General features: G+C 60.3%; 183 protein-coding genes, 7 pseudogenes and 1 riboswitch (2 of these 191 cut by a window edge). Of the genes and pseudogenes, 88 read left to right on the top strand and 102 right to left on the bottom strand.

What is annotated here, in order from left to right; all coding sequences use genetic code 11:
- The 4 genes in view from mutL to JFT87_RS07430 are tightly spaced (each overlapping or abutting the next) and all read right to left on the bottom strand, a layout consistent with a single transcriptional unit that may run on beyond the window.
- A protein-coding gene (mutL, locus tag JFT87_RS07445) for a DNA mismatch repair endonuclease MutL (protein ID WP_416195305.1) crosses the window boundary here: on the bottom strand, window positions 1-1,438 show its 5' portion. Its footprint begins 473 nt before the window's first position; 1,438 of the gene's 1,911 nt are visible here — the first part of the coding sequence; it begins with the start codon at window positions 1,436-1,438; its stop codon lies off the left edge, out of view.
- Window positions 1,435-2,865, bottom strand: a complete 1,431-nt coding sequence (locus JFT87_RS07440) for an N-acetylmuramoyl-L-alanine amidase (protein WP_274610060.1) — start codon at window positions 2,863-2,865, stop codon at window positions 1,435-1,437. The genes mutL and JFT87_RS07440 overlap by 4 nt, the downstream gene beginning before the upstream one ends.
- Window positions 2,866-3,336: a tRNA (adenosine(37)-N6)-threonylcarbamoyltransferase complex ATPase subunit type 1 TsaE gene (tsaE, locus tag JFT87_RS07435; RefSeq protein WP_201200122.1), complete on the bottom strand. Its 471-nt coding sequence runs from the start codon at window positions 3,334-3,336 to the stop codon at window positions 2,866-2,868.
- On the bottom strand, window positions 3,324-4,823 hold the full coding sequence (locus JFT87_RS07430; protein WP_201200120.1) for an NAD(P)H-hydrate dehydratase: 1,500 nt from the start codon (window positions 4,821-4,823) through the stop codon (window positions 3,324-3,326). The genes tsaE and JFT87_RS07430 overlap by 13 nt, the downstream gene beginning before the upstream one ends.
- Before the next feature lie 63 nt (window positions 4,824-4,886).
- Here JFT87_RS07430 and queG point away from each other — a divergent pair, with 63 nt between their 5' ends.
- Window positions 4,887-5,951, top strand: coding sequence for a tRNA epoxyqueuosine(34) reductase QueG (gene queG, locus JFT87_RS07425; RefSeq protein WP_201200118.1), 1,065 nt, complete (start codon window positions 4,887-4,889; stop codon window positions 5,949-5,951).
- 20 nt (window positions 5,952-5,971) lie between these two features.
- Here queG and JFT87_RS07420 read toward each other — a convergent pair whose 3' ends face one another.
- Both JFT87_RS07420 and orn read right to left on the bottom strand, forming a co-directional pair.
- Window positions 5,972-6,583, bottom strand: coding sequence for a trimeric intracellular cation channel family protein (locus JFT87_RS07420; RefSeq protein ID WP_201200116.1), 612 nt, complete (start codon window positions 6,581-6,583; stop codon window positions 5,972-5,974).
- A 209-nt stretch (window positions 6,584-6,792) separates the two neighbouring features.
- Window positions 6,793-7,335: an oligoribonuclease gene (gene orn, locus JFT87_RS07415; RefSeq protein WP_201200115.1), complete on the bottom strand. Its 543-nt coding sequence runs from the start codon at window positions 7,333-7,335 to the stop codon at window positions 6,793-6,795.
- Between the two features lie 107 nt (window positions 7,336-7,442).
- Between orn and rsgA the strand changes: the two genes are divergently transcribed.
- Complete coding sequence (gene rsgA / locus JFT87_RS07410) at window positions 7,443-8,474, top strand: small ribosomal subunit biogenesis GTPase RsgA (protein ID WP_201115147.1); 1,032 nt, start codon at window positions 7,443-7,445, stop codon at window positions 8,472-8,474.
- Between the two features lie 114 nt (window positions 8,475-8,588).
- Here rsgA and JFT87_RS07405 read toward each other — a convergent pair whose 3' ends face one another.
- The 4 genes from JFT87_RS07405 to motA all read right to left on the bottom strand — a co-directional run bounded on the left by JFT87_RS07405 (window position 8,589) and on the right by motA (window position 12,512).
- The gene (locus JFT87_RS07405; RefSeq protein WP_201200114.1) at window positions 8,589-9,182 is read right to left on the bottom strand and encodes a hypothetical protein; all 594 of its coding nucleotides are present in this window, start codon (window positions 9,180-9,182) and stop codon (window positions 8,589-8,591) included.
- Window positions 9,183-9,356: 174 nt separating this feature from the next.
- Window positions 9,357-10,490, bottom strand: a complete 1,134-nt coding sequence (locus JFT87_RS07400; RefSeq protein ID WP_201200113.1) for a sterol desaturase family protein — start codon at window positions 10,488-10,490, stop codon at window positions 9,357-9,359.
- Between the two features lie 90 nt (window positions 10,491-10,580).
- On the bottom strand, window positions 10,581-11,657 hold the full coding sequence (gene motB, locus JFT87_RS07395; RefSeq protein WP_201200112.1) for a flagellar motor protein MotB: 1,077 nt from the start codon (window positions 11,655-11,657) through the stop codon (window positions 10,581-10,583).
- Window positions 11,658-11,660: 3 nt separating this feature from the next.
- Window positions 11,661-12,512, bottom strand: coding sequence for a flagellar motor stator protein MotA (gene motA, locus JFT87_RS07390; protein ID WP_201200111.1), 852 nt, complete (start codon window positions 12,510-12,512; stop codon window positions 11,661-11,663).
- Between the two features lie 166 nt (window positions 12,513-12,678).
- Between motA and JFT87_RS07385 the strand changes: the two genes are divergently transcribed.
- From JFT87_RS07385 to JFT87_RS07370, 4 genes are all read left to right on the top strand, one after another.
- Window positions 12,679-14,217: an HDOD domain-containing protein gene (locus JFT87_RS07385; protein ID WP_201200110.1), complete on the top strand. Its 1,539-nt coding sequence runs from the start codon at window positions 12,679-12,681 to the stop codon at window positions 14,215-14,217.
- Between the two features lie 41 nt (window positions 14,218-14,258).
- Window positions 14,259-15,074 (top strand): thiosulfate sulfurtransferase, encoded by an 816-nt coding sequence (gene rhdA / locus JFT87_RS07380; protein WP_201200109.1) that lies wholly within the window; start codon window positions 14,259-14,261, stop codon window positions 15,072-15,074.
- An 18-nt stretch (window positions 15,075-15,092) separates the two neighbouring features.
- Window positions 15,093-15,953, top strand: a complete 861-nt coding sequence (gene asd / locus JFT87_RS07375) for an archaetidylserine decarboxylase (protein WP_201200101.1) — start codon at window positions 15,093-15,095, stop codon at window positions 15,951-15,953.
- A gap of 148 nt (window positions 15,954-16,101) precedes the next feature.
- Complete coding sequence (locus tag JFT87_RS07370) at window positions 16,102-17,877, top strand: molecular chaperone (protein WP_242487241.1); 1,776 nt, start codon at window positions 16,102-16,104, stop codon at window positions 17,875-17,877.
- 163 nt (window positions 17,878-18,040) lie between these two features.
- Here the strand turns inward: JFT87_RS07370 and serB are convergent, their stop codons facing one another.
- Window positions 18,041-19,255 carry a phosphoserine phosphatase SerB gene (serB, locus tag JFT87_RS07365; RefSeq protein WP_201200097.1) on the bottom strand — a complete coding sequence of 405 codons (1,215 nt, stop codon included), beginning with the start codon at window positions 19,253-19,255 and terminating at the stop codon, window positions 18,041-18,043.
- 134 nt (window positions 19,256-19,389) lie between these two features.
- Here serB and JFT87_RS07360 point away from each other — a divergent pair, with 134 nt between their 5' ends.
- A complete protein-coding gene (locus JFT87_RS07360; protein ID WP_201200095.1) occupies window positions 19,390-20,919 on the top strand; it encodes an AhpA/YtjB family protein in 1,530 nt (509 codons plus the stop codon).
- Window positions 20,920-21,157: 238 nt separating this feature from the next.
- Here the strand turns inward: JFT87_RS07360 and JFT87_RS07355 are convergent, their stop codons facing one another.
- The 9 genes from JFT87_RS07355 to JFT87_RS07315 all read right to left on the bottom strand — a co-directional run bounded on the left by JFT87_RS07355 (window position 21,158) and on the right by JFT87_RS07315 (window position 30,522).
- On the bottom strand, window positions 21,158-21,871 hold the full coding sequence (locus tag JFT87_RS07355; protein WP_201200093.1) for a PqiC family protein: 714 nt from the start codon (window positions 21,869-21,871) through the stop codon (window positions 21,158-21,160).
- Between the two features lie 176 nt (window positions 21,872-22,047).
- Complete coding sequence (gene parC, locus JFT87_RS07350) at window positions 22,048-24,315, bottom strand: DNA topoisomerase IV subunit A (protein ID WP_201200084.1); 2,268 nt, start codon at window positions 24,313-24,315, stop codon at window positions 22,048-22,050.
- 10 nt (window positions 24,316-24,325) lie between these two features.
- Entirely contained in the window at window positions 24,326-24,847 is a 522-nt protein-coding gene (locus tag JFT87_RS07345; RefSeq protein WP_201200081.1) for a retropepsin-like aspartic protease family protein, read from the bottom strand.
- On the bottom strand, window positions 24,844-25,833 hold the full coding sequence (locus tag JFT87_RS07340) for an esterase-like activity of phytase family protein (protein ID WP_201200079.1): 990 nt from the start codon (window positions 25,831-25,833) through the stop codon (window positions 24,844-24,846). Before JFT87_RS07340 ends, JFT87_RS07345 begins: the two co-directional genes overlap by 4 nt.
- Window positions 25,833-27,737, bottom strand: a complete 1,905-nt coding sequence (parE, locus tag JFT87_RS07335; protein WP_201200077.1) for a DNA topoisomerase IV subunit B — start codon at window positions 27,735-27,737, stop codon at window positions 25,833-25,835. The genes JFT87_RS07340 and parE overlap by 1 nt, the downstream gene beginning before the upstream one ends.
- Window positions 27,738-27,780: 43 nt before the next feature.
- The gene (locus tag JFT87_RS07330; protein ID WP_201200075.1) at window positions 27,781-28,389 is read right to left on the bottom strand and encodes a YqiA/YcfP family alpha/beta fold hydrolase; all 609 of its coding nucleotides are present in this window, start codon (window positions 28,387-28,389) and stop codon (window positions 27,781-27,783) included.
- 157 nt (window positions 28,390-28,546) lie between these two features.
- A complete protein-coding gene (cpdA, locus tag JFT87_RS07325; protein ID WP_201200074.1) occupies window positions 28,547-29,362 on the bottom strand; it encodes a 3',5'-cyclic-AMP phosphodiesterase in 816 nt (271 codons plus the stop codon).
- 99 nt (window positions 29,363-29,461) lie between these two features.
- A complete protein-coding gene (locus JFT87_RS07320) occupies window positions 29,462-29,914 on the bottom strand; it encodes a DUF1249 domain-containing protein (RefSeq protein WP_123510868.1) in 453 nt (150 codons plus the stop codon).
- Complete coding sequence (locus JFT87_RS07315) at window positions 29,905-30,522, bottom strand: NUDIX domain-containing protein (protein ID WP_201200073.1); 618 nt, start codon at window positions 30,520-30,522, stop codon at window positions 29,905-29,907. Before JFT87_RS07315 ends, JFT87_RS07320 begins: the two co-directional genes overlap by 10 nt.
- A gap of 212 nt (window positions 30,523-30,734) precedes the next feature.
- Between JFT87_RS07315 and JFT87_RS07310 the strand changes: the two genes are divergently transcribed.
- Window positions 30,735-31,481, top strand: coding sequence for an RsiV family protein (locus tag JFT87_RS07310; protein WP_201200072.1), 747 nt, complete (start codon window positions 30,735-30,737; stop codon window positions 31,479-31,481).
- Here JFT87_RS07310 and cytX read toward each other — a convergent pair.
- Entirely contained in the window at window positions 31,450-32,742 is a 1,293-nt protein-coding gene (gene cytX, locus JFT87_RS07305; RefSeq protein WP_201200071.1) for a putative hydroxymethylpyrimidine transporter CytX, read from the bottom strand. The genes JFT87_RS07310 and cytX overlap by 32 nt on opposite strands.
- 199 nt (window positions 32,743-32,941) lie before the next feature.
- On the bottom strand, window positions 32,942-34,831 hold the full coding sequence (gene thiC / locus JFT87_RS07300) for a phosphomethylpyrimidine synthase ThiC (RefSeq protein WP_201200070.1): 1,890 nt from the start codon (window positions 34,829-34,831) through the stop codon (window positions 32,942-32,944).
- 162 nt (window positions 34,832-34,993) lie between these two features.
- Window positions 34,994-35,099: riboswitch (TPP riboswitch) on the bottom strand.
- 191 nt (window positions 35,100-35,290) lie between these two features.
- Between thiC and JFT87_RS07295 the strand changes: the two genes are divergently transcribed.
- The gene (locus JFT87_RS07295; protein WP_201200069.1) at window positions 35,291-36,724 is read left to right on the top strand and encodes a TolC family outer membrane protein; all 1,434 of its coding nucleotides are present in this window, start codon (window positions 35,291-35,293) and stop codon (window positions 36,722-36,724) included.
- A 169-nt stretch (window positions 36,725-36,893) separates the two neighbouring features.
- Here JFT87_RS07295 and waaA read toward each other — a convergent pair whose 3' ends face one another.
- Window positions 36,894-38,168 carry a lipid IV(A) 3-deoxy-D-manno-octulosonic acid transferase gene (gene waaA, locus JFT87_RS07290; RefSeq protein ID WP_201200067.1) on the bottom strand — a complete coding sequence of 425 codons (1,275 nt, stop codon included), beginning with the start codon at window positions 38,166-38,168 and terminating at the stop codon, window positions 36,894-36,896.
- The gene (locus JFT87_RS07285) at window positions 38,161-39,081 is read right to left on the bottom strand and encodes a LysR family transcriptional regulator (protein WP_201200065.1); all 921 of its coding nucleotides are present in this window, start codon (window positions 39,079-39,081) and stop codon (window positions 38,161-38,163) included. Before JFT87_RS07285 ends, waaA begins: the two co-directional genes overlap by 8 nt.
- A 103-nt stretch (window positions 39,082-39,184) precedes the next feature.
- Here JFT87_RS07285 and JFT87_RS07280 point away from each other — a divergent pair, with 103 nt between their 5' ends.
- From JFT87_RS07280 to JFT87_RS07265, 4 genes are all read left to right on the top strand, one after another.
- On the top strand, window positions 39,185-39,517 hold the full coding sequence (locus JFT87_RS07280) for a DMT family transporter (RefSeq protein ID WP_201189584.1): 333 nt from the start codon (window positions 39,185-39,187) through the stop codon (window positions 39,515-39,517).
- A 262-nt stretch (window positions 39,518-39,779) separates the two neighbouring features.
- Window positions 39,780-40,955, top strand: coding sequence for an NAD(P)/FAD-dependent oxidoreductase (locus JFT87_RS07275; RefSeq protein WP_201200063.1), 1,176 nt, complete (start codon window positions 39,780-39,782; stop codon window positions 40,953-40,955).
- Window positions 40,952-41,764, top strand: a complete 813-nt coding sequence (locus tag JFT87_RS07270; RefSeq protein ID WP_201200061.1) for an aldo/keto reductase — start codon at window positions 40,952-40,954, stop codon at window positions 41,762-41,764. The genes JFT87_RS07275 and JFT87_RS07270 overlap by 4 nt, the downstream gene beginning before the upstream one ends.
- Before the next feature lie 32 nt (window positions 41,765-41,796).
- Window positions 41,797-42,765: a metal ABC transporter ATPase gene (locus JFT87_RS07265; RefSeq protein ID WP_201200059.1), complete on the top strand. Its 969-nt coding sequence runs from the start codon at window positions 41,797-41,799 to the stop codon at window positions 42,763-42,765.
- Between the two features lie 255 nt (window positions 42,766-43,020).
- Here the strand turns inward: JFT87_RS07265 and hldE are convergent, their stop codons facing one another.
- The 3 genes from hldE to JFT87_RS28655 all read right to left on the bottom strand — a co-directional run bounded on the left by hldE (window position 43,021) and on the right by JFT87_RS28655 (window position 46,829).
- Window positions 43,021-44,442 (bottom strand): bifunctional D-glycero-beta-D-manno-heptose-7-phosphate kinase/D-glycero-beta-D-manno-heptose 1-phosphate adenylyltransferase HldE, encoded by a 1,422-nt coding sequence (gene hldE, locus JFT87_RS07260; RefSeq protein WP_201200057.1) that lies wholly within the window; start codon window positions 44,440-44,442, stop codon window positions 43,021-43,023.
- A 299-nt stretch (window positions 44,443-44,741) separates the two neighbouring features.
- Window positions 44,742-46,544 (bottom strand): lipid A export permease/ATP-binding protein MsbA, encoded by a 1,803-nt coding sequence (msbA, locus tag JFT87_RS07255; protein ID WP_201200055.1) that lies wholly within the window; start codon window positions 46,542-46,544, stop codon window positions 44,742-44,744.
- Window positions 46,545-46,577: 33 nt separating this feature from the next.
- Entirely contained in the window at window positions 46,578-46,829 is a 252-nt protein-coding gene (locus JFT87_RS28655) for a hypothetical protein (RefSeq protein WP_322270367.1), read from the bottom strand.
- 15 nt (window positions 46,830-46,844) lie between these two features.
- Here JFT87_RS28655 and JFT87_RS07250 point away from each other — a divergent pair, with 15 nt between their 5' ends.
- Together JFT87_RS07250 and JFT87_RS07245 are read left to right on the top strand one after the other, a co-directional pair.
- Window positions 46,845-48,566, top strand: a complete 1,722-nt coding sequence (locus tag JFT87_RS07250; RefSeq protein WP_322270365.1) for an O-antigen ligase family protein — start codon at window positions 46,845-46,847, stop codon at window positions 48,564-48,566.
- Entirely contained in the window at window positions 48,566-49,783 is a 1,218-nt protein-coding gene (locus JFT87_RS07245; RefSeq protein WP_201200051.1) for an acyltransferase family protein, read from the top strand. Before JFT87_RS07250 ends, JFT87_RS07245 begins: the two co-directional genes overlap by 1 nt.
- Window positions 49,784-49,801: 18 nt before the next feature.
- Here JFT87_RS07245 and JFT87_RS07240 read toward each other — a convergent pair whose 3' ends face one another.
- The 14 genes and pseudogenes from JFT87_RS07240 to glnE all read right to left on the bottom strand — a co-directional run bounded on the left by JFT87_RS07240 (window position 49,802) and on the right by glnE (window position 68,175).
- Window positions 49,802-50,686 (bottom strand): glycosyltransferase, encoded by an 885-nt coding sequence (locus JFT87_RS07240; protein WP_201200048.1) that lies wholly within the window; start codon window positions 50,684-50,686, stop codon window positions 49,802-49,804.
- Window positions 50,683-51,837 (bottom strand): glycosyltransferase family 4 protein, encoded by a 1,155-nt coding sequence (locus tag JFT87_RS07235; protein ID WP_201200047.1) that lies wholly within the window; start codon window positions 51,835-51,837, stop codon window positions 50,683-50,685. Before JFT87_RS07235 ends, JFT87_RS07240 begins: the two co-directional genes overlap by 4 nt.
- Window positions 51,834-53,269: pseudogene (locus tag JFT87_RS07230) on the bottom strand (PIG-L family deacetylase). The gene JFT87_RS07235 and the pseudogene JFT87_RS07230 overlap by 4 nt, the downstream one beginning before the upstream one ends.
- A gap of 8 nt (window positions 53,270-53,277) precedes the next feature.
- Window positions 53,278-54,174 carry an antimicrobial resistance protein Mig-14 gene (locus JFT87_RS07225; RefSeq protein ID WP_201200046.1) on the bottom strand — a complete coding sequence of 299 codons (897 nt, stop codon included), beginning with the start codon at window positions 54,172-54,174 and terminating at the stop codon, window positions 53,278-53,280.
- Window positions 54,174-55,304 carry a glycosyltransferase gene (locus JFT87_RS07220; RefSeq protein WP_201200045.1) on the bottom strand — a complete coding sequence of 377 codons (1,131 nt, stop codon included), beginning with the start codon at window positions 55,302-55,304 and terminating at the stop codon, window positions 54,174-54,176. Before JFT87_RS07220 ends, JFT87_RS07225 begins: the two co-directional genes overlap by 1 nt.
- On the bottom strand, window positions 55,288-57,045 hold the full coding sequence (locus JFT87_RS07215; RefSeq protein WP_201189604.1) for a carbamoyltransferase family protein: 1,758 nt from the start codon (window positions 57,043-57,045) through the stop codon (window positions 55,288-55,290). The genes JFT87_RS07220 and JFT87_RS07215 overlap by 17 nt, the downstream gene beginning before the upstream one ends.
- A gap of 235 nt (window positions 57,046-57,280) precedes the next feature.
- Window positions 57,281-58,729 (bottom strand): lipopolysaccharide kinase InaA family protein, encoded by a 1,449-nt coding sequence (locus tag JFT87_RS07210; RefSeq protein WP_201200043.1) that lies wholly within the window; start codon window positions 58,727-58,729, stop codon window positions 57,281-57,283.
- A complete protein-coding gene (locus JFT87_RS07205) occupies window positions 58,729-59,481 on the bottom strand; it encodes a lipopolysaccharide kinase InaA family protein (RefSeq protein ID WP_201200041.1) in 753 nt (250 codons plus the stop codon). Before JFT87_RS07205 ends, JFT87_RS07210 begins: the two co-directional genes overlap by 1 nt.
- Window positions 59,478-60,212 carry a lipopolysaccharide kinase InaA family protein gene (locus tag JFT87_RS07200; RefSeq protein WP_201200039.1) on the bottom strand — a complete coding sequence of 245 codons (735 nt, stop codon included), beginning with the start codon at window positions 60,210-60,212 and terminating at the stop codon, window positions 59,478-59,480. The genes JFT87_RS07205 and JFT87_RS07200 overlap by 4 nt, the downstream gene beginning before the upstream one ends.
- Window positions 60,212-61,018 (bottom strand): lipopolysaccharide core heptose(I) kinase RfaP, encoded by an 807-nt coding sequence (rfaP, locus tag JFT87_RS07195; RefSeq protein ID WP_201200037.1) that lies wholly within the window; start codon window positions 61,016-61,018, stop codon window positions 60,212-60,214. Before rfaP ends, JFT87_RS07200 begins: the two co-directional genes overlap by 1 nt.
- Complete coding sequence (locus tag JFT87_RS07190; protein ID WP_201200035.1) at window positions 61,018-62,139, bottom strand: glycosyltransferase family 4 protein; 1,122 nt, start codon at window positions 62,137-62,139, stop codon at window positions 61,018-61,020. Before JFT87_RS07190 ends, rfaP begins: the two co-directional genes overlap by 1 nt.
- Complete coding sequence (waaC, locus tag JFT87_RS07185; RefSeq protein ID WP_201200033.1) at window positions 62,139-63,200, bottom strand: lipopolysaccharide heptosyltransferase I; 1,062 nt, start codon at window positions 63,198-63,200, stop codon at window positions 62,139-62,141. The genes JFT87_RS07190 and waaC overlap by 1 nt, the downstream gene beginning before the upstream one ends.
- 1 nt (window position 63,201) lies before the next feature.
- Window positions 63,202-64,236 carry a lipopolysaccharide heptosyltransferase II gene (gene waaF / locus JFT87_RS07180; RefSeq protein WP_201200032.1) on the bottom strand — a complete coding sequence of 345 codons (1,035 nt, stop codon included), beginning with the start codon at window positions 64,234-64,236 and terminating at the stop codon, window positions 63,202-63,204.
- Window positions 64,237-65,235: 999 nt separating this feature from the next.
- Window positions 65,236-68,175, bottom strand: coding sequence for a bifunctional [glutamate--ammonia ligase]-adenylyl-L-tyrosine phosphorylase/[glutamate--ammonia-ligase] adenylyltransferase (glnE, locus tag JFT87_RS07175; protein ID WP_201200030.1), 2,940 nt, complete (start codon window positions 68,173-68,175; stop codon window positions 65,236-65,238).
- Between the two features lie 383 nt (window positions 68,176-68,558).
- On the opposite strand from glnE, the gene aceE reads away from it, so the two are divergent.
- The 5 genes from aceE to msrA all read left to right on the top strand — a co-directional run bounded on the left by aceE (window position 68,559) and on the right by msrA (window position 78,727).
- Window positions 68,559-71,204, top strand: coding sequence for a pyruvate dehydrogenase (acetyl-transferring), homodimeric type (gene aceE / locus JFT87_RS07170; RefSeq protein ID WP_201200027.1), 2,646 nt, complete (start codon window positions 68,559-68,561; stop codon window positions 71,202-71,204).
- Window positions 71,205-71,215: 11 nt separating this feature from the next.
- Window positions 71,216-73,186, top strand: a complete 1,971-nt coding sequence (aceF, locus tag JFT87_RS07165; protein ID WP_201200026.1) for a dihydrolipoyllysine-residue acetyltransferase — start codon at window positions 71,216-71,218, stop codon at window positions 73,184-73,186.
- 279 nt (window positions 73,187-73,465) lie between these two features.
- Complete coding sequence (locus JFT87_RS07160) at window positions 73,466-74,863, top strand: alkaline phosphatase D family protein (protein WP_201200025.1); 1,398 nt, start codon at window positions 73,466-73,468, stop codon at window positions 74,861-74,863.
- A 313-nt stretch (window positions 74,864-75,176) separates the two neighbouring features.
- Window positions 75,177-77,873, top strand: coding sequence for a sensor domain-containing phosphodiesterase (locus JFT87_RS07155; protein ID WP_201200024.1), 2,697 nt, complete (start codon window positions 75,177-75,179; stop codon window positions 77,871-77,873).
- 206 nt (window positions 77,874-78,079) lie between these two features.
- The gene (gene msrA / locus JFT87_RS07150; RefSeq protein ID WP_201205106.1) at window positions 78,080-78,727 is read left to right on the top strand and encodes a peptide-methionine (S)-S-oxide reductase MsrA; all 648 of its coding nucleotides are present in this window, start codon (window positions 78,080-78,082) and stop codon (window positions 78,725-78,727) included.
- Between the two features lie 143 nt (window positions 78,728-78,870).
- Here the strand turns inward: msrA and JFT87_RS07145 are convergent, their stop codons facing one another.
- On the bottom strand, window positions 78,871-79,710 hold the full coding sequence (locus JFT87_RS07145; RefSeq protein WP_201200022.1) for a 23S rRNA (adenine(2030)-N(6))-methyltransferase RlmJ: 840 nt from the start codon (window positions 79,708-79,710) through the stop codon (window positions 78,871-78,873).
- Window positions 79,711-80,037: 327 nt separating this feature from the next.
- Here JFT87_RS07145 and JFT87_RS07140 point away from each other — a divergent pair, with 327 nt between their 5' ends.
- Entirely contained in the window at window positions 80,038-80,454 is a 417-nt protein-coding gene (locus JFT87_RS07140) for a hypothetical protein (RefSeq protein ID WP_201200020.1), read from the top strand.
- 108 nt (window positions 80,455-80,562) lie between these two features.
- Here the strand turns inward: JFT87_RS07140 and JFT87_RS07135 are convergent, their stop codons facing one another.
- From JFT87_RS07135 to putP, 4 genes and pseudogenes are all read right to left on the bottom strand, one after another.
- A complete protein-coding gene (locus tag JFT87_RS07135; RefSeq protein WP_201200019.1) occupies window positions 80,563-80,883 on the bottom strand; it encodes a hypothetical protein in 321 nt (106 codons plus the stop codon).
- A 331-nt stretch (window positions 80,884-81,214) separates the two neighbouring features.
- A pseudogene (locus tag JFT87_RS07130) lies at window positions 81,215-81,927 on the bottom strand (DUF4123 domain-containing protein).
- Window positions 81,917-83,931, bottom strand: a pseudogene (locus tag JFT87_RS07125) (type VI secretion system Vgr family protein). The pseudogenes JFT87_RS07130 and JFT87_RS07125 overlap by 11 nt, the downstream one beginning before the upstream one ends.
- A gap of 360 nt (window positions 83,932-84,291) precedes the next feature.
- Window positions 84,292-85,776 carry a sodium/proline symporter PutP gene (putP, locus tag JFT87_RS07120; RefSeq protein ID WP_201200018.1) on the bottom strand — a complete coding sequence of 495 codons (1,485 nt, stop codon included), beginning with the start codon at window positions 85,774-85,776 and terminating at the stop codon, window positions 84,292-84,294.
- 463 nt (window positions 85,777-86,239) lie between these two features.
- Here putP and putA point away from each other — a divergent pair, with 463 nt between their 5' ends.
- Both putA and JFT87_RS07110 read left to right on the top strand, forming a co-directional pair.
- Window positions 86,240-90,190, top strand: a complete 3,951-nt coding sequence (gene putA, locus JFT87_RS07115) for a trifunctional transcriptional regulator/proline dehydrogenase/L-glutamate gamma-semialdehyde dehydrogenase (RefSeq protein WP_201200017.1) — start codon at window positions 86,240-86,242, stop codon at window positions 90,188-90,190.
- Between the two features lie 257 nt (window positions 90,191-90,447).
- The gene (locus tag JFT87_RS07110; protein ID WP_201200012.1) at window positions 90,448-92,250 is read left to right on the top strand and encodes an acyl-CoA dehydrogenase; all 1,803 of its coding nucleotides are present in this window, start codon (window positions 90,448-90,450) and stop codon (window positions 92,248-92,250) included.
- A gap of 132 nt (window positions 92,251-92,382) precedes the next feature.
- On the opposite strand, the gene JFT87_RS07105 is transcribed toward JFT87_RS07110, so the two are convergent.
- The 3 genes from JFT87_RS07105 to JFT87_RS07095 all read right to left on the bottom strand — a co-directional run bounded on the left by JFT87_RS07105 (window position 92,383) and on the right by JFT87_RS07095 (window position 94,963).
- Window positions 92,383-94,332 carry a methyl-accepting chemotaxis protein gene (locus JFT87_RS07105; protein WP_201200010.1) on the bottom strand — a complete coding sequence of 650 codons (1,950 nt, stop codon included), beginning with the start codon at window positions 94,330-94,332 and terminating at the stop codon, window positions 92,383-92,385.
- A 101-nt stretch (window positions 94,333-94,433) separates the two neighbouring features.
- On the bottom strand, window positions 94,434-94,736 hold the full coding sequence (locus tag JFT87_RS07100) for a cell division protein ZapA (RefSeq protein ID WP_201200008.1): 303 nt from the start codon (window positions 94,734-94,736) through the stop codon (window positions 94,434-94,436).
- Window positions 94,733-94,963, bottom strand: a complete 231-nt coding sequence (locus JFT87_RS07095; RefSeq protein ID WP_008149645.1) for a hypothetical protein — start codon at window positions 94,961-94,963, stop codon at window positions 94,733-94,735. Before JFT87_RS07095 ends, JFT87_RS07100 begins: the two co-directional genes overlap by 4 nt.
- A 274-nt stretch (window positions 94,964-95,237) precedes the next feature.
- Between JFT87_RS07095 and JFT87_RS28785 the strand changes: the two are divergent.
- From JFT87_RS28785 to selO, 5 genes and pseudogenes are all read left to right on the top strand, one after another.
- Window positions 95,238-95,960, top strand: a pseudogene (locus JFT87_RS28785) (MCP four helix bundle domain-containing protein); the annotation flags it as partial.
- Between the two features lie 30 nt (window positions 95,961-95,990).
- The gene (locus tag JFT87_RS28780) at window positions 95,991-96,863 is read left to right on the top strand and encodes a methyl-accepting chemotaxis protein (protein WP_371925560.1); all 873 of its coding nucleotides are present in this window, start codon (window positions 95,991-95,993) and stop codon (window positions 96,861-96,863) included.
- Window positions 96,864-97,208: 345 nt separating this feature from the next.
- Window positions 97,209-98,951 (top strand): potassium/proton antiporter, encoded by a 1,743-nt coding sequence (locus JFT87_RS07085; RefSeq protein ID WP_201200005.1) that lies wholly within the window; start codon window positions 97,209-97,211, stop codon window positions 98,949-98,951.
- Window positions 98,952-98,987: 36 nt separating this feature from the next.
- Window positions 98,988-102,341 carry a mechanosensitive channel MscK gene (gene mscK / locus JFT87_RS07080; RefSeq protein ID WP_201200004.1) on the top strand — a complete coding sequence of 1,118 codons (3,354 nt, stop codon included), beginning with the start codon at window positions 98,988-98,990 and terminating at the stop codon, window positions 102,339-102,341.
- Window positions 102,342-102,389: 48 nt separating this feature from the next.
- Window positions 102,390-103,853: a protein adenylyltransferase SelO gene (selO, locus tag JFT87_RS07075; RefSeq protein WP_201200003.1), complete on the top strand. Its 1,464-nt coding sequence runs from the start codon at window positions 102,390-102,392 to the stop codon at window positions 103,851-103,853.
- 2 nt (window positions 103,854-103,855) lie between these two features.
- Here the strand turns inward: selO and JFT87_RS07070 are convergent, their stop codons facing one another.
- Entirely contained in the window at window positions 103,856-104,257 is a 402-nt protein-coding gene (locus JFT87_RS07070; protein ID WP_201192043.1) for a helix-turn-helix domain-containing protein, read from the bottom strand.
- Window positions 104,254-104,550: a type II toxin-antitoxin system HigB family toxin gene (locus JFT87_RS07065; protein WP_201200001.1), complete on the bottom strand. Its 297-nt coding sequence runs from the start codon at window positions 104,548-104,550 to the stop codon at window positions 104,254-104,256. Before JFT87_RS07065 ends, JFT87_RS07070 begins: the two co-directional genes overlap by 4 nt.
- 192 nt (window positions 104,551-104,742) lie before the next feature.
- Here JFT87_RS07065 and trxC point away from each other — a divergent pair, with 192 nt between their 5' ends.
- Window positions 104,743-105,177, top strand: a complete 435-nt coding sequence (trxC, locus tag JFT87_RS07060) for a thioredoxin TrxC (protein WP_201199999.1) — start codon at window positions 104,743-104,745, stop codon at window positions 105,175-105,177.
- A 131-nt stretch (window positions 105,178-105,308) separates the two neighbouring features.
- Here trxC and JFT87_RS07055 read toward each other — a convergent pair whose 3' ends face one another.
- Entirely contained in the window at window positions 105,309-106,079 is a 771-nt protein-coding gene (locus tag JFT87_RS07055; RefSeq protein WP_201199997.1) for a ParA family protein, read from the bottom strand.
- Window positions 106,080-106,435: 356 nt separating this feature from the next.
- On the opposite strand from JFT87_RS07055, the gene JFT87_RS07050 reads away from it, so the two are divergent.
- The 22 genes from JFT87_RS07050 (at window position 106,436) to JFT87_RS06945 (ending at window position 126,099) form a co-directional block, all read left to right on the top strand.
- Window positions 106,436-107,161: a beta-ketoacyl synthase chain length factor gene (locus tag JFT87_RS07050; protein WP_201205104.1), complete on the top strand. Its 726-nt coding sequence runs from the start codon at window positions 106,436-106,438 to the stop codon at window positions 107,159-107,161.
- Window positions 107,137-107,946 carry a lysophospholipid acyltransferase family protein gene (locus tag JFT87_RS07045; protein ID WP_201199995.1) on the top strand — a complete coding sequence of 270 codons (810 nt, stop codon included), beginning with the start codon at window positions 107,137-107,139 and terminating at the stop codon, window positions 107,944-107,946. Before JFT87_RS07050 ends, JFT87_RS07045 begins: the two co-directional genes overlap by 25 nt.
- Complete coding sequence (locus tag JFT87_RS07040; protein ID WP_201199993.1) at window positions 107,927-108,187, top strand: phosphopantetheine-binding protein; 261 nt, start codon at window positions 107,927-107,929, stop codon at window positions 108,185-108,187. Before JFT87_RS07045 ends, JFT87_RS07040 begins: the two co-directional genes overlap by 20 nt.
- Before the next feature lie 9 nt (window positions 108,188-108,196).
- Window positions 108,197-108,451 (top strand): acyl carrier protein, encoded by a 255-nt coding sequence (locus JFT87_RS07035; RefSeq protein ID WP_017336166.1) that lies wholly within the window; start codon window positions 108,197-108,199, stop codon window positions 108,449-108,451.
- Window positions 108,448-108,993 (top strand): COG4648 family protein, encoded by a 546-nt coding sequence (locus tag JFT87_RS07030; protein WP_201199991.1) that lies wholly within the window; start codon window positions 108,448-108,450, stop codon window positions 108,991-108,993. Before JFT87_RS07035 ends, JFT87_RS07030 begins: the two co-directional genes overlap by 4 nt.
- The gene (locus JFT87_RS07025; protein WP_201199989.1) at window positions 108,990-110,669 is read left to right on the top strand and encodes an acyl-CoA synthetase family protein; all 1,680 of its coding nucleotides are present in this window, start codon (window positions 108,990-108,992) and stop codon (window positions 110,667-110,669) included. Before JFT87_RS07030 ends, JFT87_RS07025 begins: the two co-directional genes overlap by 4 nt.
- A gap of 173 nt (window positions 110,670-110,842) precedes the next feature.
- Window positions 110,843-111,577 carry a glycosyltransferase family 2 protein gene (locus JFT87_RS07020; protein ID WP_201199987.1) on the top strand — a complete coding sequence of 245 codons (735 nt, stop codon included), beginning with the start codon at window positions 110,843-110,845 and terminating at the stop codon, window positions 111,575-111,577.
- A complete protein-coding gene (locus JFT87_RS07015; RefSeq protein WP_201199985.1) occupies window positions 111,574-112,521 on the top strand; it encodes an LpxL/LpxP family acyltransferase in 948 nt (315 codons plus the stop codon). Before JFT87_RS07020 ends, JFT87_RS07015 begins: the two co-directional genes overlap by 4 nt.
- Complete coding sequence (locus JFT87_RS07010) at window positions 112,502-114,046, top strand: HAL/PAL/TAL family ammonia-lyase (RefSeq protein ID WP_201199983.1); 1,545 nt, start codon at window positions 112,502-112,504, stop codon at window positions 114,044-114,046. Before JFT87_RS07015 ends, JFT87_RS07010 begins: the two co-directional genes overlap by 20 nt.
- Window positions 114,039-114,464, top strand: coding sequence for an acyl-CoA thioesterase (locus JFT87_RS07005; RefSeq protein ID WP_201199981.1), 426 nt, complete (start codon window positions 114,039-114,041; stop codon window positions 114,462-114,464). The genes JFT87_RS07010 and JFT87_RS07005 overlap by 8 nt, the downstream gene beginning before the upstream one ends.
- A 164-nt stretch (window positions 114,465-114,628) precedes the next feature.
- Window positions 114,629-115,219: an outer membrane lipoprotein carrier protein LolA gene (locus JFT87_RS07000; protein ID WP_201205102.1), complete on the top strand. Its 591-nt coding sequence runs from the start codon at window positions 114,629-114,631 to the stop codon at window positions 115,217-115,219.
- Window positions 115,203-117,545, top strand: a complete 2,343-nt coding sequence (locus JFT87_RS06995) for an MMPL family transporter (protein WP_201199979.1) — start codon at window positions 115,203-115,205, stop codon at window positions 117,543-117,545. Before JFT87_RS07000 ends, JFT87_RS06995 begins: the two co-directional genes overlap by 17 nt.
- A complete protein-coding gene (locus JFT87_RS06990; RefSeq protein WP_201199971.1) occupies window positions 117,542-118,702 on the top strand; it encodes a sodium:proton antiporter in 1,161 nt (386 codons plus the stop codon). The genes JFT87_RS06995 and JFT87_RS06990 overlap by 4 nt, the downstream gene beginning before the upstream one ends.
- Complete coding sequence (locus JFT87_RS06985) at window positions 118,689-119,936, top strand: tryptophan 7-halogenase (protein WP_201199970.1); 1,248 nt, start codon at window positions 118,689-118,691, stop codon at window positions 119,934-119,936. Before JFT87_RS06990 ends, JFT87_RS06985 begins: the two co-directional genes overlap by 14 nt.
- Entirely contained in the window at window positions 119,933-120,658 is a 726-nt protein-coding gene (locus JFT87_RS06980; RefSeq protein ID WP_201199969.1) for a class I SAM-dependent methyltransferase, read from the top strand. Before JFT87_RS06985 ends, JFT87_RS06980 begins: the two co-directional genes overlap by 4 nt.
- Window positions 120,658-121,254, top strand: a complete 597-nt coding sequence (locus JFT87_RS06975) for a hypothetical protein (RefSeq protein ID WP_207199924.1) — start codon at window positions 120,658-120,660, stop codon at window positions 121,252-121,254. Before JFT87_RS06980 ends, JFT87_RS06975 begins: the two co-directional genes overlap by 1 nt.
- Complete coding sequence (locus JFT87_RS06970) at window positions 121,251-122,447, top strand: beta-ketoacyl-[acyl-carrier-protein] synthase family protein (RefSeq protein WP_201199968.1); 1,197 nt, start codon at window positions 121,251-121,253, stop codon at window positions 122,445-122,447. Before JFT87_RS06975 ends, JFT87_RS06970 begins: the two co-directional genes overlap by 4 nt.
- A complete protein-coding gene (locus JFT87_RS06965; RefSeq protein ID WP_201199967.1) occupies window positions 122,444-122,902 on the top strand; it encodes a hotdog family protein in 459 nt (152 codons plus the stop codon). The genes JFT87_RS06970 and JFT87_RS06965 overlap by 4 nt, the downstream gene beginning before the upstream one ends.
- Window positions 122,902-123,630 carry a 3-oxoacyl-ACP reductase FabG gene (gene fabG / locus JFT87_RS06960; RefSeq protein WP_201199966.1) on the top strand — a complete coding sequence of 243 codons (729 nt, stop codon included), beginning with the start codon at window positions 122,902-122,904 and terminating at the stop codon, window positions 123,628-123,630. Before JFT87_RS06965 ends, fabG begins: the two co-directional genes overlap by 1 nt.
- Entirely contained in the window at window positions 123,630-124,856 is a 1,227-nt protein-coding gene (locus JFT87_RS06955) for a beta-ketoacyl-ACP synthase (protein ID WP_201199965.1), read from the top strand. The genes fabG and JFT87_RS06955 overlap by 1 nt, the downstream gene beginning before the upstream one ends.
- Window positions 124,857-124,885: 29 nt before the next feature.
- Window positions 124,886-125,332, top strand: coding sequence for an excinuclease (locus tag JFT87_RS06950; RefSeq protein ID WP_201199963.1), 447 nt, complete (start codon window positions 124,886-124,888; stop codon window positions 125,330-125,332).
- 329 nt (window positions 125,333-125,661) lie between these two features.
- Window positions 125,662-126,099 carry an excinuclease gene (locus tag JFT87_RS06945; RefSeq protein ID WP_201199961.1) on the top strand — a complete coding sequence of 146 codons (438 nt, stop codon included), beginning with the start codon at window positions 125,662-125,664 and terminating at the stop codon, window positions 126,097-126,099.
- Between the two features lie 103 nt (window positions 126,100-126,202).
- Here JFT87_RS06945 and JFT87_RS06940 read toward each other — a convergent pair whose 3' ends face one another.
- Window positions 126,203-127,105 (bottom strand): LysR family transcriptional regulator, encoded by a 903-nt coding sequence (locus JFT87_RS06940; protein WP_201199959.1) that lies wholly within the window; start codon window positions 127,103-127,105, stop codon window positions 126,203-126,205.
- 152 nt (window positions 127,106-127,257) lie between these two features.
- Between JFT87_RS06940 and JFT87_RS06935 the strand changes: the two genes are divergently transcribed.
- Window positions 127,258-128,499 carry an MFS transporter gene (locus tag JFT87_RS06935; RefSeq protein ID WP_446739727.1) on the top strand — a complete coding sequence of 414 codons (1,242 nt, stop codon included), beginning with the start codon at window positions 127,258-127,260 and terminating at the stop codon, window positions 128,497-128,499.
- Window positions 128,500-128,677: 178 nt separating this feature from the next.
- Here JFT87_RS06935 and hemE read toward each other — a convergent pair whose 3' ends face one another.
- From hemE to JFT87_RS06880, 11 genes and pseudogenes are all read right to left on the bottom strand, one after another.
- Window positions 128,678-129,745, bottom strand: a complete 1,068-nt coding sequence (hemE, locus tag JFT87_RS06930) for a uroporphyrinogen decarboxylase (RefSeq protein WP_201199955.1) — start codon at window positions 129,743-129,745, stop codon at window positions 128,678-128,680.
- Window positions 129,746-129,998: 253 nt separating this feature from the next.
- Window positions 129,999-131,417, bottom strand: coding sequence for an FAD-dependent oxidoreductase (locus tag JFT87_RS06925; protein ID WP_201199952.1), 1,419 nt, complete (start codon window positions 131,415-131,417; stop codon window positions 129,999-130,001).
- 33 nt (window positions 131,418-131,450) lie between these two features.
- Window positions 131,451-135,896: a glutamate synthase large subunit gene (gltB, locus tag JFT87_RS06920; RefSeq protein ID WP_201199951.1), complete on the bottom strand. Its 4,446-nt coding sequence runs from the start codon at window positions 135,894-135,896 to the stop codon at window positions 131,451-131,453.
- Between the two features lie 350 nt (window positions 135,897-136,246).
- Entirely contained in the window at window positions 136,247-137,848 is a 1,602-nt protein-coding gene (locus tag JFT87_RS06915; protein WP_201199950.1) for an SPOR domain-containing protein, read from the bottom strand.
- Between the two features lie 10 nt (window positions 137,849-137,858).
- Window positions 137,859-138,959 carry a 3-dehydroquinate synthase gene (gene aroB / locus JFT87_RS06910; RefSeq protein ID WP_201199948.1) on the bottom strand — a complete coding sequence of 367 codons (1,101 nt, stop codon included), beginning with the start codon at window positions 138,957-138,959 and terminating at the stop codon, window positions 137,859-137,861.
- A 151-nt stretch (window positions 138,960-139,110) separates the two neighbouring features.
- Window positions 139,111-139,629, bottom strand: a complete 519-nt coding sequence (gene aroK, locus JFT87_RS06905; RefSeq protein ID WP_201192108.1) for a shikimate kinase AroK — start codon at window positions 139,627-139,629, stop codon at window positions 139,111-139,113.
- Between the two features lie 4 nt (window positions 139,630-139,633).
- A complete protein-coding gene (pilQ, locus tag JFT87_RS06900; protein ID WP_201199946.1) occupies window positions 139,634-141,715 on the bottom strand; it encodes a type IV pilus secretin PilQ in 2,082 nt (693 codons plus the stop codon).
- A gap of 13 nt (window positions 141,716-141,728) precedes the next feature.
- Window positions 141,729-142,256, bottom strand: coding sequence for a pilus assembly protein PilP (locus JFT87_RS06895; protein WP_201199944.1), 528 nt, complete (start codon window positions 142,254-142,256; stop codon window positions 141,729-141,731).
- Window positions 142,253-142,875: pseudogene (gene pilO, locus JFT87_RS06890) on the bottom strand (type 4a pilus biogenesis protein PilO). The gene JFT87_RS06895 and the pseudogene pilO overlap by 4 nt, the downstream one beginning before the upstream one ends.
- On the bottom strand, window positions 142,872-143,438 hold the full coding sequence (locus JFT87_RS06885; RefSeq protein WP_201199942.1) for a PilN domain-containing protein: 567 nt from the start codon (window positions 143,436-143,438) through the stop codon (window positions 142,872-142,874). The pseudogene pilO and the gene JFT87_RS06885 overlap by 4 nt, the downstream one beginning before the upstream one ends.
- Window positions 143,438-144,502: a type IV pilus assembly protein PilM gene (locus JFT87_RS06880; RefSeq protein ID WP_201199940.1), complete on the bottom strand. Its 1,065-nt coding sequence runs from the start codon at window positions 144,500-144,502 to the stop codon at window positions 143,438-143,440. Before JFT87_RS06880 ends, JFT87_RS06885 begins: the two co-directional genes overlap by 1 nt.
- 215 nt (window positions 144,503-144,717) lie before the next feature.
- Here JFT87_RS06880 and JFT87_RS06875 point away from each other — a divergent pair, with 215 nt between their 5' ends.
- Entirely contained in the window at window positions 144,718-147,171 is a 2,454-nt protein-coding gene (locus JFT87_RS06875; RefSeq protein WP_201199938.1) for a penicillin-binding protein 1A, read from the top strand.
- A 257-nt stretch (window positions 147,172-147,428) separates the two neighbouring features.
- Here JFT87_RS06875 and JFT87_RS06870 read toward each other — a convergent pair whose 3' ends face one another.
- The 3 genes from JFT87_RS06870 to rpmE all read right to left on the bottom strand — a co-directional run bounded on the left by JFT87_RS06870 (window position 147,429) and on the right by rpmE (window position 149,926).
- Complete coding sequence (locus tag JFT87_RS06870; protein WP_010464435.1) at window positions 147,429-148,697, bottom strand: malic enzyme-like NAD(P)-binding protein; 1,269 nt, start codon at window positions 148,695-148,697, stop codon at window positions 147,429-147,431.
- Between the two features lie 180 nt (window positions 148,698-148,877).
- Complete coding sequence (locus tag JFT87_RS06865) at window positions 148,878-149,681, bottom strand: thermonuclease family protein (protein WP_201199935.1); 804 nt, start codon at window positions 149,679-149,681, stop codon at window positions 148,878-148,880.
- A gap of 14 nt (window positions 149,682-149,695) precedes the next feature.
- Window positions 149,696-149,926, bottom strand: coding sequence for a 50S ribosomal protein L31 (rpmE, locus tag JFT87_RS06860; RefSeq protein ID WP_008080648.1), 231 nt, complete (start codon window positions 149,924-149,926; stop codon window positions 149,696-149,698).
- A gap of 291 nt (window positions 149,927-150,217) precedes the next feature.
- Here rpmE and JFT87_RS06855 point away from each other — a divergent pair, with 291 nt between their 5' ends.
- The 10 genes from JFT87_RS06855 to JFT87_RS06810 all read left to right on the top strand — a co-directional run bounded on the left by JFT87_RS06855 (window position 150,218) and on the right by JFT87_RS06810 (window position 163,626).
- Window positions 150,218-152,437 carry a primosomal protein N' gene (locus JFT87_RS06855; RefSeq protein WP_201199934.1) on the top strand — a complete coding sequence of 740 codons (2,220 nt, stop codon included), beginning with the start codon at window positions 150,218-150,220 and terminating at the stop codon, window positions 152,435-152,437.
- Between the two features lie 238 nt (window positions 152,438-152,675).
- Window positions 152,676-154,412, top strand: coding sequence for an arginine--tRNA ligase (argS, locus tag JFT87_RS06850; protein ID WP_201199933.1), 1,737 nt, complete (start codon window positions 152,676-152,678; stop codon window positions 154,410-154,412).
- 1 nt (window position 154,413) lies between these two features.
- Window positions 154,414-155,121 carry an SPOR domain-containing protein gene (locus JFT87_RS06845; protein ID WP_201199932.1) on the top strand — a complete coding sequence of 236 codons (708 nt, stop codon included), beginning with the start codon at window positions 154,414-154,416 and terminating at the stop codon, window positions 155,119-155,121.
- Window positions 155,122-155,409: 288 nt separating this feature from the next.
- Window positions 155,410-155,940: an ATP-dependent protease subunit HslV gene (gene hslV / locus JFT87_RS06840; RefSeq protein ID WP_007899242.1), complete on the top strand. Its 531-nt coding sequence runs from the start codon at window positions 155,410-155,412 to the stop codon at window positions 155,938-155,940.
- A 54-nt stretch (window positions 155,941-155,994) separates the two neighbouring features.
- Window positions 155,995-157,335, top strand: coding sequence for an ATP-dependent protease ATPase subunit HslU (gene hslU, locus JFT87_RS06835; protein WP_201199930.1), 1,341 nt, complete (start codon window positions 155,995-155,997; stop codon window positions 157,333-157,335).
- 206 nt (window positions 157,336-157,541) lie between these two features.
- Window positions 157,542-157,922 (top strand): gamma-butyrobetaine hydroxylase-like domain-containing protein, encoded by a 381-nt coding sequence (locus tag JFT87_RS06830; RefSeq protein ID WP_201199928.1) that lies wholly within the window; start codon window positions 157,542-157,544, stop codon window positions 157,920-157,922.
- Window positions 157,923-158,447: 525 nt separating this feature from the next.
- The gene (phaC, locus tag JFT87_RS06825) at window positions 158,448-160,127 is read left to right on the top strand and encodes a class II poly(R)-hydroxyalkanoic acid synthase (protein ID WP_201199926.1); all 1,680 of its coding nucleotides are present in this window, start codon (window positions 158,448-158,450) and stop codon (window positions 160,125-160,127) included.
- Window positions 160,128-160,278: 151 nt separating this feature from the next.
- Entirely contained in the window at window positions 160,279-161,133 is an 855-nt protein-coding gene (gene phaZ, locus JFT87_RS06820; protein WP_201199924.1) for a poly(3-hydroxyalkanoate) depolymerase, read from the top strand.
- A 130-nt stretch (window positions 161,134-161,263) separates the two neighbouring features.
- The gene (phaC, locus tag JFT87_RS06815) at window positions 161,264-162,946 is read left to right on the top strand and encodes a class II poly(R)-hydroxyalkanoic acid synthase (RefSeq protein ID WP_201199922.1); all 1,683 of its coding nucleotides are present in this window, start codon (window positions 161,264-161,266) and stop codon (window positions 162,944-162,946) included.
- 59 nt (window positions 162,947-163,005) lie between these two features.
- Complete coding sequence (locus JFT87_RS06810; RefSeq protein ID WP_123511112.1) at window positions 163,006-163,626, top strand: TetR/AcrR family transcriptional regulator; 621 nt, start codon at window positions 163,006-163,008, stop codon at window positions 163,624-163,626.
- A gap of 176 nt (window positions 163,627-163,802) precedes the next feature.
- On the opposite strand, the gene JFT87_RS06805 is transcribed toward JFT87_RS06810, so the two are convergent.
- From JFT87_RS06805 to JFT87_RS06795, 3 genes are all read right to left on the bottom strand, one after another.
- On the bottom strand, window positions 163,803-164,684 hold the full coding sequence (locus JFT87_RS06805) for a phasin family protein (protein WP_201199919.1): 882 nt from the start codon (window positions 164,682-164,684) through the stop codon (window positions 163,803-163,805).
- A gap of 10 nt (window positions 164,685-164,694) precedes the next feature.
- Window positions 164,695-165,117, bottom strand: coding sequence for a phasin family protein (locus JFT87_RS06800; RefSeq protein ID WP_201199917.1), 423 nt, complete (start codon window positions 165,115-165,117; stop codon window positions 164,695-164,697).
- A gap of 248 nt (window positions 165,118-165,365) precedes the next feature.
- Window positions 165,366-165,641, bottom strand: a complete 276-nt coding sequence (locus JFT87_RS06795) for a polyhydroxyalkanoic acid system family protein (protein WP_201199914.1) — start codon at window positions 165,639-165,641, stop codon at window positions 165,366-165,368.
- Window positions 165,642-165,796: 155 nt separating this feature from the next.
- Here JFT87_RS06795 and ubiE point away from each other — a divergent pair, with 155 nt between their 5' ends.
- The 11 genes and pseudogenes from ubiE (at window position 165,797) to JFT87_RS28770 (ending at window position 174,046) form a co-directional block, all read left to right on the top strand.
- Window positions 165,797-166,567, top strand: coding sequence for a bifunctional demethylmenaquinone methyltransferase/2-methoxy-6-polyprenyl-1,4-benzoquinol methylase UbiE (gene ubiE / locus JFT87_RS06790; protein WP_007948968.1), 771 nt, complete (start codon window positions 165,797-165,799; stop codon window positions 166,565-166,567).
- Window positions 166,567-167,190, top strand: a complete 624-nt coding sequence (locus tag JFT87_RS06785; RefSeq protein ID WP_201199912.1) for a ubiquinone biosynthesis accessory factor UbiJ — start codon at window positions 166,567-166,569, stop codon at window positions 167,188-167,190. Before ubiE ends, JFT87_RS06785 begins: the two co-directional genes overlap by 1 nt.
- The gene (ubiB, locus tag JFT87_RS06780; RefSeq protein WP_201199910.1) at window positions 167,187-168,791 is read left to right on the top strand and encodes a ubiquinone biosynthesis regulatory protein kinase UbiB; all 1,605 of its coding nucleotides are present in this window, start codon (window positions 167,187-167,189) and stop codon (window positions 168,789-168,791) included. Before JFT87_RS06785 ends, ubiB begins: the two co-directional genes overlap by 4 nt.
- A 79-nt stretch (window positions 168,792-168,870) precedes the next feature.
- On the top strand, window positions 168,871-169,272 hold the full coding sequence (hisI, locus tag JFT87_RS06775; RefSeq protein ID WP_054054645.1) for a phosphoribosyl-AMP cyclohydrolase: 402 nt from the start codon (window positions 168,871-168,873) through the stop codon (window positions 169,270-169,272).
- Entirely contained in the window at window positions 169,265-169,597 is a 333-nt protein-coding gene (locus JFT87_RS06770; protein WP_008047820.1) for a phosphoribosyl-ATP diphosphatase, read from the top strand. The genes hisI and JFT87_RS06770 overlap by 8 nt, the downstream gene beginning before the upstream one ends.
- Window positions 169,598-169,622: 25 nt before the next feature.
- Window positions 169,623-169,901, top strand: a complete 279-nt coding sequence (locus JFT87_RS06765) for a twin-arginine translocase TatA/TatE family subunit (RefSeq protein ID WP_123402561.1) — start codon at window positions 169,623-169,625, stop codon at window positions 169,899-169,901.
- A gap of 10 nt (window positions 169,902-169,911) precedes the next feature.
- A complete protein-coding gene (tatB, locus tag JFT87_RS06760) occupies window positions 169,912-170,394 on the top strand; it encodes a Sec-independent protein translocase protein TatB (RefSeq protein WP_201199904.1) in 483 nt (160 codons plus the stop codon).
- Window positions 170,391-171,185 (top strand): twin-arginine translocase subunit TatC, encoded by a 795-nt coding sequence (gene tatC / locus JFT87_RS06755; RefSeq protein WP_207200292.1) that lies wholly within the window; start codon window positions 170,391-170,393, stop codon window positions 171,183-171,185. Before tatB ends, tatC begins: the two co-directional genes overlap by 4 nt.
- Entirely contained in the window at window positions 171,182-171,889 is a 708-nt protein-coding gene (locus JFT87_RS06750) for a 16S rRNA (uracil(1498)-N(3))-methyltransferase (RefSeq protein WP_201199902.1), read from the top strand. Before tatC ends, JFT87_RS06750 begins: the two co-directional genes overlap by 4 nt.
- Window positions 171,890-172,129: 240 nt before the next feature.
- Window positions 172,130-173,188, top strand: a pseudogene (locus JFT87_RS28775) (methyl-accepting chemotaxis protein); the annotation flags it as partial.
- Window positions 173,174-174,046 (top strand): methyl-accepting chemotaxis protein, encoded by an 873-nt coding sequence (locus JFT87_RS28770; protein ID WP_446739726.1) that lies wholly within the window; start codon window positions 173,174-173,176, stop codon window positions 174,044-174,046. The pseudogene JFT87_RS28775 and the gene JFT87_RS28770, both read left to right, overlap by 15 nt.
- Window positions 174,047-174,176: 130 nt before the next feature.
- Here the strand turns inward: JFT87_RS28770 and JFT87_RS06740 are convergent, their stop codons facing one another.
- The 18 genes from JFT87_RS06740 to hutC form a co-directional block, all read right to left on the bottom strand.
- A complete protein-coding gene (locus JFT87_RS06740) occupies window positions 174,177-174,911 on the bottom strand; it encodes an amino acid ABC transporter ATP-binding protein (protein ID WP_201199898.1) in 735 nt (244 codons plus the stop codon).
- Window positions 174,904-175,863: an amino acid ABC transporter permease gene (locus JFT87_RS06735; RefSeq protein ID WP_201199896.1), complete on the bottom strand. Its 960-nt coding sequence runs from the start codon at window positions 175,861-175,863 to the stop codon at window positions 174,904-174,906. The genes JFT87_RS06740 and JFT87_RS06735 overlap by 8 nt, the downstream gene beginning before the upstream one ends.
- 74 nt (window positions 175,864-175,937) lie before the next feature.
- Window positions 175,938-176,735, bottom strand: coding sequence for a transporter substrate-binding domain-containing protein (locus tag JFT87_RS06730; protein WP_201205098.1), 798 nt, complete (start codon window positions 176,733-176,735; stop codon window positions 175,938-175,940).
- Window positions 176,736-177,021: 286 nt separating this feature from the next.
- Window positions 177,022-179,592, bottom strand: a complete 2,571-nt coding sequence (gene mdoH / locus JFT87_RS06725) for a glucans biosynthesis glucosyltransferase MdoH (RefSeq protein ID WP_201199893.1) — start codon at window positions 179,590-179,592, stop codon at window positions 177,022-177,024.
- Window positions 179,585-181,417, bottom strand: a complete 1,833-nt coding sequence (locus JFT87_RS06720) for a glucan biosynthesis protein G (RefSeq protein WP_201199890.1) — start codon at window positions 181,415-181,417, stop codon at window positions 179,585-179,587. Before JFT87_RS06720 ends, mdoH begins: the two co-directional genes overlap by 8 nt.
- Window positions 181,418-181,738: 321 nt before the next feature.
- Entirely contained in the window at window positions 181,739-182,176 is a 438-nt protein-coding gene (gene dtd / locus JFT87_RS06715) for a D-aminoacyl-tRNA deacylase (RefSeq protein WP_201199888.1), read from the bottom strand.
- Window positions 182,173-183,144 (bottom strand): prolyl aminopeptidase, encoded by a 972-nt coding sequence (gene pip, locus JFT87_RS06710; RefSeq protein ID WP_201199886.1) that lies wholly within the window; start codon window positions 183,142-183,144, stop codon window positions 182,173-182,175. Before pip ends, dtd begins: the two co-directional genes overlap by 4 nt.
- A gap of 243 nt (window positions 183,145-183,387) precedes the next feature.
- The gene (gene hutG / locus JFT87_RS06705) at window positions 183,388-184,191 is read right to left on the bottom strand and encodes an N-formylglutamate deformylase (RefSeq protein WP_201199884.1); all 804 of its coding nucleotides are present in this window, start codon (window positions 184,189-184,191) and stop codon (window positions 183,388-183,390) included.
- 10 nt (window positions 184,192-184,201) lie between these two features.
- A complete protein-coding gene (gene hutI / locus JFT87_RS06700) occupies window positions 184,202-185,407 on the bottom strand; it encodes an imidazolonepropionase (protein ID WP_201199882.1) in 1,206 nt (401 codons plus the stop codon).
- Window positions 185,408-185,992: 585 nt separating this feature from the next.
- Window positions 185,993-187,525, bottom strand: coding sequence for a histidine ammonia-lyase (gene hutH, locus JFT87_RS06695; RefSeq protein WP_201199880.1), 1,533 nt, complete (start codon window positions 187,523-187,525; stop codon window positions 185,993-185,995).
- Between the two features lie 118 nt (window positions 187,526-187,643).
- Entirely contained in the window at window positions 187,644-189,167 is a 1,524-nt protein-coding gene (gene hutH / locus JFT87_RS06690) for a histidine ammonia-lyase (protein WP_201199878.1), read from the bottom strand.
- Between the two features lie 141 nt (window positions 189,168-189,308).
- Window positions 189,309-190,139: a quaternary amine ABC transporter ATP-binding protein gene (locus tag JFT87_RS06685; RefSeq protein WP_201199876.1), complete on the bottom strand. Its 831-nt coding sequence runs from the start codon at window positions 190,137-190,139 to the stop codon at window positions 189,309-189,311.
- Window positions 190,136-190,987, bottom strand: a complete 852-nt coding sequence (locus tag JFT87_RS06680; protein ID WP_201199874.1) for an ABC transporter permease — start codon at window positions 190,985-190,987, stop codon at window positions 190,136-190,138. The genes JFT87_RS06685 and JFT87_RS06680 overlap by 4 nt, the downstream gene beginning before the upstream one ends.
- A gap of 70 nt (window positions 190,988-191,057) precedes the next feature.
- Window positions 191,058-192,026, bottom strand: coding sequence for an ABC transporter substrate-binding protein (locus JFT87_RS06675; RefSeq protein ID WP_201199872.1), 969 nt, complete (start codon window positions 192,024-192,026; stop codon window positions 191,058-191,060).
- Window positions 192,027-192,094: 68 nt separating this feature from the next.
- Window positions 192,095-193,567, bottom strand: a complete 1,473-nt coding sequence (locus JFT87_RS06670; RefSeq protein WP_201199870.1) for a purine-cytosine permease family protein — start codon at window positions 193,565-193,567, stop codon at window positions 192,095-192,097.
- A gap of 166 nt (window positions 193,568-193,733) precedes the next feature.
- On the bottom strand, window positions 193,734-195,437 hold the full coding sequence (gene hutU / locus JFT87_RS06665) for a urocanate hydratase (RefSeq protein ID WP_201199868.1): 1,704 nt from the start codon (window positions 195,435-195,437) through the stop codon (window positions 193,734-193,736).
- A 479-nt stretch (window positions 195,438-195,916) separates the two neighbouring features.
- A complete protein-coding gene (locus tag JFT87_RS06660) occupies window positions 195,917-196,486 on the bottom strand; it encodes a HutD/Ves family protein (protein WP_201199867.1) in 570 nt (189 codons plus the stop codon).
- A gap of 10 nt (window positions 196,487-196,496) precedes the next feature.
- Window positions 196,497-197,165 carry a histidine utilization repressor gene (gene hutC, locus JFT87_RS06655; protein WP_242486376.1) on the bottom strand — a complete coding sequence of 223 codons (669 nt, stop codon included), beginning with the start codon at window positions 197,163-197,165 and terminating at the stop codon, window positions 196,497-196,499.
- Window positions 197,166-197,365: 200 nt separating this feature from the next.
- On the opposite strand from hutC, the gene JFT87_RS06650 reads away from it, so the two are divergent.
- Window positions 197,366-198,730, top strand: coding sequence for a formimidoylglutamate deiminase (locus tag JFT87_RS06650; RefSeq protein WP_201199866.1), 1,365 nt, complete (start codon window positions 197,366-197,368; stop codon window positions 198,728-198,730).
- 120 nt (window positions 198,731-198,850) lie between these two features.
- Here JFT87_RS06650 and JFT87_RS06645 read toward each other — a convergent pair whose 3' ends face one another.
- Together JFT87_RS06645 and JFT87_RS06640 are read right to left on the bottom strand one after the other, a co-directional pair.
- Entirely contained in the window at window positions 198,851-199,420 is a 570-nt protein-coding gene (locus JFT87_RS06645) for a lipocalin family protein (RefSeq protein ID WP_201199865.1), read from the bottom strand.
- A 31-nt stretch (window positions 199,421-199,451) separates the two neighbouring features.
- On the bottom strand, window positions 199,452-199,706 hold the full coding sequence (locus JFT87_RS06640; protein ID WP_054054697.1) for a hypothetical protein: 255 nt from the start codon (window positions 199,704-199,706) through the stop codon (window positions 199,452-199,454).
- Between the two features lie 285 nt (window positions 199,707-199,991).
- Between JFT87_RS06640 and JFT87_RS28765 the strand changes: the two are divergent.
- Window positions 199,992-201,026 (top strand): annotated as a pseudogene (locus tag JFT87_RS28765) (HAMP domain-containing protein); the annotation flags it as partial.
- A gap of 93 nt (window positions 201,027-201,119) precedes the next feature.
- A complete protein-coding gene (locus tag JFT87_RS28760) occupies window positions 201,120-201,884 on the top strand; it encodes a methyl-accepting chemotaxis protein (protein WP_413786163.1) in 765 nt (254 codons plus the stop codon).
- A gap of 62 nt (window positions 201,885-201,946) precedes the next feature.
- On the opposite strand, the gene JFT87_RS06630 is transcribed toward JFT87_RS28760, so the two are convergent.
- From JFT87_RS06630 to JFT87_RS06610, 5 genes are all read right to left on the bottom strand, one after another.
- A complete protein-coding gene (locus JFT87_RS06630) occupies window positions 201,947-202,549 on the bottom strand; it encodes a DUF924 family protein (protein WP_201199863.1) in 603 nt (200 codons plus the stop codon).
- A gap of 4 nt (window positions 202,550-202,553) precedes the next feature.
- Window positions 202,554-203,564 (bottom strand): class 1 fructose-bisphosphatase, encoded by a 1,011-nt coding sequence (locus JFT87_RS06625; RefSeq protein ID WP_201199862.1) that lies wholly within the window; start codon window positions 203,562-203,564, stop codon window positions 202,554-202,556.
- A gap of 304 nt (window positions 203,565-203,868) precedes the next feature.
- Window positions 203,869-205,242, bottom strand: a complete 1,374-nt coding sequence (locus JFT87_RS06620; RefSeq protein ID WP_201199861.1) for a DUF3999 domain-containing protein — start codon at window positions 205,240-205,242, stop codon at window positions 203,869-203,871.
- Window positions 205,239-208,838 carry a DUF2339 domain-containing protein gene (locus tag JFT87_RS06615; protein ID WP_201199859.1) on the bottom strand — a complete coding sequence of 1,200 codons (3,600 nt, stop codon included), beginning with the start codon at window positions 208,836-208,838 and terminating at the stop codon, window positions 205,239-205,241. Before JFT87_RS06615 ends, JFT87_RS06620 begins: the two co-directional genes overlap by 4 nt.
- Window positions 208,839-209,024: 186 nt before the next feature.
- Window positions 209,025-211,475, bottom strand: a complete 2,451-nt coding sequence (locus tag JFT87_RS06610) for a glycogen/starch/alpha-glucan phosphorylase (protein ID WP_201199857.1) — start codon at window positions 211,473-211,475, stop codon at window positions 209,025-209,027.
- A 258-nt stretch (window positions 211,476-211,733) separates the two neighbouring features.
- Between JFT87_RS06610 and JFT87_RS06605 the strand changes: the two genes are divergently transcribed.
- Window positions 211,734-212,174: a YkgJ family cysteine cluster protein gene (locus JFT87_RS06605; protein ID WP_149416955.1), complete on the top strand. Its 441-nt coding sequence runs from the start codon at window positions 211,734-211,736 to the stop codon at window positions 212,172-212,174.
- A 191-nt stretch (window positions 212,175-212,365) separates the two neighbouring features.
- Here the strand turns inward: JFT87_RS06605 and typA are convergent, their stop codons facing one another.
- On the bottom strand, window positions 212,366-214,186 hold the full coding sequence (typA, locus tag JFT87_RS06600) for a translational GTPase TypA (RefSeq protein ID WP_177088724.1): 1,821 nt from the start codon (window positions 214,184-214,186) through the stop codon (window positions 212,366-212,368).
- Window positions 214,187-214,325: 139 nt separating this feature from the next.
- On the bottom strand, window positions 214,326-215,780 hold the full coding sequence (gene thiI / locus JFT87_RS06595) for a tRNA uracil 4-sulfurtransferase ThiI (RefSeq protein WP_201199855.1): 1,455 nt from the start codon (window positions 215,778-215,780) through the stop codon (window positions 214,326-214,328).
- 330 nt (window positions 215,781-216,110) lie between these two features.
- Here thiI and glnA point away from each other — a divergent pair, with 330 nt between their 5' ends.
- The 5 genes from glnA (at window position 216,111) to ntrC (ending at window position 221,957) form a co-directional block, all read left to right on the top strand.
- Window positions 216,111-217,517 carry a glutamate--ammonia ligase gene (gene glnA, locus JFT87_RS06590; RefSeq protein ID WP_123402596.1) on the top strand — a complete coding sequence of 469 codons (1,407 nt, stop codon included), beginning with the start codon at window positions 216,111-216,113 and terminating at the stop codon, window positions 217,515-217,517.
- 299 nt (window positions 217,518-217,816) lie between these two features.
- Complete coding sequence (locus JFT87_RS06585) at window positions 217,817-218,326, top strand: DUF4124 domain-containing protein (RefSeq protein WP_201199854.1); 510 nt, start codon at window positions 217,817-217,819, stop codon at window positions 218,324-218,326.
- Window positions 218,323-218,943, top strand: a complete 621-nt coding sequence (locus JFT87_RS06580) for a DUF4124 domain-containing protein (RefSeq protein WP_201199852.1) — start codon at window positions 218,323-218,325, stop codon at window positions 218,941-218,943. The genes JFT87_RS06585 and JFT87_RS06580 overlap by 4 nt, the downstream gene beginning before the upstream one ends.
- Window positions 218,944-219,438: 495 nt before the next feature.
- Complete coding sequence (glnL, locus tag JFT87_RS06575) at window positions 219,439-220,524, top strand: nitrogen regulation protein NR(II) (protein ID WP_201199850.1); 1,086 nt, start codon at window positions 219,439-219,441, stop codon at window positions 220,522-220,524.
- A complete protein-coding gene (ntrC, locus tag JFT87_RS06570) occupies window positions 220,521-221,957 on the top strand; it encodes a nitrogen regulation protein NR(I) (protein WP_059406417.1) in 1,437 nt (478 codons plus the stop codon). Before glnL ends, ntrC begins: the two co-directional genes overlap by 4 nt.
- Before the next feature lie 619 nt (window positions 221,958-222,576).
- Here ntrC and JFT87_RS06565 read toward each other — a convergent pair.
- Window positions 222,577-223,017 carry a hypothetical protein gene (locus JFT87_RS06565; RefSeq protein ID WP_201199848.1) on the bottom strand — a complete coding sequence of 147 codons (441 nt, stop codon included), beginning with the start codon at window positions 223,015-223,017 and terminating at the stop codon, window positions 222,577-222,579.
- Here JFT87_RS06565 and JFT87_RS06560 point away from each other — a divergent pair.
- Window positions 223,016-223,471, top strand: a complete 456-nt coding sequence (locus JFT87_RS06560) for a tRNA (cytidine(34)-2'-O)-methyltransferase (RefSeq protein ID WP_007949025.1) — start codon at window positions 223,016-223,018, stop codon at window positions 223,469-223,471. The genes JFT87_RS06565 and JFT87_RS06560 overlap by 2 nt on opposite strands.
- Window positions 223,472-223,600: 129 nt before the next feature.
- Here the strand turns inward: JFT87_RS06560 and secB are convergent, their stop codons facing one another.
- From secB to JFT87_RS06545, 3 genes are read right to left on the bottom strand one after another with little or no spacing between them, the layout of a single operon-like run.
- Window positions 223,601-224,092: a protein-export chaperone SecB gene (gene secB / locus JFT87_RS06555; protein WP_027922165.1), complete on the bottom strand. Its 492-nt coding sequence runs from the start codon at window positions 224,090-224,092 to the stop codon at window positions 223,601-223,603.
- Window positions 224,093-224,148: 56 nt separating this feature from the next.
- Complete coding sequence (gene grxC / locus JFT87_RS06550; protein ID WP_010464569.1) at window positions 224,149-224,403, bottom strand: glutaredoxin 3; 255 nt, start codon at window positions 224,401-224,403, stop codon at window positions 224,149-224,151.
- A 1-nt stretch (window position 224,404) separates the two neighbouring features.
- Window positions 224,405-224,818 carry a rhodanese-like domain-containing protein gene (locus JFT87_RS06545; RefSeq protein WP_201199846.1) on the bottom strand — a complete coding sequence of 138 codons (414 nt, stop codon included), beginning with the start codon at window positions 224,816-224,818 and terminating at the stop codon, window positions 224,405-224,407.
- A 153-nt stretch (window positions 224,819-224,971) separates the two neighbouring features.
- Between JFT87_RS06545 and gpmI the strand changes: the two genes are divergently transcribed.
- The 4 genes from gpmI to JFT87_RS06525 all read left to right on the top strand — a co-directional run bounded on the left by gpmI (window position 224,972) and on the right by JFT87_RS06525 (window position 230,174).
- The gene (gpmI, locus tag JFT87_RS06540) at window positions 224,972-226,501 is read left to right on the top strand and encodes a 2,3-bisphosphoglycerate-independent phosphoglycerate mutase (protein WP_201199845.1); all 1,530 of its coding nucleotides are present in this window, start codon (window positions 224,972-224,974) and stop codon (window positions 226,499-226,501) included.
- A gap of 227 nt (window positions 226,502-226,728) precedes the next feature.
- A complete protein-coding gene (locus tag JFT87_RS06535; RefSeq protein ID WP_201199844.1) occupies window positions 226,729-228,024 on the top strand; it encodes a murein hydrolase activator EnvC family protein in 1,296 nt (431 codons plus the stop codon).
- Window positions 228,025-228,058: 34 nt separating this feature from the next.
- Complete coding sequence (locus tag JFT87_RS06530; protein ID WP_201199843.1) at window positions 228,059-229,396, top strand: S41 family peptidase; 1,338 nt, start codon at window positions 228,059-228,061, stop codon at window positions 229,394-229,396.
- Between the two features lies 1 nt (window position 229,397).
- Window positions 229,398-230,174, top strand: a complete 777-nt coding sequence (locus tag JFT87_RS06525; RefSeq protein ID WP_201199842.1) for a divergent polysaccharide deacetylase family protein — start codon at window positions 229,398-229,400, stop codon at window positions 230,172-230,174.
- Between the two features lie 56 nt (window positions 230,175-230,230).
- Here JFT87_RS06525 and JFT87_RS06520 read toward each other — a convergent pair whose 3' ends face one another.
- Window positions 230,231-230,686: the 3' portion of a substrate-binding periplasmic protein gene (locus JFT87_RS06520; RefSeq protein ID WP_201199841.1), read on the bottom strand. The gene runs 300 nt beyond the window's last position; only the last 456 of its 756 coding nucleotides appear in the window; the start codon falls outside the window, past its right edge; it ends in the stop codon at window positions 230,231-230,233.

The raw sequence follows: 230,686 nt of genomic DNA, 5'->3' as shown, positions 1-230,686 counted from the left end.
ACATGATCCGCTCGTGAGCGGCGTGCATGTCCACCAGCACCAGGCCTTGGGCGTTTTCCGAAAGGATATAGATGCCCTTCAGCTGCGCCAGCGCATAACCCAGTGGCGGAATGTCGTCCTGCCCGGCCGGCAGCGCTACTGCGTTGGCTTCGGGCAATGGCGCGAAGAACTCGCGGTAGGCCGCCTGGGCTTCCGCAACCGGCACGCCAGATTGAGGCCGCGGCGTGTACTGATACTGATATCCGGCGCCAGCACCCGAACCTGCCGCCGTATTGAACGACGGTTGCGCTTGCGGCTGTTCCAGCAAGGCATTGGCCGCCAGACGCATTTCGCCTTGCGGGCCGAACTCACCGGCATCGATGCCGGTAGGTCGGACGATGGCCGTCGCCACGGGTGCCGCCAGATGATCGTCCGGCCGCACATCGCCCAAGGCGCGGTGCAAGGTGCCGTAGAGGAAATCGTGAACCATGCGCCCGTCACGGAAACGCACTTCGTGCTTGGTCGGGTGCACGTTGACGTCAACGCCCGCCGGATCGACTTCGAAAAACAGCACGAACGTCGGGTGCCGGCCGTTGAACAGCACGTCGCGATAGGCCTGGCGCACCGCGTGGGCCACCAGTTTGTCGCGCACGGCACGGCCATTCACAAAGAAGTACTGCAAGTCTGCCTGGCTGCGGTTGAACGTCGGCAACCCGACCCAACCCCACAAATGCAGGCCATTGCGCTCGATTTCGATCGGCAGCGCCTGCTCCAGGAACCCCGCGCCGCAAATCGCCGCCACACGCCGGGCACGGGACGCATCATCATGAGCTTCGTGCAGACTGAGGATGGTCTTGCCGTTGTGGCGCAAATGGAACGCCACGTCGAATCGCGCCAAGGCCAGGCGTTTGATCACTTCTTGCAAGTGATCGAATTCGGTTTTTTCGGTCTTGAGGAATTTGCGCCGGGCCGGGGTGTTGAAGAACAGGTCCCGCACTTCCACCGAGGTGCCCACTGGATGGGCGGCCGGTTGCACACGGGGTGCCATGTCCCGACCTTCGGTTTCGACTTGCCAGGCCTGATCAGCGTCCTTGGTGCGGGACGTCAGGGTCAGGCGCGCCACGGAGCTAATCGACGCCAGGGCTTCACCGCGAAACCCGAGGCTCATCACCTGTTCGAGGTCTTCGAGGTTTCGAATCTTGCTGGTGGCGTGCCGCGCCAAGGCCAGCGGCAGGTCATCGGCAGAAATGCCGCTGCCGTCGTCGCGCACTCGCAGCAGCTTGACGCCGCCCTGCTCGACATCGACATCAATGCGCTTGGCGCCGGAGTCGAGGCTGTTTTCCAGCAACTCCTTGATCACCGATGCCGGGCGCTCGACCACTTCACCGGCGGCAATCTGGTTCGCCAGTCGCGGGCTAAGCAGCTCGATACGAGCGGTATTGGTCAGCGCCTGGTTCATTCTTTGGCCGCCAGTTCAGTGCCGGGAATGGTCAGGGTCTGGCCGATTTTCAGCTCATCGCTTTTCAGATTGTTGGCGCTGCGCAGGGTCGCCGGGGACACCTGATAACGCACGGCAATCATCGCCAGCGTCTCGCCCGGGCTGACGCGATGGTCACGCGGCCCTTGGGCGATCTTGCCCGAATCGCGCAGCCAGGCAATGTAGGTGCCCGGCGGCGGGTTCTGCTGGAAGAACTGGCGGACGCCGGCGCTGATGGAACGCGCAAGCGCCTGCTGATGGCTAGCTCCAGACAGCTTGGTCGCTTCATTAGCGTTGGAGATGAAGCCGGTTTCCACCAGGATCGACGGAATATCCGGCGACTTCAGGACCATGAACCCAGCCTGCTCGACGCGTTGTTTGTGCAACGGCGTGACGCGACTAATGTTGCTCAAGACCTTTTGGCCAACGTCCAGGCTGGAGGTCAGGGAAGCGGTCATCGACAGATCGAGCAGCACGCCAGCGAGCATGCGGTCCTTGTCGTCGAGGCTGACGCTGCCGGCACCGCCGATCAAGTCAGAACGGTTTTCGCTATCGGCCAGCCAACGGGCGGTCTCCGAAGTGGCGCCGCGATCTGACAGGGCAAACACCGATGCACCAAAGGCTGCGGCGGAAGGCGCGGCGTCGGCGTGGATCGAGACGAACAGGTCGGCGCCTTTCTTGCGGGCGATTTCAGTACGGCCACGCAACGGGATGAAGTAGTCGCCGGTACGGGTCAGTTCGGCGCGGTAGCCCTTCATGCCGCTGATCTGGCGCTGCAGCTCACGGGCGATGGCCAATACCACGTCTTTCTCATGCTGGCCGCGAGAGCCCGAGGCACCCGGGTCTTCACCGCCGTGACCAGCATCGATGACCACAACGATGTCGCGCTTGCCGGCCGGAGCTGGCGGCAGTTTCACCGGAGGATCGACTGGGGTGACCGGGACCGGAGCCACCGTCGCGACGTTGCTCGGCGGCGGCGGAATGGGGGCGGCGGCTTCGGCGCTATCGAACAGGTCGACCACCAGGCGATTGCCGTACTGGGCGTTCGGCGCCAGGACAAAGCTTTTCGGCGTGACGGCTTTTTTCAGGTCGATGACCACCCGCAAGTCGGTTGGCGTGCGCTGGGCCGAACGCATGGCAGTAATCGGAGTATTGGAGGTGTTGACCTTCAACGGCGCACCGAGGGTCGCGCCATTGATGTCGATGACCAGCCGATCCGGCGAAGTCAGGGTGAACACGCTGTGCTGCACCGGCCCCGAGAGGTCGAACACCAGTCGTGTGTTATCCGGTGCTCGCCACAGGCGAACGCTGTTGACCTTCGAATCGGCCACAGCGTCGACGGTCACCGCCAAAAACAACAATCCTACGGCAGCTACCATCGCGCGAAAGCGCATACCTGACCCCATCATTTAATTGGTTTCCAATGCCAAAGCGGCACACCACGACTCGCCACGCGAGCCTTGTGGCAAAATTTTCAGCGAACGCCCGCTGTCTTGCGGGCTAATGGTAATGGTCAGGTCGGGCTTTGGCAAAAACCCTGCACCCTTCTGGGGCCATTCGATCAAACACATGGCATCGTCGTCGAAGTAGTCGCGGATGCCGAGGTACTCCAACTCTTCCGGATCGACCAGTCTATAGAGGTCAAAATGGAAGGCCCGGATGTCGCCAATCTCATAGGGTTCGACCAGGGTAAAGGTCGGGCTTTTTACCGCGCCCACATGCCCCAAGCCACGGATGATGCCACGGGACAGCGTGGTTTTTCCCGCGCCGAGATCGCCCTCGAGAAAAATCAGGCCATGGCCTTGGGTGGTTTGCGCAATCCGCGCGCCAAACGCGGTCATCGCTTCTTCATCCGCCAGGTACAGGATTATTTCAGACACGGTGCTTGCTCCTCCAACAACTGACGAATGGCTGGGATCAGATCACTGGCCGCCAGCCCACGGCCCGATTTACCTTCCTGTGCACCGGCATTGGCGTGTAGCCAGACCGCCAGGCACGCGGCGTCGAACGCCGCCATGCCCTGGGCCAGCAAGGCACCGACCAGACCGGCCAGTACATCGCCCAGACCGGCGGTGGCCATCGCCGGATGGCCCTGATGACAAACTGCCAAACGCCCATCGGGGCTGGCGATCAGACTGCCGGCACCTTTTAGAACCACTACAGCTGTGTATTTTTTGCTCAATGCGTGAGCGGCGGCGGGACGATCCGCCTGAACTTCGGCGGTGGTCATGCCCAGTAACCGCGCCGCTTCGCCCGGATGCGGGGTGATGATGCAATCTGCGGGCAACTTCACCTGTTCTTCGGCCAGCATATTCAACGCATCGGCGTCCCAGACTTGCGGCAACGGCGCGTTGGCAGCAGCAGACAACAAGCTTTTGCCCCAAGCCGCCTGACCCAAGCCTGGACCGACGACTAACACGGACACCTTTTCAAGCAATCCCATGAGCTGATTAGCCGACGAAGTGCCCAACACCATGGCTTCAGGGATTCTCGCCAGCGCGGCCGGAACGTGTTCGCTGCGCGTGGCCACGGACACCATGCCGGCACCACTGCGCAACGCGCTTTGCGCGCTCAGCAGGATCGCGCCGCCAAAACCGCGATCACCGCCGATCAGCAGCACATGACCGAACTTGCCTTTATGCGAGGTTGGCGCCCGAGCGGCCAGGCGCGGCAGGTTACTCGCCGTCAGGCGACGGGCGCTGATGGCGGCACTTTCGATCAATTGCGGGTCAGCGTGCAGATCATTGAAAACCAACTCGCCCACCACGTCCGCCGCATCACCGGTGAACAGTCCCAGTTTCAGACCGATGAACGTCACGGTCAGATCAGCCCGAACGGCCGCGCCAAGCACGCGACCGGTATCGGCACACAGCCCCGACGGGATATCCACCGCCGCCACCGGCAGGCCGCTGGCATTGATCGCGGCGATGACGCTGGCGTAAGGCTCACGCACTTCACCGGCCAGGCCAGTGCCCAGCAGCGCATCCAGCATGATGCCGCGCAGTTCGGCGTTGGCGCTCCAGGCGTCGATCATTACTTTTTCAGAAACGGCTTCGGCATGGGCCAACGCCGCATCACCTTGCAAACGCTGAGGTTCACCGACCGTCAACACCCGCACCGTCCATCCGGCTCGCCGGGCCAGCACTGCGACCAGATAACCGTCGCCAGCGTTGTTGCCGTGACCGGCCAGCACCGTCAATTCGTTCGCGGTTGGCCACTGGCGGACCAGCGCACGCCAGGTCGCCCGGGCCGCACGCTGCATCAATTCGAAGCCCGGCGTGCCGGCCGCGATCAGGCTCGCATCGAGCCCACGCACTTGCGCGGAGCTGTACAGCGCGTCGGGTAAATCATCTTTAGTGTGCGGCATGCGTCTTCGGGCTCCGATGTCTGGCAGAATTATACGCATCTCAGCTCCGGTTTCTCTCGCCTCATGCCCGCTATTACTACAGACCTCCCCGCCCTGGCCCAATCCATCAAGGACTGGGGCCGCGAGCTGGGCTTTCAGCAAGTCGGCATCAGCGGCCTGGACCTGGCCGAGCATGAGCAGCACCTGGAGCGCTGGCTCGAAGCCGGCTACCACGGCGAAATGGAATACATGGGCGCCCACGGCAGCAAACGCTCGCACCCGGAAGAACTGGTGCCCGGCACGTTGCGTGTAGTGTCCCTGCGCATGGACTACCTGCCCGGCGACACGCAAATGGCGCAATTACTGGCCCAACCGGAAAAAGCCTACGTATCGCGTTATGCCTTGGGCCGCGATTACCACAAATTGATCCGTAAACGCGTGCAACAACTGGCAGAAAAAATTCAGGCCGTGATCGGCCCGTTCGGTTACCGCGCCTTCGTCGACAGCGCCCCGGTGCTGGAAAAAGCCATCGCCGAGAAGGCTGGCCTTGGCTGGATCGGCAAAAACACCCTGGTCTTGAATCGAAAGGCCGGCAGTTATTTCTTTCTCAGCGAACTGTTCGTCGACCTGCCACTGCCGGAAGACCCACCCCACGCTACCGAACATTGCGGCAGCTGCACCGCGTGCCTAGACATCTGCCCGACCAACGCCTTCGTCGGCCCGTATGTGCTGGATGCCCGGCGCTGCATTTCCTACCTGACCATCGAACTGAAGAGCGCGATCCCGGAAGACTTGCGACCGCTGATCGGCAATCGGGTGTTCGGCTGCGACGACTGCCAGATCGTTTGCCCGTGGAACCGCTTCGCCCGTCCGTCCGGCGAAAGCGACTTCAAGCCACGGCACAACCTGGACAACGCAGAACTGGCCGAACTGTTCATGTGGGACGAGGAGCGGTTTCTCAGCAGTACCGAGGGTTCGCCCTTACGCCGGGCCGGGTATGAGCGCTGGTTGCGAAATCTGGCGGTCGGCCTGGGGAATGCGCCGTCGAGTATTCCAGTGCTGGAAGCGTTGAAGGCGCGCAGGCATTACCCGTCAGAACTGGTGCGTGAGCATGTCGAGTGGGCCCTGAAACAACACGGACTGGCGTAGGACGCGGAACCGTGTGTAGATCAGGCTTCGTCGTTGTAGACGAACTTCGGCATTTCCCAGTGAAACCGAATCGCCAGCAAGCGCAGCAGAAAACCACCAAACAGCGTGATCAAAATTGCCTGTTCACCTGGTAATTCCAAGTAGATGCAAAGCATGTAGCACCACGCCGCCGCAAACGAGACGCTGGCGTAGAGTTCGCGGCGGAAGATCAGCGGAATGTCGTTGCAGAAGATGTCCCGCAGGATGCCGCCGAAAACCCCGGTGATCACGCCGCTGACCGACGCCACCAGCATGCCGTGGCCCATTTCCAGCGCCGTCATGCAGCCGATCAGCGTGAACGCGACCAAACCCACGGCGTCGAGCACCAGAAACAGCGAGCGCAGGTGACGCATCCAGCGGGCGGTGAAGACGGTGAACATCGCCGCGACCGAGGTCAGCACCAGGTATTCCGGGTGTTTGACCCACGTCAGCGGGTAGTGACCGAGCAGCACGTCACGCACAGAACCGCCGCCCAACGCCGTGACGCATGCGATCAGCACCACGCCAAACCAGTCCATGCCGCGACGGCCGGCAGACAAGGCACCGGTCATGGCTTCGGCGGTAATGGCGATCAGGTAGAGCATCAGCAACATGGTGGCGGTCCTGGCAGGAGGGCGCGCAGTCTAGCCATTTCGTGGCGGCACCAAAAGAGGGCAATCAGAAAGCCTGTGGCGAGGGGGCTTGCCCCCGTTGGAGTGCGAAGCGCTCCCCTGCATCCCGTCAGTCATACCGCATGCACAGGTTTACGACTGCTTCGCAGCCGAACGGGGGCAAGCCCCCCTCGCCACAAGACGCCGCCACATCAGAACTTGATGAAATGCTTACGGTAGTGCTGCAACTCGGCAATCGATTCGCGGATATCGTCCAGCGCCAAGTGAGTGCTGCCTTTTTTGAAGCTGTCACGCACGTCCGGCGCCCAGCGTGCGGCCAGCTCTTTGAGCGTCGACACGTCGAGGTTGCGGTAGTGGAAGTAGCTTTCCAGAGATTTCATGTGCGTATAAAGGAAGCGACGGTCCTGGCAGATGCTGTTGCCACAGATCGGCGACTTGCCCTTTGGTACCCATTTTTCCAGGAAGACGATGGTTTCGGCTTCGGCTTCGGCCATGCTGATGCGGCTATCGCGAACCCGTTGGGTCAGGCCCGAGCCGCCGTGTTGACGGGTGTTCCACTCGTCCATGCCGGCGAGGATCGCGTCGCTGTGGTGGATGGCGATCACCGGGCCTTCGGCCAAAGTGTTCAGATCACTGTCGGTGACAATGGTCGCCATCTCGATGATAACGTCGGTATCAGGGTTCAGACCGGTCATTTCCAGATCGATCCAGATCAGATTCTGCGGGTTTTGCATGTGTCGGCTCCTAGGCAATGCTGCGCAGTTTAGCCTAGGCAACCGGCCGGGCGTGCTAAACTCGCGGCCGTTTTACCTAATCGCTGCATTCTTGATACGGAACACCCATGGCCAAACGCCAACTCAATCGTCGTCAAAACTGGCGCATCGAAAAGATTCAGGGCGAACGCGCTGCCCGCGCCGCCAAACGCGAGTCCTCGGCTGTCGAGGCACTTGAGGGCGGCGACCTGGGTCCGGAACAGACGGGCCTGGTGATCGCGCACTTCGGTGTGCAGGTCGAAGTCGAAGCGCTCGACGGTGAGCTGGCCGGCCAAGTGTTCCGCTGTCACTTGCGTGCCAACCTGCCGGCGCTGGTGACCGGCGATCAGGTGGTCTGGCGTGCCGGCAACCAGGGCATCGGGGTGATCGTGGCGCAACTGCCGCGTAAAACCGAACTCTGCCGCCCGGACAGCCGTGGCCAGCTGAAACCGGTCGCGGCCAACGTCGACATGATCGTCATTGTCTTCGCCCCGCTGCCTGAGCCGCATGCCAACCTGATCGACCGTTATCTGGTCGCTGCTGAGCACGCCGGGATTCGTCCACTGCTGCTGCTCAACAAGTTCGACCTGATCGACGAGCAGAACGCCCCAGCGCTGAATGCCTTGCTGGCGGTTTACCGCACGCTCGGTTACCCGGTGCTGGAAGTGTCGGCCCACCACGGCAACGGCATGGAGCAATTGCAGGAGCAACTGGACGGGCGCATCAGCGTATTCGTCGGCCAGTCCGGCGTCGGCAAATCCTCGCTGGTCAACAGCCTGCTGCCGGAAGTCGAAACCCGCGTCGGCCCGTTGTCCGAGCTGTCCGGCCAAGGCACTCACACCACCACCACTGCGCGATTGTTCCACTTCCCCGGCGGCGGTGAGTTGATCGACTCCCCGGGCATCCGTGAATTCGGCCTCGGCCACGTCAGCCGTGCCGACGTCGAAGCCGGTTTCATCGAGTTCAACGACTTGATCGGCACCTGCCGCTTCCGCGACTGCAAGCACGACCGCGAACCGGGTTGCGCGCTGCTCAAGGCGTTGGAAGATGGGCGTGTGCAGCAGCAGCGGATGAATAGTTATCGGTCGATTATTGCGAGTTTGCCGGAAACCAGTTACTGATCAGCAAGCTTCAAGCGTAAAAAAACCGCGAGATTCGCGGTTTTTTTCGTTCAAGTTTTGACGATGGTTTTATCCGGCCAACGACCTCGATCCAAGCCGTGAGACATCCGCTGGTCAAACTTGAAACCTTCTCAGCGGCCCCAGAGGGTAATCAAACCGCTTCAACGACTCTTCAAACCCAAGCAGAAAATCATTCCACTGAGACTTCTTCAGCGAAAAAACAAACCGAAATTGCGCGTCGTCATTCCTCTCGATGACAACGCCGCGATCCCGCACGCTGAACCAGCCATTCTGAACATAGCCGGAAATTTTCTTGATGTCCGAGCGGGGTATCACGCTGCAATAGCGCTCTGCGCCCAACTGTTTTTCGATGGTGACACTCAATGCATCAAAGCTCACGTGCACATTATCGTCGTCAGGATGGACTGCATCGACCTGAGCCTTGGCCTCCGATCGTTCTACAGATTTGATGATCACTGTCACGAATACAATAACCGCAGCCCCGGCGAGCACCAGATAAACACCGGGATCGGAAAATGCACGCCTTCCGAACACATTCGCAAGCAAAAAAGCCGCTAAAAGGACGGCGTATATCCATCGTGTACTGGACTCCATAAACAGCCAGGCCTTACCAAACGGTTTGACGTACTCCTCTTCGGGATAAACATAAATCGTCTCGATAAAATTCGCCGGAATTACCACACTCACGCCTGACACTCCCTTTCTTCAAATCCATTTAGCAACACATGATAACCAGCACTCGAACGGGGCTTTCCAACTGGCTTGAGGGCAGACGAAAAGAATGATCCCGCGCGAAAAGCAACCATTCGAAAGCCACAAGAAAAAGCCGCGATCATCGCGGCTTTTTCACCTCCACACGCCCTACTTCGGCTCAGGCGTCTTAAACGCATAAAGGTGCTGTTGCACAATCCCGCCCGGCAACTCTTTGCCAAACACGCCATAACGCACCGGCCATTCTTTCGGCGGCAGCTTGAAGGTGCCGAACAGCATGTCCACCAGCGGTGTGTGGATCGCGTAGTTCTTGTAGATGTAGTCTTTGTGCCGGGCGTGGTGCCAATGGTGGTAGCGCGGCAGGACGATCAGGTAATTCAGCCAGCCGCCGTTGATCCGCACGTTGGCGTGCGCCAGCACGGCCTGGATGCCGACCAGGATCACATAGGCATTCAACGCCTGCGGCGCGAAGCCCAGCAGCATCAGCGGCACCAGCACGCCGGTGCGGGTCAGGAGGATTTCGATGAAATGCACGCGTGATCCGGCGAGCCAGTCCATGTGCGTGCTGGAGTGATGCACGGCATGGATGCGCCACAGAAATGGCACAACATGGTAGAGCCGATGCAACCAGTACTGGCCCAGATCCGCCACCAGTATCGCCAGCAGGAACTGCACCACCAACGGCAGGCTTTGTACGCTGGCCTGCAAGCCCGGCGACACTGCCCAACCGGCGATGTAACCCGACGAGGCGGTGATGAAAATCAGGATGAACTGCACCAGCATATGGCTGACGAAAAAGTAGGTCAGGTCGGTACGCCAGTGCGGGCGCAGGATGTTCTGCTCGGGGTCTTTGGAATACAGCTTTTCCAGCGGAATAAACACGATGGCCGAGATCAGCAGCGCCAGCACAAACCAGTCCAGACCGAGCGAGTAAGGGGTCTGCCCGATCTCGCTGACCTGCACATTGGTGCCGCCGAGAACCACTGCCAGCCCTGACGCAACCAGGCCGGTGATGCCCAGGCGTTTACGTTTGTTGAGCAGGATGTTCAGGGTGCCGAGGCTGAACGACAGCACCAGTCCGAGCAACAGGGTGGTGCGCGCGAATTGCTCGTCGTAGACCTTGCGCAGCTCGGCCGTGGTCAACCATTCGGGGAACAAAAAGCAGAACACCGCCAGCAGGCTCAACAGCCCGAGCGTGGCCGAGATATAGCCACTGACCCGACCCTCGCCGAATATGAAGGGGGCGTTGCCGTGCCGCTGAAAATAGGCTTTGAGTCTTTCCATAACTGATCTTCCGTGATTGCGAATACTGCGACTGGTCAATGCGACGCAGGCAGGCACAAAAAAGCCACGGTAACCGTGGCTTTTTATGGGTCACTGTTTCGGCGCGGGGGCCGGTGCAGTAGCCGGTGGCGCTGTCGGCGTGGGCGCCGCACCTCCCGGCCCGGCCGGTTTGGGTGCAGCGTCGTCGAACAGATTCAACCGTTCGCGCAACTCATGCGCCGGCACCGGTTGCTGATCCGCCGGCAAGGCGTTCGGATCGACCGGCGTCGCCGGAGCGGCACCGTCCTGACCCTGATCAGCCGGTTTGGCCGGATCTGCACCTTGCGAACCTTCGATCGCTGCCTGAGCCTTTTTGGTCAGCACGACGATGTCGATACGGCGGTTGACCGGGTTGAACGGGTTTTCCTTGTCGAACAGCGCCGACGAGGCGTAACCGACGACCCGCGCCACTTGCGCATCCGGATAGCTACCGGCGACCAAGGCACGGCGAGCGGCGTTGGCACGGTTGGCCGACAATTCCCAGTTACCGAAATCACCAGTGCCGGAGTACGGCTTGGCGTCGGTGTGACCGCTGATGCTGATCTTGTTCGGCACCGCTTTGATGGTATCGGCCATGGCCAGCAGGATGTCTTCGAAGTACGGTTTCAGACGAGCCGAACCTGAGTCGAACATCGGCCGGTTATCCGCGTCCATGATCTGGATGCGCAAGCCGTTCGGGGTGATCTCGAACAGGATTTGGTCCTTGAACTTCTGCAACTGCGGGTTCTCTTCGACCTTGTTCTGCAGTTCTTGCAGCAGCAATTCCAGGCGTTCTTTCTCGACCTGTTCGGCCATGCCTTCGACCTGGTCGGTATCGACCGTCACCTTGTCCGGCTGCGGCTGGGATTTCACCTCAGGGTTGAGGGTGTTCTCCGGCGCCAGGGTCGGTGTGCCGCCCAAATCGATGATGTACGGCGTGCCGCTTTCGGAGAAGCCGACCGGGTCTTTGAAGTAACCGGCAATGGCGATCTTCTGTTCCGGCGTGGCAGTGGACAGCAGCCACAACACCAGGAAGAACGCCATCATCGCCGTCGCGAAGTCAGCGAAGGCGATTTTCCAAGCGCCCCCGTGATGCCCGCCAGCAATGCGCTTGACGCGCTTGATGATAATCGGCTGATTATTTTCCATGGCTTAGCGACCGCGAACGGCTTGTTCCAGCTCGGCAAAGCTAGGACGGTGCGCCGGGTACAGAACCTTGCGACCGAACTCCACCGCCAGCGATGGCGGCATGCCGGAAGCCGAAGCGACCAAGGATGCCTTGATGGCTTCGTAGACGTTCAGTTCTTCCTTGGCGTCGTGAGCCAGGGAGTGAGCCAGCGGGCCGAAGAAGCCGTAAGCCGCGAGAATACCGAAGAAGGTACCGACCAGCGCCGCACCAACGTGCATGCCGATGGCTTTCTGGTCGCCTTCGCCCAGGGAAGCCATGGTCACCACGATACCGAGTACCGCCGCAACGATACCGAAACCCGGCATGGCGTCGGCAATGCCGTTTACCGCGTGGGATGGGTGTTCCAGGTCTTCTTTAAGGCTGTAGAGCTCCATGTCGAACAGGCCTTCAAGCTCATGGGGAGCCATGTTGCCGGAGGACATGATGCGCAAGTAGTCGCAGATAAACGCGGTCATGCGTTCGTCTTTCAGTACCGCCGGGTACTTGGCGAAGATCGGGCTGGCAGAGGCATCTTCAATGTCGCCTTCGATGGCCATCATGCCTTCGCGGCGGCTCTTGTTGAGGATCTCGTAGATCAGGCCCAGCACTTCAAGGTAGAAGGTGTGGCTGAAGCGCGAACTGAACATGCCCAAGGATTTCTTGAGCACGTGCAGGGTCATGTAACCGGGGTTGGCCTGCAGGAATGCGCCAAGGGCCGCACCACCGATAATCATCACCTCGAAAGGCTGGATCAGGGCGGCAATCTTGCCGTGGGAAAGCACGTATCCGCCGAGCACGCTCGCGAATACGACGATGATGCCGATAATTTTAGCCATAGGTAGGAGAGTACTTACTGAGTCGGGTTCAAGGTCATATTCGGAAGTTAAAAAATCTCTTCTTCTACTTATCGGCAAAACTGCGCCAGACTATAGCCAGTTCAGGCGAAAAGCCAATTTAGCCCGCGCCGGGCGTGTTTACCGCCAATGATGATCCCGTCCAGCCATGGCTAACGAAACGAACGTTCCAACCCCAAAACCGACCACTCTTGAAGGCTGGGTCAAGCTTCTCGATGGAGTGCGCCTGCCGGTTCCGCAAGAGAGTCATGACCGGGTCTGCAAAGCCATTCGCGATAGTCGCAGCTCATTGCGCGACATCGCCGAGCGGATCCAGGACAGCCCGGCCCTGGCCTTGAGCGTGATTCGCGAAGCCAACCGCCACACCCACGGCAGCATGAGCGAGCCAGCGGAAAACCTTGAAGTGGCGCTCAGCCGCCTCGGTTTGAAACGTGCCGAAGAGTTGCTCGCTCGCCTGCCCGCCGTACCTCAGGCCGAGATCCCGGTGGCCCTGCGCCAATTGCAACTGATCAGCCAGCACGCGACCCAACAGGCCAACGGTTTTTTCGCCAGTCGCCTGGCGCGGCTGTGGCAGGACATTCATTGGGGCAGCCTGCTGTTTCTCTCGCCGCTGTGGCCGATGGCGCTGACCCATCCACAGTTGCTCGAAGAATGGGAACTGCGAGTCATCCATAAAGGTGAGTCGGCTCGCAAAGTCGAAAAGCAATTGTTCGGCGTGCGCCTGCTGGAGATCTGTCTGGCGCTGGTGGATATCTGGCGCCTGCCGATCTGGGTGCAACAGGGCTATCGCCTGCTGCTCAACGAGCAACGGGAACTGGTGAAAGTCCTGCGCATCGCCCGGGACAGCGATCATCCGTTGCGTCAGCAAAACCGCCTCGACGACGATCCAACCCTGCGCCGCTGGCTCAACCAACCGGCTAACACCGTGCTGTTGGCCAACGGTCTGGCGCTGTCGGCGCAACAGGCCTGGGACAGTCCGCACAGTGAACGCTGGCAGTTCCTGACCAGCCTTTACCTGCAAATCTCGATGGATGAAGTGCAACAGCAATTGCACCAACAGGCCGCCAACAGCGCCCGACATCACGCCATGCCGGACCTCTGGCACCCGGCGGTTTCGCTACTGTGGCCGTGGGGCATGAATCACATTCACGCGGGTTTGCTGCCGGCCCCGGCACCGACCACCGAAGATCTGACAAAGTGGCGCAAACAATGTGCCGAACTGTTGGTGGAGCCGAGCCGTTTTACCAATGCAATGCACCTGACCACCTCGGCGCGGGATGCACTGGTGGCCTGCGGCATGCGTCGGGTGATGATCCTGATGGCCGACCGCACCCACGCCAATCTGCGGGTGCATCAAACGGCCGGGCTGGCGAAAGAAGCCGCCGGGCTGAATTTTGCGGTTAGCCAAAGCAACGTGCTGCAACGCTTGCTCTCGCAGCAAGCCCAGGTACGCCTGACGCCGGACAACAATGCCCAGTTTTCGGCCCTGCTCCCTGCCGGCCTGCGTTCACAGTTTGGCGGCGAACACCTGTTGCTGCGTTCACTGGTCAATAATGGCCGGGTGATCATGATTGTGGTGGCGGATCAGGGCGGCGGGCCGTTCTCGGAAATCACCGTGCAAGCCTTCGGCAAAACCGCGCAGTGCATTGAAAAGGCACTCCACAGCTTTAGCACCCGTGGCCAATAGGCTGCGCTACAATCCTCCCCTTTGTGCTCTGGAGACCTCACATGTCTGACTTCTCTGGCTTGCCGCTGGTCATCGAGCCGAGCGACTTGCTCCCGCGTCTCGACGCCCGCGATCTGATTCTGGTGGACCTGACCAGCAGCGCCCGCTACACCGAAGGGCACCTGCCCGGTGCGCGTTTTGTCGATCCGAAACGCACGCAACTCGGTCAGGCGCCAGCGCCAGGTTTGCTGCCGACCCACGCCTCCCTTGAAGCATTGTTTGGCGAACTGGGCCACAACCCTGATGCGGTCTACGTCGTTTATGACGACGAAGGTGGCGGCTGGGCTGGCCGGTTTATCTGGCTGCTGGATGTCATTGGCCACAGCAAATACCACTATGTCGACGGCGGTCTTCCGGCCTGGCTGGCAGAAGGCTTGCCGATGTCGATCCAGATTCCGGCCCCGGTCGGCGGCCCGGTTGCCTTGACCCTGCACGACGAACCCACCGCCACCCGCGAGTACCTGCAAAGCCGTCTCGGCGCTGCGGACCTGGCGATCTGGGACGCCCGTGGGCCGCTGGAGTACTCCGGCGAGAAGGTCTTGGCGGCCAAGGCCGGGCACATCCCGGGTGCCGTGAATTTCGAATGGACTGCCGGCATGGATCAGGCGCGCCACCTGCGCATCCGCACCGACATGCCACAGATCCTCGAACAACTCGGCATCAGCAAAGACAAAGAAGTGATCACCCACTGCCAGACTCACCACCGTTCTGGCTTCACCTATCTAGTGGCCAAGTCCCTCGGTTATCCGCGGGTCAAAGGCTACGCCGGCTCCTGGGGCGAATGGGGCAACCATCCCGACACCCCCGTAGAGATTTAAGGTTTTTAAGGACAGTTAATGAATAAGCGTTTGTTTATCCTCAGCCAATACCTGCTGCCCCATCACTTGCTCTCGCGACTGGCCGGCTGCATTGCCGAATGCCGCGTGCGCTGGTTCAAGAACGTCTTCACTGCGTGGTTCGCCAAGCGTTATCAAGTGGACATGTCTCAGGCACTGGTCGAGGACCTGACCGCCTACGAGCACTTCAACGCATTCTTCACCCGCGCCTTGAAAGACGGCGCGCGTCCACTGGACGAAACCCCGGGCGCGATCCTCAGCCCGGCCGACGGTGCGGTCAGCCAACTCGGCCCGATCGAACACGGTCGCGTGTTCCAGGCCAAGGGCCACAGCTTCAGCGTTCTGGAACTGCTGGGTGGCGATGCCGCCAATGCCGCGCCATTCATGGGCGGTGATTTCGCGACCATTTACCTGTCGCCGAAGGATTACCACCGCGTGCACATGCCGCTGGCCGGCACCCTGCGCGAAATGGTCTACATCCCGGGCCGGATCTTCTCGGTCAACCAGACCACCGCCGAAAACGTTCCGGAACTGTTCGCCCGCAACGAGCGCGTAGCGTGCATTTTCGACACCGAGCGCGGGCCGATGGCCGTGGTGCTGGTGGGCGCGATGATCGTGGCGTCGATTGAAACCGTTTGGGCCGGGTTGGTGACGCCGCCTAAACGCGAGCTGAAAACCTTCCGTTACGACGAAGCCGCCCGTGCGCCGATCCATCTGGAGAAAGGTGCGGAACTGGGTCGCTTCAAACTGGGTTCGACCGCTGTCGTGCTGTTCGGGCCGGATCAAGTGAAGTGGGCTGAAGAGCTGGCGGCCGGCACGCCAGTGCAGATGGGCCAGGGCATGGGTTTGCCAAAAGCCTGACCCCCGAAACACGCCGCTCCCCGTAGGAGCTGCCGCAGGCTGCGATCTGTTGATCTTGTTTTTTACAATCAACATCAAAAGATCGCAGCCTTCGGCAACTCCTACAGGTTGAAAGCCAGCCTGGTCATTTGCTGCTATGGTTTTTGGCATGAGCCAAGCCATCTCCCCTACGCTTTTACGCGCCCCAACGCCAACGCAGTCACGCCTGTCGTTCTGCGAAGCCACCCCGCGCGACCTCAAGCGCTGGATCGCCAACCTGCCCAAAGCCAACATTGGCGAAACCGCTCGCCAGTTGTATCAGGGCCTGAGCGAACTCAATCAATTGCTGACGCCCAGCGACAATCGCCTGCAACTGCTCGAGTTGTTGCGACCCGAGGTGTATTACGTCTGCAAGCACCTGGAACGGCATTTCCTGCATCAGGCGATTGTCCTCGACGAGCGCTCGCGCAAGATCGCCAACCTCTGCCAGGCGCTACAAAGCCATTTGGCGATCGGCTACAAGCAGATCGTCATGCGGATCGCGCCACGTTTCAGCAAGGACCGCGCGCCGCTGCTCGCCACCGCCTTGCAACGGATCGCGCATGCACTCAAGGGTCAACTGGTGCGCGCCACGCAGTTGTATAGCCCGGCGCCGGAACATCTGTGGTTCGAGCTGCATCAGTTGTATCGCACGGCCTGTGAACTGCAGTTGCAACAGCGCCGGCTGCATGACGATCTGGCCAGTCTCACCACAGAATTGAGCCTTGAACAAACCTACATTGCCGCCCTGCTGCTGGGCAGCGCTCGCTGCAATCAGTTGCGCCAGAACCAGATCGCCCGACTGGCTGAAGTGCTCGAGCCGTGGAGTGCCCTGCTCAAACTGCATTCCGGTCGCTCGGACGCAGGCCTGTTTGCGATCAGCCCGGAAATCGACGCTGGGCCGCGCTACCGCACTATGTTTCGCAGCGAACAGCAAGCTGGACTGGTCGGTTTCGATCCGCAACCGCTGGTGAAAACCCTCGAAGCGCATTTAATCCATCAGGACACTTCAACGCCGTTGCCGATCCCGACGGGCCTCAGCTTCGACACCCTGCAACACCTTCACGCGAGCTGGGGTGAGGCCGCCGAACGCAGCTTTCAACGCACTGTAGGCGCAGGCAACCTGACCGTGTGCGTCGGCATGAGCGCCCTGCACTTCTATCTGGGTGGCGAACGTACCTTCAGCGAGTTACTCAAACACCCCGGCGCACGCGCGGCGAACTTCAGCAGCGCTGTGGCCAAGGGTGAAAAGGACAGCTGGAGCCAGGCCTTCGACGCCGCGCCGCAGAGCAACGAACAGTTTTTGCCCTACGAAGAGATTCAATACGATCACTTGGTCGAAGACGACAGCAGCACCGATAGCACGCCGCATTACCCGACTTACGCGTTGCCGGTGGTCAATCACAGCCCCGGCGGTTATTGCCTGGCGTGGCCCGGTGCGGTGCCCGCCGAGCTACAGGCCGGTGAAATGGTCGGTATTGAGGATTCTGCCGGTCAGGGTTGGAGCATCGCCGTTGTGCGCTGGATTCGCCAAGTGCGCGGCGGCGGCACGCAGATGGGTATCGAGCAAGTCGCACCTTACGCCGAGCCTTGTGGCCTGCAATTGGTGCGCACCCGAGACGATCACAGTCAGTACCTGCGCGGCCTTCTACTGCCGGCCATCAGCGCCATCGACTTGCCCGCCACCCTGCTGGCCCCGCGCTTGCCGTTCCAGGAAGGTAACAAGGTACTGATCAACACCAACGGCCATGAACGGCGCGCCGGGCTGGATCGACGGGTGTCGAGCACCAACAGCTTTAACCAGTTTGCCTATCGCTCGCTGGAGGCCAGTAAAAACGAAAACGCCGCGGGGAGCGGCGTGGTCGGGGCGCAAGAGGATTTTGATTCGTTGTGGAAATCGCTTTGAGAGCGAGCCCAATACCTGTGGCGAGGGGGCTTGCCCCCGTTCGGCTGCGCAGCAGTCGTAAATCCATACAACTCGGTCTGACTGAACGAATGCAGGGGGCCGCTCCGCGACCCAGCGGGGGCAAGCCCCCTCGCCACAGAAGCCAGCTCAGGCAACCGATTACTCAGAGCTGCCCGTCACGATCCCGAAAGCCCAGCAAATACAGCACGCCATCCAGCCCAAGGGTGGAGATCGCCTGTTTCGCCGACTGCTTGACCAACGGCTTGGCGCGGAACGCCACGCCCAGCCCGGCAATCGCCAGCATCGGCAGGTCGTTGGCACCATCGCCCACAGCAATAGTTTGCTCCAGACGCAAACCTTCCTTGTGGGCCAGCTCTTTCAGCAGATCCGCCTTGCGCTGTGCATCGACAATCGGCTCGACCGCCACGCCCGTCACTTTGCCGTCCACCACTTCCAGTTCGTTGGCGAACACGTAGTCGATACCCAGTTTGGCCTGCAATTGCTTGGCGAAGTAGGTGAAGCCACCAGACAGGATCGCGGTCTTGTAGCCCAGACGCTTGAGTTCGGCGAACAGGGTTTCGGCACCCTCGGTCAGACGCAGCGAGGCGCCGATCGAGTCCAGCACGCTGACGTCCAGCCCTTTGAGCAAGGCCAGGCGTTCCTTGAAGCTTTCGCGGAAGTCCAGCTCACCAGCCATTGCCCGCTCGGTGATTTCAGAGACCTGATCACCCACGCCCGCCGCCTTCGCCAGTTCGTCGATGACTTCGGCTTCGATCAGCGTCGAGTCCATGTCAAACACCGCCAGACGACGGTTGCGACGGAACAGCGAATCTTCCTGGAAGGCGATGTCGACGTTCAATTCCTGCGCGACGCTAAGGAATTCAGCCCTCAATGCCTGTGGATCGGCCGCTTCGCCACGTACGGAGAACTCGATGCAGCCCTTGCCCTTGTCGGCCGGGGTGTCCAGCGGCATGCGCCCGGACAGACGATCGATATGGTCGATGTTCAGCCCGTATTTGGCGGTAATCGAACTCACGGCCTGCAATTGCCCGGCGGTCACTTTGCGGGTCAACAGGGTGACGATGTGGCGTTTTTTACCCTGATTGCCGACCCACTGCTGGTAATCCTCTTCGGACACCGGCGTGAAACGCACCTGCTGATCGAGCTCGTAGCCCTTGAACAGGATGTCTTTGAGCACCGACTTGCCCTGCAAAGTGTCAGGAATTTCAACCAGGATGCCGAACGACAAGGTGTCGTGGATCACTGCCTGACCAATGTCGAGAATGTTCACACCACCCTGGGCCAGAACGCCGGTAATGGCCGCAGTCAGACCCGGACGGTCGACTCCCGTGATGTTTATCAGGACGATTTCGCGCAAGGCGCACCCCCGCAGGTGGAAAAAAACCGCATTCTACCCACTTTCAGTGACCATCGGGCACCGTCAGCGCTTTGCCGGTCTTGGGCCTGTCGCTATACTGCGCGTCAACTTCACGGACAAAAGAGCCGAGCTCAGTGAACCGGCCCACGCCAGTAAAAACCGATAACTTCTTCCTGCTGATCTTCCGGGCACTGCGCCACCGCCGTGTACCGATTGCATTGCGCATCGCCAGCCATAACGTGATCCTGGTCGCTCTGGCCCTGGTGATCTATGCCTGTGTGATGGGTTTGCAGTTCAAGCAGGCCATGCACGAGCAGGCGGATGCGCTGGGCGAAAGCCTGACCACGCAGACTGCCACCTCCGCCACGGAGCTGTTGGTGTCCAACGACATCCTCAGCCTCAACGTGCTGCTCAACAACCTGACCAAGAACAAGTTGGTGGCCCACGCCGCCATCTACAGCGTGGATAACCGCATCCTCGCCGAATCCGGTCAGCGTCCCAAGCACAGCCTGTTGGGCGAAGCCGAAGGCATGTACGAGAGCAAGATCACGTTCCAGGACGTGACCGCCGGGCAATTGCGCATCAGCCTGGACATGGATCAGTTCCAGCAGCCGATGACCATCAGCCTGCAAAGCATGGGCATCTTGAGTGCGATTCTGCTGGCCCTGTCCCTGGCCTTGAGCCTGCGCCTGGGTCGGCACATCTCCACGCCGTTGCTGCAATTGCGGGTCTGGCTGCGCAATATCGACGAATACACCCCGGCCACCGAGCGTCAGGATGAAATCGGCGACCTGGCCCGTCAGCTGCACGCCAATTTCGCCCCGGAACCGGCCGAGCCTGAACCCTTGCCGGAACCTGAATTCGACGATGCCGATTACGACGACGAGGAGGCTGATCCAGCCTTTGAAGTGCGCAATCTGCGGGATCCGAGTTTCGATGAAACCAAGCCTGTGGCCGGTCTCAAGCCTGCGCCAAAGCGCACTGTCAGTACCGTCGAAGACGATGAGGACGATGACGCATTTGCCGATCTGCGCGATGAGTCGGCAGACAACGCGCCGAAACCAGTGGCTAAACCCGTTATCTCGAACGTGCCACAGCACAGCGCGGTATTGGCCGTGCAACTCGGCGCTCAGGATCAGTTGCGTCGCCTGCCGCGCACGCGCCTGGAAGAACTGCTCAAGCGCTACCGTGATTGCCTCGATCAGGCCGCTTCGCTCTATCAGAGCGAACTGCACACCCTGAACGATGGCAGCACGCTGATGCTGTTCCACACCGAAGACAGCGGCGACGACTACCTGACCAATGCTATTTGCTGCGGTGAGTTGCTACGCGCCCTGGGCCATCAGTTGCAGATCGAGGTCGCCGACAGCGGCATCACCCTGCAATTGCAGCTGGGCCTGACCTTGGGCGACGATTTGTTCGGCCTGAGCCAGATCGACCTGCTGCTGACCGAGGCGGCCCAGGATGCCCTGGCCCTCTCGCAACACAGCCGCAACCTGCTGCTGGTCGAGCGCAAGATCGGCGACGATGCGCTGATTCGCCAACGTGCGCGGATCCGGCCGATCGCTAGCCCTGAAGGCGCATGTTGTGTAGAGCGGTTGATGGAGCCTTATCCGTCGATGCTGGAGCGGCAACTGGCGCGGATGCATGAACGCCGGGCGTAATCGCCCTGTAATGAAAAAACCCGCAGACGAGTGATCGTCTGCGGTTTTTTTGTTGCCTGTTGGGGCCTCATCGCGAGCAGGCTCGCTCCCACATTTAATCGGCGCCGTCCCTGCGAATGCGGTCCCCTGTGGGAGCGAGCCTGCTCGCGATGGGGCCAGGACAGGCAATGGAGATGTCCAACCGGCAGAAACAACAAAGCCCACATCTCTGCGGGCTTTGTGTTGGATCAATCCAGGCTCAGAACCTGAACACTTCCATATCGGTACGAATCGGCGAAGCCATCGGAATCTTCGGCTGCTTGTCCTGCTCGGCAGCAGGCGCCACAGGCTTGGCCGCCTGTTTACGCGGTGCGTCAGCAATCGGTGGCTGATTGGCCAGCGGCTTCAACGCTACCGACAACTGCTCCGCCAGACGTTGCAACAACACACCCTGAGCCTGAACCTGAGCCGCAGTACCGCCAGCATGCTGTTCTTGCAGATGAATGATGCGGTTATCGCGAACCTGGCCACGACGGTCGATCAGACGCCACTGCGCATCGAGGATCGCCGGTTGCGACTCACCCGAGTCCAGGCGAGTAATCGTCAGCAGCACCTGAACATCCGGGGCAAAGCCCAATGTCGCCGGCGCCAGCACTACGCGCTGGCTGTCCAGATGACCGGCCACCTGACGCAGCAGCAACTGATCGATATCCGAAGACAAGCTACCCGCCCAGCGACCATCGACCGACGCCTGAAGGCTGCCATCCGGCTGACGCTGCAGCAGGGTTTCACGTTGCAGGTAGTCGGCAATCGTTACCGGGCCCAACAATACAGCCATGCCGGCGCTTTGCGCAGGCTGAGCCGGGCTTCCGCTGTCCAGCTGATACAACGACACCGGCTGGTGTACGCTGCAACCCGCCAGGCCAAGAACGCCAGCGAGCATCAAAATAAAAGGAAGGCGCAGAGCAGTCATCGTCCCATCCAGGTGGCTGCCACAAGGCTAACCACAGTGAAAATACTCAATAAATATGAAGAACGCTCGGCCACGCCGGCGCTTGAAAGGCCATATCATCCGTGAATATGCGTTCCGACTCCAGCGCGAAAGCGCCGATCTACGCGTTAAATCGTAGATCAGCGCCTCTAGCACGCCTAATTGAGGTTTTCGACGAGCAGCGCATCCACCCTCTGAAAGCCACGTGGCAGTTTGTTACCACGACGCCCGCGCTCACCTTTGTAGTGTTCGAGGTCGTCCGCTTTCAGTGACAAGGTACGTTTTCCGGCCTGCAACACCAACGTGGCGCCATCCGGCAGAACCGCGATGTCCGTGACATATTCTTCGCGACTGGCCACACGCTCGCCGGAGATCCCGATGATCTTGTTGCCTTTGCCCTTGCCTAATTGTGGCAGGTCGCTGATTTTGAAGATCAGCAGGCGACCTTCGGTCGTGACCGAGGCCAGCCAGTTGTTCTCGCGATCGGCGACCGGGCGCGGCAGGATGACTTTCGAGTTGTTCGGCAAGCTCAGCAGGGCTTTGCCGGCCTTGTTCTTGGCCTGGAAGTCTTCACCCTTGACCACAAAACCGTAACCGGCGTCGGAGGCGATCACGTACAGCGAATCGTCTTCCGGCATCAGCACGCATTCGAAGGTCGCCCCTGGTGGCGGCGTCAGGCGACCGGTCAGCGGTTCGCCCTGGCCTCGGGCCGATGGCAAGGTATGCGCGGCCACCGAATAACTGCGGCCGGTGGAGTCGATAAACACCGCAAACTGGTTTGAGCGACCCGGTGCCAAGGCCTTGAAACCATCCCCGGCCTTGTAGGACAGCCCGGTGGCGTCGATTTCATGACCCTTGGCGGAACGAATCCAGCCTTTTTCCGACAGCACCACCGTCACTTTCTCGTTCGGCAGCAGGTCGTGTTCGGTCAGGGCTTTGGCTTCGGTGCGCTCGACGATTGGCGAACGACGGTCGTCGCCATAGGTTTCGGCATCTTTGATCAGCTCGGTGCGCACCAGCTTCTTAAGCTTGGCTTCGCTGCCCAGCAGGGCTTGCAGCTTGGCTTGTTCCTTGAGCAATTCATCCTGCTCGGCACGCAGCTTCATTTCTTCCAGTCGCGCCAACTGACGCAAACGGGTGTCGAGAATGTAGTCGGCCTGGATTTCGCTCAGGGCGAAACGCGCGATCAGCGCTGCTTTCGGGTGTTCCTCGGTACGGATGATGTGAATCACTTCATCCAGGTTGAGGTAGGCGATCAACAAACCGTCCAACAGGTGCAGGCGACGCTCGACCTTGTCGAGGCGGAATTGCAGGCGTCGGCGCACGGTGTTGACGCGGAACTCCAGCCATTCAACCAACAGCGCACGCAGATTCTTGAGCTGCGGCTTGCCGTCGAGGCCGATGATGTTGATGTTCACCCGATAGCTCGACTCCAGCTCGGTGCTGGCGAACAGGTGCTGCATCAACGCATCGTGGTCAAAATTCTTGCGGGCACCAGGAATGATCACGATCCGGCACGGGTTTTCGTGGTCGGACTCGTCGCGCAGGTCGGCGATTTGCGGGGCCTTGGAAGGCTTGGCCTGCATCATCGCCGCGATCTGCTCCAGCACCTTGGCACCGGAAACCTGATGCGGCAGCGCGGTGACAATAATGTCGCCGTCTTCGACGTGGTACACGGCGCGCATGCGCACCGAGCCCTTGCCGGTTTCGTAGATTTTCAGCAGGTCGGCGCGCGGGGTGATGATTTCCGCTTCGGTCGGGTAATCCGGACCCTGGATGTGTTCGCAGAGCTGTTCGACCGTGGCTTTGGGCTCATCGAGCAAACGCACACACGCTGTCGCGACTTCGCGCAGGTTGTGCGGCGGTACGTCGGTGGCCATGCCCACGGCGATGCCGGTGGTGCCGTTGAGCAGGATGTTAGGCAAACGTGCCGGCAACACCAGCGGTTCATCGAGCGTGCCGTCGAAGTTCGGGCCCCAGTCCGCCGTGCCCTGGCCCAGTTCGCTGAGCAGCACTTCGGAATAGCGCGACAGCCGCGCTTCGGTGTAACGCATGGCGGCGAAGGACTTGGGATCATCCGGCGCACCCCAGTTACCCTGACCGTCGACCAGCGTATAGCGATAGCTGAACGGCTGCGCCATCAGGACCATGGCTTCGTAGCAGGCCGAATCGCCGTGCGGGTGAAATTTACCGAGTACGTCACCGACGGTACGCGCCGATTTCTTGTGCTTGGAATCGGCGTCCAGCCCCAACTCGCTCATCGCATAGATGATGCGCCGCTGTACCGGTTTCAGGCCGTCGCCGATATGCGGCAAGGCACGGTCCATGATCACGTACATGGAGTAGTTGAGGTAGGCATTTTCGGTGAAGTCAGCCAGTGACCGGCGCTCTACACCGTCCAGGCTGAGATCAAGGGAGTCGCTCATGCGGGCCTCATCATTTCGTTGTCTGGCGCAGCAGCATGGTGCCACCGCGCTGGGTAAATTCAAGTTTGTTCAGTGCGCTCATACCGAGCAGCACTTGATTGCCCTCCAGGCCTGGCGCGACCAGCGCGCGAACATCACGCAGCACGATATCGCCCAGTTGCAAACGGTCGATGCGGGTTCGATAACCCTGGCTCAAACCGTTGGCCGTGCTCAGGGTCACCCCGAAGCCTTTCTCCAGTTTCAGCCGTTCGGCCAATTCCTGCGGGATCGACACATCGGTCGCCCCGGTATCCAGCATAAAATCCACCGGCTGGCCGTTGATCTGGCCGCTGGCGACAAAATGACCCTGGTTGTTACCGACCAGTTTCACTTCGACAAAACCTTCACCCTGCTGCGAACTGAGCACCGCATTAGGGTTTTGCTGACGCTCTTCCAACTGCCCGAAAAACCGTGTCGCCAAAAACAATGCCGCGCACCAGGCCAGGATCATGAACACCCGACCGGCGCGTTTGCCCGGCGGTTGCTGACTCACGGCTTGGCGCTCCAGCCACCTTCAGGCGCGGCGAAGCGCCAGACAATTGGGCGGACTTCACCATCGGCGCGGGCACCGAAGTTGTTGTCGACACCAATCCAGGCACCGTCGGCGTCAATGATCAACGCCTCTTCCAGCCCATAGTTCTGTGAGTAACGACGGTTTTCCTGCAACAACTCGGCGGCATACGACCAGCAGCGCTCGACTTTGGCCGTTTGCGCGTCGCGGCGACAGATCTGATAGGCGTTGCGCTCAAGGGTAAACAGCTTGCCGTTGAACAATGACAGGTCGGAAAAATCCCGGTTAACCGGTCTGGCCTTGGGAAACTGCGGTGGCTGCATTTCCATGCCCGCTTCGCTCAACAACACACAGCCACCGTCGCAGTCCCACACGGTCTGCTTACGTTTGATCCGCAGCAAACCACGGCTTTGACGCTCCGCGGCGAGCCACATTTCATCGCCCGCCGGATTGATCGCCAAGCCTTCGAACAGCGCATTGAATTGCAGCAGCATGCCGCTGGCCCGCGCTTCGCGAACCAGCATCGGCGAGATTTTCAGCCACGACGCAGTGCCCTGCGGCGACACTTGCAGCACGGCCGCGTGGCCTTCGCTGACGATGTAGCGATTGCCGGCGCTGTCACAGGTGATGCCTTCGAAATCCAGGTCCCCACCGCGCACGAAAGACGCCGCCCAATTACGCGAACTCAATCCCAAGGGCAAACCGCTGTCCGGCACGGGTGGTACGTCGATGTGCACGGTTTCGGCTTGCCAGGTTTTTTGGCGGGTATCGAGACGGTAGATTTGATCATCGTCGCGATCCGAAACGGTCCACAGCTCTTTGCCACACTGGGCCAGCCCCGACAGGTTGCCGCCGCGCATGCCATCGACGGCATGTTCGGACAACAGGCGCAGCTCCGGCGCCGGTTCGGCAGACGCCGTTACCGAGACCAGCAGCAACGCACACGCCAGGGCAAAGCCAAGCCGCATCAGCCCAGAACCTCGGCCAGGTTGCCTTTGGATTCCAGCCAGGACTTGCGGTCACCGGCGCGTTTCTTCGCCAGTAGCATGTCCATCATTTCGGCGGTGGCCTCGTAATCCTCCAGCGTCAACTGCACCAGGCGCCGCGTGTTCGGGTCCATGGTGGTTTCGCGCAGTTGCGGCGGGTTCATTTCACCCAGACCTTTGAATCGGGTGACCTGCGGCTTGCCGCGTTTCTTCTCGGCCACCAGCCGATCAAGGATGCCATCGCGCTCGGCTTCGTCCAGGGCGTAGTAAATCTCTTTGCCCAGGTCGATGCGGTACAGCGGCGGCATCGCGACGTAGACGTGACCGGCATCCACCAACGGGCGGAAATGCTGGACGAACAACGCGCAAAGCAAGGTCGCGATGTGCAGACCGTCGGAGTCGGCGTCGGCGAGGATGCAGATCTTGCCGTAACGCAGCTGGGCGATGTCTGCCGAGCCCGGATCGACACCGATGGCAACGGCAATGTTGTGCACTTCCTGGCTGGCCAGCACTTCGCTGCCGTCGACTTCCCAGGTGTTCAGGATCTTGCCGCGTAACGGCAGGATCGCTTGAAACTCTTTGTCACGCGCCTGCTTGGCCGAACCGCCAGCGGAATCACCTTCGACCAGGAACAGTTCGGAGCGCATCGGGTCCTGCCCGGCGCAGTCGGCGAGTTTGCCCGGCAGTGCGGGACCCGCGGTGATGCGCTTGCGCTCGACCTTTTTGCTCGCTTTCAGACGACGGCCGGCGTTGTTGATCGCCAGCTCCGCCAGCAGCATGCCGGTTTCCGGGTTGGCGTTGAGCCACAGGCTGAATGCATCCTTGACCACGCCAGAGACGAAAGCCGCCGCTTCACGGGACGACAGGCGTTCTTTGGTCTGGCCGGAGAATTGCGGCTCCTGCATTTTCATCGACAGGACGAAGGCAATGCGCTCCCAGACGTCTTCCGGCGCCAGCTTCACGCCGCGCGGCAGCAGGCTGCGGAACTCGCAGAACTCGCGCATCGCATCGAGCAAGCCCTGACGCAAACCGTTGACGTGCGTACCGCCCTGGGCCGTCGGGATCAGGTTGACGTAGCTTTCCTGCACGCTGTCGCCACCTTCCGGCAACCACAGCAGCGCCCAATCAACCGCTTCTTTATTACCGGCCAGGCTGCCGCAAAACGGCTCGTCCGGCAGACGCTCGAAGCCATTGACCGCGTCTACCAGGTAGGAGCGCAGGCCGTCTTCGTAATGCCATTCGACTTTTTCGCCGGTTGCCTTGTCTTCAAAACTGACCAGCAGCCCCGGGCACAGAACGGCCTTGGCCTTGAGCACGTGCTTGAGGCGGCTGATGGAGAATTTTGGCGAATCGAAATACTTCGGGTCCGGCGCGAAGAACACGCTGGTGCCGGTGTTGCGCTTGCCGACGGTGCCAATGACTTCCAGCTCGGTTTTCTTGTAACCGTCAGCAAAAGTCATCTGGTATTCGTTGCCGTCACGCTTTACGCGGACACGAACTTCGTTCGACAAGGCGTTGACCACGGAAATACCTACCCCGTGCAAACCGCCGGAGAACTGGTAGTTCTTGTTGGAAAACTTGCCGCCCGCATGGAGTTTGGTGAGGATCAGCTCGACACCCGACACGCCCTCTTCCGGGTGAATGTCCACCGGCATGCCACGGCCGTCATCGCTGACTTCCAGGGAGTGATCGGCGTGCAGGATGACCTGCACCGACGTCGCGTGCCCGGCCAAGGCTTCGTCGACGCTGTTGTCGATGACTTCCTGGGCGAGGTGGTTCGGCCGACTGGTGTCGGTGTACATGCCGGGGCGTTTACGCACCGGGTCGAGGCCCGAGAGGACTTCGATGGCGTCTGCGTTATAAGAGCTAGCGCTGGGAGTGGCCATGGGGTCTCGTCGTCAATGTTCCGTGAATAAGAGGCGAAGTTTTTTATAGAGCGGTGAAATCGATCGCCTGATACAAATCTGCGCCGATACCGGCAAAACTCAACATGGCCGGCAATTGTTCGGCAAAGCCCTGGAAACTATGGTCGCCGCCGGCCTGGATGCGCAAGGCACAGGCTCGGTAATACTGCTGGGCGAGGCGGTAGTCCAGCGTTTCGTCGCCGGTCTGCAACCACACCTGATAGCGCTGCGGATCCTGGGGCGCCGGCACTTCCAGCTCGGCCAGGGCCGTCACATGGTCGTGGGTCAATTCCCAGGCTTCATCGGTATACAAGTTTTTCTGCGTCCCCAGATACCCGTCAAACATCCGGTGCGGACTAACGGCAGGGTTGATCAGCAGGGCCTTGAGGCCATGGTGCTCGGCCAAGTGAGTGGCATAGTAGCCGCCGAGTGAGCTGCCGACCAGCAGTGGCCGCCCCAGCGCTTCAATCGCCCGGTTTAGCTGACCGATGGCCTCGCGCGGGTGGTGATGCAAGGCCGGGACCTGCAACTGATCGCTCAAGCCCAGACGGTCCATCACTTCCATCAACTGTGTCGCCTTTTTTGACGAAGGCGCGCTGTTGAAACCGTGGATATAAAGGATCGAACCGGACATTTGAACTCCCTGAGCGTCGGGTAAAGAGGCGCAGTTTACAGGGAGTCAGGGAATTCGTGGGTGTTTGTAAGGACGCCTTCGCGAGCAGGCTCGCTCCCACAGGTGTTCGCATTCCAATGTGGGAGCGAGCCTGCTCGCGAAGGCCGCGACGCGGTATTCAATAACCGTTGGAGCCGTAATCGATAGTGAAGGCGAAGTCGGTGACGCGCTCGACGCCGGTTTCCAGCTGGCCATCAGGCAAAAGCCGCAACCACCGATACCCCGGCGCCTGCTCCCCCACCTTAAAATCCTCACTCCCCGGCTCAAACTGAATACACGTCGAAGGCGAAGCGATCAGCCGCACACCATCGCGCATCTGGTCGATCTCTTGATGCACATGCCCCCACAAAACCGCACGCACCTGAGGAAACCGGTCCAGCACCGCAAACAAAGCCTCAGGATTACGCAACCCGATCGGCTCCATCCAGGCACAACCAATCGACACCGGATGATGATGGAAACACACCAGATGATGCCGCTCCGGCGCCTCACTCAATGAACGCGCCAACAACTGCAACTGCTCATCCTGCAAATACCCCGGCACCGAACCCGGCACCGCCGAATCCAGCAATGTCACCCGCCAATTGCCAACGTCCACAACCGGCTCCAGCAGCGAACTCTGCACCGCCGCCTCAGCCATGATCATCGGTTCATCATGATTGCCAGGAATCCACCGCGCCGGCGCATCGATCTGCGCGCTCATCTGGCGAAACTGCTGATACGACTCCAGCGTCCCGTCCTGGGAAATGTCGCCACTGGCAATGATCAAATCGATCTGCGGCTGTTGCAGCCGGACCAGATCAATGACCTTTTGCAGGCTGTCGCGCGTGTTCATGCCCAGCAGCGTGCCGTCCGCCTCGGCAAACAGGTGACTGTCGGACAGCTGTACCAGCAACGCCGAATCGGCGGTGGTCAATGTGGATACGCTCGGCAAGGCGTTCTCCCTGGGCGTGATCGCGGGATTAAATATAGGCCGCAATTATGCTGGGGGAAGATCAAAAGAGGAAACCGCTGAACCGGACGCAGTTCACATCTATCGAACGACGGCGTACTCGTGCCCACACGCCAGACAGTGACTCAGCCATTCCCCCAGGAACAAATTGAGCTGCGCCTTTTCATCTGGCTGATGCATCGCGGCGTTCGGGTAAGGATAGATGCCCCGGAAGCGTCTTGCATGTTCGGCGCTGACGACCTCGGCCATGCACGCATCGTGGTAGACCTGAACTTCCAGTTGCGGCACCGGCAGCCACGGCAGGCTGTGTTCCTGGCGCACTTGCAACGTCGTGGTGTACGGACAGACTTGCAGCACTTCCAGCGCCAGAACACCGAGCATCTGATCGCCCTGAGTCACGGCAATGCGCCGCGCCTCAGGCTCGCTGCGCATGTCCGGCAACAGTCGCATCAAACGCGCGTAGTTTGCCTCGCAGGAGGCTTGCAGCCCCACGAGGTCCACCCGATAGCGATCGCGCAGCTTGTTTACGACCATAACCCCCTCACTTCAGCGCGGTTCAAAGCAAGCCATTGCAAAGCAATGATGCTGGCCGCGTTGGCAATTCGTCCATCGCGTACGGCCTGCAGGGCATCTTCGAAGGCCCAGACCGTGACACGGATATCTTCCGCTTCTTCTGCCAGTCCATGCAGCCCCCCTACTCCGTTTGTTTCACAACGCCCGAGGAACAAGTGCACGAATTCGTTGCTGCCGCCCGGCGATGGAAAATATTTGGTCATCGGCCAAAGCGCCCCGAACACAAGCCCAGCTTCCTCCTGCGCTTCACGGTGAGCAACTTCTTCCGGCACTTCGTCTTTGTCGATCAGACCAGCGACCAGCTCGATCAGCCACGGGTTGTCGGTCTTGCCCATGGCGCCGACCCGAAACTGCTCGATCAGCACCACTTCGTCGCGCTGCGGATCGTAAGGCAGCACGCAGACTGCATCGTGGCGAACGAACACTTCACGATTGATCTCGCGACTCATGCCACCGGCGAACAATTCGTGGCGCAAATGCAGACGATCGAGTTTGTAGAAGCCCTCGTAGCATCTTTCGCGCTGAACGATATCAACGGTGGTTGGAATGGCGTTGGCAAAATCAGTCATGACAATCCTCGTTTACTGCTTCCGTTACGAGGTTCCAACCTCGACTTCGCGCCATCCTAACGCGCTCGCGACGTTTGATGCAGCCCCTTTACCGTCATCGGGATAGACGGTGAGGGCGAAACCAACTCTAATTAGCTTAGTGGCGAACTGACTGCTTCGTTGACAGTCGAAGCGGTAACTTTTCGCCTTTCCCTGTTTTATGAAGGACGCCCATGTCGCTTTTTAAAATCGCCTCCGTGGCCGCCATCGCCCTGACGTTGGGCGCCTGCCAGAGCCTGTTCCAACCCAACTACCGGACACCGCTGGACTCGACCCGCGATGCCTCGGAAACCTTGAAGCCAGGTTGCTCCACGCCTGAATGCCCGTTGGCGAACATCGATACGGTGCATTTTTCTGCGGAGCCACAGTTGGACGCCATCGTCGAAAAACGCCTGCTGCAATTGACCCAAACTACGCCCGGCGCCCCGGTTGCACCGACCCTGGCCGCCTACCGCGAACAGTTTTTGCGCACCGCCGATCCGCACACCAGCATCTACTTGCAAGCCAAGGTACGTGAGCAGCATGACGGCTTGGTGATCGTTGAATTGTCCAGTTACCTGGACACCGGCGACGAACATGGCACGCCGGGCCGCGCTTTCATCAACTACTCGCGCCAGCAGCACAAGGTGCTGACCCTGTCGGATATGTTGTTGCCGGGGCAGGAAGATGCATTCTGGAAAGCTGCGCAAGTGGCGCACAACAGCTGGCTGATCAGCACCAAGCTCGATCAGGAACCCGAGTTCGTCAAGAGCTGGCCGTTTGTGAAAACCCCACTCGTGGCACTGACCTACGGCGCGGTGATCCTCAAGTACAACGTGAGCACCATTGCGCCGTACGCCCTGGGCCACACTGAACTGAAGATCCCTTACCCGCGCCTCAACGGTATTCTCAGGCCCGAGCTGTTTCCCGGCCGTAACTGAAGGCTCGACCGAGCACAAGCTGCAGCAGCCCTGCCAGTACCAGCGACGGCAGGGTTGCGCCGATGTCCGGATAGAGATTGGCCAGCAGATGATAAGTGCTCACGCCGCCCAGCCAGGCGAGCAACGCCGGCCAGCGCAACGCGGCTGACGCCACCTGGCTGCTGCGTTTACGCAGGATGAAGTGATCCACCAGCACCACGCCGAACAGCGGCGCAAACACCGAACCGATCAACAACAGGAAGTTCTGGTACTGGGCCAATGGCGCCAGGCAAGCGATCAGCGTGCAAATAACGCCGATGGCCAAGGCCAGATGTTCGACTTTCAAGCGCAACAGAATCCCGCTCGATACCGCCGCCGAGTGAATATCGGCAAAGGCGTTTTCTGACTCATCCAGCAGAATCAGCAGCAGCGGAATCCCCAGGCCAGCACCGGCCAGCGCCAACAGCAAGGCATTCACTTCACCGCTCGGTGCGAAAGCCAACGTGTAAGCCACGCCGAGGCTCATCAACCAGAAGTTACCGATAAAGAAGCCCAGCGCGGTGCCGCCGAAGACGTTTTTCGCACGCTTGCCGAAACGCGAGTAGTCGGCAATCAGCGGCAGCCAGGACAGCGGCATCGCGATGGCGATGTCAAAACCCACGGCGAATGGCATCGAACCGTCACCAGCCTGCGCCCACAATGCCGCCAGATCGGCCTTGGCAAACAGGTTCCAGGTCAGCCAGATGCATGCCGCCAGCAGCAACCAGATGCCCCACTTGCGCAGGATCTTGCGCACGAACGTCAGCGGGCCGCTGACCGCGAGCAAGGTCGCGAGTGCGCCGAACACCAGGGTCCAGAGCAGAGGGTTCGACAGCAAACTGCCTTCGCTAAAGGCGCGAGCGCCGAGCAGGCTGGCGGCATCGCGCATGACGATGATTTCGAACGAGCCCCAACCGATCAGTTGCAGCAGGTTCAGCATCGCCGGCAGGCTCGCGCCTTTCACGCCGAGGCTGAGTTTGAGCGCGGCCATCGACGACAGGCCGGTGTCGCTGCCGATCACGCCGACCGCAGCCAGCAGCAAAACGCCGACCAACGTGCCGAGAAAGATCGCCAGCAGCGAGCCGGACAGTCCCAGACCTGGCGCGAGCAAAGCACCGGTCTGCAAGACCATCAGGCCGATGCCGAGGGAAAACCACAGGGAAAACAGATCGCGGCCGCCGAACACACGTTTGTCGGTCGGCACCGCGATATCAGGGGAATAAGTGCTGGGTTGAATGCTCAAGGGTGTTATCTCAGAGGGACATTTGTTGTTGTGTTGACCCACAGATCCCTTGTGGCGAGGGGGCTTGCCCCCGTTGGATTGCGCAGCAACCCCAAAACAGACAACCGAGATCTGTCAGTCAGAACTCATCGCCGGATTTGCGACTGCTTCGCAGCCGAACGGGGGCAAGCCCCCTCGCCACAGGGTGATCAATACGGGATCAAACCTTCTTGTAAAGCTGACTGCCTTCCTGCTTGAACCGCTCTGCCTGGTCCGCCAATCCCTGGGCGACTTCGGCATCGACGGTTTCAATCCGTTGGTTGGCCGCGTACTCACGGACTTCCTGAGTGATTTTCATCGAGCAGAATTTTGGCCCGCACATGGAGCAGAAGTGCGCGACCTTGGCCGAATCCTTCGGCAGGGTTTCATCGTGATACGAACGCGCGGTGTCCGGATCGAGACCGAGGTTGAACTGGTCTTCCCAACGGAATTCGAAACGCGCCTTGCTCAAGGCGTTGTCACGAATTTGCGCCCCCGGATGGCCCTTAGCAAGGTCGGCGGCATGAGCGGCGATCTTGTAAGTAATGATCCCGGTCTTCACGTCGTCCTTGTTCGGCAGGCCCAAGTGTTCCTTCGGCGTGACGTAGCAAAGCATCGCGCAACCAAACCAGCCGATCATCGCCGCACCGATACCGGAAGTGATGTGGTCGTAGCCTGGCGCGATGTCAGTGGTCAGTGGGCCGAGGGTGTAGAACGGCGCCTCGTCGCAGCACTCAAGCTGCTTGTCCATGTTCTCTTTGATCAACTGCATCGGCACGTGGCCCGGGCCTTCGATCATGCATTGCACGTCGTGCTTCCAGGCGATTTTGGTCAGCTCGCCGAGGGTTTCCAGCTCACCGAATTGCGCGGCGTCGTTGGCGTCGGCAATCGAGCCCGGACGCAGGCCATCGCCCAGCGAGAAGCTGACGTCGTAGGCCTTCATGATTTCGCAGATGTCTTCGAAATGGGTGTAGAGGAAGTTCTCTTTGTGGTGCGCCAGGCACCACTTGGCCATGATCGAACCACCGCGGGAAACGATGCCGGTCACGCGTTTGGCGGTCAGCGGCACGTAGCGCAGCAGTACGCCGGCGTGGATGGTGAAGTAATCGACGCCCTGCTCGGCCTGTTCGATCAGCGTGTCGCGGAACAGCTCCCAGGTCAGGTCTTCGGCGGCGCCGCCGACTTTTTCCAGGGCCTGGTAGATCGGCACGGTGCCGATTGGCACTGGCGAGTTGCGGATGATCCACTCGCGGGTTTCGTGAATGTGCTTGCCGGTGGACAGGTCCATGACCGTGTCCGAACCCCAGCGAATGCCCCACGTCAGTTTCGCCACTTCTTCTTCGATGGACGAACCCAGTGCGCTGTTGCCGATGTTGCCGTTGATCTTCACCAGGAAGTTACGGCCGATGATCATCGGTTCCAGTTCGGTGTGGTTGATGTTGGCCGGAATGATCGCGCGACCGCGGGCGATCTCGTCACGGACGAACTCTGGCGTAATGATTTTCGGCACGCTGGCACCGAAGCTGTGACCGGCGTGTTGCTGGTCCAGCAGCCCGGCGGCGCGGGCCACTTCAAGCTTCATGTTTTCGCGGATGGCGACGTATTCCATCTCGGCGGTGATGATGCCTTTGCGGGCGTAGTGCATCTGGCTGACGTTGGCCCCGGCCTTGGCGCGGCGCGGGTTGTTCACGTGGGCGAAACGCAGCTTGGTCAACTCGGCATCGGCGAGGCGTTCCTGGCCGAAGTTCGAGCTCAGGCCGGGCAGACGCTCGGTGTCGCCACGGGACTCGATCCACGGCGAACGAATGTCGCCCAGGCCTTTGCGCACGTCGATGATGACGTTGGGGTCGGTGTACGGGCCGGAGGTGTCGTACACCACGACAGGTGCGTTGATCTCACCGCCGAAGTCGGTCGGGGTCACGTCGAGGCTGATTTCGCGCATCGGCACGAGGATGTCCGGGCGGGAACCCTGGACATAGATTTTTTGCGAGCGGGTAAACGGCTGAACCGATTGTTGATCGACTTGGGCCGAGTCACTCAGGTTCGTCGTATTTTTTGGTTTTATCGTCATCACGGGCTCTCCGAACACATCCAGGCAGTGGATTTATTGTCGGAGCGAACCTGTAATCGAATGGACGCACGGGCGCTGGAATACCAGCTGTGCTGTGCTCAGTGCTCGAGGGTGTTCGATTGTCGAACAACATCCCGGACGAAGCACAAGAGGACTCGCCGGGTGACGAGAAATCTTGTTCCCTACGCAGGCGCTAACCTGATCAGGTTCAACGGGATCCGAAATTATTCGATCTCAGCCTCATAGCAAGGCACCCCGACAAGAACCCGGCCAGTCTAGACACAACTGGCAAAGAACGCCAACACCGCGGTAAACACCATGATGAATGGCGTAATTACAGGATTGTTGCCAAACGTGTGCGCAACTACACTCGCTTCGCCGTGCCGCGCCTTGACGCTGTACGACGCCGCGCCGTACCTTTGGCGCTCAAATTATCAGCGTAATTTTAGGGATGGCTAAATGCTGCGCAAACTCTCACTGGCCCTTGCCGTGTCTTGTGCGTCCAATGGAATGGCCTGGGCAGCAGAAGCGCCCTTATCCACCAAAACCGACCTGGTCAGCGTCTACCAGGAAGCGGTGGATAACAACGCCGACCTGGCCGCCGCGCGCGCCCAGTATGGCGCTCAGAAAGAAGTCGTGCCCCAGGCCCGTGCCGGGTTGCTGCCAAACATCTCCGGCGGCGCTGAAGTGGCCGATGTGCGCACCCAGCTCGACCAGCCTGCGGCCACTGCCAACCGCAGCGCTCATTCGTATCAGGCAACCCTGTCCCAGCCACTGTTCCGCGCCGATCGCTGGTTCCAGTTCCAGGCTGCCAAGGACGTCAACGAGCAAGCTGCCCTGCAACTCTCGGCGACCGAGCAGAACCTGATCCTGCAAACCGCTGAAAACTACTTCAACGTGCTGCGCAGCCAGGACAACCTGGCCTCGACCAAGGCTGAAGAAGCGGCGTTCAAACGTCAGCTCGACCAGTCCAATGAGCGCTTTGATGTGGGCCTGTCGGACAAGACCGACGTGCTGCAATCCCAGGCCAGTTACGACACGGCGCGGGCCAACCGAATCCTGGCCCAGCGTCAGGTGGATGATGCGTTCGAAGCGCTGATCACCCTGACCAACCGTCAGTACAACTCGATCCAGGGCATCGTCCACACCTTGCCGATCCTGCCGCCGACGCCGAACGACGCCAAGGCTTGGGTCGACACCGCCGCCCGACAGAACCTCAACCTGTTGGCCAGCAACTACGCCGTCAGCGCCGCCGAACAAACCCTCAAGCAGCGCAAGGCCGGTCACGCACCGACCCTGGACGCCGTGGCGAAGTACGAGAAAGGCGACAACGATGCGCTGGGCTTCGGCAACCCGAGTGCCTTCGGTACGCCTTACGGCGGCAACGTCGAGCAACGCACGCTGGCCCTGCAACTGAGCATTCCGATCTACAGCGGCGGGCTGACCAGCTCCCAGGTGCGCGAGTCTTCCTCACGCCTCGACCAGTCCGAACAACAGCGTGAAGGCCTACGCAGGCAAATCGTCGAAAACACCCGCAACCTGCACCGCGCGGTGAACACCGACGTCGAGCAGGTACAGGCGCGCAAGCAGTCGATCATCTCCAACCAGAGCGCGGTGGAAGCGACCGAAATCGGTTATCAGGTGGGGACGCGCAACATCGTCGACGTGCTCGATGCCCAGCGTCAGCTGTACACCTCGGTACGTAACTACAACAACACCCGTTACGACTACATCCTCGACAACCTGCGCTTGAAGCAGGCGGCGGGCACGTTAAACCCGGGGGATTTGCAGGATTTGTCGCGCTATCTCAAGGCTGACTACAATCCGGACAAAGACTTTCTGCCACCGGATTTGGCGAAGGCTGCGGCGGAACAACTCAAGGCCCGCCCATAAACACTCTGAAATGAATCCCCCGTGGCGAGGGGATTCATCCCCGTCCGGCTGCGCAGCAGTCGTAAACCCCGCTTTCCAGATCTGACTGAATCACCACGTTGAATGGTTTGGGGCTGCTACGCAACCCATCTGAAATGAATCCCCTCGCCACAATAAATGTTCCAAGCGACTATTTGATCAGTCTTCCCAACCCATCAAGCAACCGCTGCAACGCGCCCTGATTAGTACGCATCACTTTCAATCCCGCTTCTGCCATCCGCTGCGCATCGCGCGGCAATTCGAACAACCGCTGCACTGCCAACGCCAAACCTTCAGCATCATCGACCTCGGCCAACGCGCCAGCGCTGCGCAACTGCGCGGCGATTTCGAGGAAGTTGAACAGGTGCGGACCACTCAAAACCGGCTTGGCCAGCGCCGCCGGTTCCAGCAGGTTATGCCCGCCATTGGGCACCAGACTGCCGCCGACAAAAGCGCTGTCAGCCAAGGCATAGAGAAACAGCAACTCGCCCATGGTGTCGCCCAGCAGCACCGAAGTAGCGGCTGTGACCGGCTCGCCACTGGAACGACGCACCGTGGCAAAACCCTGCTGCTTGCACAGTTCAAACACCGAATTGAAACGCTCCGGGTGCCGCGGCACCAGAATCAGCAACGCATCAGGATGACTGGCCAGCAGCTGTTGATGCGCAGCCAGCACCACTTCGTCTTCACCTTCGTGGGTGCTGGCGGCAATCCACACCGGACGCTCCATCGCCTGCCATTGCCCACGCAACTCGGTGGCGCGCAGGAGCAATTGCGGGTCGATGGTCAGGTCAAACTTGATCGAACCGGTTACCTCGACGGTTTCCGGACGCGCGCCGAGCGAGCGGAAGCGCTCGGCCTCAGCCTCGGTCTGCACCGCAAACAGACTCATCTCGGCCAGCATCGGCCCGGTCAGTTTATGAAAGCGCCCATAGCCTTTGGCCGAACGTTCGGACAGTCGCGCATTGGCCAGCGCCACCGGAATCCCGCGCTTGGCGCATTGATGAATGTGGTTGGGCCACAGCTCGGTTTCCATGATCACCGCCAGCGTCGGCTGAACCCGATCAAGGAACCGCGCCGCTGCGCACGGCAAGTCGTACGGCAAATAGCAGTGCTGGATGCGCGGTTCATTGGCAAACAACGCCTGAATACGCTCCGAACCGGTCGGGGTCATGCAGGTCACGGTGATCGGCAGCGCTGGATAACGTTGCAGCAAGGCGCGAATCATCGGCGCGGCGGCAATGCTTTCGCCCACCGACACCGCGTGCACCCAAATGCCGCCCGGCTTCATCACCGGCATCCCGTAGGAGAACCGCTCGCCAATGCGTTTGGCATACGCCGGCGCCTTGCGCGAGCGCAGCCACAGCCGAATCGCTACCAGTGGCAGCCCCAGGTAAAACAGCGCGGTGTAGAGAGTTCTATTCATGGCGGCGGAGTTTATCGGTTTTTAAGCCGATCGCCTGCAAGTGCACGGCAAAACGTTCGGCCAACCAACGCGCCGCCGGGCCGAGCGGTTCGTCACGACGCCAGACCAGTTCCACCACCAGTGCCGGCGGGGTCCATTCGCTGACCAGTTCGACCATCAGATCCTGATAGGCCGGGTATTGCACCACATGGCGCGGTAACCAGGCCCAACCCAGACCACGCACCAACCATTCCGCCATCACGTAGAAACTGTCCGCACGCCAGACCTGCGGGCTCGCCGGCTCGCTGCCGGGATAGACACTGGACTGCGTAGACATCAGCAACTGTCGATGCTGCGCCAGTTGCTGGCAGTCCACTTCAGCTGCCGCCGCCAACGGGTGTCCTATGCCACAGACCGTGACCATTTCGACGCTACCCACCACCCGACGCTCCAGCGCTTCGGGGATCTGGTCGTGATAGAACAGCAAGCCGAGATCGGCACGACGCTCCACCAGTTTGCGCGCGACATCGCCCTGGGCGGCGCTGGTCAGTTGCACTTCAAGGCTGGGGAATTGCTCGGCCAGGGCTTCGAAGCTTTCGATGATGGGCTGATAAGGCATCGCCTCATCCTGCGCCACGCGCAGACGCGCCTCCTGACCACGCATCATTGCCAACGCCCGACCGTTCAGGCGTTCGCACTGGCGCAGCACTTCCCGCGCCTCTTCCAGCAAGGCACTGCCGGCCTCGGTCAGCTTCGGCTGGCGGCCGCTGCTGCGGTCGAACAGGCTCACGCCCAAATCCTCCTCCAGCAACGCAATCGAACTGCTGACTGCCGACTGCGCCTTGCGCTGATCCCGCGCCACCGCGGAAAACGAACGCTGTTCCGCTACGCTGACAAACAAACGCAGTTGCTCAAGATTCCATTGCATGTTCATGGCCAAACCCATCTCCACGGCAGATAGGTAATGACTTTACCGCATCTGGAGAATCTCTAGAATGCCGACCTCAGAAAGCAACACTTCACACGAGGATTACCCCATGACCGCTTACTACTACCTGGCCATCGCCATCTGCGCCGAAGTGATCGCCACTGTTTCGATGAAAGCGGTCAAAGGCTTCAGCACGCCCCTGCCACTGATCCTGGTGATCGTCGGCTACAGCATCGCTTTCTGGATGCTAACCCTGGTGGTGCGCAGTGTTCCGGTGGGCGTCGCTTACGCGGTATGGGCCGGCATGGGAATTGTGATGGTCAGCGTGGCAGCGCTGTTTATCTACGGGCAGAAGCTGGATGTACCGGCGATGCTGGGGATGGGGTTGATTGTGCTCGGCGTTGTGGTGATCCAGCTTTTCTCCAAAACCGCCGGGCACTAACTGCCCACATCAATCCCTGCGGCATCAATCCCCTGTGGCGAGGGAGCTTGCTCCCGCTCGGCTGCGAAGCAGTCGTAAAACCAGACAATGCGGTCTGCCTGAAAGACCGCATGCTCAGGGTTTGGGGCTGCTACGCAGCCCAGCGGGAGCAAGCTCCCTCGCCACAGGTGCGGTGGTGTCTGGCCATCTATTGATCGCCAGCAAAACCTCTAATCTTCGAGTCTGTATACTGCGCCCTCGTCTTGAACACTGAGGTCGCCGCATGCCATCTGTTATTTCCACCGACGTTCTGATTGTCGGCGCTGGTGTCGCCGGCCTTTGGCTGAATGCGCGCCTGCGCCGTCAGGGTTTTTCGACCGTGCTGGTGGAAAGTGCCAGCCTCGGTGGCGGGCAAAGCGTGAAGTCCCAGGGCATCATCCACGGTGGCGCTAAATATGCGTTGCACGGCGCCTTGACCGGCGCCTCGGAGGCCATCGCCGACATGCCGCGCCGCTGGCGTGAGGCGCTGGCCGGTGACGGCGAACTGGACCTGACCGGCGTGCGCCTGTTGTCCGAAGCCCACTACCTGTGGTCCCCCGGCACGATTGCCGGCAACCTCACCAGTTTCTTCGCCAGCAAAGCCGTGCGCGGGCGGGTCGATCAGGTCAAGGGCGACCAACTGCCGCCAGCCCTGCAAGACAAGCGCTTCAAGGGCAAGGTTTATCGCCTGGCAGAACTGGTGGTCGACGTCCCGAGCCTGATCCAGCGCCTGGCGGATCTGGCGGGTGATGGTTTGCTCGCCGGGCAGACAATCGAACCGTTTCTGGAAGGTGGAATTCTGGTCGGTCTGAAAGTCGACGGCCGCGAGATTCGCGCCCAGCGCATCGTCCTTAGCGCCGGTGCCGGGACCGCTGCGCTGCTCGAAGCGCTGGGGCTGACTCAGCCCGCCATGCAGCGCCGGCCGTTGCATATGATCATCGCCAAAGGCCCGAGCCTCAAACCGCTGTACGCCCACTGCCTGGGCGGCGGCACCAAACCGCGCATCACCGTGACCACCCATCCGGCCGCTGATGGCCAATGGATCTGGTACCTGGGCGGGGACATTGCCGAAGCCGAAGGTGTTGCCCGCGAACCCGCCGAGCAAATCGCCACGGCGCAGAAAGAACTCGGCCAGTTGCTGCCATGGATCGACTTGAGCACCACGCAATGGGCCACCTTACGCGTGGATCGCGCCGAGCCGTTGCAAACAGGCCTGACCCGACCGGACAAAGCCTTCCTCGCCGAGCAAGGTCGACTGCTGGTCGGTTGGCCTACCAAACTGGCGCTGGCGCCGGACTTCGCCGACCGGGTCATCGCCAGCCTTGACCGCGACGGCATTCAACCCGGCCCTGCTGCGCCGTTGCCCGAGCTGCCAAAACCACCGATGGGTGTTGCGGCGTGGGAGCAACTGCTGCCATGAGCCAACCGACCCTGCACGACCTGCATCGCCCGCTGGGCAGCACCGGCCTGATGGTTTCGCCGTTAGGCCTGGGCACCGTCAAACTCGGTCGCGATCAAGGGGTGAAATACCCCAACGGCTTCCAGATCCCGGACGATGACGAAGCGCGCATGCTGCTCAAACTCGCCCGCGACATGGGCATCAACCTGATCGACACCGCCCCGGCCTATGGCCGCAGCGAAGAACGCCTCGGCCCGTTGCTGCGCGGTCAGCGTCAGGACTGGGTGATTGTCAGCAAGGTCGGCGAAGAGTTTACCGACGGCCAGTCGAGCCACGATTTCAGCGCCGCTCACACACGCCGTTCGGTGGAACGCAGCCTGCAACGCCTGGAAACGGATTTTATCGACCTGGTGCTCGTGCACTCCGACGGCAACGACCTTGCGATCCTCAACGACTGCGAGGTCTACGCGACTCTCGCCGAGCTCAAGGCCGAAGGCAAGATTCGCGGTTTCGGTTTTTCCGGCAAAACCGTTGAAGGCGGCTTGAAGGCTCTGGAACAAGGTGATTGCGCCATGGTCACCTACAATTTGAACGAACAAAACGAAAAAGCCGTCATTGACTATGCTGCTGCTCACGGCAAAGCCATCCTGGTGAAAAAAGCCCTCGCCAGCGGTCACGTCTGCCTGAGCCCCGGCGTCGACCCGGTGCGCGCCAGCTTCGAGTTGTTGTTTGAACATCCGGGTGTTGCCAGTGCTATTGTCGGGACCATCAATCCGCTGCACCTCGCCCACAACGTCGCGACCGTTGCCCAAGTCCTTCGTAGAAACTGATGCCGCCCACGCGGCCTTAAGCAGGAGCCGACATGCCGCGTACGCTCATTAGAAAGAACCCGAGCAACTTCAAGACCCTGCCGTTGTACGTCGAAGCGACTCCCGAAGGCTTGAGCTATCAGAGCGTCGGGATGCCGCTGAATTTCTCCCAGACCCTGCAACGCCGCCGCCCAGTGGCAGTCGCCGACACCGAGCGCTTTGCGCTTGAGCTGGCCAATCTGGGGGTCTCGGTGCGCCTGACCCTGCATTGGCAAAGCCGCGATTATTGGGTGCTGGTGCGTCAGCGTCGGCAGGACCGTGGCGATGTGGTCCTCAAGCTGATTTCCGGTTACGTGCCGGCCCATGAACTGAACCTGCCACTGCACACGGCGATCCAGGAGATTGCCGAAGAGTGCCTGCTGGAAACCCCGGAAGGCTGGCTCAGCGGGCGTTTCAACGACACCTGGCTGCCGGCGCCCTATTCCACCGCCCTGCATTATCGCGAAGCGCTGCCATTTCGACTGACCCCGTTGTCCGGCGCGGCGCGACCGGTGCGGTGTGCCAACATGCAACTGATCGAGCGGCCAAGGGCCTACGTGCATTTGCCGACCGCGTCCCTGCAATTGATCTATGACTTGCGTCTGGACGTGCCCAAGGAAGCCAAGTCGCTGAGTCTGTTTCATGTCGACGAGCGACTGGAAGGTGATCAACTGGTGGCGCGACTGGATCGCAAGCGTCCGGATTTGTACTTGATGCCGTTGCAGGATGGCCAGCCAATGGCCGAGCTCTACACATTGAAAAAGGATCAGCTATACCCGGCGAGTACGCGCGGGTTGTACCTGGCCGAGAGCTTTGCCCAACAGGAAGGCTGGCTGGTGCGCGATGAGCGGATTCGCTGGAAGGATTGGGTGCGCCAGCAAGGACTGGCCCCGCCGGGGAAAGATTCGGGGTTGGCGCGGTTGCGTGGCAAGGCCAAGCAACTGCTGAAGAAAATCGTGCCGCGTAAAAAAGTCAGCTCCTGAAAGTAAAAGATCGCAGCCTCCGGCAGCTCCTACAGGGTTATGTGTACACCTGTAGGAGCTGCCGGAGGCTGCGATCTTTTGATGTTGCAATTAACCGGTCATGACGCTTGTTGTGGCGAGGGGGGGGGCTTGCCCCCGTTGGGCTGCGCAGCAGCTCCCAGCATTCTGCCAGTTACACCGCACTTTCAGGTTTTACGACTGCTTCGCAGCCGAACGGGGGCAAGCCCCCTCGCCACAACAATCCCTCAGCCCCAATCAGTTATTGCGGATCTTCTCGACAATTGCGGTAGTTGAGCTGTTTTCCACCAACCCCAACACTTTCACCGTCCCACCATAAGCGGTCACGATGTCCGCGCCGACCACTTGGTCGATCCCGTAGTCCCCGCCCTTGACCAACACGTCCGGCTTGACCTCGCGCAGCAGGTTTTCCGGGGTGCCTTCAGGGAAACTGATGACCCAATCCACCGCGCCCAGACCGGCCAGTACCGCCATGCGCCGGTCAACGCTGTTGATCGGACGACCCGGCCCTTTCAAGCGACTCACCGAAGCGTCGTCGTTGACCGCGACGATCAGACGATCGCCCTGAGCCCGCGCCTGCTCGAGGTAGGTCACGTGGCCGGCATGCAGGATGTCGAAGCAACCGTTGGTGAAGACGATCCGCTCGTTATGCGCACGCGCATCGTCGACCGCCAGCAACAGTTGCTCAAGACCGAGCACACCGCGCTCGGAGCCTTCTTCACGCTGGATGGCGCGACGCAGTTCCGGTGCGCTGATGCACGCCGTACCGAGCTTGCCGACCACAATGCCCGCCGCCAGGTTGGCCAGGGCCACCGCGTGGGGCAGTTCTTCGCCAGCGGCAATCGCGGCCGCCAGCGTGGAAATCACCGTGTCACCGGCACCGGTCACGTCAAACACTTCACGGGCACGTGCCGGCAGGTGCAGCGCAGGGTGATCCGGGCGCAGCAACGTCATACCGTGTTCGCCACGGGTCACCAGCAAGGCGCCGAGGTCGAGGTCGTGCATCAAGGTCGCGCCCTTGCTCACCAATTCGTGCTCATCGGCGCAACCGCCGACGATGGCTTCGAATTCGCTGAGGTTCGGGGTGATCAGGCTCGCACCACGGTAGATCGAGAAATCCTTGCCCTTGGGATCGGCCAGCACCGGAATGCCACGGGCGCGGGCGGCCTGGATCAGCACCTGATGGTTTTTCAGCGCGCCTTTGCCGTAGTCGGACAACACCAGCACCTTGATGCCTTCGAGCAGTTCGTCGACCTGTTCGCCCAGCGCCAGGGCGTCGGTGGCAAAGGGTTCTTCGAAGTCGATACGCAGCAGTTGCTGGTGACGGCTCATGACCCGCAACTTGACGATGGTCGGCTGGTGCTTGATGCGCTGGAACAACGCCCGCACGCCAGCGCCACGCAGGCTGTTGGCCAGGCTGTCGGCGGCTTCGTCGTCGCCGGTCACACCGACCAGCGAGGCCGGGGCGCCGAGGGCAGCGATGTTGAGCGCAACGTTGGCGGCACCGCCCGGGCGGTCCTCGATTTGCTCGACCTTGACCACCGGCACCGGCGCCTCAGGGGAAATCCGTGAGGTACCACCATGCCAGTAACGGTCGAGCATGACATCGCCGACCACCAAGACAGGGGCTTGATCGAATCGCGGCATGGACAACTTCATGGAGCAACCCACATACAAAATGAACAGGGGCGCGATATTAACACAGGGTTGGCGCAGGCTTGTGCGACGGCTGCAACAGGATGAAACAGCTAGGCTTTCTGCTGGTTTTTTGAGCAGTCAGACTGCCGATCAGCAAGCGCAATGTCGACATTGCTCCCGCCAGGTAAACAATCAAGGGCTGATACAAACAACTGTGGGAGCGAGCCTGCTCGAGATTGCTTTGCATAACCGACGTGGGTGTCGGCTATGCAATTGCAATCGCGAGCAGGATCGCTCCCACAGGAGGATCAGTTAAGGGTTCAGGCGATGTCTTCTGCCGGAGTATCAAGACCCATGGCATTCAAGCGCGCGTAATAACCGTTCTGCGCCAGTAATTCGGCATGGGTGCCGCGCTCGACGATCCGGCCCTGATCCATGACCAGAATCAGATCAGCCTTCTCGATGGTCGACAAACGGTGAGCGATCACCAGCGTGGTCCGGCCTTTCATGACCTGATCCAGTGCCGCCTGAATGTGCCGCTCCGATTCGGTATCAAGGGCCGAAGTGGCCTCGTCGAGAATCAGCAGCGGCGCGTTCTTCAGCAAGGCACGGGCAATCGCCAGACGCTGGCGCTGGCCACCGGACAGCAACACGCCGTTCTCGCCAACCTGAGTGTCCAGGCCTTCTGGCAATTGCGCGATGAAGTCCATGGCGTAAGCGTCTTTCGCCGCTTTCTCGATGTCTTCACGGGGAGCGCCAGCCAGATCGCCATAAGCGATGTTGTTGGCCACGGTGTCGCTGAACAGCGTCACATGCTGGGTCACCTGGGAGATGTGCTTGCGCAGGTTCAGCAGTTTGTACTGCTCCACCTCGACGCCATCGATCAGGATCTCGCCCTTGTCGTGGTGATAGAAGCGAGGAATCAGGTTGGCCAGGGTCGATTTGCCACTGCCCGAACGCCCCACCAGCGCCACCATTTGCCCCGGTTCGACCGAAAAGCTGATGTCGTTGAGTACCTGGCGATCGGTGTCGGGGTAGGTGAAGCTCAAGTTGCGCACATCGAGGCGACCGCTGACCGCATCGCGCTCGATGGTGCCGGTATCGACTTCTGGCTCAACGTCCAGTTGTTCGAAGATGCTCTCGGCACCGGCCACACCTTTCTGGATGGTCGAGCTGACTTCGGACAACTGGCGGATCGGCTTGGGCAGCAGGCCGGCCAGGGTGATGTAGGCAATCATGTCACCGGCCGACGCATCGCCGCGCAGGTACAGCACCAGGAACATCAACACCGCCATGGCGGTGTAAATCACCAACTGCAACAGCGGCGTGTAGATCGCGCCGGTGCGGGTCATGCGCAGTTGCTTGTCGGTGTTGCCCTGGCTGGCTGCCAGGAAGCGCTTCTGTTCGTAGACTTCGCCACCGAAGCTGCGGACCACGCGGTAACCCTGGATCGTTTCCGAGGACACATGGGTCACGTCACCCATGGCCGCCTGGATCTTCTTGCTTTGTTTGCGGAATTTCTTGCTCGCGGTGCGCACCATGACGGCAATCAGCGGCAGGATGGCGACCATGACCAGCGTCAGGCGCCAGTTCATGAACAGCAGCGAGGCAAACAGGAAGATCACTGTCATGCCTTCACGGATTACGACCTTGATCGCATCTGTGGCCGCCCCGGTCACCATGGTCACGTTGAAGGTGATACGCGAAATCAGATGACCCGAGTTATGCTTGTCGAAGTAGCGATTAGGCAAAACCAGCAGGTTGTTGAACAACTGCACCCGCAGGTCATGGACCAGCCCGAGGGAAACCTTGGCCAGAAAGTAGTTGCCCAGATAAGAGCCCAAACCCTGCCACGCCGCGATCAGAATGATCAGCAATGGCACCGCCTGCAGCAGCTGCAGGTCGCGCAGGTAAGGCACCGTCGGGAACAGCACGGCCTCGGGATTGGACAGGCCATCGACGAAGTACTTGAGGATGTAGCCGAGCATCGGCTGCGTCGAAGCGAAAATCAGAAAGCCGACAATGCTGATCAGGAACAGACTGATATACGGCCGTACATAGCCGAGCAGACGGAAGTAGATTTTCAAGCTCGATGGGCTTGCGGAGAGACTGGAGTCGGTCATATCACGCGTTTGTCGATAAAAAGGACGCTGACTTTAGCACAGCTTCTTCAGGGTTCTGGCAAACGCATAAAGGCTGTTATTGTTAGGCACTGCATTCAGCATCAAATAGCCATCACCCAAAAATGGCCGATCAACTTCAGGATTGAATCTCTCAGCATGCAACTCAGCGGTTTCAATAGCACGACCAATCGAATCTTCGATTTCATTTGCCTGTGGATTCTTCCACTCGGCTATTTCTTGCTCCTGTGCGCGTTGTTTTTTCTGCCGGGACGCAACATAAGCCACAAACTGTTTTACGGTTTGTTCAGCATTCCATCGCTGATTGCCCTTTGCCTGCGTCCACGGGAGCTCAAGGAGCTGCTGCGCGAGCCGGTTTTCATTGCGCTGCTGCTGTTCGCCGCCTGGGCCATGCTGAGCCTGGGCTGGGGGCCACCGGATGACGAAAGCGCCGCCAGCCAGTTCAAGCCAGTGCTTCATACGCTGCTGCTGTTTGCCGGGTGCTACTTGTTGGTGCGCCACCGCAGTGAAATCATCCAGCCCTTGCTGTTCAGTGCCGCAATGGTCGGTTTGATCGCTTCGGTCTACAACCTGTTCATGTTTGCCCATATCTATCAGCCGGGCATGCGCCTGATCGGTGGCGGCGCGTTCGACAACCCGCTGCTCAGCTCCCACGTCTTCGGCTTCTTCTGCGCTTACTGGTTGAGCATGAGCATGACCTGCAAGCGTCGCCAGATGCTCTGGCTCAGCCTTCCGGCGATGGTCATCATGTTTGCTGCGGTAATTGCCACTGGCTCCAGAACCCCACTTGTAGCCCTGACGCTGGCGGCGCTATGGCTCAGTTTTATCTGCTGGAACCGACGGTCTGTCGTGCTGCTGAGTTTGCTATTCGTCAGCGGAACCGCCGTTGCCGTGTTGTTTTTACAGATGATCACTCAACGAGGCGACTCCTATCGCTTCGAAATCTGGCAGTTGGCACTGCAAAGAATCGCCGAACATCCATGGATCGGCCATGGTTTCAACGCTAGCCTCACTATCGATGCCGGCATCGGTTACACCTTGCAGGAGCCCCATAGCTTTGCCTTGGGCGTGCTGTATTACGTCGGCATTTTCGGGTTTATACCGTGGCTTTTCTTTCAGGCATGGGCCCTGTTCAGTAGCTGGCGGTATCGCGTACAACCTCTGTTTATCGTCGCCTCGACCTGGCTGATATTCGGCATCGGTGCCGGCCTGACAGAAGGCGGCGGGATCATCTCAAGACCCAAGGAGCACTGGTTCCTGCTGTGGATTCCTTTGGCGCTGATCGCCGCACTGAGCATCAACCAGCGCGCCCGACGCTTACTGGCCAGGCCAGTCAAGACGCTGACACCGACTGTGATGCAGCAACTGACCGCGAACGCCCAAGTGATCGAGGAAGATGGCCTGGGCCCCAAGGTCCTGCGCCTGACGGACGGCAGCTTCCTCAAGCTGTTTCGTCGTCGTCGCTGGTACACCTCGGGCAGCTTCAACCCCTACTCCGAACGCTTTGCCGTCAACAGCGAACAATTGCGCAATATGGGCATTCCCACCCCACAGACCCTGAACCTGTATCGCCTCGAAGACGGCAGCAGTGCAGTGCAGTACTCGCCGTTGTCGGGAAATACCCTGCGGCAGGTCTTGCAAGGGATAACGGCTCCTGCGGTGCGTCAGGCACTGGTAGAGCGTTTCGGCAAGTTCATGGCGCTGTTGCATGAACAAGGCGTGTACTTCCGCTCGCTGCACCTGGGGAACGTACTGGTGCTGGAGGATGGCGAGTTCGGCCTGATCGATCTGGCGGATATGCGCATCTACCCGTCATCCTTGAGTCTGTCGCTGCGCCAACGCAATTTGCGGCACATGCAACGCTACACAGTAGACCGGCGCTGGTTGTTCGAGGATCATTTCGAAGCACTGCTCCAGGGATACGCCGTGACGGCGTCAAAATCCGCCGTAAGTAACCTGCACCGTCAAGTGCTGGCCGTCAGCAGTTCGGCCAAGGCTCATTGATGACCGAAACTAACCCCCTCATTGCGCTGGTCGCCTACTTGCTGGCCATCGCGACCTCAGCATTGCTGTTGCGGGCCGTACCGAAAATCGCCCGACACCTGCAACATTCAGGTGAAAGTCGTTACGCCAGCATCGACGGCCTGCGTGGCTATCTGGCCTTTGGTGTGTTCATTCACCACTCGATCATTACCTGGATTTTCTTGCGCACCGGCGTGATTGATTTCCCACCGAGCAACTTCTATTCACAGCTCGGCCAGGGCAGCGTTGCGCTGTTTTTCATGATCACCGGTTTTCTGTTCTGGAGCCGGTTACTCAGCCAAGGTCGTGAACACGACTGGCTGGCGTTTGCGGTCTCCCGGGTGTTTCGCCTCTACCCGTTGTATTTGCCGCTCATGCTGATTGTGTTTATCTCGGTATTCCATCTGCAGAACTGGGAGCTGAAGGAGCCTGGCATGCAGCTCGTCAGCCAGATTCTGTCCTGGTTGACCTTCGAGCGACCGGACGTCAACCAGTATCACCAGACCGGCATGCTGATCTCCAACGTCACCTGGACTCTGGGTTACGAGGTGTTCTTCTATCTGGCGCTGCCGCTGGCCGCCATGGTGTTCGTCTATCGCGGTAACTGGCTGCAAGTGGTGCTATGCCTGATCGGCATTTACGCCCTGTACCAGTTGGTTGGCTGGGAACACTCGCTCAAGAAGCACTTTCTGTCCAGCTTCCTCGGCGGCATCGGTGCCGCGTACTGGGTTCGCCGGCCGCATCTGGTGGCCTGGAGTCAAACGCGACTGGCCGGCATCATTGCCTTGCTGGCGTTGATCATTGCGTTCATCGCATTCGATCGTGCGTTCAGCTTGATGCCACTGCTTCTGCTCTCGTCGTTTTTCGTCATCGTCGCGTCAGGCAATACGCTGTTCGGCGCCCTAAAACCACGCAGCATTCGCTGGCTGGGAGAAATCAGCTACAGCACCTACCTGCTGCACGGTTTCGTACTTTGGCTGTTGGTGCAGCGTCTGCCGCTGATGCTGCATCTGGACGCCACACAGACGTGGGTCTATCTGCCTCTGGTGGCTGTGTGTACGTGCCTGTTGATACTCATCAGCAGCGCGACCTTCCTGTACATCGAGCTGCCGGGGATCGCCGCTGGCAAGAAAGTCCTGCAGTGGCTGCGTCAGCGCCAGAAAGGCGAAAAGAGCCTGTCGGAGAAAGCCGCTCGCTGATCCCGGCGAGCGTTGCCTTCAGTCCTTTTCCAGCGGCGAAAACAGCAAACGCCCCAGCCCACGCCAAGTCTTCTTGTTCCAGGCCTTGAGCGGGATCTGCGCCAGCAGTTCCCGCGCCAGTTTGCGATCGCGATTGGCGGTTTTCAGGAACATCGAACTGAGGAACTTGTAGCGTACCTCGTCGTACAGCGGATGATCGTTGAACAACGCGTAGGAGCGCAGGATGTTGTCGATCATGAAGCGATGGTTCTTGTAGGAGTTGGTGGCGTGCTTGCGATAGCGCGCCATCAATACATTCAGGCCGTCGATGAAGTAACCGGCATGAGTCACCTTCAGCTCGATCAGCAGGTCTTCCAGACGGATATTCGGATCAAACCCGCCCACCTTGTCCAGCGCCTCGCGGCGGATCATCAGGGTCGGCGCCGGCGGGTAGGGCTTGCGCTCCAGGAACATGTCATCGAAGTCCAGACGACGAAACGGCACATCCCGGCGCTGGCGCTTCTCCGGGTACAGATTGCCGTCGGCGTCGATCAGTTCGATGTTGCCGGCACAAATACCAACCTCGGGCTTGCCGTCCATGTACGCAACTTGGGTCGCGATGCGCTCCGGCAACATGATGTCATCGGAACCGAACGGCACGATCAGGCTGCCTTTTGAGCGAGCGATCGCACCATTGAGCGTGTTGGTCAGCCCCTGATTCTGCTGAACACGGAAATCGAAGCCGTGCTGTGCCTGTAACACCTTGATGCGCTCGACGCTGTCGTCCTTGGAGCCGTCATCGACCACCAGCAACTCGATGTTCGAGTAGGTCTGATTGAGGACACTGAGGATGCTTTCCTCGATATAGGGAGCGTGGTTGTACGACGCGATGATGACGGTAACGATTGGCTGCGCGTCGTTCATTTTTGTTCCTTGCGGGCCTGTTCCAGGCCGGAGTCGATCAGGTTCAGGTACTCCTGACGGAACACCTCGATGTCGTGTTCTTTCTGCAGATAACGAAACGCCTGTTCGCCCTTGGCCTTGAGGTCGTCGTCCGACAGGGCGAGGTAGTTATCCAGCGCCGCGATCAGGCTCGGCACATCCTTTGGCGTAATCGTCAGACCGCCGGCGCCCTCGATCAGAGGCAGCATCGCCGGCACGTTCGAGGCGATGACCGGCAGGTGCCCGCTCATGCCTTCGAGCAGCGCCAGACCAAGGCCTTCGGCCAGGGACGGCATGGTCCAGATATCGAACGCGCGAATGTACTGCAAGGCGATTTCCTTGAAGCCCAACAGGTGCGCACGGCCAGTCAGGCCAAGACGTTCGATCTCGGCCGCCAGTTTCGACTCTTCGCGGCCGGCACCGATGATCGCCAGTTGGCTGTTCGGATATTTGTCCTTGAGCGCAGCAAAAGCCTGCAACAGGTAGGTGTGCCCCTTGACCGGCACCAAACGGCCCAGCGCGCCGATCAGCCGTACCGACGGATCGATCCCCAACAACTCTCGAGCGCGCTCGCGGCTGTGTTGCAAGCCTTCGGCCTGCTCGATGTCGATGGCGTTGGTAATGGCGTAGGTGTTCGGGTCGGTAAAGCCGCAGTCGCAGTCCAGCAGGTACTGTTTGACCGCCGGCGAGACGCCGACGAAGCGCCAGTGGCGATCGATCAGGCGTTGGGTTTGGCGACGCCGGTAGAACCGATCGTACTCGCCGAAACCGTGGGAGATGCCGATGCACAGCGGCACTTTCAGCCACCGGTTGAGCGTCAGCATCATATTCACCGGTTTGAAGCGGTTGCAGATCACCACGTCGAACTTCTCAGCGCGGCAGAACTTGTACAACTGCCACATTGCGCGCAAGCGCATACCCTTGAGGGACTTGTCGGAAAACTCGAAATACACCGAACGGCCGGCACGGCTCACCGCCTCGCCAGGCCCGGGCTTGCCACGCAGGAACGCCGCGGTGACCTCATAGCGATCGCTTGGCAGCGCCTTGACGATCTGCTCTGCAAGGTCGGCAAAATCATGGGCTTTGACGTTGTAGTCAGGCTGCAGCTGCAGGACCTTTGACCGTTGACTCATAACTCTCCCCGGTTTACGCCTGATTCACCCGGCTTCAGCAGCCAAAGCAATTCCTGGCGCCTGACCGCTTTTCGAAAAATTCGTTTTCGCCGTACACCGACGGTTTGCGACCGGCCAGCAAACGCTGGATCACGCGGCGCAAACGGCGCTTGAACGGCGCTGGCGGCTGCAAGTCATGCATCATGCCCAGCGCCATGGCCTTGTCGCGCTGCTGCTCAAGCGTCAGTCGCAGGCTCAGTGGCTGCATCGGTGCGGCGGCATCGAACGCCGGGGGCAGCGCGATGCCATGGCCGGCATCGCCCATCGGCCAGCGATCATTGTCATGCAGATGATTGGCATAGCCGAGCAGGGTTGGCTGCCAGTCCAGGCCTTTCAAAGCTTCGAGTACCGCCTCTTGAGCGCAGATATGGTCGGGATGCGGATCGAGGGTCGGATGCGGCAGCACGATGACGTCCGGGCGTGCTCGCAGCAACACTTCGCGCAGGTCGGCCAGCAAATTGTTCCAGGTCGGCGCACCGTCGGCATCACCGGGCAAGGCAAACGGGTTCAACTGGCGAAACAGGCGGGTGTCATTCAACTCCGCCTCTCGCGACCCCATCGGCTGCGACGGCGCCGCTTTCATGGCCGCCAGTTGCAGACAGAAATAACCCAGTTGCACGCAATGCGCTTCTGGCACTCCGGCCCAGCGCGGTACCGCGATGCTGTCCCAGGTGCGCAGACGGCCCTTGAGACGCGCCGCTTCGACCTTGTTCAGCCCAAACTGCTGATAGTGCTCGGCTTCGATCTCGCCAGCCGTCAGGGTGACAATCCAGGCCTCATTGGCCTGGCTGTACAAACCGTAGGCCGCCAGTTCGGCATCGTCGGCGTGTGGCGCGATGACCATCACCCGCTGACGGTGATAATCCGGCTGTTCAAAAGCCCAGAGCACCGGCTCGCCAGAAATCCGGCAGAAGCGCCCGCGCAAGCGCAGTTGGCCCTGGGATAGAACGTGCGCCTGACCAGTGAGGTTCAGGTAGCGCAGGCCATTCACCCCACGCTCGAAGGTTTGCCGATCCGGGTTGTTGCCCCCAGCCAGCTCAACCACCGGGTCGATAAAACGGCCCAACCAAGTGCTTTTTACCTGCAACGCCAACACCAGCGTGGCGTCGTCGACCAGCATGACGCCTTCGTCCAGCCGCAAATGCTCGCCCACCAGATGAACCTTGGGCCGCTGGGTGTAGGGCGGGAAGCTGTACTGATAATCGTCTTTCGGCGAATAGAACAAATGGTCGGCGAACCACGCCTCGTGAGCGATCCAGCCCAAAACCGCGAGCACCAGCGGCAACCACCAGGCCACCAGCATGCCAACGACAATCAACAGCACCAGCGCTATCAGCAGGCCGAGGCGTTTGGTGCGACGGTGACGCTTGAGCAGTTGCTGTTTGCGACTCATGGGTTGGCTCATACGGTGAAGACCGGCACAGGATTGCACCAGCGGTCCTTGTATTCACGGTCGGCCCGACCGAAGGAAAACCTCAGCGGCTTATCCAGGGCTCGTGCGTGTTCCCAGGCGCTTTGGGTGTTGAGAAAACTCAGCACGCTGCCTGGGCTGAATTCGCGGGTTTCAGGGTCGACGCCACCATTGATGTACTCGACGCTGATCCACGCAGGCGCTTCAACCCGGTACACCAGTTGAATCGCAATCGGCGCATCGTTGAGGAAAATCACCGAGCCGATCAGCAGCTCGCGCAGCAACTCGATCACCTCGCCCATGCGCGCCGCACCGGTGGCAGGGAAACCCCAGCGGCGCTGGAACAAGTCGCAGTAGATCGCCGCTAATTCGGCACTGGAAAACTCGGACACCGGCCGCACCACTCCGCCCGCCTCTTCCAGCAGACGCAGTTCGCGGCGCTGGTTGTAGCGAAACTTCTTCGACAGTTCTTCCGGGGTCCGGGCCATGGCCAGTTGCTCGGTTTGCAACTTGATGCCGGTGAAGCGACCTTCGTTCAGCGCTGATAAATAGCGCCCGCGATGACGCAAGGGTGCCTGGGCATCGGCGGCGGCCGGCAGGATCAGCTCGGCATTGCCAAGGTCGAACAGGCCTTTCTTGCCACTGCGTTTGAGCACATCCTTGGACAGCGCCAGGTCGCGACCCCAGGTCGCAATCGCGGCTTTGACTTCGCCATCCTGCTCCCAGGCCAGGTAACGCACCGGGATCCCGGCCAACTGCGCCAAGCGTTCGACCACCAGCGGATGAGTGGCGACGCTGCCGCCAAAACGCTGCCAGGCATCGGCATACGTCGAGGCGTCAACCGACGCCCAGCCTCGTTCGCGCCAGCCTTGAAATCGGTTGAGCATCAGCCCCTCTGTGCCAGTTCGGTAACGTGTGGCAAATGCCAGAAAGCGTCGCGTACCGCCCGGTCGCTGAAGCGCTCTCGCAAACGGTCGAGCATCATCTCGGCGCATTGACGACGTTGCTGCTCATCCATCGCGGCCAAATGTTGCAGCCCTTGAGCCAAGTGCTCGGCATCGCCCAGCGGGAACAGAATGCCCACACCTTCAACCACTTCCTTCGCCCCACCGCACGCGGTGGCGAGCAACGGTACGCCAGCGGCCATGGCTTCGAGCAGCACCATGCCGAACGGTTCGTGATCGGAACTCAAGGCGAACACATCGAAAGCCCGGAAGTAGCGCCGGGCGTCAGGCACCTGCCCGAGGAACAGCACACGGTCGCCGATCCCGAGTTCGCGGGCCAACGACTTGAGGTCCTGTTCCAGGCGACCGGAACCGAGAATCACCAGTTGGCTGTTACCTGGCAAACCCGGCAACGCCGCAGCAAAACCGTGCAACAGCGTGGCCTGATCCTTGTCCGGATGCAGCCGCCCGACGTTGCCGACCACCCAGGCATCCGCCGCCAGACCGAGGGTTTCCCGAGCCTCACGAACCGATACCTGGCTGACCTGCAAGGACTGCACATCGATACGGTTGTAGAGCGTCTGAATCCGCGCCGCCGGCCATTTCGGCAGGCATTTGCGCATGTCGTCGCGCACCGCATCGGACACCCCGAGCAGGCTCAGGCGCTTGCGGAAAATATGCGCGAACAGTCTGCGGGTGCCGCGCTTGTAATCGCCAAACGCGTGGTGCACGCCAATCACCGGCAACGAAGTGCCGAGCAAGGCGATGTAGATCGGCTTGAAGCGATGGGCAATACAGAAGCTGAAATTGCGCGAAGCGGCGATCTTGCGCAGATCGCCGATGGCGCCCAGCTTCAGGCCACGAATAGCCTTGGAGCTGTATTCCATGAACAGCACTTCGTCGGAAGCGCAGCCCGCGGCGACCTCGGCATCGGCGGCCCCGGTCAAAAAGACCGTAGTCACCCGATAGCCAGTCCCCGCGAACAGGCTGGCGTACTGCCGGGCGCAGTCCAGGAACGGCCCGTCATAGCCGTGACAGAACTGCAACACATGGCGTTCAGCCGAGCGTGTCATAAGCGTCCGCGCCTTCTTTGACCACCAGAATGTCTTCCATGATCAGGTATTGCAGGTCGGAGCCGAAGAACATGTTCAGGGCGTCGGTCGGCGAGCAGATCATCGGCTCGCCACGACGGTTGAGCGAGGTGTTCAGCGACACGCCGTTGCCGGTCAGCACTTCCAGCGCTTTCATCATGTCGTAGTAGCGCGGGTTGTATTCGCGCTTGAGCACCTGGGCCCGGGAGGTGCCGTCTTCGTGGACGACTTCCGGCACGCGGGTCTTCCACTCTTCAGCCACTTCAAAGGTGAAGGTCATGAACGGCGCCGGGTGATCGATCTTGATCATCTGCGGGGCCACGGTGTCGAGCATCGACGGGCAGAAAGGCCTCCAGCGCTCGCGGAACTTGATCTGGTGGTTGATGCGGTCAGCCACGCCGGTCGCACTCGGGCAACCGATGATCGAACGACCACCCAACGCACGCGGACCAAACTCCATGCGGCCCTGGAACCAGGCCACCGGGTTGCCGTCGACCATGATCTTGGCGATGTTTTCCGGCATGTTCTCGAGCTTGCGCCAGGTTGGCTTGCTCGGGTGACGGGCACACGCGGCGATCACGTCTTCGTTGCTGTACGACGGGCCGAGGTAGACGTGTTCCATCTTCTCGACCGGTACGCCACGGGCGTGGGACACATAAGCCGCCGCACCGACCGCGGTGCCGGCATCGCCGGACGCCGGTTGCACGAACAGTTCGTTGACGTCGTCGCGGGCGATGATTTTCTGGTTCAGCTTGACGTTCAACGCACAGCCACCGGCGAAGGCCAGTTTGCCGGTTTCCTTGAGCACGTCGCCCAAGTAGTGGTCGATCATCTGCAGCGAGATCTTTTCGAACAGCGCTTGCATGCTGGCGGCATAGTGGATGTACGGCTCGTCGGCGATATCGCCTTCGCGCTTCGGACCCAGCCACTCGATCAGCTTCGGCGAGAAGTAGAAGCCTTTGCCCTTCTCTTTGTAGCGACGCAGCCCGATAACGTTGGCGTAGTCGGTATTGATCACCAGCTCACCGTTTTCAAACGAAGCCAGGCGCGAGAAATCGTATTTGCTTGGATCGCCGTACGGCGCCATACCCATGACCTTGAACTCGCCATCGAGCATCTCGAAACCGAGGAACTCGGTGATCGCGCCGTACAGGCCGCCGAGGGAGTCAGGATCGAAGAATTCCTTGATCTTGTGGATCTTGCCGTTTTCGCCATAACCAAAGAAGGTCGTGGCGTACTCACCCTTGCCGTCGATCCCCAGGATCGCGGTCTTCTCTTTGAAACCGGAGCAGTGGTAAGCGCTGGAGGCGTGAGCCAGGTGGTGCTCGACCGGTTCGATCTTGATTTTCTTCGGGTCGAAGCCCAGTTGCTCAAGGCAGAACACGATCTTGTTGCGATAGCGCTTGTAGCGACGGTTGCCCATCAGGATCGCGTCGAGGGCGCGGTCCGGGGCGTACCAGTAACGCTTGGCGTAGTGCCAGCGCGCTTTGCCGAACAGGCTGATCGGGGCGAACGGGATCGCGACCACATCAACGTCGGACGGCTTGATGCCTGCCTGTTCGAGGCAGAACTTCGCCGATTCGTAGGGCATGCGGTTCTTTGCATGTTTATCGCGTACGAAGCGCTCTTCCTCAGCCGCCGCGACCAGCTTGCCGTCGATGTACAAGGCTGCGGAAGGATCATGGCTAAGGGCGCCGGACAGGCCAAGAATCGTCAATGCCACAGGGGTCTAGCCTCTTTAGTCTGCATACAGGCGACAAGCGCCTCAAAAATTAATGTGCCCTCGCAAGGGGCGAGAGACAGCTAAAGGGCGGGATTATAGCGTAAACATGACGGGAATGACCCAGACCTATTTGCCGCACAGCGTTGAGGATCAAAAGATCGCAGCCTTCGTCAGCTCCTGCAGGAAGTTGCATTCCAAATGCAGGAGCTCCCGAAGGCTGCGATCTTTTAAGTCTTCAGACTCGATCGATACTTTTGGGCAAACGCTGCTCAATGACTTGATACAGCGCACTGCTCTCAGGCCAGTTACGCATAAACCGCGCCCGATCCCGCGCATACGCCGGGGCAAAGCTGCCCGGCGAGCCGTGCTGACACATCGAATCGAGGTCGATCAGCGCCCAGCGATCCTGCTGCCAGAACAGGTTATGGCCCTTGAAATCGCCATGGCTGATTCGCTCGCGAATCAACTCTGCAAACAGATGATCCAGCGCCAGCAGCTCGGCTTCCGGCGCGGCGCCGCTCTCAACGTAGGGCGCAAATCGCTCGATGATGTCCGGCCCCGGCAAATACTCGGTCACCAGGTACGCCCGGCTGCGCAACCAGAGAAAACGCTTCTCCAGCAACGCCAAGGGTTTGGGTGTGGCAATGCCGAGGAACGCCAGCCGATTGCCTTCACGCCAGGAATGCCAGGCACGGCTCGGGCGCCAGAAGCGTTTGAGCCAATGGGCAAAGCCCTTGATGTTGTAGCGCTTGATCACCAGCGTGCGCCCGGCCACGTCGACCTTGCCAACACTCGCCGCGCCGCCGGTTTTGTACAAGTGGCCCTGATCGAGCAAAGCATCGGCCTGCTCCAGCACCGGCAGCATCGCCGCTTCTTCCTCGCGGCGAATCGCCCGTAAGCCAAACGCCCCGCGCTGGACGCTGAACAGCGTGCATTCGCGGCCGCACTTGATCAGGAAGTCCTTTAAGCGCCAACGGCGCACTTTGCTGATCTGCTTCTGCAAGGCTTCCATCGGCAAGGCGTGCTCGCCGTTGCTCAACAGGTAATACACCAGCAATTCTTCGGTGAACGGTTCCAGCGACTTCGGCAACTGGGCGAAAAATACGCCGAGATTTTCCAGGACTTTCTGCCGTGACAGCGGTTGGCCAGGGGTTTCGGCGCAGACGCCGCCGCCATCGATCAGGTACAAGCGACCGCGCTGGCGCAACAGGTTGTCCAGATGCAGGTCTTCCTGCCACAGACCCTTGCGATGCATTTGGCCGATCGCGCCCAACGCCTCGGCGAGCACGGCGCCTTGCATGTCCGCCAGCACCGGCAAGTGTTCGACTTTTTTCCAGGTCTCCCCCAAGCTCTCGGCGCCTTCGAGGAAATCGAACAGCAGCCAGCCGCCCTCGCCGTCCTTCAGGCCATCCGCCAGCAATTGCGGCGTGGTCAGGCCCTGATCAGCGAGTAAACGCACGCCATCGCGTTCACGCTGAAAATGCCGCGCCGCTTTGCTGCCAACCAGCAACTTGGCCAGCACCGGACGGCCACGCCAGACACCGGCACCGACGTAACGTTGGCCCGGCAACACCCGGAGCAAACTCAACAGTTGCAACTCGGCGGGCCCGGCGGCATCGGCCAAAGGGATGTTCAACGGCAGGCTCGGGCTGCGGCCGGCGTTCTTTAGTTCGGACAAACGCATCAACGCGTCTCCTTGTGACTACGGCGCGCGGTCAATCGCGAGACCCAGTTGCCCACCAGAGAACTGTCACTCGACTGATCCACATAGCTGGCCAATAACGCGCGCAAATGACGTTCGTCCCACTCCGGCGCCCGGCGCAGCAACGGTTCCAGATCCTTGATCCGGTCACGCTGACCGAACAGCAAGGGCCGGGTCTTTTCCAGGTCAATCAACTGCGCCCGGTAACCGTCGCCGGTGGCCTGCAAGAAAATGTGCTTGGGGTAGAAGCAACCGTGAACCTGGCGCACACCATGCAGGCGCCGCGCCAGTTGCCCGCAGGCGTGCAGGATCGCCGAGTGCTGCACGTCGCTCAGATCTGACCAGCGCTGCAACAGCGAATCCAGGTCATCCCAACCATCCAGGGCGCGGGTCAGCAGAATCGCCCGGACTTCGCCGCCGACCTTACGCTCACCGAAAAACGCGGCTTGCAGTGCCGGGATGCCCATTTTCTGGTAGCGGGTGATATTGCGAAACTCGCGGGCGAAACTCGGCTCGCCCAACGGTGCGTGTAAGGTCCGGGTCAGGTAGTTGCACTGACGCTTGAGGTAAAAGCCCTGCCCTTCCAGATCCAGCCGATACACGCTGCTCCAGCCGCCGCGAGTGGTGTTGGGTTCATCCACCGCATCGAGCTGCTTGGCCCAGAGGGCGTCGAAGGTGCCGAGGCCGTGGCGCTCAAGCAGCGCACGGTCTTCAGCGGCCAGAAAATCGGTCATTCGCGTCCCTCGAAAAATCTCACCACGTGCCGGATCCGTTTTTTGTCGGCCGCGTCAAGCCGGGTCCGTTGGCGGTATTGCAGGTAGAAGCGCAGGCGCTGGGTGGCCGACAGGTGATACTTGGCCACCTTGTCGAGACAGGCCAGGTCCTTGGTGATTCGGTACTTGAGCCAGAAACCACGCCAGAAATCGCCATTCGGGCAATCGATCAGGAACAGCTTGGCGTCATCGTCGATCAGTAGGTTGCGCCACTTCAAATCGTTATGGGTGAAGCGGTTGTCGTGCATGGTCCGGGTGTATCCCGCCAACTGCCGACTGACGTGATCGACCCAGGCACGGTCTGCCAGTTTCGGGTCATGCCGATCAGCCAGCGCCGACAAGTCTTCGGTGCGCGGCAACTCGCGGGTGATCATCGCCCCACGGTCGTAGGCCGCACCGCGACGTTCCAGGCCCCAGGCCACCACTTCGGCGGTAGGGATGCCCCACTTGGCGAAGCGCTTGAGGTTCTGCCATTCGGCTTTCACCCGAGGCTTGCCCAGATAACGGCGCAGGCCTTTGCCGGCACCGACGTAACGTTTGACGTAATAGTTCACGCCGTTGCGGTTGACGCGGATGACCTCGGATAACGGATCGTGGGTCAGTTGCTCGCCCTGGAGGTTAAACACTGCTTCGAGGCTACCAAAGTCTTCACTCAGCTCGCTATACGCAGGTTCCAGTGTCCAACCCGACATTAGAGCGCGTCCCCGTATCGCTGTTTACGGTCGTAGAGTTTGTTGGCCTTGCCTTCGAGCCACGAGAGCAACGCAGCTTCCTCGGCAAGAATCTGACGCAAGGGCTGCTGGAAGTAGCCCTTGAGGAAACGCAGTTTGTCGCGCTGGGTCAGGCCGATATCTAGGGCCGAAAAGTACAGCGCAGCCAGATCCTTGTTGCGCCAGCGCTGAGTGATCGCCGGGCGGGTCTGGGCCCGATGCAGGTCGATCACCGAGAGTTTGAAGTCGTCAGCGGTCACCGGTTTGTCGGTGTGCAGCAGGAAATGGCAGATGTAGCAGTCGCGGTGGTTGACCCCGGCGCGGTGCATCATGCCGGTCATGCGCGCGACTTCAGCGATCAGTGCACGTTTGAGCTTCGGCTCCGGCGGGTTCTTGACCCAGTCGATACTGAAGTCTTCGAGGCTGACGGTCGGCGCCAGTTCTTCGGTAACGATGAACGAATGCTGGTCCGCCGGGTTGCTGCCCTTCTCGCCGTAAGCCACGGCGGTCATGGTCGGCACGCCGACGTCTTGCAGGCGCTGGATGGCTTTCCACTCCTGGCCCGCGCCGAGCACCGGCAGCTTGGCAGTGAGCAGGTTCTTGAAAATCTCGCCCCAGCCGATGCCACGGTGGATCTTCACGAAAAACCCGTTGCCGTTCACTTCAGTGCGCAGGGTCCGGCGCGCTTCGAGCTCGCGGTACACCTCGCCCTGCAAGCCCTCGACTTCGGCGAACGGGTCGCGTCCGGCCCACAGGCTCTTGAACGGTTCAGCCAGCATCAACTTCATTAAGCGTGCTCCGCCAGAATCACATCGGCCGCGTGCTGCGGCATGCTATAGAGGTCGGCCGTCTCGGCGAAGGCCAGACCGTTGCGGCTCCAGGCCGCCCGTGCTTGAGCATCATTCAACATGTCAGTCAGGTACTGCGTGAGCTGCGCCTGATCGAAGGGTTCGTCCAGCACCCGGCCGGCGTCGGCCTCGGCAATGTAATGGGCGTAACCACAGACCGCGCTCACCAGCACCGGCAACCCGGCCACCACAGCTTCAAGCAGCACCGTGCCGGTGTTTTCGTTGTACGCCGGGTGGATCAACAGGTCGGCACCGAGCAGGAAACGCGGGATATCGCTGCGGCCCTTGAGGAACGAAACGTTGTCGCCGAGCCCCAATGTGGCGCTCTGCATCTGGAATAACTTGGGGTCGTCCTGGCCAATTACAAACAGCCGGGTGCGTTTCTTCAGATCGGCGGGCAATGCTGCCAACGCCTTGAGGCTGCGATCCACACCCTTGGTCTTGAACCCGGAGCCGATCTGCACCAGCAACAAATCGTCATCCTTGAGGTTGAACTCACGACGGAATTCAGCGCGAATTTCAGCCGCATTCGCGGGTGCGCGACGGTCCTGGGAAATGCCCGGCGGCAGCAAATGGAAACGCTCCAGCGGAGTGTCGTAATGCTTGATGAACAGCGGCTGCTGGACTTCGGAAATCATCAACACTTCAGTCTTGGCGTCCTTGGCGAACACCGCGCGCTCGTACTCGGCGAAGTGCCGGTAGCGGCCCCAACGACGGTACAGCGAATTGCGCAGGTTCTGCGCCTTGTCCTCAAAGCAGCCGTCGGCCGCGTAGTAGACGTCCAGGCCCGGCATCTTGTTGAAACCGATCAGGCGGTCCACCGGACGCTTGGCCAGATCGGCCTCCATCCACTCGGTGAGCTTTTCGTTACGTCGATGATTGAAGAACGCCTTGACGGGCGCCACCAGCACTTCGAAACCCGGCGGAACATCACCTTCCCAGATCAGCGTGTAGACGCGGATCTGATGACCTCGCTGCTGACACTCCAGGGCGATGCGCATGAAATCGCGCTGCAAACCGCCAAACGGAAAGTATTTATAAAGGACAAAAGCCAATTGCATCAGCGCAGCTCCTCAGCCAGTAACAACGTGCTCAGTCGGCTGGCGACACGCTGGGGATTCAGACGCGTGAAGCACAGGGGCCACTCGCGCTTCAGGTCAAACTGACGGGCATCATCGGCCGTCGGTTGATAGGTGCATTTCTTTTGCAGGCACGGCGCGCACGGGAAGTCGCTGGCGATGTGAATCTGCGCCTTGCCATAAGCGCCGGTCAGGCCTGGATTGGTCGGGCCGAACAGCGACAGGGTCGGTACGTCCAGCGCCGCGGCCAGATGGCCGAGCCCGGTGTCCACGGCCACGCACGCCTGTGCGCCGGCCAATACTTTGCCGACGCCGGCCAGGTTCAGTTTGGGCAGCACTTCAACATGCCGGAAACCGGCGGCGATGCGCTCGGCACGGGCCTTTTCAATCGGATTGCCCCACGGCAGTTTCACCGCGACGCCAAGGTGACCGACCCGTTCGGCCAGTTCACGCCAGTAATATTCCGGCCAGTGCTTGGTGTCCCAAGTGGTGCCGTGGAGAAATAGCACGTACGGATTCTTGCGCGGCAGTTCCACCATGCGTTCGACGTTCAGGCCGTAATCGCCCAAACCTTTGGGTAAGTCGTAACCCAATGCCAACGCGAACAACTGACGCACTCGCTCGACTGCGTGTTGCCCACGACCCACGGCCAGGCGCCGGGAGTAGAAGCGTGCGGCCATCGGCTCACGGGCGGAGTGCTTGTCCAGCCCAGCCACTGGAGCCTTGACGTAGCGGGTCAGCCAGGCGCTTTTCAGCAAGCCTTGGGCATCGATCACCAAGTCGTATTTAGTGGCGCGGACGCTTTGTTTGAAGCGTTTCCACTCGCCACTTTTGATGGTCTGCCAGATGTTTTTGCGCCAGCGACGGATCGCCACCGGGATCACCTTGCCCACGGCCGGGTGCCAGGTCGGGATCTCGGCGAAGCCTTCTTCCACCACCCAGTCGAACTTGATGCCGGGGATTGCCCGCGCCGCGTCGGTCAACGCTGGCAACGCATGAATCACGTCGCCCAGCGAAGAAGTCTTGATCAACAGAACCCGCAAACTAATTGACCTCGACCACAGTGCCCTGCAACCGCTGCAAGGCTTCGTTCACCGGTTGCGGCATCAACTGGCGCAGGCAGTTGTAATGACCGAAGCGGCAGGTGCGATCGAAGCAGGGACTGCATTCGATGCCCAGGCGCACAATTTCGACGTGCTCGGCCAGCGGCGGGGTGAAGCCCGGCGAGGTCGAGCCGTAGACGGCGACCAGCGGACGGTTCAGCGCCGCAGCAACGTGCATCAGGCCTGAATCGTTGGAGACCACTGCATCGGCGCAGGACATCAAGTCGATAGCTTCGGCCAGCGAGGTGCCTCCGCTGAGGTTCACCGACTCTTCACGCAATCCGGGAATCAGCCGCGCGCGGATGTCTTCGCCGACGGCGTGATCGTTTTTCGAGCCGAACAACCAGACCTGCCAACCTTCGCGAATCTTCGCTTCGGCGACTTTGGCGTAGTGCTCGGACGGCCAGCGCTTGGACTCGCCGAACTCTGCGCCGGGGCACAGCGCCAACACTGGGCGATCCAGCTCGAGACCGAACTTGGCCATCGCCGCCTCGCGGGTGACCGGGTCGATTTGCAGGCTTGGGCGTGGATAGGGTTTCGGCAGATCCGCGCCCGGCTCGTAGGCCAAGGCCATGAAGCGCTCGATCATCAACGGGTAACGTTCTTTATCCAGCGTGCGCACGTCATTGAGCAGGCCGTAGCGGAACTCGCCACGCCAGCCCGTGCGTTTCGGGATACCGGCGAAGAACGGCACCAACGCCGACTTCAGGGAGTTGGGCAGCAGGATTGCCTGGTCGTACTGGCCGGCCAGGGATTTGCCGATGCGGCGACGGGTCGCCAGCTCGAGGGCGCCGTGGCCGAGCGGGAAGCTCAAGGCCTGGCGCACTTCGGGCATACGCTCAAGAATCGGCCGGCTCCACTCGGGGGCCAGCACGTCGATTTCGCATTGCGGGTGGCGTTGCTTGAGACACTGAAACAGTGTCTGCGCCATCACCATGTCACCGACCCAACTGGGCCCAACGATCAGAATTTTCATGTGGTTTCCAAAAACGAACCGGGGAGGCATACGCCTCCCCGCCTCGAGAATTCTACAAACACTGTAGATCTACTGTGGGAGCGAGCCTGCTCGCGATGGGGTCTTCACATTCAACATTATTGTCGCCTGATACTCCGCTATCGCTGGCAAGCCAGCTCCCACAGGGTTTTGCATCCGTTCCAACATCTGCATTTCAGCGCAGATCTATTGTGGGAGCGAGCCTGCTCGCGAAGGGGCCGGCACATCCAAAATCAATGTCGCCTGATACTCCGCTATCGCTGGCAAGCCAGCTTCCACAGGGTTTTGCATCCGTTCCAACATCTGCATTTCAGCGCAGATCACTGTGGGAGCGAGCCTGCTCGCGAAGGGGCCGGCACATCCAAAATCAATGTCGCCTGATACTCCGCTACCGCTGGCAAGCCAGCTCCAACAGGGTTTTGCATACGTTCCAACATCTGCATTTCACCGCAGATCACTGTGGGAGCGGGCTTGCTCGCGAAGGCGTCCTGTCAGCCAACATCAATGCCGATTGACACTCCGCATTCGCGAGCAAGCCCACTCCCACAGGGTTTGGCATCCATTCCAACATCTGCATTTCACCGCAGATCACTGTGGGAGCGAGCCTGCTCGCGAAGGGGCCGACACATCCAAAATCAATGTCGCCTGATACTCCGCTAACGCTGGCAAGCCAGCTCCCACAGGGTTTTGCATACGTTCCAACATCTGCATTTCAGCGCAGATCACTGTGAGAGCGGGCTTGCCCGCGATGGGGCCGGCACATCCAAAATCAATGTCGCCTGATACTCCGCTATCGCTGGCAAGCCAGCTCCCACAGGGTTTTGCATCCGTTCCAACATCTGCATTTCACCGCAGATCTACTGTGGGAGCGGGCTTGCTCGCGAAAGGGCCAGCACATCCAGCATCAGTGGTGACTGACACTCCGCTTTCGCGAGCAAGCCCGCTCCCACATTTTAATCTCGCCGCTTCAACTACCGAGTTTCAGCTTAGCCCCAGCTCGCGCCAGATCCGCAACACCTGCCGCCGTTCGTCCACGAACTGATCGCCCGGTATCACCCCGGCGTCCTTCTGCAAGGCCTGCCGGTGTGCGGCGGAGCGGTAGGCTTTATAGGCCTCGCGCAGCAGGCTGGCGTCTTCGGCGGGCATCAGCCCTTCCTGCTCCAACCCTTCCAGAATGCGGATGTTATCGGTCCAGCGCAGCAATGACGGGTGCTGTTCGGACCACGCCAGGGTCGCGTATTGCACCATAAATTCAATATCGACGATACCTCCGGCGTCCTGCTTGAGATCGAACGGCGCCGTGGCTTCGAAGGCATTTGCCGCGGTACCGGCGGCGGTGCTCTTGCTGCCGAGGTTATCGCGCATCTTGGCGCGCATCTCGCTGACCTCCTGACGCAAGGTCGGCAAATCCCGGGCCTTGCCCAAAATCGCCGCGCGAACCTTCTCGAACGCCTGGCCGACATCCTGACTGCCCACCAGCACCCGCGCCCGCACCAACGCCTGATGTTCCCAGGTCCAGGCTTCGTTTTCCTGGTAGCGGGCAAACGCCCCCAGGGAACTCACCAGCAACCCGGATGCACCGGACGGTCGCAGCCGCATGTCGACTTCATACAACTGACCGGAGTTGGTCTGCGCCGTCAGCAAGTGAATGATCCGCTGCCCCAACCGGGTGAAGAACTGCGCACCGTCGATCGGTTTCGCCCCGTCGGTTTCCGCTTGCGGATCGCCGTCATGAATAAACACCAGGTCCAGGTCCGAACCATGCCCCAATTCCAGGCCGCCGACCTTCCCATAACCGACAATCACGAAGCCGGGATCGCACAACGTACCGTCGGTACGCAGCGGCGTGCCGTATTTGGCCACCGTTTGACGCCAGGCCAGGGCCAGCACTTGTTCGAGGATCGCCTCGGCGAGCCAGGTCAGGTAATCGCTGACCTTCATCAACGGCAGGCTGCCGGCGATTTCCGAGGCCGCAACCCGCAAGCGGTGCGCCAGTTTGAAATGGCGCAGGGCTTCCATTTGTTGTTCGAGGTCGTCCTCGGGAATCCGCGTCAGGCGCTCGCGCAATTCAGCGGCCAGTTCCGGCGCCAGCGGCGGCTTGAACAGTCGGCCTTCGTTGAGCAATTCATCGAGCAACAACGGGAAGCGGGTGATCTGCTCGGCAATCCACGGGCTCGCAGCGCACAAGGTCAGCAAGCGACGCAGGGCGCCGGGGTTTTCCGTCAGCAACACTAAATAAGCCGAACGCCGGGCCACGGCCTCAACCAGTGGCAGCACTCGCTCCAGCACCAGATCAGGATTGGCGTGCTCCACGGCCTGGGCCAGCAAGCGCGGAATAAAGGCATCGAGGCGCTCGCGACCCAAACGCTGCATGGCCCGCAATTGCGGACTGCTGCGCAGGCTGGCCAAGGTTTTCAGAGCCTTGGAAGCATCGGCAAAACCACCCTCTTCCAACTGCCGGCAAGCGGCCTCTTCGTCCTGGGACTCTTCCCACAACGGCAGCCACTCACCCCCGACCACCACTTCGGCTTCAGCGCCTTCCTCTTCGTCAGGATCGGCAATCACCTGAGCGAAGTGCCACGCCACCCGACCACGCCAATACATCAGCCGCTCATGAAATGCCGGCCAATCGGCAAAGCCGAGCATGAAGGCGATCCGCGCCTGATCCTGTGCGCCATCCGGCAGCATCTGGGTCTGGCGGTCGGCAATCGCCTGGATTGCGTGTTCGGTGTAACGCAAGAATTCGTAGCCGTTACGCAACTCACTGATCACAGGTTCCGGCAGGTAACCCTGCCCTTCCAGCGTGCTCAGTACTTTTAATAGCGGACGTTGTTGCAGGCTCAGGTCGCGACCGCCGTGAATCAACTGGAACGCCTGGGCGATAAACTCCACTTCGCGGATGCCGCCGGAACCAAGCTTGATGTTGTCGGCCATGCCCTTACGCCGGACTTCCTGCTGGATCAGCTGCTTCATGGTGCGCAGCGCTTCGATGGCCGAGAAGTCCAGGTAACGCCGGTAAACGAACGGTCGCAGCATGTCGAGCAACTGCGCGCCGGCCACTTGATCGCCGGCCACCACCCGGGCCTTGATCATGGCGTAGCGTTCCCAGTCACGCCCCTGATCCTGGTAATACTGTTCGAGCGCGTTGAAGCTCAAGACCAACGCGCCAGCCGAGCCGTAAGGGCGCAGGCGCATGTCGACGCGGAACACGAAGCCGTCAACGGTCATCGGGTCCAGCGCCTTGATCAACCGCTGACCGAGGCGAATGAAAAACTCCTGGTTATCCAGCGAGCGCTTCACCCCGACGGTTTCGCCGCCCTCGGGGTAAGCGAAGATCAGGTCGATGTCTGACGAGAGGTTCAGCTCGACCGCGCCGAGCTTGCCCATGCCGAGAATGACCATGTGCTGCGGCTCGCCACTGCGCCGGCCCGTGGGCACGCCGAATTGCTGGCAATGCCGCGAGTACAACCACTGATAGGCCTGATCGATGCTCGCATCGGCCATGTCCGAGAGGTCGCGGCAGGTCTGGATCAAATCTGCCTGGCGGGTCAGGTCGCGCCAGATGATGCGCACTTGCTGGCGGGTGCGCTGGCGGCGCAGGGCGCGGCCGAGTTCGTCTTCGGTTTGCGCCGCATTCACTGCCGCCGCGATCTGCGCGCACAGCTCACCGGGGGCGAAGCTGCGATCCAGTTCGCCGGACTGCACCAGCGCCAGCAACATCAAAGGGTCACGAATGCTCTGTTCAATCACGAAGTCGCTGGCGCCGACGACGCGGGCCAATTGCGCCCAGCGTTCAGGCGTCCAGGCAGACAGGCCATGATCGTCTTCTAATAAAGCGACGGACGCACGGAACGACTGTTCGGCACGGGTGACCAATGGCTCAAGAATGGCGGGCAGTTCGGCAAGCGAAGGCAGGGTCATGGTCTATCCTTGATCGGCGTGTGAAGGGGCTCATGTAGTGATTCTTGAAAACACGCTACGTGACCGACTGTCGAACAAAGGTTAGAAATAGCTGAAATTTCTTTTATTTTGGCAGCCAACATCAAGCTTTCACCTTTTCTGGTTGGTAAAAGACCAACCTTAACGATTATTCTCACCACGCAGCCGGAGGCCACAAGCCATTCATCTGTAGTTTTACTACTCGTCTATACATTCGAAAGGCTGAAATGCCCGTTGATTTGTAGTAAAACTACACGCCGCCGGAACAACCTCTCGGCAATCCAAGAATTTATATCGTCTGCCCACAAGGCCAGTCGCAAACTCAGGCAACCGATTCTGGAAGCCTTTCCGCCCTGGAGCAAGCCATGCAAGACCTCGATCCCGTCGAAACCCAGGAATGGCTGGACGCCCTGGAATCGGTTCTCGACAAAGAAGGCGAAGACCGCGCTCACTATCTGATGACCCGTATGGGCGAATTGGCAACCCGTAGCGGTTCGCAACTGCCTTACGCCATCACCACGCCATACCGCAACACCATTCCAGTTACCCACGAAGCACGCATGCCTGGCGACCTGTTCATGGAACGCCGCATTCGCTCGTTGGTACGCTGGAACGCGATGGCCATGGTGATGCGCACGAACCTGAAAGATTCTGACCTGGGCGGTCACATCTCCAGCTTCGCTTCCAGTGCAACCCTGTACGACATCGGCTTCAACTACTTCTTCCAGGCCCCGACCGACGAACACGGCGGCGACCTGATCTACTTCCAGGGCCACACCTCGCCAGGCGTTTACGCCCGTGCGTTCATGGAAGGTCGCATCACCGAAGAACAAATGAACAACTTCCGCCAGGAAGTCGACGGTCAGGGCTTGTCGTCCTATCCGCACCCTTGGCTGATGCCTGACTTCTGGCAGTTCCCGACCGTATCCATGGGTCTGGGCCCGATCCAGGCAATCTACCAGGCACGCTTCATGAAGTACCTGGAAGCCCGTGGCTTCATCCCTGAAGGCAAGCAAAAAGTCTGGTGCTTCCTGGGCGACGGCGAGTGCGACGAGCCGGAATCCCTGGGCGCGATCTCGCTGGCTGGCCGCGAGAAGCTCGACAACCTGATCTTCGTCATTAACTGCAACCTGCAGCGCCTTGATGGCCCGGTTCGCGGCAACGGCAAGATCATCCAGGAACTCGAAGGCGTGTTCCGCGGTGCTCAGTGGAACGTGACCAAAGTTATCTGGGGCCGTTTCTGGGACCCACTGCTGGCCAAAGACGTCGACGGTATCCTGCAACGTCGCATGGACGAAGTCATCGACGGCGAGTACCAGAACTACAAAGCCAAAGACGGCGCGTTCGTGCGTGAACACTTCTTCAACTCGCCAGAACTCAAGGCGATGGTTGCTGATCTGTCCGACGACGAGATCTGGAAACTCAACCGTGGCGGCCACGACCCGTACAAGGTCTACGCGGCGTACCACGAAGCGGTCAACCACAAAGAACAACCGACCGTCATCCTGGCCAAGACCATCAAAGGTTATGGCACCGGTGCCGGCGAAGCGAAAAACACTGCGCACAACACCAAGAAAGTCGATGTCGACAGCCTGAAGTTGTTCCGTGATCGTTTCGACATCCCGGTCAAAGACGAAGAGCTGGAAAACCTGCCCTTCTTCAAACCAGAACCAAACAGCGCCGAAGCCCGCTACCTCAGCGAGCGCCGCACTGCATTGGGCGGTTTCGTGCCACAGCGTCGCGCCGAGAGCTTCAGCGTGCCGACACCGTCACTCGATACCCTCAAGGCTATTCTTGACGGCTCGGGCGACCGTGAAATTTCCACCACCATGGCTTTCGTGCGGATCCTCGCGCAATTGGTCAAGGACAAGGAAATCGGTCCGCGCATCGTTCCGATCATCCCGGACGAAGCCCGTACCTTCGGTATGGAAGGCATGTTCCGTCAGTTGGGTATCTACTCGTCCGTCGGCCAGCTCTACGAGCCAGTCGATAAAGACCAGGTGATGTTCTACCGCGAAGACAAGAAGGGCCAGATCCTCGAAGAAGGCATCAACGAAGCGGGCGCCATGAGCTCCTTCATCGCTGCCGGTACTTCGTACTCCAGCCACAACCAGCCAATGCTGCCGTTCTACATCTTCTACTCGATGTTCGGCTTCCAGCGTATCGGCGACCTCGCCTGGGCCGCTGGCGACAGCCGTACCCGTGGCTTCCTGATCGGCGGCACCGCCGGCCGGACCACGCTGAACGGCGAAGGCCTGCAACACGAAGATGGTCACAGCCACATCCTGGCCGGCACCATCCCGAACTGCCGCACCTTTGATCCAACCTACGGCTATGAGCTGGCGGTGATCATCCAGGACGGCATGAAGAAGATGACCGAAGAGCAGCAGGACGTTTTCTACTACATCACCGTGATGAACGAGTCCTACCAGCAGCCAGCCATGCCGGCCGGTGTCGAGGAAGGCATCATCAAGGGCATGTACCTGCTCGAGGAAGACACCCGCGAAGCGGCGCACCACGTTCAGCTGATGGGCTCCGGCACCATCCTGCGTGAAGTCCGTGAAGCGGCGAAGATCCTGCGTGAACAGTTCAACATCGGCGCTGACGTGTGGAGCGTTACCAGCTTCAACGAACTGCGTCGCGATGGCCTGGCCGTAGAACGCACCAACCGTCTGCACCCGGGCCAGAAGCCTAAGCTGAGCTACGTCGAAGAATGCCTGAACGGCCGTAAAGGTCCGGTCATTGCCTCTACCGACTACATGAAGCTGTTCGCTGAACAAATTCGTCAGTGGGTCCCGTCCAAGGAATTCAAAGTCCTGGGCACCGATGGTTTCGGCCGCAGTGACAGCCGTAAGAAGCTGCGTCACTTCTTCGAAGTCGACCGTCATTTCGTGGTGTTGGCAGCCCTGGAAGCCTTGGCTGACCGTGGTGACATCGAACCTAAGGTGGTGGCTGAAGCCATCGTCAAGTTCGGTATCAACCCGGAAAAACGCAACCCACTGGACTGCTGAGGAGACATTCTGTGAGCGAACTCATTCGAGTACCTGACATCGGCAGCGGTGAAGGTGAAGTAATCGAACTATTTGTGAAGGTCGGCGACCGTATCGAAGCCGACCAGAGCATCCTGACGCTTGAGTCGGACAAGGCGAGCATGGAGATTCCTGCCCCGAAGGCCGGCATCGTCAAAAGCCTGAAAGTAAAAATCGGTGATCGCCTGAAAGAAGGCGACGAACTGCTGGAGCTGGAAGTCGAAGGTGCCGCTGCTGCGGCCCCTGCGGCAACCGCTGCCGCTGCGCCGGCCGCCAAAGCTGAAGCAAAACCGGCTGCTGCACCCGCTCCGGCAGCGGCTGCACCGGCCGCTGCTCCAGCCGCTGCAACCACTCAGCAGATTCACGTGCCGGATATCGGTTCGTCGGGCAAGGCCCAGATCATCGAGATCCAGGTCAAAGTCGGCGACACCGTCGCTGCTGATCAGTCGCTGATCACTCTGGAATCCGACAAGGCAAGCATGGAAATCCCATCGCCTGCCGCTGGCGTGGTTGAAAGCATCAGCGTCAAGTTGAACGACGAAGTCGGTACCGGCGACCTGATCCTGGCGTTGAAAGTGGCAGGTGCTGCTGCACCGGCTGCGGCCGCGCCAGCTCAAGCTGCTGCGCCTGCTCCGGCAGCCGCTGCTGCTCCAGCCGCCGCGCCTGCTGCACCGGTTGCCGACACCGTTCAGGACATTCATGTCCCGGACATCGGCTCGTCGGGCAAGGCCAAGATCATCGAAGTACTGGTCAAGGCTGGCGACACCGTCACCGCCGACCAGTCGCTGATCACTCTGGAATCCGACAAGGCGAGCATGGAAATTCCATCGCCTGCCGCTGGCGTGGTGGAAAGCGTTTCCATCAAGCTGGATGACGAAGTCGGTACCGGCGACCTGATCCTGAAATTGAAAGTCAAAGGCGTTGCTCCGGCAGCTGCCCCGGCTCCAGCCGCTGCTGCTCCAAGCGCTCCAGCACCTGCCGCTGCTGCTCCGGCCGCCGCTGCACCTGCTGCCGCTCCAGCCGCCGCACCGGCCAAGCCGGGCGCGAAAGTTCACGCTGGTCCGGCAGTACGCCAACTGGCCCGTGAATTCGGCGTCGAACTGAACGCGGTCAGCCCAAGCGGCCCGCACGGTCGTGTGCTCAAAGAAGACGTGCAGGTTTACGTCAAAGCCATGATGCAGAAGGCCAAGGAAGCACCGGCCGCCGCAGCTGGCGCAACCGGCGGCGCGGGCATCCCGCCGATTCCGGTCGTGGACTTCAGCCGCTTCGGTGAAATCGAAGAAGTGCCGATGACTCGCCTGATGCAAATCGGCGCGTCGAGCCTGCACCGCAGCTGGTTGAACATCCCGCACGTGACTCAGTTCGATTCGGCTGATATCACCGACCTGGAAGCGTTCCGCATCGCGCAGAAAGCCGTTGCAGAGAAGGCTGGCGTCAAGCTGACCATCCTGCCGCTGCTGCTCAAGTCGTGTGCGCACCTGCTCAAGGAACTGCCGGACTTCAACAGTTCGCTGGCACCTAGCGGCAAGGCGATCATCCGCAAGAAGTACGTAAACATCGGCTTCGCGGTCGACACCCCGGATGGCCTTCTGGTACCGGTCATCAAGAACGTCGACCAGAAAAGCCTTCTGCAGCTTGCGGCTGAGGCGGCTGTGCTGGCCGCCAAAGCCCGCGACAAAAAGCTTACCGCTGACGACATGCAAGGCGCCTGCTTCACCATTTCCAGCCTCGGCCACATTGGCGGCACCGGCTTCACGCCGATCGTCAACGCGCCGGAAGTGGCGATCCTCGGTGTTTCCAAGGCAACCATCCAGCCAGTCTGGGACGGCAAAGCCTTCCAGCCGAAGCTGATGCTGCCGCTGTCGTTGTCCTACGATCACCGTGTGATCAACGGCGCCGCTGCTGCACGCTTCACCAAGCGTCTGAGCGACCTGCTGGCGGACATCCGCACCATCTTGCTGTAACACCTGACAGGCCCTCCTTCACCGGAGGGCCTGTCGCGTTCCACGATTTCCGAGCGCCACGCTCGTACCTCAACCCCGCCAATTTGGCGGGGCTTTTTTTGCCTGACATAAACCACTTCATACTTTTCCCACAAACTGCGCTGACATCGGCTACAGCCCGAGTCACCTTAACGCCGATCTTTTTAGTTCATCGACAACTAGTCTTGGCGCAGCAAAGTCAATCAATGGACTTCTCTGCAATCCACTTTTTATTCCACACTCATTCGAATGGATTCGAACATGTTAAAACCAACTATTGGCCCGCTTGTCGGCCATATAACTACTGACCACGCGCGCCTGTTCATCCGCGGTGAAATACAAAAAGACCTTCAAGTATTTGCCGGCGTTCGTTATCGCATCAGCGGATCGCCGCACTGGATTAAAAGCGTATTTGCCAAACTCAGCGAGTCTCGCGACATGTCCGCCGTGATCACACTCAATCACTTGCGCGAAGACACCGAGTACGAATATCAAACCGGCTGGTTCTGCCCGATGAGCCCGGTACACACCGTCGACAGTGTCGCTGAACTGCCGCTGCAATGGCCGCGCGAGATCTATCGCTTGCGCACCCGCTGCAACCAGCCCTTGCAGGCGCGCGCATACATCATCGGTTCCTGTCGCTATCTGCGCCTGACCGCAGGCATCGCGGTATTGCCGCAACTCGGTGACCGGATCTTCGCCTCGATCAGCCAGTTGATCGAAGGCCGGCAGCCGCCTGTCAGTGCATTATTAATGACCGGCGACCAGGTTTATCTGGATGACCTCAACTTGATTGCCCCGGATCGCGAATACACAGACATGCTCGCGAAATATCGCGCCGCCTTTTCTCAACCCAATATAAAACGACTGATGTCGAGCACGTCGACTTATATGATTCTTGATGATCATGAAATCGAAGACAATTGGCCCGCCCATGCCGAAGCAGGCGACAACACGCTATATAACAACGCGATCAAAGCTTATGAGCTGTATCAAGCCAGCCATAGTCCGGCCTTTTCTTTGACAACTAACGGCCAAGTGGATCACGCCACACTGAAGCACTACTGGTATCAATTCAGCGACGGCGATCTGGAATGGTTTGTCACCGACAGCCGCACCCGCCGCACGCTGTCCGCCGATGATCGGCGCATTCTCGACGAAGAACAGGAACAGGTCCTGCTTAAATGGCTGGTCAACAGCCCGGCGCGGGTCAAGTTTGTGGTCACCAGCGTGATGTTCTACCCCGACCGCAAAAGTCATGGCGACGATGCCTGGAAGGCCTTCCCGGAACAGCGCCTGCGACTGCTGGAAACTATTCGTACGCATCGCATCAAGAACGTCATTTTCGTTTCCGGCGATGTGCATGGTTCCCTGACCAGCCGCCTGACCCACAGCGAAGACCTCGACTTCGACATTCACACCATCGTTTCTTCGCCCCTGTGCAACAGCAAGCTGCTGCCGTATGCCAGCGAGTCGACCTTCATCCTCGATCAGCCACTGGCGCAAACGGCGGCTGGGGACTATCGGCATGAACTGACGAGTAAGGTGGTGAGCCAGGACAATTTTGCGCATGTGGTGGTTGAGGCACAGCAGATTCGCGTGAATTATCACGACCGGGACGGCGACCTTTTGCAGACGATCGACATTCCATTGCGTTAAGCGAAATCCTGTGGCGAGCGAGCTTTCTCGCGCAGGGCTGCGCAGCGGCCCCAAAGTTTTTGTGAGCGCTACGCACTCAAGCGCGAGCAAGCTCGCTCGCCACAGGACAGTGCTCAACTCAGAAACTTTCAATCCAGACCATTACTTTTGGCCGTCCACTGGAGAAATCCATCCTCCTGCCGACATATTCTTATAGCACTTGGCCTTCATCTCTCTTGTCAGTCGGTGCCGCAATGATGCAACCTTGCCGCAGGCAACAGTAAAGAGGGCGAGAGCCCGGCGCGATCAGCATATTCGAAGCGAGTTTCCCCCAATGAAAAGCCAACCCGATGCCGCCAGCCGTATGGTGGCCGAGGTAGTGACGCAGTTGCCTGTGCCCTCGCGGCTCGGCATGCTGCGTTTCGAACGGCTGAATGAAGCAAGCTGGGCGCTGCTGTTTCTTGATCCCAATTGCGAACGACAGTTCGGCCTGCCGGCCGTGGAGCTCTGCGCACTGGTCGGTTCGCCCTACGCCAGCCTGATGGAGCCCGAAGCGCGCTATCAACTGCATGACGCAATCCAGCTGCAACTCGCCGACAGCCCGCATTACCTGATCCGCTACACACTGCATACCGCCGCAGGCACCTTGAGCCTGCTGGAACTGGGCGAAGCCTACAAACAACACAATCGACACCTACTGCGCGGCTACTTGCTGGTGGTAGACGGCCTGTTCGAGGGCGAGCCGCTACTGCCGGCCCTGGACCTGGAAACCCAGAACTCGCGCCTGCAAATCGCCCTGGAACTCAACCAGCGTGCCCAACAGGAACAACTGCAGCATCTGGACCGGGTACGTGCCCAGCAAGACTTGATCCTGCTGCTGACCCGTCAGCGCTACAGCTCCGGCAATTCCCTGCAAGAAGCCGCCGAACTGATCACCCGCTGCGCCTGCGACATCTACGAAATCGACTGCGCCAGCCTGTGGAACCTCGAGGGTTCGACGCTGGTGCCGATCTCGGCTTATCACCGCGCCACTCAGGAATACCTGATGCCGGAGCCGATCGACGCAAGCAGTTTTCCGGACTATCTGGAAGCCCTGCACACCAGTCGCGCCATCGATGCCCATAACGCGATCCGTGACCCGCGTACCCGGCACATGGCTGAAAGCCTGCGCCCGCGGGACGTCAACGCCATGCTCGACGCCAGTATTCGCGTCGATGGCCAAGTGGTCGGCGTGTTGTGCCTGGAGCAGACCGGTGCGACCCGCGCCTGGCAATCAGACGAAATCGCCTTTGCCGGTGAACTGGCGGATCAGTTCGCCCAAGTCATCAACAACCACAACCGCCGCACCGCCACCAGCGCCCTGCACCTGTTCCAGCGCGCAGTGGAACAAAGTGCCAACGCCTTTTTGCTGGTCAATTGCGACGGCGTGGTCGAATACGTCAACCCAAGCTTTACCGCGATCACTCAGTACAGCACCGAAGAAGTCCACGGCCAGCGGCTGTCGGAACTGCCGGCGCTGGAAAACCTCAGCGAACTGCTGTTCGACGCGCCCTCAGCACTGGCCAAGAGCAACAGTTGGCAGGGCGAGTTCAAGAGCCGCCGCAAAAACCTCGAACCCTACTGGGGCCAGTTGTCGATCTCCAAGGTTTACGGCGACAACCGCGAGCTGACGCATTACATCGGCATCTACGAAGACATCACCCAAACCAAGCTCGCCCAGCAACGCATCGAGCGCCTGGCCTACACCGACAACCTGACCAACCTCGGCAACCGCCCGGCGTTTATCCGCAACCTGGACGAACGTTTCGCCCGAGACAGCGATACACCGATCAGCCTGTTGCTGGTGGACATCGACAACTTCAAGCGGATCAACGACAGCCTCGGCCACCAGACCGGCGACAAATTGCTGATCAGCCTGGCCCGACGCCTGCGCAATAGCCTGAGCCCGAGCGGCAGCCTGGCGCGCTTCGCCAGTAACGAATTCGCGGTGCTGCTGGACAACACCGACCTCTCGGCCGGCCAGCAAGTCGCCAACCAGTTGCTGGCGACCCTCGACAAGCCGATGTTCGTCGACAACCAGCTAATTAGCGTCACCGGCTCCGTGGGCCTGGCCTGCGCGCCGCTGCACGGTCGCGACCCGCAGACGCTGATGCGCAACGCCGGCCTCGCCTTGCACAAGGCCAAGGCCAACGGCAAACATCAGGTTCAGGTGTTCACCGAAGCGCTGAACGCCGAGGCCAGCTACAAGCTGTTCGTCGAGAACAACCTGCGTCGCGCCCTGACCCAGAACGAACTGGACGTGTTCTACCAGCCCAAGCTGTGCCTGCGCAGCGGTCGTTTGCTGGGGATGGAAGCCTTGCTGCGCTGGAACCATCCGGAAAAAGGCATGATCCGCCCGGACCAGTTCATCAGCGTCGCTGAAGAGACCGGCCTGATCATTCCAATCGGCAAATGGATCGCCCGTCAGGCCTGCCGCATGAGCAAGGAACTGACCGCCGCCGGCCTGGGCAATCTTCAGGTGGCGATCAACCTGTCGCCCAAGCAGTTTTCCGACCCGGACCTGGTGGCGTCCATCGCCAGCATCCTCAAGGAAGAAGCGCTGCCGTCGAACCTGCTGGAGCTTGAGCTAACGGAGGGCCTGCTGCTGGAAGCCACCGAAGACACGCACTTGCAACTTGACCAGCTCAAGCGCCTGGGCCTGACCCTGGCCATGGACGACTTCGGCACCGGTTACTCATCGCTCAGCTACTTGAAAAAATTCCCGATCGACATCATTAAGATCGATCGAAGCTTCATCCACGAAATCCCGGACAACCAGGACGACATGGAAATCACCTCCGCAGTGATCGCCATGGCCCACAACCTGAAACTCAAGGTCGTGGCGGAAGGCATCGAGACCGCCGAGCAGTTGGCCTTCCTGCGCCGCCACCGTTGCGACGTCGGCCAGGGCTACCTGTTCGACCGCCCTATCCCGGGTTCCGAGCTGATCGAGAAGCTCAAACGCTATCCGCGCGGCCCGCTCTGCCTCTAAATCCCACCTGTCGAAGATCCCCTGTGGGAGCGAGCCTGCTCGCGAAGGCGTTATAACCGCCGACATCATCGTCGCCTGACACACCGCTTTCGCGAGCAGGTCGAGTCGTCGCACCGTCGCTCCCAGATTTGAATAGTGCGCAACCGGAAATCATTGGGCACACTGGCGGTCTGACTACTTACACACTCTGACTGAGGGGACTGATGATGGTCTTGCGCTCGGAAATTCTGGTGAACAAAAACGTGCTCCCGACTAAAGAACAAGCTCTGCCTGGCCGTGAAACCCCAATGAACTTGCCGGAAAAACACTTCGTCCACGACTCCCCGCTGCTGGGCCCGTTCGTGACCGACGTGGATTTCGCGATCTTCGGCCTGGGCTGCTTCTGGGGCGCGGAACGCAAATTCTGGCAGCGCGAGGGCGTGGTCAGTACGGTGGTGGGTTACGCCGGCGGCTTTACGCCGAACCCCACGTATGAAGAAGTCTGCTCTGGCCTGACCGGCCACAGCGAAGTGGTACTGGTGGTCTACGAGCCGGCAAAAGTCAGCTACGAAGCGCTGCTGAAGATGTTCTGGGAACTGCACAACCCGACCCAGGGCATGCGCCAGGGCAACGACATCGGCACTCAGTACCGCTCGGTGATCTACGCCACCAACCCGGATCAGCTCGCCGCCGCCAAACACAGCGCGCAAGTGTTCCAGGTTGAACTGACCAAGGCTGGCAAAGGCACCATCACCACCGAAATCGACGAAGCCCCAACGGTCTACTTCGCCGAGGCGTATCACCAGCAGTACCTGGCCAAGAATCCTGAAGGGTATTGCGGGATTGGCGGTACAGGCGTGACTTGCCCGATCTGATATCAGATCGCCGAAAGCTTCGCGAGCAAGCCCGCTCCCACATTGGATCTACGCCTGACCACACTCTTGTGATCGACATAAATCTACTGTGGGAGCGGGCTTGCTCGCGAAGGCGTCCTCTCAGACGCCATTAATCCTGCTGATCAACTCTCAGCAATCAACCAATCCATCTGCCACCCACCCTGGGTCTGCCCAAGCTTCTTGGACAACCACGGCAGCAACTCCCGCAATTCCTCTTCCAGACCCCACGGCGGATTCGCAATCGCCAACCCCGAGCCGTTCAGGCTGTTCGGCGTATCCAGTGGATGCACCAACAACTCCACCCGCAACAACTTCGGCGCGCCCGAGCCGGCCAGGTCCTGATAGAAACGACGCAACATGCGTTGGTCCTTCACCGGGTACCAAATCGCCGCCACGGTCTGGCGCATCCGCCCAATCGCCTCTTTCAACGACGCCGCACAGCGCTGCATCTCATCGAGCTGCTCGAACGGCGGATCAATCAACATCACCGCCCGCTTCTCCTGCACCGGCAACATCGCGCGCGGCACATGCCAGCCTTCGCCCAGGTGAACCTTCACCCGACGATCACCGGCCATATTGTCCTTGAGCAACAAACCGTCTTCAGGGTGCTTCTCATTGAGCATCACCCGATCCTGCCGCCGCGTCAGGCGCCGCGCCAACTCCGGCGACCCCGGGTAATAGCGCAACTGGCCATCCGGGTTCATGTCGTGCAGCACCTTCATGTAATCGGCGGTCAGTTCCGGCAGATCCGGCTGATCCCACAACCGCGCGATCCCTTCCAGGTACTCACCGGTACGGCTCGCCTGATCACCCTGCAGGTCATACAGACCAATACCGGCGTGAGTGTCGAGATAGGCAAACGGCTGCTCCTTGCGCGACATCAAGGCGATGAGGCGGGTCAAAGTCAGGTGTTTGAACACATCGGCGTGATTGCCGGCATGGAAGGCGTGACGATAATTCATGATTGCTCCTGCGAAGGCCGGAAAGTTTACCTTGTACGGCGGCGAACGTCAGGAGTTCACGGCTGAGCGGACAAAAGCCTGCCCTCACCCTAGCCCTCTCCCAGAGGTAGAGGGGACTGATTGTGGTGGTCTCGCGGCTTACATCGACCTGAAAGATCAACGCGATCTCAGGCCTGGCCAATCGAAGATCACCGCAGGCATCGCACGTCGGCGTACCTCACCCAGCCGACTCGGTCAGTCCCCTCTCCCTCCGGGAGAGGGTTAGGGTGAGGGCGTGGCTGTACGCAGTTACACTGGCTCGACTCGACCGACAGGACGTCAAAACCCATGCGTTACCTCATCATCTTCTTACTCTGCCTGGTCAGTTCAGCCCTCGCCCTCAGCGACGAAACGCATACTGAGCAAGCCCGCCAAACACTCAAGAACTATGGCCTGAGCCACTGCATCCTGAAGTCATTCAATGAAGATTCGGCACTGAAAAAAGACATCGAACTCTCCGCCGGCACCTACTCATTCATGGGCAGAGGCCTGCACACCGTCCTGCAAAACGAAGACACGCTGCAGGTGCTGCACGATCCCTATAAAGACACCAGAAACCATGTATCCAAGGCGTTTAACCTGACCGCTGCCAACAGCAAATACTCGGATGAAAAAATGGTCTTCCATGCTTGCCTGCAGGTTTACAACTCAGAGGCGTTCGACCGTTTCATCCGGACTCAGGATGCTTACATCGTTGTTGATTGACCCTTTTTGAGAGTCAAAAGATCGCAGCCTTCGGCAGCTCCTACAGAGCCGTACACCGAACCCATGTAGGAGCTGCAGCAGGCTGCGATCTTTTGATCTTGAGCCGCGTCAGGATGGCATGCCGCCCATCCTCCGCCCAATCACATCCAGCACATCACACCCATCGCGCAACGGAATGGCGCAGAGCAAGGCAAAATCGCTAAGGATGAAGGACTCACAGTCAATCGAACCGCGCATGGAAAGGTTCTCAAGCACCTGAGTGACCGCGCGAATTCGGTAGCTGGCAGCGTCATATAAAACATCAATCGGGGCGTGGGTGTCGACGAACAGGGTGGGCATTTCACAGCAATTGCTGGTGAGTGCCATGTAGCGGGCGTCGGGGTGGGGGATTGGTTTTTCGTAGGGTGGATCGGGGTGAAGAGTTTTCATTTTTCATACTCGTGAGCAGTAAATATGAACTGCCAACCGTCCTCCTACAGACTTGGGTGGCAGCCGTACGCGGGAGTAGGAAACCGAGTGCTCACGAACCTCAGCCACGCCGAAGCGTGTCCCGCGCACAGCCGCCGCGAACGATCTTACGGACACATATTAAGTGCCGCAAAAAGCCAACTAACTGTAACGCCATGAAAGCGAGGGTTCCTACACCCTGCCACCACTCTCGCAGTGACAACGAAAAGACTATCCCTGCAACCCACCGCCCACCAGTTCATGAAAACCGCCGCGACTCGAAGGAAACGTCCGAGGCCTTCGCCCGGAAACCTCACTCCGCCTCTGTCAGCAAAAACGCTAATAAGGCCGATTGCGTCGAATCTTCCGACGCTGAAACTTGAAAAAACTGGCTGACCTTGCAGCGCAAAACCGGCTCGGGAAATGCCTCGAACAACGCCGGATATTCCTCGCTCAGCCACTGCACAGCGTTACTGACCTGAACATCAGCTCCGTCCGCTGCCAACACCGATTCCGGCACTTTCCACCATGGAAACACCTGCCCGGAAACCTGCGCCTTCCCCCGATATCAATGTCCTGACCATTAATCAGTCCACGCGAGATCACCGGCAACAGTTGCGCCGCGCTGACCGCCTCGGACTGCAAGATCGGCGACAAAAACCGCCCATCCCAAAAACGGAAAAACACCGCTTTGCCGTCCGGCATCAACACCTGGGTCAAACTGCGAAAATGCTCAACCACCCCTTCAAGGCTCGCCGAAGAAACCGCCAGCCAGCCCCAATCAAGAGACTCAGTAGTCGCCACCCAATCGAGAAACTCACTGCCTGCCGGGACAATTCCCACGAAGGGCATCACCGCATCCCACTCGGCGTAAATAGTGTCGGCCCAGATTGGGCTCGACGCCCCTTGCCAAGCCCTGGATGGATTGGCGTCGCTGGTTTTGCTGAAAATCGCGAACAATTGTTCCGACGGTTTCAGCGGTACGTTCGCCAGCCACGCCGACGGCGCTAGACATTCAGAAGGCACAAACACCGTCCTTGCAACGCTCACACTCTTCACAGAACGGAGCATCACCTTTCAGGCTCATGATCTGCGCCGCGCTGAGCAACGCCGCCGGGGCTGCGGCGAGTTTCAACGGAACATCCGACGAACTCGCCACTGCTGCCATGACCGGCATCGGCGCACCACCGACCTGAATCGGCACGCTGCTGAAAATCCCGCCGGGGCCAATGTTGATCCACTGCCCACCGGCCTGAATGGTCGCGCTGGCGCCGCCGTCGATGACCACTTGCTGGCCGGCGCTGACATGGAATTGCTGGCTGGCATTTAGCGCCTGGCTGTTCACCCGAATGTGCCGGTCGCCGCTCACCAGCAAGTGGTCGTCCTGTCGCACTTCGGTCTGGCGCTGGCCGTGAGTGATGCGCTGTTCGTCGGCCTTCAATTCATGCCGGGCGGTGCCGGTGACGACGATGCTGCGGGCGTTATCGACCTGTACCTGTTGATCATTCAGCACGTGCTGGGTCCAGTTTCGCTGGGCCCGCAGGTAGATTTCCTCGGCGCCTTTGCGATCCTCGATGCGAACTTCGTTGTAGCCACCGCCGCCGGGACTGCTCTGGCTGCGGAAAATACTGCGGGTCTTGTCGGCCGGCAGGTCCAGCGGAACGGGCGTCGCGGCGTTCGGCAGACAACTCATCACCAACGGTTTGTCGGCGTCGGCGTCGATGAAACCCACCAGCACTTCCATGCCAACCCGCGGAATCAACACGCTGCCATAACGGTCGTGAGCCCAGCCAGTGGCCACTCGCAGCCAGCAACTGGAATGCTCATTGAGCTCGCCATCGCGATCCCAAGCAGTTGAACCTTTACCCGGCCGAACTCATCGCAATGGATCTCGCTGTCGCTCGGGCCGGTGACAACCGCCGGTTGATAACCGAGCATTCGCGGTTTTTCCGGGCCCAGCGGCGGGCGAAAGAACACTGCCCACGGCGTGGCGAGAAAGGTATTACGGTAACCCTGGAATTCTTCCCCGTCGCTGGTGACCGATTCCTCCAGCACTTGCGGCTGTCGGCCATGGTGTTCAACGGCGGTGAGTAGCCACAGATCATTCCAGTCCTGGCGCGGATGCTCGGTAAGTTGCAGGAAATGTCCGCAAACCAGCGAGGATTCATCGCTGATGCCCTCGGCCTGACGATAATCGGCGACATGTCGCTCAAGTGCGCGCTGGGCGAGGTGCTTGCCCGTTTCACGATCGTTGAATTGGCCAGGAAAGTGATAGTCCTCAAGTACCGGCCGCTTTTCCCCGTCGATGCGGCTTTCCAGTTGCAAGCGCGGTTTGATGAAGTTGTAGTCGCGCCGGGTAACCACGCTGGTACGCGTTTCCACGCGCACGTTGAAACGCTTGATGGCCGGGGCACCACCGGCCATGCCACTGCCGGGCAGATAGAGCGTTGGTTCGGCCAGTCGGGGAAACACGGTCTGGTCATCGCCGAACACCAGGCGATGCCCCTCGGGGCTGTGCTGAAAGTGGTAGTGGATGCCGACTTCGGCGCACAAGCGCTGGATGAACGCCAGATCGCTCTCGGCGTACTGCACACAATAATCACGCGGCGGGTAGTCGCTGCCGAGCTGGAATTCGAAGGCATCGCGCAGGATCGCGTGATCCTTGAGGATCCTCTCAACGATTTGCGGAACGCTGAGGTGCTGGAAGATCCGCTGATTGATGCGCCGGCCGAGGTAGGCCAGACGCGGGACCAGGCTGACTTGGTAGCGTGTCAGACGCTTGCCGCTATCCCCTTGGCCAACCCGATAAATCTGACCGTGAATGCCGGAACCGCCGCCATCAAAACTCAGAAACGCCTGACAGTGCAGGAGACTTTCCAGTTCGAGGTCTGGCCGTTCGCTGACCAGTTCCAGATCGAAACGGAAGGGTTGGCTGATGGCTTCCTTACCCGTGAACTCAAGCACCTTGAGCTCATTCTGGACGCCGTCGAGGGTCAACGTGAAACGCGGTTGATTGGCAGGCGCGAACATCCGATGTCTCTCTGCAGAATGAAGGCGGGCGATTCTGCATGAGCGACAAGGGGGGTTGAGCGGAGGTCAGGAAAATCAGATTTTCCCTACTTTTTTAGGGAAATATCCTTCACAAATTAGGATGTTTGGCTACAGACATTCCCTTCAGGAGTACCACTGACCCTGTGGGAGCGGGCTTGCTCGCGAATGCGGTTCCACATTCCGCATGGGTGCAAGCTGACTCACCGCATTCGCGAGCAAACCCGCTCCCACATTTGAACGTCGACGCCACGAAATCCGCGCAAAAAAAAGGCCCACCTCCAAAAGGAAGCGGACCGTTTTCATGTTCAGCGAAAGGTCAGAGCCTCAGCTCATCCCCCATCACTTGTTCAGACGATAGTCCTTCTCGGCCGCATCAAAGCGCATCAGCATGCCTTTGGTCGGTTCGCCCAGTTTGCTGACGATGTAGATCGCCAGGCTGGCGAAGATGAAGCCCGGGATGATTTCGTACAGACCCAACACGTTGAAGTGCTTCCAGACGATCACGGTGATCGCGCCGACCAGGATGCCGGCCAGTGCGCCGTCGCGGGTCATGTCTTTCCAGATTACGGAGATCAAGACAACCGGACCGAACGCAGCGCCGAAACCAGCCCAGGCGTAGCTGACCAGACCGAGCACACGGTTTTCCGGGTTGGCGGCCAGTGCGATGGCGATCAACGCAACCAGCAACACCATGGCGCGGCCGACCCAGACCAACTCAATCTGGGAGGCGGATTTGCGCAGGAAGGTTTTGTAGAAGTCTTCGGTCAGGGCGCTCGAGCACACCAGCAACTGGCAGCTCAGGGTGCTCATCACGGCAGCCAGAATGGCCGACAGCAGTACACCGGCAACCCACGGATTGAACAGGATTTTCGCCAGTTCAATGAACACACGTTCGTGGTTTTCGGTCACAGGAGCGGCCAGCTCGGGGTGTGCCGAGAAGTACGCAATACCGAAGAAACCCACAGCGACGGTGCCGCCCAGGCACAGGATCATCCAGGTCATGGAGATGCGACGTGCTTTAGCGATCGACTTGACCGAATCCGCCGCCATGAAACGCGCAAGGATGTGCGGCTGGCCGAAGTAACCCAGACCCCAGCCCATCAGCGAAATCACGCCGATGAAGGTGGTGTTTTTCAGCATGTCGAAGTTGCTTGGATCGTTCGCTTCGATGGCCAGGAACGTGGTGTCGACGCCACCGGTCGCCAGCAGCACGATGATCGGCGTCAGCAACAGGGCGAAGATCATCAGCGTGGCTTGTACGGTGTCGGTCCAGCTCACGGCCAGGAAACCGCCGATGAAGGTGTAGGCAATCGTCGCCGCAGCACCGGCCCACAGTGCTGTCTCGTAGGACATGCCGAAAGTACTTTCGAACAGACGGGCGCCGGCCACGATGCCGGAGGCGCAATAGATGGTGAAGAACACCAGAATCACGATGGCGGAAATGATCCGCAGCAGGCCGCTTTTGTCTTCGAAGCGACTGGAGAAGTAATCCGGCAGGGTTAACGCATCGCCGTTGTGCTCGGTCTGCACCCGCAGACGGCCGGCGACGAACAGCCAGTTCAGGTAAGCACCGACGATCAGGCCGATGGCGATCCAGCTTTCGGAAAGGCCGGACATGTAAATCGCGCCAGGCAAGCCCATCAACAACCAGCCGCTCATGTCGGAGGCGCCGGCGGACAATGCAGTCACGACGCTGCCCAGGCTGCGACCGCCCAGAATATAGTCAGAAAGGTTGTTGGTAGAGCGATAGGCCATCAAGCCAATCAGCACCATTGCTGCGATGTAGATCACGAACGTGATCAGGGTTGGATTGCTTACGCTCATTCAAATACGCCCTGGCTTTGTTTTTATGTAGCGACGGGGTGTGAAACCGTGCACGAACAACGATGCCGTTCAGACGATTTCCGGTCCCGCGCATTTATGACCGATGTTTCCCCAGGAAAGCCATCAGCCGGCGCACCAGACTTTTTAGCCGGTTGCACCTTGGGCGCGAATCCTATTCAACAACGTAAATAAGGTGCAACCTGTTTCTTGAGAATTAGTTGCACCTAGGTGGCTTTTCATCGAAACACAGCGCTTTTTTGCTCCCTTTCAGGGCAGAGACAGGGCATTTAAGTCAATAAAGGCACCAAGGAGAGGCCGCCATTCCGTTTCGGAATTTATTTCATGATCACCCGCTAATTATTCCGACAAAAAAGGGTTGCACCCGGTTGCACCTCTGTCAGAGCGCAGCTAATCTTGCGGCCAGCTGATGCCACGCGGTCGTGGCAAACATGAGGATAAAAATATGGCTACCACCACCCTTGGGGTCAAACTTGACGACCCAACCCGCGAACGGCTGAAGGCCGCCGCGACCTCGATTGATCGCACGCCGCACTGGCTGATCAAGCAGGCAATTTTCAATTACCTGGAGAAACTCGAGGGTGGTGCAACCCTGACCGAGCTGAGCGGTTTGACTAAGGATTCCGACGACGCCGTCGATGCGCCAACGGATCATACCCATCAGTGCTTCCTCGAATTCGCCGAAAGCATCCTGCCGCAATCAGTCCTGCGCGCCTCGATCACCGCCGCTTACCGTCGCCCGGAACCGGAAGTGGTGCCGATGCTGATGGAACAGGCACGTCTGCCTGCCGCGATGGCCGAAGCCACCAATAAGCTCGCCTCTTCGATTGCCGAGAAACTGCGCAATCAGAAAAGCGCCGGCGGCCGTGCAGGGATTGTTCAGGGCCTGTTGCAGGAGTTTTCCCTGTCGTCCCAGGAAGGCGTAGCGCTGATGTGCCTGGCCGAAGCGCTGCTGCGCATCCCGGACAAAGGCACCCGTGACGCCCTGATCCGCGACAAGATCAGCACCGGCAACTGGCAGCCGCACTTGGGCAACAGCCCGTCGCTGTTCGTCAACGCCGCCACTTGGGGCTTGTTGCTGACCGGTAAATTGGTCGCGACCCACAACGAAACCGGCCTGACTTCGTCCCTGAGCCGCATCATCGGCAAGAGCGGCGAGCCGATGATCCGCAAGGGCGTCGACATGGCCATGCGCCTGATGGGCGAGCAGTTCGTTACCGGCGAAACCATCGCCGAAGCCCTGGCCAATGCGAGCAAGTTCGAAGCCAAGGGCTTCCGCTATTCCTACGACATGCTCGGTGAAGCAGCACTCACCGAACACGACGCCCAGAAGTACCTGGCCTCGTACGAACAAGCCATTCACTCCATCGGCAAAGCGTCCCACGGTCGTGGGATTTATGAAGGCCCGGGCATTTCCATCAAGCTGTCGGCACTGCACCCGCGTTACAGCCGTGCGCAGTACGAGCGTGTGATGGACGAGTTGTACCCGCGCCTGCTGTCGCTGACCCTGCTGGCCAAGCAATACGACATCGGCCTGAACATCGACGCCGAAGAAGCCGACCGTCTCGAGCTGTCGCTGGATCTGCTTGAGCGCCTGTGCTTCGAACCGCAGCTGACTGGCTGGAACGGCATCGGTTTTGTGATCCAGGCCTACCAGAAGCGTTGCCCGTACGTGATCGACTATGTGATCGACCTGGCTCGCCGCAGCCGTCATCGCCTGATGATCCGTCTGGTAAAAGGCGCGTACTGGGACAGCGAAATCAAACGCGCCCAAGTCGAAGGCCTGGAAGGCTATCCGGTCTACACCCGCAAGGTTTACACCGACGTTTCCTACATTGCTTGCGCGCGCAAATTGCTGTCGGTGCCGGAAGTCATCTACCCGCAATTCGCCACGCACAACGCCCACACCCTGTCGGCCATTTACCACATCGCCGGTCAGAACTATTACCCCGGTCAGTACGAGTTCCAATGCCTGCACGGCATGGGCGAACCGCTGTACGAACAGGTTGTAGGCAAAGTTTCCGAAGGCAAGTTGAACCGTCCGTGCCGCGTGTACGCACCGGTCGGCACTCACGAAACACTGTTGGCGTACCTGGTGCGTCGTCTGCTGGAAAACGGTGCGAACACCTCGTTCGTCAACCAGATTGCCGATCAGTCGATCTCGATTCAGGCGTTGGTGGCCGATCCAGTGGCCAGCATCGAGCAGATGGCCACGGTGGAAGGCGGCTTCGGTCTGCCGCACCCGCGCATCCCGCTACCGCGCGACCTTTATGGTGCCGAGCGCGCCAACTCCAGCGGCATCGACATGGCCAACGAACATCGTCTGGCTTCGCTGTCCTGCGCGCTGCTGGCCAGCGCTCACAACAGCTGGAAAGCTGCGCCGATGCTAGGTTGCGCCTCCAGCAGCGAAGCACCGGCACCGGTGCTGAACCCGTCCGATCTGCGTGACGTGGTGGGCCACGTACAAGAAGCGACCGTCGAGGACGTCGACAACGCGATCCAGTGCGCCCTGAACGCTGGCCCGATCTGGCAGGCCACCCCGCCCGCCGAACGCGCCGCGATTCTGGAACGTGCCGCCGATTTGATGGAAGGCGAGATTCAGCCACTGATGGGCCTGCTGGCTCGTGAAGCCGGCAAGACCTTCGCCAACGCCATCGCCGAAGTGCGCGAAGCCGTGGACTTCCTGCGTTACTACGCGGTGCAGGCACGCAACGATTTCACCAACGACGCCCATCGCCCATTGGGTCCGGTGGTTTGCATCAGCCCTTGGAACTTCCCGTTGGCAATCTTCAGTGGCCAAGTTGCTGCGGCGCTGGCCGCCGGTAACCCGGTCCTGGCCAAGCCCGCGGAACAAACCCCGCTGGTAGCGGCTCAAGCCGTGCGCTTGCTGCTCGAAGCCGGGATTCCGGAAGGCGTGTTGCAACTGTTGCCGGGCCGTGGCGAAACCGTTGGCGCCCGTCTGGTCGGTGACGATCGGGTCAAAGGCGTGATGTTTACCGGTTCGACCGAAGTCGCTCGCTTGCTGCAACGCAACGTCGCCGGTCGTCTGGATGCACAGGGTCGTCCGATTCCGCTGATCGCCGAAACCGGCGGCCAGAACGCGATGATCGTCGACTCTTCGGCACTCACCGAACAAGTTGTAATTGATGTGGTGTCGTCGGCCTTCGACAGCGCCGGTCAACGTTGCTCGGCACTGCGGGTTCTGTGCTTGCAGGAAGATTCCGCCGACCGTGTCATCGAAATGCTCAAGGGCGCCATGGCTGAATGCCGTCTCGGCAACCCGGAGCGCCTGTCCGTGGACATCGGCCCGGTGATCGACGCCGAAGCCAAGGCTGGCATCGAGAAGCACATTCAGGCCATGCGCGACAAAGGTCGCAACGTGTATCAGGTGGCCATCGCCGACGCCGAAGAAGTCAAACGCGGCACCTTCGTGATGCCAACGCTGATCGAACTGGAGAGCTTCGACGAGCTGCAACGGGAGATCTTCGGCCCGGTGCTGCACGTGGTTCGCTACAAGCGTAAAGACATCGATCAACTGATCGGCCAGATCAACGCTTCCGGCTACGGCCTGACCCTGGGCGTGCACACCCGCATCGACGAGACCATCGCCAAGGTGATCGACAACGTCAACGCCGGTAACGTCTACGTGAACCGCAACATCGTGGGCGCGGTGGTTGGCGTGCAACCGTTCGGTGGCGAAGGCTTGTCGGGCACAGGTCCGAAGGCGGGTGGTCCGCTGTACCTGTACCGTCTGCTGTCGACGCGTCCTACGGATGCGATCGAACAATCCTTCGCTCGCGGTGATGCCATCGCAGCGCCGGACGTTCGTCTGCGTGATGCCATGAGCAAGCCGCTGACCGCCCTGCAAACCTGGGCTGACAGCAACAAGTTTGCCGACCTGAGCGCCCTGTGCGTGCAGTTCGCCGCGCAATCGCAAAGCGGGATCACCCGTGTTCTGGCCGGCCCGACCGGTGAGCGCAACAGCTACGCGATCCTGCCACGGGAACACGTGCTGTGCCTGGCGGAAGTTGAAGGCGATCTGCTGACTCAACTGACAGCGGTATTGGCCGTAGGTGGTTCGGCGGTATGGCCGGAAGCTGACCTGACCAAGGCATTGTTCGCACGTCTGCCGAAGGAAGTTCAGGCGAGGATCAAGCTGGTTTCCGACTGGAACAAGGACGAAGTGGTGTTTGATGCGGTTCTGCATCATGGCCATTCCGATCAACTGCGTGCGGTTTGCCAGCAAGTGGCCAAGCGTGCCGGGGCGATTGTCGGGGTTCACGGGCTGTCCCAGGGCGAGACCAACATTGCGCTGGAGCGACTGGTGATCGAGCGGGCGTTGAGCGTTAACACTGCAGCGGCAGGTGGTAATGCGAGCTTGATGACTATCGGCTAAACCGGTACAAACCAGGCGCCCGCAATGGACGCCTGGAATGCGAAACCCTTGTGGGAGCGGGCTTGCTCGCGAAGGCGGAGTGTCAGTCGACATCAACATTGACTGTTACACCGCCTTCGCGAGCAAGCCCGCTCCCACAGTTGTTTTGCGGTGTTTGTTAAGTCGGCGCTCTGGCCCAACATCACGCTTATCAATCATCCTGTTCAGCCTTTATCAGCACGCCTAGACTCGGCCCAATCCAAAAAAGGTAAGCCGCCATGTCCGAGACGCTGCTCAGTTCCCGCAATCTGGCTTTCGAGCTGTATGAAGTCCTCGATGCCGAGGGCCTGACCCAGCGTGAGCGGTTCGCCGAGCACAACCGCGAGACCTTCGACGCAGCCATCGGCACCGCCCGCAGCATCGCCGAGAAATTCTTCGCCCCGCACAACCGCAAGGGCGACGAGAACGAGCCGCGCTACGAGAACGGTCAGGCGATTCTGATTCCGGAAGTGAAACCGGCGGTGGATGCGTTCCTTGAAGCCGGTTTCCTCAACGCCGCGCGAAGTTTCGACGCCGGCGGCATGCAACTTCCTACGCTGCTGTCCCAGGCGTGCTTTGCGCATTTCCAGTCGGCTAACGCGGCATCGACCTCTTACCCATTCCTGACCATGGGTGCGGCGAACCTGATCGAAAGTTTCGGCACAGAGGAGCAAAAGCAACGCTTCCTGCAACCGATGATCGACGGGCGTTTCTTCGGCACCATGGCGCTGACCGAGCCCCACGCCGGGTCGTCGCTGTCGGATATCCGCACACGGGCGGAGCCTGCGTCTGACGGCACCTATCGACTCAAGGGCAACAAAATCTTCATCTCCGGCGGCGACCATCCGCTGTCGGAAAACATCGTGCACATGGTGCTGGCCAAGTTGCCGGACGCCCCGGCCGGCGTGAAGGGCATATCGCTGTTTATCGTGCCCAAGTTTTTGGTCAATGATGATGGCAGCCTCGGCAAGCGCAACGACGTGTTGCTGGCCGGGCTGTTCCACAAGATGGGCTGGCGCGGCACCACGTCCACCGCGCTGAACTTCGGCGATAACGGTGAGTGTATCGGCTATCTGGTGGGCAAGCCGCACCACGGCTTGAGCTACATGTTCCAGATGATGAACGAGGCGCGGATCGGCGTCGGCATGGGCGCGGTAATGCTCGGTTACGCCGGTTATCTGTATTCGCTGGAGTACGCCCGCGAGCGTCCACAGGGTCGCGTGCCGGACAGCAAGGACCCGAACACCGCGCCGGTGGCGATCATTCAACACGCCGACGTCAAACGCATGTTGCTGACGCAAAAGTCCTACGTCGAAGGGGCGTTCGACCTCGGGTTGTACGCGGCGCGGCTGTTCGACGACACCACGACCCTTGAGACCGAAGCCGAGCGCAAGCAGGCCCATGAGCTGCTGGATTTACTGACGCCGATCGTCAAATCCTGGCCGTCGGAGTTTTGCCTGAAGGCCAACGAACTGGCGATCCAGATCCTCGGCGGCCACGGCTACACCCGCGAATACCCGGTGGAGCAGTACTATCGCGATAACCGTCTGAATCCGATCCATGAAGGCACCCACGGCATCCAGTCGCTGGACTTGCTCGGCCGCAAACTGGCGCAGAACGGCGGCGCCGGGCTCAAGCAACTGATTCGACTGATCGCCAACACCGCCGAGCGCGCAACCGCGTACGAGTCGCTGACGCCATTGCGTGAACCGCTGGAAAAACTGGTAGCGCGCCTGCAAACCGTGACCATCGGCCTGCTGACGGATCTGGGCCAAGGCAAGGTCAACAGCAGCCTGGCGAACTCGGCGCTGTACCTGAAAGTGTTCGGGCACACGGTGATTGGCTGGCGCTGGCTGGAACAGGCGATTCGCGCTGAGGAAGGGTTGGCCAAGGGCAACGCCGCGGATGTGAGCTTCTATAAAGGCAAGCTGCAAGCGGCGCGGTATTTCCTGACGTGGGAAGTGCCGGGTTGTCACCATGAGTTGGCAATTCTTGAGGCGCGGGATGATGTGTGTCTTGGGATGCAGGATGAGTGGTTCTAACCAGAAGTAATGTGGTGGTGCAGAAATCCATTCGCGAGCAAGCCCGCTCCCACAGTGGTCCGCGTTCAACCACACAACGCGGTCAAATGTGGGAGCGGGCTTGCTCGCGAAGAGGCCCGCACCGACAACACATCAACTCAACTTGAACCCACCCATCTGCCGCGCCAAATCATCCGCCAACCGCTGCAACGTCTGACAATCCTCGCGGCAAGCTCTGACTTCACCCGCCGTCGCCCGCGCCAGATCGGAAATCCCCTGCACATTGCGGTTGATCTCCTCCGTCACCGCCGACTGCTCTTCCGTGGCCGTCGCCACTTGATGATTCATGTCACTGATGCGCTCGATCTGCCCGGTAATCGCGGTCAACGACGTCCCGGTGCGCTGGCTCGACTCAACACCAGTCCCGGTCGCCGCTTGCCCCGAATGCATGGACGACACGGCATTTTCCGCACCTTGCTTGAGACTGCCGATCATCTGTTGAATCTCATCCGTCGATGACTGCGTGCGCCGCGCCAAGGTCCGCACTTCATCCGCCACCACCGCAAATCCACGGCCCATGTCGCCGGCCCGTGCCGCCTCAATCGCAGCATTAAGCGCCAACAGGTTGGTCTGCTCGGATATCCCGCGAATCACAGCCAGCACTTGATCGATGGACGCCACTTGATGCGCCAACTCGCCCACCGCCGTGGCCGCGACGCCGATTTCATCGGACATGCTTTCAATATGCCGGATTGAACCACCGACCACTTCCCGCGCCTGCATCGCTTCATCGCGGGCGGTTTGCGACGCGACCGCGGCATTGCCAGCGTTCTGGGCGATTTCCTGTACGGTCAGGCCCATTTCGTGGACGGCGGTAGCGACCATGTCGGTCATTTCCTGCTGGCGACTGGAGCGCTCGGCGGTGTTGTCCACCACCGCAGCCACTTGGCCGACGGCGGTGCGCAAACGCTCGCTGGTGGTCAGCACTTCGCCGATCATGTCGCGTTGGCTTTCGAGGAATCGATTGAAGCCTCGCGCCAGGTCGCCCAGCTCATCGGCGCGACTGGAATCTAACCTGTGGGTCAAATCTCCACCACCGCTACCGATGGCTACCAATGCGGCTGTTACCTGACGGATCGGTCGAACCATCCCGCGGGCTAATAACACAACCAACATCAGACACACCAGCGCCACCGCCAGGCCGATGCCGCTGCTCATCCACATGGCCCGACGGGCCTCGGCGTAGATCTGCGATTGCGGCACTTCGGCCACCAGGGTCCAACCGAGATCTCGCAGTGGCAGGCTCAACGCCAGAAAATCTTCGCCATTGCGGGTAAAACTGCTGGTGGCAGACGCTTTGGAGGTAGAGAGCTGACCCATTACTGCTTGCGCCGCCGAGGCACCGATTTGCTCGGCCAGTGTGCGTTTACCGCTGAATTGCGCCTCAGGGTGAACCTGGATCAAACCGTCGGAACGCACGAGATAGACCTTGCCGCGCGCACCGAAGTTGAAGTTGTGGATCAGTTCCGACAGCTCTTTCATGCTCAGCCCGAGGCCGGCAACGCCCACGACTTTACCGGCCTGCTCGACCTTGAGGTCGATGAACAGCGCCAATTCTCCGGTCGCGGTGTCATTGTCGATATTGAGGGTGCGCGGCTGATTGCTGTCGAGGAAGGAGTAGAACCAGGCGTCTTTGGGGTTGGAACGACTGAGAGTCCGGTCCAGGCCTTTTTCAGTGATGTAATGGTTTGAAGCCGTGCCGATAATCAACGCGGTAAAGGCTTTGTGTTCGGCGCGGATGCCTTCCAGGTACTTCGCGAAGGTGTCGGTCTGGGCACTGTCTTCGCCCGCTGCCAGCCACTCACGCACCATGCTGTTGCTGGCGATGTCCTTGGCGGCGGTGAGGGGTTGGACGAGGATTCGCTCGATGTCGTTGCGCATCGCTTCGATGCTCGACGGCAGTGCCTGTTCGACCAGATAACTCTGGGCGAGGCGGTTGACCACCAGGGTATAAACGCCAACCACGATCAGAATACTGACCAGCAGGGCGGTGCCCATACTCAGGATCAACTGCCATTGAATACTGCGTCGCCAGAACTGCATGGAGCACCCCCAAAGAATAAGAGGCTGAAACACTGCAACAGCCGTGCCGATTGTATACAACGCAAACGACAATTTTATTCTTTGGTTGTGCGCAAAGCCGATCAGGCCTGATTGATCGTCTTGGAGATCACTTCAACCGTGGCGCTGACTTGCTCTTGGTAACGGTCGAGTTCGAGCTTGTGCTGCTTTTTCATTTCGATCTGCTGGGAACACAGATTCATCGCCGCCAGCACCAACAAGCGGTCACCGATCAGCGTCGGGTACTTCCTTTTGGTGTCGGCCAGGGCTGCCTTCAACATCAATGCGGCATCCAGCAGGGTTTGCTCTTCCCCGGCCGGCGCCTTGATCGAATAGTCCTCCCCCAGGATCGAGACGACTTTTACCCCTGCGGTGCCATGATTCATGCGCTGACAGGGCCGGCGCTGACGCGCTCAACCAAGGCCTGGATGCGGGCGGCGGTGGCGCCTTGTTTTTCTTCCTGTTCCATCAGGCTCAGTTGCAGGCTTTCGTTTTCGTCCTTGGCCTGGGCCAGTTCTGCACTCAGGGTCTGGTTGGTGCCCAGCAGGGTCTGGTTCTGTTGCACCAGGTCGCTGACCAGTTGTTCCAATTGGCTAAGGGATGCTTCCAACATTTTGATTTTCCAAGCATTTTCAAAGGGCGCGTACGATAAAGAAAAGTCACCACCGATGCCAGGGTTATTGGGGCGCAAGGCCTTGATTTTCCTGGCGGGCGACCTTCCTCGCGAACTTTAAAGACTGTGATAGGCGGATCTGGTTCCTGCACTTCGTCGCCGAGCCCTTCCTGCGACAAATACACGCAGTGCCTCAAGACTTTAGTCGTATGACCGATAAGTCATCCATACAGCAGTCTCAGCCCCGCACGGATGCGCTTTTTCGGTAAACACCATGTCCCTTCGTAATATGAATATCGCTCCGCGGGCGTTCCTCGGTTTTACCCTGATTGGCGCTCTGATGCTGATCCTGGGTGTGTTCGCCCTGAACCAGATGAGCAAGATTCGCGCGGCCGCCGAAGACATCACCTCCAACAGCGTGCCAAGCATCAAGAGTCTGGATGAGTTCACTCAGTTGACCCTGCGCCAGCGGGTGTTGTCGTATCGCCTGATGGTTAACCGCGAGCCGGACGTTCAGCAGAAAACCATCGATCTGCTGGAAACCCGCAACCAGCAGATCCGCACCGCACAGACCGTTTATGAAAAGCTGATCAGCAGCCCTCAAGAACGTGCGACCTATGATCAATACGTGCAGCTGCTGGGTCAGTATCGCCAGATTGAAGACCGGATGAAGTCGCTGTCGCGTAACAATCAGGTCGATGAACTGCGCACCCTGCTCAACACCGATTTGCTGACAAACTCTGACGCGATCAACACCGCGCTGAACCGCCTGCTGGAAATCAATACCCAGCAGACCATCGACACCAACCAGCAGGCCTCCGATCAATATGCTTCGGCCTTCAATCTGGTTGTCACGCTGCTGGTGATCGCCACCGGACTGACGTTCCTGTTCGCCTGGTTGCTGACCAATAGCATCACCAAGCCAATCGCCAATGCATTGAGCGCCGCTGAAGAAATCGCTGAAGGCAACCTGACCCGTCCGATCACCGTCGACGGCGAAGATGAAGCGGGCCGTTTGCTGCTGGCCATGTCGAAAATGCAGGACAAACTGCGCGACACCCTGCAACGGATTTCCGGCTCGGCGACGCAACTGGCGTCCGCCGCTGAAGAACTGAACAGCGTCACCGACGAAAGTGCTCGCGGCCTGACTCAGCAGAACAATGAAATCGAACAAGCCGCCACCGCAGTCAACGAAATGACCAGCGCCGTGGAAGAAGTCGCCCGCAACGCCGTGAGCACTTCCGAAGCCTCGAAAAATGCCACGACCTCTGCCGGTGACGGCCGTGACCTGGTGCAGGAAACCGTCAGCGCCATCGAACGCATGAGCGCCGATGTGCAGAGCACGGCGACGCTGATTGGCGACCTGGCCAACGAATCCCGCGACATCGGCAAGGTGCTGGATGTGATTCGCGGTCTGGCGGACCAGACCAACCTGCTGGCCCTGAACGCGGCCATCGAAGCGGCCCGTGCCGGTGAAGCCGGACGTGGTTTTGCGGTGGTTGCGGATGAGGTTCGTGCCCTGGCGCACCGGACTCAGCAGTCCACCAGCGAAATCGAGCGCATGATCGGCAGCATCCAGAGCGGCACCGAACACGCGGTGGATTCGATGCGTAATAGCACCGAACGCGCGGAATCGACATTGAACATCGCGCGTGGTGCCGGCATGTCTCTGGACACCATCAACAGTGCGATTGTCGAGATCAACGAACGCAACCTGGTGATCGCCAGCGCGGCCGAAGAACAGGCTCAAGTGGCCCGTGAAGTGGACCGCAACCTGGTGAACATCCGTGATCTGTCGGTGCAATCGGCGACCGGGGCGAATCAGACGAGTGCTGCGAGCAACGAGCTGTCCCGCCTGGCGCTGGACCTGAACAACATGGTTGGACGGTTTAGCCTCTGATTCAGTAGATCAAGATCAAAAACACCCTCACCCCAGCCCTCTCCCAGAGGGAGAGGGGGAAAGGAGCAGATCTTCATGCTCTTCAAGACCTGAGTTTGGCTCGATATCCCAGTGAGTTCGGCTCGATATCTCAGGTCGATGTGCCTCGCAAGAACTGCTCGGCCAGTCCCCTCTCCCCCGGGAGAGGGTTAGGGTGGGGGCAGCAATCCTTAGCCGAACCAAAATCCCGAACACGCCTGCGCAAAAAGCTTTTTGACAGCATCACATTTCAACAGGTTAGAATCGCTGGCACGCAGACTGCATGGTCAGTTTGTGTCCGCCTTTCAGCTTTCTGGAGTATTGCCTTTGAATGCTACGACCATCAACAGCCTGTTCTTGATCGGCGCGTTGCTGGTAGGTGCGAGCATTCTGGTGAGCTCCCTTTCGTCCCGCCTCGGTATCCCGATTCTGGTGATCATCCTGGCCGTGGGCATGGCCGCTGGCGTCGACGGCGGCGGCATTATTTTCGATAACTACCCAACGGCCTATCTGGTCGGCAACCTCGCGTTGGCGGTCATTTTGCTCGACGGCGGTTTACGCACACGGGTGGCGAGTTTCCGCGTGGCCTTGTGGCCGGCGCTATCGCTGGCCACCGTCGGCGTGTTGATCACCACCGGGCTGACCGGCATGGCGGCAGCCTGGCTGTTCAACCTGAACATCATTCAAGGCCTGCTGATCGGCGCCATCGTCGGCTCCACCGATGCCGCGGCGGTGTTCTCGCTGCTGGGCGGCAAAGGCCTGAACGAACGGGTGACCGCCAGCCTCGAAATCGAATCCGGCAGCAACGACCCGATGGCGGTGTTCCTCACCGTGACCCTGATCGACATGCTCGCCAGCGGTCAGACCGGCCTGCACTGGAGCCTGCTCGGTCATCTGGTGCGCGAGTTCGGCATCGGCGGTGTGATCGGCCTGGGCGGCGGCTGGGTCATGCTGCAACTGGTCAACCGCATCAACCTCGCCAACGGCTTGTACCCGATTCTGGTGATTGCCGGCGGTCTGCTGGTGTTCGCCCTGACCAACGCCTTGCATGGCAGCGGCTTCCTCGCTGTTTATCTGTGCGGTCTGGTGATCGGCAACCGTCCGGTGCGCAGCCGTCACGGCATTCTGCACATGCTCGACGGCATGGCGTGGCTGGCCCAGATCGGCATGTTCCTGGTGCTGGGGCTGCTGGTCACGCCTCACGACTTGTTGCCGATCGCTCTGCCCGCGCTGGGCCTGGCGCTGTGGATGATTTTATTCGCCCGGCCGCTGTCGGTGATGGTCGGCCTGCTGCCGTTCAAAGCGTTCCATGGCCGCGAAAAAGCCTTTATTTCCTGGGTAGGCCTACGCGGCGCGGTCCCGATCATTCTGGCAGTGTTCCCGCTGATGGCCGGGCTGCCGAACGCTCAGCTCTATTTCAACCTCGCCTTCTTTATCGTGTTGGTGTCGCTGCTGGTGCAGGGCACGAGCCTGCCGTGGGTCGCCAAATTGTTGAAGGTGACGGTTCCGCCAGAGCCGGCACCGATCTCCCGTTCAGCACTGGAAGTCCACGTCACCAGCGAGTGGGAAATGTTCGTTTATCGCCTCGGTGCCGAGAAATGGTGCATCGGCTCGCCTCTACGTGAACTGAAAATGCCCGACGGCACGCGTATCGCGGCGTTGTTTCGTGGCCAGCAACTACTCCATCCGTCGGGTAGTACAGTGCTCGAAGTCGACGATTTGCTCTGCGTAATCGGTCACGAACACAACTTGGCAGCGCTCGGAAAACTCTTCAGCCAGGCACCGCAACGCGGCCTCGATTTGCGCTTCTTCGGCGACTTCGTACTCGAAGGAGACGCCCAGCTGGCTGCGGTTGCGGCGCTTTACGGGTTGAAAGTCGAAGGCATCGATCCGGACATGTCCCTGGCCCACTTCATTGCCCAGAAGGTCGGCGGTGCGCCGGTCGTGGGCGACCAGGTGGAGTGGAACAACACCATCTGGACCGTTGCGGTCATGGAAGGGAACAAGATCGGCAAAGTGGGCGTCAGATTCCCCGAAGGAAGTCGCCCCGGTCCGGGCTTGTTCCTCTAAACTGCCATTCTTTTCACCTAGCTTCGATCGGTCTCTATGCCAACCCTGCGCAATTTTTTAATCATGGCCCTGCTGGGCTTGAGCCTCTCCGTCGGTACACTTCAAGCTGCCGAACCGCCGTCCAGCGAAGCCGTGCAGGCGAGCCTGGACAAAATCGCCGACCGCAAACTGCCGGAAGCCGATCAGAAAGCCCTGCAAACCGTCCTGCAGAACACGCTGACCCAGCTCAACAACAGGCGTGATTACGATCAGAAACTGATCGATTTGAAGCAGCAACTGGCCACTGCGCCCAAGCAGAACATAGAGAACCAGCGCGAGCTGGCCCGGCTCAAAGCCACCAAAGTGGTGCCGATCGAGCAACGCTACGCCAATCTGTCGATCGCGCAACTCGAGCAGATGCTGACCGAGCGTTCGACCCAGCAAAGCGATCTGCAAAAAGCCCTGGCCGACGCCAACAGCCTGATCATCACCGCCCAGACCCGCCCCGAGCGCGCCCAGGCCGAGATCGCCAGCAGCCAGACGCGCATTCAGCAGATCAACAACATCCTCAAGGCCGGTAAAGACAACGGCAAAACCTTGAGCGGCGAGCAGCGTGATCAGCTCAACGCCGAACTCGCGGCACTCAACGCCCTGATTCCGCTGCGCCGCCAGGAACTGGCCGGCAACAGCCAACTGCAAGACCTGGGCAACAGCCAGCATGACGTGCTCTCGGAAAAAGTCGCGCGCCAGGATCAGGAAATCCAGGACCTGCAAACCCTAATCAACCAGAAGCGCCTGGCCCAGTCCCAAGAGACGGTGACCCAACAGTCCATCGAAGCCCAGAAGTCCGGCGGCAGCAGCTTGCTGGCCACTGAAAGCGCGGCGAACCTGAAGCTCTCGGACTACCTGCTCAAAAGCACCGACCGTCTCAACGAAGTTACCCAGCAGAACCTGCAGACCAAGCAACAACTGGACAGCGTGACCCAGAGCGATTCGGCCCTGGACGAGCAAATCAACGTGCTCAGGGGCAGCCTGCTGCTCTCCAAGATTCTCTATAAACAGAAACAGGCCCTGCCGCGCCTCAAGCTCGACCGCGACCTGGCAGACCAGATCGCCGACATTCGTCTGTATCAGTTTGAAGTCAGCCAGCAACGGGAACTGCTCAGCAACCCGGCCACTTACGTCGACAACCTGCTGGCGACTCAACCGCCAGAGCAAGTCACCCCGCAGTTGCGCAAGAACCTGCTGGACCTGGCCAACACCCGCGCCGACCTGCTCGAACGGCTGAACCGCGAACTGAGTGCGGTACTCAACGAATCCATCACCCTGCAACTCAACCAGAAGCAATTGCTCAGCACCGCGCAAAGCCTGCGGGCGACGCTGGACGAGCAGATGTTCTGGATTCCCAGCAACAAGCCGCTGGACCTGGAGTGGATGCGCGGCGTGCCCGAGCGTCTGCAACGTCAAGTCACCACGCTGCCCTGGACTTCGAGCCTGAGCGAACTGAGCGACGGCCTGATTCAGCGACCGCTGCTGTTCCTGCCCTTGGTATTGATGATCGGCGCCCTGCTGTGGCGCCGCAAAAGTCTGTATGCCCGACTGAACAAGGTTCACCAGGACATCGGCCACTTCAAGCGTGACAGCCAGTGGCACACGCCCCAGGCGATCCTGATCAATATTCTGCTGGCGATGCCGGTGGCGCTGGGCCTGGCCTTGTGTGGCTATGCCTTGCAGATCGACGCCCGTGGGCAGAACACCAACATGGGCGCCGCGCTGCTGCAAATGGGCCAGGCCTGGCTGGTGTTCTACACCGCCTACCGGATCCTCGCGCCGGGCGGCGTGGCTGAGCTGCATTTCCGCTGGGAAAAACCTCAGGTCGAATTCCTCCAGGGCTGGGTCCGTCGACTCGGGCTGGTGGTCATGGCACTGGTGGCTGTGGTGGCGGTTGCTGAATTGCAACCGGCGGCCCTGGCCGATGACGTACTCGGTATGCCGGTGGTGCTGACGTGTTATGCCTTGATGGCCTGGCTGCTCAGTCGCCTGCTGATCAGCAGCCCGACCCACGAGAGCGCCTCGCTGTTTCGCAAAGCGGTTGGGATCATGTTCACCGTCCTGCCCGTCGCGTTGTTCGTGGCCGTGTGCTTTGGCTACTACTACACCGCGCTGAAACTCAGCGACCGGCTGATCAACACCCTGTACCTGCTGATGTTCTGGCTGGTGATTGAAGCGACGTTCGTCCGTGGTTTGAGCGTTGCGGCCCGACGCCTGGCCTATCAACGCGCCCTGGCCAAACGTCAGGCTGCCAAAGAGGCGGGCGACGGCGAAGCGGTGATCGAAGAACCAACGCTGGACATCGAGAAGGTCAACGAACAGTCCCTGCGCCTGATTCGTCTGGCATTGCTCGGCGGTTTCATCGCGGCGCTGTACTGGGTCTGGTCGGACCTGATTTCAGTGTTCTCGTACCTGGACAACATCACCCTCTACGAATACACCAGCGGCACCGGCGCCAACATGAGCATGGTGCCGATCAGCATCGGCGACCTGCTCGGAGCGCTGATCATCATTGGTATCACCTTCGCCCTGGCGCGCAACTTACCCGGCCTGCTGGAAGTGTTGGTGCTGTCCAAGCTCAATCTGGCCCAGGGCAGCGCTTACGCCACGACCACCTTGCTGTCCTACGTGATCGCCGGCGTCGGTTTTGTCACGACCCTGTCCACACTCGGCGTGAGTTGGGACAAGTTGCAATGGCTGGTGGCGGCGCTCTCGGTAGGCCTCGGTTTCGGGATGCAGGAGATCTTTGCGAACTTCATCTCCGGCATCATGATCCTGTTCGAACGTCCGGTGCGGATCGGCGACACCATCACCATCGGCAACCTGTCGGGCACGGTGAGCAAGATCCGCATTCGCGCCACGACCATCACCGACTTCGACCGCAAGGACATCATCGTCCCGAACAAGACGTTCATCACCGGGCAACTGATCAACTGGTCGCTGACCGACACCATCACCCGAGTGACCCTCAAGCTCGGCGTCGATTACGGTTCGGACCTGGATCTGGTCAGGGCCTTGTTGCTGCAAGCCGCCCGGGAAAACCCGCGCGTGCTCAAGGAACCCGAGCCACATGTGTACTTCCTGAACTTCGGTGAAAGCACCCTCGACCACGAGTTGCGCATGCACGTGCGCGACCTCGGTGACCGCAACCCGGTGATCGACGAGGTCAACCGCTTCATCAACCGTGAGTTCAAGAAGCAGCACATCAACATCTCCTTCCGCCAGATGGAGGTTTACCTGAAGAACCTGCACGGCCAGGAATACAAGTTGGTGCCGGTCGAAGCAGAGACGAAAACCATCGTCGCGGTGCCCGACGAGCAAAAACCGCCGCAAGAACCGCCGCCGGCCAAACTCGACTAACCGACCTATACCCAGCAGAATGCTCGGACATTCTGCTGGAGATGGCCGTTGAAAGCCCTCGACGAACTGACCTTCGATAATCGCTTCGCCCGCCTGGGCGATGCGTTCTCAACCCATGTGCTGCCCGAGCCCATCGCCGCCCCGAGGCTGGTGGTCGCTAGCCCCACCGCCATGGCACTGCTGGACCTGGACCCGGCCGTGGCCGAGACGCCGGTGTTCGCCGAGCTGTTCGGCGGTCACAAGCTCTGGGCCGAAGCCGAGCCACGGGCAATGATCTATTCCGGGCATCAATTCGGTTCCTACAACCCGCAACTGGGCGACGGTCGCGGCTTGTTGCTGGGCGAGGTCTACAACGAAGCCGGCGAACACTGGGACTTGCACCTCAAGGGCGCCGGACAAACGCCGTACTCGCGGATGGGCGATGGACGAGCGGTACTGCGCTCCTCGATCCGCGAGTTTCTCGCCTCCGAAGCATTGAATGCCCTGAACATCCCGACCACTCGCGCACTCTGCGTGATCGGCTCCGACACGCCGGTCTGGCGCGAAAAACAGGAACGCGCGGCCATGGTCCTGCGCCTGTCGCCGAGCCATGTACGCTTCGGGCATTTCGAGTACTTCTACTACACCAAGCGCCCCGAGCAGCAGAAAGCCCTCGGCGAGCACGTGCTGGCCATGCACTTCCCCGAATGCCTGGAACAGCCGGAACCGTACCTGGCGATGTTCCGTGAAATCGTCGAGCGCAACGCCGAACTGATCGCCAAATGGCAAGCCTATGGTTTCTGCCACGGGGTGATGAACACCGACAACATGTCGATCCTCGGCATCACCTTCGACTTCGGCCCGTTCGCCTTCCTCGATGACTTCGACGCCAACTTCATCTGCAACCACTCCGACGATCAGGGCCGCTACTCCTTCAGCAATCAAGTGCCCATCGGCCAATGGAACCTCAGCGCCCTGGCCCAGGCCCTGACGCCGTTCATCAGCGTCGACGCCCTGCGCGAAACCCTCGGCTTGTACCTGCCGCTGTACCAGGCCCACTACCTGGACCTGATGCGCCGCCGCCTCGGCCTCACCACCGCTGAAGACGACGACCAGAAGCTGCTCGAACGCCTGCTGCAATTGATGCAGAACAGCGGCGTTGATTACACGCTGTTCTTCCGCCACCTCGGTGATGAGTCACCTGAACTGGCCGTCACCCGGTTACGCGATGACTTCGTCGACATCAAGGGTTTCGATGCATGGGGCGAACTCTATGTCGCCCGGGCTGCTCGTGAAGGCGTAGTTGATCAGGAACAACGCCGCACGCGGATGCACGCGGTCAATCCGCTGTACATCTTGCGCAACTATTTGGCGCAGAAAGCTATCGATGCGGCGGAGAGTGGCGATTATGCCGAGGTCCGGCGCCTGCACGCGGTGTTGAGCAATCCGTTCACGGAGCAACCCGGGATGGAGAGCTACGCAGAGCGGCCGCCGGAGTGGGGGAAGCATTTGGAGATTAGTTGTTCGTCGTAATTTCAGATAAACACATCGACCGGTACCTTGAAGTGCTCAGCCAACCAGCGGATCTGCCGCAGGTTGAGCTGGCGCCTGCCGCTTAATATCTCCGAGACCACCGATTGGGGGCCTACGCCGGGCAGGTCGCTTTGGGTCAAACCATGCTCGCGCATCATGTAACCCAGAACCTCAGCACCACTCGCTTCGCGCATCGGGTGGTGTTGGTGATCCCACTCCGCAATCCAGTCGCCGATGATATCCACCAGACTCATCAATGGGTGCGACTCATCAAGCTTGGTCATCTCTAACAATTCGTCGAGCGCTAGTACCAACAGGTCGTAGTCTTCTTCGTTTTTTGGTTTTCGGAGCAAAGGAGCAACGTACTCCCAATGCTCGGCAGCCTTTTTGACCAAAACACTCATACCCTTCCCTCCTTCCATTTTCCCCGGTCATATTCGCGGTGATCCATCACATGCTTGATGTACAGCTTTTGATGCCCGTACCGGACATAAGCGATCAACCGTAACTTGTTGCCACCGATATCGAATACGTGAAGATCGCCTACTTTGTCGATCGCAGGAAATGAGGATTTCATAGACGCAAAATCATTTGGCTTGATCCTCTTGGCCATTCGATACCACTGATCCAACGCATTGGCCGCCTGAGGCCATTTGGCTTTAGCCTCCCGAATTGGTTTTTCGGTGAACACATGCATGCAACATCCTTATCGCATTTTGCTATGAAAGTTAATCACAGATCCGAAATATCGCAAGTTGCGATAACGATAGGCAGACCAATGGCCGTGCCCAGTCATCTCAGCCTAGGTTCAACGTCGAACACTGCACGATTGAAAATATGAGCAAACGTCTCCAATTAGCTGTTATCCGCTCTTAACTGGAACTCGATCATGTCCGACCCACTCCTCATCCCCTGCCCCTCCTGCAACGGCCTCAACCGCATTCCCGCCGAGCGCCTCGCCGATCAACCCAAGTGCGGACGCTGCAAATCTGCTGTGCTGCTGAACAAACCCTTCGAACTCAAGCAAGGCGACTACGCCAGCCAGATCAAGGGGGATTTGCCGTTGCTGGTGGATGTCTGGGCGGATTGGTGTGGGCCGTGCAAGTCGTTTGCGCCGGTGTTCGAGCAGGCGGCGGCGCAACTGGCGGGCAAGTGTCGGTTGGCCAAGCTCGACAGCGAGGCCAATCAGCAGTTGTCGGCGCAGTTGGGGATTCGCTCGATTCCGAGTCTGATTCTGTTCGCGAACGGTCGGGAGGTAGCGCGGCAGAGTGGCGCGTTTCCGTTGCCGCAGTTGATGGCGTGGCTGCGTAGCCAGGGCATTTGACCCAACACAAATCCAATTGTGGGAGCGAGCCTGCTCGCGAAGGCGTCCGGTCAGTCAACTCAGGTGTTGAATCTACCGGCCTCTTCGCGAGCAGGCTCGCTCCCACAGGTAGGTTGGGTGCAATCCGGGGATCAGTGGTCTTCGAGCAGGTTATGCAGTTCAACAAACTGCTGGGTCAGCTTGTGTCGCGGATCAAGGTGGATCAGCGGCGTATTGGCCTGGTGCGACTCACGCATGCGCACCGAACTACCCAGATACACCGGCAACACTGGCAACCCTTCGGCAATCAGTTCGTCGAGGATTTGCTGAGGCAGGCTCGCCCGGGCCTGGAATTGGTTGACCACGATGCCTTCAACTTCCAGGCCTTCGTTGTGGTCTTCCTTCAATTCTTCGATTTCTGCCAGCAGGCCATACAGCGCCTGGCGCGAGAAGCTGTCGCAGTCGAAAGGAATGAGCACCCGATCAGCGGCAATCAATGCCGACACCGCGTAGAAGTTCAGCGCTGGCGGGGTATCGAGGTAGATCCGATCGTAGTCTTCGCTCAGCTCATCGAGCAGTTTGCGCAGTTTGTTGATCTTGTGTTTGGCCTCAAGCTTGGGCTGCAGGTCGGCCAACTCGGCGGTGGCGGTGATGACGTGGAGGTTGTCGAACGGAGTTTCGTAGATATCGACCTGATTTTTCTTCGAGAACGGCCCGGACGACAGGGTCTGCTTGAAAAAATCGGCGATCCCCATCGGGATGTCATTACCGGTGAGGCCGGTCAGGTACTGAGTGGAGTTGGCCTGGGCATCGAGATCCACCAACAGGGTGCGATAGCCCTCGCTGGCACTGACCGCTGCCAGATTGCAGGCAATGCTGGATTTACCCACACCACCTTTCTGATTGAACACCACGCGCCGCATGTCAAAACCTCCGTGTATCAAAGAATGACCGAGTGTAGTAGTCCACGGCGTTGCTTAGCTACCTCGCGGGCAAAGGGACTACAGAGTCAGGCGCAATCTCTTGATGAAAAAGCCGCGAACTCGTGCGCTGATCGCAGACAGAGCCGACAGATCGGCCGACCTCAATGTGGACAATAGCCATACGACAGCTTTTTCACGAACCGAACGGTACATTTGGTTGTGCAAAATGTAACCAGCATTTGCTACCCGCCCGCCGCACCGGGATAATGCGCGCCACTCGGCGTTAAGCGCCACGTAAGGTCGGCCGCAGATTGTGCGAGCCGCCGCGTCAAGGAAAGCCCGCAGGGGCGGGATGAATCTTTGTGATCAACTTCAACATCGCCCAATGGCGCGCATGGGCCCCTGGGCTCGAAAGCGTGGACGATTGGCAGGCCTGGAGCCGACAACCGGTCGTGCTCCAGAGCAGCGATGCCGCCCCTGACGTGTCGTTTTTGCCGGCCATGCAGCGCCGGCGACTCAGCCGCCTGGCGCGGATGGCCTTCAGTGTCGGCTGGCCGTTGGCCGATGGTCGGCAAGACCTACCGTTGGTCTTTATTTCCCGTCACGGCGAGACCCCGCGCACCTTCGAAATCCTCAGTGATCTGGCGGCCGATCAGCCGCTATCGCCGACTCAATTCAGTCTTTCGGTGCACAACGCGGTCATTGGCCTGTGGTCGATCATGCGCAGCGAAACCAGTGAAATGACCGCGCTCGCCGCGGCTGGCGATGGCCTTGAGCACGGCATGCTGGAGGCGGCGGCGCTGCTTTCGGAAGGCGCGCCCGCAGTGTTGCTGGTGGTAACCGAAGAACAGCCGCCCGAGGCCTACTCGACCTGGATCGACGATGTGCCGTTCCCTTATGCGGTCGGTTTGTTAGTCACACCCGGCAATGACTGGCAGCTGTCCCTGAACAGCAACCCGGACGAGTTGTCCAAAACTCACTGGCCCCATGCCTTGAATCTGTTGCGTACCCTGCTCGGCCAGCAGTCAACCTGCCAACATGCCTGGAAAAATCGTGTATGGACCTGGCAACGCAACCCGTAACTGAAAAAAACCGCGACGCCTACTACTGGCGCCTGCTGGCCACCGCCGCGAGCTTTACCCTTTTCGGGCTGGGCGGGCTGTGCCTGCGGTTGCTGGTTTTCCCGCTGCTCGGCTGCCTGCCTGGCGATGCCCAGGCCCATCGGCTGCGGGCGCGAAAGACCGTCAGTCGCTGCTTCTGGTTTTTTGTCCGGTTCATGGCCCGCAGCGGCGTGCTGACCTACGACATTCAGGGCGCGGAAAAACTCGGCCGTCCGGGGCAAATGATCATCGCCAATCACCCGTCGCTGATCGACGTGGTGTTTTTGATTGGTCTGGTGCCGCACGCCAACTGCGTGGTCAAAAAGAGTCTCTGGGAGAACCCCTTCACCCGCGGTCCGTTGCGCCGCACCGAATACATCAGCAACGACGGCAGCATGGACATGCTCGACGCCGCGGCCGACGCGCTGAAAAGCAGCCAGACCTTGATCATTTTTCCCGAGGGCACCCGCACCCAACCCGGCCAACCGCCGGCCTTTCATCGGGGCGCTGCGGCCATTGCCCTGCGGGGTGCGAAAATCCTCACCCCCGTGATCATCAAAGTCAGCCCGACCACATTGACCAAGGCCGAGCCCTGGTATCGGATCCCAAAACGCCGCGTGCACTTCAGTTTCCGTGTGGGGGCCGATATAGATCCACAGACCTTTTCCGAGCAGGGGCCTCCGCCACAAGCCTCGCGCAAGCTCAACGACTATTTGCACCATTACTTTATTAAGGAGCTCGCCGAAGATGAGCGATCTACACCGTGAAATTAAAACGCTGATCATCGACGCCCTGGGCCTCGAAGACATCAGCGTCGACGACATCGGCGACGACCAGACCCTGTTCGGCGAAGGCCTGGGCCTGGACTCGGTCGACGCCCTGGAACTCGGCCTGGCGATTCAGAAAAAGTACGGCATCAAGATCGATGCCGACGCCAAAGACACCCGTAACCACTTCTCCAATGTGGCGAGCCTTGCGGCGTTCGTCACTGCAAAACAGGCAGCTTGAGACCGGACCATGCAAACTCGTGACGACATCTTCAACACCCTGCGCGATGCGCTGGTCGAACTCTTCGAGCTGGACCCCGAGCGCGTCAGCCTGGAATCCAACCTGTACCAGGACCTGGAAATCGACAGCATCGACGCGGTCGACCTGATCGATCACATCAAGCGCCAGACCGGCAAGAAAATCGCCGCCGAAGAATTCAAAACGGTGCGTACCGTCAGCGACGTGGTCGAGGCGGTCTACCGTCTGGTTCAACCGGCCGCATGAGCCGATTGATCGGCCTCGGCCTGCTGCTGGCGGGCCTGCTGTACCCCTTTGCGGTGTATTTCGGCATGGAGCATTTCGCCCCGTGGCAGTTCGGCCTGCTCCTGGGCAGCCTGTGGCTGGCTCGCGCGTTGACCGGCGTGCGGCGGCCCGGAAGCCTGTGGATGGCCATCGTCGCCATCGCGTTTTGCCTGCTGCTAGCGCTGTTCGACAGCCCGGCGCTGTTGCGTTGGTATCCGGTGCTGATCAGCGGCTTCATGTTGGCGCTATTCGGGCTGAGCCTGAAATACGGCCCGCCGATGGCCGAACGCCTGGCCCGTCTGCGTGAACCGCACCTGCCGGCCAAGGCAATTGTTTACACCCGCCAGGTCACCGTGGCCTGGAGTGTGTTTTTTCTCTGCAACGGATTGTGCGCCGCCGCGCTGACCCTTTGGGCGCCGCTGAGTTGGTGGATGTTGTACACCGGCCTGATCTCCTATGGATTGATCGGCCTGATGTTTGCCATTGAATGGCTGATACGACAACGGGTACGAGGCCACCCATGAATTGGATAACACTTGAGCAACTGCTGCTCAAGGCTCAGCCGGAACGTGCCGTGACGGCCGAACCGGCGCTGAACCACGCGCAATTGTGCGAACAGGCCCTGCGCCTCGCCGCCGGCCTGCAAGCCCAGGGTGTGCAGCGCATTGCCGTGCACCTCGAAGATGGCGCCGACCTGGCGATTGCGCTGCTGGGCGCCTGGCGCGCCGGGGTCAGCGTGCTGCTGCCCGCCGACCTGCAAGCCCAGACTCGCCAGCGCTGGTCGACTGAAGTCGATCTGTGGCTGACCGATCACAGCGATGATCGTCACTTGCATGACTTTCTTCAGCCGGCATTACCCGGCGCCGAACTGGATCTCGATCAGTGCCAACTGAGTCTGTGCACTTCCGGCTCCAGTGGCGAACCGAAACGCATCGACAAGACCCTGCGCCAACTGGCCAACGAGGTCGAAGCGCTGGAGCAACTGTGGGGCGCCGATCTTGGCGAAGCCTGCATCATCGGCAGTGTCGCCACCCAGCACATCTACGGTTTGCTGTTCCGGGTGCTCTGGCCGCTGTGCGCCGGGCGGCCGTTCGTGCGCAAGCAACTGGCCTTCCCGGAAGACTTGCAGCGCGCCAGCCGCGAACACTCGGCGTTCGCCTGGGTCGCCAGCCCGGCGCTGCTCAAACGCATGGGCGATAACCTCGACTGGCCAGCCTTGAGCGCGGTGCGCCGGGTATTTTCCTCCGGCGGCGCCCTGCCCGCCGAGGCTGCGCAAAGCCTGTTCGAACGCCTGGAGCAATGGCCGACGGAAATCCTCGGCAGCTCGGAAACCGGCGGTATTGCCTGGCGTCAGGACCAGAACCTCTGGCAGCCGTTCGCCGACGTCGTGTTGAGCCAGGACAGCGACGGCGCGTTGCTCATCGCCTCGCCCTACTTGCCGGCCGGCCACATTGAACACACCGCCGACGCTGCGCGGATTGCTGCCGACGGCCGTTTCGAACTGCTGGGACGGCTGGACCGGATCGTCAAACTGGAAGAAAAACGTATCTCGCTACCGATGCTGGAACAGGCGCTGATGGCCCACGACTGGGTCGCCGAAGCGCGCCTCGGGGTGGTTCAGGAAAACCGTGCCTCGCTGGGCGCGTTGCTGGTGCTCAGTCAGCAAGGGCTGCACGCCCTGCGCAATCAGGGTCGGCGCACCCTCACTCAAGAACTGCGTCAGCACCTGAGCCAACATTGCGAAGCCCTCGCCTTGCCTCGGCGCTGGCGTTTGCTGCGCCAGTTGCCGTTGAACGCCCAAGGCAAACTGCCCCAGGCCGACGTCGAAGCCCTGCTGCTGGCCCCACGCCCGAAGGCGCCAGAGGTGCTGGAACAGGTCGAAACCGACGGCGAGTGGAGCCTGCAACTGGCGGTGCCGCCAGACCTGGCCTACTTCAGCGGCCACTTTCCACAGGCACCGGTATTGCCCGGCGTGGTGCAGGTGGATTGGGCCTTGAGCCTGGGTCAGCAGTTGATGGACTTGCCGACTAGATTCGCCGGCATGGAAGTGCTGAAATTCCAGCAACTGGTGCGTCCAGGGGATGAAATCCAGCTGCACCTGCGGTTCGACCCGGTGCGCGGCAAGTTGTACTTCGCCTATCGCAACGACACTGCCACCTGCTCCAGCGGGCGGATCGTGCTGGAGGCGGCGAATGCTTAATCTTTGGCAATGGAAATCACTGTTGCAGTGGAGATCTCTGTGGGGAGGGAGCTTGCTCCCGCTGGGCTGCGTAGCAGACCCAAAACCAGTCGCCGCAGATTTCATTACGAGCGCTTCGCACTCGGACGGGAGCAAGCTCCCTCGCCACAATGGATTGGCGGAGGCTCTTCGCCATGCATAACCCCTGCGCCATCATCCCGGTCTACAACCACGAAACCGCCATCACCACGGTGGTCGACGCACTGCTCGCCCAAGGTTTGCCGTGCATCCTGGTAGACGACGCGAGCACCCCGGCCTGTGCAAAAGTGCTCGATCAACTGGCACAACGTGAGCACACCTACCTGATTCGCCTCACCATCAATCAAGGCAAGGGCGCCGCCGTCATGACCGGTTTTCGCGAAGCCTCGCGCCTGGGTTTCAGCCACGCCTTGCAGGTGGACGCCGACGGTCAGCATGACCTCACCGACGTCGCGGTTTTTATCGAACAGTCCCGCGCCCATCCCGAAGCCGTGATTTGCGGTTATCCGCTCTACGACGCCAGCGTGCCCAAGGGCCGTTTGTATGCGCGCTACCTCACCCACGTGATGGTCTGGATCAACACGTTGTCGTTGCAGATCCGCGATTCGATGTGCGGTTTTCGCGTCTATCCATTGCCGCCAACCCTGGCGTTGATCGACTCAGCGAAGATCGGCAAACGCATGGATTTCGACTCGGACATTCTGGTGCGCCTGGCCTGGCGCAACCTGCCGATGCAGTGGCTGCACACCAAGGTCCATTACCCGCTGGACGGCGTCTCGCATTTTCGCCTATTCCGCGACAACGTACTGATCTCGAGCATGCACACCCGGTTGTTCTTCGGCATGTTGCTGCGAGCCCCGGTCATCCTCTGGCGGCGGTGGCGAGCATGAGCACCGAGACAGACAAAAAGCACTGGGCTGACCGCGAGGAGCGCGGCAGTTTCTGGCTGATGAAATTCACCGCCCTCTGCGCCAAAGTGCTGGGCCGGCGGCTGTTGAGCCCGCTGCTGTACGGCATCGTCTTGTACTTTTTCCTGTTCGGCCGCAGCGCTCGTAAAAGCGCCTGGCAATACCAGCAACGCCTCGCCGACTGGAGTGGCCGCAATGAATTGCGCCCGACCCATTGGCGGGTTTTCGGGCAGTTCATGGCCTTCGCCGATTCGATGCTCGACAAGCTCGACGTCTGGAACGGCAAGCTGAGCATCGAGCAGATCGAAATCATCGACCCGGCGCTGTTGCGCACGCAGCTGCGCGGCGCCCGTGGGCAGATGCTGGTCGGCGCGCACCTGGGCAATCTCGAGGTCTGCCGCGCGCTGGCCGAGATCGGCGAAAAAGTCACGATGAACGTGCTGGTGCACACCAAGCACGCCGAGCAGTTCAACCGCTTGCTGGGCGAAGCCGGGGCGACCAATTTGCGGCTGATCCAGGTCAGCGAACTGAACCCGGTGATCATGCTGCAACTGCACGAACGCCTGGAGCGCGGCGAGTGGCTGGCGATTGCCGGTGACCGTGTGCCCTTGCATGGCGGGCGCAGCGTGACTGTGGATTTCCTCGGCCATCCGGCAGCGTTCCCCCAAGGTCCGTGGCTGCTGGCCGGTTTGCTCAAATGTCAGGTCAATCTGTTGCTGTGTTTGAAGAAGCCGACCGGCGACTATCGACTGACCCTCGAACCGTTCGCCGAGGCCGTGGTGTGGAAGCGCAGCGACCGCGAACAGGTCATTCATCAGTGGGCATCCCGCTACGCCGAACGCTTGGGTCACTATTGCCTTGAAGCGCCCCAACAATGGTTCAACTTTTACCCTTTCTGGAAGACCGATGACGACGCCAACGCTTGAGCCGGTAACCTTCGGCGAACTCCCTTTGCGCATCGAAGACGTGCTGGCCCTGGCCAACCGTCAGGCGCCGACGCAGTTGCAGGGCGACCCTGAATATCGCGAGCGCATCGCCAAGGGTGCGCGATTCCTGGATTCGCTGCTGGACAAGGAAGGCGTGATCTACGGCGTGACCACCGGTTACGGTGATTCCTGCGTGGTTGCGGTGCCGCTGCATCACGTCGAAGCACTGCCGCGTCATCTGTACACGTTCCACGGCTGTGGCTTGGGCAAACTGCTCGACGCCCAGGCCACCCGCGCAGTACTCGCGGCGCGTTTGCAGTCACTGTGCCACGGCGTGTCCGGGGTGCGCGTGGAACTGCTGGAACGCCTGCAAGCGTTCCTGGAACACGACATCCTGCCGCTGATCCCGGAAGAAGGCTCGGTGGGCGCCAGCGGTGATTTGACGCCGCTGTCCTACGTAGCCGCGACATTGTCCGGCGAGCGCGAAGTGATGTTCCGTGGCGAACGTCGCGAAGCCGCCGACGTGCATCGCGAACTCGGTTGGCAGCCGCTGGTGCTGCGGCCTAAAGAAGCCCTGGCACTGATGAACGGCACCGCCGTGATGACCGGCATCGCTTGCCTGGCCTTCGCCCGCGCCGATTACCTGCTGCAACTGGCCACGCGCATCACCGCGTTGAACGTGGTGGCGCTGCAAGGCAATCCTGAGCATTTCGACGAACGCCTGTTCGCTACCAAGCCGCATCCGGGGCAGATGCAAGTCGCCGCATGGCTGCGCAAAGACCTGGCCATCGACGCGCCGACCGCGCCGTTGCATCGTCTGCAAGACCGCTACTCCCTGCGTTGCGCCCCGCATGTGCTCGGCGTGTTGGCCGATAGCCTGAACTGGCTGCGTTCGTTCATCGAGATCGAGCTCAACAGCGCCAATGACAACCCGATCATCGACGCCGAAGCCGAACGCGTGCTGCACGGCGGGCACTTCTACGGCGGCCACATCGCGTTCGCCATGGACAGCCTGAAAACCCTCGTCGCCAACGTTGCTGACTTGCTGGATCGGCAACTCGCGCTGCTGGTGGACGAGCGTTACAACCACGGTTTGCCGAGCAACCTGTCTGGCGCCACTGCCGACCGCGCCATGCTCAACCACGGCTTCAAAGCCGTGCAGATCGGCACCAGCGCCTGGACCGCCGAAGCCCTGAAAAACACCATGCCGGCCAGCGTGTTCTCGCGTTCCACCGAGTGCCACAACCAGGACAAGGTGAGCATGGGCACCATCGCCGCCCGCGATGCGATCCGTGTGCTGGAGCTGACCGAACAAGTCGCCGCCGCCACCCTGCTGGCCGCCAACCAAGGCGTCTGGCTGCGCAGCCAGGTTGAGGACGCACGGCCACTGCCACCGTCCCTGGCCGCGATGCACGAAGAGCTGGCCAAAGACTTCCCGCCGGTCATCGAAGACCGTGCCCTGGAAGGCGAATTGCGTCTGTGCCTGAAACGAATCGCCGAGCAACACTGGAGGCTGCATGCGTAGCAAGGGAGTGCTTCACGCCGATACGGAAATCCTCGTGCCGTTCTTTGACGTCGACACCATGAACGTGGTCTGGCACGGCCATTACGTCAAATACCTGGAAGTCGCCCGGTGTGCGCTGCTGGACAAGCTCGGCCACAACTACACCGCCATGGTCGAGTCGGGTTTTGCCTGGCCGGTGATCGACCTGCAACTGCGCTATGTGCGCGGTGCGGTGTTCGGCCAGAAGATCAACGTGCGCGCCAGCCTGGTGGAGTGGGAAAACCGCCTGAAGATCAATTATCTGATCAGCGATCTGCAAACCGGTGAGCGCCTGACCCGCGCCGTTTCCGTGCAGGTCGCTGTCGACATGAGCAGCCGTGAGATGCAATTGGCCTCGCCGAAAGTGTTCACCGACGCTGTAGAAAGGATGCTGCCATGAACACCGGTATCGACACCTCTTCTGAGGCCAACCCAGTCCCCTGTGGCGAGCGAGCTTGCTCGCGCTTGAGTGCGCAGCACTCACAATCAGGGCAATGGTTGGCAAGTTTTTGGGGCCGCTTCGCAGCCCAGCGCGAGCAAGCTCGCTCGCCACGTTTTTCAGCGATCACGTGTCTGACCGTGTTGGCGCTACTAGGGCTGCCATCGCTCGCGCAGGCCTTCGACCTGCAACAACTCAGCGATCAGCTGGCCAAGCCGGATGTGATCCACGGCAACTTCGTCCAGGAAAAACACCTGCGCGCCCTGCCCCAGCCGCTGACCAGCAAGGGCACCTTCGTCCTCGCTAAAAATCACGGCTTGCTCTGGCTGCTGAAAACCCCGCTGCAACAGGATTACCGCATCAACGCCAAGGGCATCGCCCGGCGTGACGCCAGCGGCTGGCAACTGCTGCCGGGCAAGAGCGCCGGTGCCGAGCAGAACCGTTTGTTCCTCGCCGTACTGCAAGGTGACAGCAGCGGTTTGCAACGGGATTTCGAGCTGTCGCTGAGCGGCGATGCGCAGAAATGGAAGCTGACCCTCACCCCGCGCTCGATGCTGCTCAAGCAAGTGTTCAACCAGATCAACATCGACGGCGGCGAGTTGGTGAACAGCATCGAACTGCTGGAAACCCAGGGAGACAGCACCCTCATGCGCATGCAGGACAGCACTAGCGCCCAACCGTTGAGCGACGCGGAGCAACATGACTTTGCCGAGTGAACGGATGCTCCCACGGCTGTTCCTGATCCTGCTGCTGGCGGTGCTCGCGCTCGCCGGCTGGCAATGGCGTGACGGCGCACCGCTGTCGGCCAACCTGATGGAACTGGTGCCAGGTACGGCGCCGGACGCGCTGGAACTGCGCGCCGAACAACGCATGCAAGAACCGCTGAACCGCGAAATGCTGGTGCTGGTCGGCCATACCGATCGCCAGCAAGCCGTGGCCATGGCGCAGAAACTCGGCGAGCAATGGCAGGCCAGCGGTCTGTTCGAAAAGGTCCAATGGACCCTGCAAGCCGACTTGCCGGCGCTGCGCACGCAGCTGCTGCAAGGTCGGCTGGCGATGCTCTCGGACGCGGATCGGCAACAACTGATCGAGCATCCCGACGCTTTCATTCAACAGCGCGTGCAAGCGCTGTTCGACCCGTTCACCGGTTTCAGCCTGGTGCCGAGCCAGGATGACTGGCTGGGCCTGACCGGGCGCATCCAGAACAGCCAGCCACAACACGGCGCGGTGCAACTGGACATCGGCAGCGGTGCCTTGGTCGCCGATGCAGACGGCAAGAGTTGGGTGCTGCTGCGAGCGCGGACCACCGGCAACGCCTTCGACATGAACCTGCCGCTGCAAGTGGCCGCACTGCTCAAACACAGTCGTGAAGAAGCGGCTCAGGGCGACGTGCAGTTGCTCGCTGCCAGCGGCTTGCTCTATGCGGCCAACGGTCAGCAACAAGCGACCAGGGAAATGACTTGGGTCGGTGGCGGCGCCACACTCGGCATCCTGTTGTTGCTGTTGCTGGCCTTCCGGCGGCTGCGCGTGTTGCTCGCGTTTGTCCCGGTGCTGGTGGGCATGCTGTTCGGTGGAGTGGCCTGCATCGCGCTGTTCGGCCATCTGCACGTGATGACATTGGTGCTCGGTTCCAGCCTGATCGGCGTTGCCGTCGATTACCCGTTGCACTACCTGTCCAAGAGCTGGAGCCTGAAACCCTGGAACAGTTGGCCAGCCCTGCGCCTGACCTTGCCGGGGCTGACATTGAGCCTGATCACCAGTTGCATCGGCTACCTCGCCTTGGCCTGGACGCCGTTCCCGGCGCTGACCCAAATCGCCGTGTTCTCCGCCGCCGGCCTGTTCGGCGCCTACCTGTCGGCGGTGTGCCTGCTGCCGGCCCTGCTCAAGGGCACTGACCTGCGGCCGGCGCAATGGCCGCTGCGGGTTGCCGAGTTTCTGGTGAACCTGCGTGAAGCGCTTCTCCAACGCGCTCGCACGCCAGTGTTGCTGGCGCTGCTGATCGTCTTCTGTGTCGGCGGTCTGTTGCAACTCAGCACCAAGAACGACATTCGCCAATGGGTCGGTATGCCGCAACACCTGACCGACGAAGCCCAGACCATCGCGCGCATTACCGGCTACCAACCCACCAGCCAGTTCTTCCTGATCCGCGCCGCCAACCAGCAAGAATTACTCGAACGCCAAAGCGCCCTGACTGATCGCCTGGAGCAACTGGTCAACCTCGACAAACTCCAGGGCTTTCTGTCCCTCAATCAACTGGTCAGCCAGCCAAGTGAGCAGAAGCAAGTACGTGAAGCGCTAAATAAACTGCCGCAATTCTGGCAACCGTTGCTCGACGTCGGCGTACCAGTCGAGGCGCTGCAAGCCGAACTGCAAGAGTTGCAAGCGCTGCCCACCGAAGATATCGATGCGGCGCTGGCCGGGCCGTTAGCCGAACCTTATCGCACCCTGTGGCTGGGGCCGACCGCTGACGGCGGCGTGGCAGCCATGATCAGCCTGCAAGGCTTGAACAACCCGTCGCTGCTGCGGGTTCAGGCGCTGGATTTACCGGGCGTGCAATTGGTGGATCGCCTCGGCGAGCTGAACAAGGTCTTCGCTGCTACGCAGATCAGCGCCGCTGAATTGAAACTCGCCTCCTGCGTGCTGATCGTGCTGGTGTTGATCCTGCCATTCGGCCTCAGCGGCGCGTTGCGCATCGTCGCCCTGCCATTGCTCGCCGCACTGTGCAGCCTCGCCAGCCTCGGTTGGCTCGGCCAGCCGCTGACACTGTTCAGCCTGTTCGGCCTGCTGCTGGTGACGGCCATCAGCGTCGATTACGCGATCCTCATGCGCGAACAAGTCGGCGGTGCCGCTGTGAGCCTGCTGGGCACCTTGCTGGCGGCGTTGACCACTTGGCTGTCGTTCGGGTTGCTGGCGGTGTCGAGTACGCCGGCGGTGAGCAACTTCGGTCTATCGGTGAGCCTCGGGCTGGCGTTCAGCTTCATCCTCGCGCCATGGGCCGGGCGTCACGTCCATGCCACTGCCGTCGCGGAGCCGGCAGCATGATGATCGTGCTGTTTTGGGCGATGGCCCTGGGGCTGTTCGCCGTCGCGACCCGCGTCGGCCGGCATTTCGGGTTGATCCCGATTGTCAGCCAATTGCTGCTGGCGACGTTTGGCTTGCCGCTGTTGATGTATTTCTGGATCGAGCCGGGCTGGCAGCTCAGCGGCGCCGATCTGATCTCGCCGGTATGGTTGAAAAACCTCTACAGCCTGAGTTTCGCCTTGCTGCTGGGACACATCCTCAGCGACGTGATCGACCTGCGGCTGGATCGCCAGAGCCTGAAAATCGCCCTGCCGAGTTTCTGCCTGCCCTTCGCCTGCGGGCTGGCGACAGCGGTCTGGCTGTTGCCGACGCAATCGTGGATCAGCTCGTTGGCGGTCGGTTTGGTGTTCGCCATCACCGCGATCCCGGTGTTGTACCTGTACCTGCGACACATCAACTACCCGCCCGCCGCCACCCGGCGTTTGGTGCAAACCGCGATCCTCATCGACCTCACGTGCTGGACGTTGTTCGGCTTCGCCCAAGGCAGCCTGCACCTGAGCAGTTTGCTGCTGCCACTGGCCGGCGCGTGCCTGCCGTTGCTGTTGCGCCTGCTCGGTTTGCGCCAACCGCTGCTGCACAGCGGCTGCTTCTTCGCGCTGCTGGTGGTGGCCGAGCATTTCAAGCTCAACGCACTGATTTTCGGTATCGGCTATCTGCTGTGCATGGCCGTGCTCAAAGTGCCGCTGGTGTTGCCGTTGCCGGCGGTCTGGATGAATCGCTTGCAGACCTGGATCGCCATCCCGCTGATTCTCACGTTCGGCATCGTGCAGATCGACGTGCACAGCGCCATGGCCAGCCTCGGCTGGTTGCAACTGACCGCGCTGCTGTTATTCCCGATCATCAGCAAACTGCTGGGCAACTGGCTCGGCCTGGGCTGGGCCGGCGCCTCGTTTGACGGCGCCAGCCGCTGGCGGGAAAGCCTGCTGCTGAACATTCGCGGCTTGAGCGAGATCGTCTTTCTCAACCTGCTGCTGCAACAACAACTCATCAGCCCGGCGCTGTACTTCGCGCTGATGTTGATGGGCCTGATCGCAACATTGCTGCCGGCACTGGCCGGCATGCACCGAATCCCGCTGAATATCGCCGCCCCGGCAAGGAGCTCCCGTGCCAACCGTTGAAATGGAACGTCGTCAGGTTGTGGTCATCGGCGCAGGCCCTTCGGGCGCCATCGCCGCCGCGCTGCTCAAGCGCAAGGGTCACGATGTATTGGTGATCGAGCGCCAACATTTTCCAAGGTTTTCCATCGGTGAAAGCCTGTTGTCCCATTGCCTCGATTTCGTCGAAGAGGCCGGCATGCTTGAAGCGGTGAACGCCGCTGGTTTTCAGATAAAAACCGGCGCTGCGTTCGCGTGGGGCGAGCAGTACAGCGACTTCGATTTCGGCGACACGTTCAGCAACGGCAAGCCGACCACGTTTCAGGTGCAACGCGCCGATTTCGACAAGTTGCTGGCCGATCAAGCAGCGTTGCAAGGTGTGGAATTGCGTTACGGCGAAGCCATCGTCAGCGCTGATTTCGACCTGCCGAAACCGCAGCTGAATGTGCTGCGCGAGGACGGCAGCGAGTATCGCGTCGAAGCCGACTTCGTGCTCGACGCCAGCGGCTACGGCCGCGTGCTGCCGCGCCTGCTCGACCTCGAAGCACCGTCGAATTTCCCGGTGCGCCAAGCCGTGTTCACCCACGTTGAGGACCTGATCGACAACCCGGCCTTCGACCGGACCAAGATCCTCGTCACCACCCATCCGACCCATCGCGACATCTGGTTTTGGACCATCCCGTTCAGCAACGGCCGGTGCTCGGTGGGTGTGGTGGCCGCCGCCGAACATTTCGACGGTCGTACCGACAATCTGGACGACTGCCTGCGCGGCTTTATCGCCGAAACCCCAAGCCTGGCCGGTGTGCTGAACAACGCGGTGTGGGACACCCCGGCGCGGACCATCGGCGGCTACTCGGCCAACGTCAAAACCCTGCACGGCCCGGGCTTTGCGCTGCTGGGCAACGCGGCGGAATTCCTCGACCCGGTGTTCTCCTCTGGTGTGACCATCGCGATGCGCTCGGCGAGCATGGCCGCCGGCGTATTGCATCGCCAATTGCAGGGTGAAAGCGTCGACTGGCAGACCGAGTTCGCCGCCCCGCTCAAACGTGGCGTCGACACCTTCCGCTGCTACGTCGAAGGCTGGTACGCCGGGACCTTCCAGGACGTGATTTTCCATGATGGCAGCTCACCGGACATCCGCCGGATGATCGCCTCGATCCTCGCCGGTTACGCCTGGGATGAGCGCAATCCGTTCGTCAGCGAAGCGAAGCGTCGGTTGAAGGTGATTTCGGAAATCTGTGCAAGGGATGCGACATGAGTTACCTGAGCGACAACTACGTCGAAGAAACCAAATTCGGTTTCTGGTTCCTGCGCAGCCACACCTGGCAGCACCATGTGCTGCGGGTGGCAATCAACGACCTGCGCAACCTGTTCAGCGATTCGCTGCCCAGCAACCCGGTGTTGCTGGATGCCGGTTGCGGCCAGGGCAAGTCGTTCCAGTACCTGCGCCAGACTTTTTCGCCGCAACGCCTGATCGGTGTCGATGCCGACCCGCACAGCCTGCACCTCAGCGGTGAAGAGGCGGCGCGTCAGGGCATGACGGTGGAGCTGATCGGCAGCGACTGCGCGACGCTCAACGTGGCCAACGCCAGCGTCGACCTGCTGTTCTGTCACCAGACCTTTCATCACCTCGTCGAGCAGGACTTGGCCCTGGCCGAGTTCTATCGCGTGCTCAAGCCGGGCGGCTATCTGCTGTTCGCCGAGTCCACCGAGGCTTACATTGATACGTGGGTGATTCGCTGGTTGTTCCGTCATCCGATGCACGTGCAGAAGAGTGCAGCCGGGTATCTGGAAATGATTCGCCAGCAGGGTTTTGAATTCGGCCCGCAGAATGTGTCTTATCCGTACTTGTGGTGGAGCCGCGCAAAGGATTTCGGGCTGTTTGAACGTTTTGGTTTGCGTAAGCCGAAGCCGTTTGGCCAACGGGAAGAAACCCTGGTCAATGTCGTGGCGCGCAAACCTCTTGAAGGTGATCGTTAATGCGACACATGACTTTTGGGAGCGAGCCTGCTCGCGAAAGCGGTGGGCCAGCCAGCCTCTTTGTTGAATGGGCCCGCGCCTTCGCGAGCAGGCTCGCTCCCACAGTGTCCGCTGTGTGGCGGCTATTGGTGCTGAGCATTTTACTTCTGTTAAGTGCCTGCGCCAGCCACGCGCCATTGCCAGCGGGCAACCCGACGCTGCCCCTGCCACTGCAACTGCACATCGAGCGCCAGCAAGCCGAGCAACGCCAGGACTGGCTTTTGGTGATCCAGCGCGAAGGTACGGGCATCCGTTGGTCGATGATGGACCCGCTGGGCATCCCCCAGGCGCGTCAGCAATTGATCGACGGTCATTGGCAAGCCGATGGCCTGCTGCCGCCGAACCCCGAGGCCCGCGAGCTGTTCGCGGCCCTGCTGTTCGCCCTGACCCCGTCCGGCGAGCTGCTGCGCAATTATCCCGATGCGCAGCAACACGGTGAGCAACGAACTCTGCCGCCGCGTTGGGCCATCCGTTATGCACAACCGTTGCACTTCGAATTGAACCTGCCCCAAGGCCCGCACTATCGCGTTTCTCCGTTGGGTGAATCGACGCCATGACCGCTTACCTGAACGCTCTCGGCGTGATCTGTTCGTTGGGCCGTGACAAATCGACCGTTGCGCGCAACCTGTTTGCCGGTGACTGCTCGGGCATGCGTCGCGAGTCCGGCTGGGTGCCGGAGCGTGAACTGCCAGTCGCGGCGGTTCACGGTGATCTGGCGGCGATTCCGGCAGAACTGGCCGATCAGAGCAGCCGCAACAATCAGCTGTTGCTCGAAGCCGCGTTGCAGATTCGCGATGCCATCGATCAAGCCATCCAGACCTACGGCCGCGAGCGCATCGGTGTGGTATTGGGCACCAGCACGTCGGGGATCGACGAGGCCAGCCGTGGTCTGGCGCATTACATTCGCCAGCAGCAATTCCCCGCCGAATACGACTATCAGCAGCAGGAGCTCGGCGCGCCGGCAAACTTCCTCGCCGACTGGCTGCAATTGAGCGGCCCGGCCTATGTGATTTCCACCGCTTGTACTTCCAGCGCCCGAGCCTTGATGAGCGCCCAGCGCTTGCTCGATCTGGGCATGTGCGACGCTGTGCTGTGTGGCGGTGTCGACAGTTTGTGCAAACTGACGCTCAACGGTTTCTCGGCTCTGGAAGCAGTGTCCGAGCAGCGCTGCAACCCGTTTTCCGCCAACCGTAACGGCATCAACATCGGCGAAGCGGCGGTGCTGTTTTTGATGAGTAAAAGTGCTGGCGACGGCCCCTCGATTGCCCTGCTCGGCAGCGGCGCCAGCTCTGATGCGCACCACATTTCCGCACCGGAACCAACCGGCCGTGGCGCCCAGCAAGCGATGTACCAGGCCTTGAGCCGTGCCGCGCTGCAACCGTCGCAAATCAGTTACCTGAACCTGCACGGCACCGCCACTCAACACAACGACGCCATGGAAAGCCTGGCCGTGGCCGCGTTGTTTCCGGACGGCGTGCCGTGCTCGTCGACCAAGCCGATGACCGGTCACACCCTCGGCGCCGCCGGTGCCCTGGAAGCGGCATTCTGCTGGTTGAGCCTGAGCGCCGACAATCCCGAACACGCCCTGCCGCCCCACGTCTGGGACGGCCAGCCCGCCCCCGACCTGCCTGCGCTCAATTGGGTGACCCCGGCCACTCGCCTGGCGTCCATTGCACCTCGCTACCTGATGAGCAATTCGTTTGCCTTCGGCGGCAACAACGTCAGCCTGATTATCGGAGACGCCCCATGATTGACTGGCCGATCGCCGAACTGCTGCCTCACGCTGGCGACATGATCCTCATCGAGCAGATCCTGTCGTTCGATGACGAGCAGATTCACACCCGCCTCACCGTCAAACCCGATGGCCTGTTCAACCGTCCCGACGGCAGCCTGCCGGCCTGGGTCGGCATCGAACTGATGGCCCAAAGTGTGGCGGCTTACGCCGGTTGCCATGCCCGTGCGCGCGGCGATGCGGTGGAGCTGGGCTTCCTGCTCGGCACCCGCAAATTCGAATGCAACGTCGAACACTTTCCTGCCGGCACCGAGCTGACCATCCACGGGCTGCGCTCGCTGGAAGACGACAGCGGCATGGGAGTATTCGAATGCCACATCAACGCCCCCGGCATCCACGCCACCGCCCGGCTCAACGTGTACCGCCCGCCCCAGGCGGCGCAATATCTTCAAGAAATCCAAGGAGTCGAGTGATGACTGAATTCGTACTGGTCACCGGCTCCAGCCGTGGCATTGGCCGCGCTATCGCCCTGCGTCTGGCCCAGGCTGGCCACGACATCGTGCTGCATTGCCGCAGCGGTCTGGCCGAGGCCGAGGCCGTGAAGGCCGAAATCGAAGCGCTGGGCCGCAACGCCCGCGTGCTGCAATTTGATGTGTCTGACCGCGCCAGTTGCAAAGCCATTCTCGAAGCTGACGTTGAAGCTCACGGCGCCTATTACGGCGTGGTGCTCAACGCCGGGTTGACTCGCGACGGTGCTTTTCCGGCGCTGAGCGAGGATGATTGGGATGTGGTGATGCGCACCAACCTCGACGGTTTCTACAACGTGCTGCACCCGGTGATGATGCCGATGATTCGTCGTCGCGCCGCCGGGCGAATTGTTTGCATCACCTCGGTTTCCGGGTTGATCGGCAACCGTGGCCAGGTCAACTACAGCGCCTCCAAGGCGGGTTTGATCGGTGCGGCGAAAGCGTTGGCGATCGAACTGGGCAAGCGCAAAATCACCGTTAACTGTGTCGCACCCGGCCTGATCGACACCGCCATGCTCGACGAAAACGTGCCGGTGGAAGAACTGATGAAAATGATCCCCGCACAACGCATGGGCACACCTGAAGAGGTGGCCGGTGCGGTGAATTTCCTGATGTCGGCGGAAGCCTCGTACATCACCCGGCAGGTTCTGGCCGTCAACGGAGGCCTGTGCTGATGAAGCGCGTCGTCGTCACCGGCATGGCCGGCATCACCTCACTGGGCAGCGATTGGGAGACCATCGCCGCCAACTTCAAGGCCAACCGCAGCGGCATTCGCCGGATGGACGAGTGGGACCGCTTCACTGAACTCAACACCCGTCTCGCCGGGCCGATCGATGACTTCAAAGTCCCGAGCCACTGGACCCGCAAGCAACTGCGCAGCATGGGTCGCGTCTCGCGGCTCGCTGTGGGTGCTGCTGAGCAAGCGTTGGCCGACGCGGGGCTGTTGGGCGATGAATCGATCAAGGACGGGCGCATGGGCGTCGCCTGTGGTTCGTCCACCGGCAGCACCGACGAGATAAAAGCGTTCGGCAACATGCTGCTCAACTCCGTAGCCGAAGGCCTGAACGCCAACTCCTACGTGCGGATGATGCCGCACACCACAGCAGCGAATATCAGCATCTTCTTCGGCCTCACCGGCCGGTTGATCCCGACGTCCAGCGCCTGCACCAGCGGCAGCCAGGGCATTGGCTACGCCTACGAGTCGATCAAGTTCGGCCGCTTGCCGCTGATGCTGGCCGGCGGCGCCGAAGAACTGTGCCCGACCGAAGCGATGGTCTTCGACGCGCTCTACGCCACCAGCCTGAAAAACGACGCGCCGCAAACCAGCCCACGGCCGTACGACAAGGACCGTGACGGCCTGGTGATCGGTGAAGGCGGCGGCATGTTGGTGCTCGAAGAACTCGAACACGCTTTGGCCCGTGGCGCACACATCCATGCCGAACTCGTCGGTTTCGGCAGCAACGCCGACGGCCAGCACACCACCCGTCCAGAGCAAGCGACCATGCGCCGCGCCATGGAACTGGCCCTGGAAGACGCCGGTTTGCAGCCGTCGGACATCGGCTACGTAAACGGTCACGGCACCGCGACCGAACAGGGCGACATCGCCGAAACACAGGCAACCAGTTCGTTGTTCGGCGAGCACATGCCGATCAGCTCGCAGAAAAGCTTCCTCGGCCACACCCTCGGGGCCTGCGGTGCGCTGGAATCCTGGTTCAGCATCGAAATGATGAACCGCGACCTGTACGTGCACACTTTCAACCTCGACGAGGTCGACCCGCACTGCGGCAAGCTCGACTACCTGCGCGGCGAGTTCCGGCAGATGAGCAACCAGTACGTAATGAACAACAACTTCGCCTTCGGCGGCGTCAACACCTCGCTGATCTTTCGCCGCTGGTCGTAACCGTATTAATCAAGGTCAAGGAGACCTCCATGCACGTCAAGAAACTCGCCGCGGCCGCCACCCTGCTGATCTGCGCCCTACCGGCCGTCAGCCAGGCCCGCGACACCACGGTGTACCTGCCTCTCGATAAAGCCGTTGCCGAGGCCACCCGCACCGGCAAAATCGATGGCAGCGTGAAATTCTACCTGGCCGGCAACACCCCGACCGGCACCGTCACCGTCGTCAGCCCCGGCGCCGTGACCAACAAGAAAACCAACGCCTTCAACAAGACCGACGCAGTCGCCTGCGAATGGGTCGCGCAATCGGCAATCATCAGCCTGTTCCAAGCGGCCAAGGGCGCTGGTGCTAACGCGGTGACCAACATCGTCAGCTTCTACAAGAGCAACGAGCGTAAGGATGCAACGAACTATGAATGCCACGCTGGCGCGATCATGGCGGGCGTTGCGTTGAAAGGGGATTTGGCGAAGGTTCAGTAACCGCCGGAAACGACAAGCGGCGCCATTCGGCGCCCTTTCACAAATAGGTTGGCTGGTCATGGCCGACCCCCTGTCTGCTTCAAACACTGATTGAATTGTGCTGAACCTGTGGCGAGGGAGCTTGCTCCCGCTCGGCTGCGCGGCGAAATCTGGCGAGGCGGATTAGCTGACGAACCGCGAACACTGGATCTGGGGCAGCTTCGCGACCCAACGGGGATAAATCCCCTCGCCACAAAGGTGTAGCGTTTGGACGGCGTCTACACTCGCTGATGCAGGCCTCAGCACATCGCCTGTATACGCGCTTCTCTTTCACCGTCAAGGAGATGACCATGCAAGTGAAAGCCCTGATCGCCGCCACGCTTTTCGCGCTGATGCCCAGCGCCAGCCATGCCACCAACCTGATGTACATGCCGTTCGAAACCGTCGTCTCGGACGCGCTGCGGGCCGGGCGGCTGGATGGCAGTGTGAAGTTTTATCTGGCCGGCAACGGGCCGCAGGGCACTCAGCAGTTGCTGCGCCGGGAGGTGATCAGCGACCTGAAAACCAATGGTTTCAACAAGAGCGATCATGATTCCTGCGAGTGGGTATTGCAGTCGAATCTGATCAGGTTGCAGGCCGACGCCAAGCGTGTCGGGGCGAATGCGGTGGTCAATATCGTCAGCTACTACGACCAGCATGTGCGCAAGGATTTGAATACATACGAGTGTCGGGCGGGGATTTTTGTCACGCGGGTGGCGTTGAAGGGCGATTTGGTGCGGTTGCCCTGAAAGCTGCAGTGGTTGAGTGGACGCCTTCGCGAGCAGGCTCGCTCCCACAGGGGAACGCATTCCAGGGTGGGAGCGAGCCTGCTCGCGAATGACTGCGCAGCAGTCAGTTTTTCAATGGGTCGACTTTGCGCGTCAGCAATTCCACAAACGCCTTGGCCATCGGCGATTTCTGATCCTTGCGTTGCACCAGCCACACTGCCGACACCGCTTCCGGGTCCAGCAGCGGCCGATAGACCACGCCATCAATGCGCATCCGCTGATATGACGCCGGCAACACCGACACGCCCAACCCCGCCGCTACCAGGCCGATGATGGTCATCGCCTCGCCGGCCTCTTGGGCGAAGTGCGGGCTGAAGCCGGCATCTCGGGCCAAGGTCAGTAACTGGGCGTACAGACCACTGCCGTAACTGCGTGGGAAAAATACGAACGGTTCGAGGGCCAGGGCCGACAGGAACAAGCCTTCTTCGCTGCCGTTCACCAGCGGATGCTTGGAGCTGAGCACTGCCACCAGTGGCTCGCGCATCAATTCGACGACGCTGAGGGAATCCGGCAAACCGAGCGGGCGCATGATCCCGACTTCAATCGACTCATCCACCAGTGCGTCGGCCACTTGGGTGCTGCTCATTTCCCGCAGGTTCAGGTGTACCGCCGGGAAGCGTTGGCGAAACGAGAAGATCGCCTGGGGGATGGTCGAGTTAAACGGTGCCGACGAGGTGAAGCCGATTTTCAGTTCACCCAACTCACCGAGTTGCGCCCGCCGGGCGACATCTGCCGCTTTGTCGACCTGGGCCAACGCCAACCGAGCCTCTTCCAGAAACAACCGACCGGCTTCGCTGAGTTCGACCCGACGATTGGTACGCTCGAAAAGCCGCGCGCCAACCTCGGCTTCCAGTGCCTGAATCTGCTGGCTCAAGGGCGGCTGAGAGATGCCCAGCACTTGGGCGGCGCGGCCGAAATGCAGTTCTTCGGCGACGGCGATGAAGTAGCGCAGGTGACGCAATTCCATGAAAACCCCATTAGGTCGTGAAACGTCTTAAACAGGTCGAATAATATATTGGATTGAATCGTTAGGCAGCTATATGCTTTTTTCCATTGCCTGACCGGCTGCGCCCTCCGAGGTCCGAAGTGAAAACTGCTGTCGCCCCACTCGCCCATGAAATACAGCCCACCGCGCTGGACGATGTCGTCGCCGAGCTGAACGAGATCTACATCGAAAAAGGCACGCCGATGTTCATGCGCACGGTGCTGGCGCTGTTCTCCGGCGGCTTCGCGACGTTTGCCTTGCTGTATTGCGTGCAGCCGATGATGCCGCTGCTGTCCCACGAATATTCGATCAACGCAGCGCAGAGCAGCCTGATTCTGTCGGTGGCCACTGGCATGCTCGCGATTGGTCTGCTGATCACTGGCCCGATTTCCGACCGCGTCGGGCGTAAGCCGGTGATGGTGACGGCGTTGTTCGCCGCGGCTCTGTGCACCATGGCCAGCGCGATGATGCCGAGCTGGGAAGGTGTGTTGATCATGCGCGCGTTGATCGGGCTGTCGTTGAGCGGCCTGGCGGCGGTGGCCATGACTTACCTGAGCGAAGAAATTCATCCGCAGCACATCGGCTTGGCGATGGGGTTGTACATCGGTGGCAACGCGATTGGCGGGATGAGCGGGCGCTTGATCACCGGGGTTTTGATCGATTTCGTCAGCTGGCACACGGCGATGCTGGTGATCGGCGGTCTGGCGCTAATTGCAGCGACGGTGTTCTGGAAGATCCTCCCCGAATCGCGCAACTTCCGTTCCCGCTCGATGCACCCGCGCAGCCTGCTCGACGGCTTCACCATGCACTTTCGCGACGCCGGCCTGCCGCTGCTGTTTGTCGAAGCCTTTGTGCTGATGGGCGCGTTCGTCACGCTGTTCAACTACATCGGCTATCGCCTGCTGGCTGCGCCGTACAACATGGACCAAGCGTTCGTTGGACTGTTGTCGGTGGTGTACCTGTCGGGGATTTATAGCTCGGCGAAAATCGGCTCGTTGGCCGACAAACTGGGCCGGCGCAAAGTGCTTTGGGCGACGATTGTGCTGATGCTTGCCGGCCTCACACTGACGATGTTCACACCGCTGCCGGTGGTGATAATTGGCATGCTGATCTTCACCTTCGGCTTCTTCGGCGCGCATTCGGTGGCCAGTAGCTGGATTGGGCGCCGGGCGATCAAGGCCAAGGGGCAGGCGTCTTCGCTGTATCTGTTCAGTTATTACGCCGGGTCGAGCATTGCCGGGACGGCAGGTGGGGTGTTCTGGCATTTGGGCGGGTGGAACGGGATTGGGTTGTTTATTGGCGGGTTGTTGGTGATTGCGTTGCTGGTGGCGTTGAAGCTGGCGAAGTTGCCGCCATTGCAGGGTGTTAAGGCCTGATACAAAACCCATGTGGGAGCGAGCCTGCTCGCGATAGCGTTTTATCAGTTAATGCAAATGTTGCTGATCCACCGCTTTCGCGAGCAGGCTCGCTCCCACATTTGATCTGTGTCTGACTTTGGATTGTGGAAACAAAAACGCCCGGCAAATGCCGGGCGTTTTCGTTATCGGGCGACGATCACTCGTGATACTGCGCCGACAACTCATGCACCGCGCGCATGAACGCGCCTGCATGTTCCGGATCAACTTCCGGGGTGATGCCATGACCGAGGTTGAACACGTGGCCGCTGCCCTTGCCGTAGCTGGCGAGGATGCGGCCGACTTCGGTACGGATGGCTTCTGGCTTGGCGTACAGCACGGTCGGGTCCATGTTGCCTTGCAGGGCGACTTTGTTGCCGACGCGCTGGCGGGCTTCGCCGATGTCGCAGGTCCAGTCCAGGCCCAACGCGTCCGCGCCAGCGTCGGCGATGCTTTCCAGCCACAGGCCGCCGTTTTTGGTGAACAGGATGACCGGCACTTTGCGGCCTTCGTGTTCGCGGATCAGGCCGCTGACGATTTTACGCATGTAGGCCAGGGAGAATTCCTGGTACGCCGCCGCCGAGAGGTTGCCGCCCCAAGTGTCGAAGATCTGCACCGCTTGCGCGCCAGCCATGATCTGGCCGTTGAGGTAGCTGGTGACCGACTGCGCAAGTTTATCCAGCAGCAGGTGCATGGCTTGCGGGTTGTCGTAGAGCATGGCTTTGGTCTTGCGGAAGTCTTTCGACGAGCCGCCTTCGACCATGTAGGTGGCCAGGGTCCATGGGCTACCGGAGAAGCCGATCAGCGGCACGCGGCCGTTCAGTTCGCGGCGGATGGTGCTGACCGCGTCCATGACGTAGCCAAGGTCTTTTTGTGGGTCAGGAATCGGCAGGGCTTCGATATCGGCCAGGGTGCTGACGACTTTCTTGAAGCGCGGACCTTCGCCGGTCTCGAAGTACAGGCCTTGGCCCATGGCATCCGGGATGGTCAGGATGTCGGAGAAGAGGATCGCCGCGTCCAGTTGTGGATAGCGGTCGAGCGGTTGCATCGTGACTTCGCAAGCGAACTCCGGGTTCATGCACAGGCTCATGAAGTCACCGGCCTTGGCACGGCTGGCGCGGTATTCAGGCAGGTAGCGACCGGCCTGACGCATCATCCATACCGGCGTGACGTCTACAGGTTGCTTGAGCAGGGCGCGAAGGAAACGGTCGTTCTTCAGGGCAGTCATGTCGGCATCCGGAAAAAAAGTGCGGGCATTTTCTCAGAGCGCGACGCAAAAGGCACGGTTGCAGGTCAGCCTTTTGTCTATCGGGTCAATTTATTGCGGTGAAACTCCGGTATTGGTAACACCCTGAAACCAATGTGGGAGCGGGCTTGCTCGCGAAAGCGGTGTGTCAGTCGACATCAATATTGACTGTTACACCGCCTTCGCGAGCAAGCCCGCTCCCACATTTTGATCGCATTCCAATTCTGGAAAGTGATCAGACGCCCAGGTAATCCAGGATCCCTTCGGCGGCATTGCGGCCTTCGAAGATCGCCGTCACCACCAGGTCAGAACCGCGAACCATGTCGCCACCGGCGAAGATTTTCGGGTTGCTGGTCTGGTGCTTGTATTTACCCTGCTCCGGGGCCACAACGCGGCCCTGGCTGTCGGTCTGGATCTCGAACTGCTCAAACCACGACGCCGGGCTTGGACGGAAACCGAACGCGATGACCACGGCATCTGCCGGGATGATCTCTTCGGAACCCGGGATCGGTTCAGGGCTGCGACGGCCACGGGCGTCCGGTTCGCCGAGACGGGTCTCGACCACTTTCACGCCTTCGACGCGGTCTTCACCGACGATGGCAATCGGCTGGCGGTTGTAGAGGAATTTCACGCCTTCTTCCTTGGCGTTCTTCACCTCTTTGCGCGAGCCCGGCATGTTTGCTTCGTCACGACGATAAGCGCAGGTCACCGACTTGGCGCCCTGGCGAATCGACGTGCGGTTGCAGTCCATGGCCGTGTCGCCGCCGCCCAGTACCACAACCTTCTTGCCTTTCATGTCGACGAAATCTTCCGGCGACTTTTCAAAGCCCAGGTTGCGATTGACGTTGGCGATCAGGTAATCCAAAGCGTCATGCACGCCCGGCAGGTCCTCACCGGCAAAGCCGCCCTTCATGTAGGTGTAGGTGCCCATGCCCATGAACACGGCATCGTATTCTTCGAGCAGTTGCTCGACGGTCACGTCCTTGCCCACTTCGGTGTTCAGGCGGAACTCGATGCCCATGCCGGTGAAGACTTCGCGGCGATTGCTCAGCACGGTCTTTTCCAGCTTGAACTCGGGGATGCCGAAGGTCAGCAGACCGCCGATTTCCGGGTTCTTGTCGAACACCACCGGGGTCACGCCGCCACGTACCAGCACGTCGGCACAACCCAGGCCGGCCGGGCCTGCGCCGATGACCGCGACACGTTTGCCGGTCGGCTTGACCTTGGACATGTCCGGGCGCCAGCCCATGGCGAACGCGGTGTCGGTGATGTACTTCTCGACCGAACCGATGGTCACCGCGCCGAAGCCGTCGTTAAGGGTGCACGCACCCTCGCACAGACGATCCTGCGGGCACACCCGGCCGCAGACTTCCGGCAGGGTGTTGGTCTGGTGCGACAGCTCGGCGGCCTGGAGGATGTTGCCCTCGGCCACCAGTTTCAGCCAGTTGGGAATGAAGTTGTGCACCGGGCACTTCCATTCGCAATACGGGTTACCGCAACCCAGGCAGCGGTGGGCCTGATCGGCCGAATGCTGGGGTTTGAAGGGTTCGTAGATTTCCACGAACTCTTTCTTGCGTTGACGCAACAGTTTCTTCTTCGGATCTTTGCGCCCGACGTCGATGAACTGGAAGTCGTTATTCAGACGTTCAGCCATTGTTAAAACCTCATCAAACTCTTCAGGCGCATATCACTGCGGATTGGCACGGGTGCTGGAAAGCAACGATTTCAGGTTGGCAGCCTTGGGCTTGACCAGCCAGAAACGGCGCAGATAGTCGTCGAGGTTTTCAGCGAGGTTACGACCCCATTCGCTGTCGGTTTCCGCGACGTATTCGTCCAGCACGCGTTGCAGGTGGCTGCGATAGGCTTCCATCGCTTCGCCGCTGATCCGCTGGATTTCCACCAGTTCGTGGTTGACCCGGTCAACGAAGGTGTTGTCCTGGTCGAGCACGTAGGCGAAACCGCCGGTCATGCCTGAGCCGAAGTTGTAACCGGTCTTGCCCAGGACGCAGACGAAACCACCGGTCATGTACTCGCAGCAGTGATCGCCGGTGCCTTCAACCACGGTGTGAGCACCGGAGTTACGCACGGCGAAACGCTCGCCCGCGGTGCCAGCGGCGAACAGCTTGCCGCCCGTGGCGCCGTACAGGCAGGTGTTGCCGATAATGGCGCTGTCCTGAGTCTTGTAGACGCTGCCCTTGGGCGGCACGATGACCAGCTTGCCGCCGGTCATGCCTTTGCCGACGTAGTCGTTGGCGTCGCCTTCCAGGTACATGTTCAGGCCGCCGGCGTTCCACACACCGAAGCTCTGACCAGCCGTCCCTTTGAAGCGGAAGGTGATCGGCGCGTTCGCCATGCCTTGGTTGCCGTGCTTGCGCGCGATTTCACCGGAGATCCGCGCGCCGATCGAACGGTCGCAGTTGCAGATATCCAGCGCGAAATCGGCGCCGCTCATGTCGTTGATGGCCGAAGTGGCCATGTCGACCATTTTCTCGGCCAGCAGGCCTTTGTCGAACGGCGGGTTGCGGTCGACCTGGCAGAATTGAGGCTTGTCTGCCGGGATGTGATCGCTGCCCAGCAACGGGGTCAGGTCCAGATGTTGCTGCTTGGCGGTCTGGCCTTCGAGGATGTCCAGCAGATCGGTACGACCGATCAGCTCTTCGAGGGAGCGCACGCCCAGCTTGGCCAGCCACTCACGGGTTTCTTCAGCGACGTAGGTGAAGAAGTTGATCACCATGTCGACGGTGCCGATGTAGTGGTCTTTACGCAGCTTCTCGTTCTGAGTCGCGACGCCGGTGGCGCAGTTGTTCAGGTGGCAGATGCGCAGGTATTTGCAGCCCAGGGCGATCATTGGCGCGGTGCCGAAGCCGAAGCTTTCAGCGCCGAGAATGGCTGCCTTGATCACGTCGAGGCCGGTTTTCAGGCCGCCGTCGGTTTGTACCCGGACTTTACCGCGCAGGTCGTTGCCGCGCAGGGTCTGGTGGGTTTCGGCCAGGCCGAGTTCCCACGGAGCGCCCGCGTATTTGATCGAGGTCAGCGGCGATGCGCCGGTGCCGCCGTCGTAGCCGGAGATGGTGATCAAGTCCGCGTAGGCCTTGGCCACACCGGCGGCGATGGTGCCGACGCCCGCTTCTGCAACCAATTTCACCGAGACCAGGGCCTTCGGGTTGACTTGTTTCAAGTCGAAAATCAGCTGCGACAAGTCTTCAATCGAATAGATGTCGTGGTGCGGCGGCGGCGAAATCAGGGTCACGCCCGGCACTGCGTAACGCAGCTTGGCGATCAGACCGTTGACCTTGCCCCCTGGCAACTGACCACCTTCGCCGGGCTTGGCGCCCTGAGCGACTTTGATCTGCAGCACTTCAGCGTTGACCAGGTATTCCGGAGTTACACCGAAACGACCAGTCGCCACTTGCTTGATTTTCGAGCTCTTGATGGTGCCGTAGCGCGCCGGGTCTTCGCCGCCTTCGCCGGAGTTGGAACGGGCACCGAGGCGGTTCATGGCTTCGGCCAGGGCTTCGTGGGCTTCTGGCGACAGTGCACCGAGGGAGATGCCCGCGGAGTCGAAGCGTTTGAGCACCGATTCCAGCGGTTCGATCTCGCTGATGTCCAGCGGCGTGTCCAGGGTTTTGACCTTGAACATGTCGCGGATCATCGACACCGGACGGTTGTCCACCAGCGCCGTGTATTCCTTGAACTTGCTGTAGTCGCCCTGCTGCACAGCGGCTTGCAGGGTGCTGACCACGTCCGGGTTGTAAGCGTGATATTCGCCACCGTGGACGAATTTCAGCAGACCGCCCTGCTGGATCGGCTTGCGCGGGCTCCAGGCCTCGGCGGCGAGGGCTTTCTGCTCGGCTTCGATGTCGACGAAACGCGCACCCTTGATGCGGCTCGGCACGCCGCGGAAGCTCAATTCGCAAACTTCTTCGGACAGGCCAATGGCTTCGAACAACTGCGCACCGCGGTACGAAGTAATGGTCGAGATGCCCATCTTCGACAATATCTTCAGCAGACCTTTGGTGATGCCTTTGCGGTAGTTCTTGAACACCTCATAGAGGTCGCCCAGCACTTCACCGGTACGGATCAGATCGCCCAGCACTTCGTAGGCCAAGAACGGATAAACCGCCGAGGCGCCGAAACCGATCAACACCGCAAAGTGATGCGGGTCGCGAGCAGTCGCCGTTTCCACGAGGATGTTGGAGTCGCAACGCAGGCCTTTTTCGGTCAGGCGGTGGTGTACCGCGCCGGTGGCGAGCGAAGCGTGGATCGGCAACTTGCCCGGGGCAATGTGACGGTCACTCAATACAACCTGGGTACGACCGGAGCGAACGGCTTCTTCAGCCTGATCGGCGACGTTGCGGATCGCCGCTTCGAGGCCGACGCTTTCGTCGTAGTTGAGGTCGATGATCGCCCGTTCGAAACCCGGACGGTCGAGGTTCATCAGCGAGCGCCACTTGGCCGGGGAAATCACCGGCGAGCTGAGGATCACGCGCGAAGCGTGTTCCGGCGACTCCTGGAAGATGTTGCGCTCGGCACCGAGGCAGATCTCCAGCGACATGACGATGGCTTCACGCAGCGGGTCGATCGGCGGGTTGGTGACCTGCGCGAACTGCTGGCGGAAATAGTCGTACGGCGTACGCACGCGCTGGGACAGCACGGCCATCGGCGTATCGTCGCCCATCGAGCCAACGGCTTCGTAGCCTTGCTCGCCGAGCGGACGCAGCACCTGATCACGTTCTTCGAAAGTGACCTGGTACATCTTCATGTACTGCTTGAGCTGGTCGACGTCGTAGAAAGCTGAACCGTGGTCGTTGTCTTCCATGGTCGCCTGGATGCGCAGGGCATTCTTGCGCAGCCATTGCTTGTACGGATGACGAGACTTCAAGCGGTTGTCGATCGCGTCGGTGTCGAGGATCTGACCGGTTTCGGTGTCCACGGCAAAGATCTGGCCCGGACCAACGCGGCCCTTGGCGATCACGTCTTCAGGCTGGTAGTTCCAGACACCGATTTCCGACGCCAGGGTGATGAAACCGTTTTTGGTGGTGACCCAACGCGCCGGACGCAGACCGTTACGGTCGAGCAGGCACACCGCGTAACGACCATCGGTCATTACCACGCCGGCCGGGCCGTCCCACGGTTCCATGTGCATCGAGTTGTATTCGTAGAACGCCCGCAGATCCGGGTCCATGGTTTCGACGTTCTGCCACGCAGGCGGAATGATCATCCGCACGCCACGGAACAGGTCGATGCCGCCGGTGACCATCAGCTCGAGCATGTTGTCCATGCTGGAGGAGTCGGAGCCAACACGGTTAACCAGCGGGCCGAGTTCTTCCAGGTCCATCAAATCGTTGGTGAACTTGGTACGACGCGCCACGGCCCAGTTACGGTTGCCGGTGATGGTGTTGATCTCGCCGTTGTGGGCGAGGAAGCGGAACGGCTGCGCCAACGGCCATTTCGGCAGGGTGTTGGTCGAGAAGCGCTGGTGGAACACGCAAATCGAGGTTTGCAGGCGCTGGTCGCTGAGGTCTGGATAGAAGGCGGTGAGGTCCGCCGGCATCATCAGGCCTTTATAAATAATGGTTTTGTGCGAAAAGCTGCAGACATAGTGATCGGCGTCAGCGGCGTTGGCCACCGACGAGCGACGACGGGAGGTGAACAGTTTGACCGCCATCTCCTGATCGCTCAGACCTTCACCGCCGATGTACACCTGCTCGATCTGCGGCAGGCGCTCGAGGGCCAGGCGGCCGAGGACGCTGGTATCGATCGGCACTTTGCGCCAGCCGACAAGTGTCAGGCCGGCAGCGAGGATCTCGCGGTTCATGTTCTCGCGAGCGGCCTCGGCTTTGACCGGGTCCTGATTGAAGAAGACCATGCCCACGGCATATTGCTTGGGCAATTCGACGCCGAAGGTTTCCTGGGCGATGGCTCGCAGGAACACATCCGGCTTTTGAATCAGCAAGCCGCAACCGTCACCGGTCTTGCCGTCGGCGTTGATCCCACCGCGGTGGGTCATGCAGGTCAGGGCCTCAATGGCCGTTTGCAAAAGGGTATGACTGGGCTCGCCCTGCATATGGGCTATCAGGCCAAAACCGCAGTTATCCTTGAATTCATCTGGTTGGTACAGACCTGCTTTCATAGACACTTTCTCACCAGGCTGCCTCTTTTCGAGGCAAATTTCTTTTCAATTCAACCACTTGCCGCCCACGCCGAACGTACGTCGGCTTTGCGGGAGCAAAAGGGAGGTCATTGTACACACCGACACAGGGGCTCACAAATTTGACGACGATCTGTCGCAAATCTATGTCGCATTTGTGAAAGGTTTAAAGCGATCTGCTGTGCTAGTCAAAACATTTTTAATGTTGACCGCAACGACTCAAAGACTACTGTGACGCAGACACCACAAGGCACGCGGCCTGTAGAGGCGGCATGCGCTTGTAGAAATTTTGAGGTGCCGGGAGAGGCGGCCTGGGTAAGGCCGCCGAATCTTCAGCGAGCTGTTGCCAGTTCCTGTTGGACGCTGGCGACGGAGCGAGGCCAAGGTTTACCAGCCTGAACCTTCGCTGGCAAGGCCTTGATAGCGGTAACAGCTGCATCGCGGTTGGCGAAGCTGCCGTAGGTGATGACGTAAAGCGGTTTGCCGTTGAGGACTTTCTTGAAATAACGGTACTCGCCGCCCTGCTCCTTGACGAAGGTTTGCGCAGAGGCTTCGGAGCTGGTGCCGAGAATCTGCACCACGTAGTTGCCCGGCGCTTGCCCGGCGTACCAGCCGCTACCGGCGGCCTTGGCCACGGCAACCGGCTTCTCGGCAGGTTTGGCAGCAACCACAGGCTTGGCAGGCGCTGGCGCCGGTTTGGCCACGGGGGCAGGCGCTGGCTTGGCAGTAGCGACCTGAGTCGGTGCCGGAGCCGGTTTGACAGCAGGCACAGGCTTGGCGGCAGGCGTCGGCGCAGGACCCGGCTGGATGCCCGTAGGCGGCGCGATAGTGGTCACGGTCGGCGGCGTAGCGCTGGAGCCTTCGACCGGCACGCCGTCGTCGCCCTCAGTGATGCCACCGGCCGCTTCGGCCAGCGGGCTGCGCATGACCGGTTGCGACTGGCCGACCAGCGGCAACGGCATCGGCTGCGTGTTACCGGCGAACTCCACGGATGGAGCACCTCCGGCGGCGTTCGGTTTTGGCGTGCCCAGTGGCAGCTGAGCCTGTTCGTTGGCCGGTGCGCCGGTGGTCGGTGTCTTGCTGCGGCCCGGCATCAACCAGGCGGCGGCTACCGCGACCACGACTACGGCAGAAATCGCCAATACGTGTTTCTTCGGCATGTTGAACCCCATACTTGGACGCTTCACCGCTGTGCGGCTGGCAATCATGGCTTCGATCATCGCATCGCGGGCGACCTGGTTGATGTTGCCAGGCCAACCGTCGGAGCTTTCGTGAATATCAGAGATCTGATCCGCGGTAAAAAGTTCGATACCCCGACCGGCGCCTTCGAGCCGCTGGTCCAGATATTCGCGAGTTTCTTCTTCGGTGTAAGGCTGCAATTCGATGACGTGGAAGCGCTCTTCCTCAAGGCTCAGCGCCTCCAGTTGAGCGATCAGCGACGATTCACCGAACAGGAACACGTGCGGGCGACCTTCCGGTGCACCGGCCGCCAGGGCCATCAAGGCCTCGAGTGCGGATTCGTCGAGCTGCTCGGCGTCATCCACCAGCAAGTAGACTTCCTGCCCGGTGAGGGCAAGCTGAACCACTTGGGCCAGAATCGCGCCGACCTCAGCCTGGGCCACGTTCAGCGCTTGGGCGACCTGACGCAGCACACCTGCAGCATCGCCGGCACCACGAGCGGAAACCACCACGCTCTGCACGGACTGCTTGTTGGTGCTGGCCACCAGGGCCTGACGCAACAGGGTCTTGCCGCTACCTTGCGGGCCGGTGACCACCAGCAGCAACTGGCTGTAACGGGCCAGGTGATGCAGTTGTCCCAGCACCGGTTTGCGCTGGGCCGGGAAAAATTTGAAGCCAGGCACCCGTGGAGCAAAAGGGTCATGACTTAACTGGTAATGGCCGAGGAAAGCCTCGTCGGCATGCAAACTAGTCATCGGGATCTTATTAACCTTTAAGCTGAGCCAGGGCGCGGTAATCCGCTCCCAGCGTGGCCTGTAGAACCTCTTTCGGATAATCGTCGGTCACCACTGCTTCGCCTATTTGGCGCAGCAGCACCAGGCGCAAACGACCGTCGATCACTTTCTTGTCAATTGCCATGTGTTCGAGAAAATCGGCTTCAGTCATCTCTTCAGGCGGGATGACCGGCAGGCCGGCACGCTGGAACAGGCGAATACCGCGATCTCGCTCTTGCTCGCTGATCCAGCCCAGGCGTGCAGACATTTCCAGCGCCATTACGGTGCCAGCAGCCACCGCTTCACCGTGTAACCACACACCATAGCCCATGTGGGTTTCGATGGCGTGGCCGAAGGTGTGCCCCAGGTTCAGCGTGGCGCGCACGCCGGTTTCCTTTTCGTCGGCACCGACCACCGCAGCCTTGGCCGCGCAGGAGCGTTCGATCGCATAAGTCAGGGCCACCTGATCCAGGGCGCGCAGGCGATCGACGTTTTCTTCAAGCCAGGTGAGGAACGGCTCGTCGCAGATCAACCCGTATTTGATGACTTCCGCCAGGCCCGCAGACAGTTCGCGAGCCGGCAAAGTATTGAGGGTGGCGGTATCGATCAGCACCACATTGGGCTGATAGAAGGCGCCGACCATGTTCTTGCCCAGCGGATGGTTGATGCCGGTCTTGCCGCCCACCGACGAGTCGACTTGCGACAGCAATGTGGTCGGCACCTGGATGAAATCGACGCCGCGCTGGTAGCAGGCCGCTGCAAAACCGGCCATGTCACCAATCACGCCGCCACCGAGGGCGATCACTGTGGTGCGGCGGTCGTGCCGGGCGGTCAGCAGACCGTCGAAAATCAATTGCAGGGTTTCCCAGGTCTTGAAGGCTTCGCCATCGGGCAATACCACCGAGACGACCGAGAACTGTGCGAGGCTTTTGGTCAGACGTTCGAGATAGAGCGGTGCCACAGTCTCGTTGGAGATGATTGCCACTTGCCGCCCGCGAACGTGAGGGGCTAGCAACTCGGGCTGATCCAACAAACCTTCGCCAATATGAATCGGGTAGCTGCGCTCGCCTAGATCGACCTTGAGTGTCTGCATGTGTCCCCACAGTGAAGATGGAATCAGGCGTCCTGCCTTGAGTTAACCAATGTCCGCGGCATCTGCTGGCATGACGCCGGTTGATAGCCATCCGCCACAACCTTGAGCGGCCATGACAGGACGCCGAGGATAGCGCATTTCGCGCTGCGCTTTAACGGGGAGGTAGCTGCTGCAAGCGTTCGAGGATGTCGAGCACCACCATTCGCGGTGGCCGCTCATCGGTTTCAACCACCAGATCGGCGATTTCCCGATAAAGCGGATCGCGGATCGCCAGCAAGTCCCGAAGGGTCTTGGCCGGATCGGCGGTGCGCAACAGCGGACGATTGCGGTCACGGGCGGTGCGGCCGACTTGCTGCTCGACGGATGCGTGGAGATAAACCACACGCCCCCCGGCATGCAGGGCCCGACGATTGGCTTCGCGCATGACTGCACCGCCGCCGGTCGCCAGTACCACGCCGTCGCACGCGCACAGCTCCTCGATCATCGCTTGCTCGCGATCACGAAAGCCGGGTTCGCCTTCCTTATCGAAGATCCACGGGATATTGGCGCCCGTGCGCAATTCAATTTCCTTGTCGGAATCTTTGAATGGCAGGCGCAGCTCTTTGGCCAGCAACCGGCCGATGGTGCTTTTACCAGCCCCCATCGGTCCTACAAGAATCAAATTTCGCACAGAATCAACGACTCACAGCAATCGCCTGGTTATTCATGATACGCGGAGTGAGAAATACCAGCAGCTCGGATTTTTTCTCCGAAACCACGTCACGCCGGAAAAGGCGGCCAAGATACGGCACATCGCCGAGAAATGGCACCTTATCTACAACCTTGCTCTGAGTATTTGAGAAAACCCCGCCGATGACGATGGTCTCGCCGTCATTGACCAACACCTTGGCGTTGACCTCGTTTTTCTTGATTGGCGGTACGTCCTGCACTTTGTTGAGGTAGTCCGGTTCGTCCTTGGTGACCTTGACCTCCATGATGATGCGGTTATCCGGGGTGATTTGCGGCGTCACCTCCAGGGACAGCGACGCCTCCTTGAACGACACGGATGTCGCACCGCTGGAGCTGGCTTCCTGATAGGGAATCTCGGTGCCTTTAAGGATTTTCGCGGTTTCCTTGTCGGATGTGACCACTTTGGGTTGCGAGACGATTTCGCCGTTACCGGTCTTCTCCATGGCCGTCAGCTCAAGGTCGAGCAACACATTGTCGGTGATGAAGGCGATGCCGATCCCCGACGTATTGCCCGCCGTGCCCATGTCGACGAACGGTGAGTTGGTGCTGGTGCTGCCGGGCGTACCAATAGTGGTTGAAGTCCCATTACTGACACCCGAGGTGTTCCAGTTACCCTTGTTCTGGACCGACCCGCCCCAGCGCACGCCGAGACTCTTGTCGTAATCGACGTTGGCTTCGACGATCCGCGCTTCGATCATCACCTGACGCACCGGGATATCCAGTTGCGCAACGATGCGGCGAAGCTCGTCGAGGCGATCCTGGGTCTGGTAGGCGATGATGTTGTTGGTTCGATCGTCGACGGTGATTGAACCCCGCTCGTCGACTTTCGCCTCAGCGCTGGTCACCGAGGTGAACAGTTTGGCGATATCGGCAGCCTTGGCGTAGTTGACCTGCAATAGCTCACGACGCAGCGGCGCCAGTTCGGCGATCTGTTTCTGCGACTCCAGCTCCTGGCGCTCACGGGCGGCGATCTCATCCGCGGGTGCAACCAGCAACACGTTGCCAATCTTGCGTTTATCCAAACCCTTGGTTTTCAGTACCAGGTCCAGCGCCTGATCCCACGGCACGTTCTGCAGACGCAACGTGATGCCGCCCTGCACGGTGTCGCTGGCCACCAGGTTGAGGTTGGTGAAGTCGGCGATCAGCTGCAGCACCGAGCGCACGTCGATGTCCTGGAAATTCAGCGAAAGCTTTTCACCGGTATACGCAAAGCGCTCGGCGTTACGCTTCTGCAAGTCGTCGGCGGTCACCGCCCGGATGCTGACGGTCAGCTTATTGTCGGTCTGGTAGGTCGAATACTCATAAGCGCCGACAGGCTCGATGCTGATCGTGGCGCGGTCGCCGGTGGCAGCGGCGTTGACGAACTGCACCGGGGTGGCGAAGTCCTTGACGTCCAGCCGCACGCGCAACGGCTCGGGCAACTGGGTCCTGGCGAAACCGAGGATGATCTTGCCTTCTCGCTCTTGAATGTCCGGGGCGATGGTCGGATCCGATAGATCGATCACCACATTGCCTTCGCCCTGGGTACCGCGCTGAAAGTCCACGCCCCGAATAGCCTTGCTCACGGGTGCGTAGGTTTTTGCGGGAGCCGGTTTGGCAGTGGCGACGCGCGGTGCGCTGGCGACCGGTTTGGCCGCCGCGCCGTTGGCGCCTTGCCCGATGACCACGAACAGCGTGTTGCCGGCAACCCGGGTGCTATAGGGCGTCAGTTGGGTCAGGTTGATGATCAGTCGCGTGCGGTCCTTGGCCTCCACCACCGTGGCACTGCGCGCGTTGCCGCCACCCAGCTCACGATTTTTGCTCGCCAGTTTGCTGACCACGCCCGGCAGATCCAGTGCAATTCGCGCCGGTTGTTCTGTGGTGTAACCGTGGGGCGGAGGTGGCGGACCATCGAAGGTCAACTTCAACTCGACGCGGTCACCCGGCAGTGCTGCGACATCCAGCGTATTGAGGTTGGCCGCTAGTACCATCGGCGACAGCAGCGCTATCCATAGCGAAATACCGAAGGTTGAGAAAATCCTGTTCATTGTTCGAGTTCCACTATGAGTGCTCTTTCAAAGGGATGGTCCGCGGCCGTTCCAGCCAGGCGCCTTCGCCATCGGGAACGATTTCGACCACATCGACCTGCGAGCCGCTGATGGCGACGATCCGCCCATCGTTACGCCCCAGGTAATCGCCGACTTTCAACCGATGCACACCACCCGCCCCACGCAGCAGCGCAAAGGAACCGCTGGCATTGGAGATCGTGCCGACCATTTCAAACTGCTCGATGTTGAATCCTTCGAGGTACTGCTTGACCCGATTAAGGTCAGGTTTGACGTTACGCGAACCGTGCTTTTGACCGGCCATGTCGACTCTGACCTGCCGTGAAAACGGGCTGCGCAGGCTGGCGGCGCTATAGGTGAATGTGGGGGAAGACCGGAATGTCGGCGTTGGTTCAATCTTGCCGGCTGGATGCAGACGCACTTCGTTCATGTACGCGTCGAGGTCGCTGAAGCCATTGTCACCGCCACACCCGGCCAGGCTCGCCAGCAACACACCGATGGATAAACAACGAAACGGGGTCATTTTTGCAGCCCCTTGTCGTTGTAGCGGTAGGTCTTGGCGAGGATGCTCATGCGCAGCTTCGCACCACCTTCGGGATTGGCCGGCGCAAGGTCGAAGTCATGCAGCGTGACGATTCGCGGCAACCCCGCCACGCCACTGACGAACGTCGCCAGGTCGTGGTAGGCGCCGGTCACGGTGATCTGGATCGGCAACTCGATGTAGAACTGCTGGGTGACTTCCGGCAGCAACTTGATCTCTTCGAACTCCAGGCCACTGCCCAGGCCGGTGCGGGTGATGTCCTCCAGCAGGCCGGGCACTTCGGTGTCGCTGGGCAATTGCCGCAACAGCACGCCGAAGGAGTTCTCCATCTCTTTCATCTGTTGGGTGTAGAGCTCAAGGTTCGCCGCCATGCTGGCCTTGCTGGCGAATTGGTCCTTGAGCGTGGCCTCCTCGTCGCGTTTGGTTTCGAGTTCGGTTTCCAGGTCGCTGATGAAAAAGTTATAACCAAGCGCCAGCACCAGCACCATCAACAGGGCGCCGGCGATGGCTTTCACCGCGGCGGCCAGGAACCCATGTTGTTGGTGTCCAGATCGTTGATGTCGATCTTGCGCAGCCCTTCGAACCATTCGGATGGCCTCATTTAGCGACCTCCATCGAGGCAGGCTGAGTCTGATGGACGGTCAGCTGAAAAACGTTGGCCTGGTCCAGCTGACCGGCGGTCGTCGCCTTGACCTCGGTCAGACTCGGCGCGTCGAACCAGTCGGAGGCCTCCAGATTGCGCATCAACTCCGATACTTTGTTGTTCGACTCCGCCGCACCGGTGATGGCCAGGGTCTTGCCGGTCAGTTTTACTTCGGTGAAGTACACCCCGTCCGGCAGCGTTCGCGCCAACTGGTCGAAAATTCGCCCGCTGATCTGCCGGTTACCTTGCAAGTCCTGGATGATGCGCATGCGCTCCACCAATTGCTGGCGACGGGCCTTGAGGTCACTGATTTGCTTGATTCGCTCATCGACCACGGCAATCTGTTTGCCCAGGTAATCGTTACGGGCCACTTGTTGATCAATGGCGCTGCTGATGACCTGATCGGCAATCAGGAGCAAACCCACCGAGCCGACCAGCACACCCGCCAGCGTCAGCAGAAAACGCTTGCGGCGTTCTTCGCGCAGTTCTTCGCGCCAGGGTAAAAGGTTGATCCGCGCCATCAGTCGAAACTCCTGAGGGCCAGACCGCAGGCAATCATCAAGGCCGGGGCATCACTGGCCAGGGCGCCGGCGTTGACCTTGCTGCTCAGTGCCATATCGGCAAAGGGGTTGGCGACCTGGGTCGGCGTCCCCAGCCGCTGTTCGATCAGCCGGTCGAGCCCGGGGACCGAGGCGGTGCCGCCGGCCAGCAGGATATTGTCGACCGAGTTGTACTGACCGGACGCAAAGAAAAACTGCAATGAACGAGACACCTGCTGCACCAAGGCCTCGCGAAAGGGCTGCAACACCTCGCTGACGTAGTCGTCGGGCAAGCCGCCCTGTTTTTTGGCCAGCCCGGCCTGTTCGAGGGTCAGCCCGTAACGGCGCTGGATTTCTTCGGTGAGCTGGCGACCGCCGAACAATTGTTCGCGGGTGTAGATGATCCGGCCGTTGTGCAGCACGCTCAGGGTGGTCATGGTCGCGCCGATGTCCACTACCGCGACGGTCGGGCGCTCTTGGTTGGAAGCGAGTTGGGTTACCAGCAGACCAAAGGAACGTTCGAGGGCGTAGGCCTCGACGTCGACCACTTTGGCGGTCAGCCCGGCCAAGGCCAGAGCGGCTTCACGGACTTCGACGTTTTCTTTGCGACAGGCGGCCAGCAGCACATTGACCCGCTCGGGGTTTCGCGCCGATGGGCCCTGGACTTCGAAGTCGATGGCGACTTCGTCCAATGGATAAGGGATGTATTGATCGGCCTCGATCTTGAGCTGGTTCTCCATCTCGTCGTCGGAGAGCCCGGCGTCCATCTCGATGGTCTTGGTGATCACCGCCGACCCGGCCACGGCCACGGCCACGTTGCGGATACTGGTCCGGGCCTTGAGCAGCACACGCGACAGTGCCTGGCCCACACCTTCGAGCTCGGCGATGTTTTTCTCGACCACGGCGCTGGGCGGCAGCGGTTCAACCGCATAAGCCTCGACCCGATAACGGTCGCCCTGGCGGCTCAGCTCCAAAAGCTTCACCGACGTGGAGCTGATGTCGATCCCCAAGACCGTTTTGGTCTTTTTATTGAAGAGTCCTAGCACTACCAATTCCCTATGACTATCCGTGAGTTACGGACTCTGTAATGTGTGTTGCGTTCAATCACCCCTTCTTGACAGAAGCGCAAATAACGCTCCCTGCGGAAAAATGCTTATAATGCCCAGCGTTTTTTTCCGCTTTTACTGCCGGCGCGGGTCGTTCTCTGTGTAGCCGAGACCCTGATGCCAAATTCATTCTTTGCCCTGGATGTCCAAAAGCCTTGATTCGTCTGCTGAAATTTTTCGGTTGGTCCATCGTCGCCGTTTTCTGCGGACTGCTTTTAGGTCTCAGTGGCGCCTATCTTTACCTTAGTCCGGGTTTGCCATCCGTGGAGGCGCTGAGAAGCATTCAGTTGCAGATTCCTCTACGGGTATACAGCAGCGACAACAAGTTGATTGCAGAATTTGGCGAAATGCGCCGGACTCCAATCCGTTTCGCCGACATTCCCCCCAATTTCATCAATGCGTTACTAAGTGCTGAAGACGACAATTTCGCCAACCACTATGGTGTCGACCCCAGCAGCCTGATGCGTGCCGCGACCCAACTGGTTAAAAGCGGACACATCCAGTCCGGCGGCAGCACCATCACCATGCAGGTGGCGAAGAACTTCTTCCTGAGCAGCGAACGCAGCTTCTCGCGCAAAACCACCGAAATCCTGCTAGCCCTTCAAATCGAACGGCAACTGACCAAGGACGAGATCCTTGAGTTGTACGTCAACAAGATTTATCTGGGTAACCGCGCCTACGGCATCGAGGCGGCGGCGCAGGTCTACTACGGCAAATCGATTCGTGATGTGAGCCTGGCGCAGATGGCGATGATCGCCGGCCTGCCAAAAGCCCCGTCGCGCTTCAACCCGCTGGCCAACCCGGCCCGCAGCAAGGAGCGTCGCGACTGGATCCTCGGGCGCATGTACAAGCTCGGCAAGATCAGCGAGGCGGACTACACCACCGCGATCAACGAACCGCTGAACGCCAGTTATCACGTGCCGACCCCGGAAGTGAATGCGCCGTACATCGCCGAAATGGCCCGTGCCGAAATGGTCGGCCGTTATGGCAGCGACGCCTATACCGAAGGTTTCCGCGTCACGACTACCGTGCCGAGCAACTTGCAGGAAATGGCCAACACCGCAGTCCACGAAGGCTTGATGACCTACGACCAGCGTCACGGCTACCGCGGTCCTGAGTCGCGCCTGCCGGGCAAGACTCGTGAAGCCTGGGCCACCGAACTGACCAAGCAGCGCACCATCAGCAGCCTTGAGCCGGCTATCGTCACCCAGATCGACAAAAACGGTCTGCAAGTGATGACCCGCACCGGCGACGAGCACGTTGGCTGGGACAGCATGAAGTGGGCACGGCCATTCCTGAACACCAACAGCATGGGCGCCAACCCGAAACAGCCGTCGGATGTGGCTCAGGTCGGTGACTTGATCCGCGTACAACGCCAGGCGGACAACTCGCTGAAGTTCAGCCAGATTCCGCAGGCCCAGGGCGCACTGGTCTCCCTTGATCCGCAGAACGGCGCGATTCGGTCGCTGGTCGGCGGCTTCGCCTTCGAGCAGAGCAACTACAACCGCGCCCTGCAGGCCAAGCGTCAGCCGGGTTCGAGCTTCAAGCCATTCGTTTATAGCGCTGCGCTGGATAACGGCTACACCGCCGCCACGCTGGTGAACGATGCGCCGATCGTGTTTGTCGACGAGTACCTGGACAAGGTCTGGCGTCCGAAGAACGACACCAACACCTTCCTCGGCCCGATCCGCTTGCGTGAAGGGCTGTACAAGTCGCGTAACCTGGTGTCGATCCGACTGGTGCAGGCGCTGGGCGTTGATCGCACCATCGACTACATCAGCCGGTTCGGCTTCAACAAGCAGGATCTGCCGCGCAACCTGTCCCTGGCCCTCGGCACCGCGACCCTGACGCCAATGGAGATCGCGACCGGCTGGAGCACCTTCGCCAACGGCGGCTACAAGATCACCCCGTACATCATCGACAAGATCGAAAGCCGCAATGGCGACACGTTGTTCGTCGCCAACCCGCCGTCGGTGCCTCAAGGTAATGCAGCGACCAGCGGTGTAGCTGCGCCGGCCGCCCAGTCGTTCACGGTCAACCCGACCCCGGGCGAAGCGCCTGCCGCACCGGCCGCGCCTGGCACACTGCCGCAAACCCCGGCCCTGGCCGAGCGCATTGTCGATGGCCGCACCACGTTCATCCTCAACAGCATGCTCGAGGACGTGATCAAACTCGGTACCGGCCGCCGCGCACTGGCCCTGGGTCGTCCGGACATCGCGGGCAAGACCGGTACCACCAACGAATCCAAGGACGCCTGGTTCTCCGGCTACAACGCCGATTACGTGACCACGGTCTGGACCGGTTTCGACCAACCTGAAAGCCTGGGTCGCAAGGAGTTCGGTGGCACCGTCGCGCTGCCGATCTGGATGAACTACATGGGCGCTGCGCTCAAAGGCAAGCCGCCACACACGCAAGCCGAACCGGAAGGCATCCTCAGCCTGCGGGTCGACCCGGTCAGCGGCCGTGCAGCCACCCCAAGCACACCTGGGGCCTACTTCGAGCTGTTCAAGGCCGAAGACACGCCACCGTCGGTGAACGAGCTGGGCAACGGCGCTGCGCCGGGTAGCCCGCTGCCAGCGGACGAAGCGGCACCGATCGATTTGTTCTGATCGGGTAGCGCAACGCAAAAGCCCCGCCTTCGAGAGAAGCGCGGGGCTTTTTTATATCTGTGTTTTCTGTGCCGACCTCTTCGCGGGCAAGCCTCGCTCCTACAGGTTTCCGTCGTAAGCAATATCGCGAGCGACCTAAATCTGTAGGAGCGAGGCTTGCCCGCGAAGGGGCCCTCACAAACACCACAAAATCCACAGGCATAAAAAAGCCCCGACTCAATAAGAGCCGGGGCTTTCGGTTGAAGCGTTACAACAGCTTAGCCGTTGAACACGTCATCCACGCTTTTCAGCGGGTAGTTCTTCGGATACGGCAGGGTTGCTACGCCGGTCTCGATGGCGGCCTTGGCCACGGCATCGGAGATCACGGTGATCAGACGGGCATCCATTGGTTTCGGGATGATGTACTCACGACCGAATTCCAGTTTGATGCCGCCGTAGGCGTCGCACACTTCCTGAGGAACCGGCAGCTTGGCCAGTTCACGCAGGGCGTTGGCCGCAGCCACTTTCATTTCTTCGTTGATGCGCTTGGCGCGAACGTCCAAGGCACCGCGGAAGATGAACGGGAAGCCCAGTACGTTGTTGACCTGGTTCGGGTAGTCCGAACGGCCGGTCGCCATGATCACGTCGTCACGGGTGGCGTGAGCCAGTTCCGGGGCGATTTCCGGATCAGGATTGGAGCACGCGAACACGATCGGGTTGGCCGCCATGGACTTCAGGCCTTCAGCGCTCAACAGGTTCGGGCCAGACAGGCCAACGAACACGTCAGCACCGGTCAGGGCATCAGCCAGGGTGCGCTTGTCGGTCGCGTGAGCGAAGACAGCTTTGTACTGGTTCAGGTCGTCACGGCCGGAGTGGATCACGCCGGTACGGTCAACCATGAAGATGTTTTCGATGTTGGCGCCCATGCTCACCAGCAATTTCATGCAGGAGATAGCGGCCGCACCAGCGCCCAGGCAGACGATCTTGGCGTCAGCGAGGGTTTTGCCAGCGATTTCCAGGGCGTTGATCATGCCGGCAGCGGTAACGATCGCGGTGCCGTGCTGGTCATCGTGGAATACCGGAATGTCGCACTGCTCGATCAGAGCACGTTCGATCTCAAAGCACTCAGGTGCCTTGATGTCTTCCAGGTTGATGCCACCGAAGGTGATGGAAATACGCTTGACGGTGTCGATGAAGGCTTGCGGGCTTTCGGAGTCGACTTCGATGTCGAAAACGTCGATGCCGGCGAAGCGCTTGAACAACACGCCTTTACCTTCCATCACTGGCTTGGAAGCCAATGGGCCGAGGTTACCCAGGCCGAGAATCGCGGTGCCATCGGAAATGACTGCAACCAGGTTGCCCTTGCCGGTGTATTTGTAGGCCAGTTCAGGATCGCGGGCGATTTCGCGTACTGGTTCGGCTACGCCGGGGCTGTAGGCCAGCGACAGGTCGCGAGCGGTAGCGGTGGCCTTGGTGAGCTCGACACTCAGCTTCCCTGGACGAGGATGGGCGTGATATTCGAGAGCGGCAGTTTTCAAATCAGACATGTGGGCATTCCGCTTTTTACTGTTGGACAGACGGACCGCCGAGGATACGCGTGTCGCAAAGTCCCTACAAGACTGACCAGTCACCCCTGTCAAGCGCCCTGCCCTACGACTTTGGGCCAAGAGCCACGGAACACAAGGGCTTTACTGTTCACAATCCTGATTAAAAATGTCTACAATTTTTTATCGCGAGGTGGTTTGAAGCATCGACGGATCGCCAAGCGGCAGCAGCCAGCGCGCTTGGCCACCCTCAAGGCCGCCTCGGCGGGAACGGTCCAGCACCCAGCCTCGGGCCTCAATCTGCTTGCCTTTGAGCCGTTCAAGCGCGGCGACATCGAACTGCCCGAGCAGATTGGGTGCAACGCGCAATACAACCGAATCCTGCAACTCGATCCAAACCCCGCCGCGATTGCGTTGAACCTTGCTCACACGACCACTGAGCACGGCGAAACCGGACGCGCGGATCTGCTCCGCTTTCAGTACAGGCGACTGTCGCCACAGACCAAGACCAGCCTGTCGGGCCGCGCGCTCCGCCGCTTGTTGGCACGCCACCAAATCAACATTCGGCGCCACGGCCACCTGAAAACCGAGGCCTTCGGCGAGCATTTGCGCTTCGAGATTGGCGCCGTCAGCACCGTAGACGTGAGCCAAGGTGCGGCCGTAGCGATCCTTGGCCTCTTTACCGGGCAGCAAACCCACTTGGTCATTGCTGGCAGCAACCAGCGCTTCAAGGCGTTTGCGTGCCGCCACGGCGAACGGTTCGTCGGTGCGGCCTTGGCGCCCCAGTTCCGGAGTATTCAAGCCGATCATCCGCACACTGCGGCCATCGCTCAGGCGCAGGGTGTCGCCGTCCACCACTCGCTGCACGGCGACAGACGTCAAACCGCTCGGCGCCGGGCAGAAGGCCTGGGCGCCGGAAAGCCAAATTGCGGACACAAAAAAGGCGCCCGCAAGGGACGCCTTTTTCAACAGCAGGGAAAAGCCCATCGGGCTCTTCAGCCTTACTCTGCAGCAGCTGGAGCTTTCTTGCCGAAAGCACCGAAGCGGTCTGCGAAGCGCTGTACACGGCCGCCAGTATCCAGAGTCTTCTGCTTACCGGTGTAGAACGGGTGGCACTCGTTGCATACGTCAGTACCCAGTGGCTTGCACAGGTTCGAACGAGTTTCGAACTTGTTGCCGCAGCTGCAAGTTACTTCGATAGTTTCGTATGCTGGATGGATATCGGCTTTCATGGTGTATTCCTCAGGCTAGCGTGCCGCCACTCAACACTATTGTTGAATACCGCACGTAATTAGGCCGCGGATTCTACCAGACCTTTGCAATCACGCAAGCTGTCCCTTCTACCGACCGTCTGCTAGGCTCCCGGCACTTAACACCATCCCTGTGGGAGCGGGCTTGCTCGCGAAGAGGGCGTGTCAGTCAGCATTTACGTTGTCTGACGCAACGCTTTCGCGAGCAAGCCCGCTCCCACAAGTTATGCGCACAGCCATTCAATTATTGCCCGCCCAAAGAGAATCCCCCGCGTGCCCGACGCCATTTTGCGCCTTGCCCTGCCTTCGCCGCTGCGCCGCCTGTTCGATTACCGTGCCCCGGCCGGAGTCCTGCGCGCCCAGTTGCAGCCGGGCATGCGCCTGCGAGTGCCGTTTGGCCGGCGGGAGATGATCGGGATTCTGGTGGAGGTCACCGACACCAGCGAAGTGCCGGTGGAAAAGCTTAAACCGGCCCTGGCCCTGCTCGATGCCACGCCGCCGCTGCCGCCCGCGCTATTCAAGCTGTGCCTGTGGACGTCCCAGTATTACCAGCACAGCCTCGGAGATACCTTGAGCTGGGCGTTGCCGGTGCTGTTGCGCCAGGGTGAACTGGCGGAAGCACGCCAGGAGCGCTTCTGGTCTGCCGCCCCCGGCGCCAGCCTCGATGATCCGCGCATCGCCCGTGCCCCGCGCCAGCGTGATGCCCTGGCGACGCTGGCTCAACACCCGCACGGCGTGGCTCATCAGTTGCTGAGTAAACTGATGTTGAGCAAGGACAGCCTCGATCTGTTGCTGGCCAAAGACCTGGTGCAAGTGGAAATCCGCAAGCACGCCCCCGGCGCCCGTCATGAACATTGGCTGGCCCAGCCGGAGCTGCCGCTCAACCCGGAACAACGCGCCGCCTACGAGGCGATCCGTGCCGGGTTCGACAGTTATCACGCGTTTCTGCTGGCTGGCGTCACCGGCAGCGGCAAGACCGAAGTCTATTTGCAACTGATCCGCGAAACCCTTGAGGCCGGCAAGCAAGCGCTGGTGCTGATCCCGGAGATCAACCTCGGTCCGCAAACCCTGGCGCGCTTCGAGCAGCGCTTCAACGCCCGGATCGCGCTGATCCACTCGGCGGTCAATGATCGCGAGCGCCTGGAAGCCTGGCTCGCCGCCCGGGACGGCGACGCCGACATTATTATCGGCACCCGTTCGGCGCTGTTCACGCCGATGAAAAACCCCGGCCTGATCATCATCGACGAAGAGCACGACGGCTCTTATAAACAGCAGGAAGGCTTGCGCTACCACGCCCGCGACCTGGCCTTGGTCCGCGCCCGGCAGGAAAACATCCCGATTGTCCTCGGCTCCGCCACGCCTTCGCTGGAAAGCCTGCACAACGCCTACACCGGCCGCTACGGCCTCCTACGCCTGAATGAGCGGGCTGGCGGCGCCAAGCAGCCACGCTTCCTGCGTCTGGATGTGAAAAGTCGCCCGCTCGATAGCGGGATTTCCGGGCCGATGCAGCAGGCCATCGGCCAGACCTTGGCTGCCGGCCAGCAAGTATTGGTTTTCCTCAACCGCCGCGGCTTTGCGCCGACCTTGCTCTGCCACGATTGCGGCTGGATGTCCGAGTGCCAACGCTGCGATGCGCGGATGACCGTGCACCAGCGCTCCGGCGAATTGCGTTGCCACCATTGCGGCTACGTTGAACGCGTGCCCCGGCACTGTCCGAAATGCGGCAAGGTCGATTTGCGGCCCGTCGGCGCGGGCACCGAGCGCGCCGAAGAACGCTTGGCGATTCTGTTTCCGGACGTGCCGGTGTTGCGGGTTGATCGGGACAGCACCTCGCGCAAGGACGCGATGAATCAGCTATTCGCAACCATTCAAAAAGGCCAGCCGTGCATTTTGGTCGGCACGCAAATGCTTGCCAAAGGGCACCATTTCCCTCGGGTGACGCTGGTGTCGATTCTCGATGCCGACGGCGGGCTGTTCTCCGGCGACTTCCGCGCCAGCGAGCGCATGGCGCAGTTGATCGTTCAGGTCGCTGGCCGTGCGGGGCGGGCTGAAGAGCCGGGCAGAGTCATCATCCAGACCCACCTCGCGGACCATCCGCTGCTGGTACAACTGACCGAACAGGGTTATTTCGCCTTTGCCGAACAGGCCCTGAGCGAGCGTCGCGCTGCTGGTTTGCCGCCGTTTGCGCACCTCGCGCTGCTGCGGGCCGAGGCGCACAAACCGGGGCAGGCCGAAGGCTTTCTCGATGAGGCGTGCAGCGAGGCGGAACGATTGCTGGCCGAGCAGAATCTGAGCGGTATCGAATTGCTCGGGCCGGTGCCGGCACCGATGGAGCGTCGGGCCGGGCGTTATCGGGCGCAGCTGTTGTTACAGGCTACGGCCCGGGCGCCGTTGCATCGGTTGCTCAGCAGTTGGTTGCTGGCGCTGGAGCAGATGCCGAGTGGGCGGGCGGTGCGCTGGTCTTTGGATGTTGATCCCGTCGATTTGTATTGATTGATCGATCGCTATCGCGAGCAAGCTCGCTCCCATAGGAGGGTGTGGTGGGCCAACAATGCATGAACACCGCTGATCCACTGTGGGAGCGAGCTTGCTCGCGATGGCGGTGGATTTGTCACCACATATCCATAACCTGCCCGCTATAGTTGGCAAGCACGCTTGGGCCACGGATAATGCCCAGTTTTTCCACTAGCGCATCGAAGCGCCGCCGCGCTTGCGGTCGAAAGAGAACACCATGAAAGACACCATTCGCCTGCTGATCCAACAAGCCATCACCCAACTCGTCAACGAAGGTGTGTTGCCTGAAGGCCTGTCGCCGGCGATCCAGGTGGAAAACTCCCGCGACAAGAAGAACGGCGACTTCGCCAGCAACATCGCGATGATGTTGGCCAAACCGGCGGGCATGAAGCCGCGCGACCTGGCAGAAAAAATCATCGCCGCGCTGCCGGCTGACGAAAACGTCACCAAGACCGAAATCGCCGGCCCGGGCTTCCTGAATTTCTTCCAGAACACCCAGGCCTTGGCCGCGCGCCTCGACGCGGCGCTGGCTGACAAGAACGTCGGCGTGCGCAAGGCCGGCCCGGTGCAGCGCACCGTGGTTGACCTGTCGGCGCCAAACCTGGCCAAAGAGATGCACGTCGGCCACTTGCGCTCGACCATCATCGGCGACGGCGTGGCGCGGGTGCTGGAGTTCCTCGGCGACACCGTGATCCGTCAGAACCACGTCGGCGACTGGGGCACCCAGTTCGGCATGCTGATGGCGTACCTGCAAGAGAACCCGATCACCAGCGACGAGCTGTCGGACCTGGAAAACTTCTACCGTGCGGCCAAGCAACGCTTCGACGAATCCGAAGAGTTTGCTGATCGCGCCCGTGGTCTGGTGGTGAAATTGCAGGCCGGCGACGCCGAGTGCCTGGCGCTCTGGTCGCGCTTCCGCGATATCTCGTTGTCCCACTGCCAGGCGATCTACGAACAACTGAACGTCAAACTGACCATGGCCGACGTAATGGGCGAAAGCGCCTACAACGACGACCTGATCAACGTGGTCAACGACCTCAAGGCTGCCGGCCTGCTGGTCGAGAGCAACGGCGCCCAGTGCGTGTTCCTCGACGAATTCAAGAACGCCGACGGCGACCCGCTGCCGGTGATCATCGTCAAGGCTGACGGCGGCTACCTCTACGCCACCACCGACCTGGCAGCCGTGCGTTATCGCAGCGGCAAACTGAAGGCTGATCGTGCGTTGTACTTCGTCGACCAGCGTCAGGCCCTGCACTTCCAGCAGGTGTTCCAGGTCGCGCGCCTCGCCGGTTTCGTGACGCACCCGATGGACATGGAACACATGGGCTTCGGCACCATGAACGGCGCCGATGGCCGTCCGTTCAAGACCCGTGATGGCGGCACCGTGAAGCTGGTCGATCTGCTGACCGAAGCCAAGGACCGCGCCTACACCCTGGTGAAAGAGAAGAACCCGGAACTGGCCGAAGACGAGTTGCGTAACATCGCCAAGGTCGTGGGCATTGGCGCAGTGAAATACGCCGACCTGTCCAAGCACCGCACCAGCGACTACAGCTTCAACTTCGACCTGATGCTGAACTTCGAAGGCAACACCGCGCCGTACCTGCTGTACGCCTACACCCGCGTGGCCGGCGTGTTCCGCAAGCTCGGCAAGGACTTCAGCGAAGTCGAAGGCCAGATCGTTCTCGAAGCACTGCACGAACATGAACTGGCGGCCAAACTGGCGCAGTTCGGCGAAGTGCTGAACAACGTTTCCGACAAAGGGACGCCGCACATTCTGTGCACCTACCTGTACGATGTCGCCGGCCTGTTCTCCAGCTTCTACGAGAACTGCCCGATCCTCAGCGCCGATACCCCGGTGCAAATGCAGAGCCGTCTGCGCCTCGCCGCGCTGACCGGTCGCACACTCAAGCAAGGCCTGGAACTCTTGGGTCTGGAAACTCTGGAGCGTATGTAAGTTGGCTGCCAAGAAAAAACCTGCACCCAAGCGTGGCGCCAGTCGTTACACCGCTCCTGCAAAGAAACCGATCCCGGGCTGGCTGTGGATGGCCATCGGCCTGACCGTCGGCGCGTTTATCGTGTTTCTGATGAAACTGGAGCCTGGCAAGGGCAGCGAAAGCGTCAAGCGCGAGAAGATCGAGCAGCAGAAAGCCACCAAGATCGCCGAGGCCAACAAGACTCCGCCGAGCCCGACGCAACCGGTGAAGCCGAAGTACGACTTCTATACCTTGCTGCCGGAATCGGAAGTGATCGTGCCGCCGGACGCGGTGCCGGAGAAAACCCTGCCGACACCACAAGTGCCGACGGTGCCGACCACGCCGGTCACGCCAGAACAAGCGGCGAAGATCGACACCGCGCGGGCACAGGCTGCGCTGTCCGGAATTACCCCGCCACCAGCGCCACCGGTTTCCAAAGCGGCGCCAGTGACCAAGTTCTTCTTGCAGGCCGGTTCGTTCCGCAAAGAGGCTGATGCGGACAAGGTTCGCGCGCAGATCATCTTGCTCGGTCAGGCAGTGGCGGTTGAATCTGGCACGGTGAAGGACGAAACCTGGTATCGGGTTTTGGTCGGGCCGTTCAGCAACCGTGAACAACTGACCACTGCCCAGAAACAACTGGCTGGCAGCGGGTTCAGCAATCTGTTGTTACAACAACGCCAGAGCCGCTGATCCACCGATGGTGGGCACCTCTTCCTGAGGTTGCCCACAAATCCCTGTGGTGAGGGGATTTATCCCCGCTGGGTCGCGAAGCGGCCCTAAAACCAGCAATTACGGTGCATCAGGCACCCAGTGGATGCTGGAATAGCGACTGCTTCGCAGCCGAACGGGGATAAATCCCCTCGCCACAGTCATCATTCGCCGTTCGTCCCTCTGCGCCCTCTGCGGTTGAAAAACGCTCCACCACCCCCATATGAGTTTGCATAAGGCATTTTCGCCCCGCTGCGTGGAGACTCTCCCTTGACCACCATCGTTTCAGTTCGCCGCCACGGCAAAGTCGTCATGGGCGGCGACGGCCAGGTTTCTCTCGGCAATACCGTGATGAAAGGCAACGCGAAGAAAGTTCGCCGCCTGTACCACGGTCAGGTCATCGCCGGTTTTGCCGGGGCTACCGCTGACGCCTTCACCCTGTTCGAGCGTTTTGAAGGCCAGCTCGAGAAACATCAGGGTCACCTGGTTCGCGCCGCCGTCGAACTCGCCAAAGAATGGCGCACCGACCGTTCCCTCAGCCGCCTCGAAGCCATGCTCGCCGTCGCCAACAAAGACGCCTCGCTGATCATCACCGGCAACGGTGACGTCGTTGAACCCGAAGAAGGCCTGATCGCCATGGGTTCCGGTGGCGGTTACGCCCAGGCCGCCGCGAGTGCCCTGCTGAAGAAAACCGATTTGTCGGCCCGGGAAATCGTCGAAACCGCGCTCGGCATCGCCGGCGACATCTGTGTATTCACCAACCACACCTTCACCATTGAGGAGCAGGACCTCGCCGAGTAAGCCTGTTTCGGCCTAGCGCCACGGCTCGCTTTTGCTAGAGGACCGCCAATTACTATGTCCATGACTCCCCGTGAAATCGTCCACGAACTCAATCGCCATATCATCGGCCAGGACGATGCCAAGCGCGCCGTCGCCATCGCGCTGCGTAACCGCTGGCGCCGGATGCAACTGCCGGAAGAGCTGCGCGTTGAAGTAACGCCAAAGAACATCCTGATGATCGGCCCGACCGGTGTCGGTAAAACCGAGATCGCCCGTCGCCTGGCCAAACTGGCCAACGCGCCGTTCATCAAGGTCGAAGCGACCAAGTTCACCGAAGTCGGCTATGTCGGTCGCGATGTTGAATCGATCATTCGTGACCTCGCCGACGCCGCCATCAAGCTGCTGCGCGAACAGGAAATGACCAAGGTTCGCCACCGCGCCGAAGACGCCGCTGAAGAGCGCATCCTCGACGCCCTGCTGCCGCCGGCACGCATGGGTTTCCACAACGACGACGCCGCACCTTCGGCTGATTCCAACACCCGCCAGCTGTTCCGCAAGCGTCTGCGTGAAGGCCAGCTGGATGACAAAGAGATCGAAATCGAAGTCGCCGAAGTGGCCGGCGTCGATATCTCTGCGCCACCGGGCATGGAAGAAATGACCAACCAGTTGCAGAGCCTGTTCGCCAACATGGGCAAGGGCAAAAAGAAAAGCCGCAAGCTCAAGGTCAAGGAAGCGCTGAAACTGGTGCGTGACGAAGAAGCCGGTCGCCTGGTCAACGATGAAGAGTTGAAGGCCAAGGCGCTGGAAGCGGTCGAGCAGCACGGTATCGTGTTCATCGACGAAATCGACAAGGTCGCCAAGCGCGGCAATTCCGGCGGCATCGACGTGTCTCGCGAAGGCGTGCAGCGTGACTTGCTGCCACTGATCGAAGGCTGCACCGTCAACACCAAACTGGGCATGGTCAAGACCGACCACATCCTGTTCATCGCTTCCGGTGCGTTCCACCTGAGCAAGCCGAGCGATCTGGTGCCTGAGTTGCAAGGTCGCCTGCCGATTCGCGTCGAGCTGAAAGCGCTGACCCCGGAAGACTTCGAGCGCATTCTCAGCGAGCCGCACGCGTCGCTGACCGAGCAATACTGCGCCCTGCTGAAAACCGAAGGCCTGACCATCGAGTTCCAGCCGGACGGGATCAAGCGCATCGCCGAGATCGCCTGGCAGGTCAACGAGAAGACCGAGAACATCGGTGCCCGCCGCCTGCACACGCTGCTTGAGCGTCTGCTGGAAGAGGTGTCGTTCAGCGCCGGTGATCTGGCCAGCGCCCACGACGACAAGGTGATCCTGATCGACGCCGAGTACGTCAACAGCCACCTCGGCGAATTGGCACAGAACGAAGACCTGTCCCGTTATATCCTGTAGGTCACCTACTGTGTGAGCGGGCTTCTGTGGCGAGGGAGCTTGCTCCCGCTGGGTCGCGAAGCGGCCCCAAAATCGGCGAACGCGATTTATCAGCAAGACCGCATTCGCCGGATTTACGACTGCTGCGCAGCCGAGCGGGAGCAAGCTCCCTCGCCACAGGATCACCCGCCGACACAGGGCCTTCATCAAGACGGACGACCGGCCCCATGACGACCCAACTCCCCACCGACATCAAACTGCACAAAGCCTCGAAAACCCTGTCGCTGAAATACGCGTCCGGCGAGGAATATCACCTGCCCGCCGAGTTCCTTCGCGTGCACTCTCCTTCCGCCGAGGTCCAGGGCCACGGCAAACCTATCCTGCAATTTGGCAAGATCGGCGTAGGTCTTTCCAAGGTAGAACCGGCCGGTCAGTACGCACTGAAATTGACCTTCGATGACGGCCACGACAGCGGCCTGTTCACTTGGGAATATCTCTACCAGTTGGGCGTGCGCCAAGAGGACCTCTGGAACGATTATCTTGCCGAGCTCAAAGCCGCCGGCAAAACCCGCGATCCAAGCCAGTCCATCGTCAAGCTAATGCTCTAGATCAGGCTTCTTGCTCTTTAGAGGGCATTTTCTAATTTCATCTGTTTGAATGCTCTGCCGTCAGGCTGAGGATTGGGCCTGTCATCCATTATTTCCTGCGCGCGTTGTCGCCTGAAAGCGGGCCAGGCAAGGCGCAGGCCGCTGGGAATGGCTGTTCCCTTTCCAAGGCTTGCAACGCAGCCTGGCCCGCTTTCAGGCACAACCCGGAGGGCCGGGCCTGCTGTGCCGCAGGGCTGCGTTGCTCGGAGCTTATTTGGAATGACCAAACTACGCTCCTCGCGCCTTGCCCTGCGGCACAGCAGACCCGGCGCGGCGCAGGAAATAATGGATGACAGGCCCCAGCCTGCTTGCGAAAAAAATTAAACTCGGGTAACCAATGGAGCTGGCAAGTTCCCTGCAGTGCTCGTTGTACTAAAAAAGCAGCGATGCAGAATTAACGGTCACCCGAGCAGCAGTACCTGGTATTGGTTGTGTGACTACACGGCTGAGCTCAGGTACTCGTCTCAGGACAATGGAGCGTCGTAGATGAGTAACAAGAACAACGATGACCTGAAGTATCAAGCCTCGGAAAACACCCTGGGGCTTAATCCAGTTGTTGGGCTGCGTGGAAAGGATCTACTGGCTTCTGCTCGAATGGTGCTCAGGCAGGCCATCAAACAACCGATTCACAGTGTCAAGCATGTCGCTCATTTCAGTCTCGAACTCAAGAATGTGTTGTTCGGTAAATCCGAGCTGCAACCGCCAGGCGAAGACCGTCGCTTTGCCGATCCGGCCTGGAGCCAGAACCCGCTCTATAAACGTTATTTGCAAACTTACCTGGCGTGGCGCAAAGAACTCCATGCCTGGATCGACGACAGCAGCCTGTCGCCCAAAGACGTCGCTCGCGGTCATTTCGTGATCAACCTCATGACCGAAGCCATGGCCCCGACCAACAGTGCGGCCAACCCTGCGGCGGTCAAACGCTTCTTCGAAACCGGCGGCAAGAGCCTGCTCGACGGCCTCTCCCACCTGGCCAAGGACATCGTCCATAACGGCGGCATGCCGAGCCAGGTCAACATGGGTGCGTTCGAAGTCGGCAAGTCGCTTGGCGTGACCGAAGGCGCGGTGGTGTTTCGCAACGACGTGCTGGAGCTGATCCAGTACCGGCCGAGCACCGAACAGGTGTACGAGCGCCCACTGCTGGTGGTGCCGCCGCAGATCAACAAGTTCTACGTATTCGACCTGAGCCCGGACAAGAGCCTGGCGCGCTTCTGCCTGCGCAACAACGTGCAGACGTTCATTGTCAGCTGGCGCAACCCGACCAAGGAACAGCGCGAGTGGGGCCTTTCGACTTATATCGAAGCGCTCAAGGAAGCGGTCGATGTGGTCACCGCGATCACCGGCAGCAAAGACGTGAACATGCTCGGCGCCTGCTCCGGCGGCATCACCTGCACCGCCCTGCTGGGCCACTACGCGGCGATCGGCGAGAAGAAGGTCAACGCCCTGACCTTGCTGGTGAGCGTGCTGGATACCACCCTGGACAGCGACGTGGCCCTGTTCGTCGACGAACAGACCCTCGAAGCCGCCAAGCGCCATTCCTACCAGGCCGGTGTGCTGGAAGGCCGCGACATGGCGAAAGTCTTCGCCTGGATGCGCCCCAACGACCTGATCTGGAATTACTGGGTCAACAACTACCTGTTGGGCAACGAGCCGCCGGTATTCGACATCCTGTTCTGGAACAACGACACCACACGGTTGCCGGCCGCGTTCCACGGTGACCTGATCGAGATGTTCAAAAGTAATCCACTGATCCGCCCCAACGCACTGGAAGTGTGCGGCACGCCGATCGACCTCAAGCAAGTCACGGCCGACATCTTTTCCCTGGCCGGCACCAACGACCACATCACGCCGTGGAAGTCTTGCTACAAGTCGGCGCAACTGTTCGGCGGCAATGTTGAATTCGTGCTGTCCAGCAGCGGCCACATCCAGAGCATCCTGAACCCGCCGGGCAACCCGAAATCGCGCTACATGACCAGCATCGATATGCCGGTGAAAGCCGAGGACTGGCAAGAGAACTCCACCAAGCACACCGATTCCTGGTGGCTGCACTGGCAGGCGTGGCAGGCTCAGCGCTCGGGCAAATTGAAGAAATCCCCGACCACACTGGGCAACAAAACCTACACCGCCGGCGAAGCTGCGCCGGGCACTTACGTACATGAGCGGTAACTGACACACCTCGCGCCACTGTAGGAGCTGCCGCAGGCTGCGATCTTTTGATCTTGATTCTCTTAAACCAAAATCAAAAGATCGCAGCCTGCGGCAGCTCCTACAGGGGATCGAGGATGAATTTTAGAAAGTGACCCACAGGGCCAGAAGCATGCCGCAACCGTTCATTTTTCGTACCGTCGACCTGGATGGCCAGACCCTCCGCACCGCGGTACGCCCCGGCAAGCCTCACTTGACGCCCTTGCTGATTTTCAACGGCATCGGCGCCAACCTTGAGCTGGTGTTTCCGTTCGTCGCGGCGCTGGACCCGGACCTGGAAGTCATCGCTTTCGACGTTCCCGGTGTCGGCGGCTCGTCGACGCCGAACCGGCCGTATCGCTTTCCGGGGCTGGCGAAGCTCACGGCACGGATGCTCGACTATCTCGACTACGGACAGGTCAACGTGATCGGCGTGTCCTGGGGCGGCGCCTTGGCGCAGCAGTTCGCCTACGACTATCCCGAGCGCTGCAAAAAACTAGTGCTGGCCGCCACGGCGGCCGGTACGGTGATGGTGCCCGGCAAGCCGAAAGTCCTGTGGATGATGGCCAGCCCCCGGCGCTACATCCAGCCGTCCCACGTGATTCGCATTGCGCCGATGATCTACGGCGGCTCGTTCCGCCGCGACCCGACGCTGGCCGCCAGTCACGCGGCGAAAGTGCGTTCGGCGGGCAAGCTCGGTTACTACTGGCAACTGTTTGCCGGCCTCGGCTGGACCAGCATTCACTGGCTGCACAAGATCCACCAGCCGACGCTGGTGCTGGCCGGCGACGACGATCCGCTGATCCCGCTGATCAACATGCGCATGCTCGCCTGGCGGATCCCCAACGCCCAGTTGCACATCATCGATGATGGGCATCTGTTCCTGATTACCCGGGCCGAAGCCGTGGCGCCGATCATCATGAAATTCCTCGAGGAAGAACGTCAGCGTGCGGTGATGCATCCGCACCCGACGCCATTGGGCGGCTAATCCGCCTCGACTTTTTGTTGATGGGAAAGGGATGGCAGGACGCCGTTCCGCGCAACAACCCGTAACAGCGTCTATGGTGATCTGGTTCGATGTGTTTGTTTTTGGCCTGAAGACGAAGGAGTGTTGACTCATGCGCGAAAAACCAGCGACGGGCTCGTTGCCCTCTCCCGCCGCCTTCATCAACGCACAAAGTGCGATTACCGGTCTGCGCGGCCGGGATCTGCTGTCGACCCTGCGCAGTGTGGCTGCCCACGGTTTGCGCAACCCGGTGCACAGCGCCCGGCATGCCTTGAAACTGGGCGGTCAGTTGGGCCGAGTGCTGCTGGGGGAAACCCTGCATCCGACCAACCCGCAGGACAGTCGCTTTGCCGACCCGGCGTGGAGCCTCAACCCGTTTTACCGGCGTAGTTTGCAGGCCTACCTGAGCTGGCAGAAACAGGTCAAAACCTGGATCGACGAGAGCAACATGAGCCCGGACGATCGCGCCCGCGCCCACTTTGCTTTTGCCCTGCTCAACGATGCCGTAGCGCCCTCCAATACCCTGCTCAATCCGCTGGCGATCAAGGAGATTTTCAACTCCGGCGGCAACAGCCTGGTGCGCGGAGTCAGTCACCTGATCGACGACTTCCTGCACAACGATGGCTTGCCCCGGCAAGTCACCAAGCAAGCCTTCGAGGTCGGTAAAACCGTTGCCACCACCACCGGTTCCGTGGTGTTTCGCAACGAGTTGCTGGAGCTGATCCAGTACAAACCGATGAGCGAAAAACAGTATTCAAAACCGCTGCTGGTGGTGCCGCCGCAGATCAACAAGTACTACATTTTCGACCTGAGCCCGCACAACAGCTTCGTCCAGTTCGCCCTGAAGAACGGCCTGCAAACCTTCATGATCAGTTGGCGCAACCCGGATGTGCGTCACCGCGAGTGGGGGCTGTCGACCTACGTTGAGGCAGTGGAAGAAGCAATGAACGTCTGCCGGGCGATCACTGGCGCCCGCGAGGTCAACCTGATGGGCGCCTGCGCCGGCGGGCTGACGATTGCCGCGTTACAAGGTCATCTTCAGGCCAAGCGACAACTGCGCCGAGTCTCCAGCGCAACCTATCTGGTGAGCTTGCTCGACAGCCAGATGGACAGCCCCGCCACCCTGTTCGCCGACGAACAGACCCTGGAAGCGGCCAAGCGTCGCTCCTATCAGAAGGGCGTGCTGGACGGTCGCGACATGGCCAAGGTCTTCGCCTGGATGCGCCCCAACGACTTGATCTGGAGCTACTTCGTCAACAACTACCTGCTGGGCAAGGAGCCGCCGGCGTTCGACATTCTCTACTGGAACAACGACAACACGCGCTTGCCCGCGGCGTTCCATGGCGACCTGCTGGACTTCTTCAAGCACAACCCACTGAGCCATCCGGGCGGTCTTGAGGTGTGTGGCACGCCAATCGACTTGCAGAAAGTCACGGTCGACAGTTTCAGCGTGGCCGGCATGAACGATCACATCACCCCGTGGGATGCGGTGTATCGCTCGACCCTGCTGCTGGGTGGCGAGCGACGCTTCGTGCTGTCCAACAGCGGCCATGTACAGAGCATCCTCAACCCGCCTTCCAACCCGAAAGCCAACTTTGTCGAAAGCCCGAAACTGAGCAGCGACCCGCGTGCCTGGTATTACGACGCCAAGCAAGTCAACGGCAGTTGGTGGACCCAATGGTTGAGCTGGATTCAGGAACGCTCCGGCGCGCAAAAAGAAACCCACATGGCCCTCGGCAACCAGAACTATCCACCGATGGAAGCCGCACCCGGCACTTACGTCCGCGTGCGCTGACGCTCAACGAACCACGGCCGACGCAGGCCGTGGCATGACTCGACCATTAAGAAGACTGGATGAAAACCCGCGACCGGATCCTCGAATGTGCTTTGCAGTTGTTCAACCAAAAGGGCGAACCGAACGTTTCCACCATGGAAGTTGCCAACGAAATGGGGATCAGCCCCGGCAACCTCTACTACCACTTCCACGGCAAGGAACCGCTGATTCTCGGGTTGTTCGAACGCTTCCAGAATGAGCTGGCACCGCTGCTCGATCCACCGTCCGATGTGGAACTGGGCCCCGAAGATTATTGGCTGTTCCTGCACCTGATCGTTGAGCGCCTGGCGCATTACCGGTTTCTGTTCCAGGACCTGTCGAACCTGGCTGGGCGCCTGCCGAAACTGGCCAAGGGCATCCGCAATTTGCTCAATGCGTTGAAGCGCACACTGGCGTCATTGCTGGCGCGGTTGAAGGCTCAGGGGCAGTTGGTCAGCGACACCCAGGCGTTGGGGCAACTGGTGGAGCAGATCACCATGACGTTGCTGTTTTCGCTGGACTATCAGCGGATTCTGGATCGCGAGGGCGAGGTGAGGTTGGTGGTGTACCAGATCATGATGCTGGTGGCGCCGCATCTGCTTCCGCCGATCAAGGCTGCGACAGAACAGCTAGCACTCCAATACCTGGAAGAACACGACTAACCCCCTGTGGGAGCGGGCTTGCTCGCGAATGCGGTGAGTCATTCAACATTGAAGGTGGCTGACACGACGCTTTCGCGAGCAAGCCCGCTCCCACAGGGGATCTGCGGTGTTGATAGAACTCTGCATAAAAAAACGCCCGACCTTTGCAGGCCGGGCGTTTTCTTGAGCCCTGAAAATCAGGACTGACTGGTTGGCGTCGCTGGAGCTGGCGCGGCAGTCGGGGTAGCAGCCGGGGTCGGTGCGGCAACGGAGTTCGTTGTGCTGGCCGGGACTGCCGGTTTGGCGGCAGCCACTGCTGGTTTTGGTGCGGCGGCGGCTTTTGGAGCTGCCGGTTTTTTCACTGCGGGCTTCTTCGCTGCGGCAGGTTTTGCCGCTGGCTTGGCTGCAGGTTTCGCTGCTGCGGTTTTTGCTGCGGTTTTTGCTGCGGGCTTAGCCGCGGCAGGCTTCGCTGCTGGTTTAGCGGCGGCTTTGGTGGCGACCGGTTTGGCCGCTGGCTTGGCTGCTGCAGGTTTCGCTGCGGCAGTTTTGGCAGCAGGCTTCGCCGCTGGTTTGGCAGCCGGTTTAGCGGCAGCTTTAACCAGTGGCTTGGCAGCGCTTTTGGCAGCTGGTTTGGCCGCTGCGGTTTTCGCCGCAACAGGCGCAACCTTGGCACCTGTGAGCCGTTCGATTTGCTTGGTCAGGGTATCGACCTTGCTGTGCAGCGCCTTGACTTCGTTGCGGCTCGGAACACCAAGGCGCGAAATGGCGCTGTTCAGACGCTTGTCGAAAGCCCCTTCCAGCTCATCCCACTTGCCCAGTGCGCGATCTTTCACGCCGCTGATGCGCGACTTGGCCGACGAAGCAGTGTCCTTGGCGGCGTCGACTTTTTTGCCGACAGCGCTTTTGGTGAGCTTCTCGGCTTTCTCGCCGTCTTTAACCAATGTATCGAAGAGTTTGCTGCCGTCAGTGTCGATCTTCGAATACACGCCTAAACCAGCCAGCCAGATTTTGCGGGAGTAGTCTTCGACTTTCCCGATCCACGAGCTGCCTTCTTTTTCAGTATTCTTTTTACCAGCCATCCCGTTCTCCTTAAGATTTACGCGCGACACGTTCGAGCAATGCCGTCAGCTCATCGAGCTTAGCAGAGAGTGTCTCAACGTCATGTTTAGACGGAATGCCGATACGATTCAAGGCACTTGCGACACGCGAGTCAAAAGCCTTCTCGACCTTGTCGAGTTGAACCTCGACCTTGCCTTTGAAAGTGCTCACTTCACTCTTGGCTTCATCGATCTCGGCATTGGCCGCTTCGAGTTTTTCAGCAACGACCTTTTTGCCTTTCTTTTCAACAGTTTGACCAGCCTTGATCAACTCTTGAAAGTACTCGCTACCCTCGTGGCCAACCTTGGTGTAGGCACCCAGGCCTGCCAGCCAGATCTTGCGGGCATACGATCTGACGTCTTGCAGAGCGTTAGTCGATGCGTCGATTTTTTTCTTCAAAATAACTTTGGCCATGGTGCACCTCACGCGCAGAAGGTTTGAGGAACTGCCCGCGAAAGTGTCGGGCTCATGCACAAAGTAGGGAGAAAAATTAGAAACGGCACCCTAACAACTGACATAAAACCTTGGAGACACCACAAACAAATGTGGGAGCGAGCTTGCCCGCGATGAGGTCGTGCCAGTCGACATACATGTTGTCTGACACACCGCCATCGCGAGCAAGCTCGCTCCCACAGGGAATGCATTCGCAAATCGATTGCCGGTTAAGCCAACGCTTTATCGAGGGCCTTTTCAATTTCCGATTTGATGGTGCCGCTCATGGCCGACATCAACAGGCCCAGCTCGACATCGATCTTGATTGAATTTTCACCGACATACACCGCGCCTTTCACACCCGAACGCTTGAGGTTCAGCGTATCGCCAGACCACTGCGGCTCCAGGCCATATTGATCGGACAGTTTCTGCGCCAACAGGTCGGCCTTCTCGCGCGCAGCTTCCTTGCCCAGGCCGTGGGCACGTTCAACACTAATTCGGGCCATCGAATGACTCCTGCTTTATGGATACTTTCCTGAAGCATCTTGACCGTCTGTGCGGCAAAACGTCCCGGTGGTTGCCTATCTTACCTTCAGCCTTGCCAAGACAAAGCAGGCCACCGGGATTAGAATGTCCCGCATTCTCTTCTGGTGACAGCGATATGACTGATCAGCGCAAAGGCAGCGATGCCGAACCCACCACTCACTTCGGTTTCAAAAACGTTCCGGAAAGCCAAAAAGCGGAAAAAGTCGCTGAGGTTTTCCACTCGGTAGCCGCCAAGTACGACCTGATGAACGACCTCCTGTCGGGCGGCATGCACCGTCTGTGGAAGCGTTTTGCGATCGAACTGTCGGGCGTTCGCACCGGTAATCGTGTGCTGGACATCGCCGGAGGCACTGGCGACCTGACCAAGAAGTTCTCGCACCTCGTTGGCCCGACCGGCCAGGTGGTGTTGGCCGACATCAACGAATCCATGCTCAAGGTCGGTCGTGACCGCCTGCTGGACCTCGGTGTGGCTGGCAACGTCGAATTCGTCCAGGCCGACGCTGAAAAGCTGCCGTTCCCCGACAACCATTTCGACTGCGTGACCATCGCCTTCGGCCTGCGCAACGTCACTCATAAAGAAGACGCCCTGCGCTCGATGCTGCGCGTGCTCAAACCTGGCGGTCGCCTGCTGGTGCTGGAGTTCTCCAAGCCGACCAATGCGCTGATGTCCAAAGCCTACGACGCCTACTCGTTCGCCTTCATGCCGCTGATGGGCAAGCTGATCACCAACGACTCGGAAAGCTATCGCTACCTGGCCGAATCGATTCGCATGCACCCGAATCAGGAAACACTGAAGTCGATGATGGTCGAGGCCGGTTTCGACCGCGTGACCTACCACAACATGACCGCAGGCATCGTCGCCCTGCACCGCGGCATCAAGCCCTGATGCTGCTGGCCGGCCTGCTCGCCAGCGTTGAACTCGGCCTGAACCGGGTGCTGCGCCTCGACAGCACCGCGTTGCCGCGGCTGGCGCATTTGACCGGCAAAGTGATTGCCGTCGATTGCCGCAGCCCGGCGCTGCAACTGTTCATACTGCCCAGCGATGAAGGCCTGATGCTCGCCTCCCAGTGGGAAACCGGCGCCGACTGCACCTTGCGTGCACCGGCCTCAAGCCTGTTGAAACTGGCGATGAGCAAGGACAAGACGTCGATCTTGCACAGCCCGCAAGTCGAGCTTGATGGCGACAGCGGCGTACTGCTGGAACTGGCAGCCGTCCTGCAAGACCTTGAGCTGGACTGGGAGTATGAACTCTCGCGCTGGCTCGGCCCGGTCGCCACGCAACTGCTCGGCGGTCACCTGCGCAGCCGCGCACGCTTTTATCAGCAAGGGTTCGCCAGCCTGAACCAGAACCTGGGCGAATACCTGGCCGAAGAATCGCGCGCCCTCGTCGGGCAGCGCGAAGCCGAAGCCCGTTTCAGTGAACTGGACCAGATCAAACTCGATCTGGAACGTCTCGAGGCGCGTTTCGAGCGCCTTTCCCGATCCCTCGACCCAAGCGATAACGCATGAAGCTGCTTGCCGTCCGCCGTTTGTTGCGCATCCAGCGCGTCGTGATCCGCTACCGCCTCGATGACCTGCTGTTCGCCCTGCCGCTGCCCTGGTTTTTGCTGGCGCTGCGTTATGCCTTGCCGTGGCGCTGGTTCCCGCGCAAGACGCTGGACCTGACCCGTGGCGCGCGATTGCGCCTGGCGCTGCAGGACCTGGGGCCGATTTTCATCAAGTTCGGGCAGATCCTGTCCACCCGCCGCGACCTGTTGCCGGAAGACATCGCCGATGAGCTGATGAAGTTGCAGGACCGGGTGCCGCCGTTCGACTCGCAAGTGTCGATCAAGCTGATCGAAGAGCAGCTCGGCAAAAAAATCAGCGAAGTTTTCAGCCGTTTCGACGTCGAACCGCTGGCCTCGGCCTCGGTGGCGCAGGTGCATGCCGCGCAGCTGAAAACCGGTGAAGAAGTGGTCGTCAAAGTCATCCGCCCGGGCCTCAAACCGATCATCAAGCAAGACCTGGCGTGGCTGTTCATCCTCGCCCGCGCCGCCGAAAGACTCTCGGCCGACGCGCGCCTGTTGCACCCGGTGGACGTGGTCCAGGACTACGAAAAAACCATCTACGACGAACTCGACCTGCTGCGCGAGGCGGCCAACGCCAGCCAGTTGAAGCGCAACTTCGAAGGCTCGCCGCTGCTGTACGTACCGCAAGTCTATTGGGACTGGTGCCGGCCGAAAGTGCTGGTGATGGAGCGCATCTACGGGATCCAGGTCACCGACCTGACGACCCTGGCCGACCAGCGCACCGACATGAAGATGCTCGCCGAACGTGGCGTGGAGATCTTCTTCACCCAAGTGTTCCGCGACAGTTTCTTCCACGCCGACATGCACCCGGGCAACATCTTCGTCAGCACCGTCAACCCGTGGAGCCCGCAGTACATTGCGATCGACTGCGGCATCGTCGGCAGCCTGACCCCGGAAGACCAGGATTACCTGGCGCGCAACCTGTTCGCGTTCTTCAAACGTGATTACCGGCGTGTGGCGCAGTTGCACATCGATTCGGGCTGGGTGCCGGCGGAAACCAAACTCAACGAGTTCGAAGCGGCGATCCGTACGGTTTGCGAACCGATTTTCGAAAAACCGTTAAAAGATATTTCCTTCGGTCAGGTGCTGATGCGCCTGTTCCAGACCGCTCGGCGCTTCAACATGGAAGTGCAGCCGCAACTCGTTTTGCTGCAAAAAACCCTGTTGAACATCGAAGGCCTGGGCCGTCAGTTGTACCCGGACCTCGATCTGTGGAACACAGCCCAGCCGTTCCTCGAACGCTGGATGCGTGAACGCGTCAGCCCCAAAGCCTTGATCGGCAACGTACAGAGCCAGTTCGAACAGTTGCCGCACCTGGCCAACATGGCCCGCGACCTGCTCGAACGCATGTCCCAGCCCCACGCCTACGACCCGCCGCCACCGTGGCACCGGCGCAAGGACGACTGGCTGCTGCGACTGCTCGGTTGTGCACATCTGGCCGGCGGGACGATACTCGCTGCGGGTGGGCCACTGAACGAACTGGGGCATTGGCCGGCCGGCATCATGGTGGCCGTCGGCTTGTATCTGGTCGTTCGCCGATAGCCAGAGCCTTCGCACGCTGGCACACTGTTTCAACGCCTGCCCGACTAATGAAGTGTCGGGCCCGCTGTCGGAGTCGAAGATGAAAAACTGGCTGGACGAGATCAAGTGGGACGCCGATGGCCTGGTGCCAGCGATTGCCCAGGATCACAAGACCGGGCGCGTCCTGATGATGGCCTGGATGAACCGCGAAGCGCTGGAACTGAGCGCTGCCGAGAACCGTGCCATTTACTGGTCACGTTCCCGTGGCAAGTTGTGGCGCAAAGGTGAAGAGTCCGGCCACGTGCAAACCCTGCATGAGATGCGCCTGGACTGTGACGCCGATGTGATCATCCTGATGGTCGAGCAAATCGGCGACATCGCCTGTCATACCGGCCGCCAGAGCTGCTTCTACCGCGTCTTCGAGAACGGCGACTGGAAAACCGTCGACCCGGTACTCAAAGACCCGCACGCCATCTATTCTGCAGGACACACCCATGAGTGACACTTTGACCCGTCTGGCCGAGGTGCTGGAAGAGCGCAAAGGCGCCGCCGCCGACAGCTCGTATGTCGCCAGCCTGTACCACAAGGGCTTGAACAAGATTCTGGAAAAAGTCGGCGAAGAGTCGGTCGAAACCATCATTGCCGCCAAGGACGCCGCCATCAGCGGTGACTGCAGCGATGTGATCTACGAAACCGCCGATTTGTGGTTCCACAGTATGGTCATGCTCGCCCAATTGGGGCAGCATCCCCAGGCTGTACTCGATGAACTGGACCGTCGCTTCGGTCTGTCCGGACACGCCGAGAAAGCCTCGCGCCCGTCCGCCTGAACAATTATTAGAGAGGAGCAGCAACATGGGCATTTTTGACTGGAAACACTGGATCGTCATCCTGGTTGTCGTGGTGCTGGTGTTCGGCACCAAGAAACTGAAAAACCTCGGCACTGACGTCGGCGAGTCGATCAAGGGCTTTCGCAAAGCCATGAACGATGAAGAGAAGCCAGTTGACCCGACGGTGACCCCGGCCCAACCGGTGCCACCTGCTCAACCAACGACGACCTCGCCACTGAACCAGCCGCACACCATCGACGTGCAGGCGCAGAAAGTCGAAGAGCCGATCCGCAAAGACGTGTGAGCACTGACTAATGTTTGGTATCAGCTTCTCTGAACTGCTGCTCGTCGGCCTCGTTGCCCTGCTGGTGCTGGGCCCCGAGCGTTTGCCGGGTGCTGCACGCACCGCCGGCCTGTGGATCGGGCGGCTGAAGCGCAGCTTCAACGCGATCAAACAGGAAGTTGAACGTGAAATCGGTGCCGACGAGATTCGTCGGCAACTGCACAACGAGCACATTCTGTCCCTGGAACAGGAGGCGCGGAAGATTTTCACGCCGACCCAGCAGGAGGCGACGCCGGTGCAACCGGTTGAGCCGGTGGCGGAGCAGACGATTCATGCTCCGGTAGTTGCAGAACCTGCCGTTGTTGTCCCGTCTGCAGAACACGCGCCTACCGTGGCTGCCGTCGAGCCTGCGCCTGTCGTTGTCGCACCGACACCAATTGAACATGTTGCTCCTGCCGCCGCGCCGACAACGCCGGCTCCTCACGACCCAACATTGCCGCCGCGAGCCCCATGAGCGAACTTCCTGAAAACGACCAGCACATGCCGCTGGTTTCGCACCTCACCGAGTTGCGTACCCGCCTGCTGCGTTGTGTAGCGGCGATTTTCATCATCTTCGCCGGGTTGTTCGCGTTTACCCAGCAGATCTACACCTTCGTCTCGACTCCCCTGCGGGCGTACCTGCCCGTCGGCGCAACGATGATCGCTACCGACGTGTCTTCGCCGTTCCTGACGCCGTTGAAACTGACGATGATGGTGTCGCTGTTTCTGGCGATCCCGGTGATCCTGCATCAGATCTGGGGCTTTATCGCACCGGGCCTTTATAAGCACGAGAAACGCATCGCCGTGCCGTTGCTGGTCTCCAGCATCCTGCTGTTCTATACCGGCATGGCGTTCGCCTACTACCTGGTCTTCCCGCTGATCTTCAAGTTCTTCGCCTCTGCCACCCCGGCCGGCGTGGAAATGATGACCGACATCACCAGCTACCTCGATTTCGTCATGACGCTGTTCTTCGCCTTCGGCGTAGCGTTCGAGATCCCGGTGGCCGTGGTACTGCTGGTGTGGATCGGCGTCGTCGACGTCAAATACCTGAAGAAAATCCGCCCGTACGTGGTCATCGGCTGCTTCGTGGTCGGCATGATCCTGACCCCACCGGACATTTTCTCGCAGACGCTGTTGGCCGTACCGATGTGGTTGCTGTTTGAAATCGGCATCCTGTTCGGCAGCCTGGTCAGCAAACGCGGTGAACACCCGGACGATCAACCGGCTGACGATCACAACGACCAGCCGCCAGCGACCCAGCCGTGAACCTGCTGCTCCTCGAAGAGGCCGACTTTATTGCGGCCGACCGGGCGATCCTGCGTGATCGCCGGTTAACGCACATGCAGGAAGTCCATCGCTGTGAGGTGGGTGACAGCATGCGTGTCGGGCGGATCGGCGGTTTAATGGGTTCGGCCGAAGTGCTGCGCCTGGATGCTGATGAAGCCGAATTGCGCGTCGTTCTCGATCAACAGCCACCGACCAAGCTGCCGTTGACCCTGGTGTTGGCCCTGCCACGCCCGAAAATGCTTCGCAGGGTGTTTCAGACCGTGGCCGCCATGGGTGTGCCGCGCATCGTGCTGGTGAACAGCTACCGCGTCGAGAAGAGCTTCTGGCAAACCCCGTTTCTGGAGCCTGAAGCGATTCGCGAGCAGTTGATTCTCGGCCTCGAACAAGCCCGGGACAGTGTGTTGCCGGAGATCGTCATCGAGAAGCGCTTCAAGCCATTCGTCGAAGACCGTCTGCCCGCCATCACTGAAGGCACCCTCGGCCTGGTCGGCCACCCCGGCAACTACCCGCCCTGCCCTCGTGGCCTGGACGAACCGGTAACCCTGGCCATCGGCCCCGAAGGCGGCTGGATCCCTTACGAAATCGAGTTGTTGGGCAAATCCGGCTTGCGACCAGTGCAACTGGGCGACCGTATTCTGCGGGTTGAAACGGCCGTTACTGCGCTGCTGGCCCGGCTCTTCTGATCACAAACACGGTCCATTGTGCCGAGGGGGCTTGCCCCCCTTCGGCTGCGAAGCAGTCGTAAACCAGACGGATACGGTTCAGCAGGAAAAGAGCGGTGGCCGCTTCGCGCCCAAACGGGGGCAAGCCCCCTCGCCACAAGTCAATTGCCCGTATGAATACTGCATCCCGTCTACAGATTCTCTCCCATCAGCCGATACAGCCCTCATAAAACCAATTTGTGGTCCGAGGGGAGTAGCAGCATGTACCGTTGGCTAGCCGAGAAACTGGGAAACGTAAGCGTTAATCGCAAACTGGGTGTCGGCTTCGGTCTCGTCCTGCTCCTGACCCTTTTGATCACCTTTACCGGCTGGACCGGCCTGACAGGTGTGATGAGCCGCGGCGATAAGCTGGGGTTCATTTCCAGTCTCAATGAGCTGACCAAGGACCTGCGCCTGGCGCGCCTGGACTACGAAATGCGCCGAGGCGAACAAGGCCCGGGCGCGGTCAACGACCTGGTGGGCCAACTCGACGCTGGCCTGCAAACCGCGCGCAAGCTGATCGAGCAACCCGCCGACGTTGCGATGATCGACCAGCAACTGGCCGCCGTCAGCCAGTACAAGCAAGCCTTTATCGCCATGACCCAGGCCGGTGCCAATCGCGAAGATGCTCGCAGCAAGCTTGGCGCTACCGCCGACAACGCCGTGGCCAAGGTCGCTGAAGTCGAGAAAGCGCTGCTGCAAGGCGACAGCGTCGCCCAGTTCAACAGCGTGATCGACCTGAGCAAACTGATCCAGCAAGCGCGCTTCCAGGTGCGCGGCTACACCTATAGCGCCAAGACCGAAGCTGAGCAGCCGGCGCTGGACGCCATCGACGCCGCCCTGAAAAACCTCGAGACCCTGCCGGCCAATCTGCCGGAACAGCACGCCGCCAACCTGCAACAGGCCACCGACTCGCTCAAGGCCTATCGCGCTGCCGTCAGCCAATTCCGTGACTCTCAAGTGGCCAGTGCCGCCGCGCTCAAACGCATGAGCGAGCAAGGCGATATCCTGCTCGACCTCAGCAAAAAACTGACCACATCGCAAACCATCGTGCGGGACACCGACGCCGCCAGCGCAAAAAACCTGCTGCTGATGGCCACCGTCCTCGCACTGGCTTTCGGCCTGCTCGCGGCGTGGGCGATCACTCGCCAGATCGTCATTCCGCTGAGCCAGACCCTCAAAGTCGCCGAGCGCGTCGCGGCTGGCGATCTGACTCACAACCTCATCTCCGAACGTCAGGACGAACTGGGCCAGCTCCAGCGCGCCATGCAGAGCATGACCCTGGGCCTGCGTGAGTTGATCGGCGGTATCAGCAACGGCGTGACGCAAATCGCCAGCGCTGCGGAAGAACTGTCCGCCGTCACCGAGCAAACCAGCGCCGGGGTCAACAGTCAGAAAGTGGAAACCGATCAGGTCGCCACGGCCATGCACGAGATGACGGCCACCGTGCAGGAAGTCGCGCGTAACGCCGAGGAAGCCTCTGAAGCCGCCGTCGCCGCCGATCAGCAGGCCCGCGAAGGTGACAAAGTGGTCGGTGAAGCCATCGCCCAAATCGAGCGGCTGGCTATCGAAGTCGGCAACTCCACCGTCGCCATGAGCGATCTGAAGCGCGAAAGCGACAAGATCGGCAGCGTGCTCGACGTGATCAAGTCCGTAGCGCAACAGACCAACTTGCTGGCGCTCAACGCCGCCATCGAAGCCGCCCGTGCCGGTGAGGCCGGACGTGGTTTCGCGGTGGTCGCCGACGAAGTCCGCAGCCTGGCCCAGCGCACCCAGAAGTCCACCGAAGAAATCGAAGAGCTGATCGTCGGCCTGCAATCCGGCACCCAGCAAGTCGCAACCATCATGGACAACAGCCGCAGCCTGACCGACAGCAGCGTCGAACTGACCCGCCGGGCCGGTGGCTCGTTGGCAAGCATCACTCGCACGGTGTCAGCGATCCAGTCGATGAACCAGCAGATTGCCGCTGCCGCCGAGCAACAAAGCGCCGTGGCCGAAGAGATCAACCGTAGCGTGCTGAACGTGCGCGATGTGTCCGAGCAGACCTCGGCAGCGAGTGAAGAGACCGCGGCCTCCAGCGTTGAGCTGGCGCGGTTGGGGACGCATCTACAGATGTTGGTTGGGCGGTTTAAGGTTTAAACCGAGGTGAAGCCATTCGCGAGCAAGCCCGCTCCCACATTAGATTTTCGCTGAACACATTTTTTGTGCTCGACCGAGATCCACTGTGGGAGCGGGCTTGCTCGCGAAAGCGATCTGACAGTCGACGCGATTAAAGCACCTGCCGCAAGAAAGCCTGGGCTCGCGGATCCTTCGGCGCATCAAAGAACTCGGCCGGCGAGGCGTCTTCCAGCAATTTGCCGTGATCGAAGAACAGCACCCGATCCGCCACTTCCCGGGCGAAGCCCATTTCGTGGGTCACGCAAACCATGGTCATGCCTTCCACGGCCAGGGTTTTCATCACGTCCAGTACCTCGCCGACCATTTCCGGGTCGAGCGCCGAGGTCGGTTCATCGAACAGCATGACCTTAGGTTCCATCGCCAGCGCCCGGGCAATCGCCACGCGCTGTTGCTGGCCGCCGGACAAGCGTGACGGAAACTCGTTGGCCTTTTGGGCGATGCCGACTTTCTCCAGCAACGCCAGGGCCTTGGCCTCGCGCTCTTTCTTGCCGCGCTTGCGCACGACTTTCTGGGCCAGGCACAGGTTCTCCAGCACGGTCATGTGCGGGAACAGGTTGAAATGCTGGAACACCATCCCGACTTCCCGACGATAGGCATTCACGTCGGTTTTCGGGTCGGCCAGTTGCAGGCCGTCGATGCTCACCGAGCCCGAATCGAATGCTTCCAGGCCATTGAGGCAACGCAGGAAGGTCGATTTGCCGGAGCCGGACGGGCCGATCACCACCAGCACTTCGCCCTTCGCCACTTGCGTGGACACGTTATCCACCGCGCGCACAACCTGGCCGCGAGTGTCGAAGACTTTTACCAGGTCGCGGACTTCAATCACTTTGCGCGAGCCTCCGCTCAAGCCGGCTGGCGATTTTCGACAGCGGCAGGTTGATCAACAGGTACAGCCCGGCCACGCAGAACAGGATTTCGAACGGCGAGAACGAGGTGGTTATGACTTCACGACCGCTTTTCAGCAGTTCGGTAATGGCGATCACCGACACCAGCGAGGTGTCTTTCACCAGGCTGATGAACTGCCCGGCCAGCGGCGGCAGTACGCGTTTCAGTGCTTGTGGCAGCACCACATGACGCATCGACTGACCAGCACTCAAACCGAGGGAGCGCGCTGCTTCATTCTGACCACGGGCGATCGACTGCACGCCGGAGCGGATGATCTCGGCCACGTAGGCGCCGGTGAACAACGACAGCGCGGCGATCCCGGCGAACTCTCGGGACAGGTTCATCACGGTGCCGATGAAGAAGTAGAAAATGAAGATCTGCACCAACAGCGGCGTACCGCGCACCAGTTCGACATAAATGGTCGAGAGATCACGCAGGGTCGGGTTGTTCGACAGACGGCACAGGCCAGTAGCCAGACCGATCAACAGCCCGAGCACGCCCGACACCACGGACAGCCACAACGTGGTCCATAGCCCCCAGAGCAGTGGTCCGGCGGCCCAATGCCGGGTGACACCGATCACGTCGCCTTCAGCCACGTCATCGCCCTGGGCTACTTGCAGGCTGTTTGCGTCGACGCTCAGGTGTTGCTCATCGCCCGCTTCATTGCGCAGGGTGACTTCAGCCTTGTCGCCCTGGCGCGCCAGTTCGCTGACCGTGGAGATGTCGGCGGCGCGCTGGGACTCTTCGGCGTGGTAGGCGAAGTACTGCGGCACGCGGTTCCAGCGCCATTCGTAGGACATCAGCGAGGTGGCGTAATACAACGCGCCGGCCAGGCCGATGAGCAACAGCACGGTTAGAACGTGCCATGGCCATTGGGATTTTTTATGTTTCATTGCGTCTTATGGTTCCGAATTCTGTGTCGCGATGGGAGCGGCGCGGTGTTACTGACACACCGCTGCTGAAGCCCTTATTCCATGTCCTTGAGCCAAGCAGAGTCTTTGAACCACTTGTCATGGATGCGATCGTAGGTGCCGTCTTCGTGAATCTGGTGCAGGAAGTTGTTGATGAAGTTGAGGCTGTCGTAGTCGCCCTTCTTCAGGCCGAAGGCCAGCGGCTCGTAAGTGAACGGCTTGTCGAGGAACACCAGTTTGCCGGCACCGACCTTGTTCACCGCCACAACGTTGTACGGCGCGTCGTAGATGAAGGCGTCGGCCTTGCCGTTGACCACGTCGAGCACGGCTTCCTGCTCGTTGTCGTAGCCGTGGTACTTGGCCTTGGAGATCAGCTTCCTGGCAACCATCTCGCCGGTGGTACCGAGCTTGGAGGTGATGCGGTAGTCGTCGGTGTTCAGGTCTTTATAGGACTTGATGGTGCCTTCCAGGTCCTTGCGGATCAGCAAGGTCTGGCCGACCACGATGAACGGTTCGCTGAAGTTCAGGCGCAGGTTGCGCTCCTGGGTCAGGGTCATGCCGCTGCCGATCATGTCGAACTTGTCGGTCATCAGGGCCGGGATGATGCCGTCGTAGCCGGTGGACACCAGCTCCAGCTTGACGCCCATGGCCTTGGACATGGCTTTGAGGATGTCGACTTCGAACCCGATGATCTCGCCGCGCTTGTTGGTCATTTCGAATGGCATGTAGGTCGGGTCCATGCCGACTTTCAGCGTGCCACGCTTGACCGCGTCATCGATGGCGCCGGCCTGCGCCGCGTTGACTGCAACCAATGCCGTGACGCCGACCAGCAGCATCGACAGATACTTCTTCATCATCAAGCCCCCAAAACCATTGCGTTGTGAGGCGCGCAATCGACGATTTTCCTTTGAAAACCGATAGATACGAACAGAAAGCTGCCCGGGCGCACCAATTCGGGGACGGATGCTAACGCACTCGTTCGTTTGCACAAGGGTTTACGGAGGATTTGTTGGCTTGTTGTAGGGCAGAAAAGCAAAAGATCGCAGCTTCGGCAGCTCCTACACGATATACATCCGTAGGAGCTGCCGAAGGCTGCGATCTTTTTGAAGCGCCCCGAGTCTGAAGGAAGCGGGGTTTTCGTCAGGCCAACTGAGGCTGTGCACTCAGAGGCTTGAGCGGCAGCAACGGCGCATGGGGATCGGCTTTCACCGATTGCCGCCAGGCGTCCAGCCACTCGGCGTGGCCTTCGCTCCAGACCTGCTCATGCAAGCGAGCCAGTGCCACCGGATCACTCAGCAGTTGCAGGCGCTCATGGTTGTTCAGCCCGGCAGGCCCGGCCTTCAACGCATGACGAACGCGCTCGGCGCGCAAAAACTCAATCGGCTCGGCCTGACCGTGACGGGACGTCGCCAACGAGCACGCCAAGGCGTTCTGCTGTGGATCGACCACCGCCCGAATAAAGCCGTCCTTCAACGCGTGATAACGGTTTTCGTGGGTGTACTGGTCGGTCGCCAGCAAGGCCTGTGGCGGATTGTATTCCTCAGGGATCAGGAACAGGCTCTCGTCACGGGACTTCAGGCCCAGGCCAACACGACTGGAGATCACCGACACCGGGATCGACAGCATCAACGAACCGACGATCGGCACCAGCCACCAGAGGAAGCTCGGGTTCAGCCAGATCACCAGCAAGGCCCAGAAGAAGCCCAGCAAGGTTTGCGGACCGTGGCGTTTGACCGCTTCGCTCCAGGGAGTGGAGTCGTCGTCACGTTGCGGCGAGTTCCAGGTCGCAGCCCAGCCGAGGAACGCGGCGAGTACGAAACGGGTGTGGAAAATCATCCGCACCGGCGCCAGCAACATGGAGAACAGCATCTCCAGCAGCATCGAGAACGTCACCTTGAACTTGCCACCGAACTCTTTCGCGCCCTTGGCCCAGATCAGGATGATGCTCAACAACTTCGGCAGGAACAGCAGCACGATGGTCGTCGAGAACAGCGCGACGGCTTTGTCCGGGTGCCATTGCGGCCACAGCGGATAAAGCTGTCGCGGCTCCATGAAGTACTGCGGCTCCATCAGCGTGTTCACCGCCAGCAGCGCCGTGGACAACACGAGGAAGAAGAACCACAACGGTGCCGACAAGTAAGACATCACGCCGGTCAGGAACACCGCACGGTGCACCGGGTGCATGCCTTTGACCAAGAAAAGCCGGAAGTTCATCAGGTTACCGTGGCACCAGCGACGGTCACGCTTGAGCTCGTCGAGCAGGTTCGGCGGCAGCTCTTCGTAGCTGCCCGGCAAGTCGTAGGCAATCCACACGCCCCAGCCGGCACGGCGCATCAGCGCAGCTTCGACGAAGTCGTGGGATAGGATCGCACCGGCAAATGCACCTTTACCTGGCAACGGCGCCAGGGCGCAGTGCTCGATAAACGGTTTCATGCGGATGATCGCGTTGTGGCCCCAGTAGTGGGATTCACCCAACTGCCAGAAGTGCAGGCCGGCGGTGAACAGCGGTCCATACACACGGGTCGCAAATTGCTGCATGCGCGCATAAAGGGTGTCCATGCCTGATGCCCGTGGCGCGGTCTGGATAATCCCCGCGTCCGGCGTGGCTTCCATCAAGCGCACCAGACTGGTCAGGCATTCGCCGCTCATCACGGAGTCCGCGTCGAGCACAACCATGTACTTGTAGTCACCGCCCCAACGACGGCAGAAGTCGTCGAGGTTGCCGCTTTTGCGTTTAACGCGACGGCGACGACGGCGATAGAAGATCTTGCCGAAGCCTTTGGCTTCACGGCACACGTCCAGCCAGGCCTGTTGCTCGGCGACGCAGATATCGGTTTCGTTACTGTCGCTGAGGACGAAGAAGTCGAAGCGGTCCAGGTCACCCGTGGCCGCAACCGACTCGAAGGTCGCCCGCAGACCGGCGAATACCCGCGGTACGTCTTCGTTGCAGATCGGCATCACCAGTGCGGTGCGTGCGTCCTTGGCAATCGGCTCGTTGCCGGCGCTTTTACCGGAGATGCGGTATTTGTCGTGACCGGTGAGCAACTCGAGGAAGCCCATCAGTGCCGTCCAGAAACCGGCCGACACCCAGCAGAACAGAATCCCGAACAGAATCAGGATGCTGGTTTGCAGCGCATATGGCAGCACTTGCGTGGCGGTTTGCATCAACGATTGATGCAGCACTTCGTTCAGGTCGACGAACGCCCAGCCCTGGTACGGCATGATGCCTTTCATGTACCAGCCGGCAATGATGGTCTGGCCGAGCATCAGCACCAGCAGAATGTAGCGACGGATCGAACCGACGGTGCGCCAGCGAGCGGCCGGCAACACGCGTTCATCCTTCGGCGGCGCCGGCGGATTGGTGCGACCGGTCATCCGGCGCCAGCCACGCACCAGAATGTTGGTGCGCCATGGCTCCGGCACAACTTTCGTCCGGCGGATCGGCGGGGTCGCTTTGAGTACGACACGACCACTGGCGTCGACCGCCAGCATCTCGGCCTCTTCCAGCTCTTCGGCACTGTTCAGGATCAGACGCTTGCCCACCGAGGCTTGAGCAGCCTCGGTCGGTGCGTCGAACGTCGAGGACGAAAGTCGCTGGTGCAGTTCGCTGAAGGACTGGCAGCCCGCGAGTTCCGCGCGCTGCTCGTCGGTCATCGGTAGATGCGCCAGATACTCCGATAGAGTCTCTGGCTGTACTTGAGAATTACTCATCGGCAGGCAACTGGTTGCTCCAGGTCTCGGTCAGGACTTCTTCAGTCGCTGTCGATTCCGGTGTGGCTGGGGCCGCGTTCGCAGCAGCAGGCTGCTTGGCGTCTTTGTTGTCCTTGTTCTTGGCATCGGCAACTGGCTTGGCATCGGCCTGCTTGGCGTCCGCTTGCTTGGCTTGCTTGGCGTCCTTGGCTTCCTTGTCCTCTTTCTCTTGCTGCCTAGCGGCGACCTTGTCGGCCTTGGCAACAGAAGAATTGGAGGCTGGGATCGAAGACTTGGCCAGATCCTCAGGCACGATGTTCTCGACCAAGGCTGCACGCATCTCGGTGGCCTTGCTCGGGTCTTTGATTTTCATGCGCAGCGTCAGGCGCCAGCCCTTGGTTTCAGGGTTGTAACGCACGCTGTTCTCGACCAGTTCGGCATTGTCGCCAACGCTGACCTGACTGCGCACGTCAGCAGTTTCCGGCAATGCGGCCAGGGACGGGCCTTCGAAGTCCACCAGATAGGCAACGCTGCCATCCGGCTGACGGATCAGGTTGGACTGCTTAACGTCACCGGTGGAACGCAGAGTCTGTTTAACCCAGGCGCTGTCCGGGGCGTGGATGGCGGCTTCGTCCATGGTCCAGTGCATGCGATAGGCGACGTCGAGCGGTTGGCCGGGCTCAGGCAGTTTTTCCGGGCTCCAGAAGGCAACGATGTTGTCGTTGGTTTCGTCGGCGGTCGGAATTTCCACCAGGTCTACAGAACCCTTGCCCCAATCGCCTTTTGGTTCGATCCAGGCGCTTGGGCGCTTGTCGTAACGGTCATCGAGGTCTTCGTAGTGGCTGAAGTCACGGCCACGTTGCAGCAAGCCGAAGCCGCGCGGGTTCTCGATGGCGAAGTTGCTCACCGCCAGGTGTTTCGGGTTGTTCAATGGGCGCCAGATCCATTCGCCATTGCCGGAGTGGATCGACAGACCGCTGGAGTCGTGCAGTTCGCGACGATAGTTCAGCACTTTCGACGGCTGGTTGGCGCCGAACAGGAACATGCTGGTCAGCGGCGCAATGCCAAGCTTGGTGACTTTGTCACGCAGGAACATCTGGGCCTTGACGTCGACAACGGTGTCGCTGCCCGGACGCAGGGTCAGGCGATAGGCACCGGTAGCGCGTGGCGAATCCAGCAGAGCGAAGATCACCAGGTGCTTGTCACCCGGTTTTGGCTGTTGAATCCAGAACTCGGTGAAACGCGGAAACTCTTCGCCGGACGGCAATGCGGTATCAATGGCCATGCCGCGAGCGGACAAGCCATAGGTGTGACCCTTGCCGACAACGCGGAAGTAGCTCGCGCCGAGCATGGTCATGATTTCGTCTTGTTTGTCAGCCTTGTTGATCGGGTACAGCACACGGAAACCGGCATAACCCAGTTGTTCGGTGGCTTTAGGATCGAACTTCAAATCGCCGAAATCGAAACGACTTGGGTCGTATTTGATCTCTTCGACGGTGTTGGCCGTGATTTCGTTGATCTTCACCGGCGTGTCGAAATGCATGCCCTGGTGATAGAACGACAGTTTGAACGGGGTTTTCTGATCGGCCCACTCGGCTTTTTCGGTCAGGAAGCGAATTTTTTGATAGTCCGCGAATTTCATATCGCGGAATTCGTTCGGCAGGTTACTGCGCGGGGCTTCGTATTTCTGCCCGGCCAGCTCTTTTGCCTTGACCGATACATCATCCAGATTGAATGCCCAAAGCTGGCCGGCGCTGAACAGGCAGAGCAGTGCAGAGCCCGCTACCAGTGCGCTTCGGAACCGTTTGGCAGACAATTTTGGTGCATTACAGGGACTAACAATCACGAGCAACCCTCGCCGAAAACAGATCAAAAAACCAACGGCCAGTTAAAGGGCCTGTGAGGTGTGCCGCATGAAAAAACCGGCCCTACAGACCACTCTTGCCAAGTTGGCGAGCATTGTTCCGACTCCTATGGGGCTAAATGATTCCCCAATAGGTTCCGGGCAAGTCTCTACCTAAGTCAAAATGGACCAACGAACGCTGATCCCCGTAGCGCGCGATTATCTAGTAGGCCGCGTTACAACGCATCAGGGGTAACAAAGTATTTATCGCGAAAACCCCCTGTTTTCAGTCGAAATGCCCCTAAAAACCTGTTTCAGGGGCTGTCAGGTCTGTAACAGGAAGGTTACCGGGCCATCATTGACCAGGTGAACCTGCATATCCGCGCCGAATCTACCTGATGCCACAGTGCCATGCATCTGTTTCGCTTTGCCTAATAGATAGTCGAAAAGTTCTTCGCCCAGGGCCGGAGGTGCCGCGGTCGAAAAACTCGGCCGCAGCCCGCTCTTGGTGTCGGCGGCCAGGGTGAACTGCGAGACCAGCAGCAACCCACCGCCGACATCCGCCAGGGACAGATTCATCTTGCCCTCGGCGTCGCTGAATACACGATAGTTAAGCAGCTTATGCAGAAGTTTGTCGGCGCTGGCCCGAGTGTCCTCGGGCTCGACAGCCACCAGCACCAGCAAACCCTGGTCTACCGCGCCAACCACTTCCCCCGCTACCTCGACTCGCGCGCCACGCACGCGTTGCAGCAGGCCCTTCATGCTTCTTCAGGCGGCAGATCAAGCAAGCGTCGGGCCATCTGACCAGCGGCACGCACCAACGCATCGGTGATGCCCGGTTCGGACGCGGCGTGACCGGCATCGCGGATCACCTGCAGTTCGCTGTTTGGCCAGTTCTGATGCAATTCCCAGGCGTTGTCCAGCGGGCAGATCACGTCGTAGCGGCCATGAACGATCACGCCGGGCAAATGAGCGATCTTGCCCATGTCGCGGATCAGCTGGTTCGGCTCAAGGAAAGCGTTGTTGGTGAAGTAGTGGCATTCGATGCGAGCAATCGAGAGTGCGCGTTGTGGCTCGGAGAAGCGATCAACCACCAGCGGATTCGGACGCAAGGTCGCGGTTCGGCCTTCCCAGGTGGACCAGGCTTTGGCTGCGTGCATCTGGGCGATTTGATCGTTGCCGGTCAGGCGCTTGTGGAAAGCGGTGAGCAAGTCGCCGCGCTCGTCCAGCGGGATCGGCGCGATGTAGTCCTGCCAGTAGTCGGGGAACAGACGGCTGGCGCCAGCCTGGTAGAACCACTCGATTTCCTGCGGGCGGCAGAGAAAGATCCCGCGCAGGATCAGACCGTGGACACGCTCCGGATGGGTTTGCGCGTAGGCCAGCGCCAGGGTCGATCCCCAGGAGCCGCCGAACAGCACCCATTTCTCGATGTTCAGGTGTTTGCGGATCCGCTCGAGGTCGGCGACCAGATCCCAGGTGGTGTTGTTCTCAAGGTTGGCGTGGGGCGTGGAGCGACCGCAGCCGCGCTGGTCGAAGGTGACGATGCGATACAGGTTTGGGTCGAAGTACCGACGGCTTTGGGCATCACACCCGGCGCCTGGGCCGCCGTGGATGAACACCACCGGCAAACCTTCCGGTGAACCGCTTTCGTCGACATACAGCGTGTGGGTTTTATCGACGGCCAGATCGTGCCGGGCGTAGGGTTTGATCTGCGGGTACAAAGTCTGCATTGCACGCTCCGTAAGGGGTCGAGGTCATCCCTGGGGGGACTTCAATTATTCTGCCGTCCGGCATCATAAACCCGAATTACGTCAATGAGCATGCTCCGGGACAGTCACCGTTTGTCAGCCATCAACTTCGCAGGGTGTACACCATCCTGTGGGATGCGAGCCTGCTCGCGAATGCGGTGTGTCAGTCAACGTAGATGCTGGCTGACCGGACGCCTTCACGAGCAGGCTCGCTCCCACAGGGGGTTATGCGGTGTAGTGAGACTTTGCCCAGGCCAGATAGTGCTGCAGCAACTCCTTCAACACCACCTGCGTCGGCGCCGCCAAATCAGGCCGGTAACGGAACGGTTCAAACTCTTCCATATACGTGCACTGCCCCAGCTCCAGTTGCACCGCGTGGAAGTTCTCGGCCGGGTTGCCGTAATGCCGGGTGATGTGGCCGCCCTTGAAGCGGCCGTTCAGCACATGGCTGTAATCGGTGTGCCTGGCGCAGATCGCTTCCAACTGAGAGGCCAACTGAGGATCGCAACTGGCGCCGTTGAAGGTGCCGAGGTTGAAGTCCGGCAGTTTGCCGTCGAACAGGTGCGGGACCACTGAGCGGATCGAGTGCGCATCGAACAACAGTGCGTAGCCGAACTCGGCCTTCAGTCGCGCCAGCTCGTTCTGCAACGTGCTGTGGTAAGGCGTCCAGACTTGCTCCAGATAGGTCGCCCGCTCCGCCGCAGACGGCTCCATGCCCTCGCGGAACAATGGAGTGCCGTCAAACAGCGTTGCCGGGTACAGACCGGTGGTCGCGCCAGCGTACAGCGGCTTGTCGTCGGACGGCCGGTTCAAATCAATGACATACCGCGAGTACTCGGCATCCAGGGTGCTGGCACCCAGCTCGGCGGCGAATTCGTAAAGCAGCGGAATGTGCCAGTCGGTGTCCTGCAGATTGCGTGCGTCGGGCATCAACCCGGCCTCGACCGCCGGGGTCAGGCGCAGGCCAGCGTGGGGCATGCTGATCAGCAGCGGCACGCGGCCTTGTTTGAAGTTCAGAACCTTATCCACAACTGCTCTCCTAAATACTTGTTTCGACACCGTGACGCACGATGCGTTTTTCCAGGTCGCCGCCCAGCCAGTACGACAGGTCAGCGGGACGATCGATTTGCCAGGCGACGAAGTCTGCGACCTTGCCAACTTCCAGCGACCCGTGAGTCTCGGCCATGCCCAGCGCCGTGGCAGCATGAATGGTTGCGCCGGCCAGTGCTTCTTCCGGGGTCATGCGGAAACAGGTGCAGGCCATGTTCAGCATCAAGCGCAACGACAACGCCGGCGAAGTGCCGGGATTGAGGTCGCTGGCGATAGCGATTTTCACCCCGTGTTTGCGCAGGGCGTCCATCGGCGGCAACTGGGTTTCGCGCAGGAAGTAGAACGCACCCGGCAGCAGCACCGCGACAGTGCCGGACTCGGCCATGGCGATGGCGTCGTCTTCGGTCATGAACTCCAGGTGATCGGCCGACAGTGCGTGGTAACGCGCCGCCAGGCTCGAACCGTGCAGGGACGACAACTGCTCGGCATGCAGCTTCACCGGCAAACCGAGTGCCTGGGCAGTGATGAACACGCGCTCGACCTGGACCGGCGAGAACGCCAGGTATTCGCAGAACGCGTCGACCGCATCCACCAACCCTTCGGCAGCCAGGGCCGGCAGCATCTCGGCGCAGATGTGGTCGATGTAATCGTCGGCGCGATCCTTATATTCCGGCGGCAAGGCGTGGGCGGCCAGGCAGGTGCTGCGCACGCTGACCGGCAGCTCGGCGCCGAGGCGACGAATGACCCGCAGGATCTTGCGCTCGCTGGCCAGATCGAGGCCGTAGCCGGACTTCATCTCGACCGTGGTCACGCCGTCGCGCATCAGGCTTTTCAGACGCTTGGCGGCGCTGGCGAACAGTTCGTCTTCGCTGGCCGCGCGAGTGGCGCGCACGGTGCTGGCGATGCCACCACCCGCCGCGGCGATTTCCGAGTAGCTGACGCCTTGCAGGCGCTGTTCAAATTCGCCGCTGCGATTACCGCCGAACACTGTGTGGGTGTGGCAGTCGATCAGGCCCGGGGTGACCCAGGCCCCTTTCAAATCGTTGACGGCCGGGTATTCGCCGGCCGGCAGTTCGCTGCGCGGGCCGACCCACTCAATGTGCGCACCGGACGTCACGATGGCCGCATCCTCGATGATCGAGTAGACGCCTTGCGCCATGGTTGCGACGTGACAGTGTTGCCAGAGCGTTTTCATCCTGGCCTCCGTTAGGTTCGTTTGGCGGGGAGCCTTGAAAAGCCCCTCACCCTAGCCCTCTCCCGGAGGGAGAGGGAACTGACCGGGTTGGTCTGTCGAGGTACATCGACCTGAAACTCCAGAGCCGCACTCAGGTCTTGAAGCTCACCGAGATCGGCACCCCTTTTCCCTCTCTCACAGGGAAGAAAAAGGACTAACCTGATTGCTCTGTCGAGCTACATCGACCTGAAACTCCCGAGCCGCACTCAGGTCTTGAAGCTCACCGAGATCGGCACCCCTTTTCCCTCTCTCACAGGGAAGAAAAAGGACTAACCTGATTGCTCTGTCGAGGTACATCGACCTGAAACTCCTGCGCCGAACTCAGGTCTTGAAGCTCACCGAGATCGGCTCCCTTCCCCCTCTCTCACAGGGAAGAAAAAGGACTGACCGGATTGCTCTGTCGAGGTACATCGACCTGACTCCCGAGCCGAACTCTGGTTCTGAAAACCATAAAGATCGGCTCCCTTCCCCCTCTCCCCCTTGGGGGAGAGGGTTGGGGTGAGGGGGATAGATTTCAGTAACAACAAACCTCCCCTGAAAACCCACTTACAGGCTAGGCAGCAACTTCGCCGACACCAATTCATTCAGGCAACGGGTCGACAACAACTCGCTCGCCGCATTGATGTCCGGTGCGAAGAAACGGTCCTTCTCATAGAACGGCACTTCAGCGCGCAAGATGGCACGGGCCTTTTCCAGCTTCGTCGAAGTCTTCAGACCGTCACGCAGGTCCAGACCCTGGCACGCCGCCAGCCATTCCACCGCCAGCACACCGCGGGTGTTTTCGGCCATTTCCCACAGACGCTTGCCGGCCGCCGGAGCCATCGACACGTGGTCTTCCTGGTTCGCGGAAGTCGGCAGGCTGTCCACCGAATGCGGATGGGACAACGCCTTGTTTTCGCTGGCCAGTGCCGCTGCGGTCACTTGGGCGATCATGAAGCCGGAGTTCACGCCGCCATTGGCCACCAGGAACGGCGGCAGTTGCGACATGTGCTTGTCCATCATCAGTGAGATGCGGCGTTCGCTCAGGGAACCGATTTCAGCAATGGCCAAGGCCATGTTGTCAGCGGCCATGGCCACTGGTTCGGCGTGGAAGTTACCGCCGGAGATCACGTCGCCTTCAGCAGCGAAGACCAACGGGTTGTCCGAAACGGCGTTGGCTTCGACGGCCAACACTTCGGCGGCCTGACGGAACTGGGTCAGGCAGGCGCCCATGACTTGCGGCTGGCAGCGCAGGGAATATGGGTCCTGAACCTTTTCGCAGTTCTCGTGCGAATCGGAGACTTCACTGCGCTCACCCAGCAAATCGCGGTAAGCGGTAGCGGCGTCGATCTGGCCTTTCTGGCCACGAGCGGCGTGGATGCGTGCATCGAACGGCGAGCGCGAGCCCAAGACCGCTTCAACTGTCAGACCACCAATGGCCAGGGCACCAGCGAACAGATCTTCGCCTTCGAACAAGCCACGCAATGCGTAAGCGGTAGAAACCTGAGTGCCGTTGAGCAGCGCCAGACCTTCTTTGGCAGCCAGGGTCAGCGGGGTCAGACCGGCGACTTTCAGCGCTTCGGTGGCTTCCATCCACTCACCTTTGTAGCGAGCCTTGCCTTCACCCAACAGCACCAGGGACATATGGGCCAGAGGCGCCAAGTCGCCGGATGCCCCGACCGAACCTTTCAATGGAATGTGCGGGTAAACCTCGGCGTTGATCAGCGCGATCAGCGCGTCGATCACGACGCGGCGAATGCCGGAAAAACCACGGCTCAGGCTGTTGACCTTGAGCACCATGACCAGTCGCACCAACGCGTCACTGATCGGCTCGCCCACACCGGCAGCGTGGGACAGCACCAGCGAGCGCTGGAGGTTTTCCAGGTCTTCGCTGGCGATGCGGGTCGAAGCCAGCAGACCGAAACCGGTGTTGATGCCGTAGGCGGTGCGGTTTTCAGCGAGGATCTGTTCCACGCAGGCAACGCTGGCGTTGATCTGGGCCGAGGCACTGTTGTCGAGGGTGATTTTGACCGGGTGCTGATAAACATCACGCAGTTGGGCAAGGCTCAGTTGGCCGGGAATCAAATTAAGCGCAGTCATTTAAATGCTCCTTTTGAGACATTGTTATTAACTTGCCATTCGCTCCGGAGCATTCCGTTATCCGTCGCTTTCAGCCTTTTGGGCATCCGGCGCCTTGGCACGCTGGCAGGGTAGTTTTTCAGTGCAAATTCGATAGAACGTTGTGCAGCAAAATCGGGTCTTTCAACACACTGGCAGCAGCAGCGATATCCGGCGCCAGCCAGCGGTCCTGGTCGTAAGCCGGGACGCGTTCGCGCAGCAGACGCCAAGCGGCATCGGTACCCGCGCCGAAACGTTGCTCTTTCAAGAATTCAAACGCCTGGGCCGCCAGCAGGTACTCGATGGCGAGGATCTGCGTGCAGTTTTCCAGGGCGCGATGCAGCTTCAGCGCGGCGTTGGTGCCCAGGCTCAAATGGTCTTCCTGCAAGCCCGAAGTGACGTAGTTGTCGAGCACTGCCGGTTGCGCCAGTTGACGGTTTTCCGCACACAGCGAAGCGGCGACATATTGGACGATCATCATCCCGGAGTTCACCCCCGGATTAGCCACCAGGAACGCCGGCAAACCACTGACGTGCGGGTTGATCAAACGGTCCAGGCGACGCTCGGCGATGGAGCCGATTTCGGCCATGGCAATCGCCAGCAAGTCCGCCGCCATCGCGACCGATTGGCCGTGCGGGTTGGCTTGGGACATCACACGATAGTTGTCCGGAGTACCCAGCAGCATCGGGTTGTCGGTGACCGAGTTGAGTTCGGTTTCGATCTGCTGTCTGGCGTGCTCAAGCTGATCGCGAGCAGCGCCGTGAACTTGCGGGATCGAACGGATACTTAGCGCATCCTGAGTACGAATACCTTTACTGCTGGCGATCACTTCACTGCCATCGAGCAACGCCCGCAGGTTGATGCCGACTTGCTGCATGCCCGGGTGCGGTTTGAGCGCGATGATCTCGGCATCGAACGCGGCGATCTGACCGCGCTGGGCTTCGAAACTCATGGCACCGATCACGTCAGCCCATTGCACCAGACGCGTCGCGTCAGCCAACGCCAGGCAGCTGAGGCCGGTCATGCACGGCGTGCCGTTGACCAGGCACAAACCGTCCTTGGCGCCGAGCTGAACCGGTTGCAGACCTTCTTCGGCCAAGGCTTGCTGAGCGGAAACGATCTGCCCGCGATAGCTGACATTGCCGACACCCAACAGCGCAATGCTGATGTGGGCCATGTGAGTCAGGTAACCCACCGAACCTTGCGACGGCACTTGCGGGGTGATGCCGCGATTGAGCAGCGCCAGCAGGCCTTCGACCACTTGGCGATGAATGCCGGATTTACCGTGACTGTAGTTACGGATCGCGGCACAGATAATTGCGCGAGTCTGTTCGTCGGCCAATGGCGCGCCGACGCCGCAAGCGTGGCTGAGCAACGTGTTGCGCGACAGTTGGCTGAGTTGTTCGTCTTTGAGCGAGACGTTGCACAAGGCGCCGAGGCCGGTGTTGACGCCATAGGCGCGCTCGCCGCTGGCGACGATCCGCTGGACGATCGCCTGGGCATTGTCGATCCGCGCCCAGGTCTCGGTCGACAGCTCAAGCTGTGCGCCATGACGGGCGACGGCCACCACATCCTGCCAACGCAGGTGGTCGCCTGTAATAACGATTTTATTAGCCTGGGACATCTGGAGCCTCATACAAAATTCTATTGATCAATGAAACCCTGTGGCGAGGGGGCTTGCCCCCCGTTCGAGCGCTGGGGCTGCTGCGCAGCCCAACGGGGGCAAGCCCCCTCGCCACAATAGACTTCACCGCCCGCAAATCTGTTAAACCACCGCGGCCCGTCGCTGTACGAACCGATCCACATATTCATCCGCCGGCGAGTGCAGGATCTCTTTCGGTGTGCCGACCTGGATCAGCCGGCCATCCTTGAGGATCGCGATGCGGTTGCCGATGCGCACGGCCTCATCGAGGTCGTGGGTGATGAAGACGATGGTTTTGTGCAGGGTCTTTTGCAGTTCAAGCAACTGGTCCTGCATTTCGGCGCGGATCAGAGGGTCGAGGGCGCTGAACGCTTCGTCCATCAGGATGATGTCGGTATCCGCCGCCAGGGCGCGGGCCAGGCCCACACGTTGACGCATGCCGCCCGAGAGCTGGTGCGGGTATTTGTTTTCGTAGCCCTTGAGGCCCACGGTGTTGATCCAGTGCAGCGCGCGCTCCGAGCACATTTGCTTGCTCTCGCCACGCACTTTCAAGCCGTAGGCGACGTTATCCACCACGGTTTTGTGCGGCAGCAGGCCGAAGCTCTGGAACACCATGCTGATCTTGTGACGACGGAATTGGCGCAGGGCTTCCATGTCGTATTGCAGGATGTCCACGCCGTCTACCAGGATCGCGCCGCTGGTCGGGTCGATCAGGCGGTTGAAGTGACGCACCAGGGTCGATTTGCCGGAACCCGACAGGCCCATGATCACGAAGATCTCGCCAGTGCCGATGCTCAGCGACAAGTCGTTCACGCCGACCACGCAGCCGGTTTCGGCCAGCACCTGATCCTTGGTCTTGCCCTGGGCAATCATGCCCAGCGCGTCCTTGGAACGGTTGCCGAAAATCTTGAAGACGTTTTTGACTTCGATTTTGCTGATGGCTGCGTTGCTCATTTGCTCACCTCATGCCGTGGCCGACCATACGCCTGAGTAATGCGGTCGATGACCACTGCCAGAATCACGATCGCCAGACCGGCCTCCAGCCCACGTCCGACGTTGAGGGTCTGAATCCCCACCAACACGTCTTCGCCCAAGCCACGGGCACCGATCATCGAGGCAATCACTACCATCGACAGGGCCATCATGGTGGTCTGGTTGATCCCGGCCATGATGCTCGGCAGGGCCAGCGGCAGTTGCACGCCAAACAGTTGCTGCCAACGATTGGCACCGAAGGCGTTGATCGCTTCCATCACTTCACCGTCAACCTGGCGAATACCCAGATCGGTCAGGCGGATCAGCGGTGGCGCGGCGTAGATCACCGTGGCAAAAATCGCCGGGACCTTACCCAGGCCGAACAGCATCAGCACCGGGATCAGGTACACGAAGCTCGGCATGGTCTGCATGATGTCCAGCAACGGCATCAGCACCGAACGCAGGCGATTGCTGCGCGCCGAGAGAATGCCCAGCGGAATGCCGATCAGCACCGAAATGATCGTCGCTACCATCATCAGCGCCAGGGTCTGCATCAGCTTGTCCCAGAGGCCGACCGCACCCACCAGGAACAGCAGCCCGACGATGACAGCCGTGGTCACCACTTTGCGGGTCGCGTGCCAGGCAATGCCGCCCACGATTGCCAGCATCAGCCACCAGGGCGCCGCACGCAGCATGCCTTCAAGATTGACGATGGCCCACAACAAGGTGTCGGAGATGTGCCGGAACACGTCGCCGTAGTTGGTGACCAGCGAATCAACCCAAGTGTTGACCCAGTCGGCGATGGAAAAAGTAAAACTTTCGGGAAACATAAGAGACTCTCAATCAAGGGGTTGCGATCAAGTGTCCGACTGCCATTGCCGGCAGTCGGAGAGGCTTAATCTACAAGGCCGCATCGATTTTCCTGGCTGCGTCGTCGCTCACCCATGCGTGCCAGACTTCAGGATGTTCCTTCAAGAAGATCTTGGCCAGTTTTGGCGATTCGATCCGCTCTTTAGTCATGCGTCCGAGGTTCTGGTTGAGGATGTCGATTGGCAGGTTGACCTTTTCCAGCACGGCCACCAGTTCCGGGGCTTCCTCATGGAAGGTCTTGGACAGGCCGACCTTGATGGTCACGCTCTTGTCCACGCCTGGCTTCTCTTCGAGTTTGACCAGATCAACCTGGCCCATCAGCGGGGTTGGCGACCAGTAGTAGAACAGGATCGGCTCGCCACGCTTGTAGCTCGACAGCACCGCCGCATCCAGCGCCGGGCCGGTGCCTGGGCGGAAGTTGGTGTAGGTGCTTTCCAGGCCATAGCTTTTCAGCATTTCGCTGTTGTCGAGTTCACAGGTCCAGCCGGCCGGGCAGTTGTAGAAACGGCCCTTGGAGGGCTCTTCCTGATCCTTGAACACGGCGGAGTACTTGGCCAGATCTGCAATGTTCTTCAGGTCCGGGGCCTTCGGCTCCAGCTTGCGCTTGGCATCGCCTTCGATCACGTAACGCGGCACGTACCAGCCTTCGACCGCACCGACCACCGGAGCGCCGACACCAACGACTTTGCCGGCCTTCTCAGCCTTGTTCCAGACCTCGCTGCGGCCAACCCATTCTTCGGCAAACACTTGAATGTCGTTGCTGCTCAGGGCGTTTTCCATGGTGATGGAGTTGCCCGGCAGACTGTCAGTCTTGCAGTCGTAGCCTTTCTCCAACACGACTTGCAGCACGTCGGTCAGCAGCATCGCGCTTTCCCAGTTCAGGCCGGCGAACTTCACCGGCTTGCCCGACTCGCACCAACCGGCTGCCTGAGTGGCGCCGGCACTGGCCAGCAGGCCCATGGAAAGCAATGTGGTCAGCAGGGTCTTGTTCGATTGCATTGTTGTGACACTCCTAATCATGAGTTGGCTTACGGCAGTCTAGAGGCATCCACCCTGTCCACGTCCAATCAGGCCTGCGCCGCAGCGCGAACGGCCCCGCTTGTTTCAGGTTGTGCAACGCTGTTCTGCTCGACCGGCAGAATCAGTTGATCGGGTACGGCGCTGTGCCATTTTTTTGCGCACACGTAATAAACGGCGGCGGGCAACACCAGACCGATGATCCAGGAAATATCCACATCACCCAGCGCTGCCACCAGCGGACCGGTGTAGAACTTGGTGGAGATGAACGGCAACTGCACCAGCACGCCGAACACGTAGACACTGATACCGAGCAGGTTCCAGCGACCGTAGCGACCGTTTGGATCGGCCAGCGCCGGCACGTCATAACGCTCGCGGGTGATGCAGTAGTAGTCGACCAGATTGATCGCGCTCCACGGGGTGAAGAAGGCGAGCAGGAACAGGATGAAAGACTTGAACGCACCGAGGAACGAGTGCTGACCGAGCAGCGCGATCAGCGTCGCTGTGCCAACGATCACCAATACGAAAACCAGACGCTGCATGCGCGTGACGGTCAGGTGGCCTTTGAAACCACTGATGATGGTCGCGATGCACATGAAGCTGCCGTAGGAGTTCAGCGTCGAGATGGTCACCTTGCCGAACGCGATGCTGAAATACAGCAGCGCAGCGGTGGCACCGGTGCCGCCCAGACCAACGATGTAGGCGACTTCGTGACCGGCGAATTGACCGTTGGCGGAGGCCGCGGCGAATACACCGAAGACCATCGACGCCTGCGCCCCGAGCACTGAACCCAGGCCCACGGCCCAGAAGGTTTTCACGGCTGAGGTGCTGCGCGGCAGGTAACGCGAGTAGTCCGCCACGTAAGGGCCGAACGCGATCTGCCAGGACGCCGACAGCGACACCGCCAGCAGGAAGCTGCTCCAGCTGAAATGACGAATTTGCAGGAGTGCGCCGACGTCGGTCTGGCTCATCAAACGCCAGAACAGAAACACGAAGGCGATCACGCCAATAACACTGGCGACACGGCCGATCCAGTGGATCACGCGATAACCGAGCACCGTCACCAGCACAATCACGCTGGCAAAAATCAGGATGCCAACGCTGTCGCTGACGTTAAACAGCTGGCCCAGCGCCTGGCCGGACAGTACCGTGCCCGTTGCGGTGAAGCCCAGATACATCAGGCACACCAACACCAGCGGAATCACCGCTCCATACACGCCAAATTGCACGCGGCTGGAGATCATCTGCGGCAAGCCCAATTGCGGGCCTTGGGCCGCGTGCAGCGCCATGACGCCGCCGCCGAGCAGTTGCCCGATCAGCAAACCGATCAACGACCAGAACACATCGCCGCCGAGTACGATGGCCAGAGCGCCGGTCACAATCGCGGTGATTTGCAGGTTGGCACCCAGCCACAGGGTGAACTGACTTAATAGACGACCGTGTCTTTCCGCTTCCGGGATGTAGTCGATCGAACGTTTCTCGATCAACGGTTTACTGCCTGCACGATCGCTGTTAACAGCCATGATTCAACCTCTGTGGATTGTTATGGGAATTGCGGTGAAACCGATTGGTGTGGAAACCGCTTTTTTGTGGGAGCGGGCTTGCTCGCGAAAGCGGTGGGTGAGCCAGCACAGATGTTGAATGTGCCGACCTCTTCGCGAGCAAGCCCGCTCCCACAGGTTTTGCGTGTTATTTACCGGTAATCATCGGCAGGTTCAGGCCCTGCTCCTTGGCGCAGTCGATCGCGATCTGGTAACCCGCATCGGCGTGACGCATAACGCCGGTCGCCGGGTCGTTGTGCAGGACGCGAGCGATACGCTCGGCCGCTTCGTCCGTACCGTCGCAGACAATCACCATGCCCGAGTGCTGGGAGAAGCCCATGCCGACGCCGCCGCCGTGGTGCAGGGAAACCCAGGTCGCGCCGCTCGCGGTGTTCAGCAGGGCGTTGAGCAGTGGCCAGTCGGACACAGCGTCGGAACCGTCTTGCATCGACTCGGTTTCGCGGTTCGGGCTGGCTACCGAACCGGAGTCCAGGTGGTCGCGACCGATGACGATTGGCGCGGACAATTCACCGCTGCGAACCATTTCGTTGAACGCCAGACCGAGCTTGGCGCGCAGGCCCAGGCCAACCCAGCAGATACGTGCCGGCAAACCCTGGAAGCTGATGCGCTCGCGGGCCATGTCCAGCCAGTTGTGCAGGTGCGCGTCGTCCGGGATCAGTTCTTTGACCTTGGCGTCGGTCTTGTAGATGTCTTGCGGATCGCCCGACAGTGCAGCCCAACGGAACGGACCGATGCCGCGGCAGAACAGCGGACGGATGTAAGCCGGGACGAAGCCTGGGAAGTCGAATGCGTTTTCCACGCCTTCTTCTTGTGCCATCTGACGGATGTTGTTGCCGTAGTCGAAAGTCGGCACGCCCATTTTCTGGAAGTCCAACATCGCTTGAACGTGCACCGCCATCGATTGCTTGGCGGCTTTCACCACGGCAGCCGGCTCGGTCTTGGCGCGAGCGCGGTACTCTTCCCAAGTCCAGCCGGCTGGCAGGTAGCCGTTGAGCGGATCGTGGGCGCTGGTCTGGTCGGTGACCATGTCCGGGCGCACGCCGCGCTTGACCAGTTCCGGCAGGATTTCCGCCGCATTGCCCAGCAGGGCGATGGAAATCGCTTTGCCTTCCTTGGTGTATTTGGCGATGCGGGCCAGCGCGTCGTCGAGGTCGGTGGCTTGTTCATCGACATAACGGCTGTTCAGACGGAAATCGATGCTGACCTGCTGGCATTCGATGTTCAGCGAGCAAGCGCCGGCCAGGGTCGCGGCCAAAGGCTGAGCGCCGCCCATGCCGCCGAGGCCGGCAGTCAGGACCCAACGACCGGCGAGGTTGTCGTTGTAGTGTTGGCGACCGGCTTCAACGAAGGTTTCGTAGGTGCCCTGGACGATGCCCTGGCTGCCGATGTAGATCCAGCTGCCGGCGGTCATCTGGCCGTACATGGCCAGGCCTTTGGCGTCGAGTTCGTTGAAGTGTTCCCAGCTCGCCCAGTGTGGCACCAGGTTGGAGTTGGCGATCAGTACGCGCGGTGCATTGGTGTGGGTCTTGAACACGCCGACCGGCTTGCCGGATTGCACCAGCAGGGTCTCGTCGTCGTTCAGGTTGGTCAGGCTTTCAACGATCTTGTCGTAGCATTCCCAGTTACGCGCTGCACGACCGATACCACCGTAAACCACCAGTTCTTTAGGGTTCTCGGCGACAGCAGGGTCGAGGTTGTTCATCAACATGCGCAGCGGCGCTTCAGTCATCCAGCTCTTGGCGGTCAACTTGTTACCGCGGGCGGCGCGGATTTCGACGTCACGATGCTTCGTAAATGTAGTAGCAGTAGGTTTCTGGGTATTGTCAGTCACGAAAAAGACTCCTCAGCGATCAATTCAAACCAACCCTGGCAGTGGGCAAGCCAGCCTGTGCGCGTCAAAGCGCCACAAGCGAATCAGTGGACGCTGCGAGGAGTCTCGGTCGACTCATACGCATACGTCTTTACTTGTACATACAAGCATATGCAATCAAGCGGCCAACTTGCTGGAAGGGCCTTCAAGAAAAGCTCTTGGAAGGGCTGAAAGCCCGTAGATCAAGGGTTTTGCGGGAGATGAAATTTTTCGAGGGGATTTTTGCGCGAGGATGATGGCTGTTACTTGAGCGTGGTTTTGCGCCACGCTGGGGCGTTCGGTAACAAATTGGTGCAAGGTTGGGAACAGGAAGTGTGAATGCATTTGTGGCGAGGGGATTCATCCCCGTCGGGCTGCGCAGCAGCCCCGCTTCTTCCAATCGAAAATGAGGCCGCTTCGCGACCCAACGGGGATAAATCCCCTCGCCACAGGGGTTGTGTTCAGTTTTGGAGGAGTTCGATTACGCAGCAAGCGGCATTGGTGGTGACTTCAACCAGTCCAACGTTACCGTCGAGTTGAAGGCAATCATGGCGACCCAGTTGTGCATCGCTGTTACCGACCTTCACTTCAAGCAGCTCGGTGACGCTGAACACCAACACCGTGCCCGCCGAACTGAAAAACCGCTGCTCGCCGTCCAGCCACTGCAACCGCGCGCTGTAGCGCTTTGGTGCATAAATCAGGTTGAAATCCCGAATCGGCCCACCGAGCAGAGTGCACGAAACCTGGCTTTCACCGCTAAAGGCGAACGGGTCCAGCGGTAACAATGCTCGCGTGTCCTGGCCATCGACGCGCAACGTCATGCCCTCGCCTTGCAGCACAGTGATCACTCGCTCGTAGCCTGCGAACGTCGAGAAGCCGCCCGATTCACCGATATCGGCAATCGACAGGCGCCAGCCGAAACCGTCGAGACCGGTGCCAGCATCGCGGGTGATTTCTTCAGTGCTGCCACCGCCGTTTTTCCACGGCATGCGCGGGTAATCTTTTGCGCGTAGAACCTTGAACTGACTCATTTATGGCTCTCTATTTATGGAAACGACCTTCCAGACGATGACGGGAACCGGGGTGGATCAAACGGGCGGCGGTCACCGGCTGACGGCCGGACCAGGTGCGGCGACGAATCAGCAGGCACGGCTCGCCCTTTTCAATCTGCAGCAATTTGCACTCGCTGGCTTCGGCCAGAATCGCCTCGACCACGTGTTCGCCTTCGGTCAGCGGCGCGACCTGGTTCAGGTAGGCGTAAGGCGTTTGCAGAGTGAAGTCCTGCTTGAGGTACTCCGGCGCCACCAGCGCATTGACGAAACGGTCTTCGATTTGCACCGGAATATCGTTTTCGAAATGCACGATCAGCGAGTGGAAGACCTTCTGGCCTTCGCGCATGTCCAGCGCCAACGCGCGCTCGGAACCGGCGGACTCTTCTTCGAGGGTGATCACCTTGCAGGTGTGGCGATGGCCACGGGAGGCGATTTCGTCGGCGATGTTGTGCACTTCAAACAGGGCAGACTGGCTTTTCGGTTCGGCGACGAAGGTGCCGACACCCTGCATGCGCACCAGCAGACCGTCGGCGGTCATCTCGCGCAAGGCGCGGTTGATGGTCATGCGGCTGAAGCCCAGTTGATTGACCAGCTCGCTTTCCGACGGAACGCGGTAGTGCGGCGGCCAGTTTCCACTGTCGATTTGCTGGGTGATCATCTGTTTGACGCGGGCGTACAAGGGCGCCGGACTGTCGCCCAGATTGGCGCTCAGATTGGCATTCGGCGGCAATGTGGCAGACGGAGTCGTCACGGTTATTCCTTGTTCATTTGTTGAGGGCTACTAGCTTGCCGGAGTTTACCGAGCAGGCAAACGTCTGTATATGTATATACAAATAACACACGATGGGGTGCTGAACCATGTCCGCCTTCTTTGCCGAACGCGCGCTGCTGCCTAGTGGATGGGCCAACAATGTACGTCTTGAGGTCAGCGCCGACGGCGTTTTGACTCATATCCAGGCCGATTCCCACGCAGATGGTGCCGAACGGCTAAGCGGTCCGCTGCTGCCGGGTATGCCGAATTTGCACTCTCACGCGTTCCAGCGGGCCATGGCCGGGCTGGCGGAAGTGGCGGGCAATCCGAACGACAGTTTCTGGACCTGGCGCGATTTGATGTATCGCCTCGTCGGAAAAATCAGCCCGGACCAGCTCGGCGTGATCGCCCGCCAGCTATACATCGAAATGCTCAAGGCCGGCTACACCTCGGTCGCGGAATTTCATTACGTACACCACGACACCAATGGCCAGCCTTACGCCGACCCTGCCGAACTAGCGCTGCGCATCAGCCAGGCGGCCAGCTCCGCCGGTATCGGCCTGACCTTGCTGCCGGTGCTCTACAGCCACTCCGGTTTCGGCGGCCAGACCCCGAACGAAGGCCAGCGCCGCTTTATCAACAGCACCGAAAACTACCTCAAGCTTCAGTCGCGCTTGCAGCCGATCCTCGCGCAGCAACCGGCACAGTCGCTGGGTCTGTGTTTCCACTCGTTGCGCGCGGTCACCCCGCAGCAGATCAGCGAAGTGCTGGCCGCCAGCGACAAGCAGTGCCCGGTGCACATTCACATCGCCGAACAGCAGAAGGAAGTCGATGACTGCCTGAGCTGGAGCGGTCGTCGTCCGCTGCAATGGCTGTATGAAAATACCGAAGTCGATCAGCGCTGGTGCCTGGTCCACGCGACCCACGCCAACCCGGAAGAAGTCACGCTGATGGCCAAGAGTCGCGCCATCGCCGGCCTGTGCCTGACCACCGAAGCCAACCTCGGCGACGGGATTTTCCCGGCGGTGGATTTCCTCGCTCAGGGCGGGCGCATGGGCATTGGTTCCGACAGCCATGTGTCATTGAGTGTGGTGGAGGAATTGCGCTGGCTGGAATACGGCCAGCGCCTGCGGGATCAGCGGCGTAATCGCTTGTATGGCGCGGATCAGCCGATGGTTGGCCGCACGCTGTATGACGCGGCTTTGGATGGCGGCGCTCAGGCGCTGGGGCAGCCGATCGGCGCGCTGGAAGTCGGCAAGCGTGCGGATTGGCTGGTACTGGACGGCAACGATCCATACCTGGCGACGGCCAGCGGCGACGGGATTCTGAATCGCTGGTTGTTTGCCGGCGGCGATCGCCAGGTGCGCGATGTGCTGGTCAACGGCCAGTGGGTTGTGCGTGACGGGCGTCATGCCGGGGAAGAGGAAAGCAACCGGGCGTTCACCCAAGTCTTGCGCGATCTGCTGGGCTAAACCCAAACAAAATGTGGGAGCGGGCTTGCTCGCGAAGAGGCCATAACATTCAACATCTTCGTTGACTGGTAAGCCGCCTTCGCGAGCAAGCCCGCTCCCACATGGGTGCTTTGCCGGCCTTTAGTTCGAGGTCTTGGCCATCTTCGTATCCGACGCACGCCAGATCAGCCGCGTGGTGTCGTAGCCCTGCTGCCGCGCCTTGCTCAGCAGTTCTTCACGCACCACACCGTTGACCGTCGGGGTCCGTGACAGCAGCCACAAGTGCTTGCGGCTCGGGTCGCCAACAATGGCAGTCTTGTAGTCGTCGCTGACGTACAGCACCCAGTATTCACCCTTCGCCGTACCCGGAATCAACCGCGAAAACCAGGTATCGAACTCGACCCACAGCTTGTCGGTCTTGCCCGGCACCTGTGGATAAGCCGTGCCCTTGGCTTCTTCCCACTGCCAGTCCGGCGTCAGGCAGCGATTGAGCACCGCCACGTTGCCGTCAGGCTTAAGGGTGTAATGGGCTTCCGATTGCGCGCAGTTGCGCTGGAAGTACATCGGCAGGCGGGCCAACTCGTACCAGGTGCCCTGGTAACGCTTGAGGTTGACGCTGTTGACGGTCTTGGGCGCCAACGGATCTACGCCAGAAGAGGCGCAGCCGGCCAATACCAGGCCGGCAAAAAGGACTATCAATAACCGCTTCATTGTTTTTCTCCCGTGGGCGCATAGCCCCGGTTTATTTCAGGCCTTGGCCGGAAAACATCAGCACTTTGTCACCGGCATACTGCACGCTGATAAAGCTGTTTTTGTCGCCCCAGGTGCAACTGGACATGCCCAGTGCGCCCGAGCAATCAGCGGGTTTACCCAGCAAGGTTTCAACCTCGGCCTTGGCCATGCCGGCCGACAGCTTGGAGTAGTTCTCCTGATTGACCTTGCTGCACGCGACCAACAACACGCAGAACGAGAGCAAGGCGATAGATCGCAGCGACATGGTGTAGCTCCTGGGGCGAAGGGGAATGGCATGGCTGCCAAGCTGAAGCTTAGAAGAGAAAACCCCCATCTGGTTCCCCGACCGCCCGGCTATTTATCAGGCCGCTCGTCTGCCTTTTGCCAATAAATCAGCGACTTTCTCGCACTGTTGGGCATTTCGTCGGTTTTCATAAAAATCCGCCTAATCTTTGGCGCAGGCCTGTCGACATAGAAGCAGCGCAAAGCCGCAGGCGTGGCAAATTGCCGCTCCCCTTGTTGACCAGTCCCCTCCGCGGTAGCTCATTTAATGACCAGAAACATGAAGTTCAGCCACAAGATCTTGTCGGCTGCTGCCCTCGTAGTGGCCGTTGCATTCGCTTGTTTCATCCTCTTCAACGACTACCGCCAGCGCCAGACCCTGCGCAGCAGTACCGAATCCTCGATGCAGGAACTCGGCAGCCTGACCACCAGCAACATCCAGACCTGGCTGGAAAGCCGCATCCAATTGCTGCAATCGCTGTCCCAGCAGATTGCCGTGGATGGCAGCGCCCCGGCCAGCCTGAAACGTGCCATAGACCTACCGGCCTACACCGGCAACTTTCAGTTGAGCTACTTCGGCAGCACCGAAGGCGTGATGACCTCGATTCCAGTCGGCAATCGCGCCGCCGATTACGACCCGCGCGCCCGTGGCTGGTACAAGGCCGCCGACAGCGCCAGACAAACCATCGTCACCGAACCGTACATCGCCGCGTCGTCCGGCAAACTGGTAATCACCGTCGCGACTCCCGTGCAGCATGAGAACCAGATGATCGGCGTCGCCGGTGCGGACATTGACCTGACCAGCGTCAGCGCAATCATCAACTCGCTGAACTTCGGCGGTCACGGCCATGCGTTTATTGTCAGCGCCGAGGGCAAGATCCTGATTCACCCGGACAGCAAACTGGTGCTCAAGACCCTCACCGATGCCTACCCGAACGGCGCGCCAAAAGTCAGCCCGGGCATGAAAGAAGTCGAGCTTGACGGCAAGCGCCAGTTCATCTCCTTCACCCACGTCAACGGTGTGCCGTCGGCGGACTGGTACGTGGCGCTGGTGCTCGACCAGGACACCGCGTTCTCGATGCTTAGCGAATTCCGTACCTCGGCGATCATTGCCATGGTCATCGCCGTGGTGATCATCATCGCGCTGCTGGGCATGCTGATCAGCTTCCTGATGCAACCGCTGCTGACCATGGGCCGCGCAATGCATGACATCGCCGAAGGTGAAGGCGACCTGACCAAGCGTCTGATCATTCATGGCCAGGATGAGTTCGGCGCCTTGGGCACTTCGTTCAACCGCTTTGTGGAACGTATTCACACCTCGATCCGCGAAGTGGCCTCGGCGACTGGCCAGGTCAACGAAGTGGCCTTGCGTGTGGTCGCGGCCTCGAACTCGTCGATGTACAACTCCGACCAGCAATCTTCGCGCACCAGCAGCGTGGCCGCCGCGATCAACGAACTCGGCGCCGCCGCCCAGGAAATCGCCCAAAACGCCGCCCTCGCCTCTCAGCACTCCAGCGATGCTCGCGCCTTGGCCGAGGACGGTCAGCAGGTAGTGGATAAAACCATCGCTGCGATGCAGCAGTTGTCGGCGAAGATCAGCGATTCGTGCGGCAACATCGAGACGCTCAACAGCAACACCGTGAACATCGGGCAGATTCTGGAAGTGATTACCAGCATCTCCCAGCAGACCAACCTGTTGGCACTGAACGCGGCCATCGAAGCAGCGCGTGCCGGTGAAGCCGGGCGCGGTTTTGCCGTGGTGGCGGACGAAGTGCGTAACCTCGCCCACCGCACTCAGGATTCGGCGCAGCAAGTGCAGAAGATGATCGAAGAACTGCAAGTCGGCGCCCGGGAAGCGGTAAGCACCATGACCGACAGCCAGCGCCAGAGCGAAAGCAGCGTCGGCATCGCCAACCAGGCCGGTGAGCGCCTGGGCAGCGTGACGCAGCGTATCGGTGAGATCGACGGGATGAACCAGTCGGTGGCGACCGCGACCGAAGAGCAGACCGCTGTGGTGGAGTCGATCAACGTCGACATTACCGAGATCAACACGCTGAACCAGGAAGGGGTGGAGAACTTACAAGCAACGTTGCGGGCCTGCTCGGACCTTGAGCAGCAGGCGGCGCGGTTGAAGCAGTTGGTGGGTAGCTTCAGGATCTAACGCGCCCTTGAGGGCCTCATCGCGAGCTTGCTCGCGATGATGGCCTGAGCCGCAACGAAGAATCAGAACCGAGACCCAGGCCCCGAAAGAAACGCCAACTCTTCAGCCGTAGACTCGCGCCCCAACACCGCATTGCGATGCGGAAACCGACCAAACCGCGCAATCACTTTCTGATGCCGCTCGGCATAATCCAGATTATCGGCAAACACTGTCCGGTCAGCCTCAGGCTGCTGCGCGACCAACTCGATAAAGCGCGAAACCGCCTCGCTCTGCACCGCCAGATTCTCGCAATGCTCAAACACCAAATAGATGAACACCCGCTGAATCGGCCGTAACTGCCGATCAAAATCCGCGGCAATGCCTTGTGCCACCAGGGCTTGGGCCCGGAGATCACCAGAGAAGGATTTGGGAGTGTCGCGAAAGATCATTCGCGGGAGTTGATCGAGTAGCAGCACCAGAGCCAGCCAACCTTCAGGGCGTTGCGCCCAGTCGGTCAATCCGCCGGCCAGTGCCTGCTCGACCCAGTCCCCGAAACGCGTCTGCGCTTCGAGGTCCTGGCTGTCGCGCTTGCCGAACCACAACTTGCCCTTGTCAGCCGCTACGTCGTCAGGTGATTCGGAAGATCCGAACCACCATTCGAGCAACGGCTGCCAGGGCGCGGTCATGGGTTTATTCCTTGTGGTAAGCCGTGGCGCGCTCGACTTCTTCTTTCGAACCAAGGAACACCGCTACGCGCTGGTGCAGGCCTTCAGGCTGAATGTCGAGGATGCGCTGGTGACCATCGGTGGAAGCGCCGCCGGCTTGTTCAACCAGGAACGACATCGGGTTGGCTTCGTACATCAGGCGCAGTTTGCCTGGCTTGGACGGCTCGCGGCTATCGCGTGGGTACATGAACAGGCCACCACGGGTCAGGATGCGGTGCACGTCGGCAACCATCGCGGCAACCCAGCGCATGTTGTAGTTCTTTTTCAGCGGGCCTTCTTCGCCAGCCAGCAATTCGCCGACGTAGCGTTGTACCGGCGCTTCCCAGTGACGCTGGTTGGACATGTTGATCGCGAATTCCTGAGTGGAAGTCGGGATCTGGATGTCTTCATGGGTCAGCACGAAGCTGCCCATTTCACGGTCCAGGGTAAAGCCTTTAACGCCGTCACCCAGGGTCAGCACCAGCATGGTCTGCGGGCCGTAGATGGCGTAACCGGCGGCTACTTGTTGGGTGCCTGGTTGCAGGAAAGCCTTTTCATTCAAAGGCTCGTTCTGGGTCAGGTATTCGTTCGGGCAACGCAGTACGGAGAAGATCGTACCGACCGGGGCGTTGATGTCGATGTTCGACGAGCCGTCCAGTGGGTCGAATACCAGCAGGTACGCGCCTTTCGGGTATTTGCCCGGGATCTGGTAGGCATTGTCCATTTCTTCGGACGCCATGCCGGCCAGGTGACCGCCCCATTCGTTGGCTTCGAGCAGGATCTCGTTGGAGATTACGTCGAGCTTCTTCTGCACTTCGCCTTGGACGTTTTCAGTGCCCATGCTGCCCAAAACGCCGCCCAGGGCGCCCTTGGAGACGGCGTGGCTGATTTCCTTGCAGGCGCGCGCCACCACTTCGATCAGGAAACGCAGATCGGCAGGAGTGTTGTTGCTACGGGTCTGCTCAATCAAATAGCGACTCAGGGTAACGCGGGACATGGAAGGCTCCGGAGGAATGGGGGGCTAAAAACCCGCGCAGTTTAACGCGAGTCGAGGCGCATTTCCTCCTATCAGACGTGATACGCCCAATAGAGTTCATGCGCGGGGTTTAGCGTAGTTCGAAATGGTGCGGATGTGGTTTGGGGATCGAAGGCAAACTGAACATTTTCGCCGGCAGATAAGCCGCCTTCGCGAGCAAGCCCGCTTCCACATTTGACCTGTGTTGTGAACAAAATCTCTGTCATAACGCTGATCCACTGTGGGAGCGGGCTTGCTCGCGAATGGCGCGTAGCGCCAGCCATTCTCAGGATTTGGCTGGGGGTTTACGCAACAGACTGGCCGCCATCACCGCCAGGAACAGCACACTGAGCAGCAACACCGCCCAAAGCCCGAACTTCTTCCAGTTGGTGTCAGCCGTCGCAGTGGTAACCGCTGGCGATACCGGCGTCACCACCGCCCCGCCATCAACCGTGGCCTTGCCCAACGTCGCAAATTTGGCCGGGCTGTAATCCGGAATCAACGTCGACAACGGCAAATTCGCCGTCTTCACTGTCGCACTGCCCAGCGCCAACGTATACGGCCCGGCGCCACGCGCCAGAAACACCACTTGCGTCGAACGCACGGCGAACTTCACGGTCGGCGCCGCAGCGCCCAAGCCACCACCGCGTTCATCCACGCTCAGCTTCAACTGCTGCACGGTTTGCCCCGGCAACTGCAATTCGTTTTGCACCACATCCTGGCCATTTTGGGTCAGGCGATAGAGCAACCCGCTGCTCAGTGGCTGCCAAGGCAAACTGCTCTCGCGTCGCCCGGACAAGGTCACCGGCGCCAGGCTGTTGGGCTGGCTCAAGTCGACCTGGACCCGCTCGACATTCAGCCCCATCGGCAACTGCCAGGTGTATTCACCGGCCTTCACGCTGGTGCCAGCCAACGGTTGCGACCAGACCAACGGCAGCGGCAGGCTGTGGGTACTGGCGCTTTCCAGTTGTGCCGAAGTCAGCACCGGCGCCGATTGCGGGGTGTTCCACAGCAAGCGCAGATAGCGCGCCGACTGCCCCGGCAAACCGACTTCATGTTGCTCGACCCGTTCGTCGGCAAACGACAACCGCGCCACCTGCCCTTCGCCCCACGACTGCCAATGCTGCAAGTCGTCGCTGGCTTCGATACTGAAACGCTGGAAGCCCTCGCGCTCGCTGGTCCAGTCGAGGATCAACTGCTGCAACGGCGCCTTGATCGCGCTCGCGTCGAGCAACCAGCCGCGCAGCACTTCTTCGCCGGCCTCCAGTTGAGTCGATGGCTGCACTTCCACCAGCGTGCCGTTGGCGCTCGATTGCACGCGCACGCTCGGCGCACGTTCGGTGGCGTCTGCCGAGCTGTACAGCGGGAACCACTTCACGTCGGTCACGGTACGATTTTCGGCGGACTGCGCGGTTTCCCGGGCCACGGCATAGGCCTGCGCCTCGCCGGCCGCGTTGAATACACGCACGTCGCTGAGATCGGTCTGCCGCGCGTTCAATTGCACGCTCAACGGTAGTTCGAGGCGATACCACGGGCCTTCGCCGCTCACGGACAACGGCACTTGCGTGCTGAAGTCCGCCGGTTTTTCTTGCGCGCTGGTGGACAGCGTCACGCCCAGCGCAACAGCACCCAACCAACCCAGGTTCAGCTTCTGACTCAAGACGACACTCCTTCGGTTTCCGGGTCCGGTTTTTCAGCATCCGGCGCAGCCTCGACGCGCTTGGGCGGCAACGGGGCGAAATAGCCCACCACCAGCAGCAACACGCCAACGCCGATAAACGAGACGATCCGGGCGAGTCCGCCACGGTTACTCAATTCAATGAAGAACAGTTTGGCCACCACCACGCCAATCAGCGCGGCGCCGATCAGCCAGACTTCACGGCGATGCCGCAGGTGGCCGCCGATCATCAGACCCAGCGCCATAAGGGTCCAGACGATCGATAGACCGGCCTGCACTTGCATCGATGCGAGCAGCAAATCCAGCTCAAACGGCACGCCACCCCAATGGTGGGCCGTACGCGTGACCACTGCGGAGAAAAAGACAAACAACGAAACACCGGCGATCAATTGCGTGGCGTGCTCGGCGTAAAACTTCGGCAGCGCAAATTGCGTCACCGCGCTGCGCGACCAGACGTAAACGCCGAACAACGCAAACAGCAGGCCCAATTCCAGCGGGTTGATCAGCGGCACGTAAGGCAGCGGCTCGGCGGTGCCGTCGCTGACACCGTTCGCCAACCAGAACCAGCCCAGCATCAGCAAGGCCAACGGCGCCGCCGCGTAGACACGGTATTCGCGCGGATACGCCGATACCGGCCATGGCCAGTTGCGTGGCGCGGCCGTCAACACCAAATACACACTCGGCAAAATCGCCCAGCCCAACCAGCGCCAGGCGTTGTACTGCTCGGACAACAGCAGCAAGCCGTAACGCAGCTCCAGCGCCAGCACACCGATCAACAACCAGCAGCCGAGCACATGGGCAGTGCTGAGGGCGCGCGCCGGTAGCATCGGCGCCAAACGCCGCAGGGAGAAGAAGTGCACGGCAAATACCGCCGCCCACACCAGCCAGCCGAAGTTGGCCGCTGGGTGATAGCGCGAATGCCACGCGGCGACCAACACCAGCCCCGCCGCCGGAATCAGCAAGGTGCAGAGCAAGCCCAGCGCCGACCATTTCAGGCGCAGCGACAACAGCGTCCACAGCGCGACACTCAGTGCCGCGACCGCCAGCAGCAAGGTCGCTTGCAGATCCACAGGCGCAAAGCGCAGCACTTCACTGATCCACGCCAGCGCCCACCAGCCTGCGCCCCACACCAGCAGCAGTTCAGACAAGCGATTCAGGCTCAGTACATCGAACGCCGACCCGTGATTGCCCAGTTGCAAGCGCCAGGCGCCAACCAGTGCGGCCAAACCGAGCACCAGCGGCGTCCAGAAACCGCTGTGGGCCAAAGGCTTCAGACCTTCGCTGGCCAACGGCCCGAGCAAGTCCGGCCCGGCAAACAGGAACGCCGCGCCACCGATCACCTGCAACAGCAGACCGAAGACAAAACTCACGCGCTGCTTGAGGTACAGACTCAGCCAAATGATGAACAAACCGCTGGCGGCCCACACCGCACTCGCGGTTTGCCATGGCAGCACGAACAGCACGGCGAGGTTGATCAGCACCAGACCGGCCAGCAAAATCACCGACAAACCACGCAGCAAGCGCGCATCGTTGCGCACCATCTCATCGCGGGCTGCCAGCAACATGCCGGCGATCAACGCCAGGCCAATCAGCGAGGCACTGAGTAAACCGCTCCAGCCAGCGCTGAACACCGCGGCGGAACCATCGCTTGTCCCGTGCAACCGCAACAGGAACAACGCGCCGCCGAGCAATTGCACGGCAAACGCGGTGAACAGGAACGTGCGCGATTGCAGGCGCAGGCCAATAAACAACGTCGCCAACCCGGCCAGCGCCCAGCTGATCGCCGTGCCGTGGGTGAGGAAGAACAGCGGCGCCAGCAAATAAAGGAACATCAGACCGAGGCAAGCCAACACCGGCAAGCCTTGGCGCTCCCACTTCGAGGCCTGCTCCGGCAAGGCTTTGCGCAATTGGTAGAAGCTGAACAGCAACGCCACGCCGAGCATCAATGCGCCCAGTGGCGAACCGTCCAACAGGCTGCTTTCGCCGGTCTGCAACTTACTGAGAAACGCCAGCGCAGAACCGAGTTGCAGCAGCAAGGCGAAAGCGCGAGCCAGCGGTCGTTGCTGACGCAGGCCGAGCCAGAAGATCCCCGCGCCCTCCACCGCCCAAGCCGCAGCAGTCCAACGCGCGTCGAGGCCCAAGGGGATCGCCAGGCTGGCGAAGATCACTCCGAGTGCAAGACAGGTTTCCGCCAGCAACAAGGCGCGACCGCCCATCAGCAATCGGGCCAGGCCCATATAGAGCATACCCAGCGCCAGCGCACTGAACGCGGCAGCGAACTCCAGATGCTGGACCAGCGCGAATTGCAAACCGAAGCCCACCAGCGGCGGCCCGAACAGCATCGTGCCGTCGACGTAATCGCCCTTGCGCGCCGACCAGTGCAGCAATGCCTGACGACTCTCGTCTTCAGGCGAGTCGCTCATCTCCAACAACTTGCGCCGGGTAAACAACAGGCCAATGCCCAGGTACATCAGGAAGAACAGAATCAGGAATGGCTCGGTGCTCCACAGCAACTCCGGCGTGTAAGAACGCGCGCCCCAGGCGAAGCCGATGCCAAAGGTGCCGACAAAACCGATCAGGTTGAGTGGCCGCCAAGCCTTGAACCAGGCAATCGCGAGGATGCCGGTGTTGAGCAAGACGAAGTAGCTGAACAGCGCGACATGGCTACCAGCGCCGGTCGAGGTCAGGATCGGCGCGGCGAAACCGCCCAGTGCGGCGACGCAGGCCAGGGCCAGGGAATCCTGGGTGATCGCCAGAATCGCCGAGAACACCGTCACCGCGACCAGCAGGCCCAGGGCCGCCGTCGGGTCGAGTATCGGGTGCAAGCGCATTGCGGCGAACACCGTCAGGTACAACACGGCGATCCCGGTACCTTGCAACATCAGCGCAAATTGGTTGTTGCGATGACGCAGCCACCAGCCCAATGCGAGCAAGCCCAAAGCACTGGCGGCGACACCGGCGTAACGCATCTCGATCGGCACCACCATGCCTTCGGTGGCGTAGCGCAGCAGGAACGCCAGACCGAGGAACAACAGCACCACGCCAACCCGCAGCACGGTGTTGCCACCGAACAGCCAGTTGCGCGCACCGTTGATGGCGCGGTCGAAAACGTTAGGTTCGCGCGGGGCTGCCGGTTGTCGCGGTTCGCGAGCGATCGGTTCCGGCGTCCAGACATCGGCCGGCAGCGGACGGCTGGTTTCGGAGGCCGTGGCGGTGATCGGTTCGAGTCCGGGCGGGAGTTCCCAGAGTAGCTCCGGGGAGTCGACGGGGGGATCGACGGGGATGTCGTCGAGAATGAATTCAGGGGATGCGACGGGCTCACTGACAACTGGCTCACTGGTTTCCGGTGCCTTGAAGCCAGCCCCTTCCAGCAATATCAGTCGTTGCAGCAATGTATTGAGCGCCACCTGCGTCTGCTCGAGCAAACGGTGCTGCTCGGCAGCTTGCTTGCCCAAACGGCCAATGCGAAAGGCTTGGCCAATGCCTAACCCGAACAAAGCACCCAACAGCGCATCGATGAACGACTCGTCGAGTATCCAGCCCAGCGCCAAGCCAATCAGCATCAAAATCCATTGCATGGTCGATATCCCTAAGCGGCCCATTGCCGAGCAAGTCCAGAAGCCTTGTGGTGTTTGTGCTGACGTCTTCGACTTGCCCGCGAAGGCGTTCTCGCAGACGCCACTGAAACATCCGGCAAAACTGACGCTTAGTATATCGATCCGGCCCAACAGGCGTTGGGCCTTGCTCGCAATTATTGCTAAAAGTTACTCCAACGCCTTCCAGATTTCCGTCGCGTACTCACGAATCGTCCGGTCCGACGAGAACCAGCCCATGCGCGCCGTGTTCAACACCGCCGAACGCCACCAGGCTTGAGAATCATGCCAGTGCGCCTCGACGCGCATCTGGGCGTCCCAGTAGGAGTCAAAATCGGCGCAAACCAGGAAGCGGTCATAGTCGATCAGCGAATCGATCAAACCTGCATAACGGGACGGATCATCCGGCGAGAACACCCCGCCACGAATCGCTTGTAGCACGTCATTAAGTCGATGGGACGCCGCAATATCCGGCGTCGCATTGAACTCATGATTTTGCTTGCGCGCTTCCACCTGCTGAGCGCTAAGGCCGAAGATGAACATGTGCTCGGCGCCGATCCGTTCGCACATCTCCACGTTGGCGCCGTCGAGGGTGCCGATGGTCAGCGCGCCGTTGAGGCCGAATTTCATGTTGCTGGTGCCCGAGGCCTCGAAGCCGGCTGTGGAAATCTGCTCCGACAAATCCGCCGCCGGAATGATGCTCTCCGCCAGGCTGACGTTGTAGTTGGGCAGGAACACCACCTTGAGCAAACCACGCACCGTCGGGTCGTTGTTCACCACCCGGGCGATGTCGTTGGTCAGTTTGATGATCAGCTTGGCCTGGTGATAACTGGCCGCCGCCTTGCCGGCGAAGATCTTCACGCGCGGCACCCAGTCGATTTCCGGCTCGGCACGAATCGCCTGGTACAGCGCGACGGTGTGCAGCAGGTTGAGCAACTGCCGTTTGTATTCGTGGATCCGCTTGACCTGCACGTCGAACATCGCCGCCGGGTTGACCGCGATGCCCAACCGTTCGTGAATCAGGTACGCCAGGGCTTTCTTGCTGTGCAGCCGCTGATCTGCGAAGGCCTTGCGAAATGCAGTCTTCTCGGCGAACGGTTCCAGTTCGATCAGCCGCTGCTCGGCGTTATCCAATAGATCGGGACCCAGGGCGTCGACCATCATCGCCGTCAGCTCGGGGTTGGCCTGGTAGAGCCAGCGGCGGAAGGTGATGCCGTTGGTCTTGTTGTTGATCCGATCCGGGTAGAGCTTGTGCAGTTCGGAAAACACAGTCTTGCGCATCAGCTGCGTGTGCAGCCCGGATACGCCGTTGACGCTGTGGGAACCGAGGAACGCCAGGTTGCCCATACGCACGCGGCGGCCGTTGTCTTCTTCAATCAGTGACACCGCGCGCAACACGTCAAAGTCGTGGATGCCTTTGGCCCGCAGCGAATCGATGTGCTGGGCGTTGATCAGGTAAATGATCTGCATGTGCCGCGGCAGCATGCGTTCCATCAAACCGACCGGCCAGGTTTCCAGCGCTTCTGGCAGCAAGGTGTGGTTGGTGTACGAAAGTGTGTCGACCGTCACCTGCCACGCGGCATCCCACGCAACATCGTAGACGTCGACCAGTTGGCGCATCAGTTCGGCCACGGCAATTGAGGGGTGAGTGTCGTTGAGCTGGATCGCCGCGTGGTCGCCCAGGGTCAGCACCGAGGTGTGCATGTTGCGATGGCGGCGCAGCAAATCCTGCAGGGACGCGGCGACGAAGAAGTATTCCTGACGCAGGCGCAGTTCCTGGCCGGCTTCGGTGCTGTCCGCCGGGTACAGCACGCGGGAAATACTTTCGGCCCGGGCCACTTCGGCCACAGCGCCCAAGTGGTCGCCGGCGTTGAAGCGCTCCAGATGCAAATCTTCCATGGCGCGGGCACGCCACAGGCGCAGGGTGTTGACGCTCGCACCGCGCCAGCCGACCACCGGGGTGTCGTAAGCAATGGCCCGCACGGTTTCTGCCGGGGTCCAGACCTGGCGAGACTTGCCGGCCTCGTCGGTCACGGTTTCGACACTGCCGCCGAAGCCGATCGGGTAGACGACTTCCGGCCGCTCGAACTCCCACGGGTTACCGAAATCCAGCCAGTGTTCGGTCTGCTCCTGCTGCCAGCCATCAACGATGGCCTGGCGGAACAACCCATGTTCATAACGAATGCCATAACCATGGCCGGCGATGCCGAGGGTCGACATGCTTTCCATGAAGCACGCGGCCAGGCGACCGAGGCCGCCGTTGCCGAGCGCCGCATCGGGCTCCAGCAGGCGGATGCGTTCCAGATCGACGCCGAGTTCGGTCAGCGCCTCGCGGGCAACGTCCAGCAGGCCGAGGTTGCTCAAGCTGTCGTAGAGCAAGCGGCCAATCAGGAATTCAAGGGAGAGGTAGTAAACCCGCTTCTGACCTTTGCGGTAGATCTGCCGCGTATGGTCCATCCAGTGCTCGACCATGTGATCGCGCGCGGCCAAGGCAATGGCTTCGAACCAGTCGTGGTCGAAGGCGTGATCCGGGTCTTTGCCCACCGCGTAGGTGAGTTTGGTCAAGACGGCGTCGCGGAATGCGGCCACCTCTGCTTCGCGAACAAGTGGTTCTTGAGTCATCGATAGGACCTCGAGCGAGCTTGGAATTGTCTGAGCCTAGACGGTCTGACAGGCGGTATGGGCTCTGGTTCGGCAGTTTTTCCTGATAGTGCGAGATAGCTCGGCATTACGTTGGCATGTGGCTGAATCAATGCAGGGGCCGTGCCGGAACACACGGGTTATTTGGCGATATCGCAAAAAATCTGGCGAAAGGTTGTTCAAAAATCCACCAGTCCCGGTATGATCGCGCGCCCTGATGCACGCTGGTAACAACCGATGATGAAGTCCAACCTGATCGCCGCCGCGGAGATCGACCGCCTCGATACCTGGGCCAAGTACTCTGCCCCGATGTGCGGCTCCTGCGTGTCCAGCTGCTGCACCTTGCCGGTTGAGGTCAAGATCAAGGATCTGATCCGTATCGGCATCGTCGACGAGTTCGAGCGCGGCGAACCGGCGAAGAACATCGCCAAGCGTTTGCAGAAGGAAGGGATCGTCGAGCGTTACAACCAGAAGTCCGAGATCTTCACCCTCCAGCGCATGAGCAACAACGATTGCCTGTACCTGGATCGTAAGAGCCGTCTGTGCACTATTTATGAAAAGCGCCCGGATACTTGCCGCAACCACCCGAAAATCGGCCCGCGGCCGGGGTATTGCGCTTACAAGCCTAAAGAAGTGGCGCGTGAGACCAGCAGTAGCCGTCGTACGCTCGAGAAGTTCTGATCCGGAATCTCGCCGTCTGACCGATTGCTTTCGCGGGCAAGCCTCGCTCCTACAAGGGAAACGCTAAACCTGTAGGAGCGAGGCTTGCCCGCGAAGGGGCCAGGTGAAACACCGCACAAACCCCAGACAAACAAAAACGCCCCCGACCTTGCGGTCGGGGGCGTTTTTTTAAGCCTTAACTAAGTCGAAACTCAGTTGCCGCTTTTCTTGGCAGCGCGGGTACGCTCGCTTTCGCCCAGGATCTTCTTACGAAGACGGATGGACTTAGGAGTGACTTCGCACAATTCGTCTTCTTGAACGAATTCCAGAGCTTGTTCCAGGGTGAAACGGATAGGCGGAACCAGAGCGATGGTTTCGTCTTTACCCGAGGCACGCATGTTGTCGAGCTTCTTGCCTTTGGTTGGGTTGACGCCCAGGTCGTTGTCGCGGCTGTTGATGCCGACGATTTGACCTTCGTACACGTCTTCGCCGTGACCCAGGAACAGTTTGCCGCGAGCCTGCAGGGTTTCCAGCGAGTAAGTCAGAGCCTTACCGGTAGCAACCGAAACCAGCACGCCGTTCTGACGGCCGGACATGTCGCCGGACTTCATCACGTCGTAACGGTCGAAGATCGAGGTCAGGATGCCTGCACCGGAGGTCAGGGTCAGGAACTCGTTACGGAAACCGATCAAGCCACGAGCCGGGATGTTGTACTCAAGGCGCACACGGCCCTTGCCATCCGGAACCATGTTGGTCAGATCGCCTTTACGGATACCGATCTGTTCCATGATCGAACCTTGCGATTCTTCTGGCAGGTCGATGGTCACGTTTTCGTACGGTTCGTGCTTGACGCCGTCAACCATACGGATGATCACTTCCGGACGACCAACACCCATTTCGAAGCCTTCGCGACGCATGGTTTCGATCAGTACCGAGAGGTGCAGCTCACCACGGCCGGAGACTTTGAACTTGTCGGCGGTGTCGCCTTCTTCAACGCGCAGGGCAACGTTGTAGAGCAGTTCTTTGTCCAGACGCTCTTTGATGTTACGGCTGGTGACGAACTTGCCTTCACGGCCGCAGAACGGCGAGTCGTTAACCTGGAAGGTCATCGAAACGGTTGGTTCGTCAACGGTCAGCGGCTTCATCGCTTCAACGTTCTGTGGGTCGCACAGGGTGTCGGAGATGAACAGCTGGTCGAAGCCGCTGATGCAGACGATGTCGCCGGCAGCTGCTTCTTCAACGTCGATGCGGTGCAGACCGTGGTGACCCATCAGCTTCAGGATACGGCCGTTACGGCGTTTGCCATCAGCATCGATAGCCACAACCGGGGTGTTCGGCTTGACGCGACCACGAGCGATACGGCCAACGCCGATAATGCCCAGGAAGCTGTTGTAGTCCAGTGCCGAGATTTGCATCTGGAACGGACCGTCACGGTCAACTTTCGGTGCTGGTACGTTGTCGACGATCGACTGGTACAGCGGGGTCATGTCTTCAGCCATGTCGGTGTGTTCCAGACCGGCAATGCCGTTCAGGGCCGAGGCGTAGACAACTTTGAAGTCCAGCTGTTCTTCGGTAGCACCGAGGTTGTCGAACAGGTCGAAGATCTGGTCCAGAACCCAGTCCGGACGTGCGCCTGGACGGTCAACCTTGTTGATAACCACGATTGGACGCAGGCCGGCTTCGAAAGCCTTCTTGGTCACGAAACGGGTTTGCGGCATAGGGCCGTCTTGAGCGTCAACCAGCAGCAGAACGGAGTCAACCATCGACATTACGCGTTCAACTTCGCCGCCGAAGTCGGCGTGGCCCGGGGTGTCCACGATGTTGATGTGGTAGCCGTTCCAGTTGATGGCGGTGTTTTTCGCCAGAATGGTAATACCGCGCTCTTTCTCCTGGTCGTTGGAGTCCATCACGCGCTCGTCGTTGAGCTCGTTGCGCTCCAGGGTGCCGGATTGACGCAAGAGTTTGTCTACCAGGGTGGTTTTACCATGGTCAACGTGAGCAATGATGGCGATGTTGCGTAGATTTTCGATCACTTGTGTATCTCGATCAGAGGATTCGGTGTGCTGACAAGTCTTGGCAGCGATTAACAGTAGAGTCCGGCAAAGCCGTTACAGCTTGACGGCGGCGTCGGGGGGCCGGTGACGCAGGCCACAGGCAAACAGCCCCGGGCACTTAGCTCGGTCGATAAACGCGCACATTGGCATGCCCCTCACTGAGCAAATGGTGGGCATGCAGGCGACTCATCACGCCTTTGTCGCAATACAGCAGGTACTGGCGAGTAGGGTCCAGTTCCTTGAAACGAGCGTTCAATGCATAAAACGGCATCGTCTGTACCTCAATGCCAGCCAGTTCCAGCGGCTCGTCTTCAGCGGCATCCGGGTGACGGATGTCGATGATGATCTGGCCCGCCAGAGCTTCGCTGACTTCTTCGATCTGCAAGTCCTGGCCCAATTCGTCGATCACGCGATCGATCGGTACCAGTTTGGCGTTCTCGAGCGCACGCTCAAGGACTGCCATGTCGAACTGTTGTTCTTCGTACTCCACGCGGTTGCGCTTGGCGTGGGTCTTTGGGTTCACCGAGATGACCCCGCAGTATTCCGGCATGTGCTTGGCGAAGTCGGCAGTGCCGATTTCGGTGGCCAGGTCGATGATGTCCTGCTTGTGACTGGCGATCAGCGGGCGCAAGACCAGCTTCTCGGTCACGCAGTCGATCAACGACAGGTTCGGCAGCGTCTGGCTCGAAACCTGGGAGATCGCTTCACCGGTCACCAGCGCATCGATGTCCAGCCGGTCGGCAATCTTCGATGCAGCGCGCAACATCATACGCTTCAAAACTACGCCCATATGACTGTTATCGACTTTCCCGAGAATTTCTCCCAGTACTTCCTCGAACGGCACACTGACAAATAACACGCGTTGGGAGCTGCCGTACTTCTTCCAGATGAAGTGCGCGACTTCCATAACGCCCAGTTCATGGGCTCGTCCGCCCAGATTAAAGAAGCAGAAATGGCTCATCAGGCCACGGCGCATGATCTGGTAGGCGGCGACTGTCGAGTCAAAGCCGCCGGACATCAGCACGAGCGTCTGCTCCAGCGCTCCCAGCGGATAACCGCCGATACTGTTGTGCTGGCTGTGGATCACGTACAACCGTTGGTCGCGAATTTCGATGCGAACTTCGATTTCCGGCTCTTTCAGGGAAATCCCGGCGGCACCGCACTGACGACGCAGTTGGCTGCCGACGTATTTTTCCACGTCCATGGACGAGAACGTGTGGTGCCCGCCGCGCTTGCAGCGCACCGAAAAGATCTTCCCGGCCAACGCATCGCCATAGTGCTGCTTGCACTTGGCAACGATGTCGTCGAAGTCACCCAACGGGTATTCGTCGACCTGCAGGAAATGCGCGATGCCCGGCATGCAGCTCAGGCGCTCGGTCATCTCCTTCAGGGCTTTGGGCTCGCTGACGCGGGTTTCCAGCTCGAGGTTGTCCCACACGCCGTTCACCACCACAGCCGGGTCCAGATCGCGGAGCACAGCACGGATGTTCTTGGCCAACTGGCGGATGAAACGCATCCGTACCGGGCGGCTCTTGATGGTGATCTCGGGAAAGACTTTTACGATTAGTTTCATGAAAACAGCGCGCGCTGGGCCAGCCGAAAAAGGGGGGCGCGGATTATAGCGGAAATTGCTCAAGGTTTAACCAGTTAATATGCAGAAGGTTTCGAACGCACCAAAACAGGTCATTTATGGAATTAGACGCTACATTACAGGGCGGTAATTTCAGCTTTGCGGCGCAATAAGCCTCTATAAGCGTGATATTGGGGCAAAAAACCCATGGTGGGGCACTGGCATGCAATTTGCTCCCTTGTGAGGCAGGTTGCCATGGCAGAGTATTCGCGCCGGCATCACCCACATTCTAAGGGCATCCACTACTAAGCCCGAAGCCACCCGGAGGACACTATGTCGAAGTCGGTTCAACTCATCAAAGATCATGACGTCAAGTGGATTGATCTGCGCTTCACGGACACCAAAGGCACTCAGCACCACGTGACCATGCCGGCTCGCGACGCGCTGGATGATGCTTTCTTCGAAGAAGGCAAAATGTTCGACGGTTCCTCCATTGCTGGCTGGAAAGGCATCGAAGCCTCCGACATGATTCTGATGCCGGACGACAGCACTGCCGTTCTCGACCCGTTCACCGAAGAGCCAACCCTGATCCTGGTTTGCGACGTGATCGAGCCTTCGACCATGCAAGGCTACGACCGTGACCCACGTGCGATCGCCAAGCGTGCCGAGGAATACCTGAAGTCGACTGGTATCGGCGACACCGTATTCGTAGGTCCGGAGCCAGAGTTCTTCATCTTCGACCAAGTGAAGTTCAAGTCCGACATCTCCGGTTCGATGTTCAAAATCTACTCCGAACAAGGTTCGTGGATGTCCGACCAGGACGTGGAAGGCGGCAACCGCGGCCACCGTCCAGGCGTCAAGGGTGGTTACTTCCCGGTTCCGCCATTCGACCACGACCACGAAATCCGTACCTCCATGTGCAACGCCATGGAAGAGATGGGCCTGACCATCGAAGTTCACCACCACGAAGTGGCGACTGCCGGCCAGAACGAAATCGGCGTGAAGTTCAACACCCTGGTTGCCAAGGCTGACGAAGTTCAAACCCTGAAGTACTGCGTACACAACGTTGCTGATGCATACGGCCGCACCGCGACCTTCATGCCTAAGCCTCTGTACGGCGACAACGGTTCGGGTATGCACGTTCACCTGTCCATCGCTAAAGATGGCAAGAACACCTTCGCTGGCGAAGGCTATGCCGGCCTGTCCGATACCGCCCTGTACTTCATCGGCGGCATCATCAAGCACGGTAAGGCCCTGAACGGCTTCACCAACCCGTCGACCAACTCCTACAAGCGTCTGGTCCCAGGTTTCGAAGCTCCGGTAATGCTGGCCTACTCGGCTCGCAACCGTTCCGCTTCGATCCGTATTCCTTACGTGTCCAGCCCTCGCGCTCGCCGTATCGAAGCTCGCTTCCCGGATCCAGCAGCTAACCCGTACCTGGGCTTCGCTGCACTGTTGATGGCTGGCCTGGACGGCATCCAGAACAAGATCCACCCTGGCGACGCAGCTGACAAAAACCTGTACGACCTGCCGCCTGAAGAGGCGAAAGAGATCCCACAAGTTTGCGGCAGCCTGAAAGAAGCCCTGGAAGAGCTGGACAAAGGTCGCGCGTTCCTGACCAAAGGCGGCGTGTTCTCCGATGACTTCATCGACGCTTACATCGCTCTGAAAAGCGAAGAAGAAATCAAGGTCCGCACCTTCGTACACCCACTGGAATATGAGCTGTACTACAGCTGCTGATCCGGTAGCGCCTGCGCAAGCGGCGTGACAAAAAGAGGCCTCCTTCGGGAGGCCTTTTTTGTGCCCACGATTTAACGACTGACGACGACCCTATGTGGGAGCGGGCTTGCTCGCGAAAGCGGTGTGTCAGTCAACATCATTGCTATATGACACGCCGCCTTCGCGAGCAAGCCCGCTCCCACAGGGGGTTTGTGGCGCTTGGAGGATTTTGGTAAATCATGCCCAAATGTTAACCACTAGGGACAACCGCCACCCGTGACCTATGCTGCAATCCAACACCTTCGCTTGCGGTCAATCTTATGGGTCGTGGTTTTCTACTGATGTTGCTGTTGATCGCCCTGCCCGCCGCAGCGCAGATCTATAAGTACACCGACGCCGCCGGCAACACTGCATACAGCAATCAGCCGCCCGATGGCGTCAAAGCGCAGCCGGTTGAGTTGCCGCCGCTCAACAGCGTCGCACCCTCGGCGCCTACCGCTCCTCCTGCCGAAGCCACCAGCCGTGAACAATCCCGCAGCGCCTACGAGGTGCTTGAACTCACCGGCCTGCCCACCGAGGAAGCCCTGCGCGCCAACAACGGCACCTTCACCGTCAGCGTGCTGATCAAGCCACGCCTGCAAGGCCCGCATCTGTTCAGGCTGTTGCTGGACAACCAGCCTTACGGTCAACCGAGCAACGTGCCAATCCTGCAACTGGTGAACATAGATCGTGGCGAACACAGCCTCGCGGTACAGGTGATCAGTGGCGAAAACCTCGTGCAGCAAAGTCCAAGCGTGACCTTCACCGTGCAACGGGTGCATAAACCTTGAGGTGCTGGCTGCTGGTCGCCTGCCTGCTCGCCCTGCCGGCGACGGCGGATGTTTATACTTACGTCGACGCCCAGGGCAATCGGGTCTTTACCGACCAGCCACGCCCCGGCAACGCCAAGCGGGTGCCGCTGGCCACCAGCAATCGCATGTCCGCCAATCCGACCGGTGCCGCGCCGCTGGTTGCTGCGACCAAACCCGAAGAAAAGCCGCTGTTCCACTACGACATGCTCCGCGTGCTGGTGCCGGAACCGGACGCGACGATCCGTAGCAACGCCGGCGAATTGATCGTCAGCGTTACCAGCGAACCCGGACTGCAACGCGGCCACCGCTACCGTTTGTTACTCGACGGCCAGCCCACAGCAGAGCCAGGCCTCAGCCCGGTGTTCGCTTTGAGCAATATCGACCGCGGCAGTCATAACCTGTCGGTGGAAATCCTCGACGAACAGGGTCGCACCGTTGAGCGCACAGCCAATCAGCCGTTCAACATGCTCCGCACCTCTCTGGCGCAGAAGCGCCAGGTCAAGCCCTGCACCCTCACCGACTACGGCCAACGGCCGGAATGTCCGCTCAAAGACAAACCTCCCGAAGAGAAAAACCCCTTCCTGAAGTTCTTCTAACCTCGTTCAGCTTTGCGCACTATATTGGTGCAAACGGTTGCACCGTTCCCACTTGCAAACCCATTTTGGTTCGAAAGTACCCGCGAAAGCTGGCAGAACGCCACGCGATCGAGCGTTAAACGCCCGTTTCAGGCCTTAAACGCTTCTTTTCGGAGCTTTGGTTTGGTTTTTGCATTTTCCCCGCATCAGCGCTTAGTTCTTGCGCGCGCCCTGCTCCAAAAGAGGGAGTAGGGCGTGCTCACCGTAAATGGCGATCGCGCAAAGCCCCACGAGACGCAAGGCTAGGCACGAGGAGAGAAGTTTGGTTGCTTCAAATGAACGACAAGTAACGAAGAATTGCGTCTCGTGGGGCTTTGCCCTACGGGTTGGTGCTGTGATCGCGCCATGCTGCGTTGTAGGACTTGAAAAGGGAACGCCATTCTCTGCGTCCTACGCCTTGCCTGGCGCGATCACAGCGCCAACGCGATTCGCCATTTACGGTGAGCACGCCCTACTATGACCATTAGCGACGCACTGCATCGACTGCTACTCGACAACCTGACCACCGCGACCATCCTGCTCGACGCTGAACTGCGCCTTGAGTACATGAACCCGGCGGCGGAGATGCTGCTGGCCATCAGCGGCCAGCGTAGCCATGGGCAGTTCATCAGTGAGTTGTTCACCGAATCCACCGAGGCGTTGAACTCCTTGCGCCAAGCCGTCGAGCAGGCGCACCCGTTTACCAAGCGCGAAGCGATGCTCACCGCGCTCACCGGCCAAACCCTGACCGTCGACTACGCGGTGACGCCGATCCTGAGTAACGGCGACACGATGCTGCTGCTGGAAGTCCACCCGCGTGACCGCTTGCTGCGGATCACCAAGGAGGAGGCGCAGCTGTCCAAGCAGGAAACCAGCAAGATGCTGGTACGCGGCCTCGCTCACGAAATAAAAAACCCGCTGGGCGGGATTCGCGGCGCCGCGCAATTGCTCGCCCGCCAGCTGCCGGAAGAAAGCCTGCGCGATTACACCAACGTCATCATCGAAGAAGCCGACCGCCTGCGAAACCTGGTGGACCGGATGCTCGGCTCGAACAAACTGCCGTCGCTGGCCATGTGCAACGTCCACGAAGTGCTGGAACGCGTCAGTCAGTTGGTGGAAGCCGAAAGCCAGGGCTGCATCACCTTGGTGCGTGACTACGACCCGAGCATTCCCGACGTATTGATCGACCGCGAACAAATGATTCAGGCCGTTCTGAACATCGTGCGCAACGCCATGCAGGCCATCAGCAGCCAGAACGAGCTGCGCCTGGGCCGCATCAGCCTGCGCACCCGCACCATGCGCCAGTTCACCATCGGCCATGTGCGCCATCGCCTGGTGACCAAGATCGAGATCATCGACAACGGCCCGGGCATTCCTGCGGATTTGCAGGAAACCATCTTCTTTCCCATGGTCAGCGGCCGCCCGGACGGTACCGGGCTGGGCCTGGCCATCACCCAGAACATCATCAGCCAGCACCAGGGCTTGATCGAGTGTGACAGCCACCCAGGCCACACCACTTTCTCGATCTTTCTGCCACTGGAACAAGGAGCCACATCGACATGAGCCGTAGTGAAACCGTGTGGATCGTCGATGACGACCGTTCTATCCGTTGGGTCCTGGAAAAAGCCTTGCAGCAAGAAGGCATGACCACGCAAAGCTTCGACAGCGCCGATGGCGTGATGAGCCGCCTGGCGCGCCAGCAGCCAGACGTGATCATCTCCGACATCCGCATGCCGGGTGCCAGCGGCCTGGACCTTCTGGCGCGGATTCGCGAACAACACCCACGGCTGCCGGTCATCATCATGACCGCCCACTCCGACCTGGACAGCGCTGTCGCCTCCTATCAGGGTGGCGCGTTCGAATACCTGCCCAAGCCGTTCGATGTCGATGAAGCGGTGTCCCTGGTCAAGCGCGCCAATCAGCACGCTCAGGAACAGCAAGGCCTGGAAGTCCCGGTCGCCCTGACCCGCACCCCGGAAATCATCGGTGAAGCGCCGGCGATGCAGGAAGTGTTTCGCGCCATCGGGCGCTTGAGCCACTCCAACATCACCGTGTTGATCAACGGCGAATCCGGTACCGGTAAAGAACTGGTGGCCCACGCCCTACACCGTCACAGCCCCCGGGCGGCGTCGCCGTTCATTGCGTTGAACATGGCGGCGATTCCTAAAGATCTGATGGAATCCGAACTGTTCGGCCATGAGAAAGGCGCGTTCACCGGCGCGGCCAATCTGCGGCGCGGGCGTTTCGAACAGGCTGACGGCGGCACGTTGTTCCTCGATGAAATCGGCGACATGCCGGCGGACACCCAGACCCGTTTGCTGCGGGTGTTGGCGGACGGCGAGTTCTACCGCGTCGGCGGTCATACGCCGGTGAAGGTCGATGTGCGGATCATCGCTGCGACCCACCAGAATCTGGAAACCCTGGTGCACGCCGGGAAATTCCGTGAGGACTTGTTCCACCGTCTCAACGTGATCCGCATTCATATCCCACGGCTGTCGGACCGTCGCGAAGACATCCCGACCCTGGCCAAGCACTTCCTCAGCCGCGCCGCGCAAGAACTGGCGGTGGAGCCGAAGCTGCTGAAAAGCGAGACCGAGGAATACCTGAAGAACCTGCCGTGGGGCGGCAACGTGCGTCAGCTGGAGAACACCTGCCGCTGGATTACGGTGATGGCTTCGGGTCGCGAAGTGCACATCAGTGACCTGCCGCCAGAACTGCTGAACCTGCCGCAGGATTCGGCACCGGTGACCAACTGGGAGCAGGCGCTGCGTCAGTGGGCCGACCAGGCGTTGGCTCGCGGTCAGTCCAGCCTGCTCGACAGTGCTGTGCCGGCCTTCGAGCGGATCATGATCGAAACCGCCCTCAAACACACCGCCGGCCGCCGCCGTGATGCTGCGGTTTTGCTGGGTTGGGGGCGTAATACCCTGACGCGCAAGATCAAGGAATTGGGGATGAAGGTTGATGGCGGGGATGATGATGAGGGGGATGAGGGTTAGCGGTTTGTTAGCTTGAGGGTTGTTGTGTGCTCAGGATCCATCCCCCTCACCCCAGCCCTCTCCCCCACAGGGGAGAGGGGAAAGGGAGCCGATCTCGGGTGTCTTCGAAACTAGAGCTCGGCTCAATATTTCAGGTCGGCGTAGCTTGAACCAGCAACTCGGTCAGTCCCCTCTCCCTTTGGGAAAGGGTTAGGGTGAGGGCCACTGTGCACCGCATCAATGCACGATGACCCGTGATTGAGCACAGTCGGATCACCACATTCACTTGCGAAATCACTGAAAAACAAACCTTCCAAATGCACGAAAGCCCCGAATTCCGGGGCTTCCGCGTTTCTGAGCGGTTTTTTTGTTTCATCAGATTAAAACCTGGCACGCCCCCTGCAATAGTCCATTCAGTGATTCAGTTCACTACCCAGTTTCGGGGACCTTGGTACAGGCAGGCCGGGGATTCCCCTCTTTACACCGGGCTCACACCGCACAAGCGACGAGCCCACCCCCTTTTGGGGCCCTTGATACAGGCAGGTCAGGGGTTCCTTCTTTACATCGGGACTTACGCCGCAAAGCGCGAGTCCCTGCCGTTTTGGGAACCTTGGTACAGGCAGGCCGGGGATTCCCTCTTTTATTGCTCTCGGAGATGGATCTCCAGCCGCCAGCGGTCATCGACCTCGCTACCGGCCCACTCGCCCAGCAGTGGCCGCGCCGCCAGCACCGTCAGCAACAACCCACCATCACTCGCTCGCGTACGCCAATTGACGTCCTTGCCGTTGAGCTTGAGCTGGCCTTTCTGCGCCTTGCCCTCGGCCTGGAACAGCAGCGCCACCGTGCCATCGATGACTTCGCCATGCAGCTTCGGCGCATTGTTGAACCACACCACCAGCCCGTCGCTCGTCACGTCGACCTGCTGCAATTGGCTGGGGTCAGGCGTGGTCAGGCGACCAATCATCAGGCCGACCATCACCCCGACAATCGCCAGCGAACCGATGACCCGCGGGAATAGTTTCGAACGGTTGTCCACGGGCGGCGTAGAATGCCGCTCATCTTTACCTTCGGAGCCGTGCATGTTTCACGTCATCCTTTTCCAACCAGAAATTCCGCCGAATACCGGCAACGTTATCAGGCTGTGCGCCAACAGTGGCTGCCACCTGCATTTGATCGAGCCGCTGGGCTTCGAGATGGACGACAAGCGCCTGCGCCGGGCCGGCCTCGATTACCACGAGTACGCCACCCTGCAACGCCATGCCGACCTCGCCAGTTGCCTGGAAAGCCTCGGTCATCCACGGCTGTTCGCCTTCACCACCAAGGGCTCGCGGCCGTTTCACGACGCCAGCTTCGCCGAGGGCGATGCGTTCCTGTTCGGCCCGGAAAGCCGTGGCTTGCCAGCCGAAGTGCTCGACGCCCTGCCCGGCGAACAACGCCTGCGCCTGCCGATGCGCGAAGGCTGCCGCAGCCTGAACCTGTCGAACACCGTGGCCGTCGCGGTGTATGAAGGCTGGCGTCAGCTCGGTTTCAAGTAACACACATAACAAATGTGGGAGCGGGCTTGCTCGCGAAGAGGCCATAACATTCAACATCATCGTTGACTGTTACACCGCTTTCGCGAGCAAGCCCGCTCCCACATTGGACTTGCGTTGACTCAGGACCGTTTACTGAACGGTCGGAGTCTCGCCAGCCGCCTGCATGCGTTGCAGTTCTTGTGCGTACAGTGCGTCGAAGTTCACCGGGGCCAGCATCAGGGCCGGGAACGAACCGCGGGTCACCAGGCTGTCCAGGGTTTCGCGAGCGTACGGGAACAGGATGTTCGGACAGAACGCACCCAGGGTGTGGCTCATCGAAGCGTCGTCCAGATTCTTGATCAGGAAGATCCCGGCCTGTTGCACTTCAGCGATAAACGCCACTTCGCCGTTTTCACCGTTTTTCACGGTCACGGACAAAGTCAGCACGACTTCGTGGAAGTCGCCTTCCAAGGCCTTTTGACGGGTGTTCAGATCCAGACCGACGCTCGGTTCCCACTGCTGGCGGAAGATCGCCGGGCTTTTCGGGGCTTCGAAGGACAAGTCACGTACGTAGATGCGCTGCAAGGAGAATTGCGGTGCGGTTTCTTCTTCGCTAGCTGCAGTGTTCTGTTGGTCAGTCATCTCAGATCCTTTCTGATCTTTGGTCTTTTAGGGATTGCTGTTCTTGGGTGCTTAAGTCAGGCCTTGAGCATGGCGTCGAGCTTGCCGGCGCGCTCAAGGGCAAACAAATCATCACAACCGCCAATGTGGCGCTCGCCGATCCAGATCTGCGGCACGGACGTACGCCCGGCCTTCTGAGCCATGGCGGCGCGCACCTGCGGCTTGCCATCGACCTTGATCTCTTCGAAGGCCACGCCTTTGTTCTCGAGCAGGTACTTGGCTCGCGAGCAGTAAGGGCAGTAATCGCTGGAGTAGACGACGACGTTGCTCATATCACTTCACCAGCGGCAGGTTGTCGCCTTTCCAGCTGGAAATCCCGCCGGACAGCTTGGCGGCGGTGAAGCCGGCTTTCAAGAGTTCGCGAGCGTGAGTGCCGGCAGTCTGGCCTTGGGCATCAACCAGGATGATGGTCTTGGCCTTGTGCTTTTCCAGTTCGCCGATGCGAGCGGTGAGTTTGTCGTGAGGAATGTTCAACGCGCCAACGATGTGGCCAGCGGCGAAATCCTTGGTCGAACGAATGTCGATCACCACGCCTGCGTCCTTGTTGACCAGCCCGGTCAGCTCGCCGGTGCTCAGGCTGCGGCCGCCGCCTTTCATCTCATGGGCGATCAGCAGAGCCAGCAGAACAACGAAAATACCGGCCAGCAAATAGTGGGTGGTGGCAAATGCAATCAGGTGATCAAGCATTTAAGGTGGTTCCAGGGCGTTAAAAGTGGGCCAGTATACACAGCCCCTATGGTGGGCCAAACCCCGTCCGGCGGTGACGCGGTCGGAACTTCGCTTTAAACTGCCACTCCCTTTTCCATCGCCCTCTTTTTAACTCAGCCACGAGTGGAATCCATGACTACCACGCCTAAACCTTTGGTCCTGATCATTCTCGATGGCTTCGGTCACAGTGAGAGCCACGAAGCCAACGCCGTGTACTCGGCCAAGAAGCCTGTCCTGGACCGTCTGACCGCTACCGTACCGAACGGTTTGATCTCGGGCAGTGGCATGGACGTCGGCTTGCCCGACGGCCAAATGGGTAATTCCGAGGTCGGCCACATGAACCTCGGTGCCGGCCGTGTGGTGTATCAGGACTTCACCCGCGTGACCAAATCAATCCGCGACGGTGAATTCTTCGAGAACCCGACCATTTGTGCCGCCGTGGATAAAGCCGTGGCTGCCGGCAAAGCCGTGCACTTCATGGGCCTGCTGTCCGATGGCGGCGTTCATAGCCACCAGGATCACCTGGTCGCCATGGCCGAACTGGCCTTCAAGCGCGGCGCCGAAAAAATCTACCTGCACGCCTTCCTCGACGGTCGCGACACACCGCCGAAAAGCGCCCAGTCGTCCATCGAACTGCTCGACGCAGCGTTCCAGGCCTTGGGTAAAGGCCGGATCGCCAGCATTATCGGCCGTTATTTCGCCATGGACCGCGACAACCGTTGGGATCGCGTCTCCCAGGCCTACAACCTGATTGTCGACGGCAATGGCGAATTCAACGCCGCCACCGCCCAGGAAGGTCTGCAAGCGGCCTATGAACGTGGCGAGAGCGACGAATTCGTCAAAGCCACTTCCATCGGCGAGCCGGTGAAAGTCGAAGACGGTGACGCCGTGGTGTTCATGAACTTCCGCGCCGACCGTGCCCGTGAACTAACCCGCGTGTTTGTCGAAGACGGTTTCAAGGAATTCGAACGGGCTCGCCAGCCGAAACTGGCCGGTTTCGTCATGCTGACCCAATACGCCGCCAGCATTCCTGCGCCTTCGGCCTTCGCCGCCGGCAGCCTGGAAAACGTGCTGGGCGACTACCTGGCGAAAAACGGCAAGACCCAACTGCGCATCGCCGAAACCGAGAAGTACGCCCACGTGACCTTCTTCTTCTCGGGCGGTCGTGAAGAACCGTTCCCGGGCGAAGAACGCATCCTGATCCCGTCGCCAAAAGTCGCCACCTATGACTTGCAGCCAGAGATGAGCGCCCCGGAAGTCACCGATCGCATCGTCGATGCCATCGAAAACCAGCGTTTTGATGTGATCGTGGTCAACTACGCCAACGGCGACATGGTCGGCCACAGCGGCGTGTTCGACGCGGCAGTCAAAGCCGTTGAATGCCTGGACCTGTGCGTCGGCCGCATCGTCGATGCCCTGGAAAAGGTGGGTGGCGAAGCGCTGATCACTGCCGACCACGGCAACTGCGAGAAAATGTCCGACGAAGAAACCCACCAGGCCCACACCGCTCACACCACCGAGCCGGTGCCGTTCATCTATGTCGGCAAGCGTGACTTCAAGGTTCGCCATGGCGGCGTGCTGGCGGACGTGGCGCCGACCATGCTGATGTTGATGGGCCTTGAGAAACCGAAAGAGATGACGGGTACTTCGATTCTGGTGTAATCGGTCTATCAAACACCGAAATACCCTGTGGGAGCGGGCTTGCTCGCGAAAGCGGTATGTCAGTCGACATCAATGTTGAATGACATACGCCTTCGCGAGCAAGCCCGCTCCCACATTGGTTTTGGGTGTTTTTCAGGCCAGTTATCACACAGTCCGAAATGGGCATTTTTTTTGCGGCGCTTGCCGGGCATACTAGGCCGTCCCTTTCCCTGGTATCACCCGCCTCTATGCTTCGCGTCCTGATAGCCCTCGCTCTGACTTGCCTGCTCCAACCGGCCTTTGCTGACGAGCGCGCGCAAACCCAACAACAGTTGGACGCTACGCGTCAGGACATTGCCGAGCTGAAAAAACTGCTGGGCAAGCTGCAGGAAGAAAAATCCGGTGTGCAAAAGGACCTCAAAGGCACCGAGACCGAGATGGGCAAGCTCGAGAAGCAGGTCGACGCGCTGCAAAAAGAGCTGAAGAAAAGCGAATCCGAGCTACAGCGACTCGATGGTGAGAAAAAAAAACTCCAGAGCGCGCGCATTGAACAGCAACGACTGATCGCCATTCAGGCCCGAGCGGCCTACCAAAACGGTCGTCAGGAGTACCTCAAGCTGCTGCTCAACCAGCAAAACCCGGAAAAATTTGCCCGCACCCTCACTTATTACGACTACCTGAGCCAGGCCCGCCTGGAGCAGCTGAAGAATTTCAACGAAACCCTGCGCCAACTGGCCAACGTCGAAAAAGACATTTCCATGCAGCAGGCGCAGTTGCTGGTACAGAAAAGCAGCCTCGACAGCCAGCGTGACGAACTCGACAAGGTCCGCCAGGAACGCCAAAAAGTCCTGGCCAAGCTCAATGACGACGTAAAGGCTCGCGATCAGAAGCTCGCCACTCGCGAGCAGGATCAGGCAGACCTGTCTAAAGTCCTTAAAACCATCGAAGAAACCTTGGCCCGCCAGGCCCGTGAGGCAGAAGAAGCGCGACAAAAAGCGCTGATCGCCCAGCAGGAAGCCGAAAAAAAGCGTTTACGTGAGGCTCAGGCTCAGGCAGATGCCACCACCGATGCCCCACGCAAACCCGCTAAATCGACACCCGGCGCGCTGGTTTCAAGTTCTGGCGAGACCTTTGGCGGCGCATTTGCTTCAGCCCGCGGCAAACTTCCATGGCCAGTTGATGGTCGACTGTTGGCACGCTTCGGCGAAAGCCGCGGCGACGATGCCCGAACCAAGTGGGACGGCGTAATGATCAGCGCCTCCGCCGGCAGCCAGGTGCATGCCGTGCACGGTGGCCGCGTGGTGTTTGCCGACTGGTTGCGCGGTGCCGGGCTGCTGGTGATTCTGGACCACGGCAACGGTTTTTTGAGTCTTTACGGTCACAACCAGACGCTGCTCAAGTCTGCGGGTGACGTGGTTAAAGCCGGTGAGTCCATCTCCACTGTCGGTAACAGTGGCGGGCAGGACACACCAGCGCTGTATTTTGCAATTCGTCAGCAGGGTCACCCGAGTGATCCAGCGCAATGGTGCCACGCGCAAGGATAGGCGTTGAGTCACCTACATTAGGAGTTCGTTCGACATGCTGCATTTGTCCCGCCTTACCTCGCTGGCCCTGACGATCGCCCTGGTGATCGGCGCGCCTCTGGCGTTTGCCGCTCAGCCTGCCCCGGTAGCGGCGCCAGCTCCTGCACCTGCGGGCACGGCTGCGACCACCAAGGCGCCATTGCCGCTGGAAGAGTTGCGCACCTTTGCCGAGGTCATGGACCGGATCAAGGCTGCCTATGTCGAACCGGTAGACGACAAGACCCTGCTGGAAAATGCCATCAAGGGCATGCTCAGCAACCTCGATCCGCACTCCGCCTACCTGGGCCCGGAAGACTTCGCTGAACTGCAGGAAAGCACCAGCGGCGAATTCGGCGGCCTGGGCATCGAAGTCGGCGCCGAAGACGGTTTCATCAAAGTGGTTTCGCCAATCGATGACACCCCGGCTTCCAAAGCGGGCATCCAGGCCGGCGACTTTATCGTCAAGATCAACGGCGCCCCGACTCGCGGCCAGAGCATGACCGAGGCCGTGGACAAGATGCGCGGCAAGCTCGGCCAGAAGATCACCCTGACCCTGGTTCGCGATGGCGGTACGCCGTTCGACGTGACCCTGGTCCGCGCCACCATTCAAGTGAAGAGCGTCAAGGCTCAGCTGCTGGATTCGGGCTACGGCTACATCCGCATCACCCAGTTCCAGGTCAAGACCGGCGAAGAGGTTTCCAAGGCCCTGGCCAAGTTGCGCAAGGACAACGGCAAGAAGCTCAACGGCATCGTCCTCGACCTGCGTAACAACCCGGGCGGCGTGCTGCAAGCGGCGGTTGAAGTGGTCGATCACTTCATCACCAAGGGCCTGATCGTCTACACCAAGGGCCGCATCGCCAACTCTGAACTGCGCTTCTCTGCCACCGGCAAAGACGAAAGCGAAGCCGTGCCAATGGTCGTGCTGATCAACGGCGGCAGCGCCTCGGCGTCGGAAATCGTCGCCGGTGCCTTGCAGGATCAGAAACGCGCAGTGCTGATGGGCACCACCAGTTTCGGCAAAGGCTCGGTACAAACCGTGCTGCCGCTGAACAACGACCGCGCCCTGAAGATCACCACCGCACTGTACTTCACGCCGAATGGTCGCTCGATCCAGGCCCAGGGCATCGTGCCGGACATCGAAGTGCGCAAGGCCAAGATCACCAACGAGCAGGATGGCGATTACTTCAAGGAAGCCGATCTGCAAGGTCACTTGGGCAATGGCAACGGCGGCGCCGACAAACCGACCGGTTCCGGCAGCAAAACCAAAGCCAAAGCCATGCCGCAGGATGACGACTACCAACTGGCCCAGGCCCTGAGCCTGCTCAAAGGGCTGAGCATCACCTCCGGCCGCTGAGATGCGCCTGCGGTTTTTCCTCGTCCTGTTGTGCTGTCTGGCGGGTGCTGCTCACGCAGATCCCGCCAAGTCATCGCCTCACAAGGCTTACCTGACACTGATCATCGATGACCTGGGGCAAAACCTGCCCCGGGATCGTCGCGTGCTCGCCCTGCCCGGCCCGGTGACCACGGCGATCATGCCCGACACACCCCATGCCGCCGAATTCGCCCGCGAAGCCCATCGTGCCGGCAAGATCGTCATCCTGCACATGCCCATGGACCCGGCCACCGGCCCCTTCGCCTGGCATCCTGACCTTCCCCTCGATGAGCTGGAAAAACGCCTCGACGCCGCGTTCAAGGCTGTGCCCTATACCGCCGGCATCAACAATCACATGGGCAGTCGCATGACCGCTCAGCAACCGGCCATGGCCTGGCTGATGGCGGAGCTGCAGCGTCGGCACAAGTTCTTCGTCGACAGCCGAACCAGCGCGCAGACGGTTGCAGCGGCCGAGGCCCAGAAGATTGGATTGGCCAGCGTTTCGCGGGATGTGTTTCTCGATGATGAGCGCACAGAAGCCGCGATCTTCACTCAGTTACAGACTGCGATCAGCCTCGCGCACAAGCAGGGTTCGGCGGTGATGATCGGGCACCCATATCCGCAGACGCTGGCGGTGCTGGAGCGGGAGTTGCCGAAGCTGAAGGCTCAGGGCATCGACTGGATTGATATCAAGTTGATGATCAGCGTGCGCAGCAATAAGGCGATGGCTGGGCATGGAAAGGATGGGGTGTACCGGTAATCTGCCACGCCTCGCTCCCACAGGGTTTTGTGTGGAGCCCGGTTTGTTGATGGGTCCTAGAGATACTTCGCCATGATCTCGTCCACCACACCTTCTTTGCGCAACTGATCCAGCGCCGCTTGGAGCTTGGCAACGGTTTCGTCCGGCACATCCTTGTTCAGCGCCAGGTACAACTCGGCGCTGTTGAACCGCAGCACAGTCTTAAGCCCCGTCACGCCGTCCTGTCGAGCCAGGTACCGCCCCGCCGGATCGCCTGTGGCCCACAGATCAATCTGGCCGTTGACCAGCTTCTTGGCGTTGTCCTGATCCCGCAGCACCACAATCGGCTTCAGCCCTTGCTTGGCCAACGTCTCGGCAATCGCATCACCCTTGTAGGCGCCGATCTTGTACTTGCGCGCCTGTTCCAACGTTTCGAGGGTGATTTTGCTGTCTGCCTTGGCCAGCATGATCCAGTCGTCCGGACCGATAGGGCCGACCCATTTGAAGAGCTTCTCGCGGTCCGGCAGCCGCGC

The sequence above is a fragment of the Pseudomonas sp. TH15 genome, from assembly GCF_016651105.1.
GTDB lineage: Bacteria > Pseudomonadota > Gammaproteobacteria > Pseudomonadales > Pseudomonadaceae > Aquipseudomonas.
The sequence above is the reverse complement of the archived record's forward strand: the minus strand, read 5'-3'. Positions and strand labels throughout refer to the sequence as shown.

Coding starts and splice junctions, on each gene's coding strand:
- JFT87_RS07440 (WP_274610060.1), bottom strand. CDS start 2,865: ATGATGGGGTCAGGTATGCGCTTTCGCGCGATGGTAGCTGCCGTAGGA.
- JFT87_RS07430 (WP_201200120.1), bottom strand. CDS start 4,823: ATGCCGCACACTAAAGATGATTTACCCGACGCGCTGTACAGCTCCGCG.
- queG (WP_201200118.1), top strand. CDS start 4,887: ATGCCCGCTATTACTACAGACCTCCCCGCCCTGGCCCAATCCATCAAG.
- JFT87_RS07420 (WP_201200116.1), bottom strand. CDS start 6,583: ATGTTGCTGATGCTCTACCTGATCGCCATTACCGCCGAAGCCATGACC.
- orn (WP_201200115.1), bottom strand. CDS start 7,335: ATGCAAAACCCGCAGAATCTGATCTGGATCGATCTGGAAATGACCGGT.
- rsgA (WP_201115147.1), top strand. CDS start 7,443: ATGGCCAAACGCCAACTCAATCGTCGTCAAAACTGGCGCATCGAAAAG.
- JFT87_RS07400 (WP_201200113.1), bottom strand. CDS start 10,490: ATGGAAAGACTCAAAGCCTATTTTCAGCGGCACGGCAACGCCCCCTTC.
- motB (WP_201200112.1), bottom strand. CDS start 11,657: ATGGAAAATAATCAGCCGATTATCATCAAGCGCGTCAAGCGCATTGCT.
- motA (WP_201200111.1), bottom strand. CDS start 12,512: ATGGCTAAAATTATCGGCATCATCGTCGTATTCGCGAGCGTGCTCGGC.
- JFT87_RS07385 (WP_201200110.1), top strand. CDS start 12,679: ATGGCTAACGAAACGAACGTTCCAACCCCAAAACCGACCACTCTTGAA.
- rhdA (WP_201200109.1), top strand. CDS start 14,259: ATGTCTGACTTCTCTGGCTTGCCGCTGGTCATCGAGCCGAGCGACTTG.
- asd (WP_201200101.1), top strand. CDS start 15,093: ATGAATAAGCGTTTGTTTATCCTCAGCCAATACCTGCTGCCCCATCAC.
- JFT87_RS07370 (WP_242487241.1), top strand. CDS start 16,102: ATGAGCCAAGCCATCTCCCCTACGCTTTTACGCGCCCCAACGCCAACG.
- JFT87_RS07355 (WP_201200093.1), bottom strand. CDS start 21,871: ATGACTGCTCTGCGCCTTCCTTTTATTTTGATGCTCGCTGGCGTTCTT.
- parC (WP_201200084.1), bottom strand. CDS start 24,315: ATGAGCGACTCCCTTGATCTCAGCCTGGACGGTGTAGAGCGCCGGTCA.
- JFT87_RS07340 (WP_201200079.1), bottom strand. CDS start 25,833: ATGCGGCTTGGCTTTGCCCTGGCGTGTGCGTTGCTGCTGGTCTCGGTA.
- parE (WP_201200077.1), bottom strand. CDS start 27,737: ATGGCCACTCCCAGCGCTAGCTCTTATAACGCAGACGCCATCGAAGTC.
- JFT87_RS07330 (WP_201200075.1), bottom strand. CDS start 28,389: ATGTCCGGTTCGATCCTTTATATCCACGGTTTCAACAGCGCGCCTTCG.
- JFT87_RS07320 (WP_123510868.1), bottom strand. CDS start 29,914: ATGGTCGTAAACAAGCTGCGCGATCGCTATCGGGTGGACCTCGTGGGG.
- JFT87_RS07315 (WP_201200073.1), bottom strand. CDS start 30,522: ATGACTGATTTTGCCAACGCCATTCCAACCACCGTTGATATCGTTCAG.
- JFT87_RS07310 (WP_201200072.1), top strand. CDS start 30,735: ATGTCGCTTTTTAAAATCGCCTCCGTGGCCGCCATCGCCCTGACGTTG.
- thiC (WP_201200070.1), bottom strand. CDS start 34,831: ATGACGATAAAACCAAAAAATACGACGAACCTGAGTGACTCGGCCCAA.
- JFT87_RS07295 (WP_201200069.1), top strand. CDS start 35,291: ATGCTGCGCAAACTCTCACTGGCCCTTGCCGTGTCTTGTGCGTCCAAT.
- waaA (WP_201200067.1), bottom strand. CDS start 38,168: ATGAATAGAACTCTCTACACCGCGCTGTTTTACCTGGGGCTGCCACTG.
- JFT87_RS07285 (WP_201200065.1), bottom strand. CDS start 39,081: ATGAACATGCAATGGAATCTTGAGCAACTGCGTTTGTTTGTCAGCGTA.
- JFT87_RS07280 (WP_201189584.1), top strand. CDS start 39,185: ATGACCGCTTACTACTACCTGGCCATCGCCATCTGCGCCGAAGTGATC.
- JFT87_RS07275 (WP_201200063.1), top strand. CDS start 39,780: ATGCCATCTGTTATTTCCACCGACGTTCTGATTGTCGGCGCTGGTGTC.
- JFT87_RS07270 (WP_201200061.1), top strand. CDS start 40,952: ATGAGCCAACCGACCCTGCACGACCTGCATCGCCCGCTGGGCAGCACC.
- JFT87_RS07265 (WP_201200059.1), top strand. CDS start 41,797: ATGCCGCGTACGCTCATTAGAAAGAACCCGAGCAACTTCAAGACCCTG.
- hldE (WP_201200057.1), bottom strand. CDS start 44,442: ATGAAGTTGTCCATGCCGCGATTCGATCAAGCCCCTGTCTTGGTGGTC.
- msbA (WP_201200055.1), bottom strand. CDS start 46,544: ATGACCGACTCCAGTCTCTCCGCAAGCCCATCGAGCTTGAAAATCTAC.
- JFT87_RS07245 (WP_201200051.1), top strand. CDS start 48,566: ATGACCGAAACTAACCCCCTCATTGCGCTGGTCGCCTACTTGCTGGCC.
- JFT87_RS07240 (WP_201200048.1), bottom strand. CDS start 50,686: ATGAACGACGCGCAGCCAATCGTTACCGTCATCATCGCGTCGTACAAC.
- JFT87_RS07235 (WP_201200047.1), bottom strand. CDS start 51,837: ATGAGTCAACGGTCAAAGGTCCTGCAGCTGCAGCCTGACTACAACGTC.
- JFT87_RS07225 (WP_201200046.1), bottom strand. CDS start 54,174: ATGCTCAACCGATTTCAAGGCTGGCGCGAACGAGGCTGGGCGTCGGTT.
- JFT87_RS07220 (WP_201200045.1), bottom strand. CDS start 55,304: ATGACACGCTCGGCTGAACGCCATGTGTTGCAGTTCTGTCACGGCTAT.
- JFT87_RS07210 (WP_201200043.1), bottom strand. CDS start 58,729: ATGCGTTTGTCCGAACTAAAGAACGCCGGCCGCAGCCCGAGCCTGCCG.
- JFT87_RS07205 (WP_201200041.1), bottom strand. CDS start 59,481: ATGACCGATTTTCTGGCCGCTGAAGACCGTGCGCTGCTTGAGCGCCAC.
- JFT87_RS07200 (WP_201200039.1), bottom strand. CDS start 60,212: ATGTCGGGTTGGACACTGGAACCTGCGTATAGCGAGCTGAGTGAAGAC.
- rfaP (WP_201200037.1), bottom strand. CDS start 61,018: ATGAAGTTGATGCTGGCTGAACCGTTCAAGAGCCTGTGGGCCGGACGC.
- JFT87_RS07190 (WP_201200035.1), bottom strand. CDS start 62,139: ATGCAATTGGCTTTTGTCCTTTATAAATACTTTCCGTTTGGCGGTTTG.
- waaF (WP_201200032.1), bottom strand. CDS start 64,236: ATGAAAATTCTGATCGTTGGGCCCAGTTGGGTCGGTGACATGGTGATG.
- glnE (WP_201200030.1), bottom strand. CDS start 68,175: ATGACCCTGCCTTCGCTTGCCGAACTGCCCGCCATTCTTGAGCCATTG.
- aceE (WP_201200027.1), top strand. CDS start 68,559: ATGCAAGACCTCGATCCCGTCGAAACCCAGGAATGGCTGGACGCCCTG.
- JFT87_RS07160 (WP_201200025.1), top strand. CDS start 73,466: ATGTTAAAACCAACTATTGGCCCGCTTGTCGGCCATATAACTACTGAC.
- JFT87_RS07155 (WP_201200024.1), top strand. CDS start 75,177: ATGAAAAGCCAACCCGATGCCGCCAGCCGTATGGTGGCCGAGGTAGTG.
- msrA (WP_201205106.1), top strand. CDS start 78,080: ATGGTCTTGCGCTCGGAAATTCTGGTGAACAAAAACGTGCTCCCGACT.
- JFT87_RS07145 (WP_201200022.1), bottom strand. CDS start 79,710: ATGAATTATCGTCACGCCTTCCATGCCGGCAATCACGCCGATGTGTTC.
- JFT87_RS07140 (WP_201200020.1), top strand. CDS start 80,038: ATGCGTTACCTCATCATCTTCTTACTCTGCCTGGTCAGTTCAGCCCTC.
- JFT87_RS07135 (WP_201200019.1), bottom strand. CDS start 80,883: ATGAAAACTCTTCACCCCGATCCACCCTACGAAAAACCAATCCCCCAC.
- putP (WP_201200018.1), bottom strand. CDS start 85,776: ATGAGCGTAAGCAATCCAACCCTGATCACGTTCGTGATCTACATCGCA.
- putA (WP_201200017.1), top strand. CDS start 86,240: ATGGCTACCACCACCCTTGGGGTCAAACTTGACGACCCAACCCGCGAA.
- JFT87_RS07110 (WP_201200012.1), top strand. CDS start 90,448: ATGTCCGAGACGCTGCTCAGTTCCCGCAATCTGGCTTTCGAGCTGTAT.
- JFT87_RS07105 (WP_201200010.1), bottom strand. CDS start 94,332: ATGCAGTTCTGGCGACGCAGTATTCAATGGCAGTTGATCCTGAGTATG.
- JFT87_RS07100 (WP_201200008.1), bottom strand. CDS start 94,736: ATGAATCATGGCACCGCAGGGGTAAAAGTCGTCTCGATCCTGGGGGAG.
- JFT87_RS07095 (WP_008149645.1), bottom strand. CDS start 94,963: ATGTTGGAAGCATCCCTTAGCCAATTGGAACAACTGGTCAGCGACCTG.
- JFT87_RS28780 (WP_371925560.1), top strand. CDS start 95,991: ATGTCGAAAATGCAGGACAAACTGCGCGACACCCTGCAACGGATTTCC.
- mscK (WP_201200004.1), top strand. CDS start 98,988: ATGCCAACCCTGCGCAATTTTTTAATCATGGCCCTGCTGGGCTTGAGC.
- JFT87_RS07070 (WP_201192043.1), bottom strand. CDS start 104,257: ATGAGTGTTTTGGTCAAAAAGGCTGCCGAGCATTGGGAGTACGTTGCT.
- JFT87_RS07065 (WP_201200001.1), bottom strand. CDS start 104,550: ATGCATGTGTTCACCGAAAAACCAATTCGGGAGGCTAAAGCCAAATGG.
- trxC (WP_201199999.1), top strand. CDS start 104,743: ATGTCCGACCCACTCCTCATCCCCTGCCCCTCCTGCAACGGCCTCAAC.
- JFT87_RS07055 (WP_201199997.1), bottom strand. CDS start 106,079: ATGCGGCGCGTGGTGTTCAATCAGAAAGGTGGTGTGGGTAAATCCAGC.
- JFT87_RS07045 (WP_201199995.1), top strand. CDS start 107,137: ATGGACCTGGCAACGCAACCCGTAACTGAAAAAAACCGCGACGCCTAC.
- JFT87_RS07040 (WP_201199993.1), top strand. CDS start 107,927: ATGAGCGATCTACACCGTGAAATTAAAACGCTGATCATCGACGCCCTG.
- JFT87_RS07035 (WP_017336166.1), top strand. CDS start 108,197: ATGCAAACTCGTGACGACATCTTCAACACCCTGCGCGATGCGCTGGTC.
- JFT87_RS07030 (WP_201199991.1), top strand. CDS start 108,448: ATGAGCCGATTGATCGGCCTCGGCCTGCTGCTGGCGGGCCTGCTGTAC.
- JFT87_RS07025 (WP_201199989.1), top strand. CDS start 108,990: ATGAATTGGATAACACTTGAGCAACTGCTGCTCAAGGCTCAGCCGGAA.
- JFT87_RS07020 (WP_201199987.1), top strand. CDS start 110,843: ATGCATAACCCCTGCGCCATCATCCCGGTCTACAACCACGAAACCGCC.
- JFT87_RS07015 (WP_201199985.1), top strand. CDS start 111,574: ATGAGCACCGAGACAGACAAAAAGCACTGGGCTGACCGCGAGGAGCGC.
- JFT87_RS07010 (WP_201199983.1), top strand. CDS start 112,502: ATGACGACGCCAACGCTTGAGCCGGTAACCTTCGGCGAACTCCCTTTG.
- JFT87_RS07005 (WP_201199981.1), top strand. CDS start 114,039: ATGCGTAGCAAGGGAGTGCTTCACGCCGATACGGAAATCCTCGTGCCG.
- JFT87_RS06995 (WP_201199979.1), top strand. CDS start 115,203: ATGACTTTGCCGAGTGAACGGATGCTCCCACGGCTGTTCCTGATCCTG.
- JFT87_RS06990 (WP_201199971.1), top strand. CDS start 117,542: ATGATGATCGTGCTGTTTTGGGCGATGGCCCTGGGGCTGTTCGCCGTC.
- JFT87_RS06980 (WP_201199969.1), top strand. CDS start 119,933: ATGAGTTACCTGAGCGACAACTACGTCGAAGAAACCAAATTCGGTTTC.
- JFT87_RS06975 (WP_207199924.1), top strand. CDS start 120,658: ATGCGACACATGACTTTTGGGAGCGAGCCTGCTCGCGAAAGCGGTGGG.
- JFT87_RS06970 (WP_201199968.1), top strand. CDS start 121,251: ATGACCGCTTACCTGAACGCTCTCGGCGTGATCTGTTCGTTGGGCCGT.
- JFT87_RS06965 (WP_201199967.1), top strand. CDS start 122,444: ATGATTGACTGGCCGATCGCCGAACTGCTGCCTCACGCTGGCGACATG.
- fabG (WP_201199966.1), top strand. CDS start 122,902: ATGACTGAATTCGTACTGGTCACCGGCTCCAGCCGTGGCATTGGCCGC.
- JFT87_RS06955 (WP_201199965.1), top strand. CDS start 123,630: ATGAAGCGCGTCGTCGTCACCGGCATGGCCGGCATCACCTCACTGGGC.
- JFT87_RS06950 (WP_201199963.1), top strand. CDS start 124,886: ATGCACGTCAAGAAACTCGCCGCGGCCGCCACCCTGCTGATCTGCGCC.
- JFT87_RS06945 (WP_201199961.1), top strand. CDS start 125,662: ATGCAAGTGAAAGCCCTGATCGCCGCCACGCTTTTCGCGCTGATGCCC.
- JFT87_RS06940 (WP_201199959.1), bottom strand. CDS start 127,105: ATGGAATTGCGTCACCTGCGCTACTTCATCGCCGTCGCCGAAGAACTG.
- hemE (WP_201199955.1), bottom strand. CDS start 129,745: ATGACTGCCCTGAAGAACGACCGTTTCCTTCGCGCCCTGCTCAAGCAA.
- JFT87_RS06925 (WP_201199952.1), bottom strand. CDS start 131,417: ATGGCTGAACGTCTGAATAACGACTTCCAGTTCATCGACGTCGGGCGC.
- gltB (WP_201199951.1), bottom strand. CDS start 135,896: ATGAAAGCAGGTCTGTACCAACCAGATGAATTCAAGGATAACTGCGGT.
- JFT87_RS06915 (WP_201199950.1), bottom strand. CDS start 137,848: ATGACTAGTTTGCATGCCGACGAGGCTTTCCTCGGCCATTACCAGTTA.
- aroB (WP_201199948.1), bottom strand. CDS start 138,959: ATGCAGACACTCAAGGTCGATCTAGGCGAGCGCAGCTACCCGATTCAT.
- pilQ (WP_201199946.1), bottom strand. CDS start 141,715: ATGAACAGGATTTTCTCAACCTTCGGTATTTCGCTATGGATAGCGCTG.
- JFT87_RS06895 (WP_201199944.1), bottom strand. CDS start 142,256: ATGACCCCGTTTCGTTGTTTATCCATCGGTGTGTTGCTGGCGAGCCTG.
- JFT87_RS06885 (WP_201199942.1), bottom strand. CDS start 143,438: ATGGCGCGGATCAACCTTTTACCCTGGCGCGAAGAACTGCGCGAAGAA.
- JFT87_RS06870 (WP_010464435.1), bottom strand. CDS start 148,697: ATGTCTGATTTGAAAACTGCCGCTCTCGAATATCACGCCCATCCTCGT.
- JFT87_RS06865 (WP_201199935.1), bottom strand. CDS start 149,681: ATGGGCTTTTCCCTGCTGTTGAAAAAGGCGTCCCTTGCGGGCGCCTTT.
- rpmE (WP_008080648.1), bottom strand. CDS start 149,926: ATGAAAGCCGATATCCATCCAGCATACGAAACTATCGAAGTAACTTGC.
- argS (WP_201199933.1), top strand. CDS start 152,676: ATGAAAGACACCATTCGCCTGCTGATCCAACAAGCCATCACCCAACTC.
- hslU (WP_201199930.1), top strand. CDS start 155,995: ATGTCCATGACTCCCCGTGAAATCGTCCACGAACTCAATCGCCATATC.
- JFT87_RS06830 (WP_201199928.1), top strand. CDS start 157,542: ATGACGACCCAACTCCCCACCGACATCAAACTGCACAAAGCCTCGAAA.
- phaC (WP_201199926.1), top strand. CDS start 158,448: ATGAGTAACAAGAACAACGATGACCTGAAGTATCAAGCCTCGGAAAAC.
- phaZ (WP_201199924.1), top strand. CDS start 160,279: ATGCCGCAACCGTTCATTTTTCGTACCGTCGACCTGGATGGCCAGACC.
- phaC (WP_201199922.1), top strand. CDS start 161,264: ATGCGCGAAAAACCAGCGACGGGCTCGTTGCCCTCTCCCGCCGCCTTC.
- JFT87_RS06810 (WP_123511112.1), top strand. CDS start 163,006: ATGAAAACCCGCGACCGGATCCTCGAATGTGCTTTGCAGTTGTTCAAC.
- JFT87_RS06805 (WP_201199919.1), bottom strand. CDS start 164,684: ATGGCTGGTAAAAAGAATACTGAAAAAGAAGGCAGCTCGTGGATCGGG.
- JFT87_RS06800 (WP_201199917.1), bottom strand. CDS start 165,117: ATGGCCAAAGTTATTTTGAAGAAAAAAATCGACGCATCGACTAACGCT.
- JFT87_RS06795 (WP_201199914.1), bottom strand. CDS start 165,641: ATGGCCCGAATTAGTGTTGAACGTGCCCACGGCCTGGGCAAGGAAGCT.
- ubiE (WP_007948968.1), top strand. CDS start 165,797: ATGACTGATCAGCGCAAAGGCAGCGATGCCGAACCCACCACTCACTTC.
- JFT87_RS06785 (WP_201199912.1), top strand. CDS start 166,567: ATGCTGCTGGCCGGCCTGCTCGCCAGCGTTGAACTCGGCCTGAACCGG.
- ubiB (WP_201199910.1), top strand. CDS start 167,187: ATGAAGCTGCTTGCCGTCCGCCGTTTGTTGCGCATCCAGCGCGTCGTG.
- hisI (WP_054054645.1), top strand. CDS start 168,871: ATGAAAAACTGGCTGGACGAGATCAAGTGGGACGCCGATGGCCTGGTG.
- JFT87_RS06770 (WP_008047820.1), top strand. CDS start 169,265: ATGAGTGACACTTTGACCCGTCTGGCCGAGGTGCTGGAAGAGCGCAAA.
- JFT87_RS06765 (WP_123402561.1), top strand. CDS start 169,623: ATGGGCATTTTTGACTGGAAACACTGGATCGTCATCCTGGTTGTCGTG.
- tatB (WP_201199904.1), top strand. CDS start 169,912: ATGTTTGGTATCAGCTTCTCTGAACTGCTGCTCGTCGGCCTCGTTGCC.
- tatC (WP_207200292.1), top strand. CDS start 170,391: ATGAGCGAACTTCCTGAAAACGACCAGCACATGCCGCTGGTTTCGCAC.
- JFT87_RS28770 (WP_446739726.1), top strand. CDS start 173,174: ATGCAGAGCATGACCCTGGGCCTGCGTGAGTTGATCGGCGGTATCAGC.
- JFT87_RS06735 (WP_201199896.1), bottom strand. CDS start 175,863: ATGAAACATAAAAAATCCCAATGGCCATGGCACGTTCTAACCGTGCTG.
- JFT87_RS06730 (WP_201205098.1), bottom strand. CDS start 176,735: ATGAAGAAGTATCTGTCGATGCTGCTGGTCGGCGTCACGGCATTGGTT.
- mdoH (WP_201199893.1), bottom strand. CDS start 179,592: ATGAGTAATTCTCAAGTACAGCCAGAGACTCTATCGGAGTATCTGGCG.
- dtd (WP_201199888.1), bottom strand. CDS start 182,176: ATGAAGGGCCTGCTGCAACGCGTGCGTGGCGCGCGAGTCGAGGTAGCG.
- pip (WP_201199886.1), bottom strand. CDS start 183,144: ATGCAGACTTTGTACCCGCAGATCAAACCCTACGCCCGGCACGATCTG.
- hutI (WP_201199882.1), bottom strand. CDS start 185,407: ATGAAAACGCTCTGGCAACACTGTCACGTCGCAACCATGGCGCAAGGC.
- hutH (WP_201199880.1), bottom strand. CDS start 187,525: ATGACTGCGCTTAATTTGATTCCCGGCCAACTGAGCCTTGCCCAACTG.
- hutH (WP_201199878.1), bottom strand. CDS start 189,167: ATGTCCCAGGCTAATAAAATCGTTATTACAGGCGACCACCTGCGTTGG.
- JFT87_RS06685 (WP_201199876.1), bottom strand. CDS start 190,139: ATGAGCAACGCAGCCATCAGCAAAATCGAAGTCAAAAACGTCTTCAAG.
- JFT87_RS06680 (WP_201199874.1), bottom strand. CDS start 190,987: ATGTTTCCCGAAAGTTTTACTTTTTCCATCGCCGACTGGGTCAACACT.
- JFT87_RS06675 (WP_201199872.1), bottom strand. CDS start 192,026: ATGCAATCGAACAAGACCCTGCTGACCACATTGCTTTCCATGGGCCTG.
- JFT87_RS06670 (WP_201199870.1), bottom strand. CDS start 193,567: ATGGCTGTTAACAGCGATCGTGCAGGCAGTAAACCGTTGATCGAGAAA.
- JFT87_RS06660 (WP_201199867.1), bottom strand. CDS start 196,486: ATGAGTCAGTTCAAGGTTCTACGCGCAAAAGATTACCCGCGCATGCCG.
- hutC (WP_242486376.1), bottom strand. CDS start 197,165: ATGATCACCCAGCAAATCGACAGTGGAAACTGGCCGCCGCACTACCGC.
- JFT87_RS06650 (WP_201199866.1), top strand. CDS start 197,366: ATGTCCGCCTTCTTTGCCGAACGCGCGCTGCTGCCTAGTGGATGGGCC.
- JFT87_RS06645 (WP_201199865.1), bottom strand. CDS start 199,420: ATGAAGCGGTTATTGATAGTCCTTTTTGCCGGCCTGGTATTGGCCGGC.
- JFT87_RS06640 (WP_054054697.1), bottom strand. CDS start 199,706: ATGTCGCTGCGATCTATCGCCTTGCTCTCGTTCTGCGTGTTGTTGGTC.
- JFT87_RS28760 (WP_413786163.1), top strand. CDS start 201,120: ATGTACAACTCCGACCAGCAATCTTCGCGCACCAGCAGCGTGGCCGCC.
- JFT87_RS06630 (WP_201199863.1), bottom strand. CDS start 202,549: ATGACCGCGCCCTGGCAGCCGTTGCTCGAATGGTGGTTCGGATCTTCC.
- JFT87_RS06625 (WP_201199862.1), bottom strand. CDS start 203,564: ATGTCCCGCGTTACCCTGAGTCGCTATTTGATTGAGCAGACCCGTAGC.
- JFT87_RS06615 (WP_201199859.1), bottom strand. CDS start 208,838: ATGCAATGGATTTTGATGCTGATTGGCTTGGCGCTGGGCTGGATACTC.
- JFT87_RS06610 (WP_201199857.1), bottom strand. CDS start 211,475: ATGACTCAAGAACCACTTGTTCGCGAAGCAGAGGTGGCCGCATTCCGC.
- JFT87_RS06605 (WP_149416955.1), top strand. CDS start 211,734: ATGAAGTCCAACCTGATCGCCGCCGCGGAGATCGACCGCCTCGATACC.
- thiI (WP_201199855.1), bottom strand. CDS start 215,780: ATGAAACTAATCGTAAAAGTCTTTCCCGAGATCACCATCAAGAGCCGC.
- glnA (WP_123402596.1), top strand. CDS start 216,111: ATGTCGAAGTCGGTTCAACTCATCAAAGATCATGACGTCAAGTGGATT.
- JFT87_RS06585 (WP_201199854.1), top strand. CDS start 217,817: ATGGGTCGTGGTTTTCTACTGATGTTGCTGTTGATCGCCCTGCCCGCC.
- glnL (WP_201199850.1), top strand. CDS start 219,439: ATGACCATTAGCGACGCACTGCATCGACTGCTACTCGACAACCTGACC.
- ntrC (WP_059406417.1), top strand. CDS start 220,521: ATGAGCCGTAGTGAAACCGTGTGGATCGTCGATGACGACCGTTCTATC.
- JFT87_RS06560 (WP_007949025.1), top strand. CDS start 223,016: ATGTTTCACGTCATCCTTTTCCAACCAGAAATTCCGCCGAATACCGGC.
- JFT87_RS06565 (WP_201199848.1), bottom strand. CDS start 223,017: ATGCACGGCTCCGAAGGTAAAGATGAGCGGCATTCTACGCCGCCCGTG.
- secB (WP_027922165.1), bottom strand. CDS start 224,092: ATGACTGACCAACAGAACACTGCAGCTAGCGAAGAAGAAACCGCACCG.
- grxC (WP_010464569.1), bottom strand. CDS start 224,403: ATGAGCAACGTCGTCGTCTACTCCAGCGATTACTGCCCTTACTGCTCG.
- JFT87_RS06545 (WP_201199846.1), bottom strand. CDS start 224,818: ATGCTTGATCACCTGATTGCATTTGCCACCACCCACTATTTGCTGGCC.
- gpmI (WP_201199845.1), top strand. CDS start 224,972: ATGACTACCACGCCTAAACCTTTGGTCCTGATCATTCTCGATGGCTTC.
- JFT87_RS06535 (WP_201199844.1), top strand. CDS start 226,729: ATGCTTCGCGTCCTGATAGCCCTCGCTCTGACTTGCCTGCTCCAACCG.
- JFT87_RS06530 (WP_201199843.1), top strand. CDS start 228,059: ATGCTGCATTTGTCCCGCCTTACCTCGCTGGCCCTGACGATCGCCCTG.
- JFT87_RS06525 (WP_201199842.1), top strand. CDS start 229,398: ATGCGCCTGCGGTTTTTCCTCGTCCTGTTGTGCTGTCTGGCGGGTGCT.